The organism is Streptomyces sp. NPDC034037 (assembly GCF_055575715.1).
The window spans coordinates 680,971-909,710 of the sequence record NZ_JBVISC010000003.1 but is presented as its reverse complement, the minus strand read 5'-3'; the positions used below and the strand labels follow the sequence as shown (position 1 = coordinate 909,710).

The 228,740-nt window shown below is 72.9% G+C and carries 204 protein-coding genes and 4 pseudogenes (2 of these 208 only partly in view); 107 read left to right on the top strand and 101 right to left on the bottom strand.

Features of this window, described 5'->3' with window-relative positions:
• Positions 1–308 carry the final stretch of a DUF5914 domain-containing protein gene (locus ACZ516_RS14575; protein ID WP_361087733.1) on the top strand. 700 nt of this gene lie to the left of the window's left edge, so the window shows 308 of its 1,008 coding nt (coding positions 701–1,008); the start codon falls outside the window, past its left edge; its stop codon occupies positions 306–308.
• A 22-nt stretch (positions 309–330) separates the two neighbouring features.
• On the opposite strand, the gene ACZ516_RS14570 is transcribed toward ACZ516_RS14575, so the two are convergent.
• The 7 genes from ACZ516_RS14570 to ACZ516_RS14540 all read right to left on the bottom strand — a co-directional run bounded on the left by ACZ516_RS14570 (position 331) and on the right by ACZ516_RS14540 (position 9,855).
• Entirely contained in the window at positions 331–1,881 is a 1,551-nt protein-coding gene (locus ACZ516_RS14570; protein ID WP_361087736.1) for an FAD-dependent oxidoreductase, read from the bottom strand.
• On the bottom strand, positions 1,878–2,600 hold the full coding sequence (locus ACZ516_RS14565) for a class I SAM-dependent methyltransferase (RefSeq protein ID WP_361087739.1): 723 nt from the start codon (positions 2,598–2,600) through the stop codon (positions 1,878–1,880). Before ACZ516_RS14565 ends, ACZ516_RS14570 begins: the two co-directional genes overlap by 4 nt.
• Positions 2,597–3,832: a lycopene cyclase family protein gene (locus ACZ516_RS14560; RefSeq protein WP_361087800.1), complete on the bottom strand. Its 1,236-nt coding sequence runs from the start codon at positions 3,830–3,832 to the stop codon at positions 2,597–2,599. Before ACZ516_RS14560 ends, ACZ516_RS14565 begins: the two co-directional genes overlap by 4 nt.
• Before the next feature lie 156 nt (positions 3,833–3,988).
• A complete protein-coding gene (locus ACZ516_RS14555; protein WP_469010347.1) occupies positions 3,989–5,677 on the bottom strand; it encodes an ABC transporter family substrate-binding protein in 1,689 nt (562 codons plus the stop codon).
• 146 nt (positions 5,678–5,823) lie between these two features.
• Entirely contained in the window at positions 5,824–7,977 is a 2,154-nt protein-coding gene (locus ACZ516_RS14550; RefSeq protein ID WP_469010345.1) for a dipeptide ABC transporter ATP-binding protein, read from the bottom strand.
• Positions 7,974–8,873: an ABC transporter permease gene (locus ACZ516_RS14545; protein WP_358584423.1), complete on the bottom strand. Its 900-nt coding sequence runs from the start codon at positions 8,871–8,873 to the stop codon at positions 7,974–7,976. Before ACZ516_RS14545 ends, ACZ516_RS14550 begins: the two co-directional genes overlap by 4 nt.
• A 1-nt stretch (position 8,874) precedes the next feature.
• Positions 8,875–9,855: an ABC transporter permease gene (locus ACZ516_RS14540; protein ID WP_361087751.1), complete on the bottom strand. Its 981-nt coding sequence runs from the start codon at positions 9,853–9,855 to the stop codon at positions 8,875–8,877.
• A 395-nt stretch (positions 9,856–10,250) separates the two neighbouring features.
• On the opposite strand from ACZ516_RS14540, the gene ACZ516_RS14535 reads away from it, so the two are divergent.
• From ACZ516_RS14535 to ACZ516_RS14505, 7 genes are all read left to right on the top strand, one after another.
• Complete coding sequence (locus ACZ516_RS14535; protein WP_469010343.1) at positions 10,251–11,567, top strand: cation:proton antiporter; 1,317 nt, start codon at positions 10,251–10,253, stop codon at positions 11,565–11,567.
• 175 nt (positions 11,568–11,742) lie between these two features.
• Positions 11,743–12,486: a 3-hydroxybutyrate dehydrogenase gene (locus ACZ516_RS14530; protein ID WP_361087804.1), complete on the top strand. Its 744-nt coding sequence runs from the start codon at positions 11,743–11,745 to the stop codon at positions 12,484–12,486.
• A 114-nt stretch (positions 12,487–12,600) separates the two neighbouring features.
• A complete protein-coding gene (locus ACZ516_RS14525) occupies positions 12,601–14,004 on the top strand; it encodes an MFS transporter (RefSeq protein ID WP_469010342.1) in 1,404 nt (467 codons plus the stop codon).
• Positions 14,005–14,123: 119 nt separating this feature from the next.
• Positions 14,124–16,100 (top strand): helix-turn-helix domain-containing protein, encoded by a 1,977-nt coding sequence (locus ACZ516_RS14520; protein WP_469010340.1) that lies wholly within the window; start codon positions 14,124–14,126, stop codon positions 16,098–16,100.
• 86 nt (positions 16,101–16,186) lie between these two features.
• Positions 16,187–17,392, top strand: a complete 1,206-nt coding sequence (locus tag ACZ516_RS14515) for an MFS transporter (RefSeq protein ID WP_469010339.1) — start codon at positions 16,187–16,189, stop codon at positions 17,390–17,392.
• A gap of 225 nt (positions 17,393–17,617) precedes the next feature.
• Entirely contained in the window at positions 17,618–19,129 is a 1,512-nt protein-coding gene (locus tag ACZ516_RS14510; RefSeq protein ID WP_358584429.1) for an FUSC family protein, read from the top strand.
• A gap of 472 nt (positions 19,130–19,601) precedes the next feature.
• Positions 19,602–20,639 (top strand): lactonase family protein, encoded by a 1,038-nt coding sequence (locus tag ACZ516_RS14505; protein WP_469010338.1) that lies wholly within the window; start codon positions 19,602–19,604, stop codon positions 20,637–20,639.
• 96 nt (positions 20,640–20,735) lie between these two features.
• Here ACZ516_RS14505 and ACZ516_RS14500 read toward each other — a convergent pair whose 3' ends face one another.
• The 6 genes from ACZ516_RS14500 to ACZ516_RS14475 form a co-directional block, all read right to left on the bottom strand.
• A complete protein-coding gene (locus ACZ516_RS14500) occupies positions 20,736–21,680 on the bottom strand; it encodes a sirohydrochlorin chelatase (RefSeq protein WP_361087769.1) in 945 nt (314 codons plus the stop codon).
• 95 nt (positions 21,681–21,775) lie between these two features.
• Positions 21,776–22,756, bottom strand: a complete 981-nt coding sequence (locus ACZ516_RS14495; protein ID WP_469010337.1) for an N-acetylglucosamine kinase — start codon at positions 22,754–22,756, stop codon at positions 21,776–21,778.
• Positions 22,753–23,430 (bottom strand): uracil-DNA glycosylase, encoded by a 678-nt coding sequence (locus ACZ516_RS14490; RefSeq protein WP_361087775.1) that lies wholly within the window; start codon positions 23,428–23,430, stop codon positions 22,753–22,755. The genes ACZ516_RS14495 and ACZ516_RS14490 overlap by 4 nt, the downstream gene beginning before the upstream one ends.
• Positions 23,431–23,463: 33 nt before the next feature.
• Positions 23,464–24,549, bottom strand: a complete 1,086-nt coding sequence (locus ACZ516_RS14485; RefSeq protein ID WP_469010336.1) for a WD40/YVTN/BNR-like repeat-containing protein — start codon at positions 24,547–24,549, stop codon at positions 23,464–23,466.
• A gap of 104 nt (positions 24,550–24,653) precedes the next feature.
• Positions 24,654–25,559 carry a homocysteine S-methyltransferase gene (gene mmuM / locus ACZ516_RS14480; RefSeq protein ID WP_469010334.1) on the bottom strand — a complete coding sequence of 302 codons (906 nt, stop codon included), beginning with the start codon at positions 25,557–25,559 and terminating at the stop codon, positions 24,654–24,656.
• A 22-nt stretch (positions 25,560–25,581) separates the two neighbouring features.
• The gene (locus ACZ516_RS14475; RefSeq protein WP_358584445.1) at positions 25,582–25,845 is read right to left on the bottom strand and encodes a WhiB family transcriptional regulator; all 264 of its coding nucleotides are present in this window, start codon (positions 25,843–25,845) and stop codon (positions 25,582–25,584) included.
• Between the two features lie 86 nt (positions 25,846–25,931).
• Here ACZ516_RS14475 and ACZ516_RS14470 point away from each other — a divergent pair, with 86 nt between their 5' ends.
• Positions 25,932–26,315: a VOC family protein gene (locus ACZ516_RS14470; protein ID WP_358584436.1), complete on the top strand. Its 384-nt coding sequence runs from the start codon at positions 25,932–25,934 to the stop codon at positions 26,313–26,315.
• A 33-nt stretch (positions 26,316–26,348) separates the two neighbouring features.
• Here the strand turns inward: ACZ516_RS14470 and ACZ516_RS14465 are convergent, their stop codons facing one another.
• Entirely contained in the window at positions 26,349–27,428 is a 1,080-nt protein-coding gene (locus ACZ516_RS14465) for an NADH:flavin oxidoreductase/NADH oxidase (RefSeq protein ID WP_469010333.1), read from the bottom strand.
• Between the two features lie 141 nt (positions 27,429–27,569).
• On the opposite strand from ACZ516_RS14465, the gene ACZ516_RS14460 reads away from it, so the two are divergent.
• Positions 27,570–27,935, top strand: coding sequence for a helix-turn-helix domain-containing protein (locus tag ACZ516_RS14460; protein ID WP_361087788.1), 366 nt, complete (start codon positions 27,570–27,572; stop codon positions 27,933–27,935).
• A 4-nt stretch (positions 27,936–27,939) separates the two neighbouring features.
• On the opposite strand, the gene ACZ516_RS14455 is transcribed toward ACZ516_RS14460, so the two are convergent.
• A complete protein-coding gene (locus tag ACZ516_RS14455) occupies positions 27,940–29,298 on the bottom strand; it encodes an FAD-dependent oxidoreductase (RefSeq protein ID WP_469010332.1) in 1,359 nt (452 codons plus the stop codon).
• Between the two features lie 64 nt (positions 29,299–29,362).
• On the bottom strand, positions 29,363–30,088 hold the full coding sequence (locus tag ACZ516_RS14450; RefSeq protein ID WP_469010330.1) for a DUF305 domain-containing protein: 726 nt from the start codon (positions 30,086–30,088) through the stop codon (positions 29,363–29,365).
• Between the two features lie 156 nt (positions 30,089–30,244).
• Here ACZ516_RS14450 and ACZ516_RS14445 point away from each other — a divergent pair, with 156 nt between their 5' ends.
• Positions 30,245–31,747, top strand: a complete 1,503-nt coding sequence (locus tag ACZ516_RS14445) for an LVIVD repeat-containing protein (protein ID WP_361087794.1) — start codon at positions 30,245–30,247, stop codon at positions 31,745–31,747.
• Here the strand turns inward: ACZ516_RS14445 and ACZ516_RS14440 are convergent.
• The 4 genes from ACZ516_RS14440 to ACZ516_RS14425 all read right to left on the bottom strand — a co-directional run bounded on the left by ACZ516_RS14440 (position 31,735) and on the right by ACZ516_RS14425 (position 35,000).
• Positions 31,735–32,394 (bottom strand): TetR/AcrR family transcriptional regulator, encoded by a 660-nt coding sequence (locus ACZ516_RS14440; RefSeq protein ID WP_469010328.1) that lies wholly within the window; start codon positions 32,392–32,394, stop codon positions 31,735–31,737. The genes ACZ516_RS14445 and ACZ516_RS14440 overlap by 13 nt on opposite strands.
• 197 nt (positions 32,395–32,591) lie before the next feature.
• Positions 32,592–33,287, bottom strand: a complete 696-nt coding sequence (locus ACZ516_RS14435) for an HAD family hydrolase (RefSeq protein ID WP_467465663.1) — start codon at positions 33,285–33,287, stop codon at positions 32,592–32,594.
• Positions 33,288–33,320: 33 nt separating this feature from the next.
• Positions 33,321–34,007 (bottom strand): phosphatase PAP2 family protein, encoded by a 687-nt coding sequence (locus ACZ516_RS14430; RefSeq protein ID WP_469010327.1) that lies wholly within the window; start codon positions 34,005–34,007, stop codon positions 33,321–33,323.
• Between the two features lie 57 nt (positions 34,008–34,064).
• Complete coding sequence (locus ACZ516_RS14425; RefSeq protein WP_361084526.1) at positions 34,065–35,000, bottom strand: M56 family metallopeptidase; 936 nt, start codon at positions 34,998–35,000, stop codon at positions 34,065–34,067.
• Between the two features lie 232 nt (positions 35,001–35,232).
• Between ACZ516_RS14425 and ACZ516_RS14420 the strand changes: the two genes are divergently transcribed.
• On the top strand, positions 35,233–35,874 hold the full coding sequence (locus ACZ516_RS14420) for an HAD family hydrolase (RefSeq protein ID WP_361084529.1): 642 nt from the start codon (positions 35,233–35,235) through the stop codon (positions 35,872–35,874).
• 109 nt (positions 35,875–35,983) lie between these two features.
• On the opposite strand, the gene ACZ516_RS14415 is transcribed toward ACZ516_RS14420, so the two are convergent.
• Entirely contained in the window at positions 35,984–36,544 is a 561-nt protein-coding gene (locus tag ACZ516_RS14415; RefSeq protein ID WP_358588961.1) for a DUF5134 domain-containing protein, read from the bottom strand.
• A gap of 167 nt (positions 36,545–36,711) precedes the next feature.
• Between ACZ516_RS14415 and ACZ516_RS14410 the strand changes: the two genes are divergently transcribed.
• The 4 genes from ACZ516_RS14410 (at position 36,712) to ACZ516_RS14395 (ending at position 40,952) form a co-directional block, all read left to right on the top strand.
• Complete coding sequence (locus tag ACZ516_RS14410) at positions 36,712–38,430, top strand: FUSC family protein (protein WP_469010325.1); 1,719 nt, start codon at positions 36,712–36,714, stop codon at positions 38,428–38,430.
• Between the two features lie 16 nt (positions 38,431–38,446).
• On the top strand, positions 38,447–38,983 hold the full coding sequence (locus tag ACZ516_RS14405; protein ID WP_469010323.1) for a MarR family winged helix-turn-helix transcriptional regulator: 537 nt from the start codon (positions 38,447–38,449) through the stop codon (positions 38,981–38,983).
• Positions 38,984–39,114: 131 nt separating this feature from the next.
• Entirely contained in the window at positions 39,115–39,465 is a 351-nt protein-coding gene (locus tag ACZ516_RS14400) for a DUF3311 domain-containing protein (protein ID WP_361084538.1), read from the top strand.
• On the top strand, positions 39,462–40,952 hold the full coding sequence (locus ACZ516_RS14395; protein WP_469010321.1) for a sodium:solute symporter family protein: 1,491 nt from the start codon (positions 39,462–39,464) through the stop codon (positions 40,950–40,952). Before ACZ516_RS14400 ends, ACZ516_RS14395 begins: the two co-directional genes overlap by 4 nt.
• Positions 40,953–40,967: 15 nt before the next feature.
• Here the strand turns inward: ACZ516_RS14395 and ACZ516_RS14390 are convergent, their stop codons facing one another.
• Both ACZ516_RS14390 and ACZ516_RS14385 read right to left on the bottom strand, forming a co-directional pair.
• Positions 40,968–42,320 (bottom strand): NAD(P)/FAD-dependent oxidoreductase, encoded by a 1,353-nt coding sequence (locus ACZ516_RS14390; RefSeq protein ID WP_358588971.1) that lies wholly within the window; start codon positions 42,318–42,320, stop codon positions 40,968–40,970.
• 144 nt (positions 42,321–42,464) lie between these two features.
• Positions 42,465–42,857 (bottom strand): VOC family protein, encoded by a 393-nt coding sequence (locus tag ACZ516_RS14385; protein ID WP_469010319.1) that lies wholly within the window; start codon positions 42,855–42,857, stop codon positions 42,465–42,467.
• A gap of 71 nt (positions 42,858–42,928) precedes the next feature.
• Here ACZ516_RS14385 and ACZ516_RS14380 point away from each other — a divergent pair, with 71 nt between their 5' ends.
• Positions 42,929–43,483: a GNAT family N-acetyltransferase gene (locus tag ACZ516_RS14380; protein ID WP_361084545.1), complete on the top strand. Its 555-nt coding sequence runs from the start codon at positions 42,929–42,931 to the stop codon at positions 43,481–43,483.
• Between the two features lie 21 nt (positions 43,484–43,504).
• On the opposite strand, the gene ACZ516_RS14375 is transcribed toward ACZ516_RS14380, so the two are convergent.
• Positions 43,505–44,188, bottom strand: a complete 684-nt coding sequence (locus ACZ516_RS14375) for a glycerophosphodiester phosphodiesterase (RefSeq protein WP_358588980.1) — start codon at positions 44,186–44,188, stop codon at positions 43,505–43,507.
• 345 nt (positions 44,189–44,533) lie between these two features.
• The gene (locus ACZ516_RS14370) at positions 44,534–46,075 is read right to left on the bottom strand and encodes a phosphatase PAP2 family protein (protein ID WP_469010318.1); all 1,542 of its coding nucleotides are present in this window, start codon (positions 46,073–46,075) and stop codon (positions 44,534–44,536) included.
• 96 nt (positions 46,076–46,171) lie between these two features.
• Between ACZ516_RS14370 and ACZ516_RS14365 the strand changes: the two genes are divergently transcribed.
• The 3 genes from ACZ516_RS14365 to ACZ516_RS14355 all read left to right on the top strand — a co-directional run bounded on the left by ACZ516_RS14365 (position 46,172) and on the right by ACZ516_RS14355 (position 49,179).
• On the top strand, positions 46,172–46,546 hold the full coding sequence (locus ACZ516_RS14365) for a DUF488 domain-containing protein (RefSeq protein WP_469010316.1): 375 nt from the start codon (positions 46,172–46,174) through the stop codon (positions 46,544–46,546).
• A 180-nt stretch (positions 46,547–46,726) separates the two neighbouring features.
• Entirely contained in the window at positions 46,727–47,743 is a 1,017-nt protein-coding gene (locus ACZ516_RS14360; protein ID WP_469010315.1) for an alpha/beta fold hydrolase, read from the top strand.
• The gene (locus ACZ516_RS14355; RefSeq protein ID WP_358913951.1) at positions 47,740–49,179 is read left to right on the top strand and encodes a diacylglycerol kinase family protein; all 1,440 of its coding nucleotides are present in this window, start codon (positions 47,740–47,742) and stop codon (positions 49,177–49,179) included. Before ACZ516_RS14360 ends, ACZ516_RS14355 begins: the two co-directional genes overlap by 4 nt.
• Before the next feature lie 14 nt (positions 49,180–49,193).
• Here ACZ516_RS14355 and ACZ516_RS14350 read toward each other — a convergent pair whose 3' ends face one another.
• Positions 49,194–49,991, bottom strand: coding sequence for a helix-turn-helix domain-containing protein (locus ACZ516_RS14350; RefSeq protein ID WP_469010314.1), 798 nt, complete (start codon positions 49,989–49,991; stop codon positions 49,194–49,196).
• A 254-nt stretch (positions 49,992–50,245) separates the two neighbouring features.
• On the opposite strand from ACZ516_RS14350, the gene ACZ516_RS14345 reads away from it, so the two are divergent.
• On the top strand, positions 50,246–51,970 hold the full coding sequence (locus ACZ516_RS14345) for a dihydroxyacetone kinase family protein (RefSeq protein ID WP_469010312.1): 1,725 nt from the start codon (positions 50,246–50,248) through the stop codon (positions 51,968–51,970).
• Positions 51,971–52,002: 32 nt separating this feature from the next.
• Here the strand turns inward: ACZ516_RS14345 and ACZ516_RS14340 are convergent, their stop codons facing one another.
• The 4 genes from ACZ516_RS14340 to ACZ516_RS14325 form a co-directional block, all read right to left on the bottom strand.
• Complete coding sequence (locus ACZ516_RS14340) at positions 52,003–53,586, bottom strand: ABC transporter substrate-binding protein (protein ID WP_469010311.1); 1,584 nt, start codon at positions 53,584–53,586, stop codon at positions 52,003–52,005.
• 6 nt (positions 53,587–53,592) lie between these two features.
• The gene (locus ACZ516_RS14335) at positions 53,593–55,641 is read right to left on the bottom strand and encodes an ATP-binding protein (protein WP_469010309.1); all 2,049 of its coding nucleotides are present in this window, start codon (positions 55,639–55,641) and stop codon (positions 53,593–53,595) included.
• Positions 55,642–55,737: 96 nt separating this feature from the next.
• A complete protein-coding gene (locus ACZ516_RS14330) occupies positions 55,738–58,941 on the bottom strand; it encodes an NACHT domain-containing protein (RefSeq protein ID WP_469010308.1) in 3,204 nt (1,067 codons plus the stop codon).
• 141 nt (positions 58,942–59,082) lie between these two features.
• Positions 59,083–59,949: an AraC family transcriptional regulator gene (locus ACZ516_RS14325; RefSeq protein WP_469010307.1), complete on the bottom strand. Its 867-nt coding sequence runs from the start codon at positions 59,947–59,949 to the stop codon at positions 59,083–59,085.
• Positions 59,950–60,114: 165 nt separating this feature from the next.
• Here ACZ516_RS14325 and ACZ516_RS14320 point away from each other — a divergent pair, with 165 nt between their 5' ends.
• Positions 60,115–60,510, top strand: coding sequence for an STAS domain-containing protein (locus ACZ516_RS14320; protein ID WP_361084577.1), 396 nt, complete (start codon positions 60,115–60,117; stop codon positions 60,508–60,510).
• A gap of 40 nt (positions 60,511–60,550) precedes the next feature.
• Here the strand turns inward: ACZ516_RS14320 and ACZ516_RS14315 are convergent, their stop codons facing one another.
• Positions 60,551–61,015 (bottom strand): hemerythrin domain-containing protein, encoded by a 465-nt coding sequence (locus ACZ516_RS14315; protein WP_361084859.1) that lies wholly within the window; start codon positions 61,013–61,015, stop codon positions 60,551–60,553.
• A 284-nt stretch (positions 61,016–61,299) separates the two neighbouring features.
• On the opposite strand from ACZ516_RS14315, the gene ACZ516_RS14310 reads away from it, so the two are divergent.
• Positions 61,300–61,842: a heme-binding beta-barrel domain-containing protein gene (locus tag ACZ516_RS14310; RefSeq protein ID WP_361084580.1), complete on the top strand. Its 543-nt coding sequence runs from the start codon at positions 61,300–61,302 to the stop codon at positions 61,840–61,842.
• 5 nt (positions 61,843–61,847) lie between these two features.
• On the opposite strand, the gene ACZ516_RS14305 is transcribed toward ACZ516_RS14310, so the two are convergent.
• The 6 genes from ACZ516_RS14305 to ACZ516_RS14280 all read right to left on the bottom strand — a co-directional run bounded on the left by ACZ516_RS14305 (position 61,848) and on the right by ACZ516_RS14280 (position 66,713).
• Positions 61,848–63,131 carry a PP2C family protein-serine/threonine phosphatase gene (locus ACZ516_RS14305; protein ID WP_469010305.1) on the bottom strand — a complete coding sequence of 428 codons (1,284 nt, stop codon included), beginning with the start codon at positions 63,129–63,131 and terminating at the stop codon, positions 61,848–61,850.
• A complete protein-coding gene (locus ACZ516_RS14300; RefSeq protein ID WP_469010303.1) occupies positions 63,128–64,219 on the bottom strand; it encodes a SpoIIE family protein phosphatase in 1,092 nt (363 codons plus the stop codon). Before ACZ516_RS14300 ends, ACZ516_RS14305 begins: the two co-directional genes overlap by 4 nt.
• 5 nt (positions 64,220–64,224) lie before the next feature.
• Positions 64,225–64,695, bottom strand: a complete 471-nt coding sequence (locus ACZ516_RS14295; RefSeq protein ID WP_469010301.1) for an anti-sigma regulatory factor — start codon at positions 64,693–64,695, stop codon at positions 64,225–64,227.
• Positions 64,692–65,093, bottom strand: coding sequence for an STAS domain-containing protein (locus ACZ516_RS14290; protein ID WP_358579352.1), 402 nt, complete (start codon positions 65,091–65,093; stop codon positions 64,692–64,694). Before ACZ516_RS14290 ends, ACZ516_RS14295 begins: the two co-directional genes overlap by 4 nt.
• Positions 65,090–65,968 (bottom strand): STAS domain-containing protein, encoded by an 879-nt coding sequence (locus ACZ516_RS14285; RefSeq protein ID WP_361084589.1) that lies wholly within the window; start codon positions 65,966–65,968, stop codon positions 65,090–65,092. Before ACZ516_RS14285 ends, ACZ516_RS14290 begins: the two co-directional genes overlap by 4 nt.
• Positions 65,969–66,188: 220 nt before the next feature.
• Positions 66,189–66,713, bottom strand: coding sequence for a MarR family winged helix-turn-helix transcriptional regulator (locus tag ACZ516_RS14280; RefSeq protein WP_469010298.1), 525 nt, complete (start codon positions 66,711–66,713; stop codon positions 66,189–66,191).
• A gap of 104 nt (positions 66,714–66,817) precedes the next feature.
• On the opposite strand from ACZ516_RS14280, the gene ACZ516_RS14275 reads away from it, so the two are divergent.
• Positions 66,818–67,984 carry a PP2C family protein-serine/threonine phosphatase gene (locus tag ACZ516_RS14275; RefSeq protein WP_469010296.1) on the top strand — a complete coding sequence of 389 codons (1,167 nt, stop codon included), beginning with the start codon at positions 66,818–66,820 and terminating at the stop codon, positions 67,982–67,984.
• 16 nt (positions 67,985–68,000) lie between these two features.
• Here ACZ516_RS14275 and ACZ516_RS14270 read toward each other — a convergent pair whose 3' ends face one another.
• On the bottom strand, positions 68,001–68,846 hold the full coding sequence (locus ACZ516_RS14270; protein WP_361084598.1) for an RNA polymerase sigma factor SigF: 846 nt from the start codon (positions 68,844–68,846) through the stop codon (positions 68,001–68,003).
• Between the two features lie 305 nt (positions 68,847–69,151).
• On the opposite strand from ACZ516_RS14270, the gene ACZ516_RS14265 reads away from it, so the two are divergent.
• From ACZ516_RS14265 to ACZ516_RS14240, 6 genes are all read left to right on the top strand, one after another.
• Positions 69,152–69,520 (top strand): ATP-binding protein, encoded by a 369-nt coding sequence (locus tag ACZ516_RS14265; protein ID WP_361084601.1) that lies wholly within the window; start codon positions 69,152–69,154, stop codon positions 69,518–69,520.
• 171 nt (positions 69,521–69,691) lie between these two features.
• A complete protein-coding gene (locus ACZ516_RS14260; RefSeq protein ID WP_358913961.1) occupies positions 69,692–71,092 on the top strand; it encodes a DUF6421 family protein in 1,401 nt (466 codons plus the stop codon).
• Positions 71,093–71,118: 26 nt separating this feature from the next.
• On the top strand, positions 71,119–71,859 hold the full coding sequence (locus ACZ516_RS14255; RefSeq protein ID WP_361084604.1) for an SDR family oxidoreductase: 741 nt from the start codon (positions 71,119–71,121) through the stop codon (positions 71,857–71,859).
• A 17-nt stretch (positions 71,860–71,876) separates the two neighbouring features.
• Positions 71,877–72,947 carry a threonine aldolase family protein gene (locus ACZ516_RS14250; RefSeq protein WP_358579381.1) on the top strand — a complete coding sequence of 357 codons (1,071 nt, stop codon included), beginning with the start codon at positions 71,877–71,879 and terminating at the stop codon, positions 72,945–72,947.
• Between the two features lie 90 nt (positions 72,948–73,037).
• The gene (locus ACZ516_RS14245; RefSeq protein ID WP_361084607.1) at positions 73,038–73,631 is read left to right on the top strand and encodes a transglutaminase domain-containing protein; all 594 of its coding nucleotides are present in this window, start codon (positions 73,038–73,040) and stop codon (positions 73,629–73,631) included.
• A 26-nt stretch (positions 73,632–73,657) separates the two neighbouring features.
• Entirely contained in the window at positions 73,658–74,353 is a 696-nt protein-coding gene (locus ACZ516_RS14240) for a B3/B4 domain-containing protein (protein ID WP_361084610.1), read from the top strand.
• A gap of 49 nt (positions 74,354–74,402) precedes the next feature.
• Here ACZ516_RS14240 and ACZ516_RS14235 read toward each other — a convergent pair whose 3' ends face one another.
• Positions 74,403–75,131 carry a lysophospholipid acyltransferase family protein gene (locus tag ACZ516_RS14235; RefSeq protein ID WP_358579331.1) on the bottom strand — a complete coding sequence of 243 codons (729 nt, stop codon included), beginning with the start codon at positions 75,129–75,131 and terminating at the stop codon, positions 74,403–74,405.
• Positions 75,132–75,357: 226 nt separating this feature from the next.
• Between ACZ516_RS14235 and ACZ516_RS14230 the strand changes: the two genes are divergently transcribed.
• From ACZ516_RS14230 to ACZ516_RS14215, 4 genes are all read left to right on the top strand, one after another.
• Positions 75,358–75,684 (top strand): thioredoxin family protein, encoded by a 327-nt coding sequence (locus tag ACZ516_RS14230; RefSeq protein WP_358579329.1) that lies wholly within the window; start codon positions 75,358–75,360, stop codon positions 75,682–75,684.
• A 205-nt stretch (positions 75,685–75,889) separates the two neighbouring features.
• The gene (locus ACZ516_RS14225) at positions 75,890–76,399 is read left to right on the top strand and encodes a flavin reductase family protein (RefSeq protein ID WP_469010294.1); all 510 of its coding nucleotides are present in this window, start codon (positions 75,890–75,892) and stop codon (positions 76,397–76,399) included.
• Positions 76,400–76,628: 229 nt separating this feature from the next.
• On the top strand, positions 76,629–77,414 hold the full coding sequence (locus tag ACZ516_RS14220; RefSeq protein WP_358579324.1) for an electron transfer flavoprotein subunit beta/FixA family protein: 786 nt from the start codon (positions 76,629–76,631) through the stop codon (positions 77,412–77,414).
• A 59-nt stretch (positions 77,415–77,473) separates the two neighbouring features.
• A complete protein-coding gene (locus ACZ516_RS14215; protein WP_361084617.1) occupies positions 77,474–78,436 on the top strand; it encodes an electron transfer flavoprotein subunit alpha/FixB family protein in 963 nt (320 codons plus the stop codon).
• 58 nt (positions 78,437–78,494) lie between these two features.
• Here ACZ516_RS14215 and ACZ516_RS14210 read toward each other — a convergent pair whose 3' ends face one another.
• Positions 78,495–79,394 (bottom strand): endonuclease/exonuclease/phosphatase family protein, encoded by a 900-nt coding sequence (locus ACZ516_RS14210; RefSeq protein ID WP_358579319.1) that lies wholly within the window; start codon positions 79,392–79,394, stop codon positions 78,495–78,497.
• A gap of 245 nt (positions 79,395–79,639) precedes the next feature.
• Here ACZ516_RS14210 and ACZ516_RS14205 point away from each other — a divergent pair, with 245 nt between their 5' ends.
• The 4 genes from ACZ516_RS14205 to ACZ516_RS14190 all read left to right on the top strand — a co-directional run bounded on the left by ACZ516_RS14205 (position 79,640) and on the right by ACZ516_RS14190 (position 83,818).
• A complete protein-coding gene (locus ACZ516_RS14205) occupies positions 79,640–80,932 on the top strand; it encodes a DUF6986 family protein (protein ID WP_469010292.1) in 1,293 nt (430 codons plus the stop codon).
• A 74-nt stretch (positions 80,933–81,006) separates the two neighbouring features.
• Complete coding sequence (locus ACZ516_RS14200) at positions 81,007–82,806, top strand: serine/threonine-protein kinase (RefSeq protein ID WP_469010290.1); 1,800 nt, start codon at positions 81,007–81,009, stop codon at positions 82,804–82,806.
• A 25-nt stretch (positions 82,807–82,831) separates the two neighbouring features.
• Positions 82,832–83,338 carry a hypothetical protein gene (locus ACZ516_RS14195; RefSeq protein WP_469010289.1) on the top strand — a complete coding sequence of 169 codons (507 nt, stop codon included), beginning with the start codon at positions 82,832–82,834 and terminating at the stop codon, positions 83,336–83,338.
• A 135-nt stretch (positions 83,339–83,473) separates the two neighbouring features.
• A complete protein-coding gene (locus ACZ516_RS14190; RefSeq protein WP_361084630.1) occupies positions 83,474–83,818 on the top strand; it encodes a hypothetical protein in 345 nt (114 codons plus the stop codon).
• A 29-nt stretch (positions 83,819–83,847) separates the two neighbouring features.
• On the opposite strand, the gene ACZ516_RS14185 is transcribed toward ACZ516_RS14190, so the two are convergent.
• Entirely contained in the window at positions 83,848–84,915 is a 1,068-nt protein-coding gene (locus tag ACZ516_RS14185; RefSeq protein WP_469010288.1) for a LacI family DNA-binding transcriptional regulator, read from the bottom strand.
• A gap of 137 nt (positions 84,916–85,052) precedes the next feature.
• On the opposite strand from ACZ516_RS14185, the gene ACZ516_RS14180 reads away from it, so the two are divergent.
• Positions 85,053–86,021, top strand: coding sequence for an ROK family protein (locus ACZ516_RS14180; RefSeq protein WP_358579305.1), 969 nt, complete (start codon positions 85,053–85,055; stop codon positions 86,019–86,021).
• A gap of 54 nt (positions 86,022–86,075) precedes the next feature.
• Here the strand turns inward: ACZ516_RS14180 and ACZ516_RS14175 are convergent.
• From ACZ516_RS14175 to ACZ516_RS14165, 3 genes and pseudogenes are all read right to left on the bottom strand, one after another.
• Positions 86,076–87,353, bottom strand: a pseudogene (locus ACZ516_RS14175) (glycoside hydrolase family 27 protein); the annotation flags it as partial.
• A 277-nt stretch (positions 87,354–87,630) separates the two neighbouring features.
• Positions 87,631–87,822 carry a CsbD family protein gene (locus ACZ516_RS14170; RefSeq protein WP_361084634.1) on the bottom strand — a complete coding sequence of 64 codons (192 nt, stop codon included), beginning with the start codon at positions 87,820–87,822 and terminating at the stop codon, positions 87,631–87,633.
• A gap of 77 nt (positions 87,823–87,899) precedes the next feature.
• A complete protein-coding gene (locus tag ACZ516_RS14165; RefSeq protein ID WP_469010286.1) occupies positions 87,900–88,298 on the bottom strand; it encodes an STAS domain-containing protein in 399 nt (132 codons plus the stop codon).
• Between the two features lie 286 nt (positions 88,299–88,584).
• Here ACZ516_RS14165 and ACZ516_RS14160 point away from each other — a divergent pair, with 286 nt between their 5' ends.
• The gene (locus ACZ516_RS14160; RefSeq protein WP_469010284.1) at positions 88,585–89,640 is read left to right on the top strand and encodes an NUDIX hydrolase; all 1,056 of its coding nucleotides are present in this window, start codon (positions 88,585–88,587) and stop codon (positions 89,638–89,640) included.
• A gap of 24 nt (positions 89,641–89,664) precedes the next feature.
• On the opposite strand, the gene ACZ516_RS14155 is transcribed toward ACZ516_RS14160, so the two are convergent.
• Entirely contained in the window at positions 89,665–91,020 is a 1,356-nt protein-coding gene (locus tag ACZ516_RS14155) for a M20/M25/M40 family metallo-hydrolase (RefSeq protein ID WP_469010283.1), read from the bottom strand.
• 134 nt (positions 91,021–91,154) lie between these two features.
• On the opposite strand from ACZ516_RS14155, the gene ACZ516_RS14150 reads away from it, so the two are divergent.
• The gene (locus ACZ516_RS14150; protein ID WP_358579293.1) at positions 91,155–92,357 is read left to right on the top strand and encodes a geranylgeranyl reductase family protein; all 1,203 of its coding nucleotides are present in this window, start codon (positions 91,155–91,157) and stop codon (positions 92,355–92,357) included.
• 24 nt (positions 92,358–92,381) lie between these two features.
• Here the strand turns inward: ACZ516_RS14150 and ACZ516_RS14145 are convergent, their stop codons facing one another.
• Together ACZ516_RS14145 and ACZ516_RS14140 are read right to left on the bottom strand one after the other, a co-directional pair.
• A complete protein-coding gene (locus ACZ516_RS14145; protein ID WP_469010281.1) occupies positions 92,382–92,942 on the bottom strand; it encodes a carboxymuconolactone decarboxylase family protein in 561 nt (186 codons plus the stop codon).
• Positions 92,943–93,024: 82 nt separating this feature from the next.
• A complete protein-coding gene (locus ACZ516_RS14140; protein WP_469010280.1) occupies positions 93,025–94,479 on the bottom strand; it encodes a CoA transferase in 1,455 nt (484 codons plus the stop codon).
• 175 nt (positions 94,480–94,654) lie between these two features.
• Between ACZ516_RS14140 and ACZ516_RS14135 the strand changes: the two genes are divergently transcribed.
• The 3 genes from ACZ516_RS14135 to ACZ516_RS14125 are packed head-to-tail and all read left to right on the top strand — an operon-like array spanning position 94,655 to position 101,110.
• Positions 94,655–94,918 (top strand): acyl carrier protein, encoded by a 264-nt coding sequence (locus tag ACZ516_RS14135; protein WP_361084644.1) that lies wholly within the window; start codon positions 94,655–94,657, stop codon positions 94,916–94,918.
• 25 nt (positions 94,919–94,943) lie between these two features.
• On the top strand, positions 94,944–99,533 hold the full coding sequence (locus tag ACZ516_RS14130; protein ID WP_469010278.1) for a type I polyketide synthase: 4,590 nt from the start codon (positions 94,944–94,946) through the stop codon (positions 99,531–99,533).
• Complete coding sequence (locus ACZ516_RS14125) at positions 99,530–101,110, top strand: long-chain-fatty-acid--CoA ligase (RefSeq protein WP_361084650.1); 1,581 nt, start codon at positions 99,530–99,532, stop codon at positions 101,108–101,110. The genes ACZ516_RS14130 and ACZ516_RS14125 overlap by 4 nt, the downstream gene beginning before the upstream one ends.
• A gap of 84 nt (positions 101,111–101,194) precedes the next feature.
• Here ACZ516_RS14125 and ACZ516_RS14120 read toward each other — a convergent pair whose 3' ends face one another.
• Both ACZ516_RS14120 and ACZ516_RS14115 read right to left on the bottom strand, forming a co-directional pair.
• Positions 101,195–102,649, bottom strand: coding sequence for a flavin-containing monooxygenase (locus tag ACZ516_RS14120; protein ID WP_361084653.1), 1,455 nt, complete (start codon positions 102,647–102,649; stop codon positions 101,195–101,197).
• A 398-nt stretch (positions 102,650–103,047) separates the two neighbouring features.
• A complete protein-coding gene (locus ACZ516_RS14115) occupies positions 103,048–103,875 on the bottom strand; it encodes an AfsR/SARP family transcriptional regulator (RefSeq protein ID WP_361084657.1) in 828 nt (275 codons plus the stop codon).
• A gap of 356 nt (positions 103,876–104,231) precedes the next feature.
• Between ACZ516_RS14115 and ACZ516_RS14110 the strand changes: the two genes are divergently transcribed.
• Complete coding sequence (locus ACZ516_RS14110; RefSeq protein ID WP_358699392.1) at positions 104,232–105,227, top strand: LLM class flavin-dependent oxidoreductase; 996 nt, start codon at positions 104,232–104,234, stop codon at positions 105,225–105,227.
• Positions 105,224–106,000 (top strand): thioesterase II family protein, encoded by a 777-nt coding sequence (locus tag ACZ516_RS14105; RefSeq protein WP_361084661.1) that lies wholly within the window; start codon positions 105,224–105,226, stop codon positions 105,998–106,000. Before ACZ516_RS14110 ends, ACZ516_RS14105 begins: the two co-directional genes overlap by 4 nt.
• Positions 106,001–106,005: 5 nt before the next feature.
• Here the strand turns inward: ACZ516_RS14105 and ACZ516_RS14100 are convergent, their stop codons facing one another.
• A complete protein-coding gene (locus ACZ516_RS14100; RefSeq protein ID WP_469010275.1) occupies positions 106,006–106,281 on the bottom strand; it encodes a DUF6332 family protein in 276 nt (91 codons plus the stop codon).
• Positions 106,282–106,432: 151 nt separating this feature from the next.
• Between ACZ516_RS14100 and ACZ516_RS14095 the strand changes: the two genes are divergently transcribed.
• Entirely contained in the window at positions 106,433–106,825 is a 393-nt protein-coding gene (locus ACZ516_RS14095; RefSeq protein WP_358579266.1) for a MarR family winged helix-turn-helix transcriptional regulator, read from the top strand.
• A gap of 63 nt (positions 106,826–106,888) precedes the next feature.
• Here the strand turns inward: ACZ516_RS14095 and ACZ516_RS14090 are convergent, their stop codons facing one another.
• Together ACZ516_RS14090 and ACZ516_RS14085 are read right to left on the bottom strand one after the other, a co-directional pair.
• Positions 106,889–107,632 carry a maleylpyruvate isomerase family mycothiol-dependent enzyme gene (locus ACZ516_RS14090; RefSeq protein ID WP_358913441.1) on the bottom strand — a complete coding sequence of 248 codons (744 nt, stop codon included), beginning with the start codon at positions 107,630–107,632 and terminating at the stop codon, positions 106,889–106,891.
• Between the two features lie 51 nt (positions 107,633–107,683).
• Entirely contained in the window at positions 107,684–108,976 is a 1,293-nt protein-coding gene (locus tag ACZ516_RS14085) for an MFS transporter (RefSeq protein ID WP_469010273.1), read from the bottom strand.
• 248 nt (positions 108,977–109,224) lie between these two features.
• Between ACZ516_RS14085 and ACZ516_RS14080 the strand changes: the two genes are divergently transcribed.
• The gene (locus ACZ516_RS14080; protein WP_358579258.1) at positions 109,225–110,457 is read left to right on the top strand and encodes an ROK family protein; all 1,233 of its coding nucleotides are present in this window, start codon (positions 109,225–109,227) and stop codon (positions 110,455–110,457) included.
• A gap of 60 nt (positions 110,458–110,517) precedes the next feature.
• Here ACZ516_RS14080 and ACZ516_RS14075 read toward each other — a convergent pair whose 3' ends face one another.
• From ACZ516_RS14075 to ACZ516_RS14040, 8 genes are all read right to left on the bottom strand, one after another.
• Positions 110,518–111,738 carry an MFS transporter gene (locus tag ACZ516_RS14075; RefSeq protein ID WP_469010272.1) on the bottom strand — a complete coding sequence of 407 codons (1,221 nt, stop codon included), beginning with the start codon at positions 111,736–111,738 and terminating at the stop codon, positions 110,518–110,520.
• Positions 111,739–111,855: 117 nt separating this feature from the next.
• Positions 111,856–112,455 (bottom strand): TetR/AcrR family transcriptional regulator, encoded by a 600-nt coding sequence (locus ACZ516_RS14070; RefSeq protein ID WP_469010270.1) that lies wholly within the window; start codon positions 112,453–112,455, stop codon positions 111,856–111,858.
• Between the two features lie 43 nt (positions 112,456–112,498).
• A complete protein-coding gene (locus tag ACZ516_RS14065; protein ID WP_469010268.1) occupies positions 112,499–113,437 on the bottom strand; it encodes a phosphotriesterase family protein in 939 nt (312 codons plus the stop codon).
• Positions 113,431–114,015, bottom strand: a complete 585-nt coding sequence (locus ACZ516_RS14060; protein ID WP_469010266.1) for a DUF4865 family protein — start codon at positions 114,013–114,015, stop codon at positions 113,431–113,433. Before ACZ516_RS14060 ends, ACZ516_RS14065 begins: the two co-directional genes overlap by 7 nt.
• A 23-nt stretch (positions 114,016–114,038) precedes the next feature.
• On the bottom strand, positions 114,039–114,434 hold the full coding sequence (locus ACZ516_RS14055) for a (R)-mandelonitrile lyase (RefSeq protein WP_358699174.1): 396 nt from the start codon (positions 114,432–114,434) through the stop codon (positions 114,039–114,041).
• 14 nt (positions 114,435–114,448) lie between these two features.
• Complete coding sequence (locus ACZ516_RS14050) at positions 114,449–115,072, bottom strand: TetR/AcrR family transcriptional regulator (protein ID WP_469010265.1); 624 nt, start codon at positions 115,070–115,072, stop codon at positions 114,449–114,451.
• Between the two features lie 162 nt (positions 115,073–115,234).
• A complete protein-coding gene (locus ACZ516_RS14045; RefSeq protein ID WP_358579243.1) occupies positions 115,235–115,708 on the bottom strand; it encodes an ATP-binding protein in 474 nt (157 codons plus the stop codon).
• Between the two features lie 617 nt (positions 115,709–116,325).
• Positions 116,326–116,655 carry a hypothetical protein gene (locus tag ACZ516_RS14040; protein ID WP_358579242.1) on the bottom strand — a complete coding sequence of 110 codons (330 nt, stop codon included), beginning with the start codon at positions 116,653–116,655 and terminating at the stop codon, positions 116,326–116,328.
• Between the two features lie 329 nt (positions 116,656–116,984).
• On the opposite strand from ACZ516_RS14040, the gene cds1 reads away from it, so the two are divergent.
• A complete protein-coding gene (gene cds1, locus ACZ516_RS14035; protein ID WP_358579379.1) occupies positions 116,985–118,082 on the top strand; it encodes an L-cysteine desulfhydrase Cds1 in 1,098 nt (365 codons plus the stop codon).
• Between the two features lie 12 nt (positions 118,083–118,094).
• Here cds1 and ACZ516_RS14030 read toward each other — a convergent pair whose 3' ends face one another.
• Entirely contained in the window at positions 118,095–118,991 is an 897-nt protein-coding gene (locus ACZ516_RS14030; RefSeq protein ID WP_469010264.1) for a DeoR/GlpR family DNA-binding transcription regulator, read from the bottom strand.
• 284 nt (positions 118,992–119,275) lie between these two features.
• Between ACZ516_RS14030 and ACZ516_RS14025 the strand changes: the two genes are divergently transcribed.
• Positions 119,276–121,540 (top strand): hypothetical protein, encoded by a 2,265-nt coding sequence (locus ACZ516_RS14025; protein WP_469010491.1) that lies wholly within the window; start codon positions 119,276–119,278, stop codon positions 121,538–121,540.
• On the opposite strand, the gene ACZ516_RS14020 is transcribed toward ACZ516_RS14025, so the two are convergent.
• From ACZ516_RS14020 to ACZ516_RS14005, 4 genes are all read right to left on the bottom strand, one after another.
• Entirely contained in the window at positions 121,500–123,899 is a 2,400-nt protein-coding gene (locus ACZ516_RS14020) for a right-handed parallel beta-helix repeat-containing protein (protein ID WP_361084694.1), read from the bottom strand. The genes ACZ516_RS14025 and ACZ516_RS14020 overlap by 41 nt on opposite strands.
• Positions 123,900–124,072: 173 nt before the next feature.
• Positions 124,073–124,678, bottom strand: coding sequence for an Rv1733c family protein (locus ACZ516_RS14015; protein ID WP_469010263.1), 606 nt, complete (start codon positions 124,676–124,678; stop codon positions 124,073–124,075).
• Positions 124,679–124,875: 197 nt separating this feature from the next.
• Positions 124,876–125,700 (bottom strand): MOSC domain-containing protein, encoded by an 825-nt coding sequence (locus tag ACZ516_RS14010; protein ID WP_358701489.1) that lies wholly within the window; start codon positions 125,698–125,700, stop codon positions 124,876–124,878.
• Positions 125,701–125,745: 45 nt separating this feature from the next.
• Positions 125,746–126,180 carry a DUF6643 family protein gene (locus ACZ516_RS14005; protein ID WP_358913455.1) on the bottom strand — a complete coding sequence of 145 codons (435 nt, stop codon included), beginning with the start codon at positions 126,178–126,180 and terminating at the stop codon, positions 125,746–125,748.
• Between the two features lie 295 nt (positions 126,181–126,475).
• On the opposite strand from ACZ516_RS14005, the gene ACZ516_RS14000 reads away from it, so the two are divergent.
• A complete protein-coding gene (locus tag ACZ516_RS14000) occupies positions 126,476–127,780 on the top strand; it encodes a TerD family protein (RefSeq protein WP_469010260.1) in 1,305 nt (434 codons plus the stop codon).
• A 4-nt stretch (positions 127,781–127,784) separates the two neighbouring features.
• Here the strand turns inward: ACZ516_RS14000 and ACZ516_RS13995 are convergent, their stop codons facing one another.
• Positions 127,785–128,972 (bottom strand): glycosyltransferase, encoded by a 1,188-nt coding sequence (locus ACZ516_RS13995; protein ID WP_469010259.1) that lies wholly within the window; start codon positions 128,970–128,972, stop codon positions 127,785–127,787.
• Between the two features lie 58 nt (positions 128,973–129,030).
• Here ACZ516_RS13995 and ACZ516_RS13990 point away from each other — a divergent pair, with 58 nt between their 5' ends.
• From ACZ516_RS13990 to ACZ516_RS13960, 7 genes are all read left to right on the top strand, one after another.
• The gene (locus ACZ516_RS13990) at positions 129,031–129,819 is read left to right on the top strand and encodes a glutamate racemase (RefSeq protein WP_361084705.1); all 789 of its coding nucleotides are present in this window, start codon (positions 129,031–129,033) and stop codon (positions 129,817–129,819) included.
• A gap of 84 nt (positions 129,820–129,903) precedes the next feature.
• Entirely contained in the window at positions 129,904–130,461 is a 558-nt protein-coding gene (locus ACZ516_RS13985) for a hypothetical protein (protein ID WP_358701881.1), read from the top strand.
• 95 nt (positions 130,462–130,556) lie between these two features.
• Complete coding sequence (lnt, locus tag ACZ516_RS13980; RefSeq protein WP_469010258.1) at positions 130,557–132,167, top strand: apolipoprotein N-acyltransferase; 1,611 nt, start codon at positions 130,557–130,559, stop codon at positions 132,165–132,167.
• 51 nt (positions 132,168–132,218) lie between these two features.
• Positions 132,219–132,698 carry an NUDIX hydrolase gene (locus tag ACZ516_RS13975; protein WP_469010256.1) on the top strand — a complete coding sequence of 160 codons (480 nt, stop codon included), beginning with the start codon at positions 132,219–132,221 and terminating at the stop codon, positions 132,696–132,698.
• An 81-nt stretch (positions 132,699–132,779) separates the two neighbouring features.
• Positions 132,780–133,949, top strand: a complete 1,170-nt coding sequence (locus tag ACZ516_RS13970; protein WP_469010255.1) for a methyltransferase — start codon at positions 132,780–132,782, stop codon at positions 133,947–133,949.
• A 297-nt stretch (positions 133,950–134,246) separates the two neighbouring features.
• Positions 134,247–136,610, top strand: coding sequence for a phosphoketolase family protein (locus ACZ516_RS13965; RefSeq protein ID WP_358578792.1), 2,364 nt, complete (start codon positions 134,247–134,249; stop codon positions 136,608–136,610).
• Positions 136,600–137,283, top strand: coding sequence for an alpha-ketoglutarate-dependent dioxygenase AlkB family protein (locus ACZ516_RS13960; protein WP_469010254.1), 684 nt, complete (start codon positions 136,600–136,602; stop codon positions 137,281–137,283). Before ACZ516_RS13965 ends, ACZ516_RS13960 begins: the two co-directional genes overlap by 11 nt.
• A 12-nt stretch (positions 137,284–137,295) precedes the next feature.
• Here ACZ516_RS13960 and ACZ516_RS13955 read toward each other — a convergent pair whose 3' ends face one another.
• Positions 137,296–137,790 carry a methylated-DNA--[protein]-cysteine S-methyltransferase gene (locus tag ACZ516_RS13955; RefSeq protein ID WP_469010253.1) on the bottom strand — a complete coding sequence of 165 codons (495 nt, stop codon included), beginning with the start codon at positions 137,788–137,790 and terminating at the stop codon, positions 137,296–137,298.
• Between the two features lie 222 nt (positions 137,791–138,012).
• Here ACZ516_RS13955 and ACZ516_RS13950 point away from each other — a divergent pair, with 222 nt between their 5' ends.
• Together ACZ516_RS13950 and ACZ516_RS13945 are read left to right on the top strand one after the other, a co-directional pair.
• On the top strand, positions 138,013–140,034 hold the full coding sequence (locus ACZ516_RS13950; RefSeq protein WP_469010251.1) for an oxidoreductase: 2,022 nt from the start codon (positions 138,013–138,015) through the stop codon (positions 140,032–140,034).
• A gap of 21 nt (positions 140,035–140,055) precedes the next feature.
• Positions 140,056–140,646, top strand: coding sequence for a PadR family transcriptional regulator (locus ACZ516_RS13945; protein ID WP_361084722.1), 591 nt, complete (start codon positions 140,056–140,058; stop codon positions 140,644–140,646).
• 43 nt (positions 140,647–140,689) lie between these two features.
• Here the strand turns inward: ACZ516_RS13945 and ACZ516_RS13940 are convergent, their stop codons facing one another.
• Positions 140,690–141,196 (bottom strand): hypothetical protein, encoded by a 507-nt coding sequence (locus ACZ516_RS13940; RefSeq protein WP_358578675.1) that lies wholly within the window; start codon positions 141,194–141,196, stop codon positions 140,690–140,692.
• A 179-nt stretch (positions 141,197–141,375) separates the two neighbouring features.
• Entirely contained in the window at positions 141,376–141,801 is a 426-nt protein-coding gene (locus ACZ516_RS13935; protein WP_469010250.1) for a nuclear transport factor 2 family protein, read from the bottom strand.
• A 125-nt stretch (positions 141,802–141,926) separates the two neighbouring features.
• Between ACZ516_RS13935 and ACZ516_RS13930 the strand changes: the two genes are divergently transcribed.
• Positions 141,927–142,499, top strand: coding sequence for a PadR family transcriptional regulator (locus ACZ516_RS13930; RefSeq protein WP_469010248.1), 573 nt, complete (start codon positions 141,927–141,929; stop codon positions 142,497–142,499).
• Between the two features lie 9 nt (positions 142,500–142,508).
• Here the strand turns inward: ACZ516_RS13930 and ACZ516_RS13925 are convergent, their stop codons facing one another.
• From ACZ516_RS13925 to dhaK, 4 genes are all read right to left on the bottom strand, one after another.
• A complete protein-coding gene (locus tag ACZ516_RS13925) occupies positions 142,509–143,495 on the bottom strand; it encodes a fibronectin type III domain-containing protein (protein WP_469010247.1) in 987 nt (328 codons plus the stop codon).
• Positions 143,496–143,701: 206 nt separating this feature from the next.
• Positions 143,702–144,112: a PTS sugar transporter subunit IIA domain-containing protein gene (locus ACZ516_RS13920; RefSeq protein ID WP_469010246.1), complete on the bottom strand. Its 411-nt coding sequence runs from the start codon at positions 144,110–144,112 to the stop codon at positions 143,702–143,704.
• Positions 144,105–144,725 carry a dihydroxyacetone kinase subunit DhaL gene (gene dhaL / locus ACZ516_RS13915; protein ID WP_469010245.1) on the bottom strand — a complete coding sequence of 207 codons (621 nt, stop codon included), beginning with the start codon at positions 144,723–144,725 and terminating at the stop codon, positions 144,105–144,107. Before dhaL ends, ACZ516_RS13920 begins: the two co-directional genes overlap by 8 nt.
• Positions 144,726–144,862: 137 nt before the next feature.
• A complete protein-coding gene (gene dhaK / locus ACZ516_RS13910; RefSeq protein WP_469010243.1) occupies positions 144,863–145,855 on the bottom strand; it encodes a dihydroxyacetone kinase subunit DhaK in 993 nt (330 codons plus the stop codon).
• Between the two features lie 213 nt (positions 145,856–146,068).
• On the opposite strand from dhaK, the gene ACZ516_RS13905 reads away from it, so the two are divergent.
• Positions 146,069–146,731, top strand: a complete 663-nt coding sequence (locus ACZ516_RS13905) for a hypothetical protein (protein WP_469010242.1) — start codon at positions 146,069–146,071, stop codon at positions 146,729–146,731.
• A gap of 71 nt (positions 146,732–146,802) precedes the next feature.
• On the opposite strand, the gene ACZ516_RS13900 is transcribed toward ACZ516_RS13905, so the two are convergent.
• Entirely contained in the window at positions 146,803–147,411 is a 609-nt protein-coding gene (locus tag ACZ516_RS13900; RefSeq protein ID WP_469010241.1) for a hypothetical protein, read from the bottom strand.
• Between the two features lie 26 nt (positions 147,412–147,437).
• Here ACZ516_RS13900 and ACZ516_RS13895 point away from each other — a divergent pair, with 26 nt between their 5' ends.
• From ACZ516_RS13895 to ACZ516_RS13885, 3 genes are all read left to right on the top strand, one after another.
• The gene (locus ACZ516_RS13895; RefSeq protein WP_358578696.1) at positions 147,438–148,127 is read left to right on the top strand and encodes an ABC transporter permease; all 690 of its coding nucleotides are present in this window, start codon (positions 147,438–147,440) and stop codon (positions 148,125–148,127) included.
• Positions 148,124–148,804: an ABC transporter permease gene (locus tag ACZ516_RS13890; protein ID WP_469010238.1), complete on the top strand. Its 681-nt coding sequence runs from the start codon at positions 148,124–148,126 to the stop codon at positions 148,802–148,804. Before ACZ516_RS13895 ends, ACZ516_RS13890 begins: the two co-directional genes overlap by 4 nt.
• Positions 148,805–148,953: 149 nt before the next feature.
• Positions 148,954–149,931: an ABC transporter substrate-binding protein gene (locus ACZ516_RS13885; protein WP_469010490.1), complete on the top strand. Its 978-nt coding sequence runs from the start codon at positions 148,954–148,956 to the stop codon at positions 149,929–149,931.
• Positions 149,932–150,011: 80 nt separating this feature from the next.
• Here the strand turns inward: ACZ516_RS13885 and ACZ516_RS13880 are convergent, their stop codons facing one another.
• From ACZ516_RS13880 to ACZ516_RS13865, 4 genes are read right to left on the bottom strand one after another with little or no spacing between them, the layout of a single operon-like run.
• Positions 150,012–151,175, bottom strand: a complete 1,164-nt coding sequence (locus ACZ516_RS13880) for an ABC transporter ATP-binding protein (RefSeq protein WP_358698714.1) — start codon at positions 151,173–151,175, stop codon at positions 150,012–150,014.
• A gap of 22 nt (positions 151,176–151,197) precedes the next feature.
• Entirely contained in the window at positions 151,198–151,845 is a 648-nt protein-coding gene (locus ACZ516_RS13875) for a LutC/YkgG family protein (protein ID WP_469010236.1), read from the bottom strand.
• On the bottom strand, positions 151,842–153,341 hold the full coding sequence (locus ACZ516_RS13870; protein WP_469010234.1) for a LutB/LldF family L-lactate oxidation iron-sulfur protein: 1,500 nt from the start codon (positions 153,339–153,341) through the stop codon (positions 151,842–151,844). The genes ACZ516_RS13875 and ACZ516_RS13870 overlap by 4 nt, the downstream gene beginning before the upstream one ends.
• Positions 153,338–154,099 carry a (Fe-S)-binding protein gene (locus ACZ516_RS13865; protein WP_469010232.1) on the bottom strand — a complete coding sequence of 254 codons (762 nt, stop codon included), beginning with the start codon at positions 154,097–154,099 and terminating at the stop codon, positions 153,338–153,340. The genes ACZ516_RS13870 and ACZ516_RS13865 overlap by 4 nt, the downstream gene beginning before the upstream one ends.
• A gap of 284 nt (positions 154,100–154,383) precedes the next feature.
• Between ACZ516_RS13865 and ACZ516_RS13860 the strand changes: the two genes are divergently transcribed.
• A complete protein-coding gene (locus tag ACZ516_RS13860) occupies positions 154,384–155,685 on the top strand; it encodes an alpha/beta fold hydrolase (protein WP_469010231.1) in 1,302 nt (433 codons plus the stop codon).
• A gap of 70 nt (positions 155,686–155,755) precedes the next feature.
• The gene (locus ACZ516_RS13855; protein ID WP_358578714.1) at positions 155,756–156,523 is read left to right on the top strand and encodes a PIG-L deacetylase family protein; all 768 of its coding nucleotides are present in this window, start codon (positions 155,756–155,758) and stop codon (positions 156,521–156,523) included.
• A 109-nt stretch (positions 156,524–156,632) separates the two neighbouring features.
• Here the strand turns inward: ACZ516_RS13855 and ACZ516_RS13850 are convergent, their stop codons facing one another.
• Positions 156,633–157,670 (bottom strand): NAD(P)/FAD-dependent oxidoreductase, encoded by a 1,038-nt coding sequence (locus tag ACZ516_RS13850; RefSeq protein ID WP_469010229.1) that lies wholly within the window; start codon positions 157,668–157,670, stop codon positions 156,633–156,635.
• Positions 157,671–157,788: 118 nt separating this feature from the next.
• Between ACZ516_RS13850 and ACZ516_RS13845 the strand changes: the two genes are divergently transcribed.
• The 12 genes from ACZ516_RS13845 (at position 157,789) to ACZ516_RS13790 (ending at position 170,095) form a co-directional block, all read left to right on the top strand.
• On the top strand, positions 157,789–158,463 hold the full coding sequence (locus tag ACZ516_RS13845) for a helix-turn-helix domain-containing protein (protein ID WP_469010228.1): 675 nt from the start codon (positions 157,789–157,791) through the stop codon (positions 158,461–158,463).
• Between the two features lie 45 nt (positions 158,464–158,508).
• Entirely contained in the window at positions 158,509–159,477 is a 969-nt protein-coding gene (locus ACZ516_RS13840) for an NADPH:quinone oxidoreductase family protein (RefSeq protein ID WP_469010226.1), read from the top strand.
• Positions 159,474–160,661, top strand: a complete 1,188-nt coding sequence (locus tag ACZ516_RS13835; RefSeq protein ID WP_469010224.1) for an acyl-CoA dehydrogenase family protein — start codon at positions 159,474–159,476, stop codon at positions 160,659–160,661. Before ACZ516_RS13840 ends, ACZ516_RS13835 begins: the two co-directional genes overlap by 4 nt.
• Complete coding sequence (locus tag ACZ516_RS13830) at positions 160,658–161,749, top strand: acyl-CoA dehydrogenase family protein (protein ID WP_469010223.1); 1,092 nt, start codon at positions 160,658–160,660, stop codon at positions 161,747–161,749. The genes ACZ516_RS13835 and ACZ516_RS13830 overlap by 4 nt, the downstream gene beginning before the upstream one ends.
• A 136-nt stretch (positions 161,750–161,885) precedes the next feature.
• Positions 161,886–163,475 carry an ABC transporter substrate-binding protein gene (locus ACZ516_RS13825; protein ID WP_469010222.1) on the top strand — a complete coding sequence of 530 codons (1,590 nt, stop codon included), beginning with the start codon at positions 161,886–161,888 and terminating at the stop codon, positions 163,473–163,475.
• A 59-nt stretch (positions 163,476–163,534) separates the two neighbouring features.
• Positions 163,535–164,500: an ABC transporter permease gene (locus tag ACZ516_RS13820; protein WP_469010220.1), complete on the top strand. Its 966-nt coding sequence runs from the start codon at positions 163,535–163,537 to the stop codon at positions 164,498–164,500.
• Positions 164,493–165,359 carry an ABC transporter permease gene (locus tag ACZ516_RS13815; RefSeq protein WP_469010219.1) on the top strand — a complete coding sequence of 289 codons (867 nt, stop codon included), beginning with the start codon at positions 164,493–164,495 and terminating at the stop codon, positions 165,357–165,359. The genes ACZ516_RS13820 and ACZ516_RS13815 overlap by 8 nt, the downstream gene beginning before the upstream one ends.
• Before the next feature lie 44 nt (positions 165,360–165,403).
• Entirely contained in the window at positions 165,404–166,315 is a 912-nt protein-coding gene (locus ACZ516_RS13810) for an ABC transporter ATP-binding protein (RefSeq protein WP_469010488.1), read from the top strand.
• Entirely contained in the window at positions 166,308–166,982 is a 675-nt protein-coding gene (locus ACZ516_RS13805) for an ABC transporter ATP-binding protein (RefSeq protein WP_469010217.1), read from the top strand. The genes ACZ516_RS13810 and ACZ516_RS13805 overlap by 8 nt, the downstream gene beginning before the upstream one ends.
• Positions 166,983–167,223: 241 nt before the next feature.
• Positions 167,224–168,090 (top strand): phosphatidylinositol-specific phospholipase C/glycerophosphodiester phosphodiesterase family protein, encoded by an 867-nt coding sequence (locus tag ACZ516_RS13800; RefSeq protein WP_469010215.1) that lies wholly within the window; start codon positions 167,224–167,226, stop codon positions 168,088–168,090.
• Between the two features lie 153 nt (positions 168,091–168,243).
• Complete coding sequence (locus ACZ516_RS13795) at positions 168,244–168,438, top strand: hypothetical protein (RefSeq protein WP_468753679.1); 195 nt, start codon at positions 168,244–168,246, stop codon at positions 168,436–168,438.
• An 88-nt stretch (positions 168,439–168,526) separates the two neighbouring features.
• Positions 168,527–170,095, top strand: a complete 1,569-nt coding sequence (locus tag ACZ516_RS13790) for a hypothetical protein (RefSeq protein WP_469010213.1) — start codon at positions 168,527–168,529, stop codon at positions 170,093–170,095.
• 19 nt (positions 170,096–170,114) lie between these two features.
• Here ACZ516_RS13790 and ACZ516_RS13785 read toward each other — a convergent pair whose 3' ends face one another.
• On the bottom strand, positions 170,115–171,389 hold the full coding sequence (locus ACZ516_RS13785) for a phosphodiester glycosidase family protein (RefSeq protein WP_469010212.1): 1,275 nt from the start codon (positions 171,387–171,389) through the stop codon (positions 170,115–170,117).
• A 71-nt stretch (positions 171,390–171,460) separates the two neighbouring features.
• On the bottom strand, positions 171,461–171,844 hold the full coding sequence (locus ACZ516_RS13780) for a DUF779 domain-containing protein (RefSeq protein WP_361084801.1): 384 nt from the start codon (positions 171,842–171,844) through the stop codon (positions 171,461–171,463).
• A 119-nt stretch (positions 171,845–171,963) separates the two neighbouring features.
• On the opposite strand from ACZ516_RS13780, the gene ACZ516_RS13775 reads away from it, so the two are divergent.
• Positions 171,964–172,665, top strand: a complete 702-nt coding sequence (locus ACZ516_RS13775) for a L,D-transpeptidase (RefSeq protein WP_358578742.1) — start codon at positions 171,964–171,966, stop codon at positions 172,663–172,665.
• A gap of 55 nt (positions 172,666–172,720) precedes the next feature.
• Here the strand turns inward: ACZ516_RS13775 and ACZ516_RS13770 are convergent, their stop codons facing one another.
• The gene (locus tag ACZ516_RS13770) at positions 172,721–174,478 is read right to left on the bottom strand and encodes a choice-of-anchor A family protein (protein ID WP_469010210.1); all 1,758 of its coding nucleotides are present in this window, start codon (positions 174,476–174,478) and stop codon (positions 172,721–172,723) included.
• Between the two features lie 322 nt (positions 174,479–174,800).
• Between ACZ516_RS13770 and ACZ516_RS13765 the strand changes: the two genes are divergently transcribed.
• The 9 genes from ACZ516_RS13765 (at position 174,801) to ACZ516_RS13725 (ending at position 185,638) form a co-directional block, all read left to right on the top strand.
• A complete protein-coding gene (locus ACZ516_RS13765) occupies positions 174,801–176,276 on the top strand; it encodes an esterase (RefSeq protein WP_361084808.1) in 1,476 nt (491 codons plus the stop codon).
• A 123-nt stretch (positions 176,277–176,399) separates the two neighbouring features.
• A complete protein-coding gene (locus tag ACZ516_RS13760) occupies positions 176,400–177,209 on the top strand; it encodes an SDR family NAD(P)-dependent oxidoreductase (RefSeq protein WP_469010209.1) in 810 nt (269 codons plus the stop codon).
• A gap of 355 nt (positions 177,210–177,564) precedes the next feature.
• Positions 177,565–178,629 (top strand): phytanoyl-CoA dioxygenase family protein, encoded by a 1,065-nt coding sequence (locus tag ACZ516_RS13755; RefSeq protein WP_361084814.1) that lies wholly within the window; start codon positions 177,565–177,567, stop codon positions 178,627–178,629.
• The gene (locus ACZ516_RS13750; RefSeq protein WP_361084817.1) at positions 178,611–179,930 is read left to right on the top strand and encodes a DUF6271 family protein; all 1,320 of its coding nucleotides are present in this window, start codon (positions 178,611–178,613) and stop codon (positions 179,928–179,930) included. Before ACZ516_RS13755 ends, ACZ516_RS13750 begins: the two co-directional genes overlap by 19 nt.
• On the top strand, positions 179,927–181,117 hold the full coding sequence (locus ACZ516_RS13745) for a type III PLP-dependent enzyme (protein WP_469010207.1): 1,191 nt from the start codon (positions 179,927–179,929) through the stop codon (positions 181,115–181,117). Before ACZ516_RS13750 ends, ACZ516_RS13745 begins: the two co-directional genes overlap by 4 nt.
• Positions 181,114–181,686 carry a GNAT family N-acetyltransferase gene (locus ACZ516_RS13740; protein ID WP_469010205.1) on the top strand — a complete coding sequence of 191 codons (573 nt, stop codon included), beginning with the start codon at positions 181,114–181,116 and terminating at the stop codon, positions 181,684–181,686. The genes ACZ516_RS13745 and ACZ516_RS13740 overlap by 4 nt, the downstream gene beginning before the upstream one ends.
• A complete protein-coding gene (locus ACZ516_RS13735; RefSeq protein WP_469010204.1) occupies positions 181,664–182,860 on the top strand; it encodes an MFS transporter in 1,197 nt (398 codons plus the stop codon). The genes ACZ516_RS13740 and ACZ516_RS13735 overlap by 23 nt, the downstream gene beginning before the upstream one ends.
• A 144-nt stretch (positions 182,861–183,004) precedes the next feature.
• Positions 183,005–183,919, top strand: coding sequence for an AurF N-oxygenase family protein (locus tag ACZ516_RS13730; RefSeq protein WP_361084827.1), 915 nt, complete (start codon positions 183,005–183,007; stop codon positions 183,917–183,919).
• Positions 183,920–183,985: 66 nt separating this feature from the next.
• Positions 183,986–185,638 carry an FAD-dependent oxidoreductase gene (locus ACZ516_RS13725; protein ID WP_469010202.1) on the top strand — a complete coding sequence of 551 codons (1,653 nt, stop codon included), beginning with the start codon at positions 183,986–183,988 and terminating at the stop codon, positions 185,636–185,638.
• 14 nt (positions 185,639–185,652) lie between these two features.
• Here the strand turns inward: ACZ516_RS13725 and ACZ516_RS13720 are convergent, their stop codons facing one another.
• Positions 185,653–186,966, bottom strand: coding sequence for a phytase (locus tag ACZ516_RS13720; RefSeq protein WP_361084833.1), 1,314 nt, complete (start codon positions 186,964–186,966; stop codon positions 185,653–185,655).
• A 305-nt stretch (positions 186,967–187,271) separates the two neighbouring features.
• Between ACZ516_RS13720 and ACZ516_RS13715 the strand changes: the two genes are divergently transcribed.
• Positions 187,272–187,892: a DUF1579 family protein gene (locus ACZ516_RS13715; RefSeq protein WP_469010200.1), complete on the top strand. Its 621-nt coding sequence runs from the start codon at positions 187,272–187,274 to the stop codon at positions 187,890–187,892.
• 221 nt (positions 187,893–188,113) lie between these two features.
• Here ACZ516_RS13715 and ACZ516_RS13710 read toward each other — a convergent pair whose 3' ends face one another.
• From ACZ516_RS13710 to ACZ516_RS13690, 5 genes and pseudogenes are all read right to left on the bottom strand, one after another.
• Complete coding sequence (locus tag ACZ516_RS13710) at positions 188,114–188,593, bottom strand: glycine-rich domain-containing protein (RefSeq protein ID WP_469010487.1); 480 nt, start codon at positions 188,591–188,593, stop codon at positions 188,114–188,116.
• Between the two features lie 90 nt (positions 188,594–188,683).
• Positions 188,684–189,895: pseudogene (locus ACZ516_RS13705) on the bottom strand (hypothetical protein); the annotation flags it as partial.
• A 101-nt stretch (positions 189,896–189,996) separates the two neighbouring features.
• Positions 189,997–190,158, bottom strand: a complete 162-nt coding sequence (locus ACZ516_RS13700) for a hypothetical protein (protein ID WP_358578769.1) — start codon at positions 190,156–190,158, stop codon at positions 189,997–189,999.
• An 81-nt stretch (positions 190,159–190,239) separates the two neighbouring features.
• On the bottom strand, positions 190,240–191,796 hold the full coding sequence (locus ACZ516_RS13695; protein ID WP_469010199.1) for a SulP family inorganic anion transporter: 1,557 nt from the start codon (positions 191,794–191,796) through the stop codon (positions 190,240–190,242).
• A gap of 54 nt (positions 191,797–191,850) precedes the next feature.
• Complete coding sequence (locus ACZ516_RS13690) at positions 191,851–192,492, bottom strand: carbonic anhydrase (protein ID WP_358578773.1); 642 nt, start codon at positions 192,490–192,492, stop codon at positions 191,851–191,853.
• A gap of 666 nt (positions 192,493–193,158) precedes the next feature.
• On the opposite strand from ACZ516_RS13690, the gene ACZ516_RS13685 reads away from it, so the two are divergent.
• From ACZ516_RS13685 to ACZ516_RS13665, 5 genes are all read left to right on the top strand, one after another.
• Positions 193,159–194,679, top strand: coding sequence for a SulP family inorganic anion transporter (locus ACZ516_RS13685; protein ID WP_469010197.1), 1,521 nt, complete (start codon positions 193,159–193,161; stop codon positions 194,677–194,679).
• A 174-nt stretch (positions 194,680–194,853) separates the two neighbouring features.
• On the top strand, positions 194,854–195,750 hold the full coding sequence (locus tag ACZ516_RS13680) for an SDR family oxidoreductase (protein ID WP_358578778.1): 897 nt from the start codon (positions 194,854–194,856) through the stop codon (positions 195,748–195,750).
• A gap of 115 nt (positions 195,751–195,865) precedes the next feature.
• Positions 195,866–196,960 (top strand): FUSC family protein, encoded by a 1,095-nt coding sequence (locus ACZ516_RS13675; protein ID WP_469010195.1) that lies wholly within the window; start codon positions 195,866–195,868, stop codon positions 196,958–196,960.
• 108 nt (positions 196,961–197,068) lie between these two features.
• Complete coding sequence (locus ACZ516_RS13670; RefSeq protein WP_361084852.1) at positions 197,069–197,539, top strand: SRPBCC family protein; 471 nt, start codon at positions 197,069–197,071, stop codon at positions 197,537–197,539.
• A gap of 51 nt (positions 197,540–197,590) precedes the next feature.
• A complete protein-coding gene (locus ACZ516_RS13665; RefSeq protein WP_469010192.1) occupies positions 197,591–199,222 on the top strand; it encodes a phytoene desaturase family protein in 1,632 nt (543 codons plus the stop codon).
• Between the two features lie 32 nt (positions 199,223–199,254).
• Here the strand turns inward: ACZ516_RS13665 and ACZ516_RS13660 are convergent, their stop codons facing one another.
• From ACZ516_RS13660 to ACZ516_RS13650, 3 genes are all read right to left on the bottom strand, one after another.
• On the bottom strand, positions 199,255–200,124 hold the full coding sequence (locus tag ACZ516_RS13660; RefSeq protein WP_358578785.1) for a VOC family protein: 870 nt from the start codon (positions 200,122–200,124) through the stop codon (positions 199,255–199,257).
• Between the two features lie 138 nt (positions 200,125–200,262).
• The gene (glgX, locus tag ACZ516_RS13655) at positions 200,263–202,410 is read right to left on the bottom strand and encodes a glycogen debranching protein GlgX (RefSeq protein WP_469010190.1); all 2,148 of its coding nucleotides are present in this window, start codon (positions 202,408–202,410) and stop codon (positions 200,263–200,265) included.
• Positions 202,411–202,545: 135 nt separating this feature from the next.
• On the bottom strand, positions 202,546–203,151 hold the full coding sequence (locus ACZ516_RS13650; protein ID WP_358578789.1) for a pep a2: 606 nt from the start codon (positions 203,149–203,151) through the stop codon (positions 202,546–202,548).
• A gap of 197 nt (positions 203,152–203,348) precedes the next feature.
• On the opposite strand from ACZ516_RS13650, the pseudogene ACZ516_RS13645 reads away from it, so the two are divergent.
• The 5 genes and pseudogenes from ACZ516_RS13645 to glgB all read left to right on the top strand — a co-directional run.
• Positions 203,349–203,528: pseudogene (locus ACZ516_RS13645) on the top strand (DUF5133 domain-containing protein); the annotation flags it as partial.
• A 267-nt stretch (positions 203,529–203,795) separates the two neighbouring features.
• Complete coding sequence (locus ACZ516_RS13640) at positions 203,796–205,931, top strand: alpha-1,4-glucan--maltose-1-phosphate maltosyltransferase (RefSeq protein ID WP_469010485.1); 2,136 nt, start codon at positions 203,796–203,798, stop codon at positions 205,929–205,931.
• Positions 205,928–207,655, top strand: coding sequence for a maltose alpha-D-glucosyltransferase (gene treS, locus ACZ516_RS13635; RefSeq protein WP_469010188.1), 1,728 nt, complete (start codon positions 205,928–205,930; stop codon positions 207,653–207,655). Before ACZ516_RS13640 ends, treS begins: the two co-directional genes overlap by 4 nt.
• A 13-nt stretch (positions 207,656–207,668) precedes the next feature.
• Entirely contained in the window at positions 207,669–209,009 is a 1,341-nt protein-coding gene (locus tag ACZ516_RS13630) for a maltokinase N-terminal cap-like domain-containing protein (RefSeq protein ID WP_469010186.1), read from the top strand.
• Between the two features lie 39 nt (positions 209,010–209,048).
• On the top strand, positions 209,049–211,262 hold the full coding sequence (gene glgB, locus ACZ516_RS13625; RefSeq protein ID WP_469010484.1) for a 1,4-alpha-glucan branching enzyme: 2,214 nt from the start codon (positions 209,049–209,051) through the stop codon (positions 211,260–211,262).
• Positions 211,263–211,294: 32 nt separating this feature from the next.
• On the opposite strand, the gene ACZ516_RS13620 is transcribed toward glgB, so the two are convergent.
• Positions 211,295–211,699, bottom strand: coding sequence for a hypothetical protein (locus tag ACZ516_RS13620; RefSeq protein WP_358589233.1), 405 nt, complete (start codon positions 211,697–211,699; stop codon positions 211,295–211,297).
• A 110-nt stretch (positions 211,700–211,809) separates the two neighbouring features.
• Positions 211,810–213,009 (bottom strand): PP2C family protein-serine/threonine phosphatase, encoded by a 1,200-nt coding sequence (locus ACZ516_RS13615; RefSeq protein WP_361088279.1) that lies wholly within the window; start codon positions 213,007–213,009, stop codon positions 211,810–211,812.
• 315 nt (positions 213,010–213,324) lie between these two features.
• Between ACZ516_RS13615 and ACZ516_RS13610 the strand changes: the two genes are divergently transcribed.
• Positions 213,325–214,179 (top strand): SigB/SigF/SigG family RNA polymerase sigma factor, encoded by an 855-nt coding sequence (locus ACZ516_RS13610; RefSeq protein WP_361088333.1) that lies wholly within the window; start codon positions 213,325–213,327, stop codon positions 214,177–214,179.
• Between the two features lie 35 nt (positions 214,180–214,214).
• On the opposite strand, the gene ACZ516_RS13605 is transcribed toward ACZ516_RS13610, so the two are convergent.
• Both ACZ516_RS13605 and ACZ516_RS13600 read right to left on the bottom strand, forming a co-directional pair.
• Complete coding sequence (locus tag ACZ516_RS13605; protein ID WP_469010183.1) at positions 214,215–214,940, bottom strand: alpha/beta fold hydrolase; 726 nt, start codon at positions 214,938–214,940, stop codon at positions 214,215–214,217.
• 57 nt (positions 214,941–214,997) lie between these two features.
• Complete coding sequence (locus tag ACZ516_RS13600) at positions 214,998–215,969, bottom strand: alpha/beta hydrolase (RefSeq protein WP_469010181.1); 972 nt, start codon at positions 215,967–215,969, stop codon at positions 214,998–215,000.
• 305 nt (positions 215,970–216,274) lie between these two features.
• Between ACZ516_RS13600 and ACZ516_RS13595 the strand changes: the two genes are divergently transcribed.
• The 3 genes and pseudogenes from ACZ516_RS13595 (at position 216,275) to ACZ516_RS13585 (ending at position 218,378) form a co-directional block, all read left to right on the top strand.
• Entirely contained in the window at positions 216,275–217,195 is a 921-nt protein-coding gene (locus ACZ516_RS13595) for a pirin family protein (RefSeq protein WP_469010179.1), read from the top strand.
• 240 nt (positions 217,196–217,435) lie between these two features.
• Positions 217,436–217,663 (top strand): annotated as a pseudogene (locus tag ACZ516_RS13590) (Rrf2 family transcriptional regulator); the annotation flags it as partial.
• 190 nt (positions 217,664–217,853) lie between these two features.
• The gene (locus tag ACZ516_RS13585) at positions 217,854–218,378 is read left to right on the top strand and encodes a transposase (RefSeq protein ID WP_469010178.1); all 525 of its coding nucleotides are present in this window, start codon (positions 217,854–217,856) and stop codon (positions 218,376–218,378) included.
• Here ACZ516_RS13585 and ACZ516_RS13580 read toward each other — a convergent pair.
• A complete protein-coding gene (locus tag ACZ516_RS13580) occupies positions 218,375–219,019 on the bottom strand; it encodes a hypothetical protein (protein ID WP_469010177.1) in 645 nt (214 codons plus the stop codon). The two genes, ACZ516_RS13585 and ACZ516_RS13580, sit on opposite strands and share 4 nt — an antisense overlap.
• Positions 219,020–219,283: 264 nt before the next feature.
• On the opposite strand from ACZ516_RS13580, the gene ACZ516_RS13575 reads away from it, so the two are divergent.
• Complete coding sequence (locus ACZ516_RS13575; RefSeq protein ID WP_469010175.1) at positions 219,284–220,459, top strand: ABC1 kinase family protein; 1,176 nt, start codon at positions 219,284–219,286, stop codon at positions 220,457–220,459.
• On the top strand, positions 220,417–221,193 hold the full coding sequence (locus tag ACZ516_RS13570) for a helicase associated domain-containing protein (RefSeq protein ID WP_469010174.1): 777 nt from the start codon (positions 220,417–220,419) through the stop codon (positions 221,191–221,193). The genes ACZ516_RS13575 and ACZ516_RS13570 overlap by 43 nt, the downstream gene beginning before the upstream one ends.
• Before the next feature lie 332 nt (positions 221,194–221,525).
• On the opposite strand, the gene ACZ516_RS13565 is transcribed toward ACZ516_RS13570, so the two are convergent.
• The 5 genes from ACZ516_RS13565 to ACZ516_RS13545 form a co-directional block, all read right to left on the bottom strand.
• Positions 221,526–222,833 (bottom strand): ABC transporter ATP-binding protein, encoded by a 1,308-nt coding sequence (locus ACZ516_RS13565; RefSeq protein ID WP_361088297.1) that lies wholly within the window; start codon positions 222,831–222,833, stop codon positions 221,526–221,528.
• A gap of 49 nt (positions 222,834–222,882) precedes the next feature.
• Positions 222,883–223,287: a DoxX family membrane protein gene (locus ACZ516_RS13560; RefSeq protein ID WP_469010172.1), complete on the bottom strand. Its 405-nt coding sequence runs from the start codon at positions 223,285–223,287 to the stop codon at positions 222,883–222,885.
• A 245-nt stretch (positions 223,288–223,532) separates the two neighbouring features.
• Positions 223,533–224,189 (bottom strand): lytic polysaccharide monooxygenase, encoded by a 657-nt coding sequence (locus ACZ516_RS13555; protein ID WP_469010171.1) that lies wholly within the window; start codon positions 224,187–224,189, stop codon positions 223,533–223,535.
• A gap of 89 nt (positions 224,190–224,278) precedes the next feature.
• Positions 224,279–224,821 carry a DoxX family protein gene (locus tag ACZ516_RS13550; RefSeq protein ID WP_469010170.1) on the bottom strand — a complete coding sequence of 181 codons (543 nt, stop codon included), beginning with the start codon at positions 224,819–224,821 and terminating at the stop codon, positions 224,279–224,281.
• Positions 224,822–224,829: 8 nt separating this feature from the next.
• Positions 224,830–227,157, bottom strand: a complete 2,328-nt coding sequence (locus ACZ516_RS13545; RefSeq protein WP_469010168.1) for a family 49 glycosyl hydrolase — start codon at positions 227,155–227,157, stop codon at positions 224,830–224,832.
• A gap of 819 nt (positions 227,158–227,976) precedes the next feature.
• On the opposite strand from ACZ516_RS13545, the gene ACZ516_RS13540 reads away from it, so the two are divergent.
• Positions 227,977–228,740, top strand: partial view of an ROK family protein gene (locus tag ACZ516_RS13540; RefSeq protein WP_469010166.1) — the 5' portion only. The gene runs 418 nt beyond the window's last position; the window shows 764 of its 1,182 coding nt (coding positions 1–764); it begins with the start codon at positions 227,977–227,979; the stop codon falls past the right edge of the window.

The following is a 228,740-nucleotide window of genomic DNA, read 5'->3' as shown; positions in this document are numbered from 1 at the left end:
TACGGGCCGAGTTCACGGCGCCGGGCCCCCGTACCGTCGTCATGCGCATCACCGAGGGCGAGGGCACGACCTCCGTGGTCGAGACCCACGCCACGCCGCTGACCGCACCGACGGAACCACGGCCGCGCACCGCGGTGGTCGAGGCGGTCGTCGCCGCCTCCGACCGGCGGGGCTTCGCCCTGGCACGGGCCGCCGCCCCCCTCCTGCGCCCACTGATGCGCCGCACGGCGGGCCGCCTGTGGCGTGACGACCTCGCCTACGCCGAGCGCCGCTGGGCGCTGCGCGACACGGGCCGGTTCCCGGGCTGAGCGCACCCGGCGGCCGGGCGGATCACCGCGCCGCGAGCGCGCCCAGCGCCCGCAGCGCTACGGAACGCCCGGCCCTGGGCACCGTCCACAGGACCTGGCCGCGGACCCCGCGCTCGGCGAGCAGGGCGTTGGCGGCGAGGAACCCGGTGGTGGCGGCGCGTTCCATCAGCGCCACGGGAAGGTCGCAGCGCACCGCGTCACCGGCCAGGGCCAGCCAGGGATGAGGGCCGCGCACCCGGGGGCGCCGGTGGTAGGAGCCGGTGGGGAACAGCGGGCAGTCGGCGCGCCATTCGTGCCGGGCGTCCACGATCCGGGCGGCGCGGGTCTCGGCGTACACCTCGCGCAGCCGCTCCACCAGTGCGCGCTGCACGCCCTCCCGGTCGGCCCGCTCGTCCACGGCATAGGCGTGCAGCTCCACCACCGAGCCCCCGGTGCGGGCCGCCCAGCGGGCGGCCTCGCCCTCGTAGCGCTCCAGGACGCTGATGTTGTCCAGCCCGCCGTACCCGCTGGTGCCGAGGAAACCGGCGCGGTCGGCGCGGACCGGCCGGTCGAGCCAGAGCCGGGAGACGAGGAACGGCGGGGCGGTGCGCAGGGCCGCGATGTCCTCGCGCCAGGCCGGGGTGCCGAGCCCGGGCGACGCGGCCACCACCCCGCGCAGCCCGGCGCTGTCCAGGGCGAGGACCACGACGTCGTGGCGGTCCACCGTCCGGCCGGCGCGCACGTCGGCCCCACCGTCGCGCGGATCGACGCCGTGCACGGGCGTGCCGGTGCGGATGTCCGCCCCCAGGCGCTCCAGATAGGCGCCGAGCGGTTCCCACAGGGCTTGCGGGAAGGGCTCGTTCGGCACGTCGAAGAGCAGGCCCTCCGCCGAGCCGAGGAAGTAGATGTGGAACATCAGGATCAGCTCGGCGGCGGACAGTTCGCGCGGGTCGGCGAAGAAACTGCGCGAGAACACCTCGAAGGCCAGGTGGTGCGCGGCCTCGGGGAAGCCGACCCGGTCCAGGAACGCGGTGGCGCTGACCCCGTCGAAACGTTCGTACACCTCGGGTACGCGCACGTCGAGCAGCGGCAGCGCCGCCCGGGCGTTCATGCCGACGAGGTCCCGTGCGCCGAAGGTGGGGCTGAGGGCGACGAAGCCGAGGGCGCTGAGCGGCGGGGTGCGCGGGATGCGGGCGAAGCTGTCGGTGAGCCCGCCGCTGTGCCGCAGCGGATAGTCGGGCAGGGCGGTGAGCCGTGCGAGGGCGGGGTCCGTGCGCCGCAGGAGGCCGCGCAGGTTGTAGTACTGCCGGAAGAAGGCGTGGAAGCCGCGGCTCATGGTCGCCGTGGAACCGTCCGCCAGGCGGGTGCGCCACCCGGCGAGCCGGCCGCCGAGCGACTCCCCCTGTTCATAGAGGGTCACGCGGGCGCCGCGCTCCGCCAGCAGGGTGGCCGCGGCCAGCCCGGCGACCCCGCCGCCGACCACGGCCGCGCGCGGCGCGTCGCGGGGCGCGAAACGGCTTCCGCCCGGCGGGGGCAGCAGCGTCTCGGCCTTGCGGTCACGGCCCCGCCGGGCGCCGCTCCGGGACGCGGTCATCGGGCGGTCCCCGGGGCGGCGCCGGCGAGGAAGGTGTGCACGAGGCCCGTCTGCCATCCGGCCACCGGGGCGGCCCGTACGCCGGTGAAGCCGGCTCGGGTCAGCCGCTCGGCGAAGGCCGGCGCGGTGTCGAAGGCGAGGACGCTGCGCCACAGGTGACGGTAGAGCGCGCGGTCGCCGCCCAGCGTGCCGGCCGGGATGATCACACCGTGGCAGACGGCGGTCCACAGGGCCCGGTGGGCGGGCGAGCCGCTGAGGCTGTACTCGTGGACGGCGAGCCGCCCGCCGGGCCGCAACAGGCCCCGCACGGACGCGAGGACAGCGTCCGGGTCGCTCACGTTGCGGAACAGGTAGGCGGCGAAGACCGCGTCGAACGGGCCGTGGCCCGCCGTCGCCAGTTCCTCGGCGCTCAGGTGCAGGAAGGTCACCCCCGCGGGCCACGTCTTGGCCGCGGCCCGGCGCAGCATCCCCGCCGAGGCGTCGACGGCGGTGATCCGGGCCCGCGGCGCGGCCCGGAGCAGGGCGCGGGTCGAGGTGCCGGTGCCGCAGCCCAGGTCCAGGACGTGCAGCCCCGCCCCTTCGTCGGGCAGCCGCAGCCGTCGAGCCGAGCGGAGCAGGTCGGTGCGGTAGCCGGGGTTGAGGGCGGTGAGGAGGTCGTAGGAGCGCGCGGCGTCGTCGAAGGCGTGGGCCAGTTCGCGGTCGCGCAGGAGTGTCGTCAAGGGCTGTCCTCGGGTCGGGGGGCGGCGGCCGGTGCCGGGTGGGAACGGCGTCGCAGGAAGGGGAGCTCGACGGCGGTCCCGAGCATCGGGCCCACCGGGACGCGCAGGCCGATGCCCCAGTCCTCCCACGGTGTGGTGGCGCCGTCGAGGAAGCGCAGCAGCCGGTGCGGCGGTGTGCTGCGGAAGAGGCCCGTGAAGAAGTCGGGGCCGTCGATCCGCCCGGTGTCCAGGGCCCGCAGCAGCACGGCGTCCATGGCCAGGGCGCGCCGCCCGTGCGGCGGGGGCACCCTCGCACGGCCGTCGCGGAGCAGGGAGGCGGCGATGGCCCGGCTCTGCCGTTGCACGGCGGCGAAGGTGTACCCGGTCGCGGGACGCGTGGCGCCGCCCGCGGTCCCGATGCGGAAGACCGACCGTCCGACGCGGCGCGGGAAGCGGGCGTCGGTCATCGGGATGACGCCCTGCTCGGCCGCTTCCACGGTGAGCGGACCGAGGCGCAGCGTCGTACGGGTGTAGGCACCGAGCGCCTCTTCGTACGCCGCCGTGGTCAGCGGGGTGCGGGAGAACCCGGTGTACTCCACGAGCGCCCGGTCCGGTGCGAGCGGGAGGACGTAGCCGAAGGCGAGCCCGTGCCGGGGCTGCGGCACGCGGAAGTCCATCAGGTCGGCGACCGCCGGGTCGAACCGGTCGCCGGCCGTGCGCACGAACCAGCCCCGGAAGTGCTGGAGCAGCCGGGTGCGCGCCGCGGGCAGGGTGCGCGGGGGGCGGGAGTCGAACACGTGCCGGGCGCCGAGGGTCAGCGTCCGGCCGTCCGGTGTCGTGCAGCGGACCTCCGCGCCGTGCGCCACGTCGCGCACCGCCTCCGCGGTCGCCCGCAGGATCCGTCCGCGCGGGGAGCGGGCGAGCCGGGAGTGCACCAGCTGCTCGAAGGCGGCGGACCGCAGCATGAGGTAGCGCAGCGGGGCCGGGTCGACGGTGACCGGGTGGCCGTCGGCGCCGTGGACGCGCAGCCCGGACCAGGAGGCGCTCACCGCCTCGCCGAAGTCGCCGAGGCCCTGGTCCCAGTAGCACCAGGTGCGTTCGGCGGGCCGCGCCGGGCCCGGCGGCGGCTCCACCACCGTGACCGCGAGCGACCCGGTCCGCGTCAGCTGGTGCGCCAGGCTGAGCCCGGCCGCGCCGCCCCCGACGATGACCACGTCGGCCGTGTCGTCCACCGGCACCCGCCCTCCGTCGATGTCCACGCCGCATCATCTCTTCGGCGCAGGCGCCGTGCGCGGATGCGGCGCGCGGACATCGGGGGTTTTCGCGGGCGGGGACGCCTCGGCTTCACCCTCGGGCGGGAGTGTGCGGTCGCTTCGGCCGCGGGCGGGAGTTGTGCGGCCGCTTCGGCGTCACGGTCGTGCGCCGACCCAGCCCACCGTCTCCGGCAGCGGGGTGTGGAAGATCGTCGCTCCCACGTTGGCCAGGCCCTTCTTGACGCCGTACGTCGAAGGGCCGCTGTACAGCGGCAGCAGCGCGTGGTCGCGCAGGGCCTTCTGCTCGACCTTGTTCACCGCCGCCGTCTGCCGGCCGGGGTCGGCGATGCCCGTCGTGGCGCGGATCTCCTTGTCCAGCGCCGGGGAGCCGGCCCCGGTGAGGTTGGAGTCGCGGTCCGAGCAGTAGAAGTCGCACAGGTAGCGGGCCCCGAAGGGGTCCATGGAGCGGTTGCCCGAGACGAACAGGTCGAACTTCCGCTCGCTGAGGATGGTGGCGAAGTCGGCCTGGGCGGCCTTCTTGATGGTCAGGCGGACACCGACCGGCTTGAGCATCGCGGCGAACGCGCCGGCGGTGGCCTTGGCCAGCGGGTCGTCGCCCAGCAGCGTGTAACCGACCTCGAGCTTCTTGCCGTCCTTCTCCCGCACGCCGTCGCTCCCGGGCTTCCAGCCCGCCGCGTCGAGTTCCTTCTTCGCCTGGTCGGGGTCGTACTTCAGGACAGCCGCGACGTTGTCCCGGTACCCCTTCTGGAAGCTGTAGAGCACGGCCGAGCCGGGCAGCGGCTCCTTGTAGTCCAGGCCCTGGAACTGGATTTTAGCGATCTGGCCGCGGTCGACGCTCTCCTGGATCGCCTTGCGCACCGCCTTGTCGCCGAGGACGGCCGACCTGGTGTTGAGGTGGAGCGAGTACTCGAAGGGGCTGCCGCCGCTGCGGATCTCGGTGCCCTTGAGCCCCTTCACCTGGTGCAGGCTCTCGGCGTCGCCCACGGGGACGTAGTCGAGTTGGCCGTTCTTGAAGGCGTTGACCGCCGCCGTCGACTCCAGGTTCACGTACACACGCTTGTCGAGCCGGCCCTTCCTGCCCCACCACTTCGGGTTGCGGACGAAGGTGATGTCACCCGAGTGGGTGTCCCACTTGCCGACCGTGTACGGGCCGGCACCCCACTCGGGGTGCGCCTTCTTCACGTATGCCTTGTTGAAGTTGTCGGCCCGCGCCGCCTTCGGGTGCAGGAACGTGGTGAACAGGCTGGGCCAGAAGGGGGTGACGCCCTTGAAGGTGAGGACGGCCTGCTTGTCGTCCTTGCCGCGCGCGACATCGGTGATCTGGGCGTAGCCGTCCGGGGACGAGGCCGCGTAGTCCTTGTCGGAGCCGTTGTTGGCCTGCCACGTGGCTTTGATCGCGGTCCAGTCGATCGGTGTCCCGTCGTTGAACACGGCCTTCTTGTTGATCGTCAGCGTGACCTTCTGGCGGCCGCCCTTGACGGACACCCGCACGTCGCTGAAGTAGTCCGGGTTGTACCGCACCTCGCCGGTCGGCGAGAAGGTGATCGCGTTCGCGTTGTACCAGGCCCACACCCGGGACGCCGTCAGCGTGGCGTTCACGTGGAAGGGGTTGCCCTGGTCGTCGAACGTCCCCGCCGTCGTGTAGGTGCCGCCGTCCTTCAACTTGTCGTACGGGGTCGGGTTGTAGTCGGCGGCCGACGAGGCGGCGGACGGGGTGCCCCTCCCACCGGGGCCCGCGGCGTCACCGGCGGATGACTGGCATGCCGTGGCGGTGACGGAGAGGGCTGCGGTGAGGGCGACGGGCAGGGCCAGTCTTGCGCGCATGGAGAGCGTCCTTGGGTCGAAGAGTCGCGGAGAGGGGGGAAGAGAAGGGCAGAGAAGGGCAGAGAAGGGCAGAGAAGGGCAGAGAAGGGCAGAGGGAAGCGGGGCGGCGGTCGTGGCGGGGAGGGGATCCGGCCGGTCGGCGCCGGTCACACGGCGTGGCAGGCGTACGCGTGGTCCGGCCGCCCCGGCACCGGCCTGGTCGCGGGGCGCTCCGTGCGGCAGCGCTCCCGTACGCCCTCGTCGGCGAGGCGGTACACCGGGCAGCGGTCGATGAACACGCAGCCCGGCGGCAGGTCCGTGGCGTCGGGCTGCTCGCCCGTCAGGACGATCCGCTCCCGGGCGCGCTCGCGGACCGGGTCGGGTACGGGGACCGCGGAGAGCAGGGCCCGCGTATAGGGGTGCTTCGGGTCGCGGAACAGCGTCTCCGTGTCGCCCGTCTCCACAATGTGCCCCAGGTACATCACCGCGATCCGGTCGCACAGGTGGCGGACCACGGCGAGATCGTGCGCGACCATCAGACAGGCGAGCCCCAGCTCGCCCTTGAGCCGGTTCAGCAGATTGATCACCCCGGCCTGCACCGAGACGTCCAGGGCGGACAGCGGCTCGTCGAGGGCGAGCAGTCTCGGCTCCGTGGCCAGCGCGCGGGCGATGCCGACGCGTTGGCGCTGGCCTCCCGAGAGCGCGGCCGGGAAGCGGTCGGCCATCGAGGCGTCGAGACCGACGAGCGCCAGCAGCTCCCGGACGCGCGAGCGGATCGCCTCGCGGTCACGGCCCACGGCCCGCAGGGGCTCGGCGAGCAGCTGGTGGACGGGCAGCCGCGGGTCCAGGGCGCCCAACGGGTCCTGCATGACGATCTGCACGTCGTGCCGCAGGGTGCGCCCGCGCCCGCCGGACCCGGCCCGGACACCGTGCCCGGACCCGGCCGGAGTGTCGGCGCCCCCGAGTGCGGTGTCCGCGGCCGCCGTCGCGCCGACCTCCCTCCCCGCGATCTCGATCCGGCCGCCCTCCGGCCTGCGCAGCCGCAGGATCTCCAGCAGCGTCGTCGTCTTGCCGCTGCCCGACTCGCCCACCAGGCCCAGCGTCTCTCCGGTACGCAGCTCGAAGCCGACCCCGTTGACCGCGTGCAGCGTGCCGACCCGGCGTTTGATGAACGCCCCCTTGGTGACGGGGAAGGTCTTGACGAGGTCCTCGACGCGCAGCACCACTTCGCCGCGCCCGGCGTGCTCCGGGTCCGTCCGCCGGTCGGGGGCCGTGACCTCCCCGGTGGGATCCAGCGTGCCGGCGGCCGTCTCGGCGGCGCGCAGGCAGGCCACGTCCCCGTGTCCGTCGATCCGGCGCAGCTCCGGTTCCTCGGCGCGGCACGCGTCGATGGCGACGGCGCACCGGCTCACGAAGGGGCAGCCGCCCCCGAGGTCCGTCGGGGCGGGCGGCTCCCCGCCGATCGCGACGAGGGGGCGGCGGACCCCGCTGTCCACGGTCGGCACCGCGGCCAGCAGCCGCGCGGTGTAGGGCATCGTCGGGCGGCGGAACAGCGCCTGGACGTCCGCCTTCTCCACGAAGCGGCCCGCGTACATGACGGCGACGTCGTCCGCGTGGCCGGCCACGACGCCGAGGTCGTGGGTGATCAGGACGAGGCCGGCGCCGGTCTCCCGCTGCGCGAGGCGCAGCACGTCGAGGATCTGCGCCTGCACGGTGACATCCAGCGCGGTGGTGGGTTCGTCGGCCACGAGCACCCGCGGCCGGTTGGCGATCGCCAGGGCGATGACCACCCGCTGGCGCATGCCGCCGGAGAACTCGTGCGGGAAGGCCGAGGCCCGGTTGCGCGGGTCGGGGATACCGACGAGGTCGAGCAGTTCGACGGCCTGTTCCCAGGCGGCCTTCCTGCTGAGGTCCTGGTGGACCCGGAGCGCGTCGCGCAGCAGTCTGCCGACGGAGAAGATGGGCGTGAGCGCGGACAGGGGGTCCTGGAAGACCATGCCGATGGACTTGCCCCGTATCCGCGACAGCGCCCGGTCGTCGAGGCCGATCAGCTCCTGACCGTCGAGCCGGACCTGGCCGCGCACCTCGGCGGTCGGCGGCAGCAGGCCCATGATGCCCGTCGCGGTGGCCGACTTGCCCGAACCGGACTCGCCGACGATGCAAAGCGTGCGGCCCGGCAGCAGGTCGAAGCTGATGCCGCGCACCGCTTCGACGGGGCCTGCCTCGGAGGGGAAGGAGATCCGCAGGTCCCGTACGGACAGCACGGGGGCGGCGCCGGTGGGGGAGAGGGGTTCGTCGTGCCGGGGAATGGCGAGTGTCATCGTCGGCCTCCCGCCGCGCCGGTGACGGAGGTGGGGTCGAGGGCGTCGCGCAGTCCGTCGCCGATGAAGGTCATGGAGACGGTGAGCAGGACCACGAGGCCCGCGGGGAAGGCGAAGAGCCAGGGGGCGCTGGTGATGGTGGTCGCCCCGTCGGCGAGCATCGTGCCGAGGGAGACGTCCGGTGTCTGGACGCCGAAGCCGAGGAACGACAGGGCCGTCTCGCTGAGCACGGTCGTGACGACGCCGAGTGTCAGGTTGACGATGATCAGGGAGCCGAGGTTGGGGATGATGTGCCGCACGATGATGCCCAGCGGGTGGACGCCCATGAACTGCGCCGCCCGCACGTAGTCCCGTTCGCGCAGCGAGGTCGAGACGGACCAGATGACCCGGGCGGTGGACATCCAGCCGAACACGGTCAGCACGGCGATGAGGGCGCGCCAGTCGCCGGCGAGGTGGTGGGAGACCAGGGCGAGGATGAGGAACGAGGGGACGATCAGCAGGAAGTGGATGACGGCGAGGGTCAGGCTCTGCACGCGGCCGCCGAAGTACGCGGCGCCGGAGCCGATCAGCGTGGCCACGGCGACCGTCAGGACGGATACGCTCACGGCGATCACCAGCGAGCGCCGCAGTCCGTGCACCGCGCAGGCGTAGATGTCGTTGCCGCTCTGGTTGGTGCCGAACCAGTGCAGGTCGCTCGGCGGCCGGGTCAGGGCCGTGAAGTCGGCGTCGGTGTGGGCGTAGGACGTGAACAGGCCGCCGAAGGCGCTGAACAGCAGGAGCAGGGCGAGGATCGCGACGCCGGCGACGGCGAGGCGGTTGCGCAGGAAGCGGCGCAGGAAGAGCCGGCCGCGGCCGAGGTCTGCGCGCGGCCGGGCGGTACTGGTCGCTGTCGCCATGTCAGCTCACCCGCACTCTCGGGTCGAGGAAGACCGTGGCGATGTCCGCGAGGATCGCGCCGATCGCGGTGAGCACCGCGGCGAACGCGGCCGTCGCCACCGTGCCGTGCACGTCGTTCTTCTCGATGGTCTGGATGAAGTAGCGGCCCATGCCGTTCCAGCCGAAGATCGTCTCGGTGATGACGGCGCCGGTGAAAATGGCGGGCACGCTGAACGCCACGGACGCCGCCGTCGGGATGAGCGCCGCGCGCAGGGCGTGCCCGCGGACGGCCTGGCCGCGGGTGAGGCCGGTGGCCTGGGCCGTGCGCACGAAGTCGGCGTTGATCGTGTCGAGCAGCAGGGAACGCTGGGTCAGGTGGTAGCCCACGTATCCCATCAGGGTCAGGGTGAGCGTCGGCAGGATCAGGTGGAGGAGGCGGTCGCCGATCGTCGGGAGCACTCCTTCGACGTCGGGTGAGTTCTCTCCGGCCACATAGAGGAAGCCGAGGCCGACGTGCTCCTTGAGCCAGATGGCGCCGAGGACCACGGCGAGCGCGGCGACCGGTGTCGGGATGTTGAGGACCGCGATGGACACGGCCTGCGAGACACGGTCGGCGATGCCGTACTGGCGGGACGCGGTGTGGACGGCGAGCGCGACACCGACCACGACGGACAGCACGGTCGCGATGACGACCAACTCCGCGCTGACGAGAGCGCGGTGGCCCACCTCGTCGTTGACGGAGACGCCGGTGGGGGAGCTGCCCCAGTCGAAGTGGAGGACCACCGAGGTGAGCCAGTGCCACCACCGCTGCGCCAGCGGCTCCCCGGGGTCCAGGTGGTAGGGGGCGAGGGCCCGGGCTATCTGCGCCTCGCTGCGGACGGGCCGCGCCTCCGTGTAGTTGGCACGCGGGTCCAGGAACCAACTGGCCAGGAAGTACGTGGCGTTGGTGGCCACCGCGATCATCAGGAGCCACCCCGCCGCCTTGCGCGTCACATGGCGCATGACGCCGACCACCTCCCCGCCCCATGTGTGAGGTGCGCCGGGACGGCGCCGGGAAGACAGGTCGCGTACATGCGTGTCGGGCTTTCTGCGGGCGTACGGGTACGGGAGGGTGCCGCGGAAGGGCGGATGTCAGCAGCTTGATCCGTATTAGGTGGCCACGCCAGCGATCGGCCGGTTCCGCCATGAGCCCGCAATGCCGCCGTAGAGATCGCAACATCGCCGTAGCAAAAGATCACCGGGTGTCGGTGTGGTTCCTGGGGTTAGACGTAGGTCAGACGTACGAACCAGAGGAGTGCAGATGAGCCGCCCGCGTCACCAGGCCGACGAGTGTCCACCGGGTCCGGCCCGCCGCCCGGCCGCGCGTCCGGGCACGTGAACAGGACGGGTGAGACGCGGTGACTCTTTCCGATGTGGTGTTCGCGTGGCTGGGCCTGGGAGCGCTGCTCGCGGCGGTGCTGCCCCGGGTGGTCGCGGGGCGGCCCCTGTCGCTGCCGGTGGTGTTCCTGGTGAGCGGCATCACCGTGTACCTGCTCCCGCTGCCGTTGCCGGCGGTCGACCCGGTGGAGCAGCGGGTCCTGACGGAGCATGTGACCGAGATCTGCGTCATCATCGCCCTGATGGGTGCGGGGCTCGCGCTCAACCGGCCGGTGGGCCGGCGCCTGTGGGCCTCGACCTGGCGGCTCCTCGGCGTGACCATGCTGATGAGCGTCCTCGCGACCGCCCTGGTGGCCTGGTGGCTGCTGGACTGGCCGCCGGCCGCCGCGCTGCTGCTCGCCGCGGTCCTCGCGCCCACGGACCCCGTGCTCGCCTCGGAGGTGCGCGTCGGGGAACCCACCGAGGACAAACACGACGAGGACGAGGTGCGGTTCGCCCTCACCAGCGAGGCGGGACTCAACGACGGCCTCGCCTTCCCCCTCACCTACGCGGCCATCGCGCTGGCCGCCGCCGCGGGCGGCGGTTGGTCGGGGGAGTGGATCGGCGCCTGGGCGGCGAAGGAGGTCGTGCTCAAGTGCGTGCTCGGCGTGGTCTGCGGGCTGCTGATCGGCAAACTGCTGGGCTGGCTGTTCTTCCGCACCCGCTCCTCCGTGCTGCGGCTGGCCGAGTACCGGGAGGGGTTCGTCGCGCTGGCCGCCACCTTCCTGGCGTACGGGGTGACCGAACTCGCCGGCGGCTACGGCTTCCTCGCCGTGTTCACCACCGCCTGCGCCGTCAGGGCGGCCGAGCGCGCCCACGGCTTCCACAACGTGCTGCACGACTTCGTCGAACAGGTCGAGCGGCTGCTGACCGCGACCCTGCTCTTCCTGCTGGGTGCCTTCATCGCGCTGGGCGGCCTGGCGCCGCTGACCTGGCGGGGCGCGGCGACCGGCCTGCTGCTCCTGCTGGTGATCCGGCCGCTGGCCGGCTGGGCCGGGCTGCTCGGCGGCCGCTTGCGGGGCCGGGAGCGCTGGGTCGTGGCGGGGTACGGCATCCGTGGCATCGGCTCGCTGTACTACCTCGCCTACGCGCTGGGCCAACAGGACTTCCTGGTCCCTGAGCGGGAGTTGTGGGCGGTGGTGACCTTCACGGTGCTGGTCTCCGTCGTACTGCACGGTGTCACGGCCGGCCCGGTGGTGGCCCGCCTGGACCGGCGGCGGTCCGAGGAGCCGGCCCCGCCGGGGGAGCGGCGGGGCAAGGAGCCGCACGGTTCGCCGTCCCCCCACGCCCGGCCGTAGCGCCACCGGACCTGGGCCGTTATGGGGCCGATCACCATACGGCGGCGGGTGATTGTGGTGCCGGATCCCATAGGAGAGACGGCGGGGTGTCTCTACTGTTCCGGCCATGACCAGGCAATTCACCACCTCGCAACCGTCGGGGCCGGCCGCCTCGCCCCTCCCGTCGACGGGCGGTGTGGACCTGTCCGGCCGGGCCGCGCTGGTGACCGGCGGCGGCAGCGGCATCGGCCGGGCGTGCGCCGCCGCCCTCGCCGCGGCCGGCGCCGAGGTCCACGTGGTCGACGTGGACGCCGAGAAGGCCAAGACGGTCGCCGACGCCATCGGTGCAGTGGCGCACACCGCCGACCTGGCCGACCCGGACGCCATCGACACCCTGCCCCGCGCCATCGACGTCCTCGTCAACAACGCCGGACTCCAGCACGTCGCCGCGCTCCACGAGTTCCCGCCGGAGCGCTTCGCGCTCATGCAGCAGGTGATGGTCACGGCCCCCTTCCTGCTGATCCGCCGGGTGCTGCCGCACATGTACGCCGCCGGCTGGGGCCGCGTCGTCAACATCTCCAGCGTCCACGGCCTGCGCGCCAGCGCTTACAAGAGTGCCTACGTCACGGCCAAGCACGCCTTGGAGGGCCTCAGCAAAGTCACCGCGATCGAGGGTGCGCCGCACGGGGTGACCAGCAACTGCGTGAACCCCGGCTATGTCCGCACCCCGATGGTCGAGGGCCAGATCCAGGACCAGGCCGCCGCCCACGGCGTCAGCCCCGACGACGTCCTGTCCGACGTCCTGCTCACCCGCGCTCCGCTCAAGCGGCTCCTGGAGCCCGAAGAGGTGGCCGCCGCCGCCCTGTGGCTGTGCGGGCCGCACACCGGCTCCGTCACCGGGGCGTCACTGCCCCTCGACGGCGGCTGGGGAGCGAGCTGACCGCCCCGCCCTTCTACGGCGGCTGGGGAGCGAGCTGACCGCCCCGCCCCTCGACGCCCCGCTTCCGACGCACCGCTCCCGTCCCTCACCGCCCCTCCCCGAAAGTGGTGACACATGCCCGACGCCCCGGCCGCCACCGGCCCCACCCCGCCAGGCCGCTCTCCCGGCATCGCCCGTATCGTCGGCGCGAGCCTGATCGGCACCACCATCGAGTGGTACGACTTCTTCCTCTACGGCTCCGCCGCCGCGCTGGTGTTCAACACCCTCTTCTTCCCCACCGTCGACCCCCTCGTGGGCACCCTGATCGCCTTCGTCACCTACGCGATCGGCTTCGCCGCCCGGCCCCTCGGCGGCGTGGTGTTCGGGCACTTCGGCGACAAGGTCGGGCGCAAGAAACTGCTCGTCGTGAGCCTGCTCATGATGGGTGGGGCCACGTTCGCCATGGGCCTGCTGCCCACCTACGACACCATCGGCGTCGGCGCGCCCATCCTGCTCACCGTGCTCCGCCTCGTCCAGGGGTTCGCGCTGGGCGGCGAATGGGGCGGCGCGGTCCTCATCGTCTCCGAGCACGGCGGCGACAAGCAGCGCGGCTTCTGGGCCTCCTGGCCGCAGGCCGGTGCCCCTGGCGGCAACCTCCTGGCCACCGGTGTCCTCGCCCTGCTCGCCGCGGTCCAGTCGGAGGAGGACTTCACCGCGTGGGGCTGGCGCATCCCCTTCCTGCTCTCCGGCGTCCTGGTCGTCGTCGGCCTGTGGATCCGCATCTCCGTCTCCGAGTCCCCCGTCTTCCTCGCCGCCAAGGCCAGGGCCGAGGCCGACGCCGCCCGCGGCATCAAGGAACAGCCGCCGGTGGTCGAGGTGTTCCGCCGCAGCCGGCGGGAGGTCCTGACCGCGATCGGCACCCGGTTCGGCGAGAACATCTCCTACTACATCCTCACCGCCTTCCTCCTCGTCTACGTCACCAGCCACCTGGACCTGCCCAAGAGCACCGCGCTGAACGCCGTCCTGATCGCCTCGGCCGTCCACTTCGTCACGATCCCCCTGTGGGGCGCGCTCTCCGACCGGATCGGACGCCGGCCGGTCACCCTGATCGGCTCGGCCGGCATGGCGCTGTGGGCCTTCGCCTTCTTCGCCCTGCTCGACTCCAGGTCGTTCGCCGTCATCACCTTCGCGGTGACCGTCGGCCTGCTGCTGCACGGCGCCATGTACGGCCCCCAGGCCGCCTTCATCTCCGAGATGTTCGACACCAAGGTCCGCTACTCGGGCGCTTCCATGGGCTCCCAGCTCGCGTCCATCGTGGCCGGCGCGCCGGCACCGATCATCGCGGTCGAACTGCTCAAGGAGTACGACTCCGCCGTCCCCGTGGCCCTCTACCTGTGCCTGGCCGCGGTCGTCACCACCCTCACCGTCGCCTTCGCCAGGGAGACCCGGGGCCGCGACCTCACCCTCGCCACGACGGCCGACGCCCCGGTCCGCCCACGCCGACGGACGCCCGCGCCCGCCGGCCCGGACAGGGGCTGACCGGAGACGCCCCGGCCGCCCCGGACTTGCCCCGGCCGCACCGGGAAGGCCCCGGCCGCACCGGGAAAGCCCCGGCCTCCCCGCAAGACAGTCCCCGGGATGACGGAAGGAGTGCCATCATGAGCACCGTGAAGGACCGCTCGTACCGCGCGGCGGCACACAGTGCGATGGTGGCCCTCGGACAACTGCTGACCCTGCTGGCCTCCGGGGCACCCGCCGAGCAGTTCACCCGCCCCTCGGGCGACGACGCCTCCACCGCCCCGCTTCCGCCCGAGGAGCGGTCCCTCCTGGAGGACGCCACCAGGATCGCGCTGGACATCCGCCGCACCCTCGACCAGCACCGCAGACGCGAGGCCGAGCTGGCCGCGCTCTTCGACACCGCCGGCGACCTCGCCGCCCTGCGCGACCTGGACGCCGTGCTGCGCGCCATCGTCCACCGCGCCCGAACGCTGCTCGGCACCGACGCCGCCTACCTCACGCTCAACGACCCCGTCGCCCACGACACCTACATGCGGGTCACCGACGGCTCGGTCTCCGCCCGCTTCCAACAACTGCGCCTCGGCATGGGCGAGGGCCTGGGCGGACTCGTCGCCCAGACCGCCCGCCCCTACACCAGCGCCGACTACCGCACCGACTCCCGCTTCAAGCACACCCGGGCCATCGACGAAGCGGTCCTGGAGGAAGGGCTGCGGGGAATCCTCGGCGTGCCCCTGCGCGTCGGGACACGCGTCATCGGCGTGCTCTTCGCCGCCGACCGCACCACCCGCGACTTCCCGCCGGACGCCATCGCCCTGCTCACCTCGCTCGCCGACCACGCCGCCGTCGCCATCGACGGCGCGCGCATGCTCGAGGAGACCCGCTCCGCGCTGGTCGACCTCAACGCGGCCAACGAGAGGGCCCGGGCCCACAGCACGGCACTGCGCCGCGCCGCCGACGCCCACGACCGCCTCACCGACCTGGTCCTGCGCGGCGCGACCGTGAACGACCTGGTCCGCGAGATCGCCGCGCTGCTCGGCGGCGGCATCGCCCTGCACGACCCGGACGGCACGGAGCTGGCCCGAGCCGGCACCGACCCCCTCCTCCCCTCCCCACGGGACATCACGGCCTCCCGCACCGGCGGCCGCGCCGTCCCGGTCGACGGCGCCTGGGTGTGCGCCGTGCTGGCCGGGCCGGAACTCCTCGGCAGCATCACCCTGACCGGACGCGCCGACCTGACCGACGCCGACCGCCGCCTGTTCGAACGCGCCGCCCTGGTCGCCGCCCTCCTCCTGCTGCTGCGCCGCACCGTCGCCGAGGCCGAGGACCGCGTCCGGGGAGAGCTCCTCGACGACCTGCTCACCTCCCACCGGCCCGGCGGACGCCACGACAGCGGAAGCCTGGCGCTGCGCGCCCGCAGACTCGGCGTCAACCTCTCCCGGCCCCATGCCGTCCTCGCCCTGGACACCGACGGCGAACCGCGCTCGCACCTGTTCGCGGAAGCCGTGCGCGGCGCCCGCGCGCTGGGCGGGCTCGCGGGCGTCCACAACGGCCACATCGTCCTGCTCGTCCCGTCGACGGCTCCCGGCGCGCTCGCCGCCGCCCTCGCCGAGGACCTCGGCAAGGCCGCCGGCGCGCCCGTCACCGTGGGCGGGGCGGGACCGGCCACGGGACCCGACCAGCTCCCGGGCGCGTACACGGAGGCCGGCCGCTGCCTCAACGCCCTGCACGCCCTGGGCCGCACCGGGGACGGCAGCGACCTCGCGGGGCTGGGCTTCCTCGGTGTCCTGCTCGGCGACCGAGCGGATCTCGACGGCTTCGTGCGCCGCTACCTCGGCCCTGTTCTCGCCTACGACCAGCAGCGCGGCACCGAACTGGTCCGCACGCTCGACGCCTACTACGCGCAGGGCGCGAGCCTGTCCAGGGCGAAGGACGCCCTGCACGTCCACGTCAACACCGTCGTGCAGCGGCTGGACCGGGTCGCCCAGCTGCTCGGCGCCGACTGGAACGACCCCACCAGCGCCCTCGAACTGCAACTGGCCCTGAGACTGCACCGCCTGAGCAGCCGCGAGGACCACTCCCCGCCCGACGGCCACCGGCCGATCCCGCCGGCCGACTAGGTACCGCGCGCCGCCTTCCGCGGAGCGGGGCACACGGCCGGCGGCGCACCGGGCCGCGAGCGGAACAGGGCGATACCGTCGCCCGTATGGACGGTGACCTTCGAGGCCGGCGCCAGTGCCTTCTCGGCGGGGCGGTGTTCGCCGTGTGCATGGCCGGCACGACACTGCCGGCCCCCCTCTACGGCCTCTACCAGCAGAAGTTCGGTTTCTCCGAGCTGACGATCACGGTCGTGTACGCCGTCTACGCGGCCGGGGTCATCGGAGTCCTGCTGCTGGCGGGCAACGCCTCGGACGCCGTGGGCAGACGGCCGGTGCTGCTGTGCGGCCTGGGCTGCGCCGCACTGAGCGCCGTCTGCTTCCTGTCCGCCACCGGGCCAGGCTGGCTGTACGCGGGCCGACTGCTGTCCGGCCTGTCGGCAGGGCTGTTCACCGGTGCCGCCACGGCGTACGTCCTGGAACTGGGCCCGCACGGCGGTGGTGCGCGGGGCACCTTCCTGGCGACCGCCGCCAACATGGGCGGCCTCGGCTGCGGTCCGCTGCTCGCCGGGGTGCTCGCCCAGTACGCCGACCGGCCGCTGTACCTGCCGTTCGCCGTCCATCTCGCGCTGGTGGCCTGCTCGGCCGTCGTCCTGCTGCGGCTGCCGGAGACGGTCCGGGAGCGGCGCCCGCTGAGCACCGTCCGCCCGCGGCGGCCCGGCCTGCCCCCGAGGGTGCGGAGGGTTTTCGGGCCCGCGGCGGCCGCCGCCTTCGTGGGGTTCGCCCTGTCCGGCGTGTTCACGTCGGTCAGCCCGTCGTTCCTCGCCCAGTCCTTGGGCGTGCGCGACCACGCGGTGAGCGGGGCGGTCGTCGCGCTGCTCTTCTTCGCCTCGACCGCCGGTCAACTGGCCGTCGGCCGAGTCGGTGTGTTCCGTTCGCTGCCGCTGGGCTGCGCCGCGCTCCTCGCCGGGCTCGCGCTGCTGGCGGGCGCGCTGTGGTGGGAACTGCTGGTGCTGGTCGTGCTGAGCGCGGTCGTCGGCGGCATCGGGCAGGGGCTGGCGTTCCGCGGGGCGCTGGCCGCGGTGGCCGGGGCAGCCGGGGCGAACCAGCGGGCGGCCGTGGTCTCGGCCCTGTTCGTGGTGGCGTACGCGGGCATCTCGGTGCCGGTCATCGGCGTCGGACTGCTGGCGGGACCGATCGGCCTGGAGGGCGCCGGCCTGGTGTTCATCGCGTGCATGACGCTCCTGGTGGCGACGGCCGGCGGCTACCTGCTCCGGCGACCGGTGCCCGGGGCGGAGACCGACGGGACGCCTTAGCCCCGCCGGCATCCGCGGAGTGCTCAGCCGATCGCCCAATCCGTTGGCCTTCCCGCCGGGCACCTCGGCGTGCGTGATCTGGGCCATTGGCCCAGTCGGATGGCATCCAGTTGAGCCACAGAGGGTCCGGATGGTCTGATGGGTCTGTCGATGGCGCTGCGGGATCCCTCCGTGGCGCCTTTTTCATGTGGACGGGCGACAGCTCAGGAAAGGGGCGGGCAGACCGTGCTGAAGAGGGTGTTCGTGGCGCCGGATCCGGGACGGGCGCGGTTGCGTTTCGCCTCGCGGGCCGTCGTCGGCATCGCGTTGGCGGTGGCCGTGTGCGGGCTGGCCGGGCATTCGCTCGTGCCGGCGATCGCCGGCGGGCTCGCCGCTCTGCTCGCGCTCTTCACCGTGTCCGACGCGACCGTGCGGGCGCAGGCGGTCACCACCGCGCTGCTGCCGGCCGTGGGCTTCCCCGTCCTCGCCCTGGCCGCCGTGCTGCACGACGTGCCCGTGGCCCGGGACGTCGCCTTCCTGGCCGTGATGGGCGCAGGTGTCTACGCGCGGCGGTGGGGGCCGCGCGGGCACTCGCTCGGGGTGTTCGGGTTCATGATGTTCTTCGCGACGCAGTTCCTGCACACCGTGCCCGCCCAGCTCCCCGAGCTGTACGCCGCCGTCCTGGTGTCGCTGTGCGCCTCCTCCGCCGTGCGGTTCGGCGCCTGGTGCTACGAGCGGCGGCTCCCGCCCCCCGTCCTGCCCGCCGCGCCCGCCGGCACCGGACTGGCCCGTACGACCACCCGCCAGGCGATCCAGGCCGTCGCGGGCGGCGCCTTCGCGCTGGCCGTCGGGCAGGTGCTCTCCGACCAGCGGTGGTACTGGGCCGTCGGCGCCACCTGGTGGGTGTTCGTGAACACCGCCTCCAGCGGGGAGACCCTCGTCCGAGGCTTCCGCAGGGTGCTCGGCACAGTGATCGGCATCGCCCTCGGCCTCGTCGTCGCCGTGCCGCTGCACGGCGCGCCCGTCCCCTCCGCGATCATCGTCGCCGTCAGCGTCTTCGGGATCTTCTACACGGCCGCCGTGTCCTATACGTGGATGATGCTCGCCGTCACGGTCATGGCCGGCGTCCTCTACGGGCTGCTCGGCGTGCTGAACCCGGCCCTGCTCGCCCTGCGCGTCGCCGAGACCGGGGTCGGGGCGCTCGGCGCCGCGCTCGCCGTGCTGCTGATCCTGCCCGTCACCACCCACGCCACCACCCACGCCTGGATCCAGCGCGCCCTGCGGTGCGTGCACGCCTGCACGGCGGAGGCCGCCGCCCGGCTCGCCGGGTCCGAGTCGGCCGACCCCGCGCCCCGCGTCGCCGAACTGGAGCAGCTCCTCGGCCGGGTGCGCCTCTCGCTCGCTCCGCTCGTGCACCCGCTCAGCCCGTTGCGCGCCCGCAAGGAGCGCGCCCGCCAGGTGCTCCTGCTGCTCGACGACTGCGCCCGTCAGGTCCGCGGCCTGGCGTCCATCGCCGCCGACCCGGAGGCCTCCCACGACGACCGGCTCGCCGCCGCGTGCTGGCGCGTGGAGGTGGCGGTGGAGGCGCTCACCGGCCCGGCGGAGGGTGCGCGCGGCCGCCTGACCGGGCCCGCGACCGTGCCCCACGGCTCCGTGGCCGAACCGGCGCTGGCCCATCTGCACGGCCTGGAGAAGGCGCTCGCCGAGCTGGCCGACCCCCTGCACAGCCCCACCCGGACGCCCCTGATGGGCGCCTGAACCCGCCTCGCCGCCCGGGCCCGGTTTCCTGCCAGGCCCGGTTTCCTGCCAGGCCCGGCTTCCTGCCGGGTCCGGGTCGTGCCGGGTCCGGGCATGAGAAGACCCCGGCTGGACGGGGGAGACCAGCCGGGGTCGTCGGTGGTGGCGTGCGGAGGGCGGTCGCCTCTCGGCGAAAGGCTCCATGGGGCTTCAGCCGGACGATCGTCCCCATGGGCCGTGGGTGAGGCCCGGGGACACTGTCCCCTCCGCGGCCACACTTGAATGAACGGTGAACCACACGGCATTGTTCCGCGCCGCCGTCCCCCGCTGCGGTGACCTGCGCCACACGACAGTCGGGCTCGGGCGGTCCGGTCCGGGGCCGGGCAGGGGACCGGCCGGGGTGAGCGGCACCGCACCTGGTCTAGACCGACTGCTAGCGTCGGCCGCACCAGCGACGCCGGCCCCACGGCGTCCGGGTCGAGAGGGGACAGCAGTGGGCGACGGCAACCGCGCCGGACGGGCGTACATCGGATCCTTCACCGCGGCCGGCGGCCTCGGCGTCCTCACCGCCGCCGTCGACGAGGACACCGGCGCGCTGACCGTCCTCGGCGCCACGGACACGGTCCCCGACCCCTCCTACCTCGCCCTCTCACCCACCGGCGACACCCTCTACGCGGTGAGCGAGACCTCGGACGGCGCCCTCGCCGCGTACCGCGTCGAAGGAGACCTGCCCCGCCTCACCGGCCGCCCCGTGCCCGTCGGCTCGGCGCCCACCCACCTCGCCCTGTACGACGGCCACGTCCTGACCGCCAACTACGGCTCGGGCAGCGTCACCGCCGTCCCGCTGCGCGCCGACGGCGGCCTCGCCGACCCCGCGGGCGAACTCCGGCACACCGGCTCCGGACCGCACCCGCAGCGCCAGCAGGCCCCGCACGCCCACCAGGTCCTCGCGGACCCGAGCGGCCGCTGGGCGGTCAGCGTCGACCTCGGCACGGACTCCGTGCGCGTCTGCGCGCTCGGGGACGACGGATTGACGCTGCACCGCGAAGTGGCGCTCCGCCCCGGCTCGGGGCCGCGCCACCTCGCCTTCCACCCGCGCGGCGACCGCGCGTACGTCCTCAACGAACTGACCCCGACCCTCACCGTCTGCGCCTGGGACGCCGACGACGGCACGCTCAAGCCGCTCACCGAGGTCGCCGTCCTCGTCAACGTCCCGGACGGCGACAGCTACCCCTCGGAAGTCGTCGTCGCACCCGACGGGCGGTTCCTGTGGACCGCCACGCGCGGCGCGGACGTCATCTCCGTCCTCGCGCTCGACGCGGCGGGCGAGGCGCCACGGCTCGCGGCGACCGTCCCCTGCGGCGGACACTGGCCCCGCGACCTGGCCCTCCACCCCGGCGGACGCTTCCTGTACGCCGCCAACGAGCGCTCCGGGGACGTCACCTGGTTCACCGTCGACCAGGCCACCGGCATCCCGCGCCGGGCCGGTTCGATCGCGGCACCGGCCGCCTCCTGCGTCATCTTCGACTGACGCGGCGGGCCAAAACCCAGGTGCGTGGACACGCACGTACGCCGATGGGCCCGCCCCCACATCGGGGCGGGCCCATCGGCGTACCGGTGAAGACGCTCAGTGCACGGGCGTCCCCGAAGGCTGCTGCGGGGCGATGCCCAGCGCCAGCGTGTACTTGGAGAGCGCCAGCTTGCCGATCGCCGGGTAGGCGCCGAGGGGCTCGGCCACCGAGCAGCCGGCCTCCTTGGCGGCCACGTCGAGCAGACCGGGGTCCAGCTCGGGGCCGATCAGGTACGGGGCGAGCGCCAGCTGCGCCGAGCCCGAACCGCGCAGCTGCTCGGCGGTCGCCGCGACGGCGCCCTCCTCGTCCAGCGCGGCGGCCATCACCGGCACCGCGAGGCGCGCGGCGAGCAGCATGCCGGTGATCCCGGCGGCCTGCACGGCCTCCTCGCCGCCGACCGTGGCGAGGACGATGCCGTCCGCCGCGGTGGCCACGGTGAACAGGCGGGCGCGGTCGGCGCGGGCGAGCCCGGCCTCCGACAGGCGCACGTGCAGCGCCTCCGCGAGCAGCGGGTGCGGGCCGAGCACATCGGTCAGCCGGGCGGCGGCGCCGCTGTCCGCGACGGCCTGGCGGATGCGCTCGATCAGTGTGCTGTCCGGGCCGGCGAGCAGCGGTACGACCACCGCGACGGGGCCCTCGGGCTCGCCCGTCCCGACACCGGCGGCCCGCGCCCGCTCGAAGCGGGCGGCACGCTCGGCGCTCGCCTGCGCGAGCACGGAGCGCAGCGAGGGGAACTCGGGGAAGGACGTGACGGTGGCGTCCTGCGTACCGTCGAGGTAACCGATTCTGGCGTCCAGGCCGGGCAGCTCGGAGCGGGCGATGCTCACGACTTCCTCGGCGAGACCGCGCGTGGTGATGCTGGGGGCGCCCGGCACGGCGAGGACCAGTGCGGGCGCGCCCTCAGGAGCCGCGACGGGCTCCGGGCGGCGGTGCCGGCCCGGCTGACGGGGGCGCGGCATTCGTACGGGCAGGCCGGATGCGGGCCCAGTGGGGGAGCTCATGCGCCCGCATGCTACTGGCTTGTGGGACCCCGCCGTTCGGGGAGGGTGCAGGTGGGCGGTATAAGTCCGTTTTTGTCTGATGAATTACGTAGAGGTCAACTGTCGCCTTCCTCGTGGACGGAAAGCATGCGCGCGTCGTACGGCAGCCGCAGCGCCCCCCGGGCGACATCGACCGCCACGCGCAGCGCGCCGTCCAGCGGGTCGCCGGCCGCCGGAACCTGCCGGGCGTGCGGCAGTTGACCGGCCAGCTCCTCGCGCAGCGGGCCGAGCAGCGGCTCGCCCACCTTGAACAGGCCGCCGGTGAAAGCCACTTCGCAGGCCCCTTCCGGTGGGCCGGCGGCCGCCGCGGCCTCGGCGATATGCCGCGCCGCGTCCCGCAGGATGCCGCCCGCCACGGCGTCGCCCGCCGCGCACCGCGCCACCTCGGGCGCGAAGGAGGCGAGGACCGCCGGACGGTCCGCGCGCGAGTGGAGCAGAGCCGGCAGCCCCGCCAAGGGGCCGAACCGCTCCTCGGCCCGCGCCCGCAGCTCCTGCGAGCCGCCCCGTCTGCCGTCGTGCGCCCGCAGCACAGCTTCGAGGCCCGCGCGGCCGATCCAGGCACCGCCGCCGCAGTCGCCGAGCAGCTGCCCCCAGCCGTCGGCGCGACGCCAGGCCGTGAGATCCGTGCCGAGCGCCACCATGCCGGTGCCCGCGGCGACGACCACTCCGGGACGAGCGCCCAGCGCGCCCGCGTACGCGGTCACGGCGTCCGAGGCGAGCGCCACCCGCCGTACGCCCAGCGCGGCGGCGAGCGCGGCCGGCAGCTGCGCGCGCAGGCCGTCGCCGAGCGACGCCATCCCCGCGGCGCCGATGGCCGCGGCCGTGATCCGGCCGCCGCCCGCCCGCTCCAGCAACTCCCGCACCAGGGGCGCGAGCCGCACCATGAAGTGACCGGCGTCGATGCCCCCGGCGCCGGCGCGCACCGGCTCGTCCGACCGCACCGGCTCGGCGCGGCGCGCACCGTCCGGCGCGGCCAGGGCGGCCCGCAGTCCGGAGCCCCCCGAGTCGACGCCCAGCACGAACGCCGTGTCCGTCACGGAAGCCGCCAGTCCACCGGCTCCGCGCCCTGGCGCACCAACAGGTCGTTGGCCCGGCTGAAGGGCCGCGAGCCGAAGAAGCCCCGGTCCGCCGACATGGGGGAGGGGTGCGCGGACTCCACGGCGGGCAACTGCCCGAGCAGGGGCCGCAGATTACGCGCGTCGCGGCCCCACAGGATCGACACCAGCGGCTTTCCACGCGCGGCCAGCGCCCGTATCGCCTGCTCGGTGACCTCCTCCCAGCCCTTGCCGCGGTGCGCGGCCGGTTTGCGCGGGGCCGTGGTGAGTGCCCTGTTGAGGAGCAGGACCCCCTGCCGCGTCCACGGCGTCAGGTCGCCGTTCGACGGCGGAGGCAGCCCCAGGTCGTCACCCATCTCGCGGTAGATGTTGATGAGGCTGCCGGGCAGCGGCCGCACCTCGGGCGCGACCGAGAACGACAGCCCCACCGCGTGACCGGGCGTGGGATAGGGGTCCTGGCCGACGATCAGGACGCGGACGTCGTCGAAGGGCTGCTGGAACGTGCGCAGCACGTTCGCTCCCGCCGGCAGGTAGGTGCGTCCCGCGGCGATCTCCGCGCGCAGGAACTCGCCCATCCCGGCGATCCGTTCGGCCACCGGCTCCAGGGCCTTGGCCCAGCCGGCTTCGACGATCTCATGCAAGGGTCGTGGTGCCACGGCGTCACCCTACTGCCGTAACGGAGGCGTCGATCAACCGATGGCCGCGGCCCGCACGCACAGCACGTCCGGCAGGTGCGAGGCGAGCAGCCGCCAGCTGTCGCCGTCGTCCGCCGAGGCGTACAGCTCGCCGTTGCGGTTGCCGAAGTAGATGCCCGCCGGGTCGTCGCCGTCGCTGCACATGGCGTCCCGCAGCACCGTGCCGTAATGGTCGCCCTGGGGCAGGCCGGCGGTCAGCGGCTCCCAGCTGCCGCCCGCGTCCGCCGTGCGGTAGACCCGGCAGCGCCGGTCGGCGGGGACCCGGTCGCTGTCGGCGGTGATCGGGAAGACGTACGCCGTGCCGCCCCGGTGCGGGTGCGCGACCACCGCGAAGCCGAAGTCGGAGGGCAGGCCCCCGCCGATGTCCGTCCACCGCCCGCCCCCGTCGTCGCTGCGGTACACACCCCAGTGGTTCTGCAGGTACAGCCGGTCCGGGTCGGCCGCGTCCCGGGCGACCTTGTGCACGCACTGCCCGAACTCCGGGTCGGGGTCCGGCAGGAACACCGCGGAGACGCCGCGGTTCGCCGGAGTCCAGCTCGCGCCGCCGTCCCGCGTGCGGAACACGCCCGCGGTGGACACCGCGACCGTCACCGCGCGGGCGTCGCGCGCGTCGGTCAGGACGGTGTGCAGCCCCTCGCCGCCACCGCCCGGCATCCACTGCGAGCGGGTGGGGTGCTCCCACAGCGGGCGCACGAGCCCGAAGGTCTCGCCGCGGTCCTCCGAGCGGTACAGCGCCGCCGGTTCGGTGCCCGCGTACACCACGTCGGGCTCGGCCGCCGCCGGGTGCAGCTGCCACACCCGCTCCAGCGAGGCCCCGGTGTCCTTGGGGAACTTCACGGCGGGCTTCGCGGGCTCCGTCCAGGTCCGCCCGAGGTCGTCGGAGTGGAAGACGGACGGGCCCCAGTGCGCGCTGTCCCCGCCGACCAGCACGCGCGGCGTGCGGCCCCGGGTGTCGATCGCGACGGAGTACACCGCCTGGGCGTTGAAGTACGGGCTGTCGTCGAACTCCCAGGCGCCACCGCGCCTGCGGCCGATGAACAGGCCCTTGCGGGTGCCTACGGTCAGAAGAAGCTCGGCCATGGCGGCCACCTCCGGACGTCGTGGTCTCAGGTACCGTCAGTGTGCACCCCGGCACTGACAGTCACTGCCCGACGCGGCGGCCCCGCAGGTCGGCGCCTGTTTCCTCAGGCCGCGGGCCCGGGCGGCGCCAGCTCCCGCGCGACCTCGGCGATCACCTCGGGGCCCACCCGGCAGCACCCGCCGACCAGCCGCGCCCCGGCCGCGCGCCAGCCGGCCACCCGGCCGGCGGCGAACCGCGCGGGGCCGCGCCAGGTCCGGGCCGCGGCGTCCCACGTCTCCCCGCTGTTGGGGTAGACCACGACGGGCTTGCCGGTGATGCGCGCGGCCGTGGCCACGGCCGTATCGGCGTCGCGCGGATCGCAGCAGTTCACGCCGACCGCGATCACCTCGTCCGCGTCGGCGGCGAGCGCGAAGGCCTCGGCGAGCGGCTGACCCGCACGCGTGTGCTCCCCCGCGACGCTGTACGAGAGCCAGGCGGGCACGCCGAGCCCGCGCACCGCACGCAGCAGCGCCCGCGCCTCGTCGGTGTCCGGGACCGTCTCCAGGGCGAGGACGTCGGGCCCGGCCGCCGCGAGGGTCTCCAGGCGGGGCCGGTGGAAGCGCTCCAGCTCGTCCACGGTGAGCCCGTACCGGCCCCGGTACTCCGAGCCGTCGGCGAGCATCGCGCCGTAGGGGCCGGCCGACGCGGCCACCCACACCTCGCGGTCGAGCCCACTTGCGGCGCGGCGGGCCAGCTCCACGCTCAGGCGCAGCAGGTGCGCGGTGCGGCGGGCGTCGATGCCCTGCCGCGCGAATCCTTCGTAGGTGGCCTGATAGCTGGCGGTGATGGCGACCTCGGCGCCCGCCTCGTAGTACGCGCGGTGGGCGGCCTCGATCGCGGCGGGTTCGTCCGCGAGCAGCCGCGCCGACCACAGCGCGTCGCGCAGGTCGTGCCCGGCGGCCTCCAGCTGGTGGGCGAGACCACCGTCCAGGACGACGGGGCGGCGGGCGAGGGCGTCGGCGAGTCTCATCCTGCCGACGCTACTCGGACGGTCAACGAGCGCGTGACGCGTCCGAGGTGAGTGCCCGCGACAGCCTCTTGCGCAGCGCCACCCGCTCCTCCTCGCAGGTGCCGCCCCACACGCCGGACGCCTGTCCGGTGCTCAGGGCGTACGCCAGGCACTCCCCGCTCACCGGGCAGCGGGCGCAGACCTCCTTGGCGTCGGCGATGTCGCGTACCGCGGGTCCTGTCGAGCCCACGGGAAAGAACAGTTCCGGGTCTTCTTCGGCACAGGCGGCCGATCGCATCCACTCCATGGTGGCGCGGGTGCCCATGGTCCGCATGGGGAAACAGACGCGGCCCGCCGCTGTTTGGCGGGTTCCGGCCGGGGGACCCGGATCCCATGACCGTTCACAAGCGCACCGTGCTCGTGCTCGACTGCTCGGAGCCCGAGCAGTTGGCGGAGTTCTACGCCGGACTGCTCGGCGCGGACGTCCAGTTGAGCAAGGACCCCGACTACGTCGAGGTCACCAACGACACCGGGGTCTGCCTGGCCGTGCACCGGGAGCGTGACTACATCCCGCCGAGCTGGCCCCGCCCCGAGGACTCGCAGCAGGCGCACCTGCGGATCATGGTGGCCCGCCACGACATGGACGAGGCGGAGCGGGAGGCGATCGGCCTCGGCGCGCGCCCGGTGGACACCAAGAACAACAGCGGCCCCCGGGACACGCGGACGTACTCCGACCCGGCGGGCCACTCCTTCACGCTGGCGGCCATCCCCGAGTGATCCGCGCGGCGCCCGGAGAGGCCGGTGGTGCGCTCAGACGGACCGGTGGTACTGGTCCGGCACGTGCACCTCGGCGCCGAGCTCGCGTCCGGCGCGCCGCGCCCACGAGGGGTCGCGCAGCAGCTCCCGGCCCAGCAGGACCGCGTCCGCCTCGCCGTTGGCGAGGATCTTCTCGGCCTGTGCCACCTCGGTGATCAGGCCGACCGCGGCGACCGCCAGCCCGGTCTCGGCCTTCACGCGCGCCGCGAACGGGACCTGGTAGCCGGGCTCGACGGGGATGCGCACGCCCGCCGCGTTGCCGCCGGTGGACACGTCGAGCAGGTCGATGCCGTGCTCCTTGAGGTCGGTCGCGAAGCGGACGGTGTCGTCGGCCGTCCAGCCGGCCTCCTGGAGCCAGTCGGTGGCCGAGATGCGGAAGAACAGCGGCTTGTCCTCGGGCCACACGGCCCGTACGGCGTCGACCACTTCGAGGGCGAAGCGGGTGCGGTTCTCGTACGAGCCGCCGTAGGCGTCGGTCCGCTTGTTGCTGTGCGGGGAGAGGAACTCGCCGATCAGATAGCCGTGCGCGCCATGGATCTCGGCGACCTCGAAACCGGCGTCCAGCGCGCGCCGCGTGGCGTCGGCGAACTGCGCCACGATCTCGCGGATCCGCTCGACGGACAGCTCCGTCGGCACGGGGTGGCCCTCGTCGAAGGGGACCGGGCTCGGCGCGACGGGCTGCCAGCCGTACTCCTCCGGGCCCACCGGGGCGCCGCCCTTCCACGGGCGGCCGGTGGAGGCCTTGCGCCCGGCGTGGGCGATCTGGATGCCGGGGACGGTGCCCTGGCTCTTGAGGAAGGCCGTGGTCCGGCGGAACGCCTCGGCCTGGGTGTCGTTCCAGATGCCCAGGTCGTAGGGGCTGATGCGGCCCTCGGGGCTGACGGCGGTCGCCTCGACGATGATCAGGCCCGTGCCGCCGGCGGCGCGCGCCGCGTAGTGCGCGAAGTGCCAGTCCTGCGGGACGCCGGCGGCGGGCCCCTCGGGAAGCGCCGAGTACTGGCACATCGGGGGCATCCACACCCGGTTCGGGATCGTCAGCGATCGCAGGGTGTACGGCTCGAACAGGGCGCTCACGGCGGACTCCATTCCTCGCGGCTGGTCAACTGCTCGTACGATAGACCTCGTAGTACGGTGAATGTCAAACTACGATGTCTCTCGTACAATGACGCCAAGGGATACCGGACGAAGAGGAACACCGGACGAAGTGGAGCCGTCATGACGACCGCCGCCGCGGCGAGCAGCAGGACGCTCGCCCACCCCGAGGCCGGGGACATCCGCCTCGAAGGGGTGCTGCACGCCCTCGCCGACCCCATGCGGATGCGGATCGTCCGGGATCTCGCCCGGGAGGAGGCGGTCGAACTGGCCTGTTCGCACTTCGACCTGCCCGTCACCAAGTCGACCAGCACGCACCACTTCCGGGTGCTGCGCGAGAGCGGGGTGATCCGGCAGATCTACCGGGGCACGGCCAAGCTGAGCGTGCTGCGCCGCGACGACCTGGACACGCTCTTCCCCGGCCTCCTCGACAGCGTCCTGGACGCGGCCACCCGCCAGGCAGGCCGCCTCGGCGCCGACGGCGGCTGACCCCTCACCCCCGCGCCGCCCGCCGCAGCCCCGTCCAGTCCGGGATCTTCACCACGTCCCGGCCGAGCGAACGCCCCAGTTCGGCCTCCGCGCGCTCGATCGCCAGCCACCCCGGCCACTCCACCGGCCGCAGACCCGCGGCGAGCAGCCCCTCCAGGGGCTCCGCCGCGACGTCCCTGCGTACGAGATCGGGGGCGTCGTCGAGGAGGGAGCACACCGTCTCCTTGGCGCACGGGCGGTTGGTGCCGATGACGCCGGTCGGGCCCCGCTTGATCCACCCGGCGACGTACTCGCCCGGCGACGGCGCCCCGTCCCGCAGCACCCGCCCGTCCGCGTGCGGCACCGTGCCCCGCTCCGGGTCGAACGGCAGCCCCTCCGGCGGAACCCCGCGATACCCCACCGAGCGCAGCACCAACTGCGCCGGGATGTCCTCGTGGCGCCCCGTGCCGCTCACCCCGCCCCGGCCGTCCGGCAGCGTCCGCTCGAACCGCACCCCGGCGACACGGCCCGTCGCCCCGGCCGTCAGCGCCACCGGCCGCAGGAAGAAGCGCAGCCGGATCCGCCGGGGCAGGCCCCGCACCGGACGCTCCGCCCAGCCGCGCAGCACCTCCACGTTCCGGCGGCTCGCACCGGAGAGCCCCGAGGGGTCGGTGCAAGCGGGGTCGAGCGCCAACTCCGCCGGGTCCACGAGGACTTCGGTGTCCGGCAGCGAGCCGAGCTCCCGCAGCTCCTTGGTGGTGAAACGCGCCTGCGAGGGGCCGCGCCGCCCCACCATGTGCACCTCGCGCACCCGGCTTTCGGCGAGGACGCCGAGCGCCGCGTCCGGCATGTCGGTGGGCAGCAGTTCGGCGACGCCGCGGGCCAGGATCCGGGCGACGTCCACCGCGACGTTCCCCACGCCGATGACGACCGCCGACTCCACGCCCCGTACGAAGCCGTCCTGCTCGAAACCGTCCGTCGGGACGTCCGGATGCGCGCTGTACCAGGACACGAACTCCGTCGCCGAGTGGCTGCCCGGCAGGTCCTCGCCGGGCACCCCCAGCCTGCGGTCGGCCGCCGCGCCGACGCAGTAGACCACCGCGTGGTAGAGGCCGAGGAGACGGGCCGGGGGCAGCGCGCCGGGGCCGATCTCCACGCCCCCGAGGAAGCGCACGCGGTCGTGTTCGAGGACCGTGCGCAGCGTGTTCTGCAGGGACTTGATCTTCTCGTGGTCCGGCGCGACGCCGTACCGCACGAGGCCGTACGGGCAGGGGAGCCGGTCGAGGACGTCGACCCGCACGTCCGGCACGCGGTCCTGCTGGACGAGGGACTGCGCGGTGTACACCCCGCTGGGACCCGAACCGACCACGGCGACCTGCAGCACGGCGGTGCTCCCTCCGCGAGGTGACCGGCGGACGGTTTCAGGATCGCACCGGCGGTGCCCGCTGTCAGGACCGCGGGCCGCCGCCCGCGCCGGGCGTTCGGTCCAGCTGCCGCATGCGGCCGATCTCGCTCGTCTGCTGGGCCACGACCTCGTTCGCCATCTCTTCGACCTGGACGTTGTTGCCCTCGGAGAGGACCTCCGTGGCCATGGTCACGGCGCCGTCGTGATGCGTGATCATCAGCTTCAGGAAGAGCCGGTCGAACGCCTTGCCCTTGGCGGCGCGCAACCGCGCGAGCTGCGCGTCGGTGGCCATCCCGGGCATCGCCGCGTGATCGTACCCCTGTCCGTGTCCGGCGTGTCCGCGCGGTCCGCCGTGGCTCTTCAGCCAGCGCTTCATGGCGCCGATCTCCGGCCGCTGGGCGGCGGCGATACGGGACGCGAGCCGCTTGACCTGCCCCGAGGCGGCCCGCCGCGGGACGAGCCGGGTCATCGTCAGCGCCTGGCCGTGGTGCGTGATCATCATCTGCGTGTACATGAAGTCGGCGGCGTTGGGGGTGTCGTCGTCAGCCCTTCGTCCGGCCGCCTCCTTCGCGGTCAGCTTCTTCGCGGTCTCGCCCGGCCTGCCGGGGGCGATCACCGAGGGGCCCGGCGACGCCTCGCGCCCGCCGCCGGACGCCGAGCCGCCGCCGGAGCCCGAGCTACAGCCCCCGAGGGCGAGGACCGCGCTCGTCATCAGTGCGGTGAGGGTGGACGTACGACGGCTGAGCAGCACAGCGACCTCCTGCGACACGCGGGCGGGTCTCGCCCTGCCGGAACCGGAATGAGCCTCGGCGACCGCCGACGGTCGCGACGAACGCGGCGCCCCCTGTTGATCTGTGCATGATGAGCACGATACTGCGGGTGTCCGTGAACCGTTCCACTCGGAACGGCGACAAGGGAGGACGCAGTGACCCTGTTGAACAGATCCCGAACTGGACGCAGACGCCTGGGCGTCGGTGCCGCGGCGGCCGGACTCCTCGCCGCGCTGCTCACCGCGGCCCCCGCGGGAGCCACACCCGACCCCGGTGACGCCCCCGCCGCCCCCAGGAGCGTCTCCAAGAGCGACGCCGCCGCCGCACGCGAGGCGATCGAGCGCGGCGAGATACCGGCGCCGGACGAGGTGGTCCACTCGGCCAACATCGAGCACGTGGCCAACATCCCGAAGGACGCGCTGCCCGGCACGAACACGGACATCGCCTTCCAGGGGAAGTACGCGTTCGCGGGCAACTACGACGGCTTCCGCATCTTCGACATCAGCAGGCCGCAGGAGCCGCGGACGGTCGCGCAGGTCCTGTGCCCGGGAGGCCAGAACGACGTCTCCGTCTCGGGCGACCTGCTCTTCCTGTCCACCGACTCCTCGCGCAGCGACAACTCCTGCAACAGCACCTCGCAGCCCGCCACGGAGAAATCCTCCTGGGAGGGCATGAAGATCTTCGACATCAGCGACAAGGCGAACCCCCGCTACGTCGCGGCCGTCGAGACCGCCTGCGGCTCCCACACGCACACGCTGGTGCCGGAGCGGCGCACCGTCTACGTGTACGTCTCCTCCTACTCGCCGAACGCGAGCTTCCCCGACTGCCAGCCGCCGCACGACGGCATCTCCATCATCAAGGTGCCCCGCAGGGCCCCCGAGAAGGCCGCCGTCATCGACTTCCCCGTCCTCTTCCCCGGTGAGGGACCGGACGGCGGCGGCAACCCCGGCGGGCCCACCAACCCGGGCGTCTCCAAGACCACCGGCTGCCACGACATCACCGTGCTGCCCTCCAAGGACCTCGCCGCCGGCGCGTGCATGGGCGACGGCATCCTCCTGTCCATCGAGGACCCCGAGAAGCCGAGGGTCATCGACCAGGTCCAGGACAACAAGCACTTCGCGTTCTGGCACTCGGCGACCTTCAACCAGAAGGCCGACAAGGTCGTCTACACCGACGAGCTGGGCGGTGGCTCCGGAGCCACCTGCGACGCGGCCACCGGACCCGAGCACGGCGCCAACGGCATCTACGACATCGTGGGCAAGGGCGACAAGCGCAAACTGGTCTTCAGGAGCTACTTCAAGATCCCGCGCCACCAGGCCGCCACCGAGAACTGCGTGGCCCACAACGGCTCGCTGATCCCCGTCAAGGGCAAGGACCTCATGGTCCAGGCCTGGTACCAGGGGGGCGTCTCCGTCTGGGACTTCACCGACTCGACCAGGCCCCAGGAGATCGGCTACTTCGAGCGGGGCCCGCACACCACCGACAAGCTCACGACGGCCGGTTCCTGGTCGGCGTACTACTACAACGGCCATGTCTACTCCAATGACATCGCCAAGGGCCTCGACGTCCTGAAGATCAACGACAAGCGGACGCACCCCGCACAGCGGGTCCGCCTGAGCGAGCTCAACGTCCAGACACAGCCCGACTACTTCGACTGAGGCGACCGGAACGGCAGCGTCGACGGTGTCCCGTCGGGCGGCAGGCCGCTCGGCGGAACACCCAGCCCCCACTCCAGGCCGTACCGCTCGAACAGCTCGGCCCGCAACGTCGGGAGCGGCATCGGCGCCCCCGGAATGAGCAGCGCGAACACCGCGCCCATCAACAGGGCGCGCAGCAGGGGATAGTCCTTGTCGACATCGCCCGAGCCGAACCGCTCGACCGTCTCGCGCAGCAGCTCCGCGAGCCGCTGCTGCTCGGGACACCGCACGAAGCCCTCCGCCTGGAGGATTCCGGCCATATGCGTGCGCATGAGCAGCGGCTCGTCGCACGCCAGGCCCAGGATCGCGTCGATGGCCCGCGCCAGCCGCTCCTCGCCGCCCGCGGCGCCGGTGGGGACCGGCTCCCGCTCCAGGGCGCTCTGCAGGGTGCGGTGCATCAGCCGGTGCACCGCGGACTGCAAGAGCTGGCGCTTGCCGGGGAAGTAGTACGACACCAGGCCGCGGGCCGCGCCCGCCCGGTCGGCGATGTCCCCGAGGGTCGTCGCCTCGTAGCCGCGCTCGCCGACCAGTTCGACCGTCGCCTGCAGCAGCCGCTCACGGGAACGTCTGCGCAATTCTTCATTGACCGAGGCGCTACGCGGGGACATGCTGTAACTCCTGCGTTGACTGGCTCTGAGCCAATATACTCAGCGCGTGCCGTGCCGGGGCCCTCACGGGGTCCCGCGCCGGTGGACCGGCCTGGGAGCAGGCAGCACCGCGGGGGAGTGTTGCCTGCTCACAGGTGGTCTGCACCGAGGCGCCCCGCACCCGGGCGGCTCCCACGTCGCCGATCGCGTCCGGCGCGTCACCCGACGAGGTCGAGCACCGGCCGCAGGGCGTCGGGGCGCAGCTCGACCGGCAGATGCTCGACGAAGCGCACCGCGCAGCCGAGACCGGCCGCGCCGCCGTCGGCCCGCCGGTCGTCACCGACCATCAGGGCGTCCCGCGGATCGACCCCGAGCGCCTCGCAGGCCGTCGCGAACAGCCGCGGGTCGGGTTTCTGGACGGCGTGTTCGTACGACAGGACGTACGCGTCGACATAGGGGTCGAGCCCATGGGCGCGGAAGACGGGCCGCAGGTCCCAGCCGATGTTGCTGACCACCGCCACCTTCACCCCCCGCTCGCGCAACCCGGTGAGCACCTGTGCCGCGTCCCCGTAGGGACGCCACGCCTCGGGCGTCATGTGCCGGTCGTACAGCGCGTCGTGGAGCCGGGGGTCGGGCAGCGGCACCTGTCGGGCGGCGCCCGTGTACGCGGCGCGGTGCTGCTCGGCGCCGCGGTCGCGGTGCGCCCACAGCTCGGCGAGGTGCCCGGGCACCTCGACCGGCGACGCCCCGCCGGGCAGCGCGCCCGCCCGCTCCAGGGCCGCCGCCGCCCGCGCGGCCTCGCCGTCGGTCAGCGGCACGCCCAGCGCGTCGGCCGTGGCGCGCAGCCAGTCCTCGGCCGGCTCGATGCGGAACAGGGTCCCGGAGAAGTCGAAGAGCACGCCCTTGATCGCCATGCGCTGGATCCTCCGGGAGCGGCCGAGGGACGGTCAAGTGGGGCCTCGGCCATGCTTGCCCGGACCGCGCGTGTACGTCGCGACGGCGAGCGCCACCGTCAGGCCGCCCAGCAGCCAGCCGCCCAGCACGTCCGTCGCCCAGTGGACGCCGAGCCAGACCCGGGTCACCCCCACGCCGACCACGGACACCACGGCCAGGGCCAGGCCGGCGCGCCACGGCGCCGGCCCCGCCCCGTGCAGCCGCAGCAACCACAGGAGCAGACCGCAGACGACCGCCGCCGTCATCGCGTGGCCCGAGGGGAACGCCGCGTAGTGCGCGTGGTCCACCGGATCCGGCCACACCGGGCGGGAGCGGCCCACCGCCGCCTTGAGCGACTGCTGCACCACGGAGGCCACCAGGCAGGTCCCCATCAGCCACAGCGCGAGCCACCGCGCGCCGCGCGCCACGAGCCGGACCGCCACCACCGCGCACAGCGCCCGCATCATCCATGGGTCCCACACCCAGTCGCTGAGGATCCGGCTGGTGCGCGTGAGGGCCGGGTCGGCCACGGCCCAGCGGTGCGTGGTGCGCGCGATGTCGCCGTCGAGCGAGACCAGCGGGCCCCACTCCAGCTTCACCAGGAGCAGCAGCAGGAGGGTGGGCAGGCCGAACAGCGCGGCGGCGAGTGCCGCCCGGTGGGTGGCGGGTCGGGTGGGGGAATCCATGGGCGGGGGGTGCATGGGGTGATCCTCGCCGCCGAGGCGGAGTGGAAACCCCTCCGGCGCGCGGGGCGGCCGTCAGCCGAGGGCGCGCAGGCCGGGCACGAAGGTGACCAGGACGGGGATCACCGGCACGAGGGCGGCGGTCGCCGTCAGCCGGAGCCTGCGGGCGGGGGTCAGGCGCGGGCGGGCGGCGAGCAGCCGGTGGACGCGCTGCGGGACGTGCGCCTGCGGCGTCGGGCAGGGCCCGAACACGCCGCGGTCCTCGTTCAGCTCGACCAGCGCGAGCGCGATCGTCAGCCGTCCGAAGCGGCGCGAGGCCACGTCGTCGGCGGCCAGCTCCACCAGGCGGTGCATCTCGTCGCGGAACGCCGCGAACACCCGTACCTGCGGGAAACCGGCGGCCAGCGCGCCCGAGCAGTGCAGCAGCCAGTCGTGCCGGGCCTGCGCGTGCCCCTGCTCGTGGGCGAGCACCGCATCGAGCTGACGGCCTTTCAGGCGGCGCAACGCGGCGGTCGTGAGGACCAGTTGGGGGGCCTGGCCGGGCAACCACCAGGCGTCGGGGCGCTCGCCCTCCAGGACGACGAGGCGGTCGGCGCCGGGCTCCTCCCCGGGCAACAGCGGGGCGCGCAGGAGGAGTTCGGCCCGTCGTGCGGCCCGGCGGGAGCGGGCGAGAGTGATCTCCCGGGTCAGCATGGCCGCGGTCCACACCCCGCCGCACGCCAGCACCACGGCGGTGGCCGCCGCCCAGGGGCCCGGCGCCTGGAGCGCGTACGCCTCGACGACGGCGTGCGGGGCGGGAGCGAAGACATGGCCGCGCACGGCCTGCCACGCGGCGGCCGCGCTGAGCGTCATCGAGAGCGCGCAGCACAGCAGCACCGCCGCCACCACGCACTGCCAGACCCACAGGGCGACCACCGGCTCGCGCTCCGGCCAGTCGGTCCGGGCGAGCATGCGCGGGGCGACGACGGCGGTCAGGGCGCCCAGCAGCAACAGTGCGACGGGGACCATCATGGCGCCCAGCCTATGAGGCGGGGCTACCCAGGGGTATGGGCTGCCGCCTCAAGTGACGGACGCCACGGCCCATGTGGGCCGTCGCACATGGAGGACGCGTGCGGGGGCGCGCGAGAGCGTACGGGAGCCGGGTGCGAAAGCCGCGTACGAAAAGGGGCGCCGATCGGGTCCGTCCGCGCCGACGCCGAGTGGCGAGGACCGCGCGGGCGCGCCGACGCCGTAGTGTCGGACGATGATCGAGACCATCGTGTTCGACGTGGGGGAGACCCTCACCAAGGACGACCGCCAGTGGGCGGCCTGGGCGGACTGGCTGCAGGTTCCGCGGCACACCGTCTCCGCGCTCGTCGGCGCCGTCGTCGCGCAGGGCGGGGACGGCCAGGACGCCCTGCGGCTCGTCAGCCCCGACATGGACATCGCCTCCGCCCACCAGGCGCGCGAGGCGGCGGGCCGGGGCGAGCACCTCGGGGAGGGCGACCTCTACCCCGATGTGCGCCCGGCCCTCGGCAGCCTGCACAAACTCGGCGTACGCGTCATCATCGCCGGCAACGGCACCGCGCGCGCCGCGGAGCTGCTGCGCGACCTCGACCTGCCCGTCGACCTCGTCGTCACCTCGGGGGACTGGGGCGTGGCCAAGCCGGACCCGGCCTTCTTCACGCGGGTGCTCGAAGTGGCGCAGGCCGGACCCCGCGAGACGCTCTACGTCGGCGACCACCCCGCCCACGACGTCTTCCCCGCGAAACAGGCGGGGCTGCGCACCGCGCACATCCGGCGCGGGCCGTGGGGGCACCTGTGGGCGGACGACCCGTCGGTCGCCGACGCGGCGGACTGGCAGATCGGCAGCCTGACGGCGCTGTCCGCGCTGATCGGCCACTGACGTCGGGCGCTTACGTCGGCGGCTTGCGTTGGGCCCTGACGCGCCGGTCACTGAGTCCGGCCGTGGGAGACGGCGCCCGGGAGCGGCCGAGGCGTGGGCGCCGTCCCGGTCAGAGGGTCAGCAGCATCGCCAGCATGCCGATCCCCATCGACAGCCTGCACGCCAGCGCCAGCTCGGGCCGGTCCGCCCAGCCGAGGACCGCCGGGCCGCCGCCCTCGCCCGCCGCGACCGGCCCCGTGGGGGCGAGCCGCGCGCCGGACCACAGGACGTACCCGGCGAAGTAGAGCAGGAGGGCGCCGGTCACCGGCGGGAGACCCGCGCCCGAGTGGCCCGCGTGCGCGCCGGGCGTCACGACCATCGCCACCGACATGTAGACCATGGCGAACGCGCCGATGAGGTGGTGGACGTGGTGGCGGTTGGCCCGCGCCGCCCAGAGCGCGTGCAGCGCGGCCGCCCCGAACACCGCGGTGTAGCCCAGCCAGGCCCAGCGCGGCAGCGCGACGACCGCCGCGGGCACGGCCATCACCGCCATGCCGAACCCCATGAGCGCCTCGCCGCCCGCCGTGCGGCGCTGCGCCTCGATCCGGCTGCGCATCCGCAGCAGACAGTAGGTCCCGGTCGCCGCGCACAGCGCGACGAGCAGCCAGGCGGCCTGCGTCGGTCCGTGCACCGCACACCTCCCCCTGAAGACGTGTCGTCCGGAGCGATGCCCAGGCCCGGCGCGCCGTACCCCGGCGCACGGGGGTGCGGGGGGAGCACGGGGGAGTGCGGCACGGTCCCGGAAGCGGGGCCCGGAGTGTGTCTTTCACGGGTAAAACACTTGCTAATGTTTTAGGTATGAGCAGTACGCCGCCGTCCCCGCATCCGTCCCCCCGCCCCCGTCCCCGCCGGCTCCCGCTCGCCGGTGTGCTGCGTCCGGGCAAGCCCTCCGACATCTGGTTCAAGCCCGCGTGCAGCGTCGTCATGGCCACCGCGGCACCGAACCTGACGCTGCTGGCCCTCGGGCGGCTCGACCTCGTGATGTACACGATGGCCGGTTCCTTCTGTGCCCTGTACGCCCATCACCTGCCCTACGCCGCCCGGGCCCGCGCCCTGGCCGGGGTCGTCGCCGGGATGACCGCCGGGGTGGCCCTCGCGCTGGTCACCGCCTCCCTGACCGGCTCGGCGGCCGTGCTGGTGGCCGTCGGCGCGCTCCTCGCCGCCGCCCAGAAGACGCTGTGCGACGCGACCCGCGTCGGACCGCCCGGCCACCTGATCCTGACCTTCATCAGCTCGGCGACCCTCTTCGCGCCGCAGCGCCTCGACCAGGTCCCCGGGCACCTCGCGCTCACCCTCGCCGGAGGAGCCCTGGCCTGGCTGGTCGGCATGGCACCCGCCCTGGTGCGCCCGCACGGCCCCGAGCGCCGGGCCACCGCCCGCGCCCTGCGCGCCGTCGCCGCGTACGCCGACACCGCGTACGCCGAGGCGGCCGGACCGGCGGCCGAGCGGGCCCGCGCCGCCGCGGCCGGCGCGGTGCACGCCGCCTGGCAGACGCTGACGGCCACCGGCGCCCCCACCACCGGGGCGCGCCACGCACTGGCCCGCCTCCTGGTCCGCGCCGAGGAAACCTTCGCCGGTCCCGGCGCGGCCGACCCCGCCGCGCTGCGCGCCTGGGCCGCCGGACTGCGCGGCACGGGCGCCGTCCCGCGCCCCCACGACGTACGCCCCGGCGAACGCGACGAACTGCTGGGCGTCGCCGCCGAACTCGCCGCGGGCGGGCCGTCGCTGTGGCGCCGCCTCGCACCGGGCTCCCCGCTGCTGCCCGTCGCGCTGCGCACCGCCCTCGGCTGCGCCCTCGCCGGCTACGCCTCGCTCGCTCTCGGTGTCGGCCGCCCCTACTGGGCCCTGGTCACCGCCGCTTCCCTCTACCAGGCCAATGTGACGCTCACCTGGAACCGCGGCGTGCAGCGCGTGGTCGGCAACCTCGTGGGTGTGCTCGCCTTCGCCGCCATCGCGCCCTTCGCCCACCTCGGCCACGCGGAACTCGTCGTGAGCGCTCTCGCCCTCGCCTTCGGCGCGGAGGCCCTGATCAGCCGGAACTACTGGCTCGGCACCGTGTGCGTGACACCGATGGCGCTGCTCGTCACCGAGTTCGGGCGCTTCCAGCCGCCCGGCGAACTCATCCTCGACCGCGTGGTGGACACCCTCGTCGGAGCCGCGCTCGGCGTCGCGGCGGCCGCCCTCGTCACCAACCGGCGCGCCGCATACCGGATCGAACAGGCCGTGGCGGCCGTCGACCGGGCCCGCGAGCGGGCCGAGGCCGCCCTCGCGGGGACGGGCGGGGTCGCGTCCGCGCGGCGCCGGCTCACCGCCGCCCTCGTCGAGCTGCGCACCACCGCCGACGCGGCCGCCGGGGAGTGGTGGCCGCGCGCCCTGCCCGAACAGCGGGTGGTCGCCGCCGAACGCGCCGGACACCGTACGCTCGCGGCGACGGTCCGCCGGCAGAGCGGTGGGCACGGCCAGGGGACGCGGCTCCGCGAAGGAACCGCCGACGCCTGGGAGGGCGTACGAGCATGAGAGTGAAGACACGGGCATGAGATCAGAGAACGGTCCGGTGCGGAGCCCCGGCGGGGACACCGTGGCCGCGGTGGTGCGGCAGTGGCGGACGGTGCGCCCCGACATCGACACCGGGCCGATGGAGGTGATCGGCCGCATCAACCGCTGCGCGGCCCTCCTCCAGCAGGCCGAGGACGCCCCGCTGCGCCGGGCGGGCCTGACCCGCGCCGAGTTCGACCTGCTCGGCGCGCTGCGCCGCACCGAACACGAGCTGACGCCCGGGGAACTGGCCCGCGAGACCTTCTCCTCGGGCGCCGCGGTCACCAAGCGGCTCAAGCAGCTTCAGGAACGGCGGCTGGTCGACCGCCGGGCCGACGCCCGGGACCGGCGGGTGGCACACGTGCGGCTCACCGACGCGGGACGCGACCTGGTCGACGCGCTCCTGCCCGAGCAACTCGCGTACGAGACGGTGGTGCTGTCCGTGCTCGGCGGGGAGGAACAGGACCGGCTGAGCGGCCTCCTGGGAGAGTTGCTGGCCCAGCTGGAGGGCCGGCTCGGGGTGCGCAGAGGCTGAGGGCGACACCCCTCGCGTACGACACCCCCCTCGCGTACGACACCCTCCGCGCACCCCGCGTGCGCCACCCCCGTATAGCCCGTGTACGACACCCAGTACGGCCGCCTCGCGTACGGCCGTGAAGGAGCACGATGTCCCGCCCGGACCATCCCGCGCCGCCGCCCACCGACCCGCTGGACGGACTGCCCACCCTGCGGGGCGTCGCGCGGCCCTCGCTGTGGCTGCTGCTCGTGCCCGCCGTGCTCTACGGCGCCGCGCCGCTGGTGGCCAACCGCGTGGAGCCGCGCGTCCTCGGCGTCCCCTTCCTGCTCGCCTGGGTCATCGCCGCCACCCTCGTCAGCCCGCTCGTCATCTGGCTGGTGGCCCGCCTCGACCCGGCGTACCGGCTGAACGCGGTCGAGCCGCTCCCCGCCGACGACCTGGAGGACCTGGCCGACCTGGCCGGGGCCGGCCCCGATGAGCCGCGGCGAGGCGGCCGATGAGCGGGTCCGCCGCGATCGCGACCACGGTCTTCGCCCTGGCCATGGCCGCCACCATCGGCATCGGCGTGCTCAGCGCGCGCGGCCGGTCCAAGGGGCTCGCCGAGTGGTCCGTGTCCAGCCGCGGGCTCGGCGTGCTGTTCATCTGGCTGCTGATGGCGGGCGAGACGTACACCAGCTTCTCGTTCCTCGGGACGGCCGGCTGGTCGTACTCCTTCGGCGCGCCGATCCTCTACCTCGTCGCGTATCTGACCGTCGGCTTCGCCGTCGCCTATGTCGTGGGCCCCGCCCTGTGGACGTACGCCTCGCGGCACGGCCTCATCTCGATCGCCGACATCGCCGAATTCCGCTTCAGGTCACGCCCGGTGGGCATCCTGGTGGCGGTCGTCGCGACCGTCTTCCTCGTCCCCTACATCCAGGTGCAGATCCAGGGCATGGGCGTCGTCGTGCACGCCATGACGTACGGCGGCGTGGACCTGAAGGTGGCCGCCGTCGTCTCCTTCGTCGTCGCCGAGGTGTTCGTCCTCGTGTCGGGGCTGCGGGGGTCGGCCTGGGTGAGCGCGGTCAAGGACGTCCTGGTGATCCTCGCCGTGGTGTGCCTCGCCGTGTACATCCCCGTGCACTACGTCGGCGGTCTCGGCGACCTCATGGAGCGCATGGTGACCGAGAAGGCGGAGTGGCTGACCTTCCCCGGGCACGCCTCGGGCGGCCGCGACGCGGTGTGGTTCCTGAGCACCGTCGCCCTCAACGCCGTGACCATCACCGTCTTCCCCACGACGGTCGCCGGCTACCTCAGCGCCAAGAGCCCCAACGCCCTGCGCCGCAACGCCCTGTTGCTGCCCTGGTACCAACTGCTGCTGTTCGTGCCGATGGTCGTCGGCGTCACCGCGCTCTTCGCGATGCCGGCCCTCGGCAACCCGGACCTCGCGCTGTTCGCTCTCGTCACGGACTCGCTGCCCGCGCCGCTCGTGGCCGTCATCGGGGTCGCGGGCGCGCTGTCGGCCCTCGTGCCGATGAGCGTGTTCATGCTGTCGATCGGCACCCTGTGGGGCCGTACCGTCCTCGGCGGCGGCAACGGATCCGACCCGCGCGCACGCCGCGCCGCCGACGGCGGGGCCGAGGCACGCGACCTACGGGCCAAGCGGCTCTCCCAGGCGGTGTGCGTCCTCGCGGGCCTGCTGGCGCTCGCGGGCAGCCTGTTCCACCCCGACACCCTGGTGGAGCTGTCCGTCCTGTCGTACGAGGGCCTGGCCCAACTGGTGCCGGTCGTGCTGCTCGCCCTGTTCTGGCGGCGGCTCACGGCGCGGGCCGCCGTCGCGGGGCTGTGCGCGGGCCTCACGGTGATGCTCGGCCTGTGGGGCACGGACCACGACCCCTTGCACGGGATCAACGGCGGCGTCATCGCCCTGGCCGCCAACCTGGTGGTGGCGACGGCGGTCACCGCCCTCGCCCCCGGCCCCGGGCGGAGCGCCGCGGCGCCCGCGCCCTGAGGCCGGCGGCGCGCCTCACAGCCCGGCTGCCGCCACCCGCTCGCCGATCTCCTCCTTGGAGAGGTACGCGTCCGTCATCTCGAAGTCCTTGAGGGTGGCCGGGCGCTGCGCCTGGAAGCCGGTGCGCACATAGTCGTCGCCCGCGACCGCGTTGAGCCCCCAGTTGGCGGCCGTGCGGAACCGGGCGGTCACCGTGCGCAGGGCGCCCAGGTGGTACCCGCGCGCCACCACCTGGGCGGGCAGCCCGGTCAGCTGCACGCCCAGCGGCTTGGACACCGCCTGGATGCCGCCGAGGTCCACGACCAGGCCCATGTCCTTGTGCCGGTAGTCGGCGAGCGGCAGGCCCCGCAGCGCGGCGAGGACGTTCCTCGCCGCGGCCCAGCCCTGGCGCATGGCGTGCTGGGCGGTCGGCGGGCAGATGGCGTCGCCGCCCTTGACGACGTCCGGCACCGCCGCCGCGTCGCCGAGCGCGAAGACACCGTCGAGGCCCGGCACCGTCAGATCCGGCCGGACGACCAGGCGGCCCCGGTTGGTGTCGGCGCCGAGCGTCGCGATGAGCGGGCTGGGCGCGACGCCCGCGGTCCAGATCAGCGTGCGGCACGGCAGGACGCGGTCGTCGGTGAGGGTGACGGTGTCCTCGGTCGCCTTGGCCACGGACACCCCGAGCGAGACGTTCACGCCCCGGCGCTGCATGATCTCCATCGCCTTCTCGCCGAGCCGGTCGCCCAGCTCCGGCATCAGCTTCGGGGCCACGTCGACCACGTGCCACTTGATCTGAGACACGTCAAGACCCCGGTAGCGCTTGACGGCCGCGCACGTCAGACGCTGGAGGTAGGCGGCCGTCTCCACGCCCGCGTATCCGCCGCCGACCACGACGAACTGCAGCCGCTGCTCCCGCTCCTCGCGGTGCGAGCTGGCCGCCGCCAGGTCCAGCTGGGAGATGACGTGATCGCGGATCCAGGCGGCCTCGGCGAGCGTCTTGACGCCCACCGCGTACTTGTCGACGCCGGGGATGTCGAACTGCCGGGTCACACTGCCCGGCGTCAGGACCAGGTAGTCGTAGCGCTCCACGACCTCCTCGCCGTTGATCTTCCGTACGATCACGGCCTTGGCCTTGGTGTCCACGCCGATGGCGCCGCCCGGCACGATCGCCGTGCGGCGCAGCATCCGGCGCAGGGGCACCGCGACCGACTGCGGGGTGAGCACCCCGGCCGCGACGTGCGGGAGCAGGGGCAGGTAGAGCTGGTGGTCCATCGGACTGATAAGCCGCAGCTCCGCCTCGTGTGGCGCGAGTTTCCTCTCCAGCTTGTGCGCGCACTCCATGCCGGCGAACCCGCCGCCGACGATGAGGATCCGGGGAGCTGCCATGTGATGTCACTCCAACACTGTGGGAGATCGTCTTGCTGGATCTTCTCGGGACCGTACCTGTGGCCTTGTACCCCTGCATCCCGGATGGATGAATCGTGTGACGTGCTTCACATCGGCCCGGGGGTGCTCGCGGGGCGCGTCCCGTCAGATCCCCGGCCGGAAGCGGATGGGGTGGTCCTCGGGGACCTCGACGAGGACGATCCGCAGGCCGTCCGGATCCTCGATCCACATCTCGACCAGGCCCCAGGGCTCCTTGACCGGCGGCCGGACCACGTCGACGCCCCGGCCGGCCAGCTCCGCGTGCGCCGCGTGCACGTCCGGGACCTGGAGCCACAGCTGGAGCGAGGGCGGGGGAGGGGTGTCGGAGCGGCTCGAGAGTTCCAGGAAGCCGCCGCCGAGGAAGTAGACGGTGCCGCGCTCGGGGCCGGTGCCGAACTCGCGGTAGACGGCGAGGCCCAGCGTCTGGCCGTAGAACGCCCGGGAGCGCTCCGGATCGGTCGGGTGGACAAGGGTCCTGCTGCTCAGTACATGCACCATGCGGCCGCACCCTAGCGCCGCGTTAGGCTCGGCGGAGCAGCAAGCCGCGCCCAGATCGGAGAAACCTGTCGATGGACACCGCCCCGCGCCCCCTCACCGGCGACGTCACCTTCCGCGACGCGGGCCCGGCCGACGTGGACGCGCTCGTCGCGCTCATCGAGTCGGCGTACCGGGGGGACGCGAGCCGGGCCGGGTGGACCACCGAGGCGGACATCCTCCAGGGGCAGCGCACCGACCCGCAGGGCGTCGCCGAGGTCATCGAGTCGCCCGGGAGCCGCCTGCTGGCCGTCGAGCGCGACGGCGCGCTCGTCGCCTGCTGCCAGCTCGAGCACCGTGGCGAGCACGCCTACTTCGGGATGTTCGCGGTGAGCCCGGCCCAGCAGGGCGGGGGCCTCGGCAAGGTGATCATCGCCGAGGCGGAGCGGGTGGCGCGCGAGGAGTGGGGCGCCCGGGAGATGCACATGACCGTGATCTCCGTACGCGAGGACCTCATCGCCTGGTACGAGCGGCGCGGCTACGGCCGTACGGGAGAGACGACCCCCTTCCCGTACGGCGACGAGCGCTTCGGCATTCCGCAGCGCGCCGACCTCCGCTTCGAGCTCCTCGTCAAGGACCTCGCGCTCTGAGGGCCGGGGCCGCGCGCGCCCTCAGGCCGTGAAGCGGCCCGTCCGCTTGATCTCCGGGTAGTCGGTGGTCGCGCCGTCCAGTTGCAGCGCGCGCACCAGCCGCAGGTCGTCCTGCGTGTTCACGACCCAGCCGATGATCCGCAGGCCGGCCTTCCTGGCGTGCTCCACGACTTCCAGCGTCAGCCGCCGGATGTTGAGGACCAGCGTGGTGGCGCCGACGGCGGTGGCGCGCTCCACGACGTCGGTGCCGTAACGGCTCGCGACGAGCGCGGTGCGCACCCCGGGCACCAGGCGGGCGATCTCCGCGAGCGCCTTGTCGTGGAAGGAGATCACCTCCACGCGCGCGACCAGGTCGCGGCGGTGCATGACCTCGGCCAGGGCGCGCGCGGCCGCCACGTCCTTGATCTCGGCCTGCAGCGGCGCCCGCACGGCGTCCAGGACCTCCTCGAAGACGGGAACGCGCTCGCCGCGGCCGGCGTCCAGCTCCCGCAGCTCGGCGAGGGTCTTCTCGGCGATGGGTCCCTTGCCGTCGGTCGTCCGGGCCACGTCGGCGTCGTGCATGACGACGAGGGCGCCGTCCTTGCTCAGGTGCAGATCGAGTTCGATGAGATCGAGGCCCGCGGCTTGCGCGGCGATGAAGGAACGGAGGGTGTTCTCGGGCTCGACACCCATGACCCCGCGATGACCGATGGTGAGGAAGTTCAAGGCCCACTCGCTTCCGTCGACGGCGGCTCGGCGACCGCGCGGTCAGGACGGAGGGGACCACGCGGCAATGCCGCAGCCTAACGGCCCGCCACGGCGTGCGAACCGCTCGCGGGAGGCCGCGCGGAGCCCTCCGCTCTGGTCCCCGCGATGCCGAGGACCAGTCCGGTGACGAGGGCTGCGACAAGGACGGCACGGGTGCTCAAAAGCTCGCTGCTCCAGACGGGCGGAGGACGGCTGACCCCGCCCGTCCTACCCGTAGGGGGTCCGCGGCGCGCGCCGCTTCACCCGGGGGTGGGCGAGTCCCGGGAGCGTTGACCCGGTGGCGCGGGAGGCAGGGGGACGGGGTCAGGCGGAGCGGCGTCTCGCCGCCGCGAGTGACGCCGTGCGGGCCAGCTGGGTGATCTCGTCCTCCGGCGCGGCCGGGCTGTACACCGTCAGGGCGCCCCGCCGCTTGTCCAGGAGCAGCGCGTCCGGCGCCGGCCCCCGCTCGCCGTCGTACGCGAGGTCCGGCACGTCCTCCAGACCGCTGATCCGCAGCCGCTCGACGCGTTCGGCGCGGTAGAGGTGGGAGCGCCGCAGCGCGCCGGCCAGCGCGGACAGGGCGAGCCGGGTCCGGGCCAGCGGCACCTCCGCGTCGACCGTACGGACATCGAGGAGCCCCTCGTCCAGCTCGGGCCGGTGCGTGGGGGCCAGGCCCTCCGGCAGATAGCGGCCGTTGCCCGCGAACAGCAGCCACAGGACACGGTCGTGGCCGTCGAGCCGGACCCGCAGCGGCGCCGCGTCCCGCAGGACGCCCAGCAACGACACCGCCGCCGCGGGCCACTTGCCGATGCGCCCCTCCAACCGCTCACGTCTGCGCACCAGTTCCGGATAGAGCCCGATGCTGAACGTGTTCACGAAACCCGTGACGTCCGCCCCCGCACCGTCCCTGACCCGCGCCAGGTCCACCCTGACGGCCTCGCCGCGCCGCACGGCGTGCGCGGTGTCCTCGAAGGTCACCGTGCCCGCGTCCAGCGCGAAGTGGTTCAGGGTGCCGCCGGGGAAGACCGCGAGCGGCACCCCGGCCGCGACGGCCCGGCGGGCGGCGGCGTTGACCGTGCCGTCCCCGCCGCACACCCCGAGCGCCCCGCCCGACTCGGCGGCCCGCGCGACCGCCTTGTCCAGGAGCTCGCCCAGGTCGTCGTCCGGCCCGCACGCGAGGATGTCCGCCTTCGGCAGCAGCAGCTCGACGTACTGCCCGGCGGGCGGCCGGCCCGGCACGCCCTTGCCGGCGCCGGAGTTCACGACGACCACCAGACCCTCGCCGTCGGACAGCGCGGGCGCCGCCGCCCGGGTCCGCCCGATCCGCGCGGGCGCCGGGCGGGGCGGCCACCAGTAGCAGGTGACCGCCGCCGCGGCCGCGCCGAGCGCGATGCCCGCCAGCACGTCACCGGGGTAGTGGACCCCTACGTACACCCGGGAGAAGGCAACGGCCGCGGCGACCGGCGCGACCACGGCCCCGTAGGGGGGCGACTCCAGGGCCACCCCCGTGGCGAACGCCGCCGCCGACGCCGCGTGCCCGGACGGGAACGACGACGTCCACGGCGCCTTCGCCAGCCGGCGCACCAGGGGCACGGCGTCGTGCACCGGACGGCTGCGGCGCACCGCGTACTTCGCGACCGCGTTCGTGGCCAGCGAGGCGAGCGCCAGCGCGCCCACGCCCCGGCGCGCGGCCCGCCGGGCGGCCGGCCCGCCGGCGGCGGCCAGGACCGCGGCCGAGGCGCACCACAGCCGCCCGTGGTTCGCCGCCGCGCTCAGCGGCGGCAGCACCTGCTCCGCCCCGGGCAGCCGCGCCGCCGCCACCCGCTCGAACCACCGCCGGTCGATCCTGCCGATGCGTCCCGTCATGGCCTCACTGCAACAGGGGCCGGGGGCCGGGGCCCGTGCTGCTCGCCCGAACGGGTCACGCGGGCGGCGCCCGCCCGGCGGACGGACAATGCCGACATGACGACAAGGCGTTCTCTCGACGTACGGGTCAAGCGCGTCCACGACCCCGAGGAGCCGGACGACGGCGCCCGCGTCCTCGTCGACCGGCTGTGGCCCCGGGGCATCTCCAAGGAGCGCGCCGCCCTGACGGCCTGGGACAAGGACCTCGCCCCCTCCGCCGAACTGCGCCGCTGGTACGGACACGACCCCGCGCGCTTCGAGGAGTTCGCCGAGCGCTACCGCCAGGAGCTGGCCGACGACGAACGGGCGGCGGAGCTCACCCGCCTGCGCGGCCTCGCCCGCACCGGCCGCCTGACCCTGCTCACGGCGACGAAGGACCTGCCCCACGGGCACGTGCCGGTCCTGGTCGAGGCGCTGAGGTCGGAGCACTGACGGCGCGGTCCGCGTCGACGGCGGCTCCCCGGACCCGATCGTCACGTGGCACGCGCGGCGTCGGTCCGGCTGCCGCTGTTTGCCGGAACGGCAACAGACCTCGCGGGTGTCCGCCCGTGCGCCGCATGATCGTGCGCGGAGCCGACGGCTTCCAGGACACCGAGGACACCAGGAGGATCCATGGCCCGGCACACACCCCTCGCGGACCCCACGCACCGCGTCGTCCCCTCGCCCGCGGGCCGCATCCACCTGGTCGAGCAGGGCTCGGGACCACTCGTCCTGCTGGTGCACGGCTTCCCCGAGTCCTGGTACTCCTGGCGGCACCAGCTGCCGGCCCTGGCCGCCGCCGGCTACCGGGCGGTCGCCGTGGACGTCCGCGGGTACGGCCGCTCCAGCAGGCCGGACGACGTGGCCGCGTACCGGATGCTCGAACTCGTCGAGGACAACGTCGCGGTGGTGCGCGCCCTCGGCGAGGAGACCGCGGTGATCGTGGGCCACGACTGGGGCGCGAACATCGCCGCGCACTCCGCCCTCGTCAGGGCGGACGTGTTCCGCGCGGCGGCCCTGCTGAGCGTGCCCTATACGCCGCCCGGCGGCCCGCGCCCCAGCGAGGTGTTCGCACAGCTGGGCGGCGACGAGGAGTTTTACGTCTCCCTCTTCCAGGAACCCGGGCGCGCCGAGGCCGAGATCGAGCCCGACGTCCGCGGCTGGCTCGCGGGCTTCTACGCGGCCTTCTCCGCCGGCACCATGCCCGGACCGCACGAGCCGGACCCGCACTTCGCCGCCCCGGGCCGGCCGCTGCGGGACCGCTTCCCGACGGGCCCCCTGCCCGGCTGGCTCGGCGAGGCGGATCTCGACGTCTACGCCGGGGAGTTCGAGCGGACGGGACTGACCGGGGCGCTCAACTGCTACCGGAACATGGACCGGGACTGGGAAGAGCTCGGGCGTTTCGCCGGCGCGCCCCTGACCCAGCCGAGCCTGTTCATCGGCGGCGCCCTGGACGCCTCCACCACATGGCTGGCCGACGCGATCGACGCCTTCCCCGCCACGCTGCCGGGCCTGCGCGGCTCGCACATCCTGGAGGGCTGCGGCCACTGGGTCCAACAGGAGCGCCCCGCCGAGGTCAACGACCTGCTGACCGCCTGGCTCGCCGATGGTGGCCTCTCTGACGCCAACCGGGGTATACGGGGGGCATGAAAGATCTCTTGAGGCACCGCGCCCGGCGGCTGATCGGCGCCGACCACCCCCTGTTGTTCGGCGGAATCGCCGCCGGGATGTGGGCCCTCGGCGGAGCCCGGGGGCGGCGCGCGGCGGTGCGTGGAGTCACCTCGCTCGCGCTCGCCTCGGTGACCGTCAACGCCCTCGGCAAGCACACGGTGGGGCAGTCGCGCCCCGCCCAGGGCGCGGCACCCCTGTTGCGACGGCTGCCCCGCAAGCCGCTCACCGGCCCCTATCCGTCGGCCCACGCCGCCGCGGCGGCCGCGTTCGCGACGGGCGCCGCCCTGGAGTCGCCGGGCTGGGGCGCCGCCCTGGCCCCGCTGGCGGCCACGGTCGCGTACTCCCACGTCCGGGGCGACGCGCACGGCCCCCGGGACGTCCTGGTCGGCGCGGCCCTCGGCGTGGGCGCCGCCTACGCGGTGCGGGGGATGGTCCCCACCCGGGCGCAACTCCCGCCGCCCGCCCGGCCCCGCGTCGACGCGCCTGCCCTGCCCGACGGGGAGGGCCTGGTCGTGGTGGTCAACCCCTCCTCCGGCGCCCAGCCCCAGCTGGCCGACCCCGTCCGACAGCTGCGGACCGCCCTGCCGCGCGCCGAGGTGGTGCTCTACGAGGAGGAGGCCGGGGCCCTGCCCAAGGTCCTGGAGGAGGCGGCGCGGGAGGCCGCCCGGCGCGGCGGCGTCCTCGGTGTGTGCGGGGGAGACGGCACGGTCAACGCCGCCGTGACACCCGCCCTGCGGTTCAAGGTGCCGCTGATGGTGCTGCCCGGCGGCACGTTCAACCACTTCGCCGCCGACCTCGGGGTCGACACCGTCGCGGACGCCTGCGCGGCCGTCCGCGAGGGCAGCGCGGTACGGGCCGACGTCGGCCGCGTCAAGCCGCTGGCCGGGATAGGGCCGGCGGGCAGGACCCACACCGAGCCCACCTACTTCCTCAACACCTTCAGCCTCGGCAGCTACCCCGACCTCGTCCGCAGCCGCGAACACTGGTCGCCGAAGATCGGCGGCCCGGCCGCCACCCTGCTCGGTGTCGCCCAGATCCTGCGCACCGGACGCCCGCTGCGCGCCGTGGTGAACGGCCGCCGCCGCTCCATCTGGCTGCTCTTCGCGGGCAACGGCGCCTACCGCAGCGTGGGCATCGCCCCGGTGCGCAGGCACGACCTGGCGGACGGCCTGCTGGACGTCCGCATCGCGCACGGCGGCCGCTTCGCGCGCAGCCGGCTGCTGGCCGCCGCGCTCGCGGGCCAGCTCACCCGTACCCGCGTCTACGCCGCCGCCCGCCCCCAGCGGCTCGTCATCTCCGGGCTGCCCGAGGGCACGCAGATGGCGTACGACGGCGAGGTGACGGACGCCCCGTGCGCGCTGCTCGTCGACAAGCTCCCCGAGGCCCTCACGGTGTACCGCCCGACGGCCGATTAGCGCCGCACCACGCCTCAGACGAAGGTGACGGTCGGGTCCGCCGGCGTCAGGACGAGCCAGCGCAGCGAGGCGTCGTCGAAGCGGCCGAACGTCATGACGCGTACGTCGAGCGGGTCGGGCGCGACCAGGGGGAAGAACATCGGACGAGCCGGGGTGGCGGCCGGGTCCGGGACCTCGGCGAAGGCGTCCCACAGCTCGGCGACACCCGGTTCGCGCCGCACGGTGCGCACCACCTCGTCCAGCCGCTCGTTGTCCGGCCACCGCTGCCAGGCCAGCCGCAGCCGGGCGAGCAGCGCGCCGGCCCACCGGGTCTCCCAGTCCCGCAGCTGATAGCGGGCCTGCGGTGAGAAGGCCCAGGTCATGACGTTCGCGCCGGGGTGGACCAGCCAGGGGCAGTGGCGCGCGGCCACGGCGTTGGCCGCGACCACGTCCCACGCCTGGTCGCAGATCCAGCTCACGCGGCGCTGCTGGTGCAGCAGGTCGAGCAGCGCCTCGTCCACGCGCGCGTCGGGCGGCGGGCGGTGCGGCGGCCGAAGGCCCGTGCCGAGGTGGAGGGCGTCCGCCTGCGTGGGGGACAGGCCGAGGACGCGGACCACCCCGGTGATCATCTCCGGCGCGTAGCCGCGGTCCTCGCCCCTCTCCAGCGCGCGGTACCAGCGCTCGGACACGCCGAGCAGCAGCGCCATGTCGAGCTGCGTGAGGTAGCGGCGGTGGCCGCGGAACGGCACGGGACCCGGCAGCAGAGCGGGGTCGCGGGCCATCCGCCAGGCGCGCAGCATCCGCCCCAGGTCCGCACGTCGCGCGTCGGGCAAGGGTAAAGACCTCGCAAAGATGGGGTGACCGGCAGGTGAGCGCCGCGTGACCCGTGCGATCCGCCGCCCGGGCCGGGGCAGGCTGACAGCGTCGCACACCGAGCGACAGGACCGGAACGCCGGAGTGCCGGTAGCGGCGCGTGCCGTTCTTCGCGCCACGCGGAGGGCCATGGTGAGCCCGCGCCCGAGCCGCCGCACCCCCTGCGTCACCGCACATCCGCCGCAGGCCCCGCACACGTACGGAGAACTCACCGATGAGCTACTTCCTGCCGGAGAACCACCCCGTGCTGACCGCCGCCCGCGGTCTGGCCCTCGCCCACCCCGGGATGATCGAGGTGAACAGCGCGCCCCTGTACCTGCGCGCCCTGGACCCGCACCCCGACCGCACGGTCGCCCTGGTCTCCGGCGGCGGCTCCGGCCACGAACCCCTGCACACCGGGCTCCTGGGGCGCGGGGGACTGGACGCGGTCTGCCCGGGCGAGATCTTCGCCTCCCCGCACAACCGGCAGATCTACGAGGCGAGCGCGGCGGCGGCGAAGAGCGGCGGCGTCCTGCTCGTCGTCAAGAACTACACCGGCGACGTGATCAACTTCCAGATCGCGGCGGAGCGCCTGCGGCACGACGGCGTCCAGGTCGCCACGGTCCTGGTCGACGACGACCTGGCCACCGACAGCGCGGACAGCGCCACCGGCCGCAGGGGCACCGCCGCCACGGTGGTCGTGGAGAAGCTCCTCGGCGCGGCGGCCGACCGGGGCGCCGGACTGGAGGAGCTGGCCGACCTCGGCCGGCGGATCGTGGCCGCCTCCCGCAGCGTCGCCGTCGCCGCCCGCGCCCAGACCTCGCCCACCACCGTCGCCCCGGCCTTCACCCTGGAGGCGGACACCCTGGACTACGGCGTCGGCATCCACGGCGAGCGCGGCACCCGCACCATCGCCCGCCCGGCGACCGGCGACCTCGTTCGGCGCATGACCGACGACCTGCTCGAAGCCCTGCCCGAGGGCCCCGCCGAGGTGCTCGCCCTCGTCAACGGCCTCGGCGCCACCACCGAGCTGGAGCTGCACGCCATCAGCGCCCTGCTGCACGAGGAGCTGACGGCCCGCGGCATCCGCCCGGCCCTCCTCGTGCCCGGCACGTTCACCGCCGCCCTGGACATGGCGGGCTTCTCCCTCACCCTCACGCGGCTCGAACAGGGCTGGGCCGAGCTGTGGACCGCGCCGACCCGCACCCCCCTCGTCCTGCCCCGCCCCGCCCTCACCCCCGAAGGCCGCACCGAGGCACCGCGGGAGAGCGCCGGCGCCCCGGAGCAGCCCGCGGCGGCCCCGGTCACGGGGGCGGACCGCGCCCTCCTCGACCGCTACGCCGAGAGCGTCACCCAGGTCCGCGACAACCTCACCAAGCTGGACCAGCTCGTCGGCGACGGCGACTTCGGCGACAACCTCGCGGGCGGCGTACGGCGTGCGGTGAAGCTGGCCGACGAGCGCGGCCTGAACGGCACGGCGGCCCTCGCCCACGCCTTCCTCGACGACGTCGGCGGCACCAGCGGCCCCCTGTTCGGCCTCCTCTTCCAGCACCTGTCGACCGCCACCCCGGCCGACGGCGGCGCGCCGTCCGTCGCCGCCCTGGCGCGGGCCGCCGAGGAGGGCTTCGCCGCCATCCACCGCGTCGGCGGCGCGAGCCCCGGCGACTGCACCCTGGTCGACGCGCTCGCGCCCGCCGCGCGGTCGCTGACCGCCGCCGCGCGGGACGCCGCCGCCGAGGCCCCGCTGACCGAGGCGGCCCAGGCGGCCATCCGCGGGGCCCTCGCCACCGCCTCCCTGCGGCCCCGGCGCGGCCGCGCCAGCTACGTGGGCGACCACGCCCTCGGTGTCCCGGACCCGGGCGCCCTCGCCGTGGCGCTCCTCTTCATGGCCCTGGCCGACCTCTACGAGCCCGCCACGGCCCCGCGCCTGCCCGCGCCGGGCTACATCACCCTGCACTGACCGCTTCGCCGCCCGGTCCGGCCCGCCCGGGGTCAGGCCGGGCAGGCGCCCTTGTCGCCGCCCCGGAACGTCCGGTACAGCGGCGGACGCTCGCCCGCCTCCCGGCCGGCCGGATACTCCACGATCGGCACGGGCTTGCAGACCGCCCACTGGTCGTTGACCCCGGGGCCCTCGAACCCGTACGAACCGGCCGCGCCGCGCAGGCAGTTGCTGCACCCGTTCGCGGAGATCGTCGGATTGATGAGCGTGTTGTAGACGTCGTTCTTCGTGGGGATCAGCTCGGGCCCCTTCTTCCCGGGCTTGCCCGCGCTGTCGTTGATGTCGCTGTACGTGCGGTCCACGGCGTCGGCCAGCAGCGTGAACGCGTCGTGGTACATCACCGCGTACCCGTCGTTCAGCGGCTTGGCCCCCAGCTCGTGCGCGCGCTCCAGCCTGTCGAAGCGGTCCCGGAAACGGCCGAGCGCCCGCGGCGGGTCGTGCTTGCCCTGCCACCAGGCGGGGTCGACGGACGACGCGTCGATGATCGTGGCCCGCGCCTCCTCCAGCCAGCGGGTGGTCTCCGGCGTGGTGAGCGTCGGTTCGAGCCCGATGCCCACCTTCAGCAGCCGCAGCCGCGACCCGCGGCCGCAGTCGCCCTCCTGCGCGAGGCGCTTGATGAACGCCGGCAGGTCCTGGTCGCGCCCGGCGAAGAAGACGGTGTCGGAGCGCGCCGTGCAGATCTTCTGCACGGCGTCGGTGAACCGCTGGGGAATGCCCTTGTCGGTGCCGGACGACCCGGTGAAGTTGGAGTTGTGGCCCTTGAAGTCGTACTTGGCGCCGAAGTGCTTCTCGAAGACCCGGCGCAGATTGCGCGAGTAGACGTCCTCGCTGCGGTTGTCCCAGACCAGGAACCCCTTCTCCCGCTCCGGACGCCCGGCGAGGTACTGCTTCAGGGCGCGGGCGAACTGGTCGTTGTTGGGCGAGGTCTTGAAGAAGTGCCCGGCGTTCATGTCGGCGGCGGTGATGACCGGCCCGACGGTGGGGATGCCGTGCTCGCTGAGCGCGGCGATCGTCCGCCGTGTCTCAGGCGTGCTGCTCGGAATCCCGGTCACGCCGACCAGCGGCGCTTGCTTGTCCTCGGCCAGCTCCGCCAGTCGCCGGACGACGGGACGCCAGTGGTCGAGGTTGCGGCCGTCGGGCGCGAGCAGCAGCTGGTAGTGGGGTCCGCTGCCGCTGTTGGCCTCCTGCTGCGCGGTGAGCGCGCCGGCCAGCGCGCGGCGGATCATGTCCGTGGTCATCGCGCTCGACTCGTCCGAGGTGAACGGCATCATGAGCGCGATCCGCACATAGGGGATCCGCGCGGCGTTGCCCTCCGGGTCCTCGGCGTCCCGCCGCACCCTGGCGTTCTCCTCGGCCACCGCCGCCACGAGGCTCCCGACCCGCGGATCGGCGTCGAAGGCGTGCTCGGTGACCCCGACGCAGTCGCCGCCCAGCTCCCGCAGCTCGTCCCCGCACCTGCCGGGCCCGCGCGCGCCGAGGGTGAGCAGGGCGGCGACGACCCCGGCGCCCAGGGCCAGCGCCAGGACGGCGGCCCACTCGATCGGTCCCCACTCGCGGGGATGGCGACGGAACAGCATGCTTCCTCACTGTCCTGGTATGGGGAGGGGGCGTTTGTCGCGTGCCGCGGCCGGCCATCTGCGCGCCGCCTGGCCGAGCGCGATCCGCCAGGAAGGGTGGCGCAACGAGAGATAGGCCAGCTCCTGCTCGACGGCCGTGCACGTGTCGGGGTCCGGTTCCGTGTGCGGCTCGGACAGGTACCACAGGGCGTGCAGCAACCGGTTGACGCAGCGCTCGGTGTCGTCCAGGTGGACGAAGCGGCCGTCGCGTGCCCCGAGCGCGATGCGCAGCCGGTCGTCCTCCCAGTCCCGCTCGGGCGGCGTCGGGGCGGTGGCCGCGTACTGCAGGCAGCGCAGCCAGTGGCCCGCCCCCCGCTCGTCCTGCTCCGACTGGAACACCTCGGCCAAGGACGCCACCACCGTCTCCACGCCCCCCGCGGCGAGCATGTGCCGCAGGGCGTCGGCCTCGCCCTCGTCACCCCGCTGGGCGTGATGGTTCTGCAGGAAGCGGTGGATCTCCTGCCAGCCCCGGCTGTCGTCGGGCCCCGGCGAGAGCCGGCGGGCCTCGTGCACCAGGAGCTTCTGCAGCAGGGGGTCGCTCACCAGCGGGCTCTCGGGCGGGGTGAGGCGCTGCCAGTGCTGCTGTTCGAGGTAGTCGGTCACGGCGTTGGCGGGGAACTGCTCGGGCCCCTCCAGGCGCAGCCGGGCCGCCAGCGCCTCGGCGGCCGTGCTGTCCCTGGCCAGGGACAGGAGGGTGAGGCGGTCCCGCTGGCGGCGGTTGGGGAGCAGCCGCTCCAAAAGCGCCTCGCCGATGGGGCGGCCGTCGCCGGCGGAGAGTTCGAGGAGGTCGCGCGGGACCACGGCGCGGCCCGCGCGGGTCGCCGCCCGTACCGCGGCGCACAGCATGGTGGTGGCCGCCGGATGGCCGCCGGTCAGGGTGTGCAGGGCCGAGGCGAGATAGGGGTGGAGCGGTGCGCCGGCCGAACCGGCCTCCAGGAGCGGCAGCACGTCGTCGCGGCTGAGCGGGGTGAGCGGGACGGTGAGCAGCCCCGCCGACGGCGAGGTGCCGCGCCGCTCCCAGCCGGACGCCCGCAGCAGATCGGGCAGTTCGCGCCGCACCGGGCCGGGGTCGCTGCCCGGCGGCTCGCCGAGCCGAGTGGCGACCACGACCAGCTCCTCGCGCTCCGGGGACTCGGCCACCGCCCGGTGTTCGAGCAGCAGGTCCAAGAAGCGCCGCCCGGCGGGCAGATGCACGTCGTCGAGGAGGACCAGGGGCCAGGGCTCGCGGTTCCAGCGCTGGAGACGCCCGTAGGAACCGGCGACGTCGTGCCGGAACGCCGCCACCAGCGTGCGCTCCACCGCCCGCCGGTAGTCCCCGCCCTGGTGGTGCCACTCGCCGAGCAGCTCCAAGGGGTCGCTCTCCGGCGGGAGTTGCGGGAAGCGGCCGCGGTACCAGTCCCTTTCCGGGCCGGGCCGGTGCCGGTGCGCGAACTCGCCGTGCAGGGCGCGGGAGATGTCCGCCGCCCCGGGTGTGCCGGGCGGGCGCGGGGCACGGGCCTCGACCGCGGTGGCCCAGGACCGGCGCAGCTCCTGCTCGGGCTCGTCGGCGAGCCGGCAGGCGATCAGCAGCCGGGCGAGCCGCAGGCAGACCGCGTCCCGCTCGGCGTCGTCACCGGGCTCCCACCCGGAGACGGCGAACAGCCCCGGCAGCAGGACGGGGAAGGGGCGCCGGTACGAAGGGCCGAGCTGGCGCGCCAGTTCGACGAGGACACCGACCAGGTCGGCCGCGTACTGCCCCTCGGTGTCGGCGCCGGCCGCGGGGTGGACCCCGGCGCCGCCCGGCGCGATCCGGACATGGGCGAGGGGAAGCCTGCCCCGGTAGTGGGCCGCGAGCGCCCGCAGCACGGCGCTGCGCCCCATGCCGTGACGCCCCGTCACCAGCACGACCGGCAGGTCGTGCTGGAACTCCCGCGCCGTGCGCGAGCGCTCGTCGTACTTGAGCCCGGTCAGCCGCGGGACGAGCGCGCGCAGCAGCGGGTCCCTGCCGTACAGCGGCACGTCTTCCGCTCTGCCCATCCGACTGGATCCCGCCTTCGCAGTACCGTCCTGTCCTCGACCCCGGCCGGGGGCAAGGAACTTACCCTGAGCGCACAGCCGGTGCCAGTCCGTTGATCACGGCTGTGGATAGATGGAGAGCTCGACCTCGCGGGGGAGCGCCTCCGTGCCGCGCACCTCACCCGGATAGGCGAGTCGGACCCTGCGCAGCCGGTGCAGCGTGGCCAGCGACGAGAGGTCGACGTCGGCGGCCTCCGTGAGGTGGACCTCCTCAAGTCCGGGCAGCCGCAGCGCGATCCGGCGCAGCGGCACCGCGCTGCCCGCGCCGGCGTGCACGTTCAGCCGGGTGATCTGGGGCAGCTGGGTCCGGGGCGCGAACAGCAGCATGCTCAGCTGCGCCGAGGTCAGCGTGAGCGTACGCAGCCCCGGCACGTCGCCGAGCAGGGCGCCCCAGGAGTCGGGCGTCAGCCGCTCGCTGGCCTCGTGCAGGCGCAGCTCCACGAGGTTCGCGCAGGACACGATGTCCGCGAGGCGGGTGGCCGTCGGCGGCAGCGAGAGCACCCGCAGCCGCTCGGGGCACGGCAGGTCGGCCAGCCCCCGCCAGGGCACGTCCGCGCCGATGAGCAGGGTGTCGAGCCGTGCGCAGCCCGCCAGTTCGTGCAGCGGCTCGAAGCGGGGCAGGTCCCGCAGCGTGAGCCGGCGCAGCTCCGGCAGCCGGGTGAGCGGCGCCGGGTCCTGGACGTTGCGGCAGCCGCGCAGCCCGAGCGACTCCAGCGCGGGGTAGCCGGCCAGGACGTCGAGACGGTCGAGGGAGAGCAGGTCGCGCAGCTGGAGTTCGCGCAGGTGGCGCGCGTCGAACGCGGAGCGGACGTCGTCGGGGGTGAAGTCGCCCCGCAGGCTGACGCGCCGGTAGCCGGACATCGTGCGCAGCATGTCCAGCTCGGCGCGCGAGCGCACGGTGACGATCTCGTCCGGCGCGATCTCCAGGAGCGGCCGGACGATCTCCTCGGCGTACACCTCGGGGTCGAACCGGTCCCAGTGGTGCAGCAGTTGGGCGCGCACCGCGCTCTGCCCGGTGTGCAGGAACCGCCGCAGGCGCGGGATCGCCGCGTCCCCGCCGATCTGGCAGATCGCGTGGACGGTGGCCAGCTCCTCGTCGCCCCCGAGGTCGGCGGCGTCCGGCAGCAGGCCGAGCAGCAGCGGGCCCGTCTGCGCCAGGGACCGGGCCTCGCGCAGGCTGCGGGGCGGCACCATGCGCGCCGCCTGGGCCTCGATGGCCTCGCGCACCGCGGGCGCCACGCTGGTGGCCTGCTCCAGGGACGCGAGCGCGAGCAGCCGCAGCCGGGCCTGGACGGCCGGGTCCCGTTCGCGCTCGCCCCGCTCCCGCAGCCGGGTGAGCAGCTCGCCGCGCTCGTGGTGACGGGCCTGGGCGACGACCATCTGCACCACGTCCTCCCAGTGCTCCAGGTGGGCGTTGTTCACCAGCATGCCCATGTCCCGCTCCTCGAGCACCGCCTGGGCGCCGAGGAAGTCCTGGAAGGTGCGGTGGATGAAGTCGACGGCGCCCTGGACGGGTTCGCGCAGCAGCCCCGAGCGCTCCAGCAGCAGCTGGAGGACGTCCTCCGCCTCGCCGATCTCCGCGAGGCGCTCCACCGACGGCATCAGACGGCGTACGACCTCGACGGCGTCCGCCCGGTCCAGCTCGGTCCGTTCGTTGCGGATCAGCCAGTACGCGAGGCGGCGCAGCGGCTCGGTGGCCGACTTCTGGTCCAGCTGCGGTGTGCCGCGGGCGCCGCCGTAGACCTCGCGCTCCACGTCGCGCCGCTCCAGCAGCATCGCCAGCGCGGCCTCGTAGAGGGAGGCGCGGCCGCGCGGCAGGAAGCCGCGGCGCTCGCGGTGCAGGGCGCAGATCAGCCCGCACATCAGCGGGTTGGTCGCCAGCCGGCTCAGCTCCGGCCTGCTGCGCAGCGCGAGCGTGAGGGACTCCCCGAGGCGCGCGGGTGCCCCGGCCGCCGCGTGCCAGCGCTCGATGAACCGCCGCATGTCGGCGGGCCGCATCCCGCTGAGCGCGAACTCGTTGAATCCCTCGTGCCGCAGCCAGCCCTGTTCCAGGGCGGAGGGCCGCGAGGTGAGCAGCCACAGGTTCCCGGGGAAGACGGCGAGGAGCTTCTTCAGCCATGCCTTGACGCGGCCGCGCTCCCCCTTGGGGATCTCGTCCGCACCGTCGATCAGCATCACCGCCCGCCCGTTCTGCAGCACGCGGGTGGCCCAGCCCTCGGGTTCGGTGCCGAGCAGCGGGCAGTCGATCCAGCGCAGGAAGTCCTGCGGCATCGGCAGTTCGGCGCCCTTGCGGGCCAGCGCGCGCAGCGGCAGTACGAAGGGGACGCGCCCCAGGAGCTGGGAGAGGGAGCCCGGCACCCGGTCCTGGCGGGCGGTGGTCAGGGCGAGCCACTGCACGAGCGTCGTCTTGCCCGTGCCCGCGACCCCGCGCAGCAGCACCCGGTCATGGGTGGCGAGGGTGGTCTCCACCGGCGCCGCCGCCCGCTCCGACGACTCGCCGTCCGCCACCGGGCCCGCCTCCGGGGACCCGCGGTAGGGACTGGCCTCCAGGCTCAGGTACGCCGTGTCAAGGGGCCACTCGTGATCCGAGGGCTCCCGCAGGTCGACGCCGTGGATGGTGAGCCTGCCGTGGCTCTGGACGACGTAGCGCGCGTAGTGCTCCTCGAACCGGGCGTCCCGCGCGGAGACGTCGGGCAGGCGCTCCAGGATCCGCTCCAGGCGCTCGCCCTGCTCGCGGATCGCACGGCTCTGCTCGACCTGCGTGCGCGCCGCGAAGCCGGGCTGTTCGCTGAAGAACCGCACCACATGGACGCAGGCCGTCTCCAGGAGCCGGTCGTGGAAGCGGGCGGCGTCGTCGCTCAGCAGCCTGCGGGTCTCCGGGCCCGCCCGTCGCGACAGCTCGGCGGCCAGCTTCTCGGGGCCCAGCGCGAACGCCTGGACGTCGTCCATCTCCAGGTCGCCGAGCGCGTGCAGGGTCCGGGTCAGCGCCAGTCCCACGGCGTCCTTCTCGTCGGCGCCGACCGGCGGGTCGTAGGGCCCGGCGGCCCGCACCGCGCGGCGCACCAGCTCGCGGGCGATCCGGTGCAGATCGTCCTCGCTGAGGGTGCGGTGCTCGCGGGAGAAGGCGATCAGGCGCCGGACCGGGATCGGCCGGCCGTCGAACTGCGCGCCCGGCGCCTTCGCCGCGGGCAGCAGCAACCGCTTGAGCAGCGGCGCGATCACCGCCGAGGCGACCCGCAGGCCTACCGTGCCCCCATCCACACACCCTCCCGCGCCGCTCCCTCCCACGGCCTCGGCGCGGCCGCGAAAAGGTGACCCGACCAGCCTAGCCGCGGACCCGGCCCCCGGCGGGGAAAACGCTTGCGCGTCACCGCAGTTGACGGGTCCGGGCCCGCGCGGCGCTCAGGTGGCCGTGCGCTCCACCGGGATCCACAGCTCCGCGTCCGCCTCGGCCGCGTCCCGCGAGAGCCGGGTGCGCAGGATCTCCGGCCCGGGCCTGCCGCGATACGGATTGGACGGGAACCACTGGGTGAACACGTCCCGCCACAGGAACTGCAGGGACTCGGGGAACGCGCCGGAACTCTCGAAGACCGCCCACGTGCCGGCCGGGACGGTGAGCGAGTCCAGGTCGTCCGGAGCGGCCGAACCGGTCACCACACCGTGGTAGTAGTCCAGTTCGGTCCCCTCCGCCCGGCTCGGGTCGAGGTCGTCGCTCACCCCCACGACGCCCTGCGGCGCCTGATCGGACAGGGCGGCGATCCGCCGCATCGTCTCCTTGTCGATGCCCCGGATGAAGTCGGCGATGGCCGGGTTCATCCCCTCGTGGACGAGCGGGACCCGGACCTTCTTGCCCACGACGTGGAACCGCTCCTTCTCCACGACCCGGTACCGCATGCCGCTGCTCCCCTCGACGACGAGCCGGAAGGAGATCCGGGGCTGCGAGTGCAGTGCCGCGCCGGCCCGCCGGGCCTCACCCGGCCCCACGCCGTGCACGGCCTTGAACGCCCGCGCGAACGCCTCACCGGAGCCGTAGCCGTAGCGCACCGCGACCTCCAGGAGCGTCCGCTCCCCGGCGAGCACCTCGGCGCCCGCGACGGTCAGCCGCCTGCGCCGGACGTACTCGGAGAGCGGCATGCCCGCCAGCGCGGAGAACAGCCGCCGCAGGTGGTACTCCGACGTCACCGCGATCCGCGCCAGCTCGGCCACCTCGATCGGCCCGTCGAGACGGGCCTCGATGTGTTCCAGGGCTTCGTTGAGCCGCTCCAGCACTCCGGTATCTCCTTCCCTCGCGTCCTTCACGTTAGGAAGGCCGCCCCTCGCGGGACCCGACATCCTGTGCCCGGCCCGGTCGGGTACGTACCGCACTGCGCACAAGAGCGCCGAGCACCGGTCGCCGCGGGCGTAGGGTGGCGCCGCGAGGAGAGGGAGGCGCCGATGTCCACGCGGATCCGCCGACTGGTCATCACGGAACTGGCGAGCTGCGACGAGTGCGCGGTGCTGCGCGTCACCGGTGAACTCGACCAGACCGGCGAGGCGCTCTTCCTCGGCACGCTCGGCTCCTACGTGGACGCGGGGCACCTGCACCTCGTCCTGGACGCCACCGCGCTGTCCTTCTGCGACTCGCGGGGGCTCAACTGCCTGCTGGCCATGCGGTGGCTGCTGGAGCGCCGCGGCGGCAGACTGCTGCTGGCGGGGGCGGGCCGCCGGCTGACCGACCTGCTCGCCCAGACCGGCAGCGCCGAACTGCTCCCCAGCCACCGGACGGTCGGCCTCGCCCTGGCCGAGCTGCCTCAGGCCCAGCGGCCCGTCTGGCCGCCCGTCCAGGACTGAGGAAGGCCCCCGGCCCCCCGACGGCTCACGCCCCCACCACTCAGGACTTCACGATGCGGCGGACGTTCTCGACGCTGCCGCAGCCCGACTCCAGCTGCTTGGCGCGCTCCTTGCTGAAGGCGGCGCCCAGTTCCTCGCGGCGGTCCATCGCGACGTTCTCACGGGCGCCGTTCAGGATCGTGCGCTCCTCCTCGTCGGCGTGGTGGGTGATCTCCTCGACGAGCTTCTCCAGCTTCTCGTCCCAGTCGTCGGAGCCGACCTCCTCGACCTCGAGAAGGGCGAGGAGCGCCTTGTTGCCCTCCTCGTGCTCCTCGACGCCGTGCTCGACCTCGTCGTTCTCGATGTCCCGGTAGCGCTTGAGCGCGGGGTAGACCTCGGCCTCCTCGGCCAGCGCGTGCGCGATCAGCAGGTCCGCGAACTCTCGCAGGGCCTTGGCCCGGTCGCCCTCCACGCTGCGCATCTCACGGAAGAGGTCCTCCATGCGACGGTGATCGGCGAGGATCAGCTCGACGACGTCCCCCGACGCGTTCTGTGTCCCGCCCTTTCCGTTGTTCCGCTCGTTCGTCTCGTCGCTCTTGTTCGGCTTGGTCGCCATGACGGTGCTCCTTCTGGGCGGCTGATGGGGCTCGCTGCGGTCGAGTACCCCGTACCGATAAGTAACGCCCTCTGTTCGCCCACAGGTGACGCGGCGTCCCGGCCGCCGCGTATGTCACTCATGTGGGGGACCCACGGGCCGGGCCACGCATAGGCTGCACCCGGCACCCGACCCACCACCCAGGAGCGCGCACCGTGTCCGACCCCGCCCCGCGGCACCCGTACCCCGACGCGCACCACCCCGATGCGGCGCCCGCCCCGCACCCGCTGCTGACGCCCGTGCTCGGCCTGCTCGGCACCTGGCACGGCAGCGGCCGCGGCGGCTACCCGACGCTCGACGGGGACTTCAGCTACGCGCAGGAGGTCACCTTCAGCCACGACGGCCGGCCCTTCCTCCACTACGACGCCCGCGCCTGGCTGGTCGACGCCCAGGAGCGGCCCCTGCGCCCCTCCGCCCGGGAGAGCGGCTGGTGGCGGCTGGGGCCCGAAGGCCGGGTGGAGGCCCTGATCACCCAGCCCACCGGCGTCGCGGAGATCGCCGTCGGCCGCGCGGACGGCGACACCGTGGACCTCGCCACCCAGGAGGTGGCCCTCACCCCCACCGCCAAACAGGTCGACGCGACCCGCCGCCGCTACACCCTCGGCGACCCCGACACCCTCACCTTCGTCCACGACCTCGCTGCGGTCGGCCGGCCGCTCCAGCACCACCTGTCGGCACTTCTGCGGCGCCGGGCGTAATTCGCTCAGCGAACGGGGGAGCGGAAGCGGACGGCCAGCGCCAGCGTGTCGTCCTCGTGGAGCACGTCCGTGAGCATGTCCCGCGCTATGGCGCCCGGGACGTCCTGCGTGGGCCGCGTGCGGTAGCGGCGGGCGGTCGCCACCAGGCGCTGCTCGCCCTCCCGGGGGTCCCGGCGGCTCTCGGTGAGACCGTCGGTGTACAGGATGAGCAGGTCGTCGGGGCGGAGCGTGGTGGTCAGGACGCGCTCGCTGCCGGGCAGGGGGAAGCCGACGCCGCGCCCGCGCACTTCGAGGAAGGTGTCCTCCCCGTCGGCGCGCACGAGAAGCGCCGGCGGGTGGCTGCCGTTGGCCAGGGAGAGCCGTCCGGTCGCCGGGTCGAGATGCGCCAGCAGCAGGGTGGCCATGACGCTCTGGTCGAAGGGGGCCAGGATGTCGTCCGTGCGCGCCACGATGCTCTCCAGCGGATGGCCTTCGAGCGCGAGGGTGCGCACGGCGTGGGTGACGGTCAGCGCGGTGCGCGTACTGGTGATGCCGTGGCCGAGCGCGTCGACGATGGTGATGTGCACCGTCCCGTCGGGGAGGGTGAACCAGTCGTAGAGGTCGCCGCCGGTGGGGGTGTCGTCGCTCGCGGGGGCGTAGTGGACGGCGAGCTCGAGGCCGTCCACGTGCAGCGGTCTGGGCCGCAGCGCGTCCTCCAGGGCCCGCAGCGTCCGCCCGTGCGCCTTGCGCAGCTCCTCGTCCCGCTCCTCCAGCTGTACGTAGAGGGCGAGCACCCCGCTGTTGGTCTCGGCCAGTTCGTGCTTGAGCTTGCGGTGCTCGTCGGCGAGGGCGTCGGCCCGGGCGAGCGCGGCCCGCAGCTCCTCCTCCAGCAGCAGGAGGTCGGCGTCGCCGTTGCGGCGAGCGGCGGTGGCGGGCGCACCCGCCTCCACGCCGGGCCGCGGGAGTACGGCGGTGACCGGCGCCGGCGCCGCCGAGGGCAGGGGCACCCGCCACACCACCGTGCCGTCGGCGGTCGCCTCACCGGGCAGCGGAAGCTGTTCGGCCCGCACCTGGAAGTCCTCCAGGCGGGGCAGGCCGAGGGCCAGGGTCAGGCGGCCCGAGCCGTCGGCGCCCGCCTCGTCGGTGGCGGTCAGCGTGACCGGCCGGCCGGCGTTCAGCGCGGTGGCCGCCGTCTCGCTCAGGGACAGCACGATCCGGGCCCGGTCCTCGGCGGGCAGCCGGTAGCTCAGGGCGATGCCGCGGACGGTGCGCCGCAGGGCGGCGGGGGTGCGGAGGGTGGCGCTGGTCATCGGAGTTCCAGGGGGCTGCCGAGGGCGAGCACGGTGGCGTCGTCACGGTGTCGCCGGTGGGTGTGGACCAAGGAGGCCGCCAGGAGGGCAGGCGGGAGACTCAGCCGGTCGGCGGTCGGGTCCTGCGTCCACCGCTGGTCGATGCCGTCGGTGTACAGGACCACGGCCGTGCAGTCCGAGACGTCGAGGAACCGGCTGCGCGGGGTGGGCAGGTTGTAGCCGACGATGCCCGCCTGCCCGGTGAGCTGCCGGTGCACGCCGTTGGCGGACAGGGCCGCCGCGCGGATGTTGCCGACCCCGCAGAACTCGGCGCGCTCGGCGCCCATCCTGACCGCCGTCGCCGCGGCGCCGCGCGTGTGCCGCAGCGAGCTGTGCAGGGCGTTGATCACCTGGGGGAGCGGGGCGTTCGAACAGGACTGGAAGGTGCGCACGGCGCGCCGGCTGGCCGCGGCCGCCTCCGGGCCGTGCCCCAGCCCGTCGATGACCAGGCCCGTCCACGTCCCGCCCTCCTCGGCGACGGCGTAGCCGTCCCCGCACACCTGCTCCCCGGTGGCCGGCAGGCACAGGGCGCCGATGGCGGCCCCCGGCCGCCGGCCCCCCGGCAGCGCGAGGCGGGCGTGGGCGAGGGTGCCGAGGCCCGGCGTCGAGCGCAGGGTGAAGTCGGTGGCGATGCGGCGTACCGCCCCCAGCCCCGCGCCCATGGTCCTGGTGGTGCTGAAGCCGTCGGTGAGGCTCAGGCCGATGTCCGCGATGCCGGGGCCGTGGTCCACCGCCACCACGTCCAGCGCGGTGTCCAGCGGGGAGCGCCGGCCCAGCGGCGAGGGCTGGAGGAAGAGCGCGCCGTTGCGGGCGTGCTTGCTGATGTTGCTGGCCAGTTCGCTGGCGAGCACGGCCGCCTGGTCGGGCAGCGCTCCCGGCATGCCACAGGCGTGGGCGAGCGCGCGGGCCCGGCTGGCCGCGGTCTGCACGGCGCTGTGGTGGTCGATGGGGATGTGCAGCGTGGTGGGCGCCTCGAGGACGTCCACGGACTCCAGAGGGCCCGTCGAGCCCTTGGAGTCCGTGGCGCCCGATGGGTCGGCTCCGTCCATGGTGGTCACCGCGGTCCGTTCCAGCGGACGGCGGTGACGGTCGTGCCCCGGCCGGGCGCGCTGGACACCTCGAACTCGTCCATGAGGCGGCGCGCCCCACCGAGCCCGTGCCCGAGGCCCGCGCCGGTGGTGTAGCCGTCGGTGAACGCCGCTTCGAGGTCGGCGATGCCCGGCCCGTCGTCGCTCACCGTGAGCCGCAGCCCCCGCCGCCCGGCCTTCTGGACGAACTCGATGGCCAGGGTGCCGCCGCCGCCGTGGACGTAGGCGTTGCGGGCCAGTTCGCTGGCCGCGGTGACGATACGGGTCTGGTCCACCAGGCCGAAGCCCGCTCGCACCGTGGCGTCGCGCACCGCGTGCCGGGCCGTGAGCAGATCCTCCTCGACGTTGATCTCATGCGTGACACGCGTGCTGTCGGAATCCTTGGCCGAGGGGGAGGGGGTGGCCCGGATCTCGTCGAGGTCGCCGTAGAGGGTCAACTGGTCCCTCCTTCGGCGGGGGGCACCGGCGCCTTCTCCCAGCCCAGCGCGCGCAGCCCCTGTTCGGCGTTGAGCGTGGTCTCCACGCCGGACAGGCGCAGCCCCAGCTCGACCAGAGTGATGGCCACGGCGGGACGCATGCCCGCCACGATGACCCGCGCGCCCAGCAGGCGCGCCGTGGTGGTGAGTTCCATCAGGGTGCGGGCCACGAACGAGTCGATCAGCTCGAGGCGCGAGATGTCTATGAGCACTCCGCGGGCGCGGTCGCCGACGATGCGCTCGGTCAGCTCCTCGGTGAACGCGATGGCGCTCTTGTCGTCGAGTTCATTGAGCAGTCCGGTGACGAGGACGTCGCCCAGACGCAGGATCGGCACTCCGCCGCGCGGGCCGCCGCTCATCGCAGGCTCGCGGGGTCCGCGGAACGGAACGGCCGCTCCGTGAGGGAAATCGCCGCGGCCAGCGCGTCGGCGAGGGTGGCCCGGGTCAGGATGGCGGACAGGTCGATGCCCAGTTGGGCGATGATCTGGGCGATCGGCGGCCGGATGCCGCTGATCACACAGTCGGTGCCCATCAGGCGTACGGCGTTGACGGTCTGCATGAGGTGGTGCGCCACGGCGGTGTCCACGGTGGGCACGCCCGTGATGTCGATGATCGCGACCTGCGCCTCGTCGCGCTCGATGGCCTGGAGGAGGTTCTCCATGACCACCTGGGTGCGAGTCGTGTCGAGCGAGCCGATCAACGGGACGGCCAGGACCTTGTCCCACAGCCGGACCACCGGGGTGGAGACCTCCAGGAGCTGGCGGCTCTGGCGGCGGATGATCTCCTCGCGGCCCTCCACGTACGTGGCGAAGGACAGGGCGCCCGCGATGTCGAGGAGGCGGTTGACGAACACGGCGGCCTGATACAGGGCCTTGGTCTCGTGGGCCTGCTCCTGCACTCCTTCGAGCAGCGCCTCCTTGAGGGCCAGCACGGCCAGCGAGGTCACGGTCGGGGTGGCGCCGCCCCGTGCCCGGCGCAGGGACAGGTCGGTGATCGCCTGGCGCAGCTCCGGGTGCGTGGTGGCCACGTCTTCGACGGGCAGCCCGCTGTCCAGCCCGGCCCGCAGGGCGTCGACGAAGCTGTCGGCTTCCTCACGAAGCTCGGCCTCGGTGATGCCCGCGCCCAGAACCGATCGTTCCAGTTGGAGCTGCACCCATCGGTCGGCCACCTTCTCTCCCCGCTCGCGCAGCGTCGCGCTGATGCTGAGCCGGGCCTCGGATTCACTGGCGTTCATTACATCCACCTTAGCAATTGTTGTCGCATGGCAAACGTTAGTCGAGGCTACCGATCACCGAAAGTCCTGCCCCCGGTGAGCTGACGTCAACTCACTTCTTCTCCACAAGGACAACAAGGCTGAAGCGTGCGGGGCGCGGGTTTCCGCCGGTGCGCGCGGTGGGGCGCGATGGCGGGGCGGGCGGGCCGGCGAGCGGGCCGATGGAGGGGCGGGACGGCGGTCAGGCGGTCTCCACCGTGTCATCGGCGGGGGGCCGGTTCGCCGCCGAGGTCTCTCCCACGGCCGAATCCGCAGCCGTCCCCACGGCCGTACGGAATCCCCTCAGGCCCTGCTCAAGCGCCGCCCGGTCTGTCCGGGTCATGCCGGAAATGACCTCCAGCAGGGCACTTTCACGACGTGCCCGCAATTCTTTGAGGTAGCTTTCTCCCTGGCCCGACAGGCGAAGCTCCAACTCGCGTCGGCTGGCCGAACTGAGAGAGCGCTCGATGAAGCCCAACGCGTGAAGACGGTCACACATCCGGCTCACCGACGAAGGTGCGGACCCGAGCACCTCACCGAGAGTGCGGAGGTTGATCCCTCGGGCGCCGTCGAGGACGTACAGCACCCGTAGCTGCGACGAGGACACCGGCGCCGTCGTGGTGATGTCACGGCCCTTGTTCCACAGGACCTCGAGCAGTTCGATGACGTCCCGGACCGCATGCGTGGCAGCGTCGTGATCGCCGTTGCCGGACGGGGCGGGATTCATGCCCTCAACTGTGACACTTCGCAATGGCCTTGTCAGTCGCTGAGACATGCGGGGCCACTCGCTCCTTCTCGTTACGTCAATTCCGGATAGGTGGTTACCCGTAGGTGGACAGATTCAGGGTGGTGGAGCGTGCGCTGCGCGGGGCCGCGCCGCATGCTCTCCTCGAAGCGGTGCGCAACACGCTCACCGCCCATTACGACGCGGTCTCCGTCGACCTCCTGATGGCGGACTACGCGATGACCATACTCCAGCCCGTCGACGCGCTCCCCTACACCGCCGACCCCATCTCTGTCCACACCAGCGCGCCCGGCCGGGCCTTCGGCGCCCAGGAACCCCACGTGGAGACGGACGAGGCGACGGGCCAGGTGAGCGTGCATCTGCCCGTCAGCGTGCGCGGCGACCGCATCGGCATCCTCACCGTCCGACTCCTGGCCGAGGCCTACGACGCCTCCACCGCCACCGAGCTGGAGGACGTCGCGGAAGTCCTCGGACACGAGATCGTCGTCGCGGAGCGGGACACCGACCTCTACCTCCAGGCCCGGCGCGCCGACCGGCTCACCCTCGCCGCCGAGATGCAGTGGCAGCTGCTGCCCGGCCGCTCCTGCTCGCGCCCCGAGTACGAGATCGGCGCCCAGCTCGAACCGGCGTACGCGATCTACGGCGACAACTTCGACTGGTCCACCTCGGCGGAGCACCTCACGCTCACGGTCACCAACGGCATGGGCGAGGGCATCGAGGCCGCGCTGCTGACCAACCTCGCGATCAACGCGCTGCGCAACGCGCGCCGGGCCGGTCTCTCGCTGCCCGACCAGGCGTGCCTGGCCGACCAGGCGCTCTACGGGCACTACCGCGGCGACGCCCATCTCTCCATGCTGCTGCTCCGCTTCGACCTGGCGACGGGGGAGGCGGAGGTCATCGACGCGGGGTCGCCCAAGATGTGGCGGATGCGACACGGCAAGGCCGAGCCCATCGAACTGGAAGCCCAGCTCCCGCTCGGCATGTTCGAGGACACCCTGTACGCGTCCCAGCGCTTTCGCGTAGAGCCCGGGGACCGGCTGCTGTTCGTCAGCGACGGCGTCTACAACGTGGCCTCCCCGGCGGGTGAGCGCTACAGCGAACGAGCGCTCACCCGCGCCATGACCAATACGCGGCTGCTGCCTCCCTCGCAGGTGCCGCGCGCCATGCTCCACGAGCTGGCGGGCCATCGGGGATCCGGTGTCGCCGAGGACGACGCCATGATCGTCTGCCTGGACTGGCACGGCCGGAGCTGATCTCCGCGGTCCGGCCTCAGCCGGCGGCCGGGAGCATTCCCTCGCGCAGGGTCGCCAGGGTGCGCGACAGGAGACGGGACACCTGCATCTGGGAGACGCCGAGGCGCTCGCCGATCTGCGACTGCGTCAGCTCCTCCACGAAGCGCAGGTGCAGGATCTGCCGGTCGCGCTCGGGGAGGCCGGCGACGAGCGGGGCGAGCGCGTGGAAGTCCTCCACGAGCTCCAGGGCGGGGTCCACCTCGCCGATGAAGTCGGCCAGCGGGGTCTCGTCGTTCGCGTCGCCGTGCAGGACGGCGTCGAGGGAGGCGGAGTTGTATCCGTTGGAGGCGAGCCGGGCCTCGATGACCTCGTCCGGGGAGAGGTTCATCAGCGCGGCGAGCTCGTCCACCGTCGGGGCGCGGCCCAGCCGGCTGCTCAGCTCCTCGGTGGCCTTGGCGAGCTCCACCCGGGCCTCCTGGAGACGGCGGGGGACATGCACCGCCCAGGACGTGTCACGGAAGAACCGCTTGATCTCCCCGACGATGTAGGGGACGGCGAAAGTGGCGAACTGCACTTCACGGGAGAGCTCGAACCGGTCGATGGCCTTGATCAGACCGATCATGCCGACCTGGACGATGTCCTCCATGTCGTCACCGCGATTGCGGAACCGCCCGGCCGCGTACCGGACCAGCGACATGTTCAGCTCGATCAGGGTGTTGCGCACGTACTGGTACTGGGCCGTGCCCTCCTCGAGCACCGCGAGCTGATCGAAGAACAGCTGGGACAAGGCGCGGGAGTCCTTCGGCGTGACCGCCTGCGGATCCACCACTTCCGGCAGCTCTCTCAGGCCGGTGTCCGTCTGGGTCGCTGTAGCCATCGTCATCTCTTCCTCCCTCTCCACCAGCCCCCTTGTCCCCTGTGGGCTGGTGGACGAGCGAATACCCGCCTCTTGCCGCTTCATGTCACCCAAATCGTGAAGAGGTGACGTGATGCCGACCACACGGATCGATCTTCGTGCGCCGGGTGCGGCCACCGACGGCCGGCGTGCGGGCCGCGCCGGGAGGGGAGAGGGCGTTAAGAAGTCGGCTTCGGGGGCAAGAGACCCATTCGTACAGTCCACCCCTGATCGAGGAGGGGCGTATGAGGACGGACCATTGGCGGCACCCGAGTAAACCGTTGGATCGGGCGGTGTTCGAAAAGCGGCCCGAAGCCGTGGCGCAGGCGCGGGACTTCGCCCGCGCCTTCCTGGCCGGACTCCGTCCGACGATGGACGAGCAGGCCGCGGGCAGCGTGGAGCTCACCGTCTCCGAACTCGTCACCAACTCGGTACGGCACGCGAGCGGTGACGCCTGCTCGCTGCGCCTCGTGGCACGCCGGGACGCGATCACGGTCGCCGTCACCGACGCCGACCCCCGGCCGCCGCGCGAGCGGACGCCCGACCTGGCGGGAGGGACCGGCGGCTTCGGCTGGCCCATGGTCAAGACCCTGGCCGTGACGGTCGACGTGAGCACGGGTCCGCAGGGCAAGACCATTCGGGCGGACCTGCCCCGCGGCTGACCCCAACTCCCTTGAGGGGCGGCAGAAGTGAGCGCCTCCACCGCACCGGGCCGGAAAAACAGCGGTGAGGGCGGGGGGCGCACAGGATAATTTCCCGAGGCCCCCCTTGTCGCGGAGAACCATGCACGCATACGGTGTCCATACGCGAGGTTCTCCCGTGGAAGGTGGGACATGACGGAAATTCTTGTGCAGGCGGGTACGGAGGGTGCGGTTCCTTCCGCTGAAGGGCGAGTGGTGGACCACCCGGCGTGGCCGGTGCTCAAGGACGCCGTGGAAGAGATCAGGCCCTGGCAGTCGAAGGACGGCTCCATCGACTTCGCTGCGGAGGGCGCCCCGGCCCAGGCCGCCGCGGAACTCGCCGTGGAGCGGGTGATCTCCGCCGTGGAGCAGCTCAGCCCGCTGCTGCCGCACGACATCGCCTACCACCGCGCGCTCGTGGCAGACCTGCGGCGCTGGGCCGAGAGCGGCTTCCAGGTGCCGGACTTCCTGGACTCGCTGCTCGCCTTCCAGCCCGCGGCGAACCGCCGGGACGGCCTCCAGCACTTGGTGGTCTTCCCGATGTACACGCAGAACGGCAACCCCGACCGCAATCTGGAGGCGGTCGTGCTGCGCATGGTCTGGCCCCAGTGGCTGGCCGAGCTGGAGCGCACGCGCTACGACAATCCGCTGTTCTGCGGCATCACCTTCGAGGACTTCACCGCCGGGTACGACACCAACTCGGCCGTGCTCTTCCCCGAGACGATCGCCGTGCGCGAGGCCCCGGAGCGCTTCTCCTGGGGCGGCATCTTCTGTGACCGCGAGGCGGCCCGCTTCCGCCGCGTCACCGACGCCGCCGTCGACATCCTCGGGCTCGAACTGCCCGCGGACATCCGCGACATGGTCGGCGACCAGGACCGCTGCCAGCAGGCGTTCGTGCTGTGGGACATGGTCCACGACCGCACGCACAGCCACGGCGACCTGCCCTTCGACCCGTTCATGATCAAGCAGCGCCAGCCGTTCTGGATGTACGGCCTCGAAGAGCTGCGCTGCGACCTCACCGCCTTCAAGGAGGCCGTGAAGCTGGAGGCCGACGGCTTCCCGCAGGGCCGCGACGTGCAGTACGCGGTGCTCTTCGACCGCATGTTCCGCTTCCCGGTCACCGGCGAGCGCGTGCGCAACTACGACGGGCTCGGCGGCCAGCTCCTCTTCGCCTACCTCCACAAGCACGACGTGATCCGCTGGACGGACAACAAGCTCACCATCGACTGGGAGCGCGCGCCGCGGGTCACCAACCAGCTGTGCGCCGAGATCGAGGACCTCTACCGCGCGGGCATCGACCGCCCGAAGCTGGTCCATTGGTTCGCCGCCTACGAGCTGGTCTCCACCTACCTCGCCCCGCACCCGGGATCGCGCTGGGCCAAGGGCCCCGAGGCCCTGGACACATCGCTGCCGCCGCGCAAACTGGTCGACGAGGTGCTTCCCGACGAATTTCCGCTCAGCATGTTCTATGAGGCGCTCTCCAAGAAGCTGAAGCACGTGATCGCCTCCACCAAGGGGATCACCGCCTCGGGCGCCGAGAAGGTCGCCGCGTGAGCGGCCGCCAGGAGGAGGCGAGGACCATGTCCGCACTCGATGGAGCCGTGGTCGCGGTGGCCGGGGCCGGCGGCGCCGCGGGGCGCGCCACCCTGCTGAGGCTGGCCGAGGCGGGCGCCACGGTCGTGGCGTCGGACGCCGATCCGCTGAGCCTGCACGAGGCCGTGGACGCCGCCCGGTACGCGCACGGCGGGGCCACCGTCATCGGCGACACCGTCGACCTGCTCGATCTGGACGCCGCCCGCGAGTGGGCGACGCGTACGGAGAAGGAGTTCGGGCGGATCGACGGCCTCGTCCACCTCGTGGGCGGCTGGCGCGGCAGCAAGAGCTTCGCCGAGACGGACCTCGCCGACTGGGACTTCCTGGAGAAGCTGCTGATCCGCACCGTGCAGCACACCTCCCTCGCCTTCGAGGACGGACTGCGGCGCAGCGACCGCGGCCGCTACCTGCTGATCAGCGCGGCGGGCGCCGCCAAGCCGACGGCGGGCAACGCGGCGTACGCGGCCTCCAAGGCGGCGGCCGAGGCCTGGACGCTCGCCCTCGCCGACGCCTTCCGCAAGGCGGGGGGCGAGGACGGTCCCCGCGCGGCGGCTGCGATCCTGGTGGTCAAGGCGCTGGTGCACGACGCGATGCGCGCGGAGCGGCCGAGCGCGAAGTTCGCGGGCTTCACGGACGTCAAGGAGCTGGCCGAGGCCATCGCCGGCGTCTGGGAGCGGCCCGCCGGGGAAGTGAACGGAACCCGCCTGTGGCTGACCGAGAAGCCGTGACCGCCGCCAAGCACGCCGTGAACCCACCGAAGACCGACGCCCGCCGGCACCACGACCCGGACCTGCGCGGCTTCGCGAGCGACAACTACGCGGGCGCGCACCCCGAGGTCATGGCCGCCCTGGCCCTCGCCAACGGCGGCCACCAGATCGCGTACGGCGAGGACGACTACACGGAGAACCTCCAGCGGGTGATCCGGGGCCACTTCGGCCCGAGCGCCGAGGCCTTCCCGGTGTTCAACGGCACGGGTGCCAACGTCGTCGCGCTCCAGGCGCTCACCGACCGCTGGGGCGCGGTGATCTGCGCCGAGTCCGCGCACATCAACGTCGACGAGGGCGGCGCCCCCGAGCGCATGGCCGGCATCAAGCTGCTCACGGTGCCCACGCCCGACGGCAAGCTGACGCCGGAGCTGATCGACAAGCAGGCGTTCGGCTGGGAGGACGAGCACCGCGCGATGCCGCAGGCTGTCTCGATCGCGCAGAACACCGAACTGGGCACGCTGTACACGCCCGAGGAGATCCGCGCGATCTGCGAGCACGCGCACCAGCTCGGCATGAAGGTGCACCTCGACGGTTCGCGGATATCCAACGCGGCCGCCGCGCTCGACGTGCCCATGCGCACCTTCACGAACGCGGTCGGCGTCGACATCCTCTCGCTCGGCGGCACCAAGAACGGTGCCCTGTTCGGCGAGGCCGTCGTGGTCATCAACCAGGACGCCGTGCGCCACATGAAGCACCTGCGCAAGATGTCGATGCAGCTCGCCTCCAAGATGCGCTTCGTGTCCGTGCAGCTGGAGGCCCTGCTCGCCAAGGACCTGTGGCTGCGCAACGCCCGGCACGCCAACGAGATGGCCCGGCGCCTGGCCGAGGGCGTCCGCTCCGTGCCCGGCGTGGAGATCCTCTACCCGGTGCAGGCCAACGCCGTCTTCGCGCGCCTGCCGCACGAGGTCAGCGAGCGCCTCCAGAAGCGGTACCGCTTCTACTTCTGGGACGAGGCGGCGGGCGTGGTGCGCTGGATGTGCGCGTTCGACACCCGCGAGGAGGATGTCGAGGGGTTCCTGGCGGCGCTGAAGGAAGAGATGGCGCGCTGATCCGGACCCCACGCTGCATGACTGCATAGATATGCGACTGGCCGTAAAGGTATTGACCTGTGGTCGGTCGCATTTCTATGCTCCCGTGGCATGCAGCTGATCCAGAAGAACTCCGACCTGTCCGCGTATCTGGCGGCGGACGACGTCATCGACCACCATCATCCCCTCGTGCGGGAGAGAGCCGCACGGCTCGCCGACAAGGCCTCGGATTCATACGTATACGCCCAGGCCGCCTTCGAGTACGTCCGGGACGCCATCCCGCACTCCGCCGACAGCGGCGACCCGCGGGTCACCTGGCGCGCCTCCGACGTCCTCGCGCGGGGCACCGGCATCTGTCACGCCAAGGCGCACGCGCTGGCCGCGCTGCTGCGTGCCGAGGACATCCCGACCGCGCTCTGCTACCAGCGGCTGACGCACGACGCCGGAACCGGCCACTGCGTCCACGGACTCGTCGCCGTCCGCTTCCGCGGGGCCTGGCACCGGCAGGACTGCCGCGGCAACAAGCCGGGCGTCGACGCCCGGTTCTCGCTGAGCGGCGAGCGGCTGGCCTTCTCGCCGGACGCGAAGTCCAGTGAGGTGGACTATCCGGTACTCTATGCTGCACCGCACCCGGCGGTTCTGAGCGCCCTGAAGAACGCCCCGGACCGACGCCACCTGTGGGAGAACCTTCCCGACGCGCTCTGACGAGCCCCGACGCAGCGAGGCAGCCCATGACCGACGCGCCCCTGACCCTCACCGTCTCCGACGAGGTGCGCACCCTCGCGCCCGGCTTCACCCACGTCGCCGTCGAGGCGTACGGCCTGACCAACGGGCCCAGCACCGACGCCGGTGCGGATCTCCTGGCGGAGGCCGCACGGCGACTGGCTCTACGGCTCGACGGCCGCGCCCCGCACGAGGACCCGCACATGGCGGCCTGGCGCGCGGCCTACACCGCCTTCGGCGCGAAGCCCTCGCGCACCCGCAACTCCGCCGAGGCGCTCGCCAAGCGGGCGCTCGCCGACGGCGGACTGCCCCGGATCAACGTCCTCGTCGATCTCTACAACGCGGTCAGCGTGGCCCATCTGATCCCGGTCGGCGGCGAGGACCGGGACCGGATCAAGGGCGGGATGCGCCTGGTGCGGGCCGAGGGCACCGAGGACTTCGTGACCGCCGCGGCGGGGGAGCGCGTCATCGAGCACCCCGAGAAGGGCGAGGTCGTGTGGTGCGACGACGAGGGCGTCACCTGCCGCCGCTGGAACTGGCGGCAGGGGCCGCGCACCCGGCTCACCGAGGAGTCGGTGAACGCGATCTTCCTGCTGGAGGGCATGGGCCCGCACGCCGGCCTGGAGAGCGCGGGCGCCGAGCTGGCCGAACTCCTGGAGAAGTTCAGCCCCGGCGCGCGGATCACCGTCCACGCGCCGCGCTGAGACCGCCGGCCGCGCTGAGTCCACGCGCCGCGACCGGCCGGGCGCCGGGTCAGCCGGCCTCGGAGGCCTTCACCTCGGCGGGGGTCGGCGCCGTACCGCCGAGGTGGGCCGGCATCCACCAGGTGTCGTCCGGACCCTTGGGGCGCACGGGGTAGGCGCGCTGCGCCGCTTCCAGGAGCTCCTGGCAGCGCTCGCGCAGCCGCCGCGTGATCGCACCCGCGTACTGGTCCTTGGGCGCCTCGACCGGCTCGCCCACCCGGATCGTGATCGGCAGGTGGCTGCGCCGGAAGTTGCGCGGGTGGCCCTTGGTCCACAGCCGCTGCGTGCCCCACAGGGCCATCGGGATGAGCGGCACCCCGGCCTCCTGGGCCAGCCGCGCGGCACCCGACTTGAACGTCTTGAGGGTGAAGGACTGGGAGATCGTCGCCTCGGGGAAGACGCCGATGATCTCCCCGGAGCGCAGCGAGTCCAGCGCGTGCGCGTAGGCGGACTCACCCTGCGTGCGGTCCACCGGAATGTGCTTCATCCCGCGCATGAGCGGCCCGGAGATCTTGTGCCGGAAGACCGACTCCTTGGCCATGAAGCGCACCAGCCGCTTCTGCGGCAGGGCGGCGAGCCCGTCGAAGATGAAGTCGAGATAACTGATGTGATTGCTGACCAGGACCGCGCCGCCGGAGCGTGGGATGTTCTCCGACCCTTTGCAGTCGATCTTCAGGTCCCACGCCTTGAACAGCGTTTTCGCTGCACCGATCACGGGGCGGTAGACAAGCTCTGCCATGGGTGGAGAGGGCCCTTCGTTTCTGCCTGCGGAAGGGGGCTTCCGGCGGGAGGTTACGCAGCCGTAGGTTTTACGGCATTGCGCAGATCGTGCCCCAAGAACGGACGAGTGACCAGCCTTGGTGCCGTCAATCCGGGAGATTCTCATCACGTCGGAATCTTTCGCGGGTATCGGGACGCTGAACAGGGGAGCGATCGGATGACATGCACAGAAGCGGGAGGCGCACGTGCCAGGGGATGACGCGGAACAGCGGCTCGGCGCGGCGGACCTCGGACATGAACTGGGGGAGCGGGCGACGCTCGTGCAGTTCTCCAGCGCCTTCTGCCGGCCCTGCGGGGCGACCCGCAGAGTGCTCGCGGACGTCGCCGCGATGGTCCCCGGGGTCACCCATGTGGAGATCGACGCCGAGGAGCACCTCGACCTCGTGCGCCGGCTGCGCGTCGAGCGGACGCCGACCGTGCTCGTCCTGGACGCGCACGGCGATCCGGTGCGGCGCGCCGCCGGCCAGCCCCGCAAGGCCGACGTGATCGCCGCACTGGGCCAGGCCCTGTGACCGGTCCGGCGGCACCCGGTGACGGACTTGACGGCACGCGGTGTCAGTGGCGAGGCTTCCCCCATGCCTCGGGACCTTCTTCTGAACGAGCCGTGCGAGCCGTACGGGCGCGTCCGCGTGGACCGCGCCCGCCCCGCCGGTGCCCGCTGTCCGCACTGCTGAGCACCGACGTCTTCGCTCTCACCTCCGGCAGAAGGACAACCCCGTGACGGCATCGTCAGCCCTCGGCGCGCCCCGGCTCGCCTCCCCCGATCTGCTGCGCTCGGTCTTCCGGCGGCACGCGGCGGGGGTCGCCGTGATCACCGCGGCCCACGGCTCCACCCCCGTCGGCTTCACCGCCACCTCGCTCACCTCGGTGTCCGCCGAGCCCCCGATGATCTCCTTCGGCATCGGCACCGGCGCCTCCAGCTGGCCCGCGGTCTGTGAAACCGCGCATGTGGGCGTGCACATACTCGGCGAGCACCAGCAGGACCTGGCCGCCCTATTCGCGCGCAGCGGCGCCGACCGCTTCGGGGCGCCCACCAGCTGGCACGAGGGGCCCGAGGGCGTGCCCGTGCTCGACGGCGCGCTCGCCTGGCTGGTCTGCCGGATCGTGGCCCGCGTCCCCGCCGGCGACCACCGTCTGGTGCTCGCGGAAGTCGTCACCGGCGACGGATCGGGCGAGGGCCGGCCTTTGCTGTACCACCAGGGGCGCTTCAACGCTCTGCGCGACTGAGAGTTCCCGTTCGGGGGCGGGCGGCCCGATTACGGAGCGTTGGGAAGGTCACAGTTCAAAGCGCTTGCTCAGCGGGAATGAACTGGGTGTACTCATGAGTAATATTTCGGTCGGAGCGCGGGCCGCCCCGACCGGGATCCGCCGCTTCAGGCGCCTATGCTGCCTGCAAGAGGCAGTGGCCATGAGCCGAGGCAGCAGCCCGTAAAGACGATGCAGTAGGAGAGCCGGCGTGAGCTTGAGGATCGTTGTCTGTGTGAAGTACGTGCCCGACGCCACCGGCGACCGGCACTTCGCCGATGACCTGACCGTCGACCGCGACGACGTCGACGGCCTGCTGTCGGAGCTCGACGAGTACGCGGTCGAGCAGGCGCTGCAGATCGCCGACGGGGCGGACGACGCGGAGATCACCGTGCTGACCGTCGGCCCCGAGGACGCCAAGGACGCGCTGCGCAAGGCGCTCTCCATGGGCGCCCACAAGGCCGTCCACGTCGAGGACGACGACCTGCACGGCAGCGACGTCATGGGCACATCCCTGGTGCTCGCCAAGGCCATCGAGAAGACCGGCTACGACCTGGTCATCGCCGGTATGGCCTCGACGGACGGCACCATGGGCGTGCTGCCGGCGATCCTCGCCGAGCGCCTCGGCGTCCCGCAGGTCACCCTGCTCTCCGAGGTCTCCGTCGCGGACGGCGTCGTCAAGGGCCGCCGGGACGGCGACAGCGCCTCCGAGCAGCTGGAGGCCTCCCTGCCGGCGGTCGTGTCCGTGACGGACCAGTCGGGCGAGGCCCGCTACCCGTCCTTCAAGGGCATCATGGCCGCCAAGAAGAAGCCGGTGGAGTCGCTCGACCTGGACGACCTGGGCATCGACGCCGAAGAGGTCGGCCTGGAAGGCGCCTGGACCAAGGTCGACTCGGCCGCCGAGCGTCCGGCCCGCACGGCCGGCACGATCGTCAAGGACGAGGGCGAGGGCGGCAAGCAGCTCGCCGAGTTCCTCGCGGGCCAGAAGTTCATCTGAGCTTCAGTCACCCCCTCAACCGCCCCAACTTCTTCGCAATCGCAGGAGATTGAAGTCCCATGGCTGAAGTTCTCGTCTACGTCGACCACGTCGACGGCGCCGTCCGCAAGCCCACCCTGGAGCTGCTGACCCTGGCCCGCCGCATCGGCGAGCCCGTCGCCGTCGCCCTCGGCAACGGCGCCGAGGCCACCGCCGCCACGCTCGCCGAGCACGGCGCGGTCAAGGTGCTCACGGCCGACGCCCCCGAGCTCGCCGACTACCTCGTCGTACCGAAGGTGGACGCGCTCCAGGCCGCGTACGAGGCGCTCTCCCCGGCCGCCGTGCTGCTGCCCTCCTCCGCCGAGGCCAAGGAGATCGCGGCCCGCCTCGCGGTCCGCATCGGGTCCGGCATCATCACGGACGCCGTCGACCTGGAGGCCGGCGACGAGGGCCCGGTGGCCACGCAGTCCGCGTTCGCCGCCTCGTACACCACCAAGTCCCGCATCACCCGGGGCACCCCGGTCATCACGGTCAAGCCGAACTCGGCCGCCGTGGAGGCCGCCCCGGCCGCCGGCGCCGTCGAGGCCCTGACGGTCTCCTTCTCCGAGAAGGCCACCGGCACCAAGGTCGTCTCGCGCACCCCGCGCGAGTCGACGGGCCGCCCCGAGCTGACCGAGGCCGCGATCGTGGTCTCCGGCGGCCGCGGCGTCAACGGCGCCGAGAACTTCTCGATCATCGAGGCGCTCGCCGACTCGCTCGGTGCCGCCGTCGGCGCCTCCCGCGCCGCCGTCGACGCCGGCTGGTACCCGCACTCCAACCAGGTGGGCCAGACCGGCAAGTCGGTCTCCCCGCAGCTGTACATCGCCTCCGGCATCTCCGGCGCGATCCAGCACCGCGCGGGCATGCAGACCTCGAAGACCATCGTGGCCATCAACAAGGACGCCGAGGCCCCGATCTTCGACCTGGTCGACTACGGCGTGGTCGGCGACCTCTTCGAGGTCGTCCCGGCCCTCACCGAAGAGGTCAAGTCCCGCAAGGGCTGATCTCCTCGCTCGTACGAAGGCCCCCGCCCCGCGCCCGCGAGGTGGGGGCCTTCGCGCGTCACAGCGTCAGCGTCGCCTGCACCGGCAGGTGGTCGCTCGGGTACTGCCCGCCGAGTGCGAACGTGTTCACCGACGCCGAGTGCACCTGCGCCGTCGGCCTGGTCAGGATCCAGTCGATGCGCCCGCCGCCGACGACGGGCGGCTTGTAGCCGCCGAACGTGCCGTACGCCGGGCCGCGTTCCTTCGCGGCGTCCCAGGTGTCGACGAGGCCGGCGCCCAGCATCGTGGTGTACACGGCGCTGTCGTGCGCCGTCGCGTTGAAGTCGCCCGTCACGATGAGCGGCGTGCTCGTCTTCATCAGGGCGATGCGCTCGGCCATGAGGGTCGCCGAACGCTCGCGCGCGTTCTGGCTCACATGGTCGAGGTGCGTGTTGAGGACGTACAGCTGGGTGTTGGTGACCAGGTCGAGGAAGCGCACCCAGGTGGCCATGCGGGGCGAGTTGGCGCCCCAGGTGTTCGAGGCGATGGTGTACGGCGTGTCCGAGAGCCAGAAGTGTTCGTATTCGAGCGGGAACAAGCGGCGGTTGTCATAAAAGACGGCCATGAACTCGTCGCGGCTGCCGCCCCCGACCCCGGTGCCGACCCAGTCGTAGTCGGCGCCGAGATCGGTCTCGATGTCCTGGAGCTGGTAATAGAGGCCTTCCTGGGTGCCGATGACGTGCGGCCTGGCGCGCAGCAGCATCTCCCGTGCCGCCGGGCGGCGTTCGGGCCAGGTGTGCGGCGGTTTGTTGCTCGCGAAGCGGACGTTGTACGACATGACCTCCAGGCGGGCGTCCGGCGCCTCGGCGGCATGGGCCTGCCGGGGGGACAGCGCGGTGCCGAGCACGGGGAGCGCCACGGTCGCGGCGAGCGCGGCCCGCAGGCCCGAGCGGCGCGTGAAGGAGGAGTCGATCGGCACACAAGCTCCTTGGATTCGATCCGCGCGGCCGACGCCGGAAGCGGGGGAGGATGTGGGCCACAGACTGTCCGCATCGGCCGCCGACTGGGTCCGGGACACGCGTGATCCCGCGCGGTCGGCTACGGATGCAGGACACGGGAGGGTGTTGACCGGCGCGAGGGTCACGGATAGCTTCGCCATACGGATTGTTGATTCCGTGAAGCGGAATTGCCGGGCGCGGCACCGAGCGTGTGGAGGAAGCGGGAATGGGTCAGCAAGAGAAGGTGGCGACGAGCCTCGCCGGCGCGGTCAGCGAGGGCATCAGCGCGTCCCTCGCCCCCGTGGACGCGGAGCTGGCGCGCCGCTACCCCGGAGACCCCGGCACGCGCCAGCCCGTCCACACCGTGTACGTCCCCGGTGAGCAGTTCGGCGCCGACACCATCCGCACCTGGGGCGACAAGGCCCTCGCGATGCTCGACGAGCACGCCCCGGACGCCGCCTCCTTCGCCGCCGTCCTCGGCCTCGGCGACGACCTCGCCGAAGCCGTCTACACGCGCGTACGGAACAAACTGGAGCGCGAGCCCGTCGAGGACCTCCGCGTCGACTTCGAGGACGGCTACAAGGGCGCCGACGAGGACCAGGACGCCGCCCGCGCGGCGCGGCTCATCGCCGAGGCGTACCGCGACGGCACCGCCGCCCCGTACATGGGCATCCGCATGAAGTGCATGGAGGAGGCGGTGCGCGACCGGGGCATCCGCACCCTCGACGTCTTCCTGTCGGGCCTCATGGAGGCCGGCGGGCTGCCGGACGGACTCGTCCTGACGCTGCCCAAGGTGACCTACCCCGAGCAGGTCACCGCGATGGTCCGCCTCCTGGAGGAGTTCGAGAAGGCGCGCGGCCTGGAGCACGGCCGCATCGGCTTCGAGATCCAGATCGAGACCAGCCAGTCCATCCTCGCCACCGACGGCACCGCCGCCGTGGCCCGCATGATCCAGGCCGCCGAGGGCCGCGCCACCGGCCTGCACTACGGCACCTTCGACTACAGCGCCTGCCTCCACGTGAGCGCCGCCTACCAGGCCAGCGACCACCCGGCCGCCGACCACGCCAAGGCCGTCATGCAGGTCGCCGCCGCCGGCACCGGCGTCCGGGTCTCCGACGGCTCCACCAACGTCCTGCCCGTCGGCACCACCGAGCAGGTCCACGACGCCTGGCGGCTGCACTACGGCCTGACCCGGCGCGCGCTGGCCCGCGCCTACTACCAGGGCTGGGACATGCACCCCGGCCACATCCCCACGCGCTACGCCGCCGTCTTCGCCTTCTACCGCGAGGGCTTCGCGGCCGCCGCGAGGCGGCTGGCCGCCTACGCCGGGCACCACGAGGGCGGCGGCGTGGCCGACGAGCCCGCCACCGCCAAGGCGCTCGCCGGCTATCTGCTGCGCGGCCTGGACTGCGGCGCCCTCGACGCCGGCGAGGTCACCCGGCTCACCGGACTGACCCTGGCCCGCCTCCAGGGCTTCGCCGGCCCGCGCCGCGGCGACCTCACCGCTTCCGGCAAGTAACACCCGGCACGCCCCGTCACCGCCGCCCCTTAGTCTGTACGCCACGGAAAGTGGTTCACACGGACGGGGCAGCGGTGCATTCGGGGGATCAGGAACACACGGGCGAGGCGGGCACACTCCTCGCCGGGCGCTACCGCGTCGTGGCGCGGCTCGGCCGCGGCGGCATGGGCGTCGTCTGGCGCGCCGTCGACGAGGTGCTGCACCGCGAGGTCGCGGTGAAGGAACTGCGCACGTACACCGACGCGGGCGGCCCCGAACTGGCCGACCTGCGCCTGCGGATGCAGCGCGAGGCCCGCGCCGCCGCCCGCGTGCGCCACCCCGGAGTCGTCGCCGTGCACGACGTCGCCGAGGTCGACGGGCGGCCGCTCATCGTCATGGAGCTGATCGACGGCCCCTCCCTGGACGACGTGCTGCGCGAGCGCGGCGCCCTCGACCCCCGTACGGCGGCGGGGATCGGCGCCAAGGTCATGGACGCCCTCGCCGCCGCGCACCGCGTGGGCGTCCTGCACCGCGACGTGAAGCCCGGCAACATCCTCCTGGAGAGCGGCGGCCGCGTCGTCCTCACCGACTTCGGCATCGCCACGATGGACGACCCCGGCGACGGTTCGGCCACGCACCTCACCCGCAGCGGCGAACTGGTCGGCTCCCTCGACTACTTGGCGCCCGAGCGTGCCCAGGGCCACGACCCCGGCCCCGGCTCCGACGTCTGGGCCCTCGGCGCCACGCTGTACGCGGCGGTCGAGGGCTCCTCGCCCTTCCGCCGTACGTCGACGTGGTCCACGCTCACCGCGATCGTCACCGACCCGCTGCCCGAGCCGCACCGCGCGGGCCCGCTGACGCCCGTACTGCGCCGGCTCATGGACAAGGACCCGCAGGCGCGCCCCGACGCCGCATCGGCGCTGCGACTGCTCGACGGCGTCGCGCGGGCGGACGCGGGCACGGGCCCCGCAGCCGCGGTCGGTGCCGGGCTCGGGCCGCGCGGCACCACGGAGCGCAGCATCCCGAGCACACCCCCGCCGGGCTTCGGACCGCCGCCCTCGGTGGACCCGCCCGCACCTCACACCCCCGCGTCCTTCGGGGCCCCGGCGTCGGCGGCACAGCCCTTGGCGGCGCGGCCCGCCGCTCAGAGCCCGCCGCCCGTCGTCCTCGGCGAGACGCGCGCCACGCGACGGCCGCGCCGGGGCCGGGCGCTGCTCACCGCCGTCGCCGTGGCCGTGGTCCTCGCGGCCACCGGCGCGACCGCCGCCTTCCTGAACGGCAAGGACGACAGCGGCGGTCCGACGCGGGAGGACGCGCTGCCCGCCGGCTCGGGCCCGACCGAGGACGACGGCAGCCGCGGCTCCCTGGGCGGCGGCTCGAAGCGCCCCGGGCCGAAAGAGGGGGGTAAGGACACGTCCCACGAGCCGGACGCGAAGCGCTCCAAGGGCAGCTCCGAGGACAGCTCCAAGGACGGCACCGACGGCGCGCGGCGCGACAAGCCCAAGACGGGCGCCAAGACCAAGGACCGGGACGAGCCCGCCTCGCGCCCCGACCCCGGCTCCGAGCCGAGTGGCGCGAGCAAGCCGCGCGACGGCGGCGGCCCCGCCGAGGACCCCGTCTGCCACCCCGTCGGCGGCGGCAAGTACAACTGCTCGGTGTGGACGGCCGCGAAGTCCTACACCGTCGCCGGCACCGAAGTGGGCGTGCTGAACGCGGGCACGAACTACTTCTACTGCCAGCAGAACCTCGGCCGCCGCGAGACGCACGGCCAGTGGACGAACGTCTGGTGGGCGAAGACCGACGACGACAAGGGCAACACCGGCGTCTTCGTCAGCGACGTCTACATCAAGGGCGGCGACAACGACAAGCCGCTGCCCGGCCTGCCCACCTGCTGAAGCGCCGAGATCGGACGACGCCCCCGTGCACGACACCCCCGACGCCTCCGGCGCCCCCGCCACCGCCGGCCCGAACGGCGCCGAGGAGCTGCGGGCCCGCGTCGAGGCGGCGGCCGACGGCACGGCGTACCGCTACCGCTGGACGGAGCGGGGGTTCGACCTGATCGCGGACGTGCCGCTGCCGGGCGGGCGCCGCGTCCACACCTACCGGGTCGTGCTGCGCCCGGCCGAGCGGGCCTTCACGCTGACCGACGTGGTCCGCACCGATGAGCGAGGCGCGTTCGGCACCACGCACAGGACCGTGGAGAGCGGCCGGGCGCGGTACCGCACCTGGAGCCGTTCGCTGGACGGCTCCGAGCGGCACTCCTTCTCCTCCGCCGACGGCCACCGCCTGATCCGGGGTGTGGCGCGGGAGCTGGGCTGGCGGGAGACCCGGCCGGCCGCGGCGAAGGGCGCCCTCGTCGCCGGCGCCGTCGGGGGGCTGATCGCCCTCGGCACGCTGGTCGCTCTCGCGGTGGTCTTCTGGCCCTGATCCGGCACGCGTGCGCGGGACACGGCGTGGCGGGTGTCGCGCATTCGGAGGCATTCCTGGTGCGCCCGGCCCGACCGCACAGGAAGCTCGGTGAGGAACCGCTGTATCCGCGAAGCGAGGAATCCAGGAGCAAGCATGCGTGCGCCCACCGTTCTGACCGCCCTCGGCCTGACCGCCGCCGCCGTCCTGGCCGCCACCGTCCCGGCGGCGGCCGCCACCGCTCTCCCCGAGCGTCCCCACACCGGCGCCGCGGTGGCGCCCGCTCGTCTCACGGCCGCCCCCACACCCCCGGGCCAGGAACCGCTCGGCGGTGTCCTCGGCTCGCTCGTCGACGTCGTCACCAATCTGCTCGGAAGCCTCGTCGGACCAGCGGGGCAGGGCCTCGGCACCAAGGACCTCACGAACGGCGGGGTGACCGACGGACGCCAGGCGCCGCTGACACCGCAGCTGACTCTGCCGGGCCTCGGGACCGGCCGCTGAGCCGAGGGCCCACTTCCGACGGCGACCGCTCAGTCGGCGGGCGGTAGTTCCCCCGACCCGCGCGTGATGAGCCGCGTCGGCAGCTCGACCCGCTCCGGAGCCACGGACGCGCCGTCGAGCTGCCGGAAGAGGCGCTCCGCCGCCGTCCTGCCGAGCTGGGCCGCGTCCTGGGCGACCACGCTCACGCCGGGGTCCAGCAGGTCGGCCAGCTCGATGTCGTCGAAGCCCACCAGGGCCACCGGCCGGTCGAGGCCGGCGAGGACACGTACGACCGTGACGGTCACGCGGTTGTTCCCGGCGAAGACCGCCGTCACCGGCTCGGGCCCCGACAGCATCTCCTCGGCCGCCGCGCACACCCGCCGCGGGTCGGTGACGCCCAGCGACACCCACGCCTCGTCGACCGGGATACCCGCGTCCTCCATCGCGGCGCGGTAGCCCCGCAGCCGCTCTATGGCGGTGTGGATGCGCGGCTGGTCGCCGATGAAGCCGATGCGGCGGTGGCCGTGCGCGATGAGGTGCGCGACGCCGTCCCGCGCTCCGCCGAAGCTGTCGGAGAGCACCACGTCGGCGTCGATCCTGCCCGCGGGCCGGTCCACGAAGACGGTCGCCACCCCGGCGGCGATCTCCGGCTCCAGATAGCGGTGGTCGTCGCCGGCCGGGATGATCACGAGGCCGTCGACCCGGCGGGCGCACAGCGCGAGCACCAACTCCTGTTCCCGGTCCGGGTCCTCGGCGCTCGATCCGTTGATGAGCAGCGCGCCGTGGGCCCGGGCGACCTCCTCCACGGCTCGGCTCAGCGGACCGTAGAACGGGTCGGCGAGGTCCTCCAGGACGAGGCCGATGCTGGCGGTGCGGCCCTTGCGCAGCACGCGGGCACTGTCGTTGCGGCGGAAGCCCAGGGCCTCGATGGCCTCCTGGACGCGGCGCTCGGTGTCGGGCGTGACGCCCGGCTCGCCGTTCACCACGCGCGAGACCGTCTTCAGGCCGACTCCGGCGCGGGCGGCGACGTCCTTCATCGTCGGCCGGTTGCCGTAGCGGTTGTCGGGTCCTCGGGCGGCGGTGTCGGCCACGGTGCGCTGTCCTGTCCTGTCGTCCACGAACTTCTGCCTCCGGGGCGGGCGGCCGTCCCCGGGCGTGTGGCGTCGAGCATAGGGCCTGGACAACGTTGTCAGATGCGAGGGAGACTGACCTTCGCACTCTCCGGCCTGCCCTTACACCAGGAGACCCGACACAGATGCACATGGACCTCGTCGCCGCACTCGACATCGGCGGCACCAAGATCGCCGGCGCCCTGGTGGACGGGCGGGGGCGCATCCTGCGGCGCGCCCAGCGGCCGACCCCCGCGCGCGAGGACGGCGACACGGTGATGCGGGCGGTCGCGGAGGTCCTCGGCGAGCTGACGTCCGACGAGCTGTGGGGCTCGGTCACCGCCGTCGGCATCGGCAGCGCGGGCCCGGTGGACGCCTCGGCGGGCACGGTCAGCCCCGTCAACGTCCCCGGCTGGCGCGGCTTCCCGCTGGTGGAGCGGGTCCGCGCGGCGACCGGCGGGCTGCCCGTCCACCTCGTCGGCGACGGCGTGGCGATGACCGCCGCCGAGCACTGGCTGGGCGCGGCGCGCGGCCACGACAACGCGCTGTGCATGGTCGTCTCGACCGGTGTCGGCGGCGGCCTCGTCCTGGGCGGCAAGCTCCACCCGGGCCCCACCGGCAACGCGGGCCACATCGGGCACATCAGCGTCGACCTCGACGGCGACCCCTGCCCGTGCGGCGCGCGCGGCTGCGTGGAGCGCGTGGCGAGCGGTCCGAACATCGCCCGGCGCGCCGTGGAGGGCGGCTGGCTCCCGGGGCCCGACGGCGACACGTCCGCCGCCGCCGTGGCCGCCGCCGCGCGCGCCGGGGACCCCCTCGCGCGCGCCTCCTTCGCCCGGGCCGCGCAGGCGCTCGCCGCCGGGATCGCCGCCACCGCCACGCTCGTCGAGATCGACATCGCGGTGATCGGCGGTGGTGTGGCGAAGGCGGGCGACCTCCTCTTCACCCCGCTGCGGCGGGCGCTCGGCGACTACGCCACGCTCTCCTTCGTGCGCCGCCTCACCGTGGTGCCAGCCCTGATGGGCACCGACGCCGGCCTGGTCGGCGCGGCGGCGGCCGCGCTCGGCGCGGCACCGGGCGCGGCGGAGGGGACGCGCTCGACGGTGGGCGGCTGAGCCCGGCCGGCCCTCGCCGGGCCGCGAGCCCGGCAAGGTCCGGAAGAGGCCCTAGCCCAGTTCGACGGCCCGCGGGTGTTCGGCCCGTTTGCCGTGGGCCGTCGCGCGCAGCAGCACGGTGCCGTGCGCGGGGACCGTCGCCGAGATCCGGCCCGCCGTGCGGGAGCTCTTGTGCCGCCACAGGTCGCGCAGCGTGTACGCGGGGGCGTCGGGGAGGCCGACCGCCTTCGCCGTGGTGGAGATGGTCCGCGCGGTGCCGCTCTCGTTGAAGAGGGCGACGGCGCGGCTGCCGCCCCTCAGCTCCTTGACGACGACCCAACGGCCGTTCTCGGCGGAGAGGACCCTCCCCTGTCTGCCCAGCGGGTCCTGGTCGACGGCGACGACTTCCTTGTTGCCGAGGATCTCGAAGGTCTTCGGGGCGACCTTGCGCAGGTCGGAGCCGATGAGCAGCGGCGCGGCCATGATCGACCACATCGAGAAGTGCGTGCGGTACTCGGTGTCCGTCATGCCGCCGTTGCCGACCTCCAGCATGTCCGGGTCGTTCCAGTGGCCGGGACCCGCGTACGCGTCGAGCGGCAGGTTCTGCTTCATGATCGAGACCATGGAGGCCCAGTTGTCGCTGATGTCACCGGTGGTGCGCCACAGATGGCCGACGTTCGCGGCCCACTCCCACGGCTTGTTCTCGCCCCATTCGCAGATGCTGTAGACGATGGGCCTGCCGGTCGCCCTCAGGGCGTCCCGCATCGCGATGTAGCGCTTCTTGGCGTCCACGCCCTGGTTGTTGCAGTTGTCGTACTTGAGGTAGTCGACGCCCCACTCGGCGAACTGCCGCGCGTCGCCGCGCTCGTGTCCGAGGGCGCCGGGGAAACCGGCCTCGTTGCAGGTCTTGGTGCCCGCGCTGGTGTAGATGCCGAACTTGAGGCCCCTGGCGTGGACGTAGTCGGCGACGGCCTTGATCCCGTGGGGGAAGCGCTTGGGGTCCGGCACCAGTTCGCCGTCGGCGTCGCGCTGGGGCAGCGCCCAGCAGTCGTCGATGTTGACGTACTGGTAGCCGGCGTCCCTCAGACCCTTCTCGACGAAGATGTCCGCGATGCCCTTGACCATCGCCTCGTCGAACTCGGCCCGGCAGTGGGTGGAGTTCCAGTTGTTGAAGCCCATGGGAGGTGTGGCCGCGAGGCCGTCGGGGAGCCGCGCGGAGGGCTCGGCGGCGGACGCACCGGCCGTGTCGTGCGCGAAGGCCGGGGCGGCGAGGCTCCCGGCGCACAACAGGGCGGCGGCGAGCGGGCCGACCACTCTTCGGTGGCGGGCGGCGGGGGACGGGAGCTGACGCATCGTTACGTTCCTCCGTACGTGCGGAAGACGCCGGGGACGGCGTGCTGCTGGACGCGCGGCCGCCAGAGCCGCACTCCTACTCTTCGGGGGCCTTCTCCCACCGCAAGAGTCCCCGTGCGGAACAAGCACACGAACAGGCCAAGCGGGGCCCGGCAGCACAGCGCCCCCACCCGGACCTCGGGCGGGGGCGGAACACCTGCGTCACCGCACTGGAACACGCGGTTCGATGCGGCTGCGAGTACGCCCTCACTCGTGCGGGCGTACTGCGGAACACGCCCTAGGAGTCGTCGCGCTTCAGCGAGTCCTTCATGCCCTTGGCCTTGTCGCGGGCGGAGCCCATGGCCTTCTTGGCCTCGCCCTTGGTCTGGTCCGTCCGGCCCTCGGCCGCGCGCCGGTCGTCGCCGGTGGCCTTGCCGGTCATCTCCTTGGCTTTGCCCTTCAGCTTGTCCATGCCGCCCTTGTCACCCATGGCTGCTCCTTGTGTCCTGATCCGTCGCCCGGGGGCTTACCCGGCCAACGTAAGACGAAGGGGCGCGCCGCGCTCGCTCAAGCGTCGCGCTGCGTCACCTCGCCGAGGGCGGCCAGCGCCGCGCCGACCGTCGGCGCGGGGCGCAGGAGCCCGATGAGGTGGGTGAGGCGCAGGATGCGCAAGGTCAGCGGATGGGCGCACACGACGCCGAATCGGGCGCCTCTCTCGCTCACCCGCCGGTGAACCCGCACCAGCATGGTGAGGCCGGAGCAGTCGAAGAAGTCGACCTCGCTCAGATCGACGAGCACGATCGGTTCCGGTCCCGAGGCCACCGCGTCGATCAGCGGAGCTATCCGCCGACAGCCGGCGAGGTCGATCTCGCCGTGCAACTCGACCACGATCGCGTGGTCGATCTCGTACACGCGCGGTGGGGTGTGTTCCTCGCACGCGTATTCGCTCAGTTCGTCCTGCCGCATTGATCCCCCCAGCGCCGACGCCGACCTTCGTGGGGGCGGCGCGGCGGAATGCCAGTTCTCTCGGGTGCACCGGGGACTGGGGCGCCTCGTGCTCACGCTAGCGGTCAGCGGCGCACCCTGGAGTGCGGGAACGATTCACGAAAAGCCGACATCGCGCGATCAGGTGAAACTGAGGCGAGTCGCTTGACAGATGGTTGGGCCGTGCGCACTCCTCATCTATCAGCCCTTGGTTTCCGTGACAGGGTGTCGCGGGCAAGCCACAGGGGCCAACGGAAGAGGGGGAACCGTGATCGTCTGGATCAACGGCGCGTTCGGTGCGGGCAAGTCCAGCACCGCACGGGAACTGATCGAGCTGATCCCGAACAGCACACTCTTCGACCCGGAAGTCATCGGCGGCACACTGCCCGGCCTGCTGCCGCCCAAGCGTCTCGCCGAGGTGAGCGACTATCAGGACCTGCCGATCTGGCGCCGCCTCGTGGTCGACACGGCGGCCGCGCTCCTCGCCGAGGTGGGCGGCGTCCTCGTGGTGCCGATGACACTGCTGCGCCAGGAGTACCGCGACGAGATCTTCGGCGCTCTCGCCTCCCGCAGGATTCCCGTGCGGCACATCCTGCTCGCCCCGGACGAAACGATCCTGCGCGAGCGCATATCCGGCCGCGAGGCACCGCCCCACCTGCCCGGCCGCGGCGACCCGCGCCCATGGCCGGGCGACCACATCGAGCCCTACCGCGCCGCGCTCGCCGGCTGGCTCGGCGCCGACGCGCACCGCGTCGACACCAGCGCCCTCAGCCCCCGCGAGACCGCCGCACGCCTCGCGGACGCCGTGCGCACCGGCTCCGCGCCCGCCTGCGACATCGTGCAGACACCCGAGCCCACCGCGGAGACCGTCGCCGCCGGGGTGCTGCTCTTCGACGAACAGGACCGGGTCCTGCTCGTCGACCCGACGTACAAGGCGGGCTGGGAGTTCCCCGGCGGCGTCGTCGAGCCGGGCGAGGCGCCCGCGCGCGCCGGCGTGCGCGAGGTCGCCGAGGAGACCGGCATCCACCTCCGCGACCCGCTGCGCCTGCTCGTCGCCGACTGGGAGCCGCCGAAACCGCCCGGCTACGGAGGGATGCGGTTCCTCTTCGACGGCGGCCGGCTCGACAGCGACGCCGCCCACCGCGTGCTGCTGCCCGGCCCCGAGCTGCGCGGCTGGCGCTTCGTCACCGAGGAGGAGGCCGCCGGCCTGCTGCCCGCCGTGCGCCACGAACGGCTGCGCTGGGCCCTGCGGGCACGCGAGCGCGGCGCTCCGCTCTACCTGGAGGCGGGTGTCCCCCTGGACGGAAGCCCGCCCAGGGGATAGGAGACCGCCCTCGGGGGACGGCCGTCAGCTCGCGGCGTACTTCCGCAGGAACAGCGCCTCGGCGACCGAGAGGCGCTCCAGCTCCTCGGGCGACACGCTCTCGTCGACCGCGTGGATGCGCGCCTCGGGCTCGTTCAGCCCGATCAGCAGGATCTCCGCGCTCGGGTAGAGCGACGCGAGGGTGTTGCACAGCGGGATCGAACCGCCGTGGCCCGCGTACTGCATCTCCTGGCCCGGGAAGGCCTCGCTCATCGCCTCGGCCATCGCCGCGTACGCCGGGCTCGTGGTGTCCGCCCGGAAGGGCTGGCCCTGGCCGATCTGCTCGGTGTGCACCCGGGCGCCCCACGGTGTGTGCGCCTCCAGATGGGCCTGAAGCAGCTTCGTCGCCTCGGCGGCGTCCACGCCCGGCGGCACGCGCAGGCTGATCAGCGCCCGCGCGCCCGCCTGCACGGACGGCGTCGCGCCGAGCACCGGCGGGCAGTCGATACCGAGCACGGTGACGGCCGGGCGCGCCCAGATCCGGTCGGAGACCGTGCCCTCACCGATCAGCCGGACACCGTCCAGGACGTGGGCATCGCCGCGGAAGGCCTCCTCCTCGTACTGCAGGCCCTCCCAGACCGCGTCGCTCGTCAGACCGTCGATCGTCGTCGAGCCGTCCTCGGCGCGCAGCGAGTCGAGGACCCGCACCAGCGCCGCGAGCGCGTCGGGCGCCGCGCCGCCGAACTGCCCCGAGTGCAGGTTCCCCGCCAGGGTGTCGACACTGACGCGTACGAGAGTCATGCCGCGCAGCGACACCGTCACCGTCGGCAGGCCCACCCGGAAGTTGCCCGCGTCGCCGACGACGATCGTGTCGGCCGTGAGCAGCTCGGGGTGGCTCTCCGCGTACCGCTCGAGGCCGCCCGTGCCCTGCTCCTCCGAGCCCTCCGCGATCACCTTGACGCTCACCGGCACGCCGCCGTTCGCCTTCAGGGCGCGCAGGGCGAGCAGGTGCATGATGACGCCGCCCTTGCAGTCGGCGCTGCCCCTGCCGTACCAGCGGCCGTCCCGCTCGGTCAGCTCGAACGGCGGACTGGTCCACGCGGCCTCGTCCAGCGGCGGCTGCACGTCGTAGTGCGCGTACAGAAGGACCGTCGGCGCGCCCTCGGGGCCCGGCAGGAAGCCGTACACCGACTGGGTGCCGTCCGGGGTGTCGAGCAGCGCGACGTCCTGGAAGCCCTCGGCGCGCAGCGCGTCCGCCACCCAGTTCGCGGCGGCCTCGCTCTCGCTCCTCGGGAACTGCTCGAAGTCCGCCACCGACTTGAAGGCCACCAGTTCGGTGAGCTCCGCCTTCGCCCTCGGCATGAGTGAGGCGACGGTCTCGGCGATCGGATGCGGCGACATGGGCACGCTCCTCGTGGTGCGATGTTGTGCGTGTGGGTGGAGGTGATCCTCCCACAGGAGGGGCGCGAAGGGCTCGGCCGTAGGATGCCTGGGGAAAGCGCGGCCAACAGCGGGATCAGGAGCGGTAGACCAACGTGAGCAGCGAGAACTCAGCGGACGACGCCCGGTACGTGTGGGACGTCGTCGTGGTCGGGGCCGGCCCCGCGGGGGCCTCGGCGGCCTACGCGGCAGCCGTCGCGGGACGCAGCGTGCTGCTCCTGGAGAAGGCCGAACTCCCGCGGTACAAGACGTGCGGCGGCGGCATCATCGGTCCGTCGCGCGATTCCTTGCCGCCCGGCTTCGAACTGCCGTTGCGCGACCGGGTGCACGCGGTGACGTTCTCCCTGGACGGGAAGTTCACGCGTACCCGCCGCTCCCGGCAGACGCTCTTCGGGCTCGTCAACCGGCCCGAGTTCGACCAGCGGCTCGTCGAGCACGCCCAGAAGGCGGGCGCCGAGCTGCGCACCGGCGTCACCGTCGCCCGCGTGGAGCAGCACGGGCCCGAGGTGCCCGACCGGCGGACCGTCGCCGTCGTGCTCCAGGGCGGCGAGACCGTCCTGGCCCGCGCCGTGGTCGGCGCCGACGGCAGCGCCAGCCGGATAGGCGCGCACGTGGGCGTCAAACTGGACCAGGTCGACCTCGGCCTGGAGGCCGAGATCCCGGTGCCCGCGACCGTCGCCGAGGACTGGGCGGGCCGGGTGCTCATCGACTGGGGTCCCCTGCCGGGCAGTTACGGCTGGGTCTTCCCCAAGGGCGACACCCTGACCGTCGGCGTGATCTCCGCGCGCGGCGAGGGCGCCGCCACCAAGCGCTACCTGGAGGACTTCATCGCCCGGCTCGGCCTCGCCGGCTTCGAGCCCAGCATCTCCTCCGGGCACCTGACCCGCTGCCGCAGTGACGACTCGCCGCTCTCCCGCGGCCGGGTCCTCGTGTGCGGGGACGCGGCGGGCCTCCTGGAGCCGTGGACCCGTGAGGGCATCTCCTTCGCGCTGCGCTCCGGGCGGCTCGCGGGGGAGTGGGCGGTGCGGATCGCGGAGGCGCACGACGCGGTGGACGCCCGCCGCCAGGCCTTGAACTACGCGTTCGCCGTCAAGGCCGGGCTCGGGGTGGAGATGAGCGTGGGGCGCCGCCTGCTCCAGCTCTTCGAACGCCGGCCCGGCATGTTCCACGCGGCGATCACCGGCCTGCGCCCCGCGTGGAACGCGTTCGCGAAGATCACCCGCGGCTCGACGACGCTGGCCGAACTGGTGCGGACGCATCCGCTGGCGCGGCGGGCCCTGAGCACGCTCGACCGCTAGCTCCCCGGGCGGCGCTGCCGCGGGTCAGTGGTCGTCGTGCATGGTCTGCGCCATGCGCACCAGTTCGTCGCCCTGGGCCGCGTCCACCTCGACGTCCAGGACGGTGCAGACGCGGCCCAGCAGGAAGTAGAAGCCCGCCAGGACGAGGGTCTCGACGATCTGCTCCTCGGTGTAGTGGGCCGCCACGGCCGTGTGGAGGGCCTCGTCCACGAAGGGCGCGGTGGCCGCGGCGGCGGCGAAGCCGAGGAGCGCCCGCTGGGCCGGGGTGAAGACGTCGGCGTCGTACCGCTCGGCGCGCACGGCGGAGCGCTGGGCGTCCGTGACCCCGACGGCCCGCGATATGGGCACGTGCTGCGCCCACTCGTACTCCGCCTCGTAGACGGTGCCGTAGGTGAGGATGAGCAGTTCGCGGTCGACCGCGTCGAGACTGGCGTCGGCGAAGAGCGCGGCGCCCAGCCGGGCGATCTGCGTGACCGACCGGGGGGCGTGGCCGAGCGTCCGGTAGACGTTGATGACGCGCCCCTGGGCCAGCGAACGCAGCGACTGGGGCAGGGCCTCGGTGTCGAGGCAGGGGATACGGGACATGAGAGGGCTCCTCGGGATACGGCAGGGGCACGGCAGGGGTGCGCCGACGGCGCGACAGGGGCGCGACAGGGGGCGCGGGGTGTCAGGACGCCACGTCGTCGTACCAGCGGGGCTGTGACGAGCCGCGGGGGACGAGCAGCGGGCCGCGCCAGGCGGGCGGTGTCTCGCTGAGGCTGACCGGCGGCGCCACGAGGGAGAGGTCGCCGAGCGGGGTGGCCCGGGCGATGCGCCTGGGCGAGGGCACCTGGGCCGGCACCGCGAGCCGCTCGGACTGCTCGCGCGTGAACGTGCCCAGCTCCCAGGCCCAGTTGGAGACACCGGCCAGCGAGACCTTGACCTGGTAGCTGCCGCCCTCGCGGGCGCGGCGCAGGACCGCGCTCATGACGCCGGCGGCGGCGAGATAGGCGGCCAGGTAGTCGTTGAGCATGCGGCCGGGCGGCAGTTGGGGGCGCCCGTCCTGCCGCTCGCTCCAGTTGACGCCGGTCAGGGCCTGGGCGTGCTGGTCGAAGCCGCCGCGCTCCTGCCAGGGGCCGCTGTGCCCGTAACAGCGCACCGAGACGTGGATGAGACCGGGTGAGATCTCGGCGCACTCCTCGGGGCCGAGTCCGAGCCGGGCCATCTTGCCCGGCCGGTGGTTGTGCACGAACACGTCCGCGGTGCGCAGCAGGTCCTCGAAGGCGCGCCGCCCCTCGCCGCCGGCGGCCAGGGCGAGGCGGGCCGAGCGCAGGCCGACGCCCGTCTCGTTCCAGCACAGGTCGTGGTCGAAGGCGTTCGGCTCGCAGACGTGCAGGACGTCGGCGCCCTGCTCGGCGAGGACCCGGCCGGCCGCGGTGCCCGCGAAGACGTGCGTGAACTGCAGGGAGCGCAGCCCGGACAGCGGCTGGGCGCCGGCCGGCAGCGGGCGCGGCGGGGCGTCGCCCACCCGCTCCACGGACACGAGGGGCTCGGCGAGCACGGCCCGGCCCTGGGGGTGGTCGAGGAACTCCTCCCTGCTGCGCACGATGGCCAGCGGTATCCCCTTGGCGGCCGCTTCCTCCTCCAGGTCCCAGGAGATCCGGCCCGCGATGGCCCGGCCGATGTGCTCGCGGGTGTGCGCGGTGCCGAGCAGGTCCAGGAAGGCGTCCCGGGTGTGGGGATAGCAGGCGATCGGGATGGCCCAGCGGTCGTCCGCGGTGCGGTACAGGTCCCACAGGGCGGGGGCGGGGGTGCCGCCGAGGCCGAAGACGCTGCCCATGTTGGAGCCGTAGCCGTTCAGGGTGTTGCCGCCGCCGAGGTAGGGCGTGAGCTGGTGGAGCGCCTGGCCGAGGTCGAGACCCAGCCGCTGCGGGCGGCCCGTCGCGGTACGCCAGATCTGCGCGGCGCCGACGGCGGCGGACAGCAGGGCAATCCCCATCGCCGAGCCCAGGCGCAGCGTGGAGGGCACCAGCGGGTCCCGCCCCTCCACCACCAGTTCGCTCACGGCCTCGGCACGGGACAGACCCAGCGCCTTCAGTGTCCTGTCTAATTCACCGACCAAGTCGAATTCATTTTCATCCATGTCATGGAACATAACACCGATGTGCCATGGATAAACCATCCTGCGGACGTACGTCGGCCATTGCCGCGGGCCATCAGTGGGCTATCAGGTCACTATCAGGAACGGCTGTTTCGATTTTGGTCAGCAGTCGATTCGTAGAGAGGCGGTGGCGTGGGTGTCGCAAGATTTTCCCGCCATGGAGAAGCTGAGGCTCCTGCCGGAGCACGAGCGCCGGGAGCTCGTCGAGGAGCTGGTCGTGGGGGAGTTCAGAAGCGCCCTCTTCATGACCCCGCATGAGGAGTTCCCGCTGGACACGGGCTTCCTGGACCTGGGGCTCACCTCGCTGCGGCTCAGCGAGGTGAAGCTTTCCCTGGAGCGGAAGCTGGACTGCGAGATTTCGACGGCCGCTCTCTTCGGTCACCCGACCGCCGGTCACTTGATAGACCATCTCTGTGCGTGATCAATTTCCTGACCGGAGGGAATAAATGTCGGAGGCATCGCAACCGAGCGCGGCCGAGCTGGCCGCCGTACTCGCCGAATTACGAAGCAAGGAGGAAGCGCTCGCCGCCCTCGAACGCGAGAAATACGAACCCATAGCCATCGTGGGAATGGGGCTGCGCGTTCCGGGTGGGAACAACGACGTCGACACCTTCGCGCGCTTCCTGCGCGAGGGCCGCTCGGGCGTCGGGCCGCTGCCGGCCGGCGAGCGCCGCCAGATGGCCCCGGACGGCGGCGCGGCCCACGAGGACGGCGCCGGTGCGTCCGGCGAGGCGGGGGACGGCGCGGCGGGCGGAGCCGAAGACGGTGACTGGCCGCGCGGCGGCTTCATCCACGACGTCGACCGCTTCGACGCCGCCTTCTTCTCGGTGTCCCCCAAAGAGGCCCCGTACATCGACCCGCAGCAGCGGCTGGCCCTCCAGACGGCCTGGGAGGCGCTGGAGCACGCGGGCGTCGACCCCACCTCGCTGCGGCACGGCGACACCGGCGTCTTCATGGGCGTCACCACGCTCGACTACATCTTCGAGTCCACCGACCTCGCCCCCGCCGACCTCGACGGCTACCTCGCGCCCGGACTGACGCACAGCGCGGTCTCGGGCCGGCTGTCGTTCTTCCTCGGGCTGCGCGGCCCGTGCATGACCGTCGACACCACCTGCTCCTCGTCGCTGACGGCCACGCACCTGGCCGTGCAGGCGCTGCGCGGCGGCGAGTGCGGCATCGCGCTGAGCGGCGGCGTCAACGTCATCCACAACGCGCACAACCACACCATCCTGTCCCTGGGCGGGGTGCTCGCCTCCGACGGCCAGTGCAAGACCTTCGACGAGCGCGCCGACGGCTACGCCCGCGCCGAGGGGTGCGGGGTGCTGGTCCTCAAGCGGCTGTCCGACGCGCGCCGGGACGGCGACACCGTCCACGCCGTGATCCGGGGCTCCGCGGTCGGCCAGGACGGCGAGAGCGCGGGCCTGGTGGCGCCCAACGGCGCCGCGCAGGAACAGGTCATGCGCTCCGCCCTCGCCCGCTGCCGCCTGACGCCGGGCGACATCCAGTACGTCGAGGCCCACGGCACCGGCACCGCGCTCGGCGACCCCACCGAGATGGACGCCATCAGCGACGTGTTCGCCGAGTCGCACACCAAGGCCGCGCCCATGGTGGTGGGTTCCCTGAAGACCAACATCGGCCACATGGAGGGCGCGGCCGGCGTCGGCTCGATCATCAAGGCGGTGCTCCAGCTGCGGGAGAAGACGGTCTTCCCGCACCTGAACCTCGTCACCCCCTCCCGGCGCATCGCCTGGGACGAAGCCCCCGTCACCGTCCCCACCGAGTGCCGTCCCTGGCCCGGCACAGGCACCGGGCGCGCCATGGTGAACGGCTTCGGTGTGACCGGCACGATCGCCTCCGTCGTCCTGGAGGAGGCACCGGCCGAGACCGCCGCGCCCACGCGGCAGGAGACGGCCGACGTGCGACCCAGCGCCGTCCTCACCCTGTCCGCCAAGAACCGCACCTCGCTGCGCCGGCTCGCCGAGCGCTACCTCGACCACCTGACCCGGCACCCCGACACCCCGCTCGCCGACCTGTGCCGCACCTCCAACACCGGGCGCGCGCACTTCCGTCATCGGATCGCCGAGGTGGTGGGCGACCGCGACGACACGGCCCGGGCGCTGGACAAGCGGATCGCCTCCCTGGCGGCGGGCACCACCCGCGGCGGGGGCTCGGCGGGCGTCCCGAAGGTGGCGTTCCTCTTCTCCGGGACGGGCACGCAGTACCCCGGGATGGGCGCCGCGCTCTATGCGCAGTACCCGGCCTTCCGGGCCGCGCTCGACGCGTGCGACCGCATCCTGACCCCGCTGATCGGCGTCCCCCTCGGTGAGCTGGTGCGCGGCGGGGGCGAGGCGCCCGAGCGCGTCCACGAGCCCCGCTACCTCCAGCCGGCGCTCTTCAGCCTCGAATACGCGATGGCCAGGCTCTGGCTGTCCTGGGGCGTGCGCCCCTCCGTGCTGATGGGGCACAGCCTGGGCGAGTTCGCCGCCGCCGCGGTGGCCGGGGTGTTCTCGCTGGAGGACGGGGCCCGGCTGGTGGCCGCGCGCGGACGGCTGAGCGAGGCGGTGCGGGACAAGGGCGGCATGGCCGCGGTCGGCGCACCGGCCGCCGAGGTCGCCCCGCTCCTCGAGGACTGGCCGGACCTGACGATCGGCGCGGTCAACGGCCCCGGGCAGTGCCTGCTCACCGGCGGCGACGACGCACTGGCCGAGGTGGGCCGGCGGCTCACCGAACGCGGGGTGAAGGTCACCCCGCTGCGCGGCGCCGTGCCCTACCACTCGCCGCTGATGGCCGACATCGTCGAGGAGTTCCGCGCGGTGCTGGACACCGTGGAGTTCCGCACGCCGACCATGGCCGTCGTCTCCAACGTGACCGGCCGCGTGGCGCGCGGGCGCCAGATGGCCGACCCCGAGTACTGGATCAGGCACCTGCTCGAACCGGTGCAGTTCGAGGCCGGCGTACGGGCGGTGGACCAGCGCGGGCGGCACGTCTTCGTCGAACTGGGCCCCTCCGCCGCACTCACCGCGCTGGCCAGGACCTCGGCCGGCGAGGCGGACCACGTCTGGCTGAGCAGCACCTTCCGCGACGACCACGACGGCGACATGATCCGCCGGTCCCTCGCCAAGGCGTACGAGGCGGGCGTGCAGGTCTCCTGGGCCGGCTACCACGACGGCGCTTCGCGGCGCCGGATCCCGCTGCCCTCGTACCCCTTCGACGGCAAGCGGTACTGGCTGCCCACCCCGCGGCGCAAAGCGGCCGAGGCGGCCTGGCAGGCGGAGAAGACCCCCGGCGGCGAACAGGCCGCGAGCGGCGGCCTGTTCTACGAGCAGCACTGGGTCCCCCAGCCGCTGCCCGACACCCGGCGGGAGGGGCGGCGCGTGCTGGTCGCGGGCGACCCCGCCCGGCTGCCGCGCGGGCTCGCCGAGGCGGCCGCCGCGGAGGGTGTCGCCCTCGCCGCGGCCACCGGCCCCACGGCCCTGGCCGAGGCACTGGACGGCGAGCCGCCCACCGACGTGTGCTGGCTGTGGCGCACCACCCCGGACGACCCCACGGCGGATGGGGTGAGCGCAGCAGAGCGTCTGCGCGCCGAGTGCGAGGCCAACTACCGCGACCTCCTCGCCGTACTCGACACCCTGGGCCGCAAGGGCTTCGGCCGCGGGCAACGGCTGTGGCTGGTGGGCGAGGGCGCGCAGCACCTGCCCGGCGACAAGTCCACCGAACCGGCGGCGGCGGCCACCCTGTGGGGCTTCGGCCGGGCCCTCGGCATGGAGTTCCCCGGCTACCGGGTGACCCTCGTCGACCTGCCGCCCGGCGCCGACGGCGCCCCCGCTCTCGTGGGGGAGTGGCTGGCGGCCGGGGAGAGCGAGCTGGAGATCGCCCACCGCGACGGCGGGCGCCTGGTGCGCCGGCTGCGCACGGCCGACGCCGTGCCCGCGGACTCCCGGCCGCTCGCCGTCCGCGCCGACCGCACCTACGTGGTGGCCGGCGGCACCGGCATGGTCGGCCGGGCCCTCGCGCGCCGCCTCGCCGCCCTGGGTGCCCGCCACGTGGCGCTGCTGAGCCGCACCGGCGGCCCCGCCCCCGTCCTCGGTGACGGCGTCACGGCGAGCGTCCACGCCTGCGACCTCGGTTCCGCGTCGGACGTCTCACGCGTCCTGGCCGAACTCGCTAAGGCCGCGCCCCCGGTGGGCGGCGTCGTCCACGCCGCCCAGGAGGCCGCCCAGGACCTGCCGCTCGCCCAGCAGACCTGGGAGAGCCTGGACGCCGTCTTCCGTACGAAGGTCTACGGCGCCTGGCTGCTGCACGAGGCGAGTGCCGACCTGCCCGAGCTGGACTTCTTCCTCGGCTGCTCCACGGCCGGGGCGCTGCTCGGCGCCGCCACCCAGACCGGCGCGGGCGCGGGCAACGCCTTCCTCGACCACCTGATGGCCCAGCGCGCCGGCGCGGGGCTGCCCGCCACCGCCGTCAACTGGGGGCCGTGGGCGCCCCGGGGACCCGGGCGGCAGCTCAGCTCCTCGCTGGTCCGCAGCTGGGAGGGCCAGGGCATCACGCTCCTCGACCAGGACGAGGCGACCGACGCCCTGCCCGCACTGCTGGACGCCGGGCGCCCCCAGATCCTGATGGGCCACTGTGACTGGAAGCGCTTCGTGGCCCGCAGGGCGCCGAGCGCGCTCTTCGAGGACCTCGTGCCCGGGTGCGCCGCGGCCGGCGCGGGGACCGACGTCGGGGCGCTGGCCTCGGACCCCGGGGCCGCCCGCTCGGCCGGTGTCAACGCGATCGTGCGCCACCGGCTCGCGGACGTCCTGCGCTTCGAGTCGGCCGATGACGTGGAACCCGACGCCGAACTGGCCGCCCTCGGCATGGACTCGCTCAACGCGGTCGAGATCCGCAACGCCCTGGAGGCCGCCTTCCGCATCACGCTGCCGGCGTCCGTCACCTTCGACCGGCCCAGCGTGGACCTGCTCAGCGCCTACATCGAAGAGCTGCTGTCCGGTGCCGAGGCACCGGCGCACGCGGCAGGAACAGGAGCCCACCGATGACCACCTCACCCCGCTCGCGGACGCTTCAGGAAGTGATCGCCCGGCAGGCCGGACTCCGGCCCGACCAACCGGCCGTCGTCTGCGCGGGCCGGACGCTCACCTACCGGGAACTGGACCGGGAGAGCGCGCTCACGGCCCGGGTGCTGCGCGCGTCCGGCGTCGGCCCCGGCTCCCGCGTGGGTTACCTCGGCAAGGAGGCCGTCGAGTACTGGGAGCTGGCCTTCGCCTGCGCCCGCACGGGCGCGGTCCTCGTCCCCGTCAACTGGCGGCTGACCGCGCAGGAGGTCGACCACATCCTGCGCGACTCCACCACCGAGATGCTCCTGGTCGACGCGGAGCACCTGCCGGTGGCCGCCGAGGTCCGCGAGGGCCTGCCCTCGCTGCGTACCGTGCTGTGCCTGGACGCCGGCGCACCACAGGCGCAGTCCCTGGCCGCCCGCAAGCGCTCGGTGGCCACCGGCCCGGGCCCGGAGGCCGGGGGCGAGCCGGCGGACGGCGACGAGAACAGCCCCGTCGTGCAGATCTACACCAGCGGCACCAGCGGCCTGCCCAAGGGCGTCGTCCTGCCCCACCGCAGCTTCTTCAACGTCGCCGCGGCGATGGACGACCACGGCCTCGACTGGCTCGACTGGAAGCCCGGCGACCGCAGCCTGATCGGCCTGCCCGGCTTCCACATCGGCGGCCTCTCCTACGGGATGCAGGCGTTCAACGCCGGGGCCACCGTGGTCTCCCTGCCCGCCTTCATCAGCTCCGACGCGGTACGGGTGGTCGCCGAGGAAGGGGTCACCACCGCCATCGTGGCGCCCGCCATGCTGGAGCTGATGCTCGCCGAACCGGCCGCGGGCCGGGGCGCCCTCGCCACGCTGCGCAAGGTCGTCTACGGGGGCTCCCCCATCGGCGAGGAGCTGCTGAGCCGGGCGATCGAGGTGCTGGACTGCGACTTCCTCCAGATCTACGGCAGCAGCGAGACCGGTAACTTCGCCGTCTGCCTGCCGCCCGCCGACCACGTCCCCGGCAGCCCGCGCCTGCGCGCGGCGGGCCGCCCCTACCCGGGGATCGAGGTCCGCATCGAGGACCCCGAGGGCAAGGAGCTGCCCGTCGGGGAGATCGGGGAGATCTGTGTGCGCACCCCGGCCCGGATGCTCGGCTACTGGCGGCTGCCCGAGGCGACGGAGCGCACCGTGGTCGACGGGTGGGTGCACATGGGGGACGCCGGCTGTCTCGACGAGGACGGCTTCCTCTACGTACGCGACCGGGTCAACGACATGATCATCGTGGCGGGGGAGAACGTCTACCCGGCGGAGATCGAGGACGCCCTCGCCCGGCACCCCGCCGTGGCCGGGGCCGCCGTGGTGGGCCTGCCGCACGAGCGGTGGGGCGAGTCCGTGCACGCCCGGGTCGTCCTGGAGCGGGGCCAGGAGGCGGGGGCCCGGGACCTGCTGCTGTTCCTGCGCGGACGCCTCGCGGACTTCAAGATGCCCACGTCCTACGACTTCGCCGAGGCACTGCCCCGCAACCCCAGCGGGAAGGTCCTGCGACGCGCGGTGCGCGACGAACTCGCCGCCGCCAAGGGCTGACCGGCGGCGCACGACACGGCGGTGGCCCGCCCCCTCGGTCAGGGGGCGGGCCACCGCCGTGCTGTGTGCGGGCCGGTCGAAGAGCTACCCGGCGTAGTCCCGCTCGGTGAAGACGGCCGTGCGCTCCCGGTAGGCCTCGATGCTGGACGACCAGTTGTTGACCACACGGCCGTCGCCGGTCGTGTACCAGCTCCCGCAGCCGGCGGCGAAGGCCGTGCCCGCGAGGTCCCGCCGCAGTTCCTCGTTGTAGCGCCGCTGCACCTCGGGAAGGACGTCCAGGGTGCGGTCCCGGCCGGTGTCGAGGGAGCCGAGCGCCTGGAGCACGTAGGCGATCTGGCACTCCACCATGAACAGGATCGAGTGGTGGCCGAGGTTGGTGTTCGGGCCGTACAGCATGAACATGTTCGGGAAGCCGTGCACGGCCACGCCGAGGTAGGCCTCCGGACCCTCCTTCCACGCCTCGCGCAGCGTCAGCAGATTCCGTCCGACGATCTCCACCCCGCCCGTGCGGTCGAGCGGCTGGAAGCCGGTGGCGTGCACGATCACGTCGACGTCGTACCGCCGCCCGTCCGTGGTGCGCACGCCCTCCGGTTCGATGCGGGCGATGGGCTCCGTCACCAGCTCGACGTTGTCGCGGGAGAGCGCCGGGTAGTAGTCGTCGCTGATCAGGACGCGCTTGCAGCCGAACGCGTAGTCGGGGGTGAGCCGTTCGCGCAGCTGCCCGTCGGCGACCTGGGCGGCCAGATGCTCTCCGGCGACCCGCCGGAACTCGTCCCGCACCGGGTTGCCGTCGTCGCGCAGACCGGCGGCCCAGCCGTCGCGCTCGCGGTAGAGGCCCTCGCGCAGAGCGGTGTAGCGCTCCGGTTCGGCGAGCAGCGCGGCCCGCTCCTCGTCCGGGAGCGCCCGGTCCTGGCGCGGCAGCAGATAGTTGGGGGAGCGCTGGAACACCGTCAGCCGCTCGGTGGCGTCCGCGATGGCGGGCACCAGCTGGACGGCGCTGGCCGCGCTGCCGACGCAGGCGACCCGCTTGCCCGTGACGTCCAGGTCCTCGGGCCAGCGCGCCGTGTGCACCTGGGTGCCGGCGAAGCTGTCCACGCCCTCGACGCGCGCCCAGGCCGGCCGGTCCAGCTGCCCCCACGCGGTGATCAGCACGCGGGCCCGCAGCCGCTCGCCGCGCGAGGTGCGCAGCAGCCAGCTGCCGTCGTCGTCCGACCAGGTGGCGTGGGTGACCTCCACGCCGAAGCGGATGTGCTCCGCCAGCCGGTGGCTCGCGGCGAACCGTTCGAGGTTGCGCAGGATCTCCGGCTGCCCGGCGTAGGTCCGCGTCCAGTCGGGCTGCTCCCCGAAGGAGTACCAGTACAGGTGGGACTGCACGTCGCAGGCGGCGCCCGGATACGTGTTCTCGCGCCAGGTCCCTCCGAGGGAGTCGGCCTTCTCCAGGATCGTGAACGCGTGCCGCCCGGCCTCCTTCAGCCGGGCGGCCATGCCGAGACCCGACATCCCGGCGCCGATGATGACGACCTCAAAGTCCTCGACCATAGTCATCCCTTTCGCAGTGTCTTTACCGTCGTCGTCGCTCACCTTGGCCAGCGGAGCTGATCGACGCCTGAAGGACGGCTGATAACGCGTCGAAACCATGAAAGGGCTGCGGTACGGCAACGACACGACCGGGGAATGTAGGGGGAATTGGGCATGCGAAAGCAACCCCTTTACTCGCGCGAAAAGGGGCGCGAATAGGGGTAGGGAAGGCGGCATGAAAAGCGGCAGGCAAAGAGAGGGAAATCGAGAAGCGGTCGATGTATATTCTGCCGCTCCGCGCTGACGCGTGGCTGACGCGACAGAACGAGACCGCGGCGGTACACCCTCCGGAAGAATTCGGGGGGCGTACCGCCGCGGTCTCGTCCGCGGCCCTGGCGCACCGTGCGCGTGTGAGCCGCCTACGCGGGCACGGTGGCGGCGTCCAGGGAAGGGGCCTGGTTGAGGATCTCCCGCAGCCGCTCGCGCAGCTTGAGCGAGGGCTCCACGCCCAGCTCGCTCGCCAGCCTGTGCCGCGTGCTGTTGTACGTCTCCACCGCCTCGGCCTGTCGCCCGGTCCGGTACAGGGCCAGCATGAGCAGCTCGGTCAGGCGCTCCCGCCAGGGGTGGATGGTGCGCATGCGTTTCAGCTCGCCGATGCTGTGCACGGGGTCCGCCAGCTGTATCTCCAGCCAGAGCCTGTCCTCGACGGCGCACAGCTGCTCCTCCTCCAGCGCCAGCGCCACGCTCTGCGACATCGGCCCCTGGGCGACGTCCTGGAAGGGCGCGCCGCGCCAGAGCGCCAGCGCCTCGCCGAACAGCCGGTGCGCCTCGGCGGGACTGTGCCGGACGCGGGCGCGGGCCTGGCCGGTCAGCCGGCGGAAGGCGGCCGCGTCGCTCTCCTCGCCGCCCGTCTCCAGGACGTATCCGGACGAGCGCGTGAGCAGCTCGGGCGCCCGCCCGTCCGTGCCCGCCGCCTGCTGGAGGGTGCGGCGTAACCGGTAGATGTGGGCCTGGAGCGAGTTCTCGAAGGTGGGCGGAGGGTTCTCCCCCCACAATTCGGTGTACAACTGCTCGGCGGACAGCGGCCGCCCCGCGCTCACCAGCAACGCCGCGAGCAAGGTGCGCTGCCGGTTTCCCCCGACGGAGTGGATACGGCCGCCCGCGCGCACTTCCAACGGCCCCAGAAAGGCGAAGACGGGATCGGTTCCGCAAGCGCGCGCGTCGTCGAACCGCGAATATGTGATCACTTTTTCCTCCAGTGCTGAACCAGTTCCCTCTATTTGCTCCGGGTCTCTTCATGACCGCAAGAGCCCATGAGGGGAAGCCGTCGTTTCCGCGCCAGTGCGTGCTCCCTGCAACAAAGCTGAATCCCGATGGTGATGTCGGGGCGGACCCGGACATCTCGGACAGTGAATGTGCGCGTTTTCCGTGCCTCTGCGGGGGTTGTTCGGTCCCGCTCATGGCTGATTCGGTTTCCGTATTAACAATTTTTCGATCGGGGCACCGGAAAGGGGCGGGACCGGGGCGCGCGATCAGGAACCTGTCAGGTGCGACTGCTTGGATCCCAGGGACCACTGACCATGACCCGAGAAAGAGGTGTGCGATGGGGGCTGCCCGTCAGCCGCTGCGCGTGGGGGTCCTGTTGCCGACCAGGGAACAGGCCGTCCTCGGCGAGTACGGCGTCTCGCCCCTGCTGGACTTCGCGCGGCGGGCCGAGGAACTGGGCTTCGACTCCCTGTGGACGGGTGACTCGCTCACCGCCCGCCCCCGGCTGGACCCCCTCGTCGTCCTGTCCGCCGTGGGCGCGGTGACCCGCCGGGTGCTCCTCGGCACCGCCGCCCTGACGCCGGCCCTGCGGCATCCGCTCGTGGCCGCGAGCATGGCCAGCAGCCTGGACCACGTCAGCTCCGGCCGGCTCGTCCTCGGGGTGGGATCGGGCTTCCCGGCACCGGAGACCGAGGAGGAACTTGCCGCGCTGGGCGTCCCGGTCACCGACGGCGCCGACCGGCTGGACGAGATCACCGAACTGTGGCGCACCGCCTGGAGCAGCACCCGGCCCGGCGCGCCGAACAGCTTCGCAGGACGGCGCTGGCAGGCACACGGCCTGGACCGGCTGGTGTGCCCCGCCGCCCCCGACGGGCCGCCGCTGTGGCTCGCCGCCGACGACACCGCCCCGGTACTGGAACGGGCGGCCCGCCGCTACGACGGCTGGCTGCCGTTCCTGACCTCCGCCGAGGCCTACGCCTGTGCCAGGCGCCGCCTGGAGGACCTCTGCCGGCGCGCGGGCCGCCGGGAGGGCGCGGTGACCCCGGCCCTGTACCTGACGGTCACCGTCGGCGCGGACGAGCGGGGTGCCCGGGTCGAACTCGACGACTATCTGGAGCACTGCTACGGCCGCACCCTGGAGCAGATGTCGGCCGTCCAGGCCTACGCCTGGGGCCCGAGCGAGCACTGCGCGCAACGCCTCGCCGACTATGTGCGGGCTGGCGCCCGCCACATCGTGCTCCGCATCGGATCGCTGCGGCCGGAGACCCACCTGCGGGAGATCGCGGACGTCCTCATGTCCAAGGCCCGCCAGACGGATCAGGAGAGCGCATGACCACCACCGGCAGCCCGCGACGCACCCGCTGGTTCACCACGTCCGGGGCCGACCCGAACGCCGACCACCAGGTGTTCCTGCTCCCGCACGCCGGCGGCACGGCACCGGCGTACCAGGCCTGGGCGGCCACCCTGCCCTCCACCATGGAGGTGCGCACCCTGCAACTGCCCGGCCGCCAGGAGAGGTTGGGGGAGGAGCCCTACACCGAGGTGGAGCCCCTGGTCGACGCGCTCCTGGAGGCGTTCGAGGCCGAGCTGGACGGCAGGCCCTACGTCCTGCTCGGCCACAGCTTCGGCGGCCTGCTCGCCTACCGGCTCTCCGTGGCCGCCGAGTGGAACGGCCTGCCCGCCCCCGCGCTCCTCGCGGTCTCCGCCTGGGCCCCGGGTCTCGAACCCGCCGCCGAGCTGGCCCGGGTGGCCTCCATGTCGGACGACGAACTCCTCGCCCGGGTGGCCCAGCTGGGCCTGATGCAGGAGGGCGCGACGCTCGACCCGGCCACCCTGGCCTCGATCATGCCCGCGCTGCGCGCCGACTTCCTGGCCGCAGGCAGCCTGCGCGAGGACGGCGAACCGGCGCCCTGCCCGGTCGCCGCCTACTGCGGCACGTCCGACCCCATCGCCGCTCCCGCCGGCATGGCCGCCTGGGAGGACCACTGCACCGACTTCCTCGGCGCGGCCGAGTTCCCCGGCAGCCACTTCTACTTCTTCGAGCACACCGCGGCCGTCCAGCACAGCCTGGTCCGCCATCTGCGCCGGCTGACCGCGCGGGCGTGAGCCGCCTAGGAATGAGGCCGGGCGGCCCCGCGGCCGCGGAACCGCCACAGGACGGTGGCGACGCGTACGGCGAACGCCACCGCGCCGAGCACGGGGCCCGCCACCTTCAGTACGCTCGCCACGGCGCGGGGCGGGTCGAACGCCAGCAGCGGACCGGCGGTCACCACGCCGATCACGGCGAGGGCCACGACGGCCGCGCTGATGAGCGCGTATCCGATCTCGATCGTGATCGCGTCCCGCTCGGCGGAAGTCCGCCTTCCCGTATACCCCGTGTCCGTCATGGGGGAAGTCTCACAGGCGGGCGCTCCGGCGGACAAGGGAGGCGGGCCCAGGACCTCCAGGTGCGCGCACGGCTGGCTGGCGCGCGTATCGCATGCACGTGCAATAGATGACGATGCAACAATCTGGACATCCTCTGCTACCGTGCGACACATGGCGGCCAACACAGCCGAGCAGGGGCTCGTGGAGCAATGGCGGGGCATCCTCGCGGTACACGCGCGCACACTGTGCGAACTCGACCGGGAGCTGCACCCCCACGGCCTGGGCGCGAGCGACTTCGAGGTGCTCGACGTACTGGCCGAAGGGTCCTCGGACGACGGTGGCTGCACGTTCCGTGTGCAGGAGATCTCGGCGCAGGTCCACCTGAGCCAGAGCGCCCTCTCCCGCCTCATCGGGCGCCTGGAGAAGGACGGCCTCGTGGAGCGCGGCATGTGCAGCGAGGACCGGCGCGGGGTGCGGGTCTCCCTCACGGACAAGGGCCGCGCGCTCCATCGCGAGGTACGGCCCGTGCAGCGGGCGGTCCTCGCCCGGATGCTCACCGGCTGAGCCGGGCGCGCGTGCGGGCCCGGCCAGTGTCGGCGTTCAGCACGTGTCGACGGGCGTCGGCGTTCAGCGCATGACGATGGCCGACTTCTCGCGCCACAGGGCCGCGAGCGAGCGGTCGCCCGTCACCTCCGGGAACGGCAGCCGGTTCCACAGCGCCAGATAGAGCCGCGCGGCCTGCCCCGATATCTCGCAGTCGGCAGGGGCCGTGGCGCCGCGCTCGGTGACCGGAGGTCCGTCGGACAGGCGCATGGTCCAGGTCCACTCGGCGGGCGCGTCCGTGGCGCGCACCCGCAGCACCCGGGGTTCGGCGGTGCGCACCTGGCTCTTCTCGCGCGCGTGGAGGCCGAGCAGCAGCTCCTCGATCCCGTCCACGGCGAAATCGGCGTCCACCGGCGAGGGGGTGCCGCCGCGCGCGGACTCGGCGTCGACCCGGTGGACGGTCGTCTCGTTCGCCTGCCGCCGGGCCCAGAAGGCCAGCGGCGAGGGGGCCGGCAGGAAGGCCCAGCACTCGACGTCGGCGGGGGTCGAGGTGAGCGTGTCGACGAGCGCGGCGTGCCCCTCGCGGAACCAGTCGAGGAGCGCCGTGCCGTCGAGGTCGGGCAGCTGCCCGCCGAGCCGGAACTCGGTGCGCCGCTCGGCGAGGAAGGCCGTCGCCCAGCGGTGCACCATGCCCGTGTGCCGCAGCAGGTCCCGCACCTCCCAGTCCGGGCAGGTGGGCACCTTGGCGTCGGGCCCGGCCTCCTCGGCGGCCCGGGCGAGCAACCGCCCCTCGTCGCTGACCACTTGTATGTGCCGGGAAATGTCCATGCGGGGATTGTGTCGGATGGAGCGCGCTCGAATGGGAGCCCGGGGGAGATGTCAGACCGTTTCCGCGGAGCGCTTGCGCTCCGGGCGTCCCGTGTGATCCGGTTCCGGGCGTCCGCTCCGCTCCGTGCGCCGGGTCGCGAGGCCGACGCACGCGGCGACCCCCGCGAGCACGGCGACGCTCGTCAGGGCGACCGGCAGGGAGTACCAGTCGGCCATGAACCCGATGAGGGGCGGTCCGACGAGCATGCCGCCGTATCCGAGTGTGGAAGCGGTGGCGACCCCGTCGGGTCCGGCGAGCGCGCCCGCCCGTTCGACGGCCACGGGGAAGATGTTGGCGAGGCCGAGCCCGGTGACGGCGAACCCGGCGAGGGTCAGGCCCGCGGAGGGCGCGAGCGCGCCGAGCAGCATCCCGGCGCACGCGGTGGCGCCGCCGGCGACGACCGTACGGGTCCGGCCGAGCCGCTCCAGCAAGGTGGTGCCCAGCAGACGGCCGACGGTCATCGCGAAGGCGAAGCACGAGTACCCCGCGGCGGCGATGCCCGGGTGCGCGTGCAGGTCCTGCTCCAGGTGCAGGGGACCCCAGTCCGCGATGGCGCCCTCGCCGTACGCCGTGCACAGCGCGATGAGCCCGAAGACCAGGACGAGGCCGCGGGTGCGGCGGTCCATGCGGCGCGAACCGCCCCGCTTGGACGCCGCGGCGGGGCCGTCGGGCCTGACGGGGGAGTGCGCCCGCAGGAGTTCCGCCGCGCCCGGCCGCAGCAGCGTGGGCGCCGTCACGGCCGTGACCGCGAGACCGGTCACCGTGATGCCGAGCAGATGGGGCGTGGGGGAGAGGTGCGCCGCGACGAGGCCGCCGAGCCCCGCGCCGAGCATGCCGCCCAGGCTGAACGCCGCGTGGAAGCTCGGCATCACGGGGCGCCGCAGAGCGCTCACCAGATCGACGGCGGCGCTGTTCATCGCGACGCTGATGCCCCCGTACGCGGCCCCGAAGACCAGCAGGACGAGCCCGAGCACGAGGACCGAATCCGTCAGCGGCGGCAGCGCGACGCTGAGCGGGAGCAGCACCCCGCAGGCCACGGTCACCGGCAGGCTGCCATGGCGCCGGCAGAGGCGGCCGGTCAGCGTCATCGTGACCACCGCGCCGGCGGAGACGGCGAGCAGGGCGAGCCCCAACTGGCTCGCCGAGGCGCCGGTCCGCTCCTTGATGGCGGGGACACGGACGACCCAGCCGGCGAAGACGAAGCCGTCGAGGGCGAAGAAGACGGTGAGGGCCGCGCGCAGGCGGCGCAGGGCGGGATCGGTGGGCCGCGACGCCGCGGTCCCGAGTTTGTTTAGTAGCGGCACAAAGTCAGGGTAGGGGTGCGCACCGGTCTCGTACAAGGCGATTCGGCGCTCGGGACGACCCGGGGGGGGGCGATCCCCGTACGCGGCGCCGGGGCACGGACCGGCCCGGCGTACGAAGACGCCCGCGCCCCGGCTCCTCGGCGAAGGCCCCGTCGCCCCTCGCCGGGGAACGGGCGGATGACCTGCGCACGACGACGCCGTGTACGGAGCAGGCGATGCCGTGTGCGGATCATGGGAGACTCGCCCTCATGAACGGCAAGGCTGACCCCCGTGCCGAGGGGGAAGTGACCACGCGTACCCGCCTGGAGCGGGGCCGCGGCGCGCTGGGCCCCGCGCTCGAACTGGTCCACACCGGGCGCGCCCCCACCCGTGCCGTCCTCACGGCGGAGCTGGGCGTCACCCGCGCCACGGCGGGCGCGGTCGCCGCCGAGCTGGAGGCGCTCGGCCTGATCCGGATCGATGCCAAGCCGAGCGCGGCGGCGGGCTCGCAGGGCAGGCCCTCGCACCGCCTGTCCGTCGCGGACGAGGGGCCCGTCGTGCTGGCGGCGCAGGTGCACGCGGACGGTTTCCGTGCCGCGCTGGTCGGCCTCGGCGGCCGCGCCGTCGCGACCGCTCCCGGCTGTGAGACCGTCGACGCCGACCCGGCCCAGGTGCTTCGCTCTGTGGTCGACGCGGGCGCGCGGCTGCTGCGCGAGACCGGCCGGCGCTGCGTGGGCGCCGGCCTCGCCGTGCCGTCCGCGGTGGCCGAGCCGGAGGGCACCGCGCTCAATCCGCTGCACCTCGCCTGGCCCGCGGGCGCGCAGGTGCGCGAGATCTTCACCGAGTGCGTGCGGGCCGCGGGCATCGAGGGACCGGCCTTCGCGGGCAACGACGTGAATCTCGCCGCCCTCGCCGAGCACCGCCACGGCGCGGGCCGCGGTGCCCGGGACCTGCTGTGCGTGGCGACGGGCCACCGGGGCGTGGGCGGCGCCCTCGTCCTCGACGGCCGTCTGCACACCGGGAGTTCGGGCCTCGCCCTGGAGGTCGGACACCTCACCGTGCACCCCGAGGGGCGGCCCTGCTACTGCGGGAGCCGGGGCTGCCTGGACGTGGAGACGGACCCCCTCGCCTTCTTGACGCAGGCCGGCCGCGAGCCGGGCCCCGAGGGGCTGCTCGTCCAGGCCCGGACCCTGCTGCGCGACGCGTACGGCGACCCGGCGGTGCGCGCCGCCGCCGAGGCGCTGATCGACCGGCTCGGCCTCGGTCTCGCGGGCCTCGTCAACATCCTCAACCCGGACCGGATCATCCTGGGCGGGCTGCACCGCGCCCTGTTGGAGGCCGACCCGGAGCGGCTGCGCGCCGTGGTGGCGGACCGGAGCCTGTGGGGGCGCAGCGGCAGCGTGCCGATCCTCGCCTGCACCCTGGACCACAACAGCCTGGTGGGGGCCGCGGAGCTGGCCTGGCAGCCGGTGCTCGACGACCCCCTGGGGGCGCTGGGATAGGGAACGGCCGGGTTGGCGGCCGCGGGCGTCGCGGCGACGGCCGCCGGAGCCGGACGGGTGCTACACCCTCTCGGGCACGTCCAGGCCGGGGGCCACGGGGCGGGAGGCCTCGATCGGTGCCGCCGCGCTCGCCCTCGCCCCGGCCCGGCGGCGCAGCACGTCCGGCACCAGCGTGCCGAGCCCGAGCGCGGCGAGTCCCGCGCCGATCCACAGGGGTGCCCGCAGCCCGAAGGCGTCGATGGCGGGGCCGCCGACGGACGTGGCGATGATGATGCCGAGGGTGATGAACGAAGAGTGGACGGTGTTCACCAGGGGCCGCGCGTTGCCGGCCCGCTGGACCCGGGTCGCCAGGGCCGGGTTCATGGTGACCCCGACCAGCCCGATGCCCATCGTCAACGCCACGGCGGGCAAGGTCAGTTGGGCGAAGAGTGCGAACCCCGCCAGGAAGGCGACGTTCAGCGTGAGCCCCACGCCGAGGACGGCGACGGCGCGGCGGTCGGCGAGCCGCCCCACGATCGTGTTGCCGACGACGGTGGCGGCGCCGTACGCGATGAGCAGCAGGGGGACGGTCCCGGTGGCGAAGCCGGTGACCTCGGTGAGGATCGGGTTGAGGTAGCTGAAGGCGGAGAAGGTGGCGCCGATGACGAAGGTGCTGGTGGTGAGGGTCAGCCACAGGCGCCGACTGCGGAAGGCGCCCAGCTCCGCGCGGAGACCGCCGCTCTCCTCAACACCGCCGTCCGCGTCCGGCACGCCGGCGAGCGTGGCGAGCGCCGCGAGCACGGTCAGGGCGGTGATGGCCCAGAACGCGGCGCGCCAGCCCAGGTGTTCGCCGATGACGGTCGACAGCGGCAGGCCGAGCAGGGTGCCGAGCATCAGCCCGTTGAGGGCCACGGCGATGGCGCGTCCGCGCATGTCGGGCCGGGTGAGGCGGGAGGCCAGGGAGATGGAGACGCCGAAGAAGGCCTGGGACGCGATGCCGGTGAGCACCCGGGCCACCAGCATCGTGCGGTAGTCGGGCGCGAGGGCGGCGAGCACGTTGCCGACGAGGAAGATGCCGAACAGCAGCATGAGCGAGGTCTTCTGACGCGATCTCAGCAGAGCCACGGTGAGGCAGGGCCCGCCGAGGGCCATCGCGGCGGCGAAGGCGGTGATGAGGTAGCCGATCTCGGGAATCGTGGCGTGCAGTCCCTCGGCCATCCGCGGCATCAGGCCTGCGACCACGAACTCGCTGGTCACCATGGCGAAGATGCCGAGGGCCAGGACGTATACGGCACGGGGCATGGCGGTGTGCTCCTGTCGGGCGCGGCGGGCGAACGTTTTGGATAGGTCAGTACAAAATGAGGACATGCGAAGGCGACGAGGGTGCGAGCCGGGCCCGTGCGGTCGACTCCGGGGCGGTCAGCGAACCGCCAACGCGTCGAGGGCGGTCTCGGCGATGGCCTCCAGGGCGGCGCGGTCGACACCGCCCTGCGCGGAGATCCGCATCCCGCCGATGACGGCGTTGACATAGCGGGCGAGGGTGTCCGCGTCCCGCTTCCGCGTGATGTCGCCGTCCCGCTGCCCGGAGCGGATCGCGGCCCGCAGCGCCGTGAGCCGGATCGCGAGGTCCCGCTCCAGCATCGCGGCCGACTCCGGGTCGCGCGCGGCGAGTTCGACGGTCGTGTTGACGGTGAGGCAGCCGATGCTGCGCCCGTCCTCGCGGTGCTCGAACTCGCCGTCGATGATGCGGGCGAGCAGCGCGCGGACGCGCTCCGTCGCCGACCGCTCCCCGTCCTCGAGGATCTCGATCTGCCCGGCGTTCATGCGCTGCATGTAGCGGGCCAGGGCGCGCCGGAACAGGTCGTGCTTGCTGGTGAACGTGTTGTAGATGCTGCTGCGGCCCAGGCCGGTGGCCTCGCACAGGTCCTGGGTCGAGGTGGCCTCGTAGCCGTTCACCCAGAACGCGCGCATGGCCGCGTCCAGGGCCCGTTCCTCGTCGAAAGTCCTCGGGCGGGCCATGGGGAGACCGTACCGGTTTTGGAACGGACGGTGCAATACGTTCCTACGCCCACTCCACCCCGAACGCCCGTCCCGCGTTGGCCGTCAACATCAGCTCCACCGGCTCCGCGCCGACGGCGGCCTCGAGCCGGGCCCGCACTCCCCGCAGCAGATGGGGCATCCCCGGCCCGCCCCGCACCGACCTCGCCCCCGCCGTGGTCGTGTCGCCGCCCAGCAGCAGGCGGTCGGCGTACCCCGCCTCCACCAGGGCGCGCACCGCTTCCGGCATGCGCCAGTCCGTGGCGTGATGGGCGCGGGAGGGGCCGTCGAAGGCCAGGAAAGCACCTGCCTCGGCGGCCCGGCGGTGGACGGCTAGGTCGGGGGAGCGGTTGAGGTGCCCGAGGACCACCCGGTGCGGGGCGACCGCCAACTCCCCGCACAGCAGGTCGAGTACGTCCAGTGCGGCGGTGCCCAGCTCTAGGTGGACGGCGATCGGCGCGCCCGTCGCGTGGTGCGCCTCGGCCGCCGCGCCCATCGTCCAGCGCGCGTGGGCGTCCAGCCCGTGGAAACCGCCCGCGACCTTGATCAGCCCGGCGCGTACACCAAAGTCCCCGATGCCCTCCGTGAGTTCGCGGACGAACAGCTCCGCGAGCCCCTCGGCGCGCAGGCGCGTCGGCAGCTCCGCCGGGTAGTGCACGGCTTGGTGCAGGCCCGTCGCGGCGACGATCCGTACGCCGGCCGCCCGGGACAGCTCCGGCAGTCGGGCCGCGTGCCGCCCCATCCCGTACGGCGTCCACTGCACGACGCCGCGCCCGCCCACCGCGTGGAACGCGGCCAGCTCGTCCGCCGCCGCTTCCGCCGAATCCAGCTCCTGGCCCGGCAGTTGCGGGCTGCGCAGGAAGAGGTGGTCATGGGCGTCGCAGACGCCGAGGTCGGCCGGGGCGATGTCCCCGAGGACGGTACGCACCGTGGGGGCGGCGCCCGCATCCGGCGGGGTCACCACTGCCGTCCCGTCGCCGGCTTCTCGCGTTCGGGCGCCGACAGGTGCAGCACCTGGAAGACCTCTCCGGGGCCCTCGGGCGCCGCACCCTCCCAGAGCGAGAAGTGCACCGCTTCCCAGGTGCGGGGGTCGATCGCGGTCAGCGCGCTCATCGCGCCGTCGTGCCGCACCGACCGCCGTGCCTCGTCGGCGAGTTGCTCCGCCAGCTCGGGCAGGCGTGACGTCGCGGGGATCGGTTGGCGGTGGCGTACCGCCGTCCGCGGTGTCACGGCGGGCGCACCCGTGTCCTCGTACGCGAGGACCGGCCAGTGCTGCACCACCGGCCGCCCGAAATCGTCGGCGAGCTGCTGGAAACCGGGCCCCCACAGGAAGGAGTTCATGCCCGCGGCGGTGTTCCAGCAGTAGAACGGCGCGTACTGGTTGACGGGCGAGCCGTCCGTGCCGCGCTCGCGCATCAGGTACGCCTTGAAGCCGAGCCCGGCGAACGCGTCGAGGAGGTGGCCCTTCGAGGCGACGCGGTGGCGGATGATCCCCATGTCGTAGTCGGCGGGCAGTGTGATCTCGTACTGCATGGCACGCATCGTGTACTTCCTTGGTGGCGGGCTCAGTTGGGGCAGGCGCCGGCGTCGACCAGGGCGCCCCAGTCGGCGGTCGTCCCGTCCTCGGCCGCCTCTACCACGGCCAGATGCGTCATGAACGTGCGCGGCCCCGCGCCGTGCCAGTGCGCCTGGCCGGGCTCGATCCACACCGTGTCACCCGCCCGGATGGTCTCCACCGGGCCTCCCTCGCGCTGCACGAGGCCCTCGCCCTCGGTGACGTGGAGGACCTGACCGTGCGGGTGGCGGTGCCAGGCGGTCCGGGCGCCGGGCGCGAAGTGGACACTGAACATCCGCAGGCGTGAAGGGGGTGGAGGCGCGGCTATCTCGTCGAGCCAGACCGTTCCGGTGAAGTGCTCGGCCGGGCCCGGCCGGCTGTCGGGCCGATGACGGGTGATGTGCAACGGATGTTCCCTGCTTACTCGTTGGTGTCGGCGTGGGAGGCGATGGCAGTGGTGGCGTGCGGGGCCGCGCAGCCCCTGAGCAGCGCGAGCAGGCCGCGTACCGCCGCGTCGAAGGCGGCCGGTGAACCGGCGGAGCGGGCCAGCACGTAACCGCCCTGGACCGTCGCGACGACCGTCGAGGCGATCTCCCGCGCGTCGAGCGCGGACGTGAACTCGCCGCGCTCGCGGCCCTCTTCGAGGATTCCCGCGAGCCGGTCGCGCAGCCAGTCGAGGGTCGCGGTGACCGGGGCGCGCAGTTCGTCGCTCGCGATGACGTCCGGGTCCATCGTGAGCCGCCCGACCGGGCATCCCCGCAACACGTCCCGCTCGCGCAGCAGATACGCCTCGATCCGCCCGTACGCGGATCCCGGGGCGCCCAGCACGGCCTCGGCGGCGGCCCGCATCTCCTCGGCCGTCCGCCGGATCGCGGCCAGCGCGAGATCGGACTTGCCCGCGAAGTGGTGGTACATGCTGCCCTGCCCCGCGCCCGCGTGCTGCTGGATCGCCTTGGGGCTGGTGCCGATGTAACCCCGCTCCCACAGCAGCGCGCGGGTGGACTCGATCAGACGCTCCGGAGTGCTCATGCGGACACTGTACATACTAGTAGGTACAGAGGTCTATGAGGGGCGCGCCTCTCGCCGTTCGGTTACACCTGCCGGGGGAGCGTCGGGGGGCCCGCGCCCCGTTCGGCGGGCGGCACGTCCCGATGTGCCGCCGGCCGTCTTCACCGGGTGCGGGCGGGAAGGAGGGTCACCGCCCGGTCAGCCGGCAATGGCCGACCGGGCGGGAGTCTTCGCGGCCGACCCGTACACGGGATACGCGGGCACGGTCGCCAAGGGGGAGGGCGCGGGCAGCGTGAACCACACGGTCTTGCCCGTGTCGCCCCGCGGACTCACGCCCCAGCTCTCGCTGACCGCCGCGACCATCGCGAGGCCTCGGCCGCAGGTGGCGAAGGGTTCGGCGTCGTGGACCTCGGGAAGCCGAGGGTCGTTGTCGTGGACGGAGACCGTGAGGCGGTCGAGCAGCAGCTCGATCTCCACGGTGCAGCCCTTGTCCGGTTCGGCGTGCCGGTGGACGTTGCTGAGCAACTCGGTCACGCCGAGCGCGGCCTGGTCTATCAAGGGATCGAGATGCCAGTAGCGCAACTGCGCAGAGATGATTCTGCGGACCTGGCGGATCCGCGACGGCAGAGCCTGGAGCTCCACCGTGCAATGCCTGCTTGGTTGGCTGATCACGGCTGCGACTCCCCGAATTGAGGTCCGGAAGAAGACGACGTTCGGATCGAGCAGGGGGCCGCGTGGTCTGCCGCCTGCTGCGTGGCCGGCGGCGGGCTGGTTCTTCAGCGTCATCGCCGGTAAACCCAGAGTGATGTGAGACCAGAGTGACCCAGGGGGTGCGGGCGTGCAACCGCGCGCGCCGCCGTGGCTCCGCCGCCGGGCGGCGCCGCCTCTCCCTTTCGCCCCGGCCCACGACACCGGACGGCCTCCCGCCCGGCCCCGCCCACGGCGCCGAGGCCCCGCGCGTCCGGCTGCCACCCACAGCCTTCCGCCCCGACCCAACCCACGGCACCGGACGGCCTTCCGTCCGGCCCCGCCCGTAGTAGCGAGGCCCTGCGCGTCCGGCTGCCGCCCACAGCGGCCGACAGCCTTTTGCCCGACCCCGCCCACGGCGCCGAACAGCTTTCCGCCCGGCCCCGCCCACGGCAGCGAGGACTTGCGTCTCCCGCTCCCGCCCACGGCGCCGGACAGCCTTCCGCCCGCTCCCGCGCCCGCCCGTAGGCACCGGGGGACCGGCGCGTCGGACCCCCGCCCGCCGTCGAGGACCCGCTCACGGCGGCGGGGGACGCTTCCGGTCAGAGCCGTCGGCGTCGCTCGCCGGCCCGGCGGACGGCTTCGATGAATCTGCGCACGGTCGGCGGGCCGCCCTGCCCCGGGCCCGGTTCCCGCTCGCCGAGCGTGAGGGTGTAACGCCTGCCGTTCACGTCGGCCAGCGCCTGGTCCTGGGCCGCGAACCACGGCTTGCCCGTGCGCACCGCCTGCACCGGCGCGCTGTCGATCTCCTTGCCGTAACTGGTGAGCAACTCCAGTCTGCCGTCGGCGATACGGACCTGCCCGGCCCGGGTGAGGGAACGCAGGCGCCGGCCGATCCGCACGCCCGTGGCCGTGAACTCCGGCTCCGCCATGAGGCTCCGCCCCCTTGTATTTCTCGGTGAACCGCTCCTGTCGGGACACGTGCCCCTGCGGTGCAGTCTGCACGCCACCGGCGCCGAGCACCAGTGTGCGTGGAGACGTCCCGACACGCGGCACACGGCCCGGGCCGCCCCCGCGCCACCGGCCGCCCGACGGCGGGGGCCAGCGGTGGCTTTGGGCTGCCCAAAGGTGTGTTTATGCAGGTGAGAGGCGTGTGAGGGGTGTCTATGATCGGAGGGTACGGCCGCGTCGAATCGCGTCCGGCACGACGCGAAGGAGCCCCGCGGTGAGCACCCCACAGCCGGATCGAGCCGTCGGTCCGATGCCCACGCTCGACGTCGACCACAGTGACGAGGAGTACCGCGCCTGGCTCAAAGAAGCCGTCCGCAAGGTCCAGGCCGACGCCAACCGGTCGGCCGACACCCACTTGCTGCGCTTCCCGCTGCCCGAGCACTGGGGCATCGACCTGTACCTGAAGGACGAGTCGACGCACCCGACCGGCAGCCTCAAGCACCGCCTCGCCCGCTCGCTCTTCCTCTACGGCCTGTGCAACGGCTGGATCAGGCCGGGCCGCCCGGTCATCGAGGCCTCCAGCGGCTCCACGGCCGTCTCCGAGGCGTACTTCGCGAAACTGGTCGGCGTGCCCTTCGTCGCGGTGATGCCGCGCACGACCAGCGCCGAGAAGATCCGGCTGATCGAATTCCACGGCGGTCAGTGCCATTTCGTGGACGACCCGCGCACGATGTACGCCGAGTCGGCCGCCCTCGCCGTCGAGACCGGCGGCCACTACATGGACCAGTTCACGTACGCGGAACGCGCCACCGACTGGCGCGGCAACAACAACATCGCCGAGTCGATCTACCAGCAGCTCCGCCTGGAGCGCTACCCCGAGCCGGCGTGGATCGTCGCCACGGCCGGCACCGGCGGCACCTCGGCGACCATCGCCCGCTACGTGCACTACATGCAGCACGACACCCGCATCTGCGTGGCCGACCCGGAGAACTCCTGTTTCTTCGACGGCTGGACCAAGAGCGACCCCGACGCGAGCAGTGACTGCGGCTCCCGCATCGAGGGCATCGGCCGCCCCCGCATGGAACCGAGCTTCGTGCCCGGCGCGATCGACCGCATGATGAAGGTGCCCGACGCGGCGTCCGTCGCCGCCGTGCGCGCCCTGGAGCAGGCCATCGGCCGCAAGGCCGGCGGCTCCACCGGCACGGGCCTGTGGAGCGCCCTGAAGATCGTCGCCGAGATGGTGGCCGCGGGCCGCACGGGCAGCGTCGTCACCCTGATCTGCGACCCGGGCGACCGCTACCTGGACAAGTACTACTCCGACACCTGGCTCGCCGAACAGGGCCTGGACATCACGCCGTACGCCCGCGCGATCGACACGCTGCTCACGACGGGAGCGTGGCCCGAGTAGGCCGACGGCCCGTCAGGCGCCCGCCGCGTCCTCGGCGTCCGTGGGGGCCCCGGCGTCCGACGCCTCGCCGGCGCCGGCGGTCGGTGCCGTGCCCCCGCCGCCCTCGCCCGCCACCAGCAGCCGGTTCAGCCGCTCGGAGATCTCCGCGCGCGCCTGGGCCGGCAGCCCCGCGTCGGTCACCAGCGTGTCCACCTGCGAGAGCGTGGCGAACGAACTCAGCCCCACCGTGCCCCACTTGGTGTGATCCGCGACCACCACCACCCGCCGCGCCGACCCCACCAGCCGCCGGTTCGTCTCCGCCTCGGCCAGATTGGGCGTCGACAGGCCGGCCTGCGGCGATATGCCGTGCACCCCGAGGAAGAGCACGTCGAAGTGGAGCGAGGCGATCGCCTGGTCCGCGACCGGCCCGACCAGCGAGTCCGAGGGCGTGCGCACCCCGCCGGTCAGTACCACCGTGGCCCCGCCCTGCCGCTGCCCCGAGCCGCGCTGGGCGCTGTGGAACACCTCCGCGACCCGCACCGAATTGGTCACCACCGTCAGATCCGGCACGTCGAGGAGGTGGTGCGCCAGCGCGTACGTCGTCGTGCCGCCGGACAGCGCGATCGCCGAGCCCGGCGCCACCAGGGACGCGGCGGCGCGGGCGATGTCCTCCTTGGCGGTCGGCTCCAGGCCGGACTTCGCCTCGAACCCGGGCTCGTGCGTGCTCGCCTCGACCACCGGCACCGCGCCGCCGTGCACCTTCTCCAGGACCCCCTGGCGCGAGAGCGCGTCGAGATCACGGCGGACCGTCATGTCGGACACGCCCAGCTTCCGGGTCAGTTCGTTGACCCGGACCCCGCCCCGCCGGCGCACCTCGTCGAGGATCAGGGCACGGCGCTGCTCGGCGAGAAGGTTCTGGTTCTCACTCACACCCGGCCCGGCCCCTCTGCCTCGTCACACCCACCGCGCCCGACCGGCGCACGACCTCATCCTCGCATGTGCCACCGACAGCCGGACGATCACCCGCGCGCGGGTTCACGGCCACCCGGGACGGGGAGATTACGTGACGAGGGGTGCGCCGTCGGCAGTGAGCCGGGATCCTTGTTCCCCACCACGCACACCTCGGGGGAAGCGGAACAGTGGAGCGTGCGACACAGGACGAGACGGCCCTGGAACTCCTGGTCCATGGAGTCGGGGGCACCACACCGGACCAGATGCTGGGCGACCCGCGCACCGTGCGGATCGCCGGCGACGACACGGCGGCGCTCTTCCGCCGCGCCGAGGACGCCGACGCGGAAGCGCGCCCCGACGACTACCGCGGCAAACCGGTCCCCGAGGCCTACGTCTGGTGCAACCTCACCTCCGGCAACGGCTCCCGCGCCCTGTGGCTCCTGCTGCTGCCCTTCATGGTCGTCAACCTCGCCCACTGGATGCGCCCCACCTCCCGCCACCGCCGACGCCTCGCGCGCGCCTACGGCCTCCTGGTGCGGCTGACCGGGCTCACCCTCACCGTGCTGCTCGTCGCCGCCGCCTGCGAGGTCGCGCTCGACCTCACGGCCTGGCAGTGCGCGGGCACCCCCCGGTGCTCCGCCGACCGCGCCTGGCTCGGCTTCCTCGCCACCGACGGCGCGGGCCACGGCGGCTGGTGGGCACAGCCCGGCCGCCGCCTGGCCCTCGCCGCCCTGCTGCCCGCCGCCCTCACCGGCCTGCTCTGGTACCTCTCCCACCGCACCTGGAGCGCGTACGAATCCCAGCAGCCGCTGCCCCACCAGCCCGACCCGGAGGAGGAGACCAGCCGCACCGCGCTCGGCAGGCCCGGCTTCTGGTACGGCCGCAGGCTCGTCGCCCGGCTGCGCGCCGCCCACACCGCCGCGGGCCTGCTCACCGTCGCCGCTGCCGTCGGCGCCGCGGCCGCGCGCCACGACCGGCGCCCCGGCGGACCCGCCCTCCTCGACGTCCTCGGCTGGACCCTCGTCACGGCGTTCGTCCTCGGCATCGGAGTCGTCGTGTGGGTGGTGTGCCGCAGGGGGCGCACCGAGAACCGGCTCGACCGCGAACTGGACCGGGCCCTCGTGCGCGGGCTCCCCCTGGCCACGCTCGCCCTGCTCGCGCTGACCCTGCTGTACGCGGGCTGGTCGCGCCCCTCCTGGCAGTCCGCGGGCCGACTGCCCGGCGACGCCACGTTCGGCGGCATCGCCCTCGTCCAGGGCCTGTTGATCGTCGCCCTCGCCGGGTGCGCCCACTTCTTGTACCGCACCGCGCCCAACGCCCGTACCGCCATCCGCGGCCTCGGCGGCCCCGCCGTCGCGATGCTGGCCTGCTCCCTCGGCGGGGTGATGTCCGGCGGCGGCGCACAGCGGGTGGCCGACTGGCTGGACGGCGCACACGGCTCCATCGCCGGCCCGCCCGTGCTCCTGACCTGGCAGGCGTCCGTGATCCCGGCGCTCCTGGTCGTCGTCGCCCTGCTCTGCGCCTACTTCGGCGTGCGCACCCTCCAGCGCAAGCGCCGCGAGATGGCCGCGGTGGCGGCCGAGTACGCCGGCGAGCCCCAGGACACCACCCGCACCCGCCGCATCGCGGGCACCCGCGCACGGGCCGCCCTGACCGACCGCGCCCCGCTGCTCGTCGGCATCATCTCCGCCGTCACCCTGCTGCTCGGCGCGGGAGCCCTCGCCGGTGCCTGGCTGACGAAGCAGGTCCCCGCCAAGGCCGCGCAAGGCACCCCCGCCGTCGTGGAGGGCGTCGCCGAGACCTGCCAGGCGCTCGGCTCCTGGCTGATCGGCTTCGGCTTCATACTGTTCGTCACCTGGGGGCGCCGCGCCTACAAGGACGCCTCGGCCCGCCGCACCATCGGCATCCTGTGGGACGTCGGCACGTTCTGGCCGCGCGCCGCCCACCCCTTCGCCCCGCCCTGCTACGCCGAGCGGGCCGTGCCCGACCTGACCTGGCGCATGGCCGCCTGGACCCGGGCCACCAGCGCCACGGGCGGCCGCCTCGTCCTGTCCGGTCACTCCCAGGGCAGCGTCCTCGCCGCGGCGGCCGCCTGGCAGCTGCGCCCCTCGGTGCGCAGGCGCGTCGCCCTGCTCACCTACGGCTCACCCCTGGAGCGCCTCTACGGCCGCTGGTTCCCCGCCCACTTCGGCCCGGCGGCGCTCACCTCGCTGCACCGCGAGGTCGACTGCTGGCGCAACCTGCACCGCCCCACCGACCCCATCGGCGGCCCCATCGGCCTGCGCGGCGACTGCGGCCCACAGGTCGACCGCGCCCCCCTCAAGGACCCCCTCGCCTACGGCCGTACGGAGGAACACCCGCTCCCGGCACCGATCCGCGGCCACGGCGACTACCAGTCCGACCCCGCGTTCGCCGAGGAACGCGCGCGGCTCCTCGCCCGCCTCAAGGCGGTCGTGCCCGCCCCGAGGCCCGCGGCGACGCCACCGCTCACACCGGCTCCGGCAGATCCTCCGGATACAGCAGGGTGAGGTCGTCCTTGCTCGGCTCGGGCAGCTGGGCCACGCGGCCCGCGTGCCGCTCCACCATCGCCTCGAAGGTCTGGCGCGCGGTGCGGCCGTTGCCGAACGCCGGGCCCTTGGGGAGAGCCGTGAAGTACTTCAGGAGCGCCTCGCCCGCGCCCGCGCCGAGCCGGTACTCGTGCTCCTCGGCCTGCTGCTCCACGATCCGCAGCAACTCCTCGGGGGCGTAGTCGCTGAAGGTGATGGTCCGCGAGAACCGGGACGCGACGCCGGGGTTGACGGAGAGGAAGCGCCGCATCTCCGCCGTGTAGCCGGCGACGATCACCACGACGGCGTCGCGGTGGTCCTCCATCAGCTTCACGAGCGTGTCGATGGCCTCCCGGCCGAAGTCGCGCCCGGAGTCCTCGGGCGACAGGGCGTACGCCTCGTCGATGAACAGCACCCCGCCGCGCGCCCGGTCGAAGGCCTCCTGGGTGCGGATCGCCGTCGAACCGATGTGCTCGCCGACCAGGTCGACCCGCGAGACCTCGACGAGGTGGCCGCTCTCCAGGACGCCGAGCGAGGCGAGGATCTCGCCGTAGAGCCGGGCGACCGTCGTCTTGCCCGTGCCCGGCGAGCCGGTGAAGACCAGGTGGCGGCGGGCGGAGGCGGCCTTGAGCCCGGCCAGCTGCCTGCGGCGGCCCACCTCGATCATGTCGGTGAGGGCGCGCACCTCCCGCTTGACGCTGTCCAGGCCGACCAGCGCGTCGAGTTCGCCCAGCACCTCCCTGGAGGCGCGGACGGACGGCACGGGAACCGGCGCCGCCTGCTGGGCGGGGACCGGGGCGAGCAGCCCCACGGTCTGCGTGGCGGTCCGCACGGCCGGCGCCTCCTGCGGCGCCGCACCGGGAGCGCGCGGCCCGCCGCTCTCGTCGCTCGCGCAGTCCTCGACCAGCGGACCCTCCTCCGCGAACTCGAAGCCGCCGCGCGCACACCGCTCCGTGCGGCACTTCTTGAGCGTCGTACGGCAGCCGTCGATGACATGGAAGCCGTACCCGCCGCTGCCGCTGACCCGGCAGCCGTGGAAGCCGCCCCGGCCGCCCGCGGAGACGTAGAAACCCGCCTCGGCGGGCGAGGTGACCGTGCAGCGCTCGATGGTGGGGTCCGCGCCCTTGGTGACGATCACGCCGGTCTGCACGTCGTCGATCGTGCAGCCGGAGAGGGTGCCACCGCTGCCGTGGTCGCGGAACCACGCGCCCGTCGCCGCCTCCCGGATGCGGCAGTCGTCCAGCTGCGCCGTCGCGCCGTCGCTCACGGACACCGCCGTGTTGCGCACCTGGGTCAGATCGCTGTCCACGACGTCGGCGCGCGAGCCCCGGTCCAGGACGAACAGCGCGTCCGGCACGTCCCGCACCCGGCAGGACTCCAGGACGGCCGTCGCGCCGTCGCTGACCCAGACCGCCGGGTAGTCGCCCGTGCTGTCGTGGATCTCGCACTGGTTGGCGTCCACGCGCGTGCCCGGGTCCCACACCGACAGGCCGTTGCGGCCGAACCGGCAGACCGTGGAACGCGTCAGCGTGAGCACGGAGCGCGAACGCAGATCGATCGCGTTCTCCGGGATGTCGTGGATGCGGCAGTCCGCCAGCGTCAGCACGGCGTCCGTGTCGAGCGTGACGCCGTCCGAGGTGGTGCGGTGCACGTCGCAGTCGGTCAGCTGGGCCGACGCCCGCCCCGTGACGTGCACGCCCGAGCCCTTGACCTCGTACACCTCGCAGCCGATGGCCTCCAGGCCGGTGTGCTCGCCGGTCACCGAGAACCCGGCGCCCGACGCGTGGTGCACCCGGCAGCGTTCCAGGCGCGGGTGCGCGCCGCCACGTACCGCCACGCCGGACTGGCCCGCCGCGACCACCTCGCACTCCTCGAAGACTCCGCCGCCGCCGTCGAGCACCGCGATGCCGATGCCGCCGGGGTTGTCGACGGTGCAGCGGCGCACCGTGGGGCGGGCGCCGCCCCGCACCTCTATGCCGGCCGCCGAGCGGGTCACGACCCGGATGTCCGTCAGCTCGGGGGCGCCGTCCTCGATCAGCAGTGCGGGCGCGGCGGAGTCCTGGCCCTCGATGTGCAGGTCCCGCACGATCGCGGAGGCGCGCACCGTGAGCGGCACGCCATCGGACGGCGCGATGCGCACGGAGCCTCCGGGGCCGTCCGGGCCGCGCAGCGTCACCGCGCGCCGGACCACGAGGTTCTCGCGGTAGGTGCCCGGGGCGACGGTCAGTATGTCGCCGTCGGCCGCGGCCTCCAAGGCGGCGGCGAGGGATGCGTACTCGCCGGTGCGGCGCCGCCACCGCGACGTGCCGGTGTGCGTCACCTGGACCGTGCCCTGTGCCATGGAGTTGCTCTGCCCCCACCTCGTCGTACGCGGGATCCTGCGCCGGTGTGCGCGATGTGCCGCACCGCCGCGCGAGGAGCCGAAGACTTCGGCCGGTCCACCGTAGCGCGCGGGAGCAGGGCCAGTTGACCCGATCGCCGGGCTGCTGCCCGCGCGGTCGGGTCCGGGGCGGCTCAGGAACCGGTGCCGGTCCTGCCCCAGTCCGGGCCCGCCTCGGCCCAGGCCTGGTCCAGCCGGCGGTGGCGGCCCCGCACGATCCGCCACAGGACGAGCCTGCGGGTGCCCTCGATGACGGCGACGCCCGCCGTGGCCGCGCCGAGTCCGGCGAGGGCCGCGTGCGTGGTCGCCGTCGCGGTGTCCAGCGGCCGGCCGACGACCCGGCCGCGCTCATCGGTCCACAGCCGGAAGCGATCCCCCGCCTTCGGGGTGTCGAGCGCCGCCACGACGACCCCCGCGCGACGGGTGCCGTCCGGCGCCGTCCAGCGCGCGAGCACCCGGCTGTGGGCGTCGCGCGCCGACGAGGTCTCCGGGTCGGGGTCGAGCGGGGGAGCGGGGACCCGCCGCAGGACCGCGGCGACGACCGCGTGGCGGGTCTCGCGCTGCTCGCGCACCGAACCGAGCAGGGCGCCGCGCGAGACACCGGCGGCGAGCGTGCCGACGAGGGGGGCGGCGACCACGATCAGCACGAGCGCGGCGAGCGCCAGCCAGGCCTCGGCCAGGTCGGTCCGGCGGCGCAGCGGATTGTGCCGCCACCGCCAGAGTCCGGCGACCGCTCGCACAGCCCCGCCCCCCCTTCCGCGTCCGTCATGGCCGGGACTGGATGGGCACGGCCCGCGCGGGTGGCCGAGAAGGGGGAGCGGCATCGTCCCGCGAAGCCGCCCTCCCGCACGAGACCTTCACGGCCGCGCTCGTCCCTCTCGCGTCCACCACCCTCAACGTCCCTGTCCCGCCTTCGAGTTCCCCGCCGAGGCGCCGGTCATTCGAGGATCGTGACGGCGTCACCGACGCGGATCGTACCGGTGTGTTCGGGCACCAGATTCTGCCCGAAGGCGAGTTGGTCGCCGAAGCGGCGGTGGCGGGCCAGCGTGCGCAGCGGTTCCTTGCCGCGCTCCGCGGTGTTCTGGTCGGTGGTCGTCACGACGCAGCGCCCGCACTTCTTGACGACGCGGAACGTGACCTCGCCTATGGACAGGCGCTTCCAGTCGTCCTCGGCCCAGGGCGGGGTGCCGTCCACGACGACGTTGGGCCGGAAGCGGTTCATCGGAAGAGGGCCCTCGTCGGCGTGGTCCCCCTGGGCGATCAGGGAGTTCAGGGCGTCGAGCGAGGAGAGGGTGGTGAGCAGCAGCGGAAAGCCGTCCGCCAGGCTGACCGTCTCGCCCTCCTCGGCGTACCCGGGGTCGAGGGGGCGGCGCTTGGCGGGGTCGTCGAGGTGCACGAGCCGCACGCTCGCGTCGAGGTGGGCGCTGAACCAGGCGTGCGCCTCGGCGCTCGCCGGCACCGCCTCGATCCTGTCCCCCCAGATCTCCACCGGCACCGTCGCCACCGGCTCGGGCACGGCGATCGTGAGGGGCCTGCGGCCGGGAGCGGACACACGGATGCCGCCGCCGGGCAGAAGCCCGGCGGCGGCCAACGCCATGCGCGGATGCGGCCGTTGCGAGACGAACCGGCCCTCGTCGTCCACCAGCATCCACCGTCGGTCACCCGCGAGCCCCCAGGGCTCCACGACGGCCTCGCGCGGGGCATGTCCCTGGGCCGCCTTGAGCGGGTGGACGTGGATCGACCGAAGGGCTGATTTCGACATGGGGACATCCTGCCAGCAGTCACTGACAGCGACGCCCCAGGGCGATCAGTACCCGCGATAGGGGCGGTTGTACGGATCCTCGTACGGCGCGGGAGCGGGGCGGGGCGCCGCCGGGCGCATCGCCTCGTACCCCGTGCCGGCGGCCGGCCGCTGGGGCTGGGCGCCCGGATACCCGCGCGGAGCGGCGGCCTGCTGTGGGATGTAGGGCGCGGGAGCGGCCTGGTGCAGCGGGGCCGGCTGCTGGGCCTGCGGGTAGCCGTATCCCGGATTGTGCTGGGCGGGGGCGGCCGGCAGCGCGGGCAGCGCGGACTGGAGGGCGGGCAGGTGGCTGTGGCTACCCGTGTCGTACGCGGAGGGGACCCGAATCGGGGCGATCTGGGGAGTGCCCCGCTCTGCGACGAGGGAGTCGTAGATCGGAGTGTCCGTGAAGGACGGCGCGGAGTAGTAACCGCCGCCATAGGTGGAGCGGGGGGAGGTCATACCCCATAAGTTAAGCCCTTGATGTGCTGGTTGGGGAGACCGATAAGAGGGTTGTTTTACGTGTCGGCAGTGGCGATGGACCCCCAATGCGAGCGAACTTGGGAAAATCGGTCGCCGAACGGCGTACGAATCGTGTAAAGACCGTGATCCTGGCGGGTTACCCGCGGTCGGCCGCGGCGCGGCCGCGAGGCCCGCGGGACGCGGTCATGGGCCCGCCTGTGACGCGGGTAATAGGTTGGCGGCGAACGGAATCGGCGGCCCTGCCGGACGCGGTGACTCACGATTGGGTGCGGACATGACCATGTCTAAAGGATCGAACGTTCCCCTGCCGGCATCCGCCGTGCGGGTGGAGCTGGGGTGGGCCTCGGGCGCCGGAGTGCCCGACGCCGACGCGTCCGCCCTGCTGCTCACCGCTTCCGGGAAGGTGCGCTCGGACGCGGACTTCGTCTTCTACAACCAGCCCGCCCACTCCTCCGGGGCGGTGCGCCACGAGGGCAAGCGGCACGCCGAGGGCGGTGTCAGCGACGTGCTGACCGTCGACCTCGCGCGCGTGGAGCCCGCGATCGAGACCGTGGTGCTCGCGGCCTCGGCCGACAGCGGCACCTTCGGGCAGGTCCCCGGCCTCTACATCCGGGTGCTCGACGCGGCCGACGGCGCCGAACTCGCCCGCTACGACAGCGCGGACGCGACCGTGGAGCGGGCCTTCGTGCTCGGCGAGCTCTACCGGCGCCAGGGCGCGTGGAAGTTCCGCGCCGTGGGCCAGGGATACGGCAGCGGCCTGGAGGGGCTCGCGACGGACTACGGGATCACGGTGGACCAGCCGGCCAGGACACCGCCTCCCGCCGCCGCACCCGCGCCGGCACCCGAACCCGCACCGGCACCCACCGCCGCCCCCGCACCCGCGTCTCCCCCCGCACCCGAACCGGCCCCCACCCCCACCCCCACCCCCACCCCCGCGCCCGTGCGCCTGAGCAAGGTCACCTTGACGAAGGACGCCCCGTCCGTCTCGCTGACCAAGCAGGGCGGCACCTCGGGCGCCATGCGCGTGAACCTCAACTGGCAGACGCGCAAGCAGTTCAAGGGCTGGGGCGCCAAGCTCGGCAGGGCCGTCGCCCTGCACGCCGACCTCGATCTGGACCTCTGCGCGCTCTACGAACTCGCCGACGGCCGCAAGGGAGTCGTCCAGGCCCTCGGCAACGCCTTCGGGGCGCTGCACCAACCGCCATACATGCTGCTCGACGGCGACGACCGCACCGGCGCGGTCGCCAGTGGGGAGAACCTCACCATCAACCTCGACCACATCAAGGACTTCCGCCGGGTCGTCATCTTCGTGACCATCTACGAGGGCGCCCGCAGCTTCGCCGACCTCAACGCCACCGTCACCCTCCAGCCGCAGCACGGCGCCGCGGTCGACTTCTCGCTCGACGAGTGCACGGTCCCCTCGACGGTGTGCGCGCTGGCCCTGCTCACCAACACCGGCGGCGACCTCGTCGTCCAGCGCGAGGCCCGCTACCTCGTCCCCGAGCGCGGGGTGAGCCCGCAGCGCACCATCGACCAGGCCTACGGATGGGGCATGAACTGGACCCCGGGCAGGAAGTGACCGCTCAGCGCCGCTCGACGGCGGGCCCGGCCGCGGCGTCCGGACGCGCGTACGTACGCCCCTTCCAGGCCGCGCCCCGCCCCTTGTAGTGCCGCACCGCCGAGTCCACCGTCATCAGGAGGTACAGGAAGGCGGTGGCGGGCAGGAGGGGAGCGAGCCACCAGGGCTGCCCGTAGTACCGCAGCATCGGCAGATACGTGCCGGCCATCACCAGCCACGCCAGGCCCCCCAGCGCGGCGGCCGGCACCTCGCCCGTGGCCAGGCCCACGACCAGGGCGCACGGCGGGGCGAGGTAGACCACCCCGAGCCCGACGACCGTGCCGGCGAGCACGAGCGGGTTGTGCCTCAGTTGGGCGTACGCGCTGCGCGCCACCATCTGCCACAGATCCGCCAGGCGGGGATAGGGGCGCACGCTGTCGACGCCCTCGGCGAGCCCGAGCCAGAGGTGGCCGCCCGAGCGCCGCACCGCGCGCGCCAGCGCCACGTCGTCGATCACCGCGTGCCGGATGGAGTCGGGAACCCCCGCCCGCTCCGCGGTGTCGGCGCGCAGCAGGACGCAGCCGCCCGCCGCGGCCGTCGTGCGCGCCCCCTTCCGCCCGATCCGGCGGAAGGGATAGAGCTGGGCGAAGAAGTAGACGAAGGCCGGCACCACCAGGCGCTCCCACAGGCTCCGCACGCGCAGCCGGGCCATCTGCGACACCAGGTCGAAACCGCCCGCGTGGGCGGCGGCCACGAGCTGCCGCAGGCTGTCCGGCGCGTGAGCGATGTCCGCGTCGGTGAGCAGCAGGTACTCCGGGTCCCGGGCGCGGGCCAGAGCGATCCCGTGCCGCACCGCCCAGAGCTTGCCGGTCCACCCCGCGGGCGGCTCACCGGGCGAGCCGACGGTCAACGGCAGGCCCCCGTGCCGCTCGGCCAGCTCGCGCGCCAGCTCGCCCGTACCGTCCGAGCTGCCGTCGTCGACCAGGAAGACCTCGGCCCGGCCCGGATAGTCCTGCGCGAGCAGGGACGGCAGGCTCACGGGCAGCATGTCCGCCTCGTCCCTGGCGGGCACGACCACACCGACCGACGGCCAGCGCCCGGGGTCCTCCCGCGGCGGAAGGCGCACATCCGTACGCCAGAAGAAACCCTGCCCCCACAGCAGCCACAGCCACGCGGCAAGCGATCCGGCGGCGATCCACGCAACGGCGCTCATCCGTCGAAGTCTGCCCCACGGACCCGGGCCCGCGGGGGCCATCGACTATGGTGACCGGGTGAAGATCGCGCTCATGGACTCCGGTATCGGACTGCTCGCCGCGGCGGCCGCGGTGCGCCGCCTGCGGCCCGACGCCGATCTGGTGCTCGCCTCCGACCCCGACGGGATGCCGTGGGGGCCGCGCACCCCGCAGGACCTCACCAGGCGCGCCCTCGCGGTCGCCGAGGCCGCCGCAGCGCACCGGCCCGACGCCTTGATCGTGGCCTGCAACACCGCGTCCGTGCACACGCTGCCCGCCATGAGGGCCCGCCTGGAGCCCGGCATCCCGGTGATCGGGACCGTGCCGGCCATCAAGCCCGCCGCCTCCGGTGGCGGCCCCGTCGCCATCTGGGCCACGCCCGCCACCACCGGCAGCCCCTACCAGCGCGGCCTCATCGAGCAGTTCGCGAGCGGCGTCGCCGTCACCGAGGTGCCCTGCCCCGGCCTCGCCGACGCCGTGCAGTACGCGGACGAGCAGGCCATCGACGAGACGATCGCCGCCGCCGCTGCCCTGACCCCGCCCGATGTCAGGGCCGTCGTCCTGGGCTGCACCCATTACGAACTGGTCGCGGAGCGGATCCGCGCCGCCGTGCAGCAGCCCCAGCTGCCGCCGCTCGCGCTGTACGGCTCGGCCGGCGCCGTCGCCGCCCAGGCGCTGCGCCGGGTCGGCCGGTCCGCCGACGCCGGGTCCAGCCCCGCGACGCCCGGTCTCACGGTGCTGCTGAGCGGGCGCGAGGAGCGGCTGCCGGCGGCGGCACTCGCGTACGCCGAAGGGCGCGTGCTCGCGGCGGTCAGCCCCGCGCTCTGACTCACCCGGCGTGCCCCTGCTCCCGTGCTGGTCACTCTGAGCGACGGCATGCCTTCGCGGCGGAACCTGAGTAGTCTCGAAGCCATGAAGGACCGAGCCCATGAGGAGCACGGCGAGCGAGCCGTGACCGACGGCCAGCCCGAGGTCTGGACCGGCCGCGCGACCAACCGCGTGCAGTGGCTGCTGGCCTGCGCGGGCGCGGCCTGCCTGGCCCTCGGCATCGCGCTCGCGGTCGGCTCCGTGTGGACCTCGGGCATCGCGCCCCTGCTCATGTCCGTCGTGGGCTGCATCGCCGCCGGCCTGTTGATGCTCTTCGGGACGCTCGCCTTCGTCCATGTGGCCGTGAGGGTCGACAAGGACTCCCTGGAGGTGCGCTGCGGCCATCTGGGCCTGCCGCGCCGCCACATCCCGCTCTCCCACGTCGTCGGCGCGGACTTCGCCCCCACGGTCACCCCCCGGCACTGGGGCGGCTGGGGCTACCGGTGGCGGCCCGAGAAGGGCACGGCCGTCGTGGTCCGGCGCGGCGAGGGCATGGTGATCCGGCTGGGCGACGGCCACACGTTCACGGTGACCGTGGACGACGCCGAATCCGCCGTCCGCGCGATCCGGGCCCGGCTGAAGCTCCGGGGCACATCGCCCTGACCCCGGCCGACGGCGTCCTCCGCGCCGGAACGGAGTGCCGTCGGGCGCTCCGACCGCGCTGTCGGCGCTCAGCTCAGGCGCCGTACACTCCCCGGGTGACCGCCACCACCACTCCCGTGGACGAGCCGGACCAGCTCGATCCGCGGCCCGCGCCGGCCCCCCGCCCCACGCGCGCCCTGCGACGGCTCGTGCCCGCCACCGCGGCGGCCCTCTCCGGAGTGCTGCTCTACGTCAGCTTCCCGCCCCGCACGCTGTGGTGGCTCGCCCTGCCCGCCTTCGCCGTCCTCGCCGGGACCCTGCGCGGCCGCACCTGGAAGGCCGGTCTGGGCCTCGGCTACCTCTTCGGCCTCGGTTTCCTGCTGCCGCTCCTGGTGTGGACCGGCGTCGAGGTCGGCCCGGGCCCGTGGCTGGCGCTCGCCGCCGTCGAGGCCGTCCTTATCGCCCTGGTCGGCGCGGGCATCGCGGCGGTCTCCCGCCTGCCCGGGTTCCCGCTGTGGGCCGCCGCCCTGTGGACCGCGGGCGAGGCGGCACGCGCGCGTGCGCCCTTCGGCGGCTTCCCCTGGGGCAAGATCGCCTTCGGCCAGGCGGACGGCGTCTTCCTGCCGCTCGCCGCGCTCGGCGGCACCCCCGTGCTCGGCTTCGCGGTCGTCCTGTGCGGTTTCGGCCTGTACGAGGTCGCGCGCCGGGCCCGGGACGCGCGCGCCGAGGGCGGACTGCGGCGCGGGGCGGTGGCCGTCGCCGGGCTCAGTGTGCTCGTACCCCTCCTCGGCGCCTTCGCCGCGCGGCCGCTCGTCGGCGACGACGCGCAGGACGGCACCGCGACCGTCGCCGCGATCCAGGGCAACGTCCCGCGCGCGGGGCTCGGCTTCAACGCGCAGCGCCGCGCGGTCCTCGACCACCACGTGCGCGAGACCGAGCGCCTGGCCGCCGAGGTGAGGGCCGGCCGGATCAAGCGCCCCGACCTCGTGCTGTGGCCGGAGAACTCCTCCGACATCGACCCGTTCACCAACTCCGACGCGCGCCAGGAGATCGAGGACGCCGTCGCGGCGATCGGGGTCCCGCTGTCGGTGGGCGGCGTCGTCGAGAAGCCGGACGGCAGGCTCTACAACGAGCAGATCCTGTGGGACCCGGAGAAGGGCCCCACGAACACCTACGACAAGCGGCAGATCCAGCCCTTCGGCGAGTACATCCCGCTGCGCGGCCTCATCGGGGTCTTCAGCAGCGACGTCGACATGGTCCGCCAGGACTTCAGCCGGGGGTCAAAGCCCGGCGTCTTCACCATGGCCGGCACCAAGGTGGGCATCGCGACCTGCTACGAGGCCGCCTTCGACTGGGCCGTGCGGGACACCGTGACGGGCGGCGCCCAGATCATCTCCGTACCCAGCAACAACGCCACGTTCGACCGCAGCGAGATGACGTACCAGCAGCTCGCGATGTCCCGGGTGCGCGCGGTCGAGCACAGCCGCGCCGTCGTCGTCCCGGTGACCAGCGGCGTCAGCGCGGTCATCATGCCGGACGGCGCGGTACGGGCGAAGACGAAGTGGTTCACCGCCGACTCGCTCGTGGAGGAGGTCCCGCTGCGCTCGTCGCGGACCCCGGCCACCCGCCTCGGCGCGCTGCCCGAGGGCGTCCTGGTGCTGCTCGCCGCGGGCGGCCTCGGCTGGGCCGCGGCGTCGGCGCGGACCCGACGGACCACCGCCGGGTGACCCCGGCCGGTGTCGGCGGGAGCGGCCACGAGGCGCGGCTAGGGTCGGAGCATGGCAACTCCTGATTTCATCCGCACGATCCGCGCCGACGCGGGCCAGCAACTCCTGTGGCTCCCCGGGGTCACCGCCATCGTCTTCGACGACGCGGGCAGGGTCCTGCTCGGACGGCGCTCCGACAACGGCCGGTGGTCGGTGATCGGCGGGATCCCGGAACCGGGGGAGCAGCCCGCACAGTGCGCGGTGCGCGAGGTGTACGAGGAGACGGCGGTGCGCTGCGTGCCCGAACGCATCGTGCTGGTGCAGGCGCTCGAACCGGTCACCTACCCCAACGGCGACACCTGCCAGTACATGGACATCACGCTGCGCTGCCGTGCCGTCGGCGGCGAGGCGCGCGTCAACGACGACGAGTCGCTGGAGGTGGCGTGGTTCGACGTGGACGCGCTGCCGGACCTGCACGAGTTCTCGCTCTTCCGCGTCAAGCAGGCGCTGGCGGAGGGCCCCACGTGGTTCGAGCCGTCCGCGGAGCGCTGAGCGCCGGCCGTTCCCTGCCGCCCGCCGTGTCTCACCGGGCCCCGCCGTGGCCGGTGGGACCTCCGTTAGCCTGAGGGCACGATGAACCGTTTGAGCACGTCATGGGGCGCGTACGACCTCACCCGCTTTCCGCAGGACCCCCGCGATCAGCTGCGCGCCTGGTCGGCGGCCGACGCCTATCTGCTGCGGCACCTCGCCGGCGAGGAAGGGGCGCCGGCCCCCGACCTGAGCGGCACCGTGGCCGTCGTGGGCGACCGGTGGGGGGCGCTGACGACCGTACTCGCCGGGCACGCGCGCGTGACGGTGCAGATCACCGACTCCTTCCTCGCCCAGCAGGCCACCCGGGCCAATCTGGCGCGGGCGGGCCTGGCGCCGGACGCGGCACGGCTCCTGACGACCGGGGACACGCCGCCCGCGCGGATCGACGTCCTTCTGGTCCGCGTACCGAAGAGCCTCGCGCTCCTGGAGGACCAGCTCCACCGGCTTGCCCCCGCACTGCACGAGGGCACCGTCGTCGTCGGCACCGGCATGGTCACCGAGATCCACACGTCGACGCTGGAGCTGTTCGAGCGGCTCGTCGGGCCGACCAAGACGTCCCTGGCCCGGCAGAAGGCTCGGCTCGTCTTCAGCACCCCGGACCCCGCGCGCACCCCCGGACCGAGCCCCTGGCCGACCACGTACACGCTGGCCGACGACGCCGGGGCCGGCGCCGGCCTGACGGTCGTCAACCACGCCGGCATCTTCTGCGCCGACCGGCTCGACATCGGCACCCGCTTCTTCCTGAAGCACCTGCCGCGCGCCCGCGCCGGCGCGCACGTCGTGGACCTGGGCTGCGGCAACGGCGTGCTCGGCACCGCCGTGTCCGTCGCCGAGCCCGACGCCGCCGTCACCTTCATCGACGAGTCGTTCCCGGCCGTCGCCTCCGCCGAGGCCACCTTCCGGGCCAATGCCGCCGAGGGCGCGAAGGCGCACTTCGTGGCCGGTGACGCGCTGGCCGCCGTGCCGCCCGGTTCGGTGGACCTCGTCCTGAACAATCCGCCGTTCCACAGCCACCAGGCCACGACCGGCGCGACCGCCCGGCGCATGTTCGGCGGCGCGCCGGCCGCGCTGCGCCCCGGCGGGGAGCTGTGGGTCATCGGCAACCGCCACCTCGGCTACCACGTGAAGCTCCGCAAGCTCTTCGGCAACGCGGAAGTCGTGGCGAGCGACCCGAAGTTCGTCGTGCTGCGGGCGGTCAAGGGCGGCCACTGAGCCACGGCCGCCCGGCGCCGCGCCCAGGTGTGCCGGCCGCCGCCGCGGGGCGCCCGTGCACCTCGGCGGGGCCGAACGGCCCTGGCCGGGTTCGCGGCGGCGCCCGGGCAGTGGCAGCGTCGGAGGGAGGAATGCCGGGGCCGGTCCCCTCCGGTTCCGGCGGTCCGTTCCGGATCGGCCCGGACCGAACCGGCGTCGCGACGAGTGACCCGGCGTTCTCGTGGAACCCGCGCCCCGACCACGTATCCCCGTATCCGCCGCACACCCCGACCCTCGCGAGGAGACCTCATGGCGCCCATGGCGAAGGAGGACCTGGCGGCACTCGACGCACACTGGCGTGCCGCCAATTACCTGGCCGTCGGCCAGATCTACCTGATGAGCAACCCGCTCCTGACCGAGCCGCTGCGCCCCGAACACATCAAGCCGCGCCTGCTGGGCCACTGGGGCACCTCACCGGGACTCAACCTCGTCCACACCCACCTCAACCGCGTCATCAAGGAACGCGACCTGGAGGCGCTGTGCGTGTGGGGGCCCGGCCACGGCGGCCCGGCCGTGCTCGCCAACTCCTGGCTGGAGGGCAGCTACACCCAGACGTACCCGGCGGTGACGCGGGACGAGGAGGGCATGGCGCGGTTGTTCCGCCAGTTCTCCTTCCCCGGCGGGGTGCCGAGCCACGTCGCGCCCGAGACGCCCGGCTCGATCCACGAGGGCGGTGAGCTCGGCTACTCCCTCGCGCACGCCTACGGCGCGGCCTTCGACAACCCCGACCTGGTCGTGGCCTGCGTCATCGGCGACGGCGAGGCCGAGACCGGGCCGCTGGCCGGATCCTGGCACTCGAACAAGTTCCTCGACCCCGTGCACGACGGCGCCGTCCTGCCGATCCTCCACCTCAACGGCTACAAGATCGCCAACCCGACGCTGCTCGCCCGCCTGCCCGACGCGGAGCTGGACGCGTTGCTCAAGGGCTACGGCCACGAGCCGCTGTACGTGGCGGGTGACGACCCGCTCACCGTCCACCAGACGATGGCCGACGCCATGGACGAGGCGCTGGACCGCATCGCCGCCCTCCAGCGCGCCGCCCGCGGCGGCGGCGCGCACAGCCGCCACCGCTGGCCCGTGATCGTGCTGCGCACCCCCAAGGGCTGGACCGGCCCGGCGACCGTGGACGGCGAGCCGGTCGAGAACACCTGGCGCGCCCACCAGGTGCCGCTCTCCGAGGTCCGGGAGAACCCGGCCCATCTGCGCCAGTTGGAGCAGTGGCTGCGCTCCTACCGCCCCGAGGACCTCTTCGACGCGCACGGCACGCCCGTCCCCGAGGTCCTGGCGTGGGTGCCGGAGGGCGAGCGCCGGCTGGGCGCGACGCCGCACGCCAACGGCGGCCTGCTCAGCAGTCCGCTGCCGCTGCCGCCGCTGGAGGACTTCGCCGTCCCCGTCGAGCGCCCCGGCGCCACCCTGCACGAACCGACCCGGGTGACGGGCGACCTGCTCGCCCGCGTCATGGCCGACACCGCGCGGCGCCGGGACTTCCGCGTCGTGGGGCCGGACGAGACCGAGTCCAACCGCCTGGGGGCGCTCTACGGGGTCACCGGCAAGGCCTGGCAGGAGCGCGTCCTCGACACCGACGAGCACCTCGCCCAGGACGGCCGCGTCATGGAGGTCCTGTCCGAGCACCTGTGCCAGGGGTGGCTGGAGGGCTACACCCTCACCGGCCGGCACGGCCTGTTCTCCTGTTACGAGGCGTTCGTCCACATCGTCGACTCGATGGTCAACCAGCACATCAAGTGGCTGAAGACCTCGCGTTCCCTGCCCTGGCGCGCGCCCGTCCCCTCGCTCAACTACCTGCTCACCTCGCACGTGTGGCGCCAGGACCACAACGGCTTCTCGCACCAGGACCCGGGGTTCGTGGACCACGTCCTCAACAAGAGCCCCGACGTCGTACGCGTCTACCTGCCGCCGGACGCCAACACCCTGCTGTCGGTGACCGAGCACGTCCTGGCCAGCCGCGACTACGTCAACGTGGTGGTCGCGGGCAAGCAGCCCTGCTTCGACTGGCTCTCCCTCGACGCGGCCAGGGCGCACTGCGCGCGCGGCGCCGGCGTGTGGGAGTGGGCGGGCACGGACGACGGCTCGCGCGAACCCGACGTGGTCCTGGCCTGCGCGGGCGACGTGCCGACGCAGGAGGTCCTCGCTGCGGCGAGCCTGCTGCGGGAGCTGCTGCCCGAGCTGGCCGTCCGGGTGGTCAACGTCGTGGACATCGCCCGCCTCATGCCCCGCGAGGAGCACCCGCACGGCATGCCGGACGACGAGTACGACGCCCTCTTCACCGCCGACCGGCCGGTGATCTTCGCCTACCACGGCTACCCCTGGCTGATCCACCGCCTGGCCTACCGCCGCACCGGGCACGCCCACCTCCACGTGCGCGGATACAAGGAGGCGGGCACGACCACCACCCCCTTCGACATGGTCGTCCGCAACGACCTCGACCGGTACCGGCTGGTCATGGACGTCATCGACCGCGTCCCCGGCCTCGCCGCGCGGGCCACGCAGGCGCGCCGGGCGATGGCCGACGCCCGTACCCGCCACCACGCGTGGATCCGCGAGCACGGCACCGACCTGCCGGAGGTCGCCGACTGGAAGTGGCCGGGCGCCAGTGCCGGATGAGCTGTTCGGTCCCGGACTGTTCCCCCGGGACCGCGCCGAGATCGGCCCGGGGGCCGTGCACCTGCCCGACTGGCTGCCGGCGGCGGCGCAGCTTCGCCTGGTGGAGGCGTGCCGGCGGTGGGCGAAGCCGCCGGCCGGGCTGCGGCTGGTCAGCACGCCCGGCGGCGGGACCATGACGGCCCGGCAGTTCGGCCTGGGGTGGCACTGGTATCCGTACGGGTACGCGCGCACCGCCGTCGACGGGGACGGCGCGCCGGTGAAGCCGATGCCGCCGTGGCTCGCCGAACTGGGCCGCGCGGCGGCCGAGGCGGCCGGGTACGGGAGCGAGGAGCAGGGCGGGGAGGCGTACGACATCGCGCTGGTCAACTTCTACGAGGCCGACGCCCGCATGGGCATGCACCGCGACAGCGACGAGAAGTCCCCGGCCCCGGTGGTGTCGCTGAGCCTCGGCGACACCTGCGTCTTCCGCTTCGGCAACACCCGCACGCGCACGAAGCCCTATACCGACATCGAGCTGCGCAGCGGTCACCTCGTGGTCTTCGGGGGGCCGTCCCGTCTCGCGTACCACGGGGTGCCCCGGGTGCTGCCCGGCACGGCGCCGCCGGCGCTCGGGCTGGCCGGGCGGCTGAACATCACGCTGCGGGTGAGCGGACTGCGGGACGAGGGGCCGTGACCCCCGGGGCGCTCAGGCCTCCAGGTCCAGCAGCTGCCGCTTGCGTTCGAGGCCGCCCGCGTACCCGGTGAGGGAGCCGTCGGCGCCGATCACCCGGTGGCAGGGGCGCACGACGAGCACGGGGTTGCGGCCGATGGCCGTGCCGAGGGCGCGGACCGCCGCCCGGGACAGGCCCAGCTGCTCGGCGAGCCGCCCGTAGGTGGTCGTGGTGCCGTAGGGGACCGTGTCCAGGGCCTGCCAGACCTTGCGCTGGAACGCCGTGCCCGTTCCCTCGGCGTACTCGACGTCGAAGTGGGTCAGGCTTCCGGCGAAGTAGGAGCGAAGCTGCGCGGCGATCGCCTCGAACGCCGCGTCGTCACGGACCCAGCCCTCGCGCACGACCGCCGCGCCCTTCTGGCCCGGCACGGAGAGCGAGGCCAGCGCCGTGCCGCCCTTGGCGGTGGCCGACGGTTCGCCCACCAGCAGCAGCTCGCCGAGCGGGCTGTCGATCGTGGTGTGGACGGTCATCGCAAACTCTCCTCGCGTTCTGTGACTGGCCTCCAGTCTGCGCCCCGCACGCGGCTGCGGCTGGCGGGATTCGGACAGGACGTTCAGGTGGGGGCGCCGGTGGCCCCGGTGTGCCGGGAGGCGTGCGCCGTGAGATGCCGCTCACGCTTTATGCAACTAGTTGCACAAGCTTCCCGGGGTCGTCTACAACTGTCGGGTAGACACCGCGTACGGAGGCGCCGCATGAGCCGTTACCCGAACCTGCTGAACCCGCTCGACCTGGGCTTCACCACCCTGCCCAACCGGGTCCTGATGGGCTCCATGCACGTCGGCCTGGAAGAGGCGCCGAACGGGTTCGAGCGCATGGCGGAGTTCTACGCGACCCGCGCGCGCGGCGGCGTCGGCCTCATCGTCACCGGCGGCATCGCCCCCAACGACGAGGGACGCCCCTACGAGGGCGGCGCCAAGATGACCACCGAGGCCGAGGCCGAGGAGCACGCCCGCGTCACCGCCGCCGTGCACGCCGAGGGCGGCCGCATCGCGATGCAGATCCTGCACTTCGGGCGGTACGCCTACCACGACAAGCTGGTGGCCCCGAGCGCGCTCCAGGCCCCCATCAGCCCCTTCGTGCCCCGCGAACTCACCGACGAGGACGTCGAGCGGACCATCGAGGACTTCGTCCGCGCCGCCGAACTGGCCAAGCTCGCCGGCTACGACGGCGTCGAGATCATGGGCTCCGAGGGCTACCTGATCAACGAGTTCATCGCGGCCCCCACCAACCGGCGCACCGACCGCTGGGGCGGCGCCTACGAGAACCGCGTGCGCTTCCCCGTGGAGATCGTCCGCCGCACCCGCGAGCGCGTCGGCACCGACTTCATCCTCATCTACCGGCTGTCCATGCTGGACCTGGTCCCCGGCGGCTCCACCCTGGAGGAGGTCGTCCACCTCGCCAAGGCGATCGAGGCCGCCGGCGCGACGATCATCAACACCGGCATCGGCTGGCACGAGGCGCGCATCCCCACCATCGCCACCTCGGTGCCGCGCGGCGCCTACACCTTCGTGACCAAGAAGGTGATGGGCGAGGTCTCCGTCCCGCTCGTCACCACCAACCGCATCAACACCCCCGAGATCGCCGAGCGACTGCTCGCCGACGGCGCCGCCGACATGGTCTCCCTGGCCCGCCCGCTCCTCGCCGACCCCGACTTCGTCGCCAAGGCCGCGGCCGAGCGGTCCGAGGCGATCAACACCTGCATCGGCTGCAACCAGGCGTGCCTGGACCACACGTTCAACCTCCAGATCACCTCCTGCCTGGTCAACCCGCGCGCCTGCCACGAGACCGAGCTGGTGCTCTCGCCGACCCGCACCAGGAAGAGGATCGCCGTCGTCGGCGCCGGGCCCGCCGGACTCGCCTTCGCCGTCTCGGCGGCCGAGCGCGGCCACGACGTGACGCTCTTCGACGCCGCCCCCGAGATCGGCGGGCAGCTCAACGTCGCCCGCAAGGTCCCCGGCAAGGAGGAGTTCGACGAGACCCTGCGCTACTTCCGCACCCAGCTCGCCCTGCGCGGCGTGCATGTCCGGCTGAACACCGTCGTCACCGCCGACGAACTGGCCGGGGCGGCTTACGACGAAGTGGTCGTCGCCACTGGCGTGACCCCCCGCACCCCCGAGATCCCCGGCATCGACCACCCCAGCGTCGTCGGCTACCTCGACGTGCTCCGCGACGGCGCGCCCGTGGGGGAGCGGGTCGCGATCATCGGCGCGGGCGGCATCGGCTTCGACGTGGCGGAGTACCTCACCGACGGCGGCGAGAAGGCGAGCCTGGACCCGGTGACGTACTTCCGCCAGTGGGGCGTCGACATGGACTACCGCGAGCGCGGCGGCCTGACGAAACCCGAGCGGCCCACCCCGCCGCGCACCGTCCACCTGCTCCAGCGCAAGGCGACCAAGGTCGGCCAGGGCCTCGGCAAGACGACGGGCTGGATCCACCGCACCGAACTGCGCCACCGCGGCGTCACGATGGTGGCGGGCGTCAGCTATGACCTGATCGACGACGCGGGGCTGCACATCACCGTCGACGGCGTCTCCTCCGTCCTGCCCGTCGACACCGTCGTCCTGTGCGCGGGCCAGGAACCGCGCCGCGGCCTCTACGACGAGCTGCGCGCCGCCGGGCGCAGCGTGCACCTCATCGGGGGCGCCGACGTCGCCGCCGAGCTGGACGCCAAGCGCGCCATCAAGCAGGGCACGGAGCTGGCCGCGGCCCTGTGAGCCCCTCCCTAGGATGACCCCATGTCACTCCCGCACGCGATCCTCACCGCCCTCATGGAGAAGCCGTCGTCGGGGCTCGAACTGACCCGCAGGTTCGACAAGTCGATCGGCTACTTCTGGTCGGCCACGCACCAGCAGATCTACCGCGAGCTGGGCAGGCTGGAGCGCGAGGGGGCGATCCGCGCGCTGCCGCGGGAAGGGGCGACGCGCGGGCAGAAGAAGGAGTACGAGGTCCTGCCCGCGGGCCGCGCCGAACTGGCCCGCTGGACCGCGGCGAGCCAGGACCCGAAGCCGATGCGGGACACCCTGCTGCTGCGGCTGCGCGCCGCCGCGGTCGTCGGCACCGAGGGAATCCAGGCGGATCTGCACCGCCATCTGGATCTGCACCGGCGGCAGTTGGCCCAGTACGAGGAGATCGAGCGCCGGGACTTCCCGCCGGAGAAGGACGCCATGGAGGACCGGCTGCGGCATGTGGTGCTGCGCGCGGGCATCGACCTGGAGACGTTCTGGACGCAGTGGCTCACCCGGACGATCGAGGAACTCCAGGCGCCGCAGCCCGGCGGGCACCCGCCGGACGGACACGCGGCGGCTGCCGCCCGCCCGACGTGCTGACGGGAGGGCGGCAGCCGATGATGCCGCTGTGTCGCGTGTCCGGTCACATCCGGTGACCCGCGCCGCGTCGGCGCAGGTACCAGACGCCGCCGCTCGCGGCCACGAGGGACACCAGCGCCCCGCCGGTGACGAGCGTGAGCGTGCCCCGGTCCTTCGAACCGCCCCCGAGTCCACCGCGTACGCCGCGCGAGGGCGCGGTCGTCGAGGAGGCCGTCGGCGCCGCGCCGACGGTGACGGTCTGAGGCCCGGCCTGCGAGCCGTCCTGACACGTGACCAGGACCGTGTAGGAGCCGGCACTGACATTCCGCCAGATGGCGCTGCCGTTCGACAGCGGCATCTGTTGGCCTCCCGCGAAGCTCGCGTTGCGGTTGCCCATCAGTGAGGCCGTTCCGCCGGTGGGACACGCGGCGGTGGTGACCTGCACGGTGGAGCCGGTGGCGGTGACAGTGATGCCACCGCCCGCGAAGGCGGACGGGGTGGCCAGCGCCAGCGGCAGCGCGGCGGAGGCTACGGTCAGGCCGGCACGGACACATATCTGAGTAGTACGCATGAGTCTGCCCTCCGGTGGCACGGGAGGCGGTACAACCCATGCGCCGCCGCGAATCGGGGAACGCCCGTGCTACCTGACGACGAGCCAACTCGCCCCTGGCCGAAACCGCATGCGGGCCGCCTCCGGGCAGGTGACGGAATCCATCGTCCGGCCCAGAGCCGACCGGCTCAGAGCCGACCCTAGCCGGGAGGGATCAGACCGTCCGCGACGAGGCCCTCGTGCACGGCCTGCCCGAGCGCCCGCACCGCGGACTGCGGGCGCACCATCACGGTGAACTCCTTGATCCTGCCGTCCGCGTCGAAGTGCAGCAGGTCGATGCCGTGGATCTCCTTGCCGTTCACCACCGTGCGGAACAGCAGGACCGCCGACTCGGCCTCGCTCCCGTCGGCGCTCGTGTCCGCCTGCCCGGCGTACGACCCCACATACCGGAAGACCTCGAACGTGCGCAGCAGCACACCGAAGAGTCCGAGCAGCATCGGCCTGCCCTCGAAGGGGGCGAACTTGACCGGGCTGTAGAAGCGGACGTCCGGCGTGAGCAGATCCTCCAGGGCGTCGAGATCGCGCTTCTCGACCACGGCGCGGAAACGTTCGGCGGTGGGGTGCACGGCGGTCCTCCAAAGGGTGGGAGCCAGAGCCGGAGCCATGGCCGGGGCATAGTCATCAATCTGACTAGTCAGAACGATGACTATGATGGGGGTGCGAGGCGGCGGAAGGGAAGGGGATCCGGGCGATGGCTCTGCGGCACGCGGTGCTCGCGGCACTGCTGGACGGCGAGTACAGCGGCTATCAGCTGGCCAAGGGCTTCGACATCGGCGTGGCCAACTTCTGGCACGCGCTGCCCCAGCAGCTCTACGCCGAGCTGGCCAAACTGGAGGCGGACGGCCTGGTCCACGGCCGGGAGGTCGTCCAGGAGGGCCGCCCCAACAAGCGGCTGTTCCGCGTCACCGACGAGGGCCTCGCCGAGATGGAGCGCTTCGCCGCGCGCGCCGCCAAGCCGTCCTTCATCCGCGACGACCTGCTCGTCAAGGTGCAGGCCGTCGACGGCATCGCCGCGGCGCCGGTGATCGGGCAGCTCATCGAGCGGGCCCAGGTGGCCGACGCCAAGATCGAGGTGCTCGAAAAGCTCCTGGTGAGGCTGCGCGGCGGCCTCGACGAGGACGAGTTCCTGCGCACCGGCGACCGCGTCGGCCCCTATCTGACCTGCCTGCGCGGCCTCGCCTTCGAGCGCGAGTCCCGCGACTGGTGCCGGCGCGCGGCGGCCCTGCTGGGCGCACGGGCGGCCGCCGCGCGAGCGGGAAGCTGAGCGCCGGGGTCAGCCCGTGGTGACGGTCCGCTCGGGCGAGTAGGCGCCCCACGTCCCGTCCGGCAGCTTGGGGCGGACCTGTATCCGGTGCCGCTCCCCGGCCTTCCTGCCGATGTAGAAGCTGTGGTCGGCCTTGTCCGTGGGCGCGGTGCCGCCGAAGACGAGCGAGGTGGCGGTGCGCCCGTCCAGCCGGATCTGGTACTCCGTCACGGCCCCGCCGGTACGCGGCGGCCGCCAGGACAGGTCGATGTAGTACGCCCCGTCGGCGCGGTGCGTCGCGGCGCGGAACGCCGTGGGCGCCGTGCCGCGCCCCGAGTCCTTGCCCGCGGCGGTCGTGAGGCGGAGCTTCGGTCCGGCGTCGGAGAAGTTGTCGGCGGCGTCGCGTGCCTTGACCGTGAAGGTGTAGTGGGTGCCGGGTCGCAGCCCCGTGACGAGCGTCGCAGTCTGCCCGCCGCCCACGCTGTGGATCTTCGAGGCGCCCTGATAGATCTCGTACGAGGCCACGCCCCGGTCGTCCGACGACTTGTCCCAGGTCAGCATTGCCGACCGGCTCCCCTCGGCCCGGCCGCGGAGCCGGGCGGGCGGGGTCGGCGGCTTGTGGTCGGCGGCGGCCGCGGCGGGCGTGGTGACGGACAGTCTCCTGCTGTCCGGGCTGACGTTCCCGTCGGCGTCGCGGGCGCGCACGGTGAAGGCGTACGTCGTCGCGGGCCGCAGGCCCACGATGTCCACCATGTGCTTGCCGCTCGGCACTTCCTTGACCTTCTTGGCGTCGCGGTACACCTCGTAGCCGGTGACGCCGGTGTCGTCGGTGGCCTGGTTCCACATGACGTGGGCGGTGGTGGCGCTGCCCGCCTGCACGGTGAGACCCCGGGGCGCGGCGGGGGGCGTGGTGTCGTGCCGCTCGTCCTGACCGCCCCGGGCGCAGCCGCCGAGGGCGGCACCCGCGACGACGGTCAGCAGCGCCAGGGAACCGGCCAACCGGGGGGTGCGGGGCATGGCGCTGCCTTCCACTCGACGGCACGGTCCGGACCGACCGCGGTGCCGGACGGGCCGCGTTGCTCCGGACCGACTGCATTGGTCCGGACCTATTTGACACAGGTGGTCGGGGGCACATCAAGAGGTGCGGCGCACGTATCTGACGCACACTTCGGCTCTCACGCACACTTCGGCCGCTCTCAAGGGCACGCCCGGTCGTGGGCGGCTCACACCTTGCGGTAGGCGTACGCCTCGGTGGCCGCCGCCTCGACCGCCGCGAGGTCGGCGCCCGCCGACGCGGTCACCACGGCCGCCACCGCGCCCTCCACGAAGGGGGCGTCCACCAGGCGTGCGCCGACGGGCAGCGCGTCGCCCTCCGCGAGCAGGGCCTTCACGGTGAGGACGGCGCTGCCGAGGTCGGCGAGGATCGCGATCCCCGCGCCGCGATCGACCCGCGCGGCGGCCGCGGAGACCGACTCCGCGCTCGTCCCGAGGCCGCCGTCCGGGGCCCCTCCCGCGGCGGCCACCGAAGCGGTGGCGCCGCCCTGGGCGAGGCCCGTGGCGAGAGCGGCGACCGCCTCCGCGACGGGGCCGCTGTGCGACACGAGGACGATGCCGACGAGCGCGCCGTCAGGCACGGCCCGCTCCCGCCGTGCCCTGCGCGGTCTGCGCCAGCGCCTCGAAGAGCAGCGCCGAGGACGTCGCGCCCGGGTCCTGGTGCCCGACGCTGCGCTCGCCCAGATAGCTGGCCCTGCCCTTGCGCGCCCGCAACGGCACCGTCGCGACCGCGCCCTGACGGGCCGCCGCCAGCGCCGCGTCGAAGGAGGTGCCGAGCGCGTCCACCCCGGGGACGAGGGCGTCCAGCATCGTCTTGTCGCCGGGCGCGGCACCGCCGAGCGCGGCGACGGCGTCGACGCCGGTGCGCAGGGCCGCGGCGAAGGCGGCCTCGTCGACCTCGACGGCGTCGCCGAGGGCCTTGCCGGTGTGGCGCAGCAGCGTGCCGTACAGCGGCCCCGACGCGCCGCCCACGGCCGAGATCAGCTCCCGTCCCGCCAGCGTGAGGACACCGCCCACCGTGGCGGGCGACTCCTTCTCCAGGGCCGCCACGACGGCGGACAGGCCGCGCCGCAGATTGCCGCCGTGGTCGGCGTCACCGATGGGCGAGTCCAGCTCGGTGAGCCGGGCCGCCTCACGGTCGACGGCCGCGGCGGCGTTCGTCAGCCAGCGGCGGAAGAAGTCGACGTCGAGCACGGGTTCTCCTCTGCTTGAGCGGCGATACGGCTGCCCGACCGGGTGGAGCGGCACGGCTGCTCGATCAGGCCTGGTCCCAGGGTGCACGGCCGGGCGGGCGGGCGCACGGGCACGGGTGGGCCGCGGCCCTCGGAGGGTCAGACGCCCCACCGCAGCGCGGCCGTGCGCGCCGGCGCGTCCCACAGCCGCAGCAGCTCCTCGTCCACCTGGCACAGCGTCACGGACGCCCCGGACATGTCCAGCGAGGTCACGTAGTTGCCGACGAGCGTGCGCGCCACCGCCACGCCCCGCTCCACGAGCACGCGCTGCACCTCGGCGTTGAAGCCGTACAGCTCCAGGAGCGGAGTGGCCCCCATGCCGTTGACCAGCACGAGTACGGGATTGCGCGGGCGCAGATCGTCCAGTACGGCGTGCACGGCGAAGTCGGCGATCTCGCGGGAGGTCATCATCGGACGCCGCTCGCGCCCCGGCTCCCCGTGGATCCCGATGCCCAGTTCCAGCTCCCCGGCGGGCAGGTCGAAGGTGGGGCCGCCCTTGGCCGGCGTGGTGCACGCGCTGAGGGCGACCCCGAAGCTGCGCGCGTTCTCGTTCACCCGCCGGGCGATCGCCTCGACCCGCTCCAGCGGCATGCCCGCGTCGGCCGCGGCGCCCGCCAGCTTCTCCACGAAGAGGGTGGCGCCGGTGCCGCGGCGCCCCGCGGTGTGGAGACTGTCGGTGACGGCCACGTCGTCGTCGACGAGCACCTTCGCCACCTGCACGCCCTCGTCCTCGGCCAACTCGGCGGCCATGTCGAAGTTGAGCACGTCGCCCGTGTAGTTCTTCACCACGAACAGCACGCCCGCGCCGCTGTCCACGGCGGCCGCGGCCCGCACCATCTGGTCCGGCACCGGCGAGGTGTAGACCTCCCCGGGGCAGGCGGCCGACAGCATCCCCGGTCCCACGAACCCCCCGTGCAACGGCTCGTGCCCCGAGCCGCCGCCCGAGACGAGGGCGACCTTCCCTTCGACGGGGGCGTCCCTGCGGACGATCACGCGGTTCTCGACGTCGACCGTCAGCTCCGGGTGCGCCGCGGCCATGCCGCGCAGCGCGTCGGCGACGACTGTCTCGGGAACATTGATCAGCATCTGCATGAGGGACCTCCTGATGAGACGGCGACTGCCTCGAACGGTATACGCGGGTCGGCCGAAAGCAGCAGGCGCTCACCGGCGCACACCCGCGTCGCGCCCTTCCCCGCGACCGCCCCTCGTGCTCCCGCCCGACGCGCCGGGCCATGGACCGGGCCGCCCTCCGCGCGGAGGGTTGACGGTGCGTCACTTACGGCACCTTCGACCCGGGAGACGCCCGTGATCCACATCAGTGAGTCCCTCGTACTGCAGAGCGTCGAGGGCTTCCTCACCCGCGAGGAGCTGGCGTCCCTGAGCAAGATCATGGACGCCGATCCGCACCTCGCGGACTGGAGCCCGCGCTCCCGGGCGGAGGTCGTGGCGGTGCCGCCGCAGGCCGAGGAGATCCTCCGGCACGCCACCGCCAGGGCGATGCCGGCCCTGCGCCGCGCCATTCCGTCCCTCCGCTCCGCCGCCCCCTGGGGCTACACCGAGCTGACGGCCGGCCGCTGCGTGCCCACGCACGTCGACGGCATCCCGGACCCGGAGGCCGAGCACTGCCGCCTCGGCAGGATCGGCGTCCTACTGGAGGAGGCCGACAGCGGGGGCGAGTTCTACGTCGAGACCACGGCCGACGACAGCGTCTGGAGCGGACAGGTGGTGGGCGAGAAGGAGAACTTCCTGCCGGGAACCCCGCTGACCAGGAGCATGCCGCACGCCTCCGGGCCCGCGAGCGGCCCGCACCACGGCGTGCCCGGATGGCTGGCCGACGCGGATCGCACCCGGTGGGTGACGGACGTCGGAGCGGGCGTCGCCCTCGCCTACGGCGCCCAGGTCATCCACGGGGTGCGGCCGGTGCGCGGCGGCCGGCTGCGGAAGTTCGTCACGGACCTGCTGACCTGACCGGGCTCCGGCACGGGCCTCACCGGGGCCGCCCTCCGCGCCGGGTGACTGCCGGGTGACTGCGGGGGCCCTCAGGCCGGTCGGACGGCGGTCACCAGCAGGGCCGCACTGAGCAGGCGTACGGCGCCGTCGCGTTCGTAGAGGCGCAGGATCTCGGTGAGCCGGTGCCGGGCGCGCTCCCGCGTCCGCGGCGGTACCTGGCCCATCAGATGGCGTCCCGGGCCGCTGTCCAGGAGGAAGCCCGCGGCGTCGGCGGCGTCCCGCCCCCAGGTGCCGTACGCCTCCACGCGCGTCGCCGCGATCTCCGCGAACCCAGCGGCGGACAGTAGCCCGCGTGTCCTGTCCACGTCCGCCAGGGAGAACATGCCCGGCCCGCCCGGCTTGCCGAAACCGCCGACGGGGAGCAGGTCGCCCAACCCGGCGAAGGCCCGCAGCCATTCGTTGTCCTCGGCGTACGCGCCGCAGACGAACGCCGCGCGCCCGCCGGGGCGCAACGCGCACCCGATGTTGGCGAAGGCGGCCACCGGGTCGGCGAAGAACAGCACGCCGTAGCGGCTGATCGGCGTACGGAAGGTGCCCGCCCGGAAGACCCGGATGGCCTGGAGGTCCGGGAGGGGTCGGCGAGGGTGTGGCAGGCGTCGGCGTGCCCGCCCGTTCGGGTCACCAGAACGCGCCGTCACCCGCCGCCCCGGCCTTCAATGGACGGGTGACCGCGCCTCCCGACGACTGCCTCGCGCGCAACGAATGGATCTGCGGCGAGTATCTGAGCACCCGCCGCCAGATCATCGTCGACGCGGTCGTCCAGCATCTCCAGCTGACCGCGCTCTCCGTCGCGCTCGCGCTGGTCGTCGCCGTGCCGCTCGCCGTCCTCGCCCGCCGCTGGTCGTGGGCGGCGGGCCCGGTCCTCGCGCTCACCACGGTCCTCTACACCATCCCCTCGCTCGCGATGTTCTCGCTGCTGCTGCCGGTGTACGGCCTCTCCGCGTCGCTCGTCGTCGCGGGACTCGTCCTGTATTCGCTCACCCTGCTCGTCCGCAACATCCTCGCCGGGCTGCGAGCCGTCCCCGAGGACACCCGGCAGGCCGCACGCGGCATGGGGTACGGCCCGATCCGGCTCCTGCTCACCGTCGAGATGCCCCTCGCGCTGCCCGCCGCCATGGCCGGGGTGCGCATCGCCATGGTCTCCGCCGTCTCCCTGGTCACCGTGGGCGCCATCGTCGGCTTCGGCGGGCTCGGCAACCTCATCTACGCGGGCATGAACACCTACTTCAAGGCCCAGGTGCTCACCGCCTCCGTGCTCTGCGTCGTCATCGCCGTAGCCGCCGATCTGCTGCTCCTCGGCGTGCAGCGCCTCCTCACCCCCTGGGAGAGAGCCGCCCGGACGGCCCGCCCATGAACACCCTCGGCGACGCCTGGGCGTGGCTCACCGACCCGGCGCACTGGGCCGGCGACGACGGCATCTGGCACCGGCTCACCCAGCACCTCGTCCTCACCCTCGCCTGCCTGCTGATCAGCTGCCTCATCGCCCTGCCGGTCGCGCTCGTCCTCGGCCACCTCGGCAAGGGCGGCGCGCTCGCCGTGAACCTCTCCAACGTCGGCCGCGCCGTGCCCACCTTCGCCGTGCTCGTCCTGCTCCTGCTGACCCCGCTCGGCAAGTGGGGCGACGGCCCGACCGTCGTCGCCCTCGTGCTCTTCGCCGTGCCCCCGCTGCTCACCAACGCCTACGTCGGGATGCGCGGTGTGGACCGGGGTGTCGTGCAGGCGGCGCGCGGCATGGGGATGACGGGACGCCAGATGCTGTGGCGCGTCGAACTGCCGCTCGCACTGCCCCTGGTGCTGAGCGGCGTCCGCATCGCCGCCGTCCAGCTCGTCGCGACCGCCACCATCGCCGCGCTCGCGGGCGGCGGCGGCCTCGGCCGGATCATCACCGCCGGGTTCAACCTCGCGAGCACCCCGCAGGTGGTGGCGGGCGCCGTGCTCGTCGCCGTGTTCGCGCTGCTCGTCGAGGGGGTCTTCGAGGTGGCCGAGCGGATCGCGCCCGGGTGGACGCGGGGTCGCGGGAGCGCCGGGTGAGACGGGTGAGACGGGCGCGTCGGATGCTGCGGGCGCACGCGATGCCACCGGCGCACGGGATGCCACAGGCGCACCGGGTGCCACAGGCGCTCCAGGTGCCACCGGCGCTTCGGGTGCCGCGGGGGTACTGGATGCGGCTGGGGCACCGGATGTGGCGGGGGCGCCCCCGAGCGCGGCGGGCGTGGTCCGTGCGGCCCGGAGCCGCCGTGGGGGCCGCCCTGCTCGTGCTGGTGGCGGGCTGCGCGTCCGGGCCCTCGCTGGAGAACCGGGGCGAGGTGACGGCACCGCCCGGCGACAGCAAGAACCTCGTCGTCGGCTCGGCGGGCTTCACCGAGTCCGACCTGCTCGCCCAGATGTACGCGCTGCTGCTGCACAAGGCCGGCTACGGCACACGGATCCTCTCCGTCGCCAACCGGGAGCTCTACGAACCCGCCCTGGAGTCCGGCCAGATCGACGTCGTCCCCGAGTACGCGGCCACGTTCGCGGACTGGCTGAACGCCAAGAAGAACGGCGCCGGCGCGCCGCCCGTCGGCTCACCCGACCTCGCCACCACGATGAAGGCCCTGCGCCGGCTCGCCGCGCCGCGCGGCCTGACCGTCCTGGACCCCGGCAAGGCGGTGGACCAGAACGCCTTCGCCGTCGCCGCCCCGTACGCCGCCCGGCACCGCCTGAAGACGCTCGGCGACCTCGGCAGGTCCGGCCTGAAGGTGCGCCTGGCCGCGGGCGACGAATGCGTCCAGCGCCCCTACTGCGCCCCCGGCCTCAAGAAGGTCTACGGCATCGACCTCACCGGCGTCGACCCCAAGGGCGTCGGCACGACCCAGGCCAAGAAGGCCGTCCAGAGCGGACAGGACCAGATGGTGCTCACCACGTCCACGGACGCCACCCTCGACGACTTCGGCCTCGTGCTCCTGGAGGACGACAAGCACCTGCAGAACGCCGACTACATCGTGCCCGTGGTCAACCGCTCCCAGGCGGGCAGCGAGGGCGTCGCGGCCGCGCTGGGACGGCTCAACTCCGTCCTCACGACCGCCGACCTCGCTGCCATGAACGAACAGGTCGACAGCTGGCGGCGGCTGCCCCAGGACGTGGCACGGGCCTACTTGGAGGACAAGAGGCTGCTGTAGCGCCCGGAGAGGTGCGAGGAACCGCGCGACCAGCCGCAGGCGGCCAGTGGCGGCGCGAGACCGGCCGACCGGCGGCATGCCTACGCGTCGGCGACCGAGTCGAACTCCACCTCGTCGCGTGCCACGCCCTGCGCGTCCGCGTCCACCGAACGGCGCAGCGCCTCGTGCAGCTTCGCCGGGGTCAGTACGCCGAGGAAGCGCGCCCCGTCGAGAACCGCGACCCAGCCCGCGTCGTGCTGCAGCATCACCCCGAACGCCTGCTTGAGCGGGGCACCGACCGGCACCCAGGAGTTCATGCGGTGCGCCAGATCGCCCACCGTGCCCCCGGTACCGGCCAGCGCGACCTCGTCGACGCCCACCCAGCCGTGCAGATCACCGCCCGCGTCCAGGACGACCGCCCAGCGGGCCTCCTCCTCGCGCAGCCGCGCCGCCGCCTGCGCGGCCGGCTCGTCCAGGCGGGCGATCGGCGGCGCCTCCAGGTCGTCCGTCTGGATCTCGGTGACCGACAGCCGCTTCAATCCACGGTCGGCGCCCACGAACTCCGCGACATACGGCGTCCTCGGCGTCCCCAGCACCGCTCCCGGCGTATCGAACTGCTCGATGCGCCCCTTGCCGTACACCGCGATGCGGTCACCGAGCCGGACGGCCTCCTCGATGTCGTGCGTGACGAGCAGCACCGTCTTGCGCACGGCCGCCTGCATCCGCAGGAACTCGTCCTGCAACTGCTCCCGCACCACCGGGTCGACCGCCCCGAACGGCTCGTCCATCAGCAGCACCGGAGGATCGGCGGCCAGCGCCCGTGCCACCCCGACCCGCTGGCGCTGACCGCCCGAGAGCTGCTCGGGATAGCGGGAGCCGAAGGTCTTCGGGTCCAGGCCCACCAGGTCGAGCAGCTCCGCCGCGCGGGCCCGCGCGCGGGACTTCTTCCAGCCGATGAGCGCGGGGACGGTCGCCGTGTTGTCGAGGACCGTGCGGTGCGGGAACAGGCCGACCTGCTGGATGACGTAGCCGATGCGGCGGCGCAGGTGGACCGGGTCCACCTCGGCGATGTTCTCACCGTTGACGAAGATGCGGCCCGAGGTGGGCTCGATGAGGCGGTTCACCATCATCATCGTCGTGGTCTTGCCGCAGCCGGACGGCCCCACCAGCGTGACCAGTTCACCCTCGGCGACCTCGAAGGAGAGGTCGTCCACGGCCGTCGTGCCGTCCGGATAGCGCTTGGTCACCTGCTCGAACCGGATCATGTCCTCACGCTAGCCGCGCCCGTCACTCACCGCTCACCAACACCACCTCCAGGGTGCGCGGCCCGTGCACTCCCTCGACCCGGTCCAGCTCGATGTCGCTGGTCGCGGAGGGCCCCGAGATCCAGGTGAGCGGCCGGGCCGGGGCCAGCCGTTCGAGGGCCTGCGGCACGGACGAGACGACCTGGTCCGGCACGCGGACGACGCAGATGTGGTGGTCGGGGACGAGGGTGATGCGGCGTCGCCCCTGGTCCGGGGAGCCGTCCAGGACGAGCGTGCCGGTCTCGGCGACGGCGACCGCGCAACCGGTGACGACGCTGTCCACCCGGTCCAGTTCCCGCGCGGTGCTCGCCGCCCGATCGCCGACGAGGGTGACGTCTCCGGCCTCCAGCCAGTACGGAGGGAGGCCCGGCGGCACGAGGACGGTCCGCGAGCCGCGCCCCGCGAGCAGGCGCGCCAGCAGTGGGGGCAACTGGGCGTCGGCGCACCGGTGAACGAGCGCGCGGTAGTCCGCCAGATTCTCCGCGAGCAGGTCGACGGTCTGCGCGACAGTGCGCCCGCCGTGCTCCCGCAGATACGAGCGCTCCACCGCCCGCTCGTACGGGGTGTCGTCGGCCGGCACATCGGCCAGTGCCCGCCGCACCCGGCCCAGGATCCGGTCCCTGCTGCTCACCCGGCGTTCCCCTCGGTCGTGCCTTCACTCGTGCCGCCCCGCGTGCGCTGCCACCAGTCGCGGAACGGCTCCGGGGGAACCTTCGGCAGCTCCCGCGTGGCGCTCCAGGCCCGCCCGGGGCCCGGCAGCGTACGCGGATGGAACCGGCGGGTGCGGGAGGCGAGGCGCTGGCCGAGCCGGAGCACCCCCGGGCGGGCGAAGGCCAGACCTGCCGCGCGCATCGCGGCCCGCTCCGCCGCGTGCCCCTTCGCCGGCTTCAGCGTCACCTTCACCCCGCGCCGGGTGACCTCACCGCCCTGCACGACGCGCTCCCTCAGATGCACGAGGACCTCGGGGATGTCGATGGCGACGGGACAGACCTCGTAGCAGGCGCCGCAGAGCGAGGAGGCGTAGGGCAGGGAGGCGTCGATCTCGCTGCCGGTGCCCCGCAGCTGGGGGCTGAGGATGGCGCCGATGGGCCCCGGGTAGACCGAGCCGTACGCGTGACCGCCCGCCCGCTCGTACACCGGGCAGACGTTCAGGCACGCCGAGCAGCGGATGCAGCGCAGTGCCTGGCGCCCGACCTGGTCGGCGAGGGTGTCGGTGCGGCCGTTGTCGAGCAGGACCAGGTGGAAGGTGCGCGGGCCGTCCTGGTCGGTGGTGCCGGTCCACATCGAGGTGTAGGGGTTCATGCGCTCGGCCGTGGCGGAGCGGGGGAGGGTCTGGAGGAAGACCTCCAGGTCGCGCCAGGTGGGGATGGTCTTCTCGATGCCGACGACGGAGATCAGCGTCTCGGGGAGGGTGAGGCACATGCGGCCGTTGCCCTCGGACTCCACGACGACCAGGGCGCCGGTCTCGGCGACCATGAAGTTCGCCCCGGAGATGCCGACCTTGGCGCGCAGGAACTTCTCCCGCAGATGCAGGCGGGCGGCCTCGGCCAGTTCGGCGGGGGTGTCGGTCAGTCCCTGTGGGGCGGGCCGGCCCCAGTCGGCCATCCTCTCGCGGAAGATGTCACGGATCTCGCCGCGGTTGCGGTGGATCGCGGGGACGAGGATGTGCGAGGGGCGGTCCTCGCCGAGCTGGACGATGAGCTCGGCGAGGTCCGTCTCGTAGGCGCGGATGCCCTGGGCCTCCAGCGCTTCGTTGAGCCCGATCTCCTGCGTCGCCATCGACTTGACCTTGACGACCTCCCGCTCGCCGGTCGCCACGACGAGGTCCGCCACGATCCGGTTCGCCTCGTCGGCGTCGGCCGCCCAGTGCACGGTGCCGCCGGCCCGGGTGACGGACTCCTCCAGCTGCACCAGATAGCGGTCGAGACGGCGCAGTGTGTGGTCCTTGATGCGCCGGCCCGCTTCGCGCAGCTCGGCCCAGTCCGCCAGCTCGGCCACGGCCTTGGCGCGCTTGTCGCGGATGGTGTGCGTCGCGTGCCGCAGGTTGGCGCGCAGGGTCTTGTCCCTCACCGCCTCGCGGGCCGCCTCGGGGAAGGCGGGCATGCCGACGAATGTGCCGCCGCTCATGACAGGGGCTCCTCTTCCGTGCTCGCCAGGATCTCCGCGATGTGGACGGGGCGCACCCCGCTCCTGAGCCGGGCCGTGGTGCCGCCGATGTGCATCAGGCAGGAGTTGTCGGCCGCGCACAGCACCTCGGCCCCGGTCGACTCGGCGTGCCGCACCTTGTCCGCGCCCATGGCCGCCGAGACGTCGGGGTTCTTCACGGCGAAGGTGCCGCCGAAGCCGCAGCACTCCTCGGCGCCGGGCAGCTCGACCAGTTCGAGTCCCTTCACCGCCTGGAGCAGCCGGGCGGGCCGCTCGTGCAGTCCAAGGCTCCGCAGGCCGTGACAGGTGGGGTGGTACGTCACCTTGTGCGGGTAATACGCCCCGACGTCCACGACACCGAGGACGTCGACCAGGAACTCGGTCAGCTCGAAGGTCTTGGGCACCACCGGCGCCAGCCGCCGCGCCAGAGCGTCACCCCGGCCCTCCGCGCGCGCCCGCTCGCCCATGCGGGGATACAGCTCGCGCACCATCGCCCCGCACGAACCGGACGGCGTCACGATCGCGTCATAGGCGTCCGAGCCGAAGACCTCGGAGAAGTGCCGGGCGAGCGGCTCCGCCTGATGGCGGTAGCCCGTGTTGTAGTGCGCCTGCCCGCAACAGGTCTGCGCCATCGGGAAGTCGACGTCGACTCCCAGCCTGGTCAGCAGCTTCACCACGGCACGGCCCGTGTCCGGATAGAGCGTGTCGTTGACACAGGTCAGGAACAGAGCGACTCGCATCGCGAGGTCCCCCTCCTTGGTCATCGGATGGATGCAGCGTACGCGGGGCGGAAATGGGGTGGGAGTCACCGGCGGTCAGTCGGCGCAGCCGGTGCGCGGTACGAAGGACCCCGACGGCCGCCTTATCCCCGCCCCGGAGCCCGGGAAGACCCGGTAGGTACCGGCAGCGGGAGGGGGCATGGGACCGTGCCGCACTCGGGGCAGGGGCCCGGCCGGCTCCCTGATGTGCTGGACTGGGGCACAAGACCAGCCTCGCAACCCCAGTGTCCAGTCCAGGAGCAGCCTTGACCGTCTCGTACCGCCAGCCGGGAGTCGTTCTCACCGACCGCCGCTTCAGTGTTCCGCTCGACCACGACGATCCGGCGGGGGAGCGGATAGAGCTCTACGCGCGCGAGGTGGTGCCCGCGGCGCGCGGTGGCGCGGAGCTGCCCTGGCTGGTGTATCTCCAGGGCGGCCCGGGGTTCGGGGCCACCCGCTTCCACGGCAGGGAGTCCTGGCTGGACCGCGCCCTGCGCGACTTCCGCGTCCTCCTCCTGGACCAGCGCGGCACCGGCAGCTCCACGCCCGCCAACCGCCAGACGCTGCCCCTGCGCGGCGGGCCGCGCGAACAGGCCGACTATCTCGCCCACTTCCGCGCCGACTCCATCGTCCGCGACTGCGAGGCGATCCGCCCCGAGGTGACGGGCGGCGCCCCCTGGACCGTCCTCGGGCAGAGCTTCGGCGGTTTCTGCGCCACGCACTACCTGTCGGTGGCGCCCGAAGGCCTGGTCGGCGCGCTCATCACCGGTGGGCTGCCGACCCTCGACGGCGACGCGGACGCCGTGTACCGCGCGGCCTACCCGCGGATGGCGCGCAAGAGCGCGGCGCATTACGCCCGTTACCCTCAGGACGTCGAGCGCGCCCGCCGCATCGCCGCGTATCTCGCCGAACACGAGCCGGTCCTGGCCGGCGGCTACAAGCTGACCGTTCCCGCCTTCCAGTCCCTCGGCATCCTGCTCGGCACGGGCGACGGCAGCCACCGCCTGCACTACCTCATGGAGGACGCCTTCGTGCGGACGCCTTCGGGGACCGCATTGAGCGACGCGTTCCAGGAGAACGTGCAGGCCCTCCTCTCGTACGCGGGCAACCCGCTCTACGCCGTGCTGCACGAGGCGATCTACGCCCAGGGGGAGCGGCCCACGGCCTGGGCGGCCGAGCGGGTGCGCGCCGAATTCCCGCGGTTCGACGCGGGCAAGACCCTCGCGGGCGACGAACCGCTGCTGTTCACCGGCGAGGCCGTGCAGCGCTGGATGTTCGACAGCGACCCGGCGCTGCGCCCGCTGCGCGAGAGCGCCGAGCTGATCGCCGCGCGGAGCGACTGGCCGCGCCTGTACGACGTGGACCGCCTCGCGGCGAACGAGGTGCCGGTCGCCGCCGCGATCTACCACGACGACCTGTACGTGGACACGGAGCACTCACTGAGCACCGCGCGCGCCGTGCGGGGGCTGCGCACCTGGGTCACGGACGAGTTCGAGCACGACGGCCTGCGGGTCGGCGGCCCGAGGGTCCTCGACCGCCTCCTGGCCCTCCTGCGCGGACAGGCGTGAGGAGCGGGACAGGGCGCTGACGGGCGCTGGGGGGACGGTCGTTGTCAGTGGTCTTGGCTAGGCTGCGATCATGACCGAGTCGCAGACCGCAGCCGAGGCCGCAGCGCCCGTCCAGCTCACCCCCATGCCCGAGGACTGGCAGCGCGCGCTCGCCGTCGTCGCGCACCCCGACGACCTGGAGTACGGCTGCGCGGCCGCCATCGCCGGCTGGACGGACGCGGGCCGCGACGTCGCCTACGTCCTGGCGACCCGCGGCGAGGCGGGCATCGACACGATCGACCCCGCCACCTGCGGCCCGCTGCGCGAGCGGGAGCAGCGGGCGAGCGCGGCCGTCGTCGGCGTCGAGACGGTGGAGTTCCTCGACCACAGGGACGGCGTCATCGAGTACGGCACGGCGCTGCGCCGTGACATCGCCGCCGCGATCCGCAGACACCGGCCCGAACTGGTCATCACGCTCAACCACCGCGACACCTGGGGCGGCGTCGCCTGGAACACCCCCGACCACGTCGCGGTGGGCCGCGCCACGCTCGACGCCGCGTCGGACGCGGGCAACCGCTGGATCTTCCCCGAGCTGATCGCGGAGCAGGGCCTGGAGCCCTGGAACGGCGTGCGGTGGGTCGCCGTCGCCGGTTCGGCGACACCCACGCACGCGGCGGACGCCTCGGCCGGGCTGGACCGCTCGGTGGCCTCCCTCCTCGAACACCGCACCTACATCGAGGCGTTGACGGACGAGGACCCGGAGAAGTACTGCCGCACGTTCCTGACGGGCAACGCCCAGGCGTTGGCGCCCCGGTTCGGCGGGAGGCCGGCCGTCGGCTTCGAGGTGTTCAGTCGCTGAGCCCCCGAGCCGGTAAGTCCCTTCAGGAGCCGAAGCCCACGCCGAAGCCGAAGCCCACGCCGAAGCCGAAGCCGAAGTCGAAGCCCACGCCGGAGCCGCCCCACCACCGCTACCGCGCCAGCCCATGTTCGCGGCCGCGCGCGACCACACGCGCCGCCGTCGCCTCCATCCCCGGCGAGAAGACGCCCGCCCGGCGCCGGGCCGCCCGCGCCTCGACGTCCGCCATGACCAGCTCGGCGTTGATCGTGACGCCGGCGCGGTAGCCGGCGGACGCCGCGTTGACCACCTGCTCCATGGGTCCCGCGGCGTTGCCCACCGCCCAGACGCCGGGGACGGTGGTGCGGCCCGTCTCGTCCACGGCCGGGTAGGGGCCGACCGGGGTCGGTCGCGTCTCGGTGCCGAGCGCGCTGAGCAGGCCGTCGCGCGGCACCGGCCGCGCGGCGACGAACAGGACGGAGCGGGGCACCACCCGGCCATCGGCCAGCCGCACGCCCGTCAGCCGGTCGTCCTCGACCTCCACGCCCGCGACCTCGCCCTCGACCACCGAGACGCCGGCCGCCGCGAGGCGCTCCCACTCCGCGTCCGGCAGCTCCCGCACGGCGTGCAGGAAGAGGGTCACGTCCTTGGACCACTGGGTGACGAGCAGCGCCTGGTGGCTGTTGAACGGCTCGGCGGCCAGCACGCCGAAGGCCTGGTCCCGCACCTCCCAGCCGTGGCAGTACGGGCAGTGCAGCACGTCACGGCCCCAGCGCCCGGCGACGCCCGGTACGGCGGGCGGCTCGTCCACCAGACCGGTGGCCAGCACGATCCGGCGCGCGTGCACGGCCCCGCCGTCCGCGAGCCGCACCCCGAACTCGCCCCGCCCGTCCGGCAGCACCTCGGCCACCCGGCCCCGCACCACCTCGACCCCGTACCGCGCCAGCTCCCGGCGCCCCTCGGCGAGGAACTCGGCGGGGGGCATGCCGTCCCGCGAGAGGTAACCCTGCATGTGCGCGGCGGGCGCGTTGCGCGGTGCGCCCGCGTCGACTACCAGGACCCGGCGGCGGGAGCGGCCGAGCACGAGCGCCGCGCTCAGCCCCGCCGCGCCACCTCCGACCACGACCACCTCGTACGCCTCGTTCCCCATCGCCCTGCTCCACGTGTTCATCCCGTCCTCCTTGAGCCTGTGCCTGCCTGCTGTCGCGGTGACTCAGACCATCGCTCGCAAGGCACGGAAATGACAAGGAGCATTGCTGTTTCGGCAAGCTGGGCGCCATGATGGAGGCATGAGTGAAGAGAGCGAAGTGCCGCAGGAGATGGTTCAGGTCCTCACCGAGGTCGGGCCCCGGCTGCGCCGCATCCGCAAGGAGCGCGGCGCCACGCTCGCGGGGCTCTCCGCCGTCACGGGCATCTCGGTCAGCACCCTGTCCCGCCTGGAGTCCGGCAACCGCAGGCCCAGTCTCGAACTGCTGCTGCCCATCGCCCGCGCCCACCAGGTCCCCCTGGACGAGCTGGTGGGCGCCCCACCGGTGGGGGACCCGCGCGTACGCGCCAAGCCGATCGTCCGGCACGGCCGCACGATGCTGCCGCTCACCCGCCAGCCCGGCGGCCTCCAGGCGTACAAGGTGATCGAACCCGCCCGCACGTCCCCGGCCCCCGACCCCCAGACCCACGAGGGGTACGAGTGGCTGTACGTCCTGTCCGGCAAGCTGCGGCTGATCCTCGGTGACCACGACGTACTGCTCGGCCCCGGCGAGGCGGCGGAGTTCGACACGCGCGTCCCGCACTGGTTCGGGGCCACGGGTGAAGGAGGCGCGGAGTTCCTCAGCCTCTTCGGGCCGCAGGGGGAGCGCATGCACGTACGGGCGCGCCCCTCGCGGAAGGGCACCGGCGATCAGGCACGCCCCTCGCGGAAGGACAAGGGCGACCAGCGGTTCCCCTCACGGCAAGCGACCGCTTAGTATGCGCACGAGCCAGGTCTACGACACCCCCCGTGGAGGCCCCGCATGCAGGCATGGCAAGTGCACGAGAACGGCGAGCCGGGCGAGGTGATGCGCCTCGCGGAGACGGACCGCCCGACGCCCGGCGAGGGGCAGGTGCTCCTGAAGGTCCGCGCCGCGAACATCAACTTCCCGGACGCCCTGCTCTGCCGCGGCCACTACCAGGTCAGGCCCCCGCTGCCCTTCACGCCGGGCGTGGAGATCTGCGGCGAGACCGAGGACGGGCGGCGCGTGCTCGCCAACCCCGCCCTGCCGTACGGCGGTTTCGCGGAGTACGCCGTCGCGGACGCCGCCGCCCTGCTGCCCGCGCCGGACGCGCTGGACGACGCCGAGGCCGCCGCCCTGCACATCGGCTACCAGACGGGCTGGTTCGGCCTGCACCGGCGCGCCCGCCTGGAGGAGGGCGAGACCCTCCTCGTGCACGCGGCGGCGGGCGGCGTCGGCAGCGCCGCCGTGCAGCTCGGCAAGGCGGCGGGCGCCAAGGTCATCGGCGTGGTCGGCGGCGCGGACAAGGCGCGGGTCGCGCGCGACCTCGGCTGCGACGTCGTGCTCGACCGGCGTACGGACGACATCGTCGCCGGCGTCAAGGAGGCCACCGGCGGCCGCGGTGCCGACGTGATCTACGACCCCGTGGGCGGTGACGCGTACACCAAGTCCGCCAAGTGCGTGGCCTTCGAGGGCCGGATCGTCGTCGTCGGCTTCGCGAGCGGCACCATCCCCTCGCCCGCGCTCAACCACGCCCTGGTGAAGAACTACGCGATCATGGGCCTGCACTGGGGCCTGTACAACACCAAGGACCCGCGCTCGATCGCGCGCTGCCACCAGGAGCTGACCGAACTCGCCGCCAAGGGCGCCATCAAGCCCCTGGTGAGCGAGCGCGTGCCGATGTCCGGCGCGGCCGCCGCCGTGCAGCGCGTGGCCGACGGCCTCACCACCGGACGCGTGACCGTCCTGCCGCACGGGGGTGCCGCATGACCGACGCCGCCGAACTGCGCACCCGTACCCGCGAGTTCCTCGCCGCGCACCCGCCCGCAACCACCGACCGCGCCGACTTCCTCAAGGCCCGCTTCGACGCCGGGCTCGCCTGGGTGCACTACCCCGAGGGCCTCGGCGGCCTCGGCGTGGCGCGCTCCCTGCAAGCCGTCGTGGACGCCGAGCTGGAGGACGCGGGCGCGCCCGACAACGACCCGCGCCGGATCGGCATCGGCCTCGGCATGGCCGCGCCGACCGTCCTCGGCTTCGGCACGGAGGAGCAAAGGCGCCGCTTCCTGCGGCCGTTGTGGACCGGTGAGGAGGTGTGGTGCCAGCTCTTCAGCGAGCCGGGCGCCGGCTCCGACCTCGCCGCGCTCGGCACCCGCGCCGTCCGTGACGAGGCGAGCGGCGACTGGATCGTCAACGGACAGAAGGTGTGGACCTCCAGCGCCCACACCGCCCGCTGGGCGATCCTCATCGCCCGCACCGACCCGGACGCGCCCAAGCACCGCGGCATCACGTACTTCGTGTGCGACATGAGCGACCCGGGCGTGGAGGTGCGGCCGCTGCGCCAGATCACCGGCGAGGCCGAGTTCAACGAGGTGTTCCTGACCGACGTGCGCATCCCCGACGCCCACCGCCTCGGCGCGGTCGGCGAGGGCTGGAAGGTCGCCCAGACCACGCTCATGAACGAGCGCGTCTCCATCGGCGGCATGCGCATCCCGCGCGAGGGCGGCATGATCGGCCCCGTCGCCAAGGCCTGGCGCGAGCGCCCCGAGCTGCGCACCCACGACCTCCACCAGCGCCTGCTGAAGCTCTGGGTCGACGCCGAGGTCGCCCGGCTCACCGGCGAGCGGCTGCGCCAGCAGCTCGTCGCCGGACAGCCCGGGCCCGAGGGCTCCGGCATGAAACTCGGCTTCGCCCGCCTCAACCAGGAGATCAGCGGCCTGGAAGTGGAACTCCTCGGCGAGGAGGGGCTGTTGTACGAGGACTGGACGATGCGCCGGCCCGAGCTGGTCGACTTCACCGGCCGCGACGCGGGCTACCGCTACCTGCGGTCCAAGGGCAACAGCATTGAGGGCGGGACCAGCGAGGTCCTGCTGAACATCGTCGCCGAACGCGTCCTCGGCCTGCCCTCCGAGCCGCGCACCGACAAGGACGTCGCCTGGAAGGACCTCGCGCGATGACTGATCTGCTGTACTCCGAAGAGGAAGAGGCACTGCGCTCCGCGGTGCGCGACCTGCTCGCCGACCACTGCGACGCCGCGTCCGTGCTGGCCCGCGCCGAGACCGCCGAGCCGCACGGCCGCGCGCTGTGGAAGGCCCTCGTCGACGGCATGGGCCTGGCCGGCCTGCTGGTCCCCGAGGAGCTGGGCGGCCAGGGAGCCACGCACCGCGAGGCGGCCGTGGTCCTGGAGGAGCTGGGCCGGGCCGTCGCCCCGGTGCCGTACCTGACCAGCGCGGTCGTGGCGACCGAGGCGCTGCTCGCCTGCGAGGGCGAGGCGGCGCGCGAACTGCTCGGCGCGCTCGCCTCCGGCCGCAGGATCGGCGTGCTCGCCATGCACCTGTCGCACGCTCACGGGGATACCCTGTTCCCGGTACGGGAGACGAGGGGCGCCCTGCACGGCCGGGTGACCGGCGTGGCGGACGCCGTCGTCGCCGACGTGCTCCTGGTGCCCACCGAGAGCGGGCTGCACGCGGTCGACACCGCCGACAGCGGCGTGGACGTCGTCCCCCAGACCTCGCTCGACCTGACGCGCCCCCTCGCGGCCGTCACCTTCGACGGGGCACGCGCGCGGCTCCTCGCCCCCGACGCCCGCTTCCCCGTCGGGCAAGGGCTGCGGGCCGGGGCGGGGCTCCTCGCCTCGGAGCAGCTCGGTGTCGCCGAGTGGTGCCTGACCGAGACCGTGCGGTACGTGAAGGAACGGCACCAGTTCAACCGGCCCGTCGGCTCCTTCCAGGCGCTCAAGCACCGCCTCGCCCAGCTCTGGCTGGAGGTCGTGAACACCCGCGCCGCCGCCCGCCACGCGGCGGACGCGCTGGCCACGGGCAGCGACGAACCCCACCTCGCGACGGCGGTGGCCCAGGCCTACGCGGCACCGGTGGCGGTGCGCGCCGCCGAGGAGGCGCTCCAGCTGCACGGCGGCATCGGCATGACCTGGGAGCACCCCGTCCACCTCTACCTGAAGCGGGCCAAGGCCGATTCCCTCGCCTACGGCACGGCCGGGCACCACCGCGCGGCACTGGCGGAACTGGTCGCGCTTCCGGCGCCCTGACCTGCGTATCCACTCCCGAAGAGATCGATGCAGCCCGCACGTACCGCGTGCGGGCTGCGGGTTTTCCACCCCTTTGGGTGAGGCATAATTGCGAGCCGTTCGCAATAACCGTTGATCTTCAGTAGGGGTGTGGAGCATGAGGGCCCGATCGATACGGCGCACGGCCGGCGTGGCGGCGGCCGTCGCCACGGCCGTCGCCGCCTCCGCCTGCTCGGCGCCGGGCGACCGCGCCGGGGGCGCCAAGGACTCGGCGGTGGTCGGCATCGCGTACGAGCCCGAGACCCTCAGCCCGCTCCTCGGCTACGGCAAGGACGGCAACTCGAAGATCTTCGACGGGCTGCTCACGCACGACGCCGACATGAAGCTCAGGCCCGCCCTCGCGGCCGCCCTGCCCAAGGTCACCGACGACGGCAGGACCTATACGTACAAGCTCCGCGAAGGCGTCAGGTTCAGCGACGGCAAGCCCTTCTCCGCCAAGGACGTCGTCTTCACCTACGAGACCATCCTCGACAAGAAGACGAACAACGCCTCCAAGACCGAGCTGGACGCCGTCAAGAGCGTCGAGGCCAAGGGCGACGACACTGTCGTCTTCCACCTCAAGTACCCCTACGCGCCGTTCGCCGAGCGCACCGTCCTGCCCATCGCGCCCCGGCACATCGCGGCGAAGCAGGACGTGAACACCGGCGCCTTCACCACCAAGCCCGTCGGCACCGGCCCCTACGAGCTGGTCAAGTGGTCCAAGGGCGAGAAGCTGACCTTCAAGGCCAACCCCCACTACTGGGGCGGCGCGCCGAAGATCAAGAACTTCACGATGGCGATCATCAAGGACGACGACATCCGCGCCACCCGGCTCGACGCCGGAGAGCTGGACGGAGCCATCCTGCCGCCCAACCTCGCCCAGAAGTACCGGGGCGACAGCGCCAAGCACACCTACGCCGCCAAGACCTTCGACTACCGCGTGGTGACGCTGCCCACTGGCAACAAGGTCGCCGGCGACACCGCGATCCGCCGCGCCCTGGACATCGGCGTCGACCGCAAGGCCATGGTCGACTCGATCCTGGACGGCGCCGGCAAGGAGGCCTACGGGCCCGTCCCGACCGACAGCCCGTGGTTCACCAAGGGCACCGAGCGGAAGTTCGACGCCGGCAGGGCGAAGAAGATCCTCGACGCCGCCGGATGGAAGCCGGGCAAGGACGGCGTCCGCGAGAAGGACGGCGTCCCGGCCTCGTTCCCGCTCTGGTACCTCTCCGGGGACAAGCTCCGCCAGGAACACGCTCTCGCCTACGCCTCCGACGCCAAGAAGCTCGGCATCAAGGTCGAGGTGCGGTCCGGCACCTGGGAGGTCATCGAGCCGCGCATGCCGAAGGACGCCGTCCTCGCCGGCGGCGGCTCCCCGGCCGACCCCGACTTCGACCAGTACACCCTCCTGAAGTCCTCCCTCGCCGGCGACGGCTTCAACAACATGGCGCACTACGACAACAAGAAGGTCGACCAGGCCCTCGAGGACGCCCGCAAGAGCGGCGACCACGCCGAGCGCAAGGCCGCCTACGACACCATCCAGCGCGAACTGGTGAAGAACCCCGGCTACACCTTCCTCACCCACATCGACCACCTGTACGTCGTCGACAAGCGCTTCGGGAACCTCACCACCCAGGTCGAGCCGCACGACCACGGCCTCGCCTCCGGCCCCTGGTGGAACGTCGAGGACTGGCAGCCGAAGAAGTGACCACCGCGCTGCGCGAGACCCCGGGGAAGGCCACACGCCGGCGCCTTCCCTGGGGGCCGATGGCCCGCCTCGCCGGCCGCCGCGCGCTGTTCGCCGTGCCCGTGCTGCTCGTCGTCACCTTCGGCGTCTTCGCCGTCGCCGCCGCCTCGCCGTTCGACCCCGTCAAGGCGTACGCGGGCACGGCCGGGCTCACCGCCTCGCAGGACAACCTCGACCAGCTGCGCGCCAACCTCGGCGTCGACCGGCCCACCGCCGCCCGCTGGTGGGACTGGCTGACCTCCGCCCTCACCGGCGACCTCGGCGACTCCAGCACGCTGCGCCAGCCCGTCGCCGACATCATCGGCGAACGCGTCGGCTGGTCCGTGCTGCTCGCCGCCACCGCGTTCCTCGTCGCGATCCTCCTCGGCACGGCGCTCGGCGTCCTCGCCGCGCGCCGCCCCGGCGGCCCGGTCGACCGCGCCGTGACCTCCCTCGCCTACCTCCTCGAAGCGGCACCGCCGTTCTGGCTGGGCCTCCTCGCCGTCTGGCTGTTCGCGCTGACACTCGGCGTGCTGCCCTCCGGCGGCCTGACCGACACGGCCGGCTCCACCGTGACCGCCGGCCAGGTCGCGAGCCACCTGGTGCTGCCCGCCGGAGTACTCGCCGTCTCCCAACTGCCCTGGTTCGTCCTGTACGTACGTCAAGGTGTCGGCGACGCGCTCGGCGACGACCCCGTACGCGGGGCACGCGCGCGTGGCCTCGCCGAACGGACCGTCCTCCTCCACCACGCCCTGCGCTCGGGCATGCTCCCGGTGCTCACGCTCATCGGCTCGCGCGTGCCCGAACTGATCACCGGGGCGCTCCTGGTGGAGACCGTCTTCAGCTGGCCCGGCATCGCCGCGGCCACCGTGCAGGCCGCGACCTCCGTGGACTTCCCGCTGCTCGCCGCGCTGACCGCGCTCGCCACGGCCGCGGTGCTGCTCGGCAACCTCGTGGCCGACCTCCTCTACGGCCTCGCCGACCCGAGGGTGGGCTTCGATGGCTGACCTCGCATGGCGCGCCCGAGGCGGCGTACGCCGCTCCACGCGCGCGTGGCGTGTCCGCACCTGTGCGGTGATCATCGCCGCGGTCGTCCTCGCCGTCCTCGTCGTACCGCCCCTCGCCGACCTCGACCAGCAGGCCGTCGACCTGGCCGCGAAGCTGCGGCCGCCGTCACCCGCGCACCCCTTCGGCACCGACGACGTGGGCCGCGACCTACTGCTGCGCTGTGTCTACGGCCTGCGCGTCTCCCTGCTCGTCGGCGTCGTGGCAGCCGTCGTCGCCACCGTCATCGGCACCGCGGTCGGTGCCCTCGCCGCCGCCTCCGGGGGCTGGGTGGACCGCATCGTCATGCGGCTCGTCGACGTCTTCTCGTCCGTGCCCCACCTGCTGCTCGGCATCTTCATCGTCGCGATGTTCCGCCCCGGCGTGTGGCCGGTCGTGGTGTCGGTGGCGCTCACGCACTGGCTCTCCACCGCCCGCATCGTGCGCGCCGAGGTGCTCTCCCTGCGCTCGCGGCCCTACATCGACGCGGCGATATCCGGCGGCGCCTCCCGGCTGCGCGTCGCCGTGCGGCACCTGCTGCCCGCCGTCCTGCCGCAGGCCGGGCTCGCCGCCGTCCTGATGGTGCCGCACGCCATCTGGCACGAGTCCGCGCTGTCCTTCCTCGGCCTCGGCCTGCCCACCCACCAGGCCAGCCTCGGCACCCTCGTGCAGAGCGCGCGCGGCTCGCTCCTCGCGGGCCACTGGTGGCCGACGCTCTTCCCCGGCCTGTTCATCATCGTGCCCACCCTGGCCATCGCCGGCCTCGCGGGCGCCTGGCGGGAACGCATCAACCCCCGGCGCCGATCGGAGCTCATGCTGTGACGGTCCCCGTCCTGTCCGTCCAGGGCCTGTCCGTACGTTTCCGCATGCGCGGCGGCGGCCATGTCTCCGCCGTCACCGACGCCACCTTCGACCTCGCGGCGGGGGAGTGCCTCGCCCTGGTCGGCGAGAGCGGCTGCGGCAAGTCCGTGCTCGCCTCCGCGCTGCTCGGCCTGCTCCCCGAGAACGCGCAGACCGCCGGTGCCGCCCTGCTCGGCGACATCGATCTGCTCACCGCCGACGAGCGCACCCTGGCCCGCACCGTGCGCGGGCGGCGCGTCGGCCTCGTACCGCAGAGCCCCGCCGCCCACCTCACACCGGTGCGGACCGTGCGCTCCCAGCTGGAGGAGACCCTGCGCCAACTCGCCGGCGTGCCCAGGGCGAAGCTGCGGGCCGCCGGTGAAGCGGCCGCCGAACGCGCCGCGTTCCCCGCCGGGCACCTCGACCGCTACCCCCACGAGCTGTCCGGCGGCCTCGCCCAGCGCGCCGCCACCGCGCTCGCCCTCATCGGCGACGCGCCGCTGCTGCTCGCCGACGAGCCCACCACCGGCCTCGACCGCGACCTCGTGGACCGCACTGTCGACGAACTGCGCCGCCATGTCGGCGACGACCGCGCGCTGCTCCTGATCACCCACGACCTGGCCGCCGCCGCGCGCATCGCCGACCGCGTCGCCGTGATGTACGCGAGCCGCGTCGTCGAGATCGCCGACTCCGCCGACTTCTTCGGCGCGCGCGGACCCCGGCACCCCTACGCCCGGGGACTCCTGAACGCCCTGCCCGAGCGGGAGTTCACCCCCGTCCCCGGCATGCCGCCCGAGCTGACCGCGCTGCCCGAGGGCTGCGCGTTCGCGCCGCGCTGCGAGCGTGCCGACCCGGCGTGCGCCGCCGTGCCCGCGCTGATCGGCGGCAGCGCCTGCCACCACCCCCACGCGGATGTGCCGGAGGTGCCCCGTGCTTGAACTGCGCTCCATCACCGCCGGATACGACCGGCGCGCCCCCGTCGTCCGCTCCGTGGACCTCGCCATCGCCCCCGGCGAGTCCGTCGGGCTGCTCGGACCGAGCGGCTGCGGCAAGTCGACGCTCGCGCGGGTCGCCGCGCTGCTGCACCGGCCCGACGCGGGGCAGGTCGTCATCGACGGCACGGCCGCGGGCGGCTGGCGCCACCGTGCCCCGCGCGAGCAGCGCACCGCCTTCGGCGTCGTCTTCCAGCAGCCGAGGCTGTCCGCCGACCCCCGGCTGGCTCTGCGGGACCTGGTCGCGGAACCACTGCGCGCGGTGGGCCGCTCCGCCGAGGCCGCGGCACTGGTCCCGGAACTCACGGCCCGCGTCGGCCTCGGCAAGGACCTCCTGGGGCGCCGCCCGCACGAGGTCAGTGACGGGCAGCTGCAACGGGCCTGCCTGGCACGCGCGCTGGTGCTGCGCCCGCGCTGGCTGATCTGCGACGAGATGACGGCGATGCTGGACGCGTCGACGACCGCGGCGCTCGTGCACGTCGTGGAGGAGTACCGGGCCGAACGCGGCGCCGGCTTGCTGGCCGTCGGCCACGACCGCGTACTCCTCGAACGGTGGTGCGACCGCACCGCCCACTGGGACGAACTGAGGACGCCGGCGCCTCTAGGCACGTAGGCCGCAGCGGCAGGCGGCAGGCGGCAGGCGGCAGGTGGCAGGCACGGGCCGTGCTTGGGTGAGGGGGGAGTCACGCCCCCGCAGCGCCCGGCGAACCGGAGTGAACAGCCGGCGTCGCCCGTGCCAACTCGCGTGCGCGCGGGGTGTTCTGGCGCGGGCCGAGCCTCATACTCACCTGAGGTTCCGCCCGTCGTCCCCGTGGCGCACCCCGCGCCGCGGCCACTCCTGCCGGGAGGCAGACATGCCCCTCACCACCCGTCGCAGTGCGCTGACCACCCTCGGCGCCGCCCTCGTCGGCGGCGCCGCGCTGCCCGCCCCCGCGCGGGCCGACGAACGCGGCCGCCCCCCGCGCCCCCGCCCGCTGCTCCACGCCCACGCGCACAACGACTACGCGCACCCCAGGCCGCTCCTCGACGCCCTCGACCACCGCTTCAACAGCGTCGAGGCCGACATCTACCTCGTGGACGGCCAACTTCTCGTCGCCCACGACCCGGTGGACCTCGACCCCGCCCGCACCCTCGAATCCCTCTACCTGGAACCTCTGGCCGCCCGCATACGCGCCCACCACGGCGCCGTCCACCGCGGCCACCACCGCACCCCCTTCCAGCTCCTGATCGACATCAAGACCGAGGGCGCTGCGACCTACGCCGAGCTGCACCGCCGGCTGCGCCCCTACCGGCACCTGTTCACGACGTACGCGCGAGGAAAGGTGCGCCGCTCGGCGGTCACCGCCGTCGTCTCCGGCGACCGCGCGGCCCGCGCCCCGATGCGGGCGCAGCAGGTCCGGCACGCCTTCTACGACGGCCGCCTCGCCGATCTCGGTTCCGAGGCGCCCGCCTCCTTCATCCCGCTGATCAGCGACAACTGGTCGCTCAACTTCAGCTGGCAGGGCGCGGGTGCGATCCCCGCCGCCGAGCGCGACAAGCTGCGCGGCATCGTCGCCACCGCCCACGCGCGCGGGCAGCGCGTCCGCTTCTGGGCGACGCCCGACGTGCCGGGCCCGCAGCGCGAGGCGGTCTGGGGCGAACTGCTCGCGGCAGGCGTCGACCACCTCAACACCGACGACCTCGCGGGCCTCGAAGCGTTCCTCGACGCACGCGGCGGCTGACCCGGCAGGCACCCGGGGGGCGATCCGCGCCCCTCAACCCTGCCGCAAGTAGAACCCGTTCGGAGCACAGGTCAGACGCCCGGACGCCCCCTGCGCTGCGCCAGACTGGCGGCCGGAAGCCGCGGTTCCCGCGTGGCGGAGGAGGTTCTTCCCATGGCTGTTTCGATCTCTGTCGTGTTGCTGCTCGTGATCCTCGCGGTGGTCTTTCTGCGCAATGGAGCGCTGAAGCTCTCGCACGCCATCGTCTGCCTGCTGCTGGGTTTCTACCTGGCCAGCACGAGCATGGCGCCGACCATTCACAACGGCCTGACGGCCACCGCCGACATCGTCAGCGGAATCCGGCCGTGACCGGTCTGGGCGCCGCCCTTCTTGCGGGTTCATGAACAACTGACGCTCTCTCATGGACACTTCAAGAGGCCCGTTCTAGCTTCGGCGCATGCCCAGCAGACTGCGCCGCCTCGCCCCCGCCGGTGTCCTGGCCCTCGCCGTGTCGCTCACCGGCCCCGCGCACGCCGACGACATCCCCGACGCGCCCGGGCACCGGCTGGTCGAGAGCTACGAGGGCGCGCCCGCCGCCGCCCACCCGCTGCCCGGCACCCCGCCGCCCCAGCACCCCTACCTCGCCGCCAACGGCCGCAGCGGCATGCACGCCGACGCGGCGGGCAGCGGCACGTACCCCTGGAACGGCCCGCTCGGCAAGGCGCCGACCGTCGACAGCGAGAAGATGGCGGCGCTCGGCGGCGAGTGCGCGACCGTCACCTTCGACCGCGACGGCCGCATCGTCACCGTGTGCGGCACCTTCACCGGCTTCCTCGTCAAACTGCTCGACCCGAAGACACTCGCCACCCTCGCCGAGTACAAGCTGCCCCAGCGACCCTCCACGATCGAGGCCATCACGCGGCTGGACTTCTCCAAGATCTTCAAGGACACCTCGGGCGGGGCCTACTCCTACCTCGACCACGAGGACCGTCTCGTCCTCGCCGACTCCCGCCAGCACATCGTCAGACTCGCCCACGAGCGGACGGCCGACGGCGGCTGGCGCTTCGTCGTCGACAAGGACTGGGACCTGACCTCGCACGTCCCGCACGACTGCGTCTCGTGGACCAACCTCCACCCGAGCGGCACCTGCGACCCGGTCACCTCGGTGATGCCCGACTGGGACGGCCGGATCTGGTGGGTGACACGGCAGGGCCGCGTCGGCACCGTCGACCCCGGGTCCGGCGCCGTCCGTTCCGTGCGGCTCGACGGCGAGGAGATCCAGAACTCCTTCTCCGTCGCCGAGGACGGCGTCTCCATCGTCTCCGACCACGCCCTCTACAGCTTCCGGGCCGCGCCGGACGGGACCCCCGAGGTCCGGTGGCGCGAGACGTACGACCGCGGCACCGGCACCAAACCCGGTTCGGTGAACCAGGGGTCCGGCACCACACCCGACCTCTTCGGCGCCCGCGAACGCTACGTGGCCATCACCGACAACGCCGACGACCGCATGAACGTCCTCGTCTACCGACGCGACACCGACGTGCCGGCGGACCGGCGACTCGTCTGCAAGGTCCCCGTCTTCGGTTCCGGCGCGTCCACCACCGACAACTCGCTGATCACCTGGGGCAACAGCCTGATCGTCGAGAACAACTACGGCTACGAGAACATCACCTCGCTCACCCTCGGCCGCAGCGTCGTCGGCGGCGTCAGCAGGATCGACGTCCGTGCGGACGGCAGCGGCTGCGACACGGTCTGGGAGAGCGCCGAGCGCGTCCCCTCCACCGTCCCCAAACTCTCCACCGCCAACGGCCTGCTGTACCTCTACACCAAGGAACCCAACCGCCTGGGAGTCGACGCCTGGTACCTCACCGCGGTCGACTTCCGTACCGGCGCGACCAGGTGGAAGCGGCTCGCCGGCACGGGCATCGCGTACGACAACAACTGGGCGCCCGTGACGCTGGGCCCCGACGGGACGGCCTACGTGGGTGTCTTCAACGGCCTGGTGGCGGTGCGGGACACGCCGTGATCCGGGCGGGGCGGGGCCGTCACGTCCGCGAGAACACGCCGATGCCGTTGGGCACCGGCCGCTCCACGCCGCCGCTCGGGTGGTTGCGCACGGTCACCGCCTCGGCCCCCGGGGCCCGCGCGACCAGCGTGGACGTGGACGACACCAGGGTGGAGGAACCGCCGCCGTCCAGACTGAAACCGTCCCGCGCCCCCAACTCCCGCAACGTTTGCGCCATCTCGGAGATCGTCAGGCCGGTACGGAACTCGGGGGCGCCGTCGAGCGAGAGCAGCAGCAGCCGTCGGCCGCCGTCGGCGATCCCGGCCGCGGTCCGCACCGCGGAGGTGGTGTTGTCGAGCCCCGGCAGCGGCACGCCGTCGCGCAGCACGGGGCAACCGCCGAGCGCGAAGCGGAACGGGGTGCGGGAACCGGCCGCCACCAGGCGGTGCCTGACCTGCACCCGGTCGCCCACCGACAGCTTCCGCAGCTGCTGCGCGCCCGCCTCACGGCCCACCAGCACCGTGCTGCCAGGGGCGATCTGACCGCTCCCCGGCGTGTCGGCCGACTCCACGACGCGCCCGTCGCGGACCGTCACCTCATGCGTGTCGGCGCTGCAGGGCGCGCCGCGGCTCGTGTCCGTCCCGCAGGTGGCACGCACCCGCGAGACGGCGCCCCAGTCGCCGGTGAACGCGCCGACGGAGCCCACCGGCAGCGCGTACTGGTTGAGCCCGCCCAGCGTCAGCCGCGCGTTCTTGGTGCGCACGGCCCCGTCCAGGGAGAGGTCGTCCATGCGGGCCCGGCGGTCGACGCCCACGCCGAGGACCGCCTTCGTGGTGACGCCCGGAGGCATCGCAGGGCCGAATCGCTGCCCGTCGGGCACGGCGGCCTTGAGCGCCCGCCCACCCGTGACCGCCGGGCCCACCGGCGCGCCGGTCGCCTCGACGCCCGGATGCTGCGTCTCGCTGATGTTGAAGAAGTCGCCGTTGATCCCGCCGACGGCACCGGCCCCGTCCGCGAGCGCGGAGACCGGGGAGCGCGCGGCGACCTTGCCCGGGTACAGCAGGCCCACGGCGGTGCGCCGATCGCGCAGGTCGACGTCGAGCAGATGGGCGCGGGCGGTGCCGTGCGAGGCCGGTACGTCGAAGTACCGGTAGGCGACACCCGGTGCGATCTCCACCGCCGCCCGCCGCTCGTCCCCAACGGAACCGCTGGCCGGCGCCGCTCCCGTGAGCGCCGCACCGGCCAGCGCGCCGAGCGTGGAGAGGAGGGCGAGGGCCGTCCTGAACCGTCCGCCGTGCTGCGTCTGCCGTGTCACAGATTCCCCCCTGGGGTCGGCCGGGCCACCAACTGTCCCAGTGGCACGCGGAGTTCACCAGACGGCGGTGGCTATGACCCGGCCATCCGGGAACGGATCAGGAAACGTACGCCTTCCGGGGCCTCCAGCGAGAAGCCGCTGCCCCGCCCCGGCACGACGTCCACGATCAGCCGGGTGTGGCTCCAGAGGTCGTACTGGCTCTTGGACATCCAAAAGGGTATGGGCTCGGCCACGCCCTCGACGGTCAGCGACGCGAGCCGGATGTCGGAGTCACCGGTACGGAACTCGCCGGCGGGGAAGCACATGGGCGCGCTGCCGTCGCAGCAGCCGCCGGACTGATGGAACATCAGCGGTCCGTGCAGGGCGCGCAGTCGCCGCAGGAGTTCGGCGGCGGCGGGGGTCAGCCGTACGCGGGGCGCGTCGTCCTTGCTCTCATGGCTCTCATGGCGGTCCATGGCAGGACTCTTCCCCTCGGCACGTTGCAACAGGGTTGCACGCCCGGCACATGGCCCAATCGTGGGATCGTCATGTCGTGTCGCCGGGCCGGCGGCCGGGCAGCGGCCAAGCTGGGGCGATGCGCTGGGTCCTCTCGTCGATCGCCGCCCTCACTCTGGCCGTTCCCCTCCCGGCCGCCTCCGCTCCGCTCGCCGCGGCCGCCGGGCCGAAGGGCGTCCTCGCGCCCGAACCGCCGTGCCTCGCCGAAACGGCCCCCTACCAGCGCGAGCTGGAGCGTGAGCTGGGCCTGCCGGTCGACGGACGGCAGTCACCGGCCGACTGCGCGGCCATCCGGGCACTCCAACAACGCCTCGGCATCCGCCCGGCGGACGGGGCCGCGTCCCTGCGCACCTACCGCTTCGTCGTCGCGGACCGCGCCCGGCGCGACCCCGCGCAGCGGCGCGCGTGCCCCACCAGGTCCCACCGCGTGACGTGCGTGGACCTCACCCGGCAGATCCTGTGGAGCCAGAGCGGCGGCAGGCTGGTCTTCGACCCCGTGCCGATCCGCAGCGGGCGCGACGGACTGGAGACCCGGCGCGGCTGGCAGCGCATCTACTGGAAGAGCCGCGACCACTACTCCACGCTCTACGACGTCCCCATGCCGTTCGCGCAGTTCTTCAACGGCGGCCAGGCCCTGCACGGCACCCACGCGGACCTGTTCTCCTCCGGCTCGGGCGGCTGCGTGAACCTCGCCCTGCGCGACGCGGAACGACTGTACGGGCTCCTGAAGGAGGACGACATGCTGTACATCTGGGGAACGAAACCGGGCACGGGCGGCTGACGCCACCCGTGCCCGGGCCGTGGCGGGGGCCGGCCTCACCGGCCCCCGCCACCGCTCACTTGCCCTTCTTCCCGCCGCCGCGCTCGTTGGTGAGCGTCACCGTGACACCCTTGGCGGCATTGCCGGCGGTGACTTCATGCGGGCCGCTCACCGTCTTCCCGGGCAGCACATAGCCGTCGGGGACCGCGGTCTCCCTCAGGTAGTACGAGCCGAGGTCGAGGCCCCGGAACTCGCACCGGCCCCGACCGTCCGTCGCGCAGCCCCCGTCGACGAGCCGGTCCCGGCGCGTCCCGGTCGTCTGGAGCCCCGGCGTGCCGTTGGTCTCGCGCCACAGCTGGAAGACGGCGCCGGCCAGCGGCCTGCCGCTCTTCCGGTCCTTCTTGACGACGGTGACGCCGCCCTTCTCGACGGCGTCGTCCTCCTTGTCGTTCGTGGCCGTGACCGTCACGCCGTCGGAGGCGTTCGCCCCGGTCAGCTCGACGGGCCCGAAGATGTTCCGCGAGGGCAGTTCGTAGCCGCTGGGGGCCTTGGTCTCGCGCCAGTAGTACGTGCCGGTGGGCACCGTCCGTACGCACTCACCGGAGGCCGGCGTGACGCAGGCGTCGCCGACCTCGGTGTCCGGGTCGTCGCCGCGGGTCTGCAATCCCTCGACGCCGTTGGACTCGCGCCACAGTTCGAACTCGGCGCCCGCGAGCGGTGTCCCGTCGTCCTCGTCCGTCTTGACGATCGAGATCCGGCCGCTGGTGTCGCCGCCGCCGCAGTCGGGCAGGTCCCCGTCGAAGGGGTAGTTGTGGATCTCCTGGCCGCCGCCGCCCGTCGCCGCGCTGGTGTGGGTGAGGGAACCGGTGGTGAAGAAGCGGCCGTTCATGCCCGGCACGCTGACCGTGGTCGTCGACCGCTGATCGCCGATCAGGACGCTGCCCTGGAACTGGCCGGTGCCCTTGAACTCGACGGAGGTGGCGTCGGGGAAGTTCCACAGCAGGCGGCCGCGCAGCTTGTTGAACGGGCTGCTGTCGTCGATCGTGCCGCTGTACGTATTGATGGTGCGCCGGGTGCCGAGCACGTTCACCAGCACGGTGGCACCCTCGGGGATGGCCGCGAAGCGGATGCCCTCCTGTCCGCCGCCACCGCTCATCAGGTCGAAGTCGACGTTGAAGACCTGGAGCGCGGAGACGCCGTCACCGGTGAACAGCGTCTCACCGCCCGCGTGCACGGCCCGGCCGGTGGGCGTGCGCGTGCCGCCCTCGGGGTGCGCGTAGCACTGGCTGGCTTCCGTCAGTTCGTCCCGCAGCCCCCGGTAGGGCGCGGCGGCTTCCGGGTCCTGGCGCAGGGTGGCGAGGATCCTCCCCGACGCGTCACCCGCGTGGCGCACGACGCCGCCCTCGGCGAGCAGCCGCTGCCCGGCGGCGACCGTGACGTCCCCTCCGGTGGTGAGCCAGTCCGCACCCATTGGAGGCGCGACCCGGGAGCCGACACCGGCCTCGCCGACGTTGTAGACGGCGCTGGCGCCGGCCGCCTTGCGCTGGTCGAAGTCCCCGAGGACGACGACGCGCCCCTCGGCCTCCGCCGCCCGCTCGCGGACGTGGAAGTCCTCGCCCACGTAGACGTTGATGCCGTTGTCGCGCCACCGGATCGAGCCGTTGTGGACGGGCGGGTAGCCGTCGGGCGGGCAGGTGCCGGGGACGCACGGCCCGAGCCCGCCGGGCAGGGGCTTCGCGGCGGCGAAGACGGTTCTTTGCGGGGGCGGCACCGGGACGGGACCGGCCTGCCCGGCCTGCGCGGCGGGCACCGCCGCCAGAGTGCTCCCGGCCACGAGACCGAGGAGACAGAGGTACCTCGTCCCGGACCGGACGAGGGAGGATGAGATCACGGGCACATCAGCTCCTCAGGGGGGCGGATCGACGTGGAGGAGGCTCGCATGATCAACAGCTTGTGCCGTCCGGCCGATCCGCGCGACCCGACGAAGAGCACCGCACCGGGGGACGTGTCCCACGCGGATGGCCGGAAGCGAGAAGGCGGCGATCGCGTACAACCCTTATGGGCCATGCCGTGTCGAACAGGACGCCGGACAAGGAACGGGCCCTTTCCGGACGCCCCCGCGCCAGCCCGGCCACCTTCCTTCACAGGAGCCGCTCGTGCGCAAGAACCGTTCGGCCGCCCTCGCCGCGGCATCGTTCCTTCTGCTGACCGGGGCCGGTATCGCCGCCGCCCCTTCCGCCTTCGCCGGCACCCCTGGGGGTACGCACGCCGACGACCGCAACAGCGACTTCAACGGCGACGGATACGAGGACGTGCTGGTCGGGGCCCCGGGCGCCACGGTCAGCGGTGACAAGGGCGCAGGCCTGGTCACCGTCCAGTACGGCTCGACCAGGGGCATCGGCACCAGCAACGTCGCCCGGTTCAGCCAGTCGACGGACGGGGTCGCGGGCGCCGCGGAGGCCGGCGACGGCTTCGGCAAGGCCGTCGCCACCGGAGACCTGGACGGCGACGGCTACGACGACGCCATCATCGGCATCCCCGGCGAGGACATCGGCACCACGGCCGATGCCGGCGGCGTCGCGATCCTGTGGGGCTCCAAGACCGGGCTCAGCGGGACCGCCAGCGACTGGCTCCAGGCCCAGGAGCCAGCCGCGGGCAAGCAGTTCGGCCTCGGCCTCGCCGCCGCGCACCTCACCGGCGACACGCCGGGCGACGTGCTCGCCGTACTCGACCGCGACGACCTGAACCTGTACGTCTACGAAGCCGCGCCGCAGCCCGGCGAGCCCCCGCTGCGCCGCCAGGACACCCGGCGGCTCGGCGCGGCCGCCGAGGAGCGTGACATCCTGCCCAAGTCCCTCACCACCGGGGACTACGACGACAACGGCTACGCGGACCTCGTCGTCTCCGGGGTGACCGTGGGCGACGAGCCGGGGCACGGCTGGTCCAAGCACTTCGCGGGAAGCGCGGAGGGGCTCACCTACAAGGGCGACCTGCGCGGGGGCCCGGCAGCCGCGTCCGGTGACATCGACCACGACGGTTACGACGACCTGGTGACCGGCGAGCCGGCGTCGCCCGACGACGGCGGCGAGACCATGACCGGCGGTCTGGTCGGCGTGCGCTACGGCACCGCGGAGGGCCTCGGCGAGGAGGCCAAGTGGTGGACGCAGGGCTCCGCCGGCGTACCCGGCACCCCCGAGCCCGGTGACCGCTGGGGCGCCGACCTGTCCGTCGCGGACACCGACGGCGACGGCTACGCGGACGTGGCGATCGGCGCGCCCGGCGAGGACATCGGCACCGTCGCCGACGCGGGCGCGGTATGGGTGCTGCGCGGCTCGCGGAACGGGATGACGGCGACCGGCGCCAAGTCCTGGGACCAGGACTCCGCGGACATCCCGGGCGTGCCCGAGAAGGGCGACAAGTGGGGCGCCCAGGTGCGGCTCTCGGACCCGAACAACGACGGCCGCTTCGGCCTCCTCGCGTCGGCACCCGGTGAGAACGCCGGGGACGGCGTGGTCTGGGTCCTGTCGGCGGGCTCGGGCGGCATCACCGCCGCCGGGTCCTGGACGTACGGCGGGGCGTCGCTGGGCGCGCCGGGCACCGGGGCGGCGTTCGGCGCGGCGATCGACGAGTGAACACCGCCTGAGCGGCCGGCCGGGTTCGGGCCATCCGGGCGCGGTCGTGAGCGGGCCCTCTCCGTATGATCACGGAAGAGATCGCACCCCGCGCTCACGACCGCGTTCGGAGGCTGAACAGGCATGACGGAGAGCCGAGTTGTCATCGTCACCGGCGGCGGAACCGGCATCGGAGCGGCCACCGCCCGCCGGCTGCGGGCCGACGGGCATCGGGTGGTCGTCTCCGGCCGCCGTCCCGAGCCGCTGCACCGGGTCGCCGAGGAGACCGGGGCGCTGGCCCACCCCGCCGACGCGGCCGACCCCGAGGCGGTCGCCGGCCTGGTCGAGGCGACCGTGGCGGCGTACGGCCGGATCGACGGGGTCGTGCTCAACGCCGGCGTCGGGCGCAGCGGCGCCGTCGGGGAGCTCTCCGACGAGGACTGGGACCTGGTGATGCGCACCAACGTCACCGGTCCCTTCCTGCTGCTGCGGGCCGCACTGCCGCACCTGTTGGCGGCGCGCGGCGCGGTCGTCGCGGTCGCGTCGGTCGCCGCCCTGCGCAACGGCGTGGCGAACGCGGCGTACGCGACGTCGAAGGCGGCGCTCCTCCAGCTGTGCCGCTCGCTCGCCGTGGACTACGGCAAGGACGGGCTGCGCGCCAACACGGTGTGCCCGAGCTGGGTGCGCACCGAGATGGCCGACCGCCGCATGGCCCGCTTCGCCGACGAGGCGGAACTGGGGGAGCGGGGGGCCGACGCGGCGTACGAGGAGGCGACGCGGCTGGTCCCGGCCGGCCGTCCGGGGCGGCCGGCGGAGGTCGCCGAGGCGATCACCTGGCTGCTCTCGCCCGCGGCGTCCTTCGTCAACGGCGCGACGCTGACGGTGGACGGCGGGGTGACGGCCATCGACCCGGGTACGGTCGCCTTCGACTTCGGGATCGTGCCGCGCCACTGACGTCCCCCGGCGGCGGCTTACCGCCCCGGCGTCAGCCGAGACGCTCCGCACGACATCAACTGGGTTCCTGAACAGGGCAGTTGAAGGCAAAAATACCGCCCCGGCCTGATGTGAAGCGTGCGTGAACCGGGGGCGAATATCGTCGTTTTCAGCGACAAGGCGCCCAAGTCAATTGTTGACAGCGGTCGTTGGTCTAGTCCATTTTGATGGTACGCAAGTTCGACGTGGGGCGGATGTGAGACGCGCCGCCCCGGCCGACCTGACGCGGCCCGCCGGCCCGGCGCGGACCTCCCGGGGGGAGCACACCCCCTGCCGCCGTGCCCGCCCCGGAACAGACCGAACCTTGGAGCCCGCCATGCCAGCCTCCGACCGCTACCTCCACCGAGCCCCCGGCGACGTCCCGTACTTCAGCGCCGACGGCGAGACCTACCTGGCGCAGACCCAGCTGCGGGACCTGACCAAGACGCGGCCGCTCAAGGTGCTCTCCGAGGAGGACTTCGCCTTCTGGCAGACGTACGGCTACGTCGTCGTGAAGCAGGCCATCCCCACGCGGGCGGCCAAGGACCTCCTGGACTTCGCCTGGGAGTTCCAGGGGCTCGACCGGGGCCGCCCCGAGACCTGGTACGAGGAGCGCGAGTTCCGCTCGGACCTGGACCGCGAGCTGCACGTCTACGGCTTCGTCGAGGCGTACCACCACCAGCTGATCTGGGACAGCCGCCAGACGCAGCGGGTCTACGACGCCTTCACCGACGTCTGGGACTGCGACGAGCTGTGGGTGACACTGGACCGGCTGAACCTCAACCCGCCCAACGTCAAGAACCGCTCCCGCTCCCTGATCGCCCCCACCGAGCGCGGCTTCGACATCAACCTCCACTGGGACGTCGACACCACCCTCGGTGTGCTGCCCCAGCGCGTGCAGGGCATCATCGCCCTGGACGACACCCGGCCCGAGCACGGCGGCTTCCAGTGCTGCCCCGAGCTGTTCCGCCGCTTCGACCGCTGGAAGGCCCTCCAACCGGACGACCGCGACCCCATCCGCCCCGCGGTCGACCAGGACGACATGCCCGTCGTCCGGCCCGAGCTGGAGGCGGGCGACCTGCTGATCTGGAACGGCCTGCTGGCGCACGGCGTCGCCCCCAACACCTCCGCGAACGGCGTGCGCGCCGTCCAGTACCTGTCGATGATGCCCGCCCTGGAGACCCACGAGGAGCTGCGCCGCTCCCGGATCGACTCCTGGCGCCACCTCACCACCCCCACCTGGAACGCCACCCTGGTCGGCGACGCCGACCGGCACGAGTCCCTGCGCTACGGCACCGCCACCCTCAACGACCTGGGCGAGAAGCTGCTGGGCCTGAAGTCCTGGACCGGGCGGGACACCGACCAGCCGATCGGGGACGCCGCATGCGCCGCATCTGCCTGACCCTGCCCACCAACCGCGCCTGCCCGCAGACCATCGCGGCGATCGGCGCGGAAGCGGCCTACGCCGCCACGCACTTCGACGTCGAGGTGCACCTGCTGATCCTGGACTCCGCCGACCCCGACACCTTCGCCGCGCACGAGCGGGCCGTGCGCGCGCTCGGTGACGTCCCGCGCGTCGTCACCCACCACCTCGGCGAGCCGGAGCAGCGCGCCTTCCTGCGCCGGGTGATCGCCGGGTCCGGGAACGCCAAACCCGAGCTGCTGCTGGAGCTGATGCTCCCCGCCCGGCTCTCGTACGGCGCCTGCACCAACCGCGCGTTCCTGCTCGCCGCCGCGCTCGGCTGCGAGTCCGTGCACCGCAGGGACTCCGACAGCGAGTACCAGAGCGTCGACGGCGCGCCCGTCTTCCCCGTCCACCACGAGCTGGCATCGCTCGGCAAACGCGCGGCCGACGCGGCGCGCGGCGCCGTGCACACCGCCCTCGACGATCGCCACGCCCACAAGCGGGTGTCGATGGTCGGCGGCTCCTTCGTGGGCGAACTGTCCGTCGACATCGGCGAGATACGCGCCCTGGACCCCGAGGTCTACTACGACGTGGTCGGCCTCTGGGCGCCCGGCCACTGGAGCGACGCACAGAAGCGGGAACTCGTCGACGACTCCTTCCGGGGCGCCGGCACCGAGCGGTTCACCCACGACCGGGCGACGCTGACCCTGGTCGACCCCATGCGCGTCGACATGTGCAACATCAGCTTCCACGGCGTGCACGAACGCGTGCCGCTGCCGCCCGCCACCGACACCATCGGCAGCGACTACTTCCTCATCCACCTCGTCCACGACGCCGCGCTGCCGGGCGTCCTGCACAACCGCGACATCGTCAACTTCTACACCCCGGAGCGCAGGACCGACGCCGGCTTCGTCGCGTACCAGACGCGCTTCGTCAAGTTCTTCCTGTCGATGCTCTACTTCAACGTCATCTACGAGCGCATGGCCGAGGCCGGGGAGACGCTCCTGGACGAGCGGGGCCAGGTCCGCGCGTCCCTGGTGGCCGACCTCGTCAGGCAGAGCACCGCACTCGACCGCGCCGAGAACGTCGAACGCCTGGAGCGCGTGGACACCGCCTACCGCAGACTCGGCGGCAGATACGAGCAGTTCGCCGACCTCCTCGCCACCCGCCGCGAGCGTCTCCTGGACGAGGCGCGCGGCGACATCGAGGACTTCGCCCTGCTGATCGAGGCCTGGGAGCCCCTGGTCCGGGCCGCCAGGGACGCCGGTCCGATCCGGGCGGCGGGACAGCCCGCATGAGCGCCACGATGACGCACGAGGCCATCCCGCTGTTCGACGCGCTCGCGGCCGCCGCCGAGGACCAGATCGTCTTCGACCTGCCGGGCATCGAGGAGCGCTACGAGACGCTGCGCCGCGAACTGCCCGGGGTCGCCGTCCGCTTCGCCATGAAGGCCTGCCCGGTGGACGAGGTGCTCACCCGCCTCGCCGGACGCGGCTGCGGCGTCGACGCGGCGAGCCCCCACGAGGTGGAACAGGCCCTGCGCGCCGGGATCCCGGCGCGCCGGATGCACTACGGCAACACCGTCAAGTCCGACCGCGACATCGCCGACGCCCACCGCCTCGGCATGCGCGACTTCGCGACCGACAGCCTGGAGGACGTGACCGCCCTCGCGCGGCACGCCCCCGGCGCCCGGGTGTTCTGCCGCCTCGCCACCACCGGCGAGGGCGCGCTCTGGGGGCTCAGCAACAAATTCGGCTGCTCGCCCGAGGACGCCGTCGCCGTGCTGAGTGCGGCCCGCGAACTGGGTCTCGTCCCCGCGGGCCTGTCCGTTCACGTCGGCTCCCAGCAGATGACGGCCGAAGCCTGGCGCGACGCCTTCGACCGGATCGCGGACGTGCTGCACGCCCTGGCCCGGTGCGGCATCCCCCTGGACCACGTCAACCTCGGCGGCGGGCTGCCCGCCCTCGGTTACCGTGACAAGCACGGCCGGGCGCTCGACCCCCCGCTGGACAAGATCTTCGCCGTGATCCGCGAGGGCATGGCGCGCCTCGGAGAGATCCCGGGCCACCGGCTCGGCTACGTCGTCGAACCCGGCCGCTACCTCATCGCCGACCACGGCGCCATCCGCGCCCACGTCTCCCGGCTGGCGGCCCGCCGCAGTCCCGACGGTGAGCGGCAGTACTGGCTGTACCTCAGCTGCGGCAAGTTCAACGGCCTGTACGAGATGGACCAGGTGCAGTACCGCCTCGTCTTCCCCTCCCACCGCGGCGCCGAGTCCGTCCCGGCCGTGGTGGCGGGCCCCACCTGCGACAGTGACGACGCCTTCTCGCACGAGGACGGCCTGGTCCCGGTGCCCAAGGCGCTGGCCTCGGGCGACCCGGTGTGGGTGCTGTCCTGCGGCGCGTACGCGACCAGCTACATGACGCGGGGCTTCAACGGCTTCCGCCCGCTGCCGTACACCTGGATAGACGGCGGGGACACGTGAACCACGACAGACGCGTGCACCACGCGCCCCTCATACGCCACATCGCCGCCGGCGACTGGCCGGACATCGCCGTCCTCGAACGCGGTGCCTACAGCCGCCTCGGCCTGTCGGAGGGCCGGGCCGCGCTGGAGGCCAAGGTGAGCGCGTCGCCGACCACCTGTTTCGCGCTGGACCTGACCGGCCGGCTGGCGGGCTACCTGCTGGCCCTGCCCTACCCCGAGTCCGCCTACCCGGACCTGCGGGGCGCCGAGGCCGGGCCCGCGCTCCCCTCGCGCAACCTGCATCTGCACGACATCGTCGTCGCGGAGGACCTGCGGCACCAGGGCCTCGCCCGGCTCCTGCTGAGCCACCTCACGGCCACGGCTCGTCACCAGGGGTACGAGCGGATCTCCCTGGTGGCCGTCGGCGGCAGCGAGACGTTCTGGTCGGCCCGCGGGTTCACCGCCGGACCCGTGACCCCGGCCGGATACGGCCCGACCGCCGTGTACATGTCCAGGGCGCTGCCGGCCGGGCCGGCGCCGCGCCGAGAATCGGAGAAGTGGGCTGATGCGGGTGCTCCGCGTGCGTGATCCTTTCCATCGGGGCCAGTTGGCGATCGCGGCCCTGTTCTGCTCGCTCGGCTTCCAGTACGCGACCTGGGCGTCGCGCATCCCCGCCCTCAAGAGCGGCCTCGGTCTGAGCGCGGCGGAGGTCGGCGTGCTGCTGATGGCGGCGGGAGTCGGCGCCGCGGTGTCCTTCCCCCTGGTGGCCGCGCTGATGCGGCGCCTCGGCTCGCAGCGCCTCGCGACGCTGTCGGCGCTCTGCCTGGCGCTGGCGCTCCCGGCACTGGCCGCGGCGCCGAACTACCCCCTCGCGCTGCTGGTCATGTGCGTCGACGGCGTCCTCGTGGGCTGCCTCAACGTCGCCATGAACGCCCAAGGGGCCGCCCTCGAAGCCGCCTTCGAACGCAACGCCATGGCCCGGCTGCACGCCACCTTCAGCGGCGGCTCCCTGCTCGCCGCGCTGCTCGCCTCCGGCATGAACGCGCTGACCACCTCCGTCACCGCGCACTTCGTGGCGGCCGCGGCGATCCTGCTCCTCCTCGTGGCGTTCGCGCGGACCGGCCTGCTGACGGACGGCCAACGCGCGGCCCCGGCAGCCGGGAAGGGGGAGAAGAAGCGCGCCGGGAAGTGGGCGCTGCCCTCCCGCGTGACGCTGTGGATGTGCGTCGCGATGGCCTTCGGCACCGTCACCGAAGGCGCCATGAACGACTGGTCGGCCCTCTACCTGAAGGACGTCGCCGGGGCCTCCGCCGAAGTGGCGCCCCTCGGCATCGCCGTCGTCTCCGGAATGATGGTCGTGGCCCGCCTCTTCGCCGACGGCTGGCGCAGCCGCTGGGGGGACGGCCGGGTCGTCCTGGTGGGCAGCGCGCTGGCGGGCGGGGGCCTGATCCTCGCCCTGGTCAGCGGGGGACTGGTGCCGGCGCTGCTCGGCTTCGCCTGCGTGGGCCTCGGCATCGCGGCCGTCACCCCGTGCGTCTACGTGGCCGCGGCGGGCCAGGGCTCAAACTCGCTGACCCTGGTCGCCGCCATGGGGACGACGGGGCTGCTCGCCGGGCCGCCGCTGATCGGCTTCATCGCCCACGCCGGCAGCCTGGTGTGGGGCTTCACCGCCGTCGCGGCCTCGGCGCTGGTCGTGTCCGCGTGCAGTACGCGCATCCGCTGGCCCGCACCGGCGCCGGCCGAGCCGGTGAGCCAGACCTAGTCACCACCTGTCGCACCTGGTGGCTACTTGAGGGTAGGCCTACCCGACCCCCTTGTTATACGGTCTGTCTAACAAGGGGGTCGTGGCGTGCCGTGCGGGGCGCCGCGGTCCCTGCCCTGACGTCTTCAGTCAAGGAGCCGCGACATGGCAGGCAGCACTGTTCGGCCGAGCGCACAGGAGCAGTCCCCGGAGGGCGACATAGCCGGGCGGCTGCTCGACTCCGCCGCCGTCCTGGCGTACGACCCGGCCACCGAGGTCGACTGGGACACGCCGCTGGACCGTGACTTCCACGGGGCGAGCCCCGAGTGGTGCACGCTCTACGGCACCGCGTACTGGCGGGAGATGACCGAGGAACAGCGCAAGGAGCTGACCCGGCAGGAAGCCGCGTCGGTGGCCAGCACCGGCATCTGGTTCGAGATGATCCTCCAGCAGATGGTGCTGCGCGACGTCTACGCGAAGGACCCCACGAGCGCCGAGGTCCAGTGGGCGCTCACCGAGATCGCCGAGGAGTGCCGCCACTCGATCATGTTCGCCCGCGGCGCCGAGAAACTCGGCGCGCCCGCCTACCGGCCGCACCGGCTCGCCGTCGAACTGGGCAGGGTCTTCAAGTCGGTCGCCTTCGGGGAGGCTGCGTACGCCGCGATCCTCGTGGCCGAAGAGGTCCTCGACGTCATGCAGCGCGACTGGATGCGGGACGAGCGGGTCGTGCCGTTCGTACGCACGATCAACAACATCCATGTCGTCGAGGAGTCGCGGCACATGAAGTTCGCCCGCGACCAGACCCGCAAGCGGCTCGCGGGCGCGGGCCGGGTGCGCCGCCGGCTCAACGCCCTGGTGATCGCCATCGCGTCGTACGTCATCGTCACCAGCATGGTGAACCCCAAGGTCTACGCGAACGCCGGACTCGACGAGAAGCGCGCCCTCGCCGAGGCGAAGGCCAACGAGCACCACAAGTCCATGATGCGGGCCAGCTGCGCGGGGCTCATGGAGTTCCTGGCCTCGTGCCACCTGCTCACCAAGCCGGCGCTGGTCTTCTACGAGCGGGCCCACCTGATCTGAGCCGTCCCGCGTCCGAGCCGATCCCGTTCCGATCCCGCTGATCCGAGCCGAGCCGAGCCCACGAACATGACCTACGCCATCACCCAGACCTGCTGCGCCGACGCCACCTGCGTGGCCGTGTGCCCGGTCAACTGCATCCATCCCACCCCGCAGGAACGGGCCTTCGGCAGCACGGAGATGCTGCACATCGACCCGGAGACCTGCATAGGCTGCGGCGCCTGCGCCGACGCCTGCCCCGTCGACGCGATCTTCCCGGTGGACCGCCTGCCCGCCGAGCAGCGGGAGTACGGCGCCATCAACGCGGCGTACTTCGAGCGGAGCGGGGTGCCCGCGCCGGACCGCGAGGGGCCGAACTTCCACTCCTGGGACGAGCCGGACTTCCCCCGGGTGCTGCCCGCGGACTTCGCGCCGCTCAAGATCGCCGTCGTCGGCACCGGACCGGCCGGCATGTACGCCGCGCAGGACCTGCTGCTGCACACGAACGCGGAGGTGACGCTGATCGACCGGCTGCCGGTGGCCGGCGGTCTCGTGCGCCACGGCGTGGCACCCGACCACCCCGCGACGAAGAAGGTCGGCGACACCTTCGCCCGCTTCCACATGCACCCGAGGGTTCGGATGCACCTGGGGCTCGACGTGGGAACCGACGTCACCCCCGAGGAGATCGCCGCCCACCACGACGCGGTGATCTACGCGGTGGGCGCGTCCGCCGACCGCCGTCTGTCGGTGCCGGGCGAGGACCTGCCCGGCAGCATCTCCGCGAGTGCCTTCGTCGCCTGGTACAACGCCCACCCCGACGCGCGCCCCGACGGCATCGACCTGTCGGCGGAGCGCGTCGTCGTGGTCGGCAACGGCAACGTCGCCCTGGACGTGGCCCGCATCCTGCTCGCCGCTCCCGAGGCCCTGGCCCGCACCGACATCGCGGACCACGCCCTCACGGCGCTGCGCGACAGCCGCGTCCGCGAGGTGGTCCTGCTCGCCCGGCGCGGGCCCGAGCACGCCGCGTACACCAGGTCCGAACTGCTCGCGCTCAAGCACCTGCCGGGGGTGGAGCTGGTGGTGGACGACCACGACCCGCGGATCGCCCTCGCCGTCGACGCGGCGGAGCCGCCGGGCAAGGCGGCCGTCCTGCGCGGTGTCGGCCGGCGCCGGGTGGACTGGACGCGGCCGCCGGATCCCGGGCGGCGCATCGTCCTGCGCTTCCACTGCGAGCCCGCCGAAGTCCTCGGCGAGGACCGGGTGGAGGCCGTGCGCGTCGTGTCCGACGAGGGGGAGTCGATCCTGCCGGCGGGCATGCTGCTGCGCGCGATCGGCTACCGGGGGACGCCGGTGGCGGGCCTGCCCTTCGACGAGAGCAGCGGCACCGTGCCGCACGAGGGCGGCCGCGTCACCGGGCGGCCGGGGACGTACGTCGTGGGCTGGATCAAGCGGGGTCCGACCGGCGGCATCGGCGCCAACCGCACCTGCGCCGCCGAGACGGTCTCCACCCTGCTGTCCGACGCCGTCGCCGGGAGCCTGCCCGAGCCCCGCCACCCCACGCGGGCCTTCCACCGCCTGGTCCGCCGCCGCAACCGCCGGGTGGTGGACGCGCGCGGTCTGGCCGCGATCGAACGGGCCGAGACCGAGCGGGGCCGGCGCGCGGGGCGCCCCCGGGTCAAACTGGCCACGGTCGACGAACTCGTCGCCGCGGCCAGGTCGAGGCGCGGGGGCCTGCCGCGCTGAGCGCGCCCCGGCGGTCAGTCCTCCAGGGCGTCCTTCACGTCGCCGAGGTCCACGAACTTGAAGTTGGTGGAGGGGCGTTCGCCGTCCCCGGGGGCGTCGTGGCCGTCCTGCACCACGAGCAGGCCGTCGGGGAAGTCGGGGCCGAGCGGCGCGGCGAGCGCGGCGGCGCCGTCGCACTCCTCGGAGCCGTCCAGGGTGGCGGAGGCCGCCGCGACGCGGAAGCCGCCCTCGTACTCGTTGGCGTCGGACACCTCGCGGTCGTAGGCGACGAAGGTGTTGTCGCCCTGGCTGGAGGCGAGGAGGTAGCCGTCGCCGTCCTGCTCGGTGAGCAGCGTCAGCCCTTCGACGTCGGCGGTGACGCGGGTGCCGCCGAAGCCGGGGTCGGCGCCCGCGACGCACTCCTCGGTCTCCTCGTCGTAGGTGCCGGGGACGCCGTACTCACGGACCTTGTCGATGAGCTTCGGCGTGCCGGTCAGATCGGCGCGCACGCGCCACACGCCGACGTCCTCCTGCCCGGCGTACAGCGTGCCGTTCGCCGGGTCCACCACCATGCCCTCGACCTGCGGCAGCTCGCCCGGCTCACCGCAGGGTGACCACGAAGTGCCGTTCGGCAGGCGGAAGTCGGTGGGCAGGTCGAGCGTGCGTATCTTGCGGTACCCGACCTTGCCGCCGGCGGCGGGGGTGAGTTCGAGCAGCGCGAGGGTGGACCGCTCCCGCCGGCTGACCAGGGCGTAGGAGCGGCCCGTGGACTTGTCGGTCCAGGTGGCGAGGCCGTACGCGGTGCGCTGCTCGTCGATCTCCTCCTGCGAGGAGGAGAACACGGGCGGGGCGGCCGGGTCCGTGACGTCGGTGAGCGGGGCGCCGGGGCGATTGCCGTCGATGCGGTGGAAGCGGAGCCGGTCGCTGCCCCGGTCGCTGGTCACGGCGAGGTCGGCGCGGCCGGTCGTCAGGCGCAGGCCGTGCACCAGGTCGACGTTGTTGAAGCGGCCGGGCGCATGGTCCGGGCCGGGCGCGGCGGGCGCCGGCACGGACTGCACCTCACGGGCGTGCAGGTCGTAGACGCGCAGACCGCCCTGCTTGGCGGTGGCGATCACCAGGCTGCGGGCGGGGTCCGCGGCGTTGCGCCAGATCGCCGGGTCGTCCGCGTCGGCGTCACCGCCCGCCTCGTCGTCGTGCAGGGCCGGGGTCTCGGCGACCGGGGTGACGGCGGGCAGGGCGGCGCGCGAGCGGCCCTGCTCCGCAGCGGCGTGCACCGGCAGTGCGGCCGCGGTGAGCGCTGCGAGCGCCGTGGCGAGGACGAGCGTCGTCGACCGGGCGGGGCGGTCCATGACCACGTGGGAACTCCTTCATCAGGCAGGTCGCGAAGTGCGACGCGGCGAGTGTGTGATCCCTGGATGAAGAGTTGCCGACAAATAACACAACGTCAATTAGTGCAGCGTATGAACAAATGGAGACGGCCGTTCGTGACCACCGTCGACCGTTCGTGACTACTTTCGGGGCGAACTGCTGCCGCATATGGCCCTTAATCAATCGAAATGATGCGGTAATCGGTCAGAAGGCGGTGATCCTTTGCCAAGCGCCACCTGATGGCCGGTGTCAACAGCCGGTCGACTTCCGGATGGATGGGGGAACGATGGCTACAGAGAACAGGGGTGTGCACGCCCCGCGCGGTTACGCCCCGGGGTGGCGGACCGGCTCCCGCACGCGGTGGCGGCGGGTGCGCTTCGACACGGTCGCCACCGCGGCCGGCGCGGTCCTGCTCGGCGCCTCCTCGGCCGGGGCGGCGGCCCGGGCGCTGCCGACGAGTGCGCCACCGCCCTCGGAACGCATGCGTGAACTGGACTTCCTGCTCGGTACGTTGCGCTGCCTGTTCGCCACGGGCTCGCTCCGCACCGCCCGGGTGCGCCCCATTCTGGGCGGCCACTACTACCAGCTGGACCTGACGCAGGTGCGGGAGCGGAAGAGCGGACGGGTCCGGGGGAGCTGGGTACTCGGGTGGGACCGGGTCGACGGCCGGTTCGTCTCCTACTACTTCGACGACGCCGGCATGCGCGGCACCTCGACCTCTCCGGGCTGGCGGCAGGGCCACTTCGTCCTCACCGGGACCTACGCGCTCGGCGAGTCGCAGCGGCCGGTGGCCATCAAGCGGGACATCACCCGCGTCGACGAGGACCGCTTCACCATTCGCGAGCACATCGAGAAGGGCGGGACGTGGCAGCTGCTCGACACCCAGGACTGCCACCGCAAGAGGTGAGGCCCGCCCCGGGAAGCAGGGGAGCAGGGGACCCGGGAAGGGCCAGGGGCCAGGGGGCAGGGGAAAAGACGAGGCCCCGGTCTCCGTCACGGAAACCGGGGCCTCTCACGAGCGCTGGGCAGGCCTTGCACCTACATCTCCCCACAGGAAGTGGGGCGCCTTTCCTTGGACCACCAACGCCGGGCCCGGAGCCGGATTTCCGGCGGCGAGCTCAAGATCGATCATAGCGCATGTTCGCGAGACGTTCCAAGCGCGGCGATCTCCGTGAGGGGCATGCCCAGTTCCTCGTGCAGGAACCGCACGACCGTCCAGTGCGGCAGCGCGTCCGCGTCGAAGGGGCCGAACGACTCGGTGTAGAGGGGGATCCACCGCAGCGCCTCCTCGGCGGCCTTCTCGCGGCCCGGGTCCGCCTGGTAGGCGTCGTACGAGATGCTGCGGTGGTGGATGAAGTGCCCGCCGGGCAGGCGCTGTTCGCACAGCTCGCGGTACTCGCGGGTCTGCAGGATCAGGTAGTGCCAGATCTCGTCGATCTCCTGCTCCACCGGGAGGAAGAGGCCGCCGAGCCGCTCTGGGTGGCGGGAGATCAGGTAGAGGTAGCGCAGGCACTCGCGGACCTGGTGGGTGACGCGGGCGGTGTCCGGGGCTCCGGGCCTCGCGGCGAAGTGGCGCACCACCTCGGCGTGCAGGTCCGCCCCGAGCAGCTCTTCGCAGGTGGGTGCCCGGCGGGGCGCTTCGGCGGTGACGGCCGCCCGGTCATCGGGGCCCTCGGTGGCGGTAGCGGTGGCGGGGGTCGTGGTGAGCCAGGCGTACTTCCCCGAGCGCCCGATGGGCACGTGGGCGCGGTGCTCCACCTCGCACGCGCGGCCGGTGAGCTTCTCCACCGCCGCGGCCAGTTCGGTCGCCTCACCCGGGGCGAGCGGTGCGCCGTCGAACGTCGTGCACCACAGCCGGCAGTGTCCCGCACCGGTCAGGCGCAGTTGGTGCAGGAACACCCGGGGGCAGACGGCGGCGACGCGGGCGTCGAGGTCGGCCTGGGCGACGGGTCCGTCGGGCGTGGCGAGCAGCTCCTTCTCGCGGCCGCAGAAGGAGACGATCCGCTCCGGGTCGTCGCTGCCGTCACGGGTGCGGACGCAGTCGCCGGAGCGGTAGCGGACCAGCGGCATGTAGGGGTTGCGGACGCTGGTGACGATCAGGCTGTGGATGCCGCTGCCGGGCTCCACCGGGATCAGCTCCACGCTCATGTCGTGCAGGTAGGGGCGGTAGCCGCCGTCGGCGTCGCTGTAGAAGAGGTAGCCCAGCTCGGTGCTGCCGAACAGGTCGACCACCGGGCAGTCGAAGTGCTCCCGCAGGGACGCGCGCACGTTCAGCGGCGTGTACTCGTACGCGTGCACGATGCCGGCGGGCCGGGGGAAGCGGTTCCACAGGTCCTCTTCGGTGACTTTGCGGATCAGATGGGCCAGGTGGTACCCGGAGCAGTCCAGGAGGTAGGCGCCCTGTGGGTGCGCGGCGGCGACCTCACGGATCTCCGCCAGCATCCGCTCGACCTCCGCGCGGTCCCAGTCGGCGGGGTCCAGGCGGCGGTTGAGGTACAGCGTGCGGTCGTCGAGCCAGCGCTCCCCGGGAGTGGCCCCGGGCTTGGCGGCGTTGACGCGGCTGACGTGCTCGGTGGCCAGGACGGTGGTCAGGGAGATCCGGCGGGCGCCGTCGTGCCAGAGGGGCCCGAGGTCGGGGTGTTCGCTCCACAGCCGGTAGTAGGAGCGCAGCAGGAAGTACGGGGGCCGGATGAGCCGCATGCGGGCGTGGTTGGTCCCGGTGGACAGCACGTACTCGGCCTCGCCCGTCTCCAGGGCGCGCGACAGCTCCGGGGTCATCCAGTTGGCGGGGAAGTCCCGGGCGATCTCCGGCTTCTCGAGGATCGGGAAGTCTCCGCGCTCGACGGACGCGCGGTAGAGGGGGATGTCCCGGACGCGGTCCAGGACTTCGGGGCTCGGCACGGGGTTCAAGGCGGCTCCGGGGCGATCTGGCGACGGCGGAAGGGGCGAGGGGGCGGGGCCGCCGCAGGGACGTGGACGGTCGCGGCGGCGGCCCCATGGGTGTTACCGGTTCAGGAGATGCAGCCGGTCTTGCCGGTGGCGCTGATGCACCCGCTCTTCGGTGCCGCGCTGATGCAGCCGTCCTTCGCGGACCGGGCGCCCGAGGCCGAGTTGGCGGCCACCCACTTCTGCCACACGGACTCTTCCGTCATCCGCTTGATGAGCTGCTCCATGGTGAACCTCCGTGAGAGATGGTTGAGTTGCTGTGTGCGGTGGTAGAGGCGGCCGACCGGAGTCGGCCGTCGGGGGGCCGGTCAGCCGTGTGCCCGGGCCTCGGCGCGCTCGGGCTCCTCGGCCGGTTCGGCGGCCGGGTCGTCGGACGCCTGCGGGAGCCTCATCCGTACGGCTTCCGTGCCGCTGTCGTTGTGCCGCAGCGCCCAGTTCTCCAGCGCGGTGCGGCAGGCGTGGTCGAGGTGGCGCACCACGGTCAGGTCGAGTTCGATGGGCCGGTCCTTGGGCAGGGCCTCCAGCGTCTCCAGGATGCGGGGCAGCCGCAGGAACGTGGCGTTCCCCGTGAGGGTCACGATCTGCCGGCCGCCGGGCAGTTCCCGTACGTCCACGTGCACATGGGAGGTCTCCCAGGCGGACTTGACGACGGCCAGGACGAGGCCGAGCACCACGCCCTCGAACATGTTGGTCACGACGATGGCGATCGCCGTGGTGGCCAGGACGAAGGCCTCGCCCCGATGGGCGCGGGCGAGCGGGACGATCTCCTTGAAGGGGATGAGCTTGCAGCCCGCGTGCACCAGCACACCCGCGAGCGCCGCCAGCGGGATGATGCCGAGCGCCGTGGGCAGCAGCACGGCGAACAGCAGCAGCCACGCGCCGTGCAGGATCCGCGAGAGCGGGGTGCGCGCCCCGGCCCGCACATTGGCGGAGCTGCGGACGATGACCGCGGTCATCGGCAGGGCCCCGAGCACGCCGCACACCGTGTTGCCGACGCCCTGGGCGACCAGCTCTTTGTCGTAGTGCGTGCGGGGGCCGTCGTGCATGCGGTCCACGGCCGCGGCGCTGAACAGCGACTCGGCGGAGGCGATCAGGGTGAACGCCAGGACGGTGCCGAGCACGGCCACGCCCCCGAGGCCGGCCAGATCGCCGAGGCCCGGCGGCTGCACGGCGTCCACCAGCCCCCGCACCGTCACGTTCGCCACGTCCAGGCCGAACCCGGCGACGACGGCGGTGGCCAGCGCGACGGCGGCCAGCGGCGCCGGCACCGTACGCGCGGCCGCGGCGGGCAGCTTCGGCCAGAGCACGAGCACGGCGATGGTGCCGAGGCCGACGGCCGCGGCGGTCAGGGACGCGGTGTCGCTCAGGACGTCCGCGAGCAGCCCGGGCAGCCCGGCGAACTTGTCGATGCCGGAACGGGGTTGCTGCGCCCCCGCCATGGTGTAGAGCTGGCCGAGGATGAGCACGAGTCCGATGCCCGCCAGCATGCCCTGGACGACGGAGACGGATATCGCGCGGAACCACCGGCCGCACCGCAGCAGACCGAGGGCTATCTGGAGGGCGCCGGTGAGCAGCACGATCGCGCCGAGCATGCCGAGGCCGAACTCCTGCACCGCCTCGAAGACGAGCACGGTCAGACCGGCGGCGGGCCCGCTCACCTGGAGGGCGCTGCCCGGCAGGCAGCCGACGACGAGTCCGCCGACTATGCCGGTGACCAGGCCCAGTTCGGCGGGGACACCGGAGGCCACGGCCACGCCGACGCACAGCGGCAGGGCCACGAGGAAGACGACGAGGGAGGCGAGTATGTCCTGGCGCAGGACGCCGGGCTCACGCAGTGCGCGGAAGGGGGAGAGGAAGGAGGACATGAGGGTGGGGGGTCCTGTCGTGGGAGCGGGCCGGACGGAAGGCTGCGGCGGTCCTCACAGGGGACCGAACGCCGGGCGGCCGTCGGACGACGGACGGTGGGCACTGACGGTGCCGGTGTGCACTTCGTAGTACCAGGCGTGCAGGGCGAGGGAGCCGTCGGCGACGCGCTCACGGACGCAGGGGTACGCGCGCAGTCTCTCCAGCTGGGCGAGTACGTGGGTCTGCACGGCCTCGGCCACATCGGGCGAGGTGGGTATGAGGGAGCGCAGGGCGTCGTCCGGAGCGACGGAGTGCTCCAGCCAGTCGCGCACGGCCGGCACGGCCGACAGGTCCTCGCCGCGCACCAGGGCACCCACCGCGCCGCAGTGCGAGTGTCCGCAGACGACGATGTCGCGGACGCCGAGCACCCGGACGGCGTACTCGATGGTGGCCGCCTCGCTCATGGGGTGGCCGGCGCGGTCGGGGTGAGCGGAAGAGGGGTAGGGCGGCACGACGTTGCCCGCCGTGCGGAGTTCGAAGAGTTCGCCCGGGCGCGCTCCGGTGATCAGGGCCGGGACGACGCGCGAGTCGGAGCACGTGACGAAGAGTGCCTCGGGGGACTGGCCGGCACCGAGCGCCTCGAAGGCGGCGGTGTTGCGGGGGTCCGCGACGTGCGTCGCGGCGAACGAGCGGGCGTTGTCGATCAGTGACTTCACGGTGGCCTGCCTCCTGCGTCTCTCCGGCGGGCGCCGGGGACGCGGTGTGGTCGGGTCGATGACGAGGTGGGGGGAGGGGGCGGCGCCCGGCCGCTGTGGCGGCGGGCACCGGGTCGCCCGGTACGCAGCCTGGTCGGGCGGCGTGACCCCCACTTTGCCATCGCATTAACCTTCGATGACAGAGCAAATTCTTGCCAAAGAATGAGTAATAACCGTCGCTGACCTGCGGATTGGTCCAGACATGAACCGTTGGGCAAGGCTTCCGCGTGGCCGTCCGGCCGGCACGGTAGGCTTGACCGGCATTCCGGGGCCGACGGCGCCCCCGCGACGATCCATCACCCGCAGGAGAGAGCGTGCGCAAGTCGATGCCGGCCGGCTCCGCCGCCTGCCCGCCGTGAAGCTCCGCCTCTGAAACGCCCGGGCCCGGCGCCCGCAGCGCGCTCGCGCCCGCACATCCCGCGCACGGTCCCGCAACCGCACGCGCGGGCCGATCCCTGAGCGGCGCGAACCCTCCCCGCCCGGCCCCCTTGCGTGCCACCCACAGACTTCTCCCGCCGTCGGCGGATCCCCTGCGGCAGGCCGCTCGGCCTTCCGCTTCCTTCCCGTTCCTCCCCGCACGCCCCTCGCCATGCCGGGCGTGCCCGAGCACGACAGGTTCCCGCCCCCTTGTCCTCTCCTGTCCCGTCCCCGTCCCTGTCTCCGTCCCCGGCCGCGCGTCTGCGCGGTCTGCGCCCCGACTGGCTCCGCGACCCCCGGGTCTGGCGCACGGAAGTCCTGGCCGGGCTCGTCGTCGCCCTCGCGCTGATCCCCGAGGCGATCTCCTTCTCGATCATCGCCGGGGTCGGTCCCGCGATCGGCCTGTTCGCGTCCTTCACCATGGCCGTCACCATCTCGATCGTCGGCGGGCGACGCGCCATGATCTCCGCCGCGACCGGCGCCGTAGCCCTGGTCATCGCCCCGCTCAACCGCGAACACGGCCTCGGCCACCTCGTCGCCGCCGTCATCCTGGCCGGCGTCTTCCAGATCGTCCTGGGCGCGCTCGGCGTCGCCAGGCTGATGCGGTTCGTGCCCCGCAGCGTGATGGTGGGCTTCGTCAACTCCCTCGCCATCCTGATCTTCATGGCGCAGGTCCCCGAGATGCACGACGTGCCCTGGGCCGTCTACCCGCTGCTCGCCGGCGGCCTCGTCCTCATGGTGTTCCTCCCGAAGGTCACCCGGGCGGTCCCGGCGCCGCTCGTGTCCATCGCCGCCCTCACCGCCGTCACGGTCGCGGCCGGCATCGCCGTGCCGACCGTGGGCGACAAGGGCGAGCTGCCCTCGTCGCTGCCCGTGCCGTCACTGCCCGACGTGCCGTTCACCATGGACACCCTGACGACCATCGCCCCGTACGCACTCGCCATGGCGCTGGTCGGCCTGATGGAGTCCCTGATGACCGCCAAGCTGGTCGACGACATCACGGACACCCACTCCTCCAAGACCCGCGAGTCGATCGGCCAGGGCATCGCCAACATCGTCACCGGCTTCCTCGGCGGCATGGGCGGCTGCGCCATGATCGGCCAGACGATGATCAACGTGAAGGTGTCCGGCGCCCGCACCCGCCTGTCCACCTTCCTCGCGGGCTCGTTCCTGATGGTGCTCTGCATCGTCTTCGGCCCGCTCGTCTCCGACATCCCCATGGCCGCCCTGGTCGCCGTCATGGTCATGGTCTGCTTCGCGACCTTCGACTGGCACTCCATCGCCCCGAGGACGCTCAGGCGCATGCCGGCCGGGGAGATCGCGGTCATGGTCATCACCGTCGCGTGCGTCGTCGGCACCCACAACCTCGCCGTCGGCGTCGTCGTCGGCTCCGTCACCGCCATGGTCATCTTCGCCCGGCGCGTCGCCCATCTCGCCCACGTCACCCCGGTCACCGCCCCGGACGGGGCCAGTGTCGTCTACACCGTCACCGGCGAACTGTTCTTCGCCTCCTCCAACGACCTCGTCGGCCAGTTCCACTACGGCACGGACCCCGACGTGGTCGTCATCGACCTCAGCGCCGCCCACATCTGGGACGCCTCGTCCGTCGCCGCCCTCGACGCGATCGAGACGAAGTACCGCCAACGCGGCAAGAGCGTCGAGATCATCGGCCTGAACCAGCCGAGCGCCCACCTCCACGAGAAGCTCAGCGGCGAACTCACCGGCCACTGAGCTGCGCCCCTGCCTCCCTGACCGCGCGGTTTCACGGCCGCGCGCCCGGGCACCCGGAGGTTCCCCCGGCCAGGTGGCCGCCCTCGGCGGCCCACACGCGGCCCGCCACGCCCAAGTGGTGGGAGCCGCCCCTGGAGCGGAGGGTGTGAAGGGACGAGCAGGAAGGCGCAGCTGATGAACGACACCCCCGGCGCACAGGGCGGACAGGACCCGACCACCCGCCACCCCCGGCCCGACTTCCCCCAGCAGGACCAGGAGCCGCCCGGCTGGACCGGGCCCATGGACCCGCCGCCCGACCACGGCGAGGAGTCGTACCGGGGCAGCGGCCTGCTGAAGGACCGCAAGGTGCTGCTGACCGGCGGCGACTCCGGCATCGGCCGCGCGGTGGCCCTGGCCTACGCACGCGAGGGCGCGGACGTCCTCTTCACCCATCTGCCGTCGGAGGCGGGCGACGCCCGGGAGACGGCGCGCCTGGTGGAGGACGCCGGACGGCAGGCGTTCGCCGTGCCGTGCGACATCCGCGAGGAGGAGCAGTGCCGCAGGCTCGTGGAGCGGGCGGTGACGGAGTTCGGCCGCATCGACATCCTCGTCAACAACGCCGCCTACCAGATGTCCCAGCCCGAAGGCATCGGTGACATCACGACCGAACAGTTCGACCAGGTCGTACGGACGAACCTGTACGGCATGTTCTGGCTCTGCAAGATGGCCGTGCCGCACATCCCCTCGGGCGGCTCGATCATCAACACCACGTCCGTGCAGGCGTACAAGCCGAGCCCGCACCTGCTGGACTACGCCATGACCAAGGGCGCCATCGTCACCTTCACCCAGGGGCTCGCCCAGATGCTGGTCGACGACGGCATCCGCGTCAACGCGGTCGCGCCGGGCCCGGTGTGGACGCCGCTGATCCCCGCGACGCTGCCCGACACCAAGGAGTTCGGCAAGCAGGCGCCCCTGGGGCGGCCCGCGCAGCCCGCCGAGATGGCGCCCGCCTACGTCTTCCTCGCCTCCGACCACGCGAGCTTCATCACCGCCGAGGTCATGAACGCCACCGGCGGCACGCCGCTGCCGTGACCGGCACAGCGCGGCCGACGGCGCCCGCAGCCAACGACGTAAGGAGGCCACCGCCATTCGGTGGAATGCACTGACCTGGGAGATCGCGGCCCTGCGGCAGTCCGTCCGCAGGGCCGTGACGACCCCGGGACCGGAACGCGACACGACCGTGCAGTCGCTGAAGGCGGCCGGCGCCGGAGTGCTCGCCTGGGCGCTGGCCGGCTGGTGGTGGAGCGCGCCGATGGCGCTCCTCGCGCCCTGGACGGCCCTCTTCCTCGTGCAGAGCACCGTCTACCGCTCCCTGCGGTCGGCGATGCAGCAGTTCGCGGTCGTCGTGGTGGGCACCCTGCTGGCGGCCGGAGCGGCGGTCCTGACCGGCAACAACTCTCTCGCCGCCATGGCCATCGTCCTGCCCGTCACCGTCCTGCTGAGCACCTACGCCCGCTTCGGCACCCAGGGGATGTACGCGCCGACCGCGGCGCTGTTCGTCCTCGCCTACGGGACGTACTCGGCCTTCGACATCCTGCACCGCCTCTTCGAGACACTGCTCGGCGCCCTCATCGGCATCGCCGTGAACGCGCTGATCCTGCCCCCGGTCCACGGCCGCGACGTGCGGCACCTGCGCGACCGGCTGCCCAAGGAGAGCGCCGAGCTGCTGCACGCCGTCGCGGACGGCATCGAGGAGGACCCCTTCGACCCGAAGAAGGCCGAGGGGTCGTACGACCGGGCGCAGCGGCTGACCGACCTCGTGACGGACCTGCGCACCGCCCGCCGCTGGACCGACGAGAGCTACCGCTTCAACCCCGGCCGCAAGCTGCGCCGCTCCGTGCCCACCCCGCCCTCGCCGGACTGGGACTTCACCTGGGACCGCATCACGGAGCACATCAGGACGACGGTGCGCACCCTCGCCGAGACGGGCGAGGACCGGCCCTCCCTCGCCGACCTGCCGAAGGAGGCGCCGGGCATCCTGGCCGAGCTGCTGCGGGCGGCCGGTGACCTCTGCGCCCTCGACGAGAGCGGCGCCGCACCCACCGGGCCGCGAGACGCCTCCGAGACGGCCCGCGAACGCCACAGCGCCCTGCGCAGGGCGAAGGAGGCGCACGAGCGACTGACCGGCCTGCTCAAGGACCCCGACACCGGGACGACCCCGGCCCTCGGCGGCCTGGCCGCCGACACGCAACGGCTGCTGAGCGAGCTGACGCCCGTCGCGGGCAGCCCACAGGAGCGGTAGCCCTCGTGTGGCGTGGCCCACGAGATTGCTGTGGGCTGGTGAACAAGGAATGTCCGGGTACCCGCCCCGCGCCGGCCTGGACCGGCCGGCACAGACGAGGAGGCTGACGTGGCCGTACGCCACCAGTTGGTCAAGAGCCCGCCCGCCAAGGTGTGGGAGGTGCTGGAGGACCCGCACCGGTACGCCGACTGGGTGGTCGGCACGCATGACTCGCGGCCGCTCGACACGGAGTGGCCCGCGGTCGGCTCGCGCCTGGAGTACACCGTCCAGGTCGGTCCCTGGAAACTCGCCGGCCACACCGTGGTGCGCCACCTGGCCAAACCGGACCGGCTGGAGCTGGAGGCGTACAGCGGCGCGCTCGGCACGGCCCGCATCGCCATCGAGGTGCGCTCCTGGGGCGCCCACACGCTGGTGATCGTCGACGAGCACCCGCTCCAGGGCCCGGGCGGCGCGCTGCACAACGCCGCGATCGACGCCCTCGTCCAGTTGCGGCACCGCAGCATGCTGAGCCGCCTGGCGGAGGTCGTCGAAGAGGGCTCTCGCCCGCACGGCGCCCGGCCGCGGACCGCCGAGGCCTGAGCCGCCTGCCCGGCGGGGCACCCGGAGACAGCGACAATAAGGGGAGTGGACATGCCGGACGCAGTGGTCATCGGCGCGGGACCCAACGGGCTCGTGGCGGCGAACGTCCTGGCCGACGCGGGCTGGAGCGTCGTCGTCCTGGAGGCCCAGGACGAGCCCGGAGGCGCCGTGCGCAGCGACCGCGGCGTGCACCCGGACTACATCAGCGACACGTTCAGCGCCTTCTATCCGCTGGCGGCCGCCTCGCCGGTGCTGGCCGCGCTGGACCTGGAACGCGACGGCCTGCGCTGGTCGCACGCCGAGCACGTGCTCGCCCATCCGCTGGCGGACGGGCGCTGCGCGGTGCTGGACCGCGACCGCGCCCTGACCCGTGACTCGTTGGAGACGTTCGCCCCGGGCGACGGCCAGGGCTGGGAGCGCCTGTACGACCTGTGGGAACGCCTGCGGGAACCGCTGGTGGACGCCCTGTTCACGCCCTTCCCGCCGGTGCGCTCCGCACTCAGCCTCGCCGCGCGGGTCAGGGCGGGCGGTGGCCTGCGGGCGGCCCGCTCCCTGGTCCTGCCGGTGCGGCGCCTGGGCGAGGAGGAGTTCGAGGGCGAGGGCGGCCGGCTGCTCCTGGCGGGCAACGCCCTGCACGCCGACCTCGCGCCCGAGGCGGCCGGCAGCGGCGGCTTCGGCTGGATCATGTCGATGCTGGGCCAGAGCTACGGCTTCCCCGTGCCGGTGGGCGGCGCGGGCGCGCTGACGGCCGCCCTCGTACGGCGCCTGGAGGGCCGCGGAGGCAGCGTGCGCTGCGGGGAACGCGTGAGCGAGGTGGTGGTGCGCGGCGGCCGTGCGGTCGGGGTGCGCACCGCGTCGGGGGAGGGGGTCGTGGCACGCAAGGCGGTCCTTGCCGACGTGGCGGCCCCCCACCTGTACGGAGGTCTGGTCGACGCCGCGCATCTGCCGCAGCGCGTGATGGACGACGTGCGCCGCTTCCAGTGGGACTTCGCCACGTTCAAGGTGGACTGGGCCCTGGCCCGGCCCATTCCCTGGGAGGCGCAGGCCGCACGCGGGGCGGGGACGGTGCATGTGGCCGACGGCGTGGACGAGCTGACGCGGTTCGCCGCCCAGATCGCGCGGAGTCTCGTACCGGACAGGCCGTTCGCCCTGGTCGGCCAGATGACCACGGCCGACCCCACGCGCTCGCCGGCCGGCACCGAGTCGGCCTGGGCCTACACCCACGTACCACAGCGGATCAAGGGCGACGCCGGGGACGACGCGCTGACGGGCCGGTGGGACGAGCGGGAGAGCGAGGCGATGGCGGACCGCGTGGAGGCGCAGATCGAGCGGCTCGCGCCCGGCTTCCGCGAGCAGATCATCGCCCGGCGCGTGCTGGCACCGCCCACGCTGGAGGCGCTGAACGCCAACCTGCACGGCGGGGCCATCAACTCCGGCACGACCAGTCTGCACCAGCAGCTCGTGTTCCGGCCGGTGCCTGGGGCGGGCCGCCCCGAGACACCGGTGCCGGGCCTGTATCTCGCCTCCGCCTCCGCGCATCCCGGCGGTGGGGTGCACGGCGCGCCGGGCGCCAACGCCGCCCGGGCCGCCCTGCGGGCGCGCTTCGGCGCGGGCGTCTTCTTCACCGCGCAGCGCGCACTCGGCCGCCGGAGCAGGACCGGACGCAAGACGGGCCGGGCCTGAGCCCTGCCGTCACCTTCCCGGCGGCGTCCGGTTCAGGCCGACGGCGGGCCGGGCTCCTTGCCGACGACCCGGAACTGCGCGCCGTCGGGGTCCCGCAGCGTCGCCGAGGGCGGCCGCGCGGACAGGTCCTGGGTGACCACGTGCCCGCCGGCCTCCGCCGTGGCGCGGACGCACGCCTCCACGTCGTCGACGGTGAAGTGGACCTGCCAGTGCGGGCGCACCGCCGGATCCGCGTCCGCCTCGACCGCGCCCGAACTGAGCCGGGCGGCGGGGCGGCCCGCGCTGTAGACCACCACCTCTTCCTGCTGGTAGCGCACCTCGCAGCACTCGGGGCGCCCGCACGCCCAGTCCAGGACCTCGCCGTAGAAGATGGCGGCGTCGAAGGCGTCACGGGTGCTCAGCCGCAGCCAGGCGGGCGCCGAGTGCAGCTCGCTGCGCCAACTGGTGAGGATCTCGCCCTCCCAGATCCCGAAGACGGCACCGTCGCGGTCGGAGAGCAGGGCCGCGCGCCCGTTGGGAAAGGGGATCGGCCCCACCGCCGTCGTGCCCCCGCGCTCCCGGACGCGGCTCACCGTCTCGTCCGCGCTCAGGACCGCGAAGTAGGGCGTCCAGGCCACCGCGATCTGGAAGGAGGAGGCGATGGCGCCGACGCCGGCGACGGGGGCGCCGTGGGCCGTGGCGACGGAGAACTGCTCGCCGAGCTTGGCCGGGCGGAACTGCCAGCCCATCACCGCGCCGTAGAAACTCTGTGCGGTGGTGAGGTCGCGTGCCGTCAGGCTGACCCAGCAGGGAGCGCCGACCGCTGACTCACTCAGCGCCGAACCGGTCCTGGCGCCCCGGGCGGCCACGCCCGAGGTCGTCGTGCCGTACGGGCCCGGAGGCATCGTGTTGTCGTGGTGCATGTGCAACCCGTCCTGGAAATCGAGGCGCCCTGAAAATCCAGTCTGGCACCTGTGCTTTCGGGTTCGGCGGGAGGCTCGGCGCCCTGCCGCCCTTCAGTGTGGGCAAGAGGGTGCGCGGCGCGCCACTCGGCGTGCGCCTCACCCGGCGGAACCCGCCGCCCCGGGGGCGCGGCCCCTGGCCGGGGACGGCCGGGAGAGCAGGAGCAGGCTGTGCGCGACCAGCGTGACCTCGCCGCCCGCCTTGTGCTCGGCCTCGTCCGACCGGCCCAGCGGGTCGGTGGTGTCGATCCGCGTCGCCCAGCGTTCCCCGTACGCGGGGCCGGGCAGACGGAAGACGACCGGCTCGCGGTGGCTGTTCAGCAGGAGCAGGAAGGAGTCGTCCACCACGGGCCTGCCGCGGGAGTCCGGCTCGGCGATCGCGTCCCCGTTGAGGAAGGCGCAGACCGCGTGGGCGTCGGCGCGCCGCCAGTCGTCCTCCGTCATCTCGCGGGCGTCGGGCCGCAGCCACACGAGGTCCGCCAGCGGCTGCCCCTCGTGCGTCGCGGTCTCGCCGCGGAAGAACCTGCGCCGGCGAAGCACGGGGTGCGCGGCGCGCAGCGCGATGGCCCGCCGGGTGAAGTCGATCAGCTCGCGCTGGTCGTCGCCGAGGTCCCAGTCGATCCAGGAGATCTCGTTGTCCTGGCAGTAGGCGTTGTTGTTGCCTCCCTGGGTGCGGCCCAGCTCGTCGCCGTGGGCGAGCATCGGGATGCCCTGCGACAGCATGAGCGTGGCGAGGAAGTTGCGCTGCTGGCGCGCGCGGAGCTCCAGGATCGCCTCGTCGGCCGTGGGGCCCTCGGCCCCGCAGTTCCAGGAGCGGTTCGTGCTCTCGCCGTCGCGGTTGTCCTCGCCGTTGGCCTCGTTGTGCTTGTCGTTGTACGAGACCAGGTCGCGCAGCGTGAAACCGTCGTGCGCGGTGACGAAGTTGACGCTGGCCCGGGGCCGGCGCCGCTCGCGCTGGTAGATGTCGGAGGAACCGGTCAGCCGGGAGGCGAACTCGGCGAGGGAGTTCTCCTCTCCGCGCCAGAAATCCCGCACCGAGTCGCGGTACTTGCCGTTCCACTCCGACCACAGCGGGGGGAAGTTGCCGACCTGGTAGCCGCCCTCGCCGACGTCCCACGGCTCGGCGATGAGCTTGACGCGGCCGACCACGGGGTCCTGCTGTACGAGGTCGAAGAACGCCGACAGCCGGTCCACGTCGTAGAACTGGCGCGCCAGCGTGGCCGCCAGGTCGAAGCGGAAGCCGTCGACGTGCATCTCGGTGACCCAGTACCGCAGCGAGTCCATGATCAGTTGCAGGACGTTGGGGTGGCGCATCAGCAGACTGTTGCCGGTGCCCGTGGTGTCGAAGTAGTGCGCCGGATCGTCCTGCGCCAGCCGGTAGTACGAGGCGTTGTCGATGCCCCGGAAGGCGAGCGTGGGGCCGTTCTCGTTGCCCTCCGCCGTGTGGTTGTAGACCACGTCCAGGATCACTTCGAGGCCCGCCGCGTGCAGCTTCTTGACCATCGACTTGAACTCGCCGACCTGCCCGCCCCTCGAACCGCGCGCCGCGTAGGCGTTGTGCGGGGCGAAGAAACCGATGGAGGTGTACCCCCAGTAGTTGGACAGGCCGCGGTCCAGCAGAAAGCCGTCCTGCACGTACTGGTGCACCGGCATCAGCTCGACGGCCGTCACCCCCAGCGAGAGGAGGTGGTCGATGACCGCCTCCGTCGCGAGGCCCGCGTAGGTGCCCCGCAGCTCCGCCGGGACCCCCGGGTGGGTGCGGGTCAGGCCGCGCACATGTGTCTCGTAGATCACGGTCTCGGCGTAGGGCCGCCGCAGCGGCCGGTCGCCCTCCCATGGGAAGGACGGGTCGGTCACCACCGAGAGCAGGGTGTGGGCGGCGCTGTCGGCGGGGTCGGGCCCCTGCGCCGCCCGCTCGTACAGCGAGGGGTGGTTGTCCACCTGCCCCTCCATCGCCTTGGCGTAGGGGTCCAGGAGCAGCTTCGCCGGATTGCACCGGTGGCCCGTGGCGGGTTCCCAGGGGCCGTGCACCCGGTAGCCGTAGCGCCGGCCGGGGCCGACGCCGGGCAGGTAGCAGTGCCAGACGGAACCGTCGACCTCGGTCAGGGGGACGTCGTGGTGCGTGCCGTCCTCGTTGATGAGGACGAGGTCGACGCGGTCGGCGATCTCGCTGAACAGGGCGAAGTTCGTTCCTTCGCCGTCATAGGTGGCGCCCAGGGGAAAGGGTCGCCCGGTCCAGGTGCGCACGCTGCTGCCTCCATACGGATGAGCGCGGTCTCGGTCTGTCCTCGGCGGCCCGGGAGTGTCGGGGGGACCGACGGGCCGCGGCGTCCCGGCGTGGTCGCCGCGGCTCGTGGCGCGCTGCCGTGCGCGTACGCGGGCTCACACGGTGGAGGCCGCCCGCCGCTCGGGAGAGGACGTGGTGGATCGCTCCCCCATCCTCGGCCATGTTCCGTCGGAGCGCTGGTCGTGGGCGGCCGGTGCGGCGCCGACGACCACCGGTTCCTCCTCGGGCGGCGCGGCGCTCGCGGCCAGGGGCACCCCGCGCGGCAGCGGGCGCGCCACCCGCAGCCCGGGTGCGGGCGGTGTCGGGGCCAGCGGGGCCCGTTCGGGGGAGCGTGCGCGGTGTGAGAACCAGATGATCTTGCCGTTGGTCGCCGGGTAGTTGCCCCAGCCGTCGCTGAGCGCGGCGATCTGCGCCAGGCAGCCCTGCGGCCCGTAGTGCGGGTCGGGCAGGTCGGGTTCGCTGTCCGACACGGCGGTGATGAGGTGCTGTCCGTTCCACCACATCTCCACCACGGCGTTCTTGTCCGTCGCGTGTTCCTCGACCGCCCGGAGCAGCACCCCGGCGCAGTGGCACACGCGTTCGGCGAGAATCCCCAGGCCCCAGTGCCGGAGATGCGCGGCCAGGATGCGCCTGACCTGATCGATCCTCTCCGGGCTGATGTCCACCTCTAGGTGGTAGTAACAGGGGATTGCTTTCTTCATCGCGCTTGGCTCCTCTCAGCGAAGCCCCGGTCTTCCCGGCCCTGTGGGGCCGAGCCCCGAGCACGAAGCGTGAGCACTGATCGCTTCTGAGTAGTCTCAGGGTGAGAGTGCTGCTCCATTCGCGCAACACGAGCAGGTCAGCCCGGTGGTTGAAGATCCAACAGGACGCTGCGTGGTCGCGCGTGCACCATGGGGTGATGCTGCTGCCCACGAAAGCTGAGGTCGCGCGGCATCTGGACCAATACCGGGCGTGGGAGCGCTTGTTGCTCGCGGACCCGGCGGACCGCGCCGTGCGGATGCACTTCGAGAACACCGCGTACACGCTGTGCGTACTGATGGGTGAGTGCACGGCACGGATCGCCGCCGACGCGGCCGAGAGCTACCTGGGCCTGCGGCCGACGCGCGCACGGCGGCCGGCGCCCGGCGTCAAGGCGCCGGCGCTGACGGGCGCTCGACTGCGCCCCGTGCGCCGGAACATGGCAGAGGAGAGAGCGATGACCGAGGCTCCGAAGGCGGGCCAGGCCCCAGCGGCGAGCGCTTCGGCGCGCCCGGCTTCGGCGCGCCCCTGGTCCTCACGGCCTTCCGCCGCGCCGACGTCCCCCGCCCCCGCGCCGGCTTCTCCTGCGCCGGCGTCCCCTTCCCGGGTGTCCACCGCGCCGGCGCATTCCGCAGGGCCGTCTGCCGCGCCGGCTTCCCCCTCCCGGGTGTCCACCGCGCCGGCGTCCTCCGCAGGGGCGTCTCCCGCGTCGGCGTCCCCCTCCCGGACCTCTCCCGCGCCGGCTGCTTCGGCGCGGCGGGGGCCGGAGTTTCCCACCGTGCCCATCGTGGACGTCGCCCCCGCGTTGGACCGCGGCCGGCGCCCCGTCAAGGCGGTCCCCGGCGAGACCTTCCAGGTCACGGCCACGCTCTTCGGCGAGGGACACGAGGCGGTCGGCGCCAATGTCGTCCTGCTCGGCCCGGACGGCCGCACCGGCCCCTGGACCCCCATGCGGGAGCTGGCGCCCGGCACCGACCGATGGGGCGCGGAGGTGACACCGGACGCCGAGGGGCGCTGGACGTACGCCGTGGAGGCGTGGACGGATCCGGTGACCGGGTGGCGCCGCGCCGCCGAGATCAAGATCCCCGCCGGCATCGACACCGGGGTGACACTGGAAGAAGGCGCGCTGCTGTACGAGCGCGCGGCGGACGGCGCACCGGACGGCACGGCACGCCGGACGCTGCGGGCCGCCGCCCAGGCGCTCCGCGACGAACTGCGTCCGCCCGAGGCCCGTCTCGCGGCGGCGCTCACCCCGGAGGCGGACGCGGTCCTCGCCCGCCATCCGCTGCGGGAACGGGTCACCCGTTCGGCCGACTTGCCCCTGGTCGTGGAGCGGCGGCGGGCGTTGTTCGGTTCCTGGTACGAGTTCTTCCCGCGTTCGGAGGGTGCCGTCGTGCGGGAGGGCGCGCCGCCGGTGTCGGGGACGTTCCGCACAGCGGCCGAGCGGCTGCCGGCGATCGCGGACATGGGTTTCGACGTGGTGTACCTGCCGCCGATCCACCCGATCGGCAGCACCTTCCGCAAGGGCCCGAACAACTCGCTGTCCTCCGGCCCGCAGGACGTGGGTGTGCCCTGGGCGATCGGTTCGCCCGAGGGCGGCCATGACGCGGTCCACCCCGACCTGGGGACCCTGGAGGACTTCGACGCGTTCGTGCGGCGCGCGGGCGAGCTGGGTCTGGAGGTCGCGCTGGACTTCGCGTTGCAGTGCTCGCCGGACCACCCGTGGGTGGACAAGCATCCGGAGTGGTTCCGGCAGCGGGCGGACGGTTCCATCGCGTACGCGGAGAACCCGCCGAAGAAGTACCAGGACATCTATCCGCTCGCCTTCGACCGGGATCTGCCGGGGCTGGTGGCGGAGACGGAGCGGCTGCTGCGGTTCTGGATGGGGCACGGGGTGCGGATCTTCCGCGTCGACAACCCCCACACCAAGCCGGTGGTGTTCTGGGAGGAGGTCATCGCCCGGATCAACGGCACCGACCCCGACGTCATCTTCCTCGCCGAGGCCTTCACCCGCCCGGCGGTCATGCGGGCGCTGGCCAGCGCCGGCTTCCAGCAGTCGTACACGTACTTCACCTGGCGCAACACCAAACGGGAGATCGTCGACTGCCTGACCGACCTCTCCGTGGAGACGGCCGCCTATCTGCGCCCGAACCTCTTCGTGAACACCCCGGACATCCTGCACGCCTACCTCCAGGAGGGCGGGCGGCCGGCCTTCGAGGTGCGGGCCGTGCTCGCCGCCACCCTCTCGCCGACCTGGGGCCTCTACAGCGGCTTCGAGCTGTGCGAGAACACCGCGGCGGCGCCGGGCAGCGAGGAGTACCTGGACTCGGAGAAGTACCAACTCCGGCCGCGCGACTGGGCGGCGGCCGAGCGGGAGGGCCGCACCATCGCCCCCCTCATCACCACGCTCAACGGAATCCGGCGACGCCACCGGGCCCTGCACCTGCTCAGGAACCTCCACTTCCACCGGTCCGACAACGACGCGCTCATCGTCTACAGCAAGCGCGACGGCGAGGACCTGGTCGTGGTGGTCGCCAACCTCGACCCCCACCACACCCAGGAGGGCACCGTCTTCCTGGACCTGGGGCGGCTGGGCCTGGATCGGCACGCGTCCGTGCCGGTGCGCGACGAACTGAGCGGCGAGACCTACCGGTGGGGCGGCGCCAACTACGTGCGTCTCGGCCCCGGCGGCGCCCACGTCCTGGTGCGGCCGCAGACGGGGGAGAACGGAGGGTCATCGTGATCGTCAATGAGCCCGTCCAGGACACCTTCGAGGACACGCCCGCCGAGGAGCGTCATCCCGACTGGTTCAAGAGGGCGGTGTTCTACGAGGTCCTCGTCCGCTCCTTCCAGGACAGCGACGGCGACGGCATCGGCGACCTGAAAGGCATCACCGCCAAGCTCGACTACCTGCAATGGCTGGGCGTCGACTGCCTGTGGCTGCCCCCCTTCTTCAAATCGCCCCTGCGCGACGGGGGTTACGACGTCTCGGACTACACGGCGGTGCTGCCCGAGTTCGGGGACCTGGCCGACTTCGTGGAGTTCGTCGACTCCGCGCACCAGCGCGGCATGCGCGTCATCATCGACTTCGTCATGAACCACACCAGCGACCAGCACCCGTGGTTCCAGGCCTCACGCACCGACCCCCAGGGCCCCTACGGCGACTACTACGTCTGGGCCGACGACGACAAGGCCTACAGCGACGCCCGCATCATCTTCGTGGACACCGAGGCCTCCAACTGGACCTTCGACCCGGTCCGCAAGCAGTACTACTGGCACCGCTTCTTCTCCCACCAGCCCGACCTCAACTACGACAACCCCGCCGTCCAGGAAGAGATCATCTCCGCCCTGCGGTTCTGGCTGGACCTGGGCATCGACGGATTCCGCCTGGACGCCGTGCCCTACCTCTACCAGGAGGAAGGCACCAACTGCGAGAACCTGCGCGCCACCCACCACTTCCTCAAACGCGTGCGCACCGAGATCGACGCCCACTACCCCGACACCGTCCTGCTCGCCGAGGCCAACCAGTGGCCCGAGGACGTCGTGGACTACTTCGGCGACTACACCAAGGGCGGCGACGAATGCCACATGGCATTCCACTTCCCCGTCATGCCCCGCATCTTCATGGCCGTACGCCGCGAATCGCGCTACCCCGTCTCCGAGATCCTCGCCAAGACCCCCGCCATCCCCTCCGGCTGCCAGTGGGGCATCTTCCTGCGCAACCACGACGAGCTGACCCTGGAAATGGTCACCGACGAAGAGCGCGACTACATGTACGCGGAGTACGCCAAGGACCCGCGCATGCGCGCCAACATCGGCATCCGCCGCCGCCTGGCCCCCCTGCTGGACAACGACCGCAACCAGATCGAACTCTTCACCGCCCTGCTGCTGTCCCTGCCCGGCTCCCCGATCCTCTACTACGGCGACGAGATCGGCATGGGCGACAACATCTGGCTCGGCGACCGCGACGCCGTGCGCACCCCCATGCAGTGGACCCCCGACCGCAACGCCGGCTTCTCCTCCTGCGACCCCGGCCGCCTCTACCTCCCCACGATCATGGACCCCGTCTACGGCTACCAGGTCACCAACGTCGAGGCGTCCATGTCCTCCCCCTCCTCCCTCCTGCACTGGACCCGCAGGATGATCGAGATCCGCAAACAGAACCCCGCCTTCGGCCTGGGCACCTACACCGAACTCCCCTCCTCCAACCCCGCCGTCCTCGCCTTCCTGCGCGAACACGGGGACGACCTGGCCCTGTGCGTGCACAACTTCTCCCGCTTCGCCCAACCGACGGAGCTGAACCTGCGCGCCTATGACGGACGTCATCCGGTGGAGCTGATCGGCGGGGTCCGCTTCCCGGCCATCGGCGAGCTGCCGTACCTGCTCACGCTGGCGGGCCACGGCTTCTACTGGTTCCGGCTGATCGAACAGCCACGACGTCCGGCCGCACCCGCGGTGCACTTTTGAAGGGACGTGTCGCATGCTGAAGACCGCATCGCAGTCGCCCGGCAGCCTCAGCCCTCCCCAGCTGCTGACCTCGTTGGCCGGGATGCTCCGCGCGTGGCTGCCCGAGCAGCGCTGGTTCGCGGGCAAGGGACGCCCCGTCACGGACCTGGCCGTGCTGTCCACGACCGAACTGCACCCGGGTTGCCTGCACCTGCTGATCCGCACCGGCCCCGCCGGCTCGCCCGAGGACTGCTACCAACTCCTGCTCGGCGTGCGCGAGCACGTGCCTCCCCGGCTCCGGCACGCCGTCGTCGGCCGCTCCGACACGGGCCCCCTCGAAGGCCTCACCGTGTACGACGCCCTCCTCGACCCCTGGTCGGCGGGGCTTCTCCTGGAGCGCCTGCGCGTCCCCGGCGAGCTGGGCCCGCTGCGGTTCGAACGGGACGCGCGGACCGTGGTGCCGACGGGGCTCCCGCCCCGGCTCTTGGGCGGGGAGCAGTCCAATACGTCGCTGGTCTACGGAGATTCCTTCATCCTGAAGCTGTTCCGCCGCGTGCAGTACGGCGTCAACCCCGACCTGGAGGTGCCCTGGGCGCTGGCCCGCGGCGGCTGCGCGCGGGTGCCCGCGCCCGTGGCCTGGTTCTGGACCACCGAGCCGCGCAAGGCGACACTCGGCGTGCTCCAGCCGTTCCTCCCCGAGGCGACGGACGGTTGGACGCTGGCGCTGCGCTCCCTCGCCGCCGGCGAGGACTTCGCCGCCGAGGCCCATGAACTGGGGCGCGCCACCGCCGAGGTGCACCTGGCGCTGGCCGAGGCCTTCGGCTCCGAGCCCCCGGACCCCTACGGCGGCAGCCCGCTGGCCGCCGCCATGATCGGGCGCCTGGAGTCCGCGGCCCGGCAGATGCCGGCGCTCGACCCCTACGTACCCCGTCTGAAGACGGCGTACGGTGCCGTCGCCGGATGCGGCCCCGGCCGCGAGGCGCAGCGCGTCCACGGGGACCTGCACCTCGGCCAGGTGCTCAGGGCCGAACAGCGCTGGTTCATCATCGACTTCGAGGGCGAACCGGCCAGGCCGCTCGACGAGCGCCGCCGGCCCCAGGCCCCCATCCGGGACGTCGCCGGCATGCTCCGCTCCTTCGACTACGCGGCCCACACCCGGCGCCCCCGCGGCCCCGAGTGGCTGCGACGGTGCCGCGAGGCGTACTGCGCCGGATACGCCGCGGGCTCCACCTGGGACCCGCGCGCGGAGGCCGAGCTGCTGCGCGCCTACGAGACGGACCGCGCGGTGTACGAAGCGCTGTACGAGGCCAGGCACCGCCCTGACTGGCTACCTGTTCCCATGGCGGCGATCGCCCGCCTCGCAGAGGAGAGCTGACCCGTGGAAACGACCGCCACCACCGCACCCCAGGCCCCCGTGCGCGCCAAGGACCCCGGCCGCCTGCCCGACGCCCCGCTCGACGCGTCGGACCGCGAGCGCCTCCTGTCCGGCACCCATCACGACCCGCACGCGCTGCTCGGCGCGCACCCCGTGCCCGACGGCGTCGCCTTCCGGGTGCTGCGCCCGTACGCCGAGGCGGTGACGGTCGTCACCGAGGAGGGGACCCATCGGCTGAACGACACGGGCGACGGCCTGTTCTGCGGGGTCCTGCCGCTCACCGCGATCCCCCCGTACACCCTGCGCGTGACCTACGACGGGCAGGACGTCGCGTACGAGGACCCCTACCGTTTCCTGCCCGCCCTCGGCGAACTGGACCTGCACCTCATCGGTGAGGGCAGGCACGAGGAGCTGTGGCAGGCGCTCGGCGCGCACCCCATGACCCACCAGGGCGTGAGCGGCACCCGCTTCACCGTGTGGGCGCCCAACGCGCGGGGCGTGCGGGTCTGCGGGGACTTCTGCCATTGGGACGGGTCGGCCCACCCGATGCGCTCGCTCGGCTCCACCGGCGTGTGGGAGCTGTTCGTCCCCGGACTGGACGAAGGCACCCTCTACAAATTCGACGTCGCCCGCCCCGACGGCAGCCACACCCTGCGCGCGGACCCGATGGCCCGGCGCGCCGAGGTGCCCCCCGCCACGGCCTCCGTCGTCACGCGGTCCTCGTACGTGTGGGGGGACGACGAGTGGATGGCCCACCGCGCGGACCGCCCCGTCGACCGGGCGCCCTTCTCCGTCTACGAGATCCATTTGGCCTCCTGGCGCCCGGGGTTGACCTACCGTCAGCTCGCCGAGCAGCTCACGGCGTACGTCACGGAGGCGGGCTTCACGCACGTGGAGTTCATGCCGGTGGCGGAGCACCCCTTCAGCGGGTCGTGGGGCTACCAGGTCACCGGTTTCTACGCCCCGACGTCCCGCATGGGGACCCCGGACGACTTCCGCCACCTGGTCGACACACTGCACCGGGCGGGCATCGGCGTACTCCTGGACTGGGTGCCCGCGCACTTCCCCAAGGACGACTGGGCGCTCGCGGCGTTCGACGGGGAGCACCTGTACGAACCGCAGGACTGGCGGCGCGCCGAGCACCCCGACTGGGGCACCCTGGAGTTCGACTACGGCCGCAAGGAGGTGCGCAACTTCCTGGTGGCGAACGCCACGTACTGGTGCGAGGAGTTCCACATCGACGGGCTGCGCGTCGACGCCGTCGCCTCGATGCTCTACCTCGACTACTCCCGCGAGGAAGGGCAGTGGGCGGCCAACGAATCGGGGGGCAGGGAGAACCTGGACGCGGTCGCCTTCCTCCAGGAGATGAACGCCACCGTCTACCGCCGCAACCCCGGCGTCGTCACCATCGCCGAAGAATCCACGGCGTGGAACGGGGTGACGCGGCCCACCCACCACACCGGACCGGACGGCTTCGGCGGCCTCGGCTTCGGGCTGAAGTGGAACATGGGCTGGTCGCACGACTCGCTGGAGTACATCAGCCGCGACCCGGTCCACCGCGAATACCACCACAATGAGATGACGTTCTCGATGGTGTACGCCTACAGCGAGAACTACGTCCTGCCGCTCTCGCACGACGAAGTGGTGCACGGCAAGCAGTCGTTGGTCTCCAAGATGCCCGGCGACTGGTGGCAGCGCCGCGCCAACCACCGCGCCTACCTGGGCTTCATGTGGGCCCACCCCGGCAAGCAACTCCTGTTCATGGGACAGGAGTTCGCCCAGGGCGCCGAATGGTCGCAGGAGAGCGGCCTGGACTGGGGCCTGCTTGACCCGTCCTACCCGGCGCGCCCCGACCACGAGGGCGTACGGCTCCTTGTGCGGGACCTCAACCACCAGTACCGGGCGGCTCCCGCCCTGTGGGAGCAGGACACCGAACCGGCCGGGTTCTCCTGGATCGTGACGGACGCGGCCCAGGACAACGTCCTGGCGTTCCTGCGGTACGCCGCGGACGGCACCCCGCTCCTGGCGGTCTGCAACTTCTCGCCGGTGCTCCGCGAGGACTATGTGCTCGGCGTCCCGGAGGAGCCGCACGCGTGGGTGGAGACCCTCAACACCGACGCGGCCCGCTACGGCGGCGGGGAGGTGCGCAACCCGCACCCGCTGAAGCCCGAGCCCGAGCCCGCCCACGGCAGGCCGGCCCGCCTGCGCGTCACGCTCCCGCCGCTGGCCACGGTCTGGCTGCGCCCGGAGTGACGGCAGGCGGCCGCCGTCCTGACCCGCTCGCGTCAGCGGATGGTGACCTGGACGGTGTTGGAGACGGCGCCGCCGCCCACGACCCGGATCTTGTTCAGGCCCTTGATGCCGAGCTTGACGCGCAGGTTGTACGTGTTGTTGCGGGCGGTGTTCATCTGGGCCGGCAGGGACACCCACCGCTTGCCCTGCATCTGCTGGAGCGTCACGCGCGTCCCGGCGCGCATGTTCTTGGCGGCGCCGTGGACCCGGAACTGGTGCCAGGCCGGGATGGCGCGCACCGTCGCCTGCGCGGTGAGCGTCGGGCGCGGCGCGGACTTGCGGGCCGCGCCCGGGTCGTCGTCGGCGGAGGTGGCGAAGGCGTGCGCCGCCGTGAGGGGGGCGGCGCACAGCAGCAGACCGGCGCTGAAAGTGACGGCACGCGTCAGGACAGGGTTCATGCGATCTCCAGGGAGCCCGAGGGAGGGGGACCGCAGTAATTTAAGACAAATCATCACAATTTATGGGTAATGACATGCCGGGGTGACATCGACGCTGGTGACAGGCGGGGTCACCGGGCGCCCGGGGGGCGCCATTCGAGCAGCAGGAGCGTCGCGTCGTCCCGCAGCCGGTTGTGCTGCCGGTCGAGGATGGAGTGGATGAGCTGGCGCAGCGCCTCCGGGGCCGACTCGCCCGCGGCGGTGGCCCGGATGATGCTGTCGGTGAACCGCTCCAGGCCGAACTCCGTGTCGCCCCCGGTCCGCAGCTCGGTGACGCCGTCGGTGTACATGAGCACCCGGTCGCCGGGCTGCAGCGCCTCCTCGTGCACCTCCCACTTGGCGCGGGCGAGCAGCGCGGGCGTCCCCAGGGGCGGCTGCGGCGGACGTTCCAGGGCGCGGTCGAGTACCCGGTGGCCGCGGATGAGCAGGGGCGGCGGATGGCCGCAGTTGCACCAGCGCAGCACGCCGCCCGCCAGATCCAGCTGGGCGAGGATCCCCGTGCAGAACTGCTCGGGCAGCCACTGGGCGAGCGCGTCCTGGACGGTGTCGACCAGCTCGGGCAGCTCCACCTTGGCCCGGCGGGCGTTGCGGCAGCCGGCCATGGCCACGGCGGTCGTCAGGCCGGAGGCGAGGTTGTGGCCCATGGCGTCGAGGATCGTCACGTGCAGGGTGGAGTGCGTCAGGGAGTGGTCGAAGACGTCGCCCCCGATGTCGTACGCCGGTTCGAGCACGGCGGTCGAGATGACGTCGGCGTTGCCGATGGTCCTCGGCGGCAGAAAGGCCCGGAGCATCTCGGCGGGCAGCTCCATGGGCTGCGACCGGGTCCGACGCGCGAAGGTGTCGCTGGAGGCGCGCTTCGAGGTGATCACCATGGCCAGGATCGAGGCCAGCGTGCGGCAGCGGCGCAGCAGCAGGCCGTCGATCACCGAGGCCGTGGCGCCGATGACCCCCAGCCGCTCCACTCCGTCGATCAGCGGCAGCCACGTCGTGATCCGCCCGTGGGCCAGCTCCTCCACGCGCAGCTCATGGGCCCGGTAGGCCGAACCGGCCACGGAGCTGTCCACGCCGAGGGCGGTCGACCCCTCGGCCAGCGGCACCAGGTGGCGCTGCTGGAGATCCACCAGGTACACGTCGACGCGGTCGAGCCCCGCGGCGTCGGCGAAGCGCTGCACCAGGCCGGGCAGGTCCACCGGGGTCGCCGCGTGCGCCGCGGCGAGCAGCTGTTCCAGCAGCTGCTCGCCGGGACCGGGCACCCAGGGCTGGCTCGACATCTGTGATCACCACCTCACAGGCAGTCTCACATCAGGCCCCCGATCCCGCCCGTGTGGAGAGGGCCGAACGGCACGGCCGGCCCTCGGGCGATCGAGGCCCTTGGTCCCCGAGGTGAGGGAGGAAGGTCCCGGTACACGGCCTTCCGCTTGTGGAATCACACCGCAGACCGCAGCGCAGCACGCGAAGGAGCCTCCATTCATGGACCTCGGGGCCTGAGCCGGACCGGACCCGAGCGAGTACGCCACGACACGGGAAGACAGAAGATGTTCGTTCGAGCCACCGACGTGGAACAGGCCGTAGATCCGACCGAAGGGATGCAGGGAGAGACCGGCAACCGGGCGGAGAACGCCCCTCTCCCGTTGATCGAGGAGGCCCACCGGGTCGCGCCGCAGGACGCGCGGGAGCTGTCGAAGCTGTTCTTCGAGCGGCTCGGGACCCTGGAAGAGGGGTCGGCCGACCACACGTACGCGCGCACCACCCTGATCGAGATGAACCTCTCCCTGGTGCACTACGTGGCGGGCCGGTTCCGCAACCGCGGCAACGGCCAGCTGGAGGACATCGTCCAGGTGGGCACCGTCGGCCTGATCAAGGCGATCGACCGGTTCGACGCGAGCCGGGGGTTCGAGTTCGTCTCGTTCGCGGTGCCCTGCATCCTCGGCGAGATCAAGCGCCACTTCCGCGACACGAGCTGGGCCGTGCACGTGCCGCGCAGGCTCCAGGAGCTGCGCCACCGGATCTCCGCCTCCCAGGAGCGGCTCTCCTCGGTGCTCGGCCGCGAGCCCACGGTGAAGGAGCTGGCGGCCGATCTGGAGGTGAGCGAGGAACAGGCGCTGGAGGCGATCATGGCCGCCAACGGATACGCGGCCGGGTCCATCGACACCCCGCACGGCTCGTGCGACGACGGCGAGACGCACAAGGGGGGCCGCTCGCTCGCCGACGTCATGGGCGCCCCGGACCCGGCCATCGAGACCTTCGAGCACCTGCACGCCCTCGCCCCGCTGCTTGCCGGACTCGGCGAGCGGGAGCGCCGCATCATCGAGATGCGCTTCGGCCAGGAGCTGACCCAGGCCGAGATCGGCGCCGCCCTCGGCCTCTCGCAGATGCACGTCTCACGTCTGCTGTCCCGCACCCTGGCTCAACTGCGGAGGGGCCTGCTCACCCACGGGTGACGGTGGGCACGGCCGGCGGCCGGTCCCTCGTCCGGTCAGCTCGTGGCGCGCACCGCGTCCCGGATCAGCTCGGCGACCTCCCGGGGCCGGGACACCGCGACGGCATGCGAGGCGCCCGCCAGCTCCACGGTCGTCGCGCCGGCCCGCTGCGCGCCGAAACGCTCGACGTCGGGGTTGATCGCCTGGTCCGCCGCCGCGACGAGCGCCCATGAAGGCGTGGTCTTCCACGCGGCGACCGCGGCCGGCTCCGTGAACGCGGAGGCGGCGAGCGGACGTTGGGACACCGCGAGGACCTTGGTGACCTCCGCCGGCACGTCGGCGGCGAAGATCTCCGGGAACGCCTCGGCGCGGATGGTCACCTCGACGGCCGGCTCGCCGTCCCGCACCGGGTACGTCGCCTGGGTGAGGTTGCTGACGAGGGAGGACAGGGGAAAGCGGTCCTGCAACTCACCGAGGCTCTCGCCCTGTTCGGGGACGTAGGCCGCGATGTAGACGAGCCCGACGACGTTCTCCGCGGCTCCGGCCACGGTGATCAGCGCACCCCCGTAGGAGTGGCCGACCAGCACCACGGGCCCGTCGATCCGGGCGACCACGGAGGAGATGTACGCGGCGTCGGCGACCAGGCCGCGCAGCGGATTGGGCGGCGCGATCACCGGGATGCCGTGACCCTGGAGTTCGGCGACGACGCCGCGCCAGCTCGCGGCGTCCGCGAACGCGCCGTGCACCAGGACGGCGGTGGGCAGGGAAGTGTTGTCGGTCATGACAAGTGGCTCTTCTCGTTGTGGGTCTCGGGAGGTGGTTCGGCTGCGGCCGGGGGGTCAGCCCGCGTGGAGCGCCGTGCGCAGCGTGCCGACGGCCAGGGTGATGGCGGCCTCGGCGGCATGCGTCCCGCGAAGGGCGTCGAGCATGACGAAGTCGTGGATGACGCCCTGGAAGCGGACGGCGGTCACCGCCACCCCGGCCGCGCGCAGCTTGTTGGCGTAGGCCTCGCCCTCGTCACGCAGCACGTCGGCCTCGCCGGTGACGACGAGCGCCGGCGGCAGCCCGGCGAGCTGCTCGGTGGTGGCCCGCAGCGGGGAGGCGGTGATCTGGGCGCGCTCGGCCTCGTCGGTCGTGTACTGGTCCCAGAACCACTGCATGCCGTCGCGCCGCAGGAAGTAGCCGGTGGCGAACTGGTGGTAGGAGCCGGTGTCGAAGGCCGCGTCCGTGACCGGGTAGAACAGCACCTGCTGGACCAGCGGCACGTCACCGCGCGCCTTCGCCATCAGGGTGAGCGCGGCGCTCATGTTGCCGCCCACCGAGTCGCCCGCCACGGCCAGCCGGGAGCCGTCCAGGTCCTTGGCGGCGCCTTCTCGGACGATCCATTGGGCGACCGCGTAGTTCTGCTCGATGGCGACGGGGTAGCGGGCCTCGGGGGAGAGGTCGTACTCCGGGAAGACCACGGCGGCGTGCGCGCCGACGGCCAGCTCGCGCACCAGGCGGTCATGGGTGTGGGCGTTGCCGAACACCCAGCCGGCGCCGTGGATGTAGAGGATCACCGGCAGCGGGCCGGTGCTGCCCCGGGGCCTGACGACGCGTGCCCGGACGCTGCCCGTCGGGCCGCCCTGGACGGTCACCCACTCCTCGTCGATCTCCGGCTTCGCGATCTCGCCGGACTGCACCTCGTCGACGGCCTTGCGTCCCTCGGCGGGCGGCAGCTCGAAGAGGTAGGGCGGCTGGGCGGTCGCCTCGGCGAAAGCGGCGGCGGCCGGTTCCAGGACCGGACGAATGACTTCGGCGGCGTCGGGCATGAAGGACTCCCTGATCTCGGGTGACCGGATGAACCGGTGCGTGTCGAATCCGGGCCGCGACACATGGCGTCGGCACCGATGAATCCCACGCTAGGAGCCGCACGACGGCGACGGTTGCCCTCCAGCGCACCGGTGCTGGTCCCACAGCGCATCGGAACCGGGGCAGTGCGCTGTCGGGACGCATGCGGTGCGCTGAGGCGCCGCTCGGCCGCCGTGAACCGCAATAGCGTCAGGACGGAGGAGCAAGTGCAGCGGGATCAGCGATAATTGTTGAAGTTGCAATCACAAGGGGAGGGGAGCGAGCGATGGCCGAGCGGACAACGCGGGCCCACGTGCTGACGGCGAGGGACGTCCCGTTGGGCGGTCCGAGGGCGATGACCGTACGGCGCACGCTGCCGCAGCGCGCCCGCACGCTGATCGGCGCCTGGTGTTTCATCGATCACTACGGACCCGACGTCGTCGCCGACACGGGTGGCATGGACGTGGCGCCCCACCCGCACACCGGCCTGCAGACGGTGAGCTGGCTCTTCGCCGGGGAGATCGAGCACCGGGACAGCCTCGGCAACCACGCACTGGTGCGGCCCGGCGAGCTGAACCTCATGACGGGCGGCCACGGCATCAGCCACTCCGAGGTCTCCACGGCGGGCACCACCGTCCTGCACGGCGTCCAACTGTGGGTCGCGCTCCCCGGCGAACACCGCCACACGCCGGCCGACTTCCGTCACCACGCGCCGGACACGGTCCGGGTAGCAGGCGCCGAGATCAGGGTGTTCCTCGGCTCACTCGCGGGCGACACCTCCCCGGTGGCCACCTTCACACCGCTGCTGGGCGCCGAACTCCTCCTCGCACCCCGCGCGGTGGTCACCCTGGACATCGCCCCGGACTTCGAACACGGCCTGCTCGTCGACCAGGGAGAGGTCCGCATGTCCGGAACGCCGCTGCGCCCGACGGAACTGGGGTACCTCGGCCCCGGACACGGAACGCTGACCCTGACGAACGAAACCGACGCACCCGCCCGGACCGTCCTGCTCGGCGGCACGCCGTTCGAGGAGCGGATCGTCATGTGGTGGAACTTCATCGGCCGCACGCAGGCGGACATCGCACGGGCCCGTGACGACTGGATGACCGGCGACCGCTTCGGCGTCGTGAAGGGATACGACGGGGACCCACTCCCCGCCCCCGAACTGCCGAACGTGCCGCTGAAACCACGGGGGAGGGTGCGCTGAACTGGGGTTTTGCGTCCGGGACAGGCGAGCGGGAGGCCTCTCGGGAGAGGTCGTGCTCGCTCGCGGCGGGCGTACCGGAAGGGCTGGGCCGGTCTCAGATGTGATCGGCCCGACCGCGGGTCCCGGCTTGCGCGTGTCGGCACGTGTGACCAGGTTTAATCGGACTCATGCTGACCCTTTGCTGACTCTACTGACGAGTAATCATATCGGCGGTCCCTTGACTGTGTGCTGGTGGGAGAGCTGGCACGCGAGCTGGAGTCGATGACCCTGCTCGACATGTACGGGGCAGTGGAACCCGGCCCGCTGTTCGCAATGCACCGCACCACCCCGGACCAGGGATGCGTGGGGGGCCACGGCATCCAGCTGGCGATGCGGAGCGTCTACGAGGGCATCGAGGAGACCCTGAGGCACGAGCTGGCCCGCGTCACGCTCGCGAACGTACTCCGGGACGTACTCGCGTCACCTCGCTGGCCTCCCCGTTACGCCCTAACGTCACCAAGACCCTCCCATCCATGCCCAGGCCGGCGAACAGCCTGGCAGCCAGTCACGCCGAAGACCGTTGCGGTATCAGACCGTGTCTTACGAGCTCGTCACTTGATCTTGTTGTAGTGCCCTGGTCCGGCATGACCGATGTGACGATGACGCCGTTCGGGAGGATGTGAGCACCGGGCCGTGGATCGTGGACGACGACTTGTGGGCGCTGATCGAGCCGCTGCTGCCGCCCTGGCCAGAGAAGCCGCCGGGCCCACGGCCGGTACCGGACCGGCTGTGTCTGCAAGGGCATCCCGTACGTCCTCTACAACGACTAGCCTGGCAACTCCTGCCGCTGAAGCCGGGATTCGGTTCGGGGCAGACCTGCTGGCGGCGTCCGGACCGCTGGCAGCAGGCCGGAGACTTCGGCCAACTGCACCGCATCCTGCTCGCCGAGCTGAACGACCTGATCCGCGAGAGACGCGGCACCCCGCTCAAGGTCATCACCGCCGCGGTAAACGTCAGCGACGTCACCCGAACCCTCGCCCCGGTCGATGGCATCCCGCCCGTAGCCGGACGGCCCGGGCGGCCACGCCGCCGCCCCGCTTCGCTCCTATCGGTGGCAAGGGCTACGCCTTCTCTCGTTGGCCCAGCCTCATCTGCTGGAGACGCCTCAAGAAGGCCAACCCATGATCGTGTTACGAGCTCTTAGGCACGGACGGCTGCGGTCTGCCCCGCCTTCGACCGTCCTGAACGTGCGAAGGGCACGGGACGAGTGCTGTCTTCCGACTGCTCGTGTTGCGCCTCGTGCAGCACCGTGGTGGCGAGGTGGCGCAGGGCGTCCGCGTGTTCCGTGAGGATGCTGAGCGTGTGGGAGTCGTCGGGGTCAGTGAGCAGCAAACGTGCTGCGGTGTTGACGGCTCGCAATCGTGGCTTTTGAGTTTCCCGGTAATAAGCGGGCAGGCAGCGCCAAGCAGTGTTGGCGATCGTGACGAGCCGCCAGATGGGCGACGATGAGGGTTCCGCTTCGTAGAAGCGCAGAGCATAACGGCTGACCAGCCAGTACGACAGTGCCAGTGAGGCGCCTGTGACGGCGTCGAACACCAACCAGAGGTATGGAAGTCGGCGATGCCCGGTCAATTCGTCAGTCAGCCATGCGAGGCTGGCTCCGCCCGCGCCGAAGAGAGTCAAAGCGGCCAGGGCGAAGAGAAGCACGGCCGGAAAGAGGCCAATGCAATTATCGCTTTCCAGGCGGGTGAGTCCTTTCCAGTGCGGAGCGAGGTACCTGGCGTACCGCACAGGACTAGGAGCGGGTTCGATGACGGCGATGCGTTTCGCCCAGCTTACGGTCATAGCGATTCCTTTTCGTGGGATAGCCTGCGCGTATGGGACATTGAAGGAAACGATGCCAGTGCGTATGAGACTCTACCCAATGAATGGAGTATCGTTTTTGCGTAGAATTTTACACCGAATAGCGGGATGCGGCGAAGCGTTTGATATATAAGCAGTATGCGCTCAGAATGTCTGTAAATACCGCTGACAGGTTCACTTCTGGAACGTGACGTCGTTGCGGAGTCCGCCGGTCAGTGACACCGCGAGTGGGGTGCCCTGGCCGTTGTGGATGAGGAGGAGATCCAGCACCGGGCACGGGCGCTGCGCGAGGCCCTGGAGAAACTTGGGCCCTTCTACATCAAGGTCGGCCAGATCCTCTCGACCCGCCCCGACATCGTCCCCCCAGCCGTGGCCGCCGAACTGGCAAAATTACATGACCGGGTGTCCGAGGAGCCGTTCGCCGTCTTCGAGCCAGTCCTTGCGCAGGACCTCGGCCCCTGCTGGGCCAAGAACTTCCGCGACATCGACACCGACCGGCCACTGGGCGCCGCTTCACTGGCGCAGGTCTACCGGGCCACTCTGGCCGACGGCACTCCCGTGGCGCTGAAGATCCAGCGCCCCGGCGTCAGGCCCGTCATCGAAGCCGACATCAAGCTGTTCAACAGGGCAACCAGGATCCTGGGTCGCCAGGCCCCGCGCTTTAACGCCGTTATCGATACCCATGCCATGCTCGGTGTCATCTCCGACGTGATGAGACCCGAACTCGACTTCGTCCTGGAGGCCCGCAACATGCGTGAGGCCCGCGAACAGGTCGCTGGCTACAAGCACTTGCGGGTGCCTGCCGTTCTGTCCGCCACCCCTCGCACACTCGTTCAGACGCTCGCGCCAGGATGCTCCATTGCGGATGCCCGTCGTGCGGACTTCACCCAGCGGGAACGAGAGGGCATCTGCCGTGACCTACTGAGCTTCATGTACCGCTCGTACTTCCTCACCCGCACCTTCCACGCCGACCCCCACCCCGGCAACGTCCTGGTCCACCCCGGCGAACCCGCCCACCTCATCGACTGGGGCGTGGTCGGCCGCATCGACCGCCCCCTGAGCACCAGCATCCTGCTCGTCGTGCTCAGCCTCGCCCAGAACGGCGGCGCAGCCACTGCCAAGGCTTGGATAGAAATGGGGCATGCCACCCCTTGGGCCGAGATTACCGGCTTCATCGAGGACATGGCCGCCCTCGTGCCCCAGGTCGTCACGGCCACACTGGAGGAACCTAACTTCGGTGTGACGCTCACCTCGGTCCTGCAACACTCCACCCGCCGCGGCATCAAAACCAGTCCGATGATCTCCGTACTGGGCGGCTGGCCGGGTTCCCGCTCGGGCAGTGGACCGCCGACGCCCGCCGCTTCCACGCCCGCGGCGACATGGACGAGGACCGCATCACTCAGCTGGACACGCTCGGCATGATCTGGAGCCACTTCGACATCGCCCGGGAAGAAGGGCTGTCCGCCGCCCGCGGGTGGGCCGCCGAACACGGCCACCTCCTGGCCCCGCTGGACGCCACCTACCAGGGATACCGGGTGGGTATCTGGCTCAAGAACGCCCGTGCCGCCGCCCGCAAGGCCGCCCAGAACGAGCAGCGGCGTGCGGAGGGGCTGCCGGTCCAGTCGGCGGCCGGGGTGTTGTCGGACGAGCGGCGCGAGCAGCTGGAAGACATCGACCCCTCATGGTGCCCGAACTGGCCGGTCACCTGGCAGCGGTCCTTCCACCTGGTCCGCATGCACCTGGACGCCGGTGAGGCGCTGCCCACCGAGGCGGGTGACGTCGTGCGCCAGGGCGAGGATCTCGGGCGGTGGGTACAGTCCGTGCGATACGGGTGGGACCAGCTCACCACCGTGCAGCAATGGATGTGCGAACACATCCTCAGGATCACACCCGCCAGCGAGAATGAGAAGCCGCCACCGCGCCGTACACAAGCCGACAAGTGGGCCATGAACTACCAGGCCGCCAAACAGTACTACCAGCGCGAAGGCCACCTTCAGGTCCCCAGGAAGCACGTCGAACGGATCGTCAGCGGCAAAGGCCAGGAGGAACGGGAACACAAGCTGGGCGCCGGGATCGGGAACCAGCGGAGCAGGGCGTCGACCCTGACGCCCGAGCGGATCGAGCTGCTCTCCGCCATCAGCATGCGATGGACATAGCCGACATCGTTGTTGCAGCCGCCCCGCTCACCACCGACTACCTACCCGGTCGACTGCGCCCGAGGCAGCGGGCGAGCAACTAGGGATCTCCGAGAGCACCGCCCCGCACGGATCCGAGCAGCGTTTCGAGGACGGCTGGCACGCCGGAGTCCGCGATGTGATTGGCGCGGAGTGGGCCGTGGTGGAGGACGAGTGCCGCTGCGGCCGGCGAGACGGTTGGCGATGTCGAAGATGGTTGTGTCGCCGCCGGTGGCGGGCAGTGACTCGGCGCCGAGGACGATGCCCAGTCTGGACATGCTGTGATCGACGAGCTACGGCGCCTGCGTGCGTGTTCAGAGTTCCTGCCGGTGTGTGGGGTGAGGGAAGATGCGGTGGCCCTGTGCGTCGAAGAGCAGCAGTGCCCGGATGTCGACGAGGAGGAGGACGCGGTCACCACGCCGGTAGTTGGCTTCTTGCCGGGCGCGCAGGATGAGTTCGCCGGCCCCGTAGTGCTCGGGCAGGGAAGGTGCGGTGCGGGAGGTGGGCGCGGGCCTGTGCGGGAGGGTGCCGCGGAGTCGTCTGATCGTGCTGCGGAGCGCTGTGGCAAAGGAGTTATCGGTGGCCTGAGGCTCCTCACGGGCATCCTCTGCGCGGGGCACATCTGCCGGTTGGGCTCCGACTGTGACGTGGAGCAGGTCTTCGTGGCCCTGGTATTCGACGTGGTTCACAACGGCGGTCAGGGGGCGTTCGTAGGGGGTGGGGGTGGTGTTGATGCGCAGCGCCTCGGGGCGCAGGCCGACGAGGAGTGGCTGGCCTTGGACGACGCGTAGAAGCTGGTGGGTGTGTGCCAGCTCCTGGGGGAGCACGAGTTTTTGTGGTCCGATGCTGAGGGTCATGGCTCCTTCGGTGGGCGCGTACAAGGTGCCATGGATGAGGTTGATGCGAGGGGTGCCCACAAAGGAGGCGACGAAGGCGTTGGCGGGCAGTTCGTAGAGTTCGTTCGGGGTGCCGATCTGCTGCAGGGCGCCGTCGCGCAGGACGGCGACGCGGTCGCCGAGGGCCATGGCTTCGGCCTGGTCGTGGGTGACGTAAACGGTGGTGGCGCCGGTGCGGCGCACTACCAGGAGGATCTCGGTGCGCAGTCGTACGCGCAGGCGTGCGTCGAGGCTGGAGAGCGGTTCGTCCATGAGGAAGACGGAGGGGCGGCGGATGACGGCGCGGCCCATGGCGACGCGCTGGCGTTCTCCGCCGGACATCTGGGCGGGTGTGCGGGTGAGCAGGGAACGGATGCCGAGCAGGTCGGCGACGGCGTTCACGGCCTGCGCGGTGGTGTGCCGGCCCTCACCGCGGGCGGTGAGGGGGAAGGCGATGTTTTCGGCGGCGGTCATGGTGGGATAGAGGGCGAAGTTCTGGAAGACCATGGCCACGTCGCGTTCACTGGCCGACAGGTCCTCGGCCGGTTGCTGACCGAGGAGGAGTTGGCCGCTGGTGATGCTCTCGAGTCCGGCGATCATGCGAAGCAGGGTGGACTTCCCGCAGCCGGAGGGGCCGAGGAGGACGAGGAACTCGCCGGCGTCCAGATGCAGGGAGACGTCGCGGACGGCCTGGTGGCCGCCGGGGTAGGTCTTGCTGAGGTGGTGCAGGGTGATGGCGCTGCCCACGGTTGTTCTCCTGAGGTTCCGTGCAGTGGCTGCGGTTGGGTCAGGTCCTTCAGCGGCCGAGTTCGTCCGCGGTGACGGTAAGGCAGGCGGCGACCAGGACCAGGTTTTTCAATACGTACTGGCCCTCCAAGGTGGGGGCCGCGTGGTGCCACATGACCTCCGGCAGCAGAAACAGCGAGGTGAAGACGCCAGCCATATGCGCATAGAAGAGAGTCAAGGCGGGCCGCAGCAGCAACCCGGTGACGAGGGCGAGCCCGATGAGGGTCTCCGCACCGCCCAAGACGGTCAGGGAGATCTGCGCGGGAATCAGGCCGCACGTCATCTTCGCCATGGCGGCCGCTGCCACCTGTTCGGCCGGGCTGGCGGCAGGAATGAGTTTCAGGAAGCCGAACCAGCAGAAGATCGCACCGACGCTGATGCGCAGGACCGTGATGCTGTGGGGCCGGTAGAACACGGCTGCGCGATGCAGGATCGTCCAGCGGGCCGATGGGCAACGAACGGACGGAGCGGGCCGGGTGGGCGGCTGACGGCGGCTGAGCAGTGGGGAACGCATGCGGGGCATCCGGCGCCTCCGGGCAATTGCTGGGTCAGCGGCGGCTGATGGCCGCCGGATCGTGCGGAGTAGGTGGGGCCCCGCGAGAGAGTGCTACGCCTCTCGCGGGGCCAGGTGCGTGCTCGCTCAGCTTGCTGTGGCGAAGGTCAGCCGAAGTTGACGTCGCTGCACAGGAAGTATTTCTGGTCCATGTGCGACGCCTTCCAGACGGTCACCACGACGTGGCGTCCGCTGTACCCGGACGTGCTGACGTCCGTGGTGTAGTGCGGCTGGTAGGGGTAGCGACCGGTCTTCTTCACCAGCTCCAGGTCGTCCCACCCGATCAGCTGGTACTCCGGGTTGAAGCCCTGCTTGGTGACATAGACCTCGAGCCAGTCCGCGCCGTGTCGCGCCTCGTCGTAGAGGTCGACGGTGAAGTCGGAACCGATGCTGGTCATCTTCCAGGGGCCAGGGCGGTCGAGCGGCCGGTAGTTCGTCTCGCCCTGACCGCCGGCGCTGCAGATCTGGCCGTTGGGGATGACCTGCTTGTAGTTGTCTCCGGTGTTGTTGGCGTAGACGGCCTTCCACGCGCCGATGGCGTTCGGGTTCTCGTGGTAGGTGCGGTAGCACATGGGGTCCTGGGACTCGTCGGGCTCGGTGTAGCCCCAGCGCTGCAAGCAGCCGTAGTTGCGGGTCTCGGGGGTGATGACCGTGCCGTGTGCGGAGGCTGTCGGAGCCTGAGCGAGCAGGCCCAACAGGCAGGTGGCCAATGTTGCGGCGCCCAGCGCGGTACGGCGGGATCGTGAGACGGGGGTGCGGTTCATGCGGTCTTCCTCCGGGTGGGTTGGCGCTCACCGGCCGAAATCGACCGGCTCGCTATTTGCTTGTACATGACACTCTGATAGGTGTCGTTTCACGTGCGGTTGTGGTCGCTCATTTCCCGCGCGGGCTGCTGGAGGCGCGTGGCGAAGGTCAGCAGCTCTTTCAGGGACCATCGGCCGGGGCCGAGTGCGGCGATGAGCAGGAACGCCCAGCAGAACAGGGCGGCCGGCTCACCGCCGTTCTCCAGGGGGAGCAGCCCGTTCGGCTGGTGTTGGACGAAGTAGGCGTAGGCCATGGACCCCGAGCACAGGATCGCCGCCGGGCGGGTGCCCAGGCCGAGCAGGACCAGAGCGCCGCCGCCCAGCTGGATCACCGCTGCCCACCATCCCGGCCACTGGCCCAGGTTGGGGGGTTGCCCGTGTGCTCCGCCCAGAACGTCGAAGAGCGTTGCCGCTCCGTGGCAGGCGAACAGGAGGCCGAGCACGATCCGGAACAGACCCAAAACGGGACCTTGGTATCTGGATGTCTCCACGGCGATGCCCTTTCTCGGTGGGGCTGCGGGACGGCGGCACGGGTTGCCGCACGGTACGGGCGTGGGTGACCACCGGCTCGTGCAGGGCGCATGGGCAGCCATCGGGGCGGTCAGGGGGTGAGGGTCCACTTCTGGCTGGACCAGCCGCCGCAGTCCCACAGGTGCAGACGGGCGCCGTCGGAAGTGCTCTTTTCCTCCACGTCCAGACAGCGGCCGGATTTGGTGTTCTTCAGGGTGCCCGCGGAGGTGAAGACCCACTTCTGGCTGTCCCAGCCGCCGCAGTCCCACAAGTGCGCTTTGGTGCCGTTGGCGGTGCCCGCGTACTCCAGGTCCAGGCACTTGCCGCCGGACTTCAGTTGCTGCCCATCGAGCGTCCAGGTCATGGAGGGGGCGTTGGCGCAGGTCCGCTGCTGGACGGCGGTGCCGTTGGCGGTGCCGTCACCGGCACGGTCGATGCACTTGGAACTCGTGCCGTTGACGATGGTGCCGCGCGTGGCCGGGTCGGGGTTGTTGCCACCTGGGCCCCAGGCGTTCCAGTTGTCCCAGTTCTCGGCGTCGAAGCCGAGCCGGCCGAGCTTGTCTGCGCCCCAGTTGGCGCCGGACTTCTGGATGACGGTGCCGCCGACGGTGTAGTTCTCCAGTTTCAGGCCGCGGCTGTCGCGGGTCTCGTTGCCGAGGCTCACTTTCTGCCCGGCACCGTTGCTGTGCCGTTTGAGCAGGCTGACCTGGGAGGCGGCGTCCAGCTGGTTCCATGCTTCGACCTTGAGGTTCTTGACGTGGATGTTCTCGGTGCTGGACAGGGCGAAGACGCGGATCGCGCAGTTCGTCATGCCTTCCACGGTGATGTTCTCGAAGGTCATGTTCTTCACCCACGCGCCCGGGTCGGCTTTGGTGGTCGAGGCCATGTCCTCCCAGTGCGAGGAGGAATTGAGGATGCAGGTGTTGTACTTGACGTCCTTCCAGTACATGCGGTTGTGGATGATGTGCGTGTTGCTCACGCGCACGTTGTCGATGTTGCGTGGGGTCCAGCCCCACTGGATGACGGGGCCGTTCTCGTTCTTCCAGATGACGGTGTTATCGATGTCGACGTCGCTGTGGTACATCTTCAGCACGTCGTCGTTGGCGTTGAAGAACGTGTTCTTCATGGTGCTGCCGCGGTAGAGCTCGATGCCGTCGGTCTGCCAGTACCAGGAGCCGACCTGCTTGTAGTTGTCGACCCGCATGGCGAAGGTCTGTTCGTCGCCGTAGACCACGAAGGAGTGGTACGGCGGCTCGTTGATGGTCACGCCCTGCAGGTCCAGGTGTTGCTGGCGCCCCTGCGCGGAGGCGAACTGCAGCATCTTCACGCAGCTGGAGTGGCAGTTCGAGGCGCCGCTGAGGTGGTCGTAGTTGTTGTTGGTGTCCGCCTCATAGACGTACCTCTCCCCGGAGAGCACGCCGTAGCCGGTCACCTTGTACAGGCCCTGACTGTCGTCGGGGAAGCGGATGGCGCCCTTGACGTACGCGCCGGGGGCCAGGTAGACCCACTTGACCTGCTTGGGCAGCAGGGCGTGGTACTTGGAGGTCATGTCGTAGGTGCCGGGGCGGAAGTACACGATCTCCTCTTTGATCGTGTTCAGGTCCGTGACCTTGCCCTGCTGGGGGTAGTGGATGCTGCCCGAGTCGGCCGTCGGGATCAGCCGTTCCTTCTCGGCACCGCTCGGAGCCGGCTCGGCGAAGATCATCATGGAGTTGCGGGGCTCGGTGTGGATGGCCCGGTTCCCGCCGCCCTGGTCGGTGAGTCTGCCGGCGTCGTTCGAGGGACCGGACATGTCGTTGTAGGCCGTGTACAGCTGCGGGTCGAACTCGACGGAGAAGCGGTACCCCTTGGCGTCGTAGGGCACCTTGACGCGGACGGTCTTGCTGTCGACCAGTTCCTTGGCGAAGTTGAGGCTGCTGGGCTTGATCTTGACCTGGTCGGCCGAGGAGATCGTCTGGCCATCGCGCAGCGAGACATCGACCCATACATCGGCGGAGTACTGGAAGGACGACCAGCTCATGGTGAGGTTCGCCGACGAGGAGAACTCCGCGCCGTCCTCCTTGGTGTAGCCGATCTTGCCTTTGCCGCTGCGCGGGATGCTCATGTACGCGAAGGAGTCGTACCTGTCGCTCGGGGCGGCCGTGGTGGCCACCTTCACGTCGTAGAACGACGAGCGCCGCACCTTGTCGGCCGCCACCGGGCTGGAGGTGTTGAACTCGTAGTTGTCGTGCCACCACGTTTTCAGCGCGTCACTGTCCGCCGTCGTCGGCTCAGCCGTGGAGGCGGCGCGGGCGTCGGCCGCGGGGCGGGCCGGTGGGGTCGTGGCGACGGCTGTGGCGGTGGGCGCGATGACCCCGGCCAGGGCCAGCGCCAGGCCGACGGCGATCGCCGCCAGTCGTCTTAGTGTTGCTGCGGGCATGCTGATGTCCTTCTCCTTGAGGGATGGCGGTTCCGTGGGCGGTCGGTTCGATGACCGCGCGGGCCGTCGGGACCAAGCGCAGGTGGGGCGGACGGGACCGCCCTGACCGCGAGACGGCGCGTGTGTTGCGGTGTCGGGCCACTGACCCTTGTCCCGCACGGCGCGTCGGCGTTGACGGTCAGAGCCGCTGGTCCGTGGGGCCGGCAGGCCATCAGCCCCGTTCGGGGGCAGCGACCGCCGTGCGTGGAATCTCCCTTCACATGGGCGAGGGCTGTGCGCGTGCGCCCGGGTTCGCCCGTGGACCGAGGCGCTCGGCGGTCACCGTCTCGCACGGGCCAAGGGCACAGCGCACACTCCGCGGAGGGTGGGACTGCGGCGCGGCCAATGAATCACCGGTGTACGCCACTGGGAGGGTCGGTTGGGGACGCAGCCCTCTGCGGTCGCCGCATAACGTCCCGCTATTTCTTCCCCGTGTCAACGAAATGAACAGAACTCCGTGCCATACAAGCCACATCACGGCCCGCCATGGGGGACAAAAGGGTGAGAAACGCCTCTGAAGCAGCGAGGGAGGCGACGATCACGGTTGCGTAACACGCTGTTTTCTTTCTTGACGCACGAAAAACAGGGGGACAGACTCCCGTCATACCCAGTCGACCGGCGCCACCGGGTCGGCGCCGGAAAGGGTGCGGGGCGGCCTCGACTCCCGTGGCCGGCGCAGGTTTCGGCGTCATGCAGGAGGGCGCCGCCCGCATCGGGTTCGATGGTGAGGGGGCGGCTCGTCTCGGCCCCGGACCAACCACTGCTTTGGAGGCACGCGTGATGAGCCCGTCCAAGATCCGTTTCTCGGAGCTTGTCGGTGAGCAGACCCGGGCGGAGATCTTCGCCACCGTTCTCACCGCGGGCCCCATCTCGCGCACCCAGCTCGCCCAACGGCTGGGCCTGGTGCCCTCGAGCGTGACCCGGATGCTGCCCCCGCTCCTGGAACACGACTACCTGCGTGAAGCGGACACCGCGCCGCAAGGGCGAGGCCGACCGCAGAAGATGCTCCACGTCAATCCGGACAAGCACATCGTGGTCGGCATGAAGATCGGCCCCGCACAGGTGTCCGGGGTGGTCACCGACATGGCGGCCAACGTGCTGGCCCGCGCGGAGGAGCCGATCGGCGACTGCACCCCCGAAACTGCCCTGTCCGCCGCGGCAGCCCTGACCAGCAAGCTCCTCTCCGAGGCGCCCGAAGCGGCAGACAGGGTGCTTGGTCTGGGCGTCGGGGTCAGCGGTCACGTCGACTCCGGAGCCGGGATCTGCCGCTATTCGGCCCTGCTCGACTGGGACAAGGTCGACGTGGCCGGCCCGCTCAGCGAGGCGACCGGCCTGCCGGTAGTCGTCAACAACGACGTCAACACCCTGGTGGTCGCCGAGCGCTGGTTCGGGCAGGGACGTGACGTCGACTCCTTCGCCGTTGTCACGGTCGGCCCCGGCATCGGCTGCGGCCTCCTGCTCGACGGAGCCCTCTTCTCGGGGGCCACCGGCCTGGCCGGAGAACTCGGCCACCTGCCCCTGGACCCCGCGGGCCCGATGTGCAG

Bases quoted from the DNA above. Each gene is read 5' to 3' on its own strand.
- ACZ516_RS14570 (WP_361087736.1), bottom strand. From the start codon at position 1,881: ATGACCGCGTCCCGGAGCGGCGCCCGGCGGGGCCGTGACCGCAAGGCC.
- ACZ516_RS14555 (WP_469010347.1), bottom strand. From the start codon at position 5,677: ATGCGCGCAAGACTGGCCCTGCCCGTCGCCCTCACCGCAGCCCTCTCC.
- ACZ516_RS14550 (WP_469010345.1), bottom strand. From the start codon at position 7,977: ATGACACTCGCCATTCCCCGGCACGACGAACCCCTCTCCCCCACCGGC.
- ACZ516_RS14545 (WP_358584423.1), bottom strand. From the start codon at position 8,873: ATGGCGACAGCGACCAGTACCGCCCGGCCGCGCGCAGACCTCGGCCGC.
- ACZ516_RS14540 (WP_361087751.1), bottom strand. From the start codon at position 9,855: ATGCGCCATGTGACGCGCAAGGCGGCGGGGTGGCTCCTGATGATCGCG.
- ACZ516_RS14525 (WP_469010342.1), top strand. From the start codon at position 12,601: ATGCCCGACGCCCCGGCCGCCACCGGCCCCACCCCGCCAGGCCGCTCT.
- ACZ516_RS14520 (WP_469010340.1), top strand. From the start codon at position 14,124: ATGAGCACCGTGAAGGACCGCTCGTACCGCGCGGCGGCACACAGTGCG.
- ACZ516_RS14515 (WP_469010339.1), top strand. From the start codon at position 16,187: ATGGACGGTGACCTTCGAGGCCGGCGCCAGTGCCTTCTCGGCGGGGCG.
- ACZ516_RS14500 (WP_361087769.1), bottom strand. From the start codon at position 21,680: ATGAGCTCCCCCACTGGGCCCGCATCCGGCCTGCCCGTACGAATGCCG.
- ACZ516_RS14485 (WP_469010336.1), bottom strand. From the start codon at position 24,549: ATGGCCGAGCTTCTTCTGACCGTAGGCACCCGCAAGGGCCTGTTCATC.
- mmuM (WP_469010334.1), bottom strand. From the start codon at position 25,559: ATGAGACTCGCCGACGCCCTCGCCCGCCGCCCCGTCGTCCTGGACGGT.
- ACZ516_RS14475 (WP_358584445.1), bottom strand. From the start codon at position 25,845: ATGGAGTGGATGCGATCGGCCGCCTGTGCCGAAGAAGACCCGGAACTG.
- ACZ516_RS14470 (WP_358584436.1), top strand. From the start codon at position 25,932: ATGACCGTTCACAAGCGCACCGTGCTCGTGCTCGACTGCTCGGAGCCC.
- ACZ516_RS14460 (WP_361087788.1), top strand. From the start codon at position 27,570: ATGACGACCGCCGCCGCGGCGAGCAGCAGGACGCTCGCCCACCCCGAG.
- ACZ516_RS14440 (WP_469010328.1), bottom strand. From the start codon at position 32,394: ATGTCCCCGCGTAGCGCCTCGGTCAATGAAGAATTGCGCAGACGTTCC.
- ACZ516_RS14435 (WP_467465663.1), bottom strand. From the start codon at position 33,287: ATGGCGATCAAGGGCGTGCTCTTCGACTTCTCCGGGACCCTGTTCCGC.
- ACZ516_RS14430 (WP_469010327.1), bottom strand. From the start codon at position 34,007: ATGCACCCCCCGCCCATGGATTCCCCCACCCGACCCGCCACCCACCGG.
- ACZ516_RS14425 (WP_361084526.1), bottom strand. From the start codon at position 35,000: ATGATGGTCCCCGTCGCACTGTTGCTGCTGGGCGCCCTGACCGCCGTC.
- ACZ516_RS14420 (WP_361084529.1), top strand. From the start codon at position 35,233: ATGATCGAGACCATCGTGTTCGACGTGGGGGAGACCCTCACCAAGGAC.
- ACZ516_RS14410 (WP_469010325.1), top strand. From the start codon at position 36,712: ATGAGCAGTACGCCGCCGTCCCCGCATCCGTCCCCCCGCCCCCGTCCC.
- ACZ516_RS14405 (WP_469010323.1), top strand. From the start codon at position 38,447: ATGAGATCAGAGAACGGTCCGGTGCGGAGCCCCGGCGGGGACACCGTG.
- ACZ516_RS14400 (WP_361084538.1), top strand. From the start codon at position 39,115: ATGTCCCGCCCGGACCATCCCGCGCCGCCGCCCACCGACCCGCTGGAC.
- ACZ516_RS14395 (WP_469010321.1), top strand. From the start codon at position 39,462: ATGAGCGGGTCCGCCGCGATCGCGACCACGGTCTTCGCCCTGGCCATG.
- ACZ516_RS14390 (WP_358588971.1), bottom strand. From the start codon at position 42,320: ATGGCAGCTCCCCGGATCCTCATCGTCGGCGGCGGGTTCGCCGGCATG.
- ACZ516_RS14385 (WP_469010319.1), bottom strand. From the start codon at position 42,857: ATGGTGCATGTACTGAGCAGCAGGACCCTTGTCCACCCGACCGATCCG.
- ACZ516_RS14380 (WP_361084545.1), top strand. From the start codon at position 42,929: ATGGACACCGCCCCGCGCCCCCTCACCGGCGACGTCACCTTCCGCGAC.
- ACZ516_RS14370 (WP_469010318.1), bottom strand. From the start codon at position 46,075: ATGACGGGACGCATCGGCAGGATCGACCGGCGGTGGTTCGAGCGGGTG.
- ACZ516_RS14365 (WP_469010316.1), top strand. From the start codon at position 46,172: ATGACGACAAGGCGTTCTCTCGACGTACGGGTCAAGCGCGTCCACGAC.
- ACZ516_RS14360 (WP_469010315.1), top strand. From the start codon at position 46,727: ATGGCCCGGCACACACCCCTCGCGGACCCCACGCACCGCGTCGTCCCC.
- ACZ516_RS14355 (WP_358913951.1), top strand. From the start codon at position 47,740: ATGAAAGATCTCTTGAGGCACCGCGCCCGGCGGCTGATCGGCGCCGAC.
- ACZ516_RS14345 (WP_469010312.1), top strand. From the start codon at position 50,246: ATGAGCTACTTCCTGCCGGAGAACCACCCCGTGCTGACCGCCGCCCGC.
- ACZ516_RS14340 (WP_469010311.1), bottom strand. From the start codon at position 53,586: ATGCTGTTCCGTCGCCATCCCCGCGAGTGGGGACCGATCGAGTGGGCC.
- ACZ516_RS14335 (WP_469010309.1), bottom strand. From the start codon at position 55,641: ATGGGCAGAGCGGAAGACGTGCCGCTGTACGGCAGGGACCCGCTGCTG.
- ACZ516_RS14320 (WP_361084577.1), top strand. From the start codon at position 60,115: ATGTCCACGCGGATCCGCCGACTGGTCATCACGGAACTGGCGAGCTGC.
- ACZ516_RS14305 (WP_469010305.1), bottom strand. From the start codon at position 63,131: ATGACCAGCGCCACCCTCCGCACCCCCGCCGCCCTGCGGCGCACCGTC.
- ACZ516_RS14300 (WP_469010303.1), bottom strand. From the start codon at position 64,219: ATGGACGGAGCCGACCCATCGGGCGCCACGGACTCCAAGGGCTCGACG.
- ACZ516_RS14290 (WP_358579352.1), bottom strand. From the start codon at position 65,093: ATGAGCGGCGGCCCGCGCGGCGGAGTGCCGATCCTGCGTCTGGGCGAC.
- ACZ516_RS14285 (WP_361084589.1), bottom strand. From the start codon at position 65,968: ATGAACGCCAGTGAATCCGAGGCCCGGCTCAGCATCAGCGCGACGCTG.
- ACZ516_RS14280 (WP_469010298.1), bottom strand. From the start codon at position 66,713: ATGAATCCCGCCCCGTCCGGCAACGGCGATCACGACGCTGCCACGCAT.
- ACZ516_RS14270 (WP_361084598.1), bottom strand. From the start codon at position 68,846: ATGACGATGGCTACAGCGACCCAGACGGACACCGGCCTGAGAGAGCTG.
- ACZ516_RS14260 (WP_358913961.1), top strand. From the start codon at position 69,692: ATGACGGAAATTCTTGTGCAGGCGGGTACGGAGGGTGCGGTTCCTTCC.
- ACZ516_RS14255 (WP_361084604.1), top strand. From the start codon at position 71,119: ATGTCCGCACTCGATGGAGCCGTGGTCGCGGTGGCCGGGGCCGGCGGC.
- ACZ516_RS14245 (WP_361084607.1), top strand. From the start codon at position 73,038: ATGCAGCTGATCCAGAAGAACTCCGACCTGTCCGCGTATCTGGCGGCG.
- ACZ516_RS14240 (WP_361084610.1), top strand. From the start codon at position 73,658: ATGACCGACGCGCCCCTGACCCTCACCGTCTCCGACGAGGTGCGCACC.
- ACZ516_RS14235 (WP_358579331.1), bottom strand. From the start codon at position 75,131: ATGGCAGAGCTTGTCTACCGCCCCGTGATCGGTGCAGCGAAAACGCTG.
- ACZ516_RS14215 (WP_361084617.1), top strand. From the start codon at position 77,474: ATGGCTGAAGTTCTCGTCTACGTCGACCACGTCGACGGCGCCGTCCGC.
- ACZ516_RS14205 (WP_469010292.1), top strand. From the start codon at position 79,640: ATGGGTCAGCAAGAGAAGGTGGCGACGAGCCTCGCCGGCGCGGTCAGC.
- ACZ516_RS14190 (WP_361084630.1), top strand. From the start codon at position 83,474: ATGCGTGCGCCCACCGTTCTGACCGCCCTCGGCCTGACCGCCGCCGCC.
- ACZ516_RS14180 (WP_358579305.1), top strand. From the start codon at position 85,053: ATGCACATGGACCTCGTCGCCGCACTCGACATCGGCGGCACCAAGATC.
- ACZ516_RS14170 (WP_361084634.1), bottom strand. From the start codon at position 87,822: ATGGGTGACAAGGGCGGCATGGACAAGCTGAAGGGCAAAGCCAAGGAG.
- ACZ516_RS14165 (WP_469010286.1), bottom strand. From the start codon at position 88,298: ATGCGGCAGGACGAACTGAGCGAATACGCGTGCGAGGAACACACCCCA.
- ACZ516_RS14155 (WP_469010283.1), bottom strand. From the start codon at position 91,020: ATGTCGCCGCATCCGATCGCCGAGACCGTCGCCTCACTCATGCCGAGG.
- ACZ516_RS14145 (WP_469010281.1), bottom strand. From the start codon at position 92,942: ATGTCCCGTATCCCCTGCCTCGACACCGAGGCCCTGCCCCAGTCGCTG.
- ACZ516_RS14140 (WP_469010280.1), bottom strand. From the start codon at position 94,479: ATGGATGAAAATGAATTCGACTTGGTCGGTGAATTAGACAGGACACTG.
- ACZ516_RS14135 (WP_361084644.1), top strand. From the start codon at position 94,655: ATGGAGAAGCTGAGGCTCCTGCCGGAGCACGAGCGCCGGGAGCTCGTC.
- ACZ516_RS14130 (WP_469010278.1), top strand. From the start codon at position 94,944: ATGTCGGAGGCATCGCAACCGAGCGCGGCCGAGCTGGCCGCCGTACTC.
- ACZ516_RS14125 (WP_361084650.1), top strand. From the start codon at position 99,530: ATGACCACCTCACCCCGCTCGCGGACGCTTCAGGAAGTGATCGCCCGG.
- ACZ516_RS14120 (WP_361084653.1), bottom strand. From the start codon at position 102,649: ATGGTCGAGGACTTTGAGGTCGTCATCATCGGCGCCGGGATGTCGGGT.
- ACZ516_RS14110 (WP_358699392.1), top strand. From the start codon at position 104,232: ATGGGGGCTGCCCGTCAGCCGCTGCGCGTGGGGGTCCTGTTGCCGACC.
- ACZ516_RS14105 (WP_361084661.1), top strand. From the start codon at position 105,224: ATGACCACCACCGGCAGCCCGCGACGCACCCGCTGGTTCACCACGTCC.
- ACZ516_RS14100 (WP_469010275.1), bottom strand. From the start codon at position 106,281: ATGACGGACACGGGGTATACGGGAAGGCGGACTTCCGCCGAGCGGGAC.
- ACZ516_RS14095 (WP_358579266.1), top strand. From the start codon at position 106,433: ATGGCGGCCAACACAGCCGAGCAGGGGCTCGTGGAGCAATGGCGGGGC.
- ACZ516_RS14090 (WP_358913441.1), bottom strand. From the start codon at position 107,632: ATGGACATTTCCCGGCACATACAAGTGGTCAGCGACGAGGGGCGGTTG.
- ACZ516_RS14080 (WP_358579258.1), top strand. From the start codon at position 109,225: ATGAACGGCAAGGCTGACCCCCGTGCCGAGGGGGAAGTGACCACGCGT.
- ACZ516_RS14075 (WP_469010272.1), bottom strand. From the start codon at position 111,738: ATGCCCCGTGCCGTATACGTCCTGGCCCTCGGCATCTTCGCCATGGTG.
- ACZ516_RS14070 (WP_469010270.1), bottom strand. From the start codon at position 112,455: ATGGCCCGCCCGAGGACTTTCGACGAGGAACGGGCCCTGGACGCGGCC.
- ACZ516_RS14060 (WP_469010266.1), bottom strand. From the start codon at position 114,015: ATGCGTGCCATGCAGTACGAGATCACACTGCCCGCCGACTACGACATG.
- ACZ516_RS14050 (WP_469010265.1), bottom strand. From the start codon at position 115,072: ATGTACAGTGTCCGCATGAGCACTCCGGAGCGTCTGATCGAGTCCACC.
- ACZ516_RS14040 (WP_358579242.1), bottom strand. From the start codon at position 116,655: ATGGCGGAGCCGGAGTTCACGGCCACGGGCGTGCGGATCGGCCGGCGC.
- cds1 (WP_358579379.1), top strand. From the start codon at position 116,985: ATGCCCACGCTCGACGTCGACCACAGTGACGAGGAGTACCGCGCCTGG.
- ACZ516_RS14025 (WP_469010491.1), top strand. From the start codon at position 119,276: ATGCTGGGCGACCCGCGCACCGTGCGGATCGCCGGCGACGACACGGCG.
- ACZ516_RS14020 (WP_361084694.1), bottom strand. From the start codon at position 123,899: ATGGCACAGGGCACGGTCCAGGTGACGCACACCGGCACGTCGCGGTGG.
- ACZ516_RS14010 (WP_358701489.1), bottom strand. From the start codon at position 125,700: ATGTCGAAATCAGCCCTTCGGTCGATCCACGTCCACCCGCTCAAGGCG.
- ACZ516_RS14005 (WP_358913455.1), bottom strand. From the start codon at position 126,180: ATGACCTCCCCCCGCTCCACCTATGGCGGCGGTTACTACTCCGCGCCG.
- ACZ516_RS14000 (WP_469010260.1), top strand. From the start codon at position 126,476: ATGACCATGTCTAAAGGATCGAACGTTCCCCTGCCGGCATCCGCCGTG.
- ACZ516_RS13995 (WP_469010259.1), bottom strand. From the start codon at position 128,972: ATGAGCGCCGTTGCGTGGATCGCCGCCGGATCGCTTGCCGCGTGGCTG.
- ACZ516_RS13985 (WP_358701881.1), top strand. From the start codon at position 129,904: ATGAAGGACCGAGCCCATGAGGAGCACGGCGAGCGAGCCGTGACCGAC.
- ACZ516_RS13975 (WP_469010256.1), top strand. From the start codon at position 132,219: ATGGCAACTCCTGATTTCATCCGCACGATCCGCGCCGACGCGGGCCAG.
- ACZ516_RS13970 (WP_469010255.1), top strand. From the start codon at position 132,780: ATGAACCGTTTGAGCACGTCATGGGGCGCGTACGACCTCACCCGCTTT.
- ACZ516_RS13965 (WP_358578792.1), top strand. From the start codon at position 134,247: ATGGCGAAGGAGGACCTGGCGGCACTCGACGCACACTGGCGTGCCGCC.
- ACZ516_RS13955 (WP_469010253.1), bottom strand. From the start codon at position 137,790: ATGACCGTCCACACCACGATCGACAGCCCGCTCGGCGAGCTGCTGCTG.
- ACZ516_RS13950 (WP_469010251.1), top strand. From the start codon at position 138,013: ATGAGCCGTTACCCGAACCTGCTGAACCCGCTCGACCTGGGCTTCACC.
- ACZ516_RS13945 (WP_361084722.1), top strand. From the start codon at position 140,056: ATGTCACTCCCGCACGCGATCCTCACCGCCCTCATGGAGAAGCCGTCG.
- ACZ516_RS13940 (WP_358578675.1), bottom strand. From the start codon at position 141,196: ATGCGTACTACTCAGATATGTGTCCGTGCCGGCCTGACCGTAGCCTCC.
- ACZ516_RS13930 (WP_469010248.1), top strand. From the start codon at position 141,927: ATGGCTCTGCGGCACGCGGTGCTCGCGGCACTGCTGGACGGCGAGTAC.
- ACZ516_RS13925 (WP_469010247.1), bottom strand. From the start codon at position 143,495: ATGCCCCGCACCCCCCGGTTGGCCGGTTCCCTGGCGCTGCTGACCGTC.
- dhaK (WP_469010243.1), bottom strand. From the start codon at position 145,855: ATGCAGATGCTGATCAATGTTCCCGAGACAGTCGTCGCCGACGCGCTG.
- ACZ516_RS13890 (WP_469010238.1), top strand. From the start codon at position 148,124: ATGAACACCCTCGGCGACGCCTGGGCGTGGCTCACCGACCCGGCGCAC.
- ACZ516_RS13885 (WP_469010490.1), top strand. From the start codon at position 148,954: ATGTGGCGGGGGCGCCCCCGAGCGCGGCGGGCGTGGTCCGTGCGGCCC.
- ACZ516_RS13880 (WP_358698714.1), bottom strand. From the start codon at position 151,175: ATGATCCGGTTCGAGCAGGTGACCAAGCGCTATCCGGACGGCACGACG.
- ACZ516_RS13870 (WP_469010234.1), bottom strand. From the start codon at position 153,341: ATGAGCGGCGGCACATTCGTCGGCATGCCCGCCTTCCCCGAGGCGGCC.
- ACZ516_RS13865 (WP_469010232.1), bottom strand. From the start codon at position 154,099: ATGCGAGTCGCTCTGTTCCTGACCTGTGTCAACGACACGCTCTATCCG.
- ACZ516_RS13855 (WP_358578714.1), top strand. From the start codon at position 155,756: ATGACCGAGTCGCAGACCGCAGCCGAGGCCGCAGCGCCCGTCCAGCTC.
- ACZ516_RS13850 (WP_469010229.1), bottom strand. From the start codon at position 157,670: ATGAACACGTGGAGCAGGGCGATGGGGAACGAGGCGTACGAGGTGGTC.
- ACZ516_RS13845 (WP_469010228.1), top strand. From the start codon at position 157,789: ATGAGTGAAGAGAGCGAAGTGCCGCAGGAGATGGTTCAGGTCCTCACC.
- ACZ516_RS13840 (WP_469010226.1), top strand. From the start codon at position 158,509: ATGCAGGCATGGCAAGTGCACGAGAACGGCGAGCCGGGCGAGGTGATG.
- ACZ516_RS13835 (WP_469010224.1), top strand. From the start codon at position 159,474: ATGACCGACGCCGCCGAACTGCGCACCCGTACCCGCGAGTTCCTCGCC.
- ACZ516_RS13830 (WP_469010223.1), top strand. From the start codon at position 160,658: ATGACTGATCTGCTGTACTCCGAAGAGGAAGAGGCACTGCGCTCCGCG.
- ACZ516_RS13825 (WP_469010222.1), top strand. From the start codon at position 161,886: ATGAGGGCCCGATCGATACGGCGCACGGCCGGCGTGGCGGCGGCCGTC.
- ACZ516_RS13820 (WP_469010220.1), top strand. From the start codon at position 163,535: ATGGCCCGCCTCGCCGGCCGCCGCGCGCTGTTCGCCGTGCCCGTGCTG.
- ACZ516_RS13815 (WP_469010219.1), top strand. From the start codon at position 164,493: ATGGCTGACCTCGCATGGCGCGCCCGAGGCGGCGTACGCCGCTCCACG.
- ACZ516_RS13810 (WP_469010488.1), top strand. From the start codon at position 165,404: ATGCGCGGCGGCGGCCATGTCTCCGCCGTCACCGACGCCACCTTCGAC.
- ACZ516_RS13800 (WP_469010215.1), top strand. From the start codon at position 167,224: ATGCCCCTCACCACCCGTCGCAGTGCGCTGACCACCCTCGGCGCCGCC.
- ACZ516_RS13795 (WP_468753679.1), top strand. From the start codon at position 168,244: ATGGCTGTTTCGATCTCTGTCGTGTTGCTGCTCGTGATCCTCGCGGTG.
- ACZ516_RS13790 (WP_469010213.1), top strand. From the start codon at position 168,527: ATGCCCAGCAGACTGCGCCGCCTCGCCCCCGCCGGTGTCCTGGCCCTC.
- ACZ516_RS13780 (WP_361084801.1), bottom strand. From the start codon at position 171,844: ATGGACCGCCATGAGAGCCATGAGAGCAAGGACGACGCGCCCCGCGTA.
- ACZ516_RS13775 (WP_358578742.1), top strand. From the start codon at position 171,964: ATGCGCTGGGTCCTCTCGTCGATCGCCGCCCTCACTCTGGCCGTTCCC.
- ACZ516_RS13760 (WP_469010209.1), top strand. From the start codon at position 176,400: ATGACGGAGAGCCGAGTTGTCATCGTCACCGGCGGCGGAACCGGCATC.
- ACZ516_RS13755 (WP_361084814.1), top strand. From the start codon at position 177,565: ATGCCAGCCTCCGACCGCTACCTCCACCGAGCCCCCGGCGACGTCCCG.
- ACZ516_RS13750 (WP_361084817.1), top strand. From the start codon at position 178,611: ATGCGCCGCATCTGCCTGACCCTGCCCACCAACCGCGCCTGCCCGCAG.
- ACZ516_RS13745 (WP_469010207.1), top strand. From the start codon at position 179,927: ATGAGCGCCACGATGACGCACGAGGCCATCCCGCTGTTCGACGCGCTC.
- ACZ516_RS13735 (WP_469010204.1), top strand. From the start codon at position 181,664: ATGCGGGTGCTCCGCGTGCGTGATCCTTTCCATCGGGGCCAGTTGGCG.
- ACZ516_RS13730 (WP_361084827.1), top strand. From the start codon at position 183,005: ATGGCAGGCAGCACTGTTCGGCCGAGCGCACAGGAGCAGTCCCCGGAG.
- ACZ516_RS13725 (WP_469010202.1), top strand. From the start codon at position 183,986: ATGACCTACGCCATCACCCAGACCTGCTGCGCCGACGCCACCTGCGTG.
- ACZ516_RS13720 (WP_361084833.1), bottom strand. From the start codon at position 186,966: ATGGACCGCCCCGCCCGGTCGACGACGCTCGTCCTCGCCACGGCGCTC.
- ACZ516_RS13715 (WP_469010200.1), top strand. From the start codon at position 187,272: ATGGCTACAGAGAACAGGGGTGTGCACGCCCCGCGCGGTTACGCCCCG.
- ACZ516_RS13700 (WP_358578769.1), bottom strand. From the start codon at position 190,158: ATGGAGCAGCTCATCAAGCGGATGACGGAAGAGTCCGTGTGGCAGAAG.
- ACZ516_RS13695 (WP_469010199.1), bottom strand. From the start codon at position 191,796: ATGTCCTCCTTCCTCTCCCCCTTCCGCGCACTGCGTGAGCCCGGCGTC.
- ACZ516_RS13680 (WP_358578778.1), top strand. From the start codon at position 194,854: ATGAACGACACCCCCGGCGCACAGGGCGGACAGGACCCGACCACCCGC.
- ACZ516_RS13665 (WP_469010192.1), top strand. From the start codon at position 197,591: ATGCCGGACGCAGTGGTCATCGGCGCGGGACCCAACGGGCTCGTGGCG.
- ACZ516_RS13660 (WP_358578785.1), bottom strand. From the start codon at position 200,124: ATGCACCACGACAACACGATGCCTCCGGGCCCGTACGGCACGACGACC.
- ACZ516_RS13650 (WP_358578789.1), bottom strand. From the start codon at position 203,151: ATGAAGAAAGCAATCCCCTGTTACTACCACCTAGAGGTGGACATCAGC.
- ACZ516_RS13630 (WP_469010186.1), top strand. From the start codon at position 207,669: ATGCTGAAGACCGCATCGCAGTCGCCCGGCAGCCTCAGCCCTCCCCAG.
- ACZ516_RS13620 (WP_358589233.1), bottom strand. From the start codon at position 211,699: ATGAACCCTGTCCTGACGCGTGCCGTCACTTTCAGCGCCGGTCTGCTG.
- ACZ516_RS13615 (WP_361088279.1), bottom strand. From the start codon at position 213,009: ATGTCGAGCCAGCCCTGGGTGCCCGGTCCCGGCGAGCAGCTGCTGGAA.
- ACZ516_RS13610 (WP_361088333.1), top strand. From the start codon at position 213,325: ATGCAGGGAGAGACCGGCAACCGGGCGGAGAACGCCCCTCTCCCGTTG.
- ACZ516_RS13605 (WP_469010183.1), bottom strand. From the start codon at position 214,940: ATGACCGACAACACTTCCCTGCCCACCGCCGTCCTGGTGCACGGCGCG.
- ACZ516_RS13600 (WP_469010181.1), bottom strand. From the start codon at position 215,969: ATGCCCGACGCCGCCGAAGTCATTCGTCCGGTCCTGGAACCGGCCGCC.
- ACZ516_RS13595 (WP_469010179.1), top strand. From the start codon at position 216,275: ATGGCCGAGCGGACAACGCGGGCCCACGTGCTGACGGCGAGGGACGTC.
- ACZ516_RS13580 (WP_469010177.1), bottom strand. From the start codon at position 219,019: ATGACCGTAAGCTGGGCGAAACGCATCGCCGTCATCGAACCCGCTCCT.
- ACZ516_RS13570 (WP_469010174.1), top strand. From the start codon at position 220,417: ATGGACGAGGACCGCATCACTCAGCTGGACACGCTCGGCATGATCTGG.
- ACZ516_RS13555 (WP_469010171.1), bottom strand. From the start codon at position 224,189: ATGAACCGCACCCCCGTCTCACGATCCCGCCGTACCGCGCTGGGCGCC.
- ACZ516_RS13550 (WP_469010170.1), bottom strand. From the start codon at position 224,821: ATGGCTGCCCATGCGCCCTGCACGAGCCGGTGGTCACCCACGCCCGTA.
- ACZ516_RS13545 (WP_469010168.1), bottom strand. From the start codon at position 227,157: ATGCCCGCAGCAACACTAAGACGACTGGCGGCGATCGCCGTCGGCCTG.